Annotated in this window: 197 protein-coding genes, 1 tRNA gene, 4 pseudogenes and 2 other annotated features (2 of these 204 running past the window's edge); of the genes and pseudogenes, 96 read left to right on the forward strand and 106 right to left on the reverse strand. The window is 69.4% G+C overall.

Going from position 1 to position 223,040, the window contains the following annotated elements; all coding sequences use genetic code 11:
• On the forward strand, window position 1 holds a 1-nt sliver of the coding sequence (locus tag ACSQ4M_RS22080) for a GGDEF domain-containing protein (RefSeq protein WP_436191564.1). It extends 734 nt beyond the left edge of the window; a 1-nt sliver of its 735-nt coding sequence is all that appears in the window; its start codon lies off the left edge, out of view; its stop codon straddles the left edge of the window (only 1 of its three bases is visible, at window position 1).
• A gap of 1 nt (window position 2) precedes the next feature.
• Complete coding sequence (locus ACSQ4M_RS22085) at window positions 3-2,213, forward strand: putative bifunctional diguanylate cyclase/phosphodiesterase (protein WP_436191565.1); 2,211 nt, start codon at window positions 3-5, stop codon at window positions 2,211-2,213.
• Window positions 2,214-2,243: 30 nt separating this feature from the next.
• On the opposite strand, the gene ACSQ4M_RS22090 is transcribed toward ACSQ4M_RS22085, so the two are convergent.
• From ACSQ4M_RS22090 to ACSQ4M_RS22105, 4 genes are all read right to left on the reverse strand, one after another.
• Window positions 2,244-3,785: a phospholipase D family protein gene (locus tag ACSQ4M_RS22090; protein ID WP_436191566.1), complete on the reverse strand. Its 1,542-nt coding sequence runs from the start codon at window positions 3,783-3,785 to the stop codon at window positions 2,244-2,246.
• Between the two features lie 64 nt (window positions 3,786-3,849).
• Entirely contained in the window at window positions 3,850-4,305 is a 456-nt protein-coding gene (locus tag ACSQ4M_RS22095) for a universal stress protein (RefSeq protein WP_436191567.1), read from the reverse strand.
• A 48-nt stretch (window positions 4,306-4,353) separates the two neighbouring features.
• Complete coding sequence (locus tag ACSQ4M_RS22100) at window positions 4,354-5,538, reverse strand: acetate/propionate family kinase (protein WP_436191568.1); 1,185 nt, start codon at window positions 5,536-5,538, stop codon at window positions 4,354-4,356.
• Complete coding sequence (locus ACSQ4M_RS22105) at window positions 5,535-6,953, reverse strand: bifunctional enoyl-CoA hydratase/phosphate acetyltransferase (RefSeq protein ID WP_436191569.1); 1,419 nt, start codon at window positions 6,951-6,953, stop codon at window positions 5,535-5,537. The genes ACSQ4M_RS22100 and ACSQ4M_RS22105 overlap by 4 nt, the downstream gene beginning before the upstream one ends.
• 77 nt (window positions 6,954-7,030) lie before the next feature.
• On the opposite strand from ACSQ4M_RS22105, the gene ACSQ4M_RS22110 reads away from it, so the two are divergent.
• Window positions 7,031-8,749 (forward strand): Na+/H+ antiporter, encoded by a 1,719-nt coding sequence (locus ACSQ4M_RS22110; protein ID WP_436191570.1) that lies wholly within the window; start codon window positions 7,031-7,033, stop codon window positions 8,747-8,749.
• Window positions 8,750-8,769: 20 nt separating this feature from the next.
• Here the strand turns inward: ACSQ4M_RS22110 and ACSQ4M_RS22115 are convergent, their stop codons facing one another.
• From ACSQ4M_RS22115 to ACSQ4M_RS22140, 6 genes are all read right to left on the reverse strand, one after another.
• Window positions 8,770-9,897 (reverse strand): ABC transporter permease, encoded by a 1,128-nt coding sequence (locus ACSQ4M_RS22115; RefSeq protein WP_436191571.1) that lies wholly within the window; start codon window positions 9,895-9,897, stop codon window positions 8,770-8,772.
• 2 nt (window positions 9,898-9,899) lie between these two features.
• Entirely contained in the window at window positions 9,900-12,638 is a 2,739-nt protein-coding gene (gene rbbA, locus ACSQ4M_RS22120; protein WP_436191572.1) for a ribosome-associated ATPase/putative transporter RbbA, read from the reverse strand.
• Window positions 12,639-12,641: 3 nt separating this feature from the next.
• A complete protein-coding gene (locus ACSQ4M_RS22125; RefSeq protein WP_436191573.1) occupies window positions 12,642-13,709 on the reverse strand; it encodes an HlyD family secretion protein in 1,068 nt (355 codons plus the stop codon).
• Between the two features lie 16 nt (window positions 13,710-13,725).
• On the reverse strand, window positions 13,726-15,147 hold the full coding sequence (locus ACSQ4M_RS22130; protein ID WP_436191574.1) for an efflux transporter outer membrane subunit: 1,422 nt from the start codon (window positions 15,145-15,147) through the stop codon (window positions 13,726-13,728).
• Window positions 15,147-15,914, reverse strand: coding sequence for an enoyl-ACP reductase FabI (gene fabI / locus ACSQ4M_RS22135; protein WP_436191575.1), 768 nt, complete (start codon window positions 15,912-15,914; stop codon window positions 15,147-15,149). The genes ACSQ4M_RS22130 and fabI overlap by 1 nt, the downstream gene beginning before the upstream one ends.
• Window positions 15,915-16,108: 194 nt before the next feature.
• The gene (locus tag ACSQ4M_RS22140; RefSeq protein ID WP_436191576.1) at window positions 16,109-17,839 is read right to left on the reverse strand and encodes a PHA/PHB synthase family protein; all 1,731 of its coding nucleotides are present in this window, start codon (window positions 17,837-17,839) and stop codon (window positions 16,109-16,111) included.
• Between the two features lie 184 nt (window positions 17,840-18,023).
• Between ACSQ4M_RS22140 and ACSQ4M_RS22145 the strand changes: the two genes are divergently transcribed.
• Genes ACSQ4M_RS22145 through ACSQ4M_RS22155 form a run of 3 tightly spaced genes read left to right on the forward strand, consistent with a single transcriptional unit; the run spans window position 18,024 to window position 21,528 of the window.
• The gene (locus ACSQ4M_RS22145; RefSeq protein WP_436191577.1) at window positions 18,024-18,671 is read left to right on the forward strand and encodes a TetR family transcriptional regulator; all 648 of its coding nucleotides are present in this window, start codon (window positions 18,024-18,026) and stop codon (window positions 18,669-18,671) included.
• Window positions 18,671-19,672, forward strand: coding sequence for an Lnb N-terminal periplasmic domain-containing protein (locus ACSQ4M_RS22150; RefSeq protein ID WP_436191578.1), 1,002 nt, complete (start codon window positions 18,671-18,673; stop codon window positions 19,670-19,672). The genes ACSQ4M_RS22145 and ACSQ4M_RS22150 overlap by 1 nt, the downstream gene beginning before the upstream one ends.
• A complete protein-coding gene (locus ACSQ4M_RS22155; protein ID WP_436194050.1) occupies window positions 19,672-21,528 on the forward strand; it encodes an esterase/lipase family protein in 1,857 nt (618 codons plus the stop codon). Before ACSQ4M_RS22150 ends, ACSQ4M_RS22155 begins: the two co-directional genes overlap by 1 nt.
• Here ACSQ4M_RS22155 and ACSQ4M_RS22160 read toward each other — a convergent pair.
• Window positions 21,512-22,387, reverse strand: a complete 876-nt coding sequence (locus ACSQ4M_RS22160) for an EamA family transporter (RefSeq protein ID WP_436191579.1) — start codon at window positions 22,385-22,387, stop codon at window positions 21,512-21,514. The two genes, ACSQ4M_RS22155 and ACSQ4M_RS22160, sit on opposite strands and share 17 nt — an antisense overlap.
• Before the next feature lie 126 nt (window positions 22,388-22,513).
• On the opposite strand from ACSQ4M_RS22160, the gene ACSQ4M_RS22165 reads away from it, so the two are divergent.
• The 3 genes from ACSQ4M_RS22165 (at window position 22,514) to ACSQ4M_RS22175 (ending at window position 26,579) form a co-directional block, all read left to right on the forward strand.
• The gene (locus ACSQ4M_RS22165; protein WP_436191580.1) at window positions 22,514-25,243 is read left to right on the forward strand and encodes an HAD-IC family P-type ATPase; all 2,730 of its coding nucleotides are present in this window, start codon (window positions 22,514-22,516) and stop codon (window positions 25,241-25,243) included.
• Window positions 25,240-26,130, forward strand: coding sequence for a universal stress protein (locus ACSQ4M_RS22170; RefSeq protein WP_436191581.1), 891 nt, complete (start codon window positions 25,240-25,242; stop codon window positions 26,128-26,130). Before ACSQ4M_RS22165 ends, ACSQ4M_RS22170 begins: the two co-directional genes overlap by 4 nt.
• A gap of 170 nt (window positions 26,131-26,300) precedes the next feature.
• Window positions 26,301-26,579 (forward strand): DUF4148 domain-containing protein, encoded by a 279-nt coding sequence (locus ACSQ4M_RS22175; protein ID WP_436191582.1) that lies wholly within the window; start codon window positions 26,301-26,303, stop codon window positions 26,577-26,579.
• Between the two features lie 58 nt (window positions 26,580-26,637).
• Here ACSQ4M_RS22175 and ACSQ4M_RS22180 read toward each other — a convergent pair whose 3' ends face one another.
• Window positions 26,638-27,498, reverse strand: a complete 861-nt coding sequence (locus ACSQ4M_RS22180) for a class I SAM-dependent methyltransferase (protein ID WP_436191583.1) — start codon at window positions 27,496-27,498, stop codon at window positions 26,638-26,640.
• A 122-nt stretch (window positions 27,499-27,620) separates the two neighbouring features.
• Between ACSQ4M_RS22180 and ACSQ4M_RS22185 the strand changes: the two genes are divergently transcribed.
• From ACSQ4M_RS22185 to ACSQ4M_RS22200, 4 genes are all read left to right on the forward strand, one after another.
• A complete protein-coding gene (locus ACSQ4M_RS22185; protein WP_436191584.1) occupies window positions 27,621-28,901 on the forward strand; it encodes a solute carrier family 23 protein in 1,281 nt (426 codons plus the stop codon).
• Between the two features lie 47 nt (window positions 28,902-28,948).
• Window positions 28,949-31,519, forward strand: coding sequence for a ligase-associated DNA damage response DEXH box helicase (locus ACSQ4M_RS22190; RefSeq protein WP_436191585.1), 2,571 nt, complete (start codon window positions 28,949-28,951; stop codon window positions 31,517-31,519).
• Entirely contained in the window at window positions 31,516-32,172 is a 657-nt protein-coding gene (gene pdeM / locus ACSQ4M_RS22195) for a ligase-associated DNA damage response endonuclease PdeM (RefSeq protein WP_436191586.1), read from the forward strand. Before ACSQ4M_RS22190 ends, pdeM begins: the two co-directional genes overlap by 4 nt.
• 110 nt (window positions 32,173-32,282) lie before the next feature.
• Window positions 32,283-33,278, forward strand: coding sequence for a Bug family tripartite tricarboxylate transporter substrate binding protein (locus ACSQ4M_RS22200; RefSeq protein ID WP_436191587.1), 996 nt, complete (start codon window positions 32,283-32,285; stop codon window positions 33,276-33,278).
• A gap of 21 nt (window positions 33,279-33,299) precedes the next feature.
• On the opposite strand, the gene ACSQ4M_RS22205 is transcribed toward ACSQ4M_RS22200, so the two are convergent.
• Window positions 33,300-33,827: a helix-turn-helix domain-containing protein gene (locus ACSQ4M_RS22205; RefSeq protein WP_436191588.1), complete on the reverse strand. Its 528-nt coding sequence runs from the start codon at window positions 33,825-33,827 to the stop codon at window positions 33,300-33,302.
• Between the two features lie 95 nt (window positions 33,828-33,922).
• On the opposite strand from ACSQ4M_RS22205, the gene ACSQ4M_RS22210 reads away from it, so the two are divergent.
• Genes ACSQ4M_RS22210 through ACSQ4M_RS22220 form a run of 3 tightly spaced genes read left to right on the forward strand, consistent with a single transcriptional unit; the run spans window position 33,923 to window position 36,391 of the window.
• Entirely contained in the window at window positions 33,923-34,912 is a 990-nt protein-coding gene (locus ACSQ4M_RS22210) for a Bug family tripartite tricarboxylate transporter substrate binding protein (protein WP_436191589.1), read from the forward strand.
• A 7-nt stretch (window positions 34,913-34,919) separates the two neighbouring features.
• Window positions 34,920-35,567, forward strand: a complete 648-nt coding sequence (locus ACSQ4M_RS22215; RefSeq protein WP_436191590.1) for a glutathione S-transferase family protein — start codon at window positions 34,920-34,922, stop codon at window positions 35,565-35,567.
• Window positions 35,568-35,587: 20 nt separating this feature from the next.
• Window positions 35,588-36,391, forward strand: coding sequence for an aldolase (locus ACSQ4M_RS22220; RefSeq protein WP_436191591.1), 804 nt, complete (start codon window positions 35,588-35,590; stop codon window positions 36,389-36,391).
• 37 nt (window positions 36,392-36,428) lie between these two features.
• Here the strand turns inward: ACSQ4M_RS22220 and ACSQ4M_RS22225 are convergent, their stop codons facing one another.
• The 7 genes from ACSQ4M_RS22225 to cyoA are packed head-to-tail and all read right to left on the reverse strand — an operon-like array spanning window position 36,429 to window position 43,064.
• Window positions 36,429-36,974 carry a response regulator transcription factor gene (locus ACSQ4M_RS22225; protein WP_436191592.1) on the reverse strand — a complete coding sequence of 182 codons (546 nt, stop codon included), beginning with the start codon at window positions 36,972-36,974 and terminating at the stop codon, window positions 36,429-36,431.
• Complete coding sequence (locus tag ACSQ4M_RS22230) at window positions 36,964-38,310, reverse strand: ATP-binding protein (RefSeq protein ID WP_436191593.1); 1,347 nt, start codon at window positions 38,308-38,310, stop codon at window positions 36,964-36,966. The genes ACSQ4M_RS22225 and ACSQ4M_RS22230 overlap by 11 nt, the downstream gene beginning before the upstream one ends.
• A gap of 12 nt (window positions 38,311-38,322) precedes the next feature.
• On the reverse strand, window positions 38,323-39,051 hold the full coding sequence (locus ACSQ4M_RS22235) for an SURF1 family protein (RefSeq protein ID WP_436191594.1): 729 nt from the start codon (window positions 39,049-39,051) through the stop codon (window positions 38,323-38,325).
• Window positions 39,048-39,461, reverse strand: a complete 414-nt coding sequence (cyoD, locus tag ACSQ4M_RS22240) for a cytochrome o ubiquinol oxidase subunit IV (RefSeq protein ID WP_436191595.1) — start codon at window positions 39,459-39,461, stop codon at window positions 39,048-39,050. Before cyoD ends, ACSQ4M_RS22235 begins: the two co-directional genes overlap by 4 nt.
• On the reverse strand, window positions 39,461-40,090 hold the full coding sequence (gene cyoC, locus ACSQ4M_RS22245) for a cytochrome o ubiquinol oxidase subunit III (protein WP_436191596.1): 630 nt from the start codon (window positions 40,088-40,090) through the stop codon (window positions 39,461-39,463). The genes cyoD and cyoC overlap by 1 nt, the downstream gene beginning before the upstream one ends.
• Window positions 40,083-42,086 carry a cytochrome o ubiquinol oxidase subunit I gene (gene cyoB, locus ACSQ4M_RS22250; RefSeq protein ID WP_436194051.1) on the reverse strand — a complete coding sequence of 668 codons (2,004 nt, stop codon included), beginning with the start codon at window positions 42,084-42,086 and terminating at the stop codon, window positions 40,083-40,085. Before cyoB ends, cyoC begins: the two co-directional genes overlap by 8 nt.
• A gap of 9 nt (window positions 42,087-42,095) precedes the next feature.
• A complete protein-coding gene (gene cyoA / locus ACSQ4M_RS22255) occupies window positions 42,096-43,064 on the reverse strand; it encodes a ubiquinol oxidase subunit II (RefSeq protein WP_156473090.1) in 969 nt (322 codons plus the stop codon).
• 228 nt (window positions 43,065-43,292) lie between these two features.
• Here cyoA and ACSQ4M_RS22260 point away from each other — a divergent pair, with 228 nt between their 5' ends.
• Complete coding sequence (locus ACSQ4M_RS22260; protein WP_436191597.1) at window positions 43,293-44,633, forward strand: MFS transporter; 1,341 nt, start codon at window positions 43,293-43,295, stop codon at window positions 44,631-44,633.
• 18 nt (window positions 44,634-44,651) lie between these two features.
• Here ACSQ4M_RS22260 and ACSQ4M_RS22265 read toward each other — a convergent pair whose 3' ends face one another.
• Window positions 44,652-45,242 (reverse strand): molybdopterin-dependent oxidoreductase, encoded by a 591-nt coding sequence (locus ACSQ4M_RS22265; RefSeq protein ID WP_436191598.1) that lies wholly within the window; start codon window positions 45,240-45,242, stop codon window positions 44,652-44,654.
• A 159-nt stretch (window positions 45,243-45,401) separates the two neighbouring features.
• On the opposite strand from ACSQ4M_RS22265, the gene ACSQ4M_RS22270 reads away from it, so the two are divergent.
• Entirely contained in the window at window positions 45,402-45,989 is a 588-nt protein-coding gene (locus ACSQ4M_RS22270) for an NADPH-dependent FMN reductase (RefSeq protein WP_436191599.1), read from the forward strand.
• A 3-nt stretch (window positions 45,990-45,992) separates the two neighbouring features.
• Here ACSQ4M_RS22270 and ACSQ4M_RS22275 read toward each other — a convergent pair whose 3' ends face one another.
• Together ACSQ4M_RS22275 and ACSQ4M_RS22280 are read right to left on the reverse strand one after the other, a co-directional pair.
• Window positions 45,993-46,265 carry a YkvA family protein gene (locus tag ACSQ4M_RS22275; RefSeq protein WP_436191600.1) on the reverse strand — a complete coding sequence of 91 codons (273 nt, stop codon included), beginning with the start codon at window positions 46,263-46,265 and terminating at the stop codon, window positions 45,993-45,995.
• 87 nt (window positions 46,266-46,352) lie between these two features.
• On the reverse strand, window positions 46,353-48,404 hold the full coding sequence (locus ACSQ4M_RS22280) for a diguanylate cyclase domain-containing protein (protein ID WP_436191601.1): 2,052 nt from the start codon (window positions 48,402-48,404) through the stop codon (window positions 46,353-46,355).
• A gap of 118 nt (window positions 48,405-48,522) precedes the next feature.
• Between ACSQ4M_RS22280 and ACSQ4M_RS22285 the strand changes: the two genes are divergently transcribed.
• Window positions 48,523-48,960, forward strand: a complete 438-nt coding sequence (locus ACSQ4M_RS22285) for a YbaN family protein (RefSeq protein ID WP_436191602.1) — start codon at window positions 48,523-48,525, stop codon at window positions 48,958-48,960.
• 67 nt (window positions 48,961-49,027) lie between these two features.
• On the opposite strand, the gene ACSQ4M_RS22290 is transcribed toward ACSQ4M_RS22285, so the two are convergent.
• From ACSQ4M_RS22290 to ACSQ4M_RS22315, 6 genes are all read right to left on the reverse strand, one after another.
• Window positions 49,028-49,489 carry a Fur family transcriptional regulator gene (locus ACSQ4M_RS22290; RefSeq protein WP_436191603.1) on the reverse strand — a complete coding sequence of 154 codons (462 nt, stop codon included), beginning with the start codon at window positions 49,487-49,489 and terminating at the stop codon, window positions 49,028-49,030.
• A 14-nt stretch (window positions 49,490-49,503) separates the two neighbouring features.
• Window positions 49,504-50,121, reverse strand: a complete 618-nt coding sequence (locus ACSQ4M_RS22295; RefSeq protein WP_436191604.1) for a hypothetical protein — start codon at window positions 50,119-50,121, stop codon at window positions 49,504-49,506.
• 164 nt (window positions 50,122-50,285) lie between these two features.
• Window positions 50,286-51,050, reverse strand: a complete 765-nt coding sequence (locus ACSQ4M_RS22300) for a glycosyltransferase family 2 protein (protein WP_436191605.1) — start codon at window positions 51,048-51,050, stop codon at window positions 50,286-50,288.
• A gap of 23 nt (window positions 51,051-51,073) precedes the next feature.
• On the reverse strand, window positions 51,074-52,252 hold the full coding sequence (locus tag ACSQ4M_RS22305; protein WP_436191606.1) for an MFS transporter: 1,179 nt from the start codon (window positions 52,250-52,252) through the stop codon (window positions 51,074-51,076).
• A complete protein-coding gene (msbA, locus tag ACSQ4M_RS22310; RefSeq protein ID WP_436191607.1) occupies window positions 52,249-53,997 on the reverse strand; it encodes a lipid A export permease/ATP-binding protein MsbA in 1,749 nt (582 codons plus the stop codon). The genes ACSQ4M_RS22305 and msbA overlap by 4 nt, the downstream gene beginning before the upstream one ends.
• Complete coding sequence (locus ACSQ4M_RS22315; protein WP_436191608.1) at window positions 53,994-55,184, reverse strand: O-antigen ligase family protein; 1,191 nt, start codon at window positions 55,182-55,184, stop codon at window positions 53,994-53,996. Before ACSQ4M_RS22315 ends, msbA begins: the two co-directional genes overlap by 4 nt.
• A gap of 435 nt (window positions 55,185-55,619) precedes the next feature.
• Between ACSQ4M_RS22315 and tolB the strand changes: the two genes are divergently transcribed.
• From tolB to ACSQ4M_RS22370, 11 genes are all read left to right on the forward strand, one after another.
• Window positions 55,620-56,906: a Tol-Pal system beta propeller repeat protein TolB gene (tolB, locus tag ACSQ4M_RS22320; RefSeq protein ID WP_436191609.1), complete on the forward strand. Its 1,287-nt coding sequence runs from the start codon at window positions 55,620-55,622 to the stop codon at window positions 56,904-56,906.
• Window positions 56,907-56,941: 35 nt separating this feature from the next.
• The gene (gene pal, locus ACSQ4M_RS22325; RefSeq protein WP_436191610.1) at window positions 56,942-57,478 is read left to right on the forward strand and encodes a peptidoglycan-associated lipoprotein Pal; all 537 of its coding nucleotides are present in this window, start codon (window positions 56,942-56,944) and stop codon (window positions 57,476-57,478) included.
• 5 nt (window positions 57,479-57,483) lie between these two features.
• Window positions 57,484-58,281 (forward strand): tol-pal system protein YbgF, encoded by a 798-nt coding sequence (gene ybgF / locus ACSQ4M_RS22330; protein WP_436191611.1) that lies wholly within the window; start codon window positions 57,484-57,486, stop codon window positions 58,279-58,281.
• An 83-nt stretch (window positions 58,282-58,364) separates the two neighbouring features.
• A complete protein-coding gene (locus ACSQ4M_RS22335; RefSeq protein WP_436191612.1) occupies window positions 58,365-59,336 on the forward strand; it encodes a hypothetical protein in 972 nt (323 codons plus the stop codon).
• A gap of 119 nt (window positions 59,337-59,455) precedes the next feature.
• Complete coding sequence (locus tag ACSQ4M_RS22340) at window positions 59,456-60,241, forward strand: tRNA threonylcarbamoyladenosine dehydratase (protein ID WP_436191613.1); 786 nt, start codon at window positions 59,456-59,458, stop codon at window positions 60,239-60,241.
• 41 nt (window positions 60,242-60,282) lie between these two features.
• Window positions 60,283-60,358, forward strand: a tRNA-Lys gene (locus ACSQ4M_RS22345).
• Between the two features lie 77 nt (window positions 60,359-60,435).
• Entirely contained in the window at window positions 60,436-61,662 is a 1,227-nt protein-coding gene (tadA, locus tag ACSQ4M_RS22350; RefSeq protein ID WP_436191614.1) for a tRNA adenosine(34) deaminase TadA, read from the forward strand.
• Window positions 61,659-62,678, forward strand: a complete 1,020-nt coding sequence (locus tag ACSQ4M_RS22355) for an LD-carboxypeptidase (RefSeq protein WP_436191615.1) — start codon at window positions 61,659-61,661, stop codon at window positions 62,676-62,678. Before tadA ends, ACSQ4M_RS22355 begins: the two co-directional genes overlap by 4 nt.
• Window positions 62,620-63,663, forward strand: a complete 1,044-nt coding sequence (locus ACSQ4M_RS22360; protein WP_436191616.1) for an adenylate/guanylate cyclase domain-containing protein — start codon at window positions 62,620-62,622, stop codon at window positions 63,661-63,663. The genes ACSQ4M_RS22355 and ACSQ4M_RS22360 overlap by 59 nt, the downstream gene beginning before the upstream one ends.
• Before the next feature lie 24 nt (window positions 63,664-63,687).
• Complete coding sequence (locus ACSQ4M_RS22365) at window positions 63,688-66,180, forward strand: penicillin acylase family protein (RefSeq protein ID WP_436191617.1); 2,493 nt, start codon at window positions 63,688-63,690, stop codon at window positions 66,178-66,180.
• 93 nt (window positions 66,181-66,273) lie between these two features.
• Complete coding sequence (locus tag ACSQ4M_RS22370) at window positions 66,274-66,969, forward strand: flagellar brake protein (protein WP_063887726.1); 696 nt, start codon at window positions 66,274-66,276, stop codon at window positions 66,967-66,969.
• A gap of 228 nt (window positions 66,970-67,197) precedes the next feature.
• On the opposite strand, the pseudogene ACSQ4M_RS22375 reads toward ACSQ4M_RS22370, so the two are convergent.
• A pseudogene (locus ACSQ4M_RS22375) lies at window positions 67,198-68,425 on the reverse strand (IS3 family transposase).
• Window positions 68,031-68,147 (reverse strand) — a sequence feature (AL1L pseudoknot). (Overlaps the previous pseudogene by 117 nt.)
• Window positions 68,426-68,467: 42 nt before the next feature.
• Here ACSQ4M_RS22375 and ACSQ4M_RS22380 point away from each other — a divergent pair.
• The 4 genes and pseudogenes from ACSQ4M_RS22380 to ACSQ4M_RS22395 form a co-directional block, all read left to right on the forward strand.
• Window positions 68,468-69,181 (forward strand): annotated as a pseudogene (locus ACSQ4M_RS22380) (alpha/beta hydrolase); the annotation flags it as partial.
• Window positions 69,182-69,338: 157 nt separating this feature from the next.
• Complete coding sequence (locus ACSQ4M_RS22385; protein ID WP_436191618.1) at window positions 69,339-70,436, forward strand: hypothetical protein; 1,098 nt, start codon at window positions 69,339-69,341, stop codon at window positions 70,434-70,436.
• A complete protein-coding gene (locus ACSQ4M_RS22390; RefSeq protein WP_436191619.1) occupies window positions 70,436-71,557 on the forward strand; it encodes an MBL fold metallo-hydrolase in 1,122 nt (373 codons plus the stop codon). Before ACSQ4M_RS22385 ends, ACSQ4M_RS22390 begins: the two co-directional genes overlap by 1 nt.
• A gap of 85 nt (window positions 71,558-71,642) precedes the next feature.
• Window positions 71,643-72,416, forward strand: coding sequence for an SDR family oxidoreductase (locus tag ACSQ4M_RS22395; protein ID WP_436191620.1), 774 nt, complete (start codon window positions 71,643-71,645; stop codon window positions 72,414-72,416).
• Window positions 72,417-72,514: 98 nt separating this feature from the next.
• Here the strand turns inward: ACSQ4M_RS22395 and ACSQ4M_RS22400 are convergent, their stop codons facing one another.
• The 4 genes from ACSQ4M_RS22400 to ACSQ4M_RS22415 form a co-directional block, all read right to left on the reverse strand.
• The gene (locus ACSQ4M_RS22400) at window positions 72,515-73,591 is read right to left on the reverse strand and encodes an SMP-30/gluconolactonase/LRE family protein (RefSeq protein WP_436191621.1); all 1,077 of its coding nucleotides are present in this window, start codon (window positions 73,589-73,591) and stop codon (window positions 72,515-72,517) included.
• A gap of 102 nt (window positions 73,592-73,693) precedes the next feature.
• A complete protein-coding gene (locus tag ACSQ4M_RS22405) occupies window positions 73,694-74,473 on the reverse strand; it encodes an enoyl-CoA hydratase/isomerase family protein (protein ID WP_436191622.1) in 780 nt (259 codons plus the stop codon).
• The gene (locus ACSQ4M_RS22410; protein ID WP_436191623.1) at window positions 74,470-75,735 is read right to left on the reverse strand and encodes an acetyl-CoA hydrolase/transferase family protein; all 1,266 of its coding nucleotides are present in this window, start codon (window positions 75,733-75,735) and stop codon (window positions 74,470-74,472) included. Before ACSQ4M_RS22410 ends, ACSQ4M_RS22405 begins: the two co-directional genes overlap by 4 nt.
• An 81-nt stretch (window positions 75,736-75,816) precedes the next feature.
• A complete protein-coding gene (locus ACSQ4M_RS22415; RefSeq protein WP_436194052.1) occupies window positions 75,817-76,725 on the reverse strand; it encodes a LysR family transcriptional regulator in 909 nt (302 codons plus the stop codon).
• A 146-nt stretch (window positions 76,726-76,871) separates the two neighbouring features.
• Between ACSQ4M_RS22415 and ACSQ4M_RS22420 the strand changes: the two genes are divergently transcribed.
• Genes ACSQ4M_RS22420 through ACSQ4M_RS22435 form a run of 4 tightly spaced genes read left to right on the forward strand, consistent with a single transcriptional unit; the run spans window position 76,872 to window position 81,284 of the window.
• Window positions 76,872-78,050, forward strand: a complete 1,179-nt coding sequence (locus tag ACSQ4M_RS22420; RefSeq protein ID WP_436191624.1) for an acyl-CoA dehydrogenase family protein — start codon at window positions 76,872-76,874, stop codon at window positions 78,048-78,050.
• Window positions 78,050-79,216 (forward strand): iron-containing alcohol dehydrogenase family protein, encoded by a 1,167-nt coding sequence (locus tag ACSQ4M_RS22425; protein WP_436191625.1) that lies wholly within the window; start codon window positions 78,050-78,052, stop codon window positions 79,214-79,216. The genes ACSQ4M_RS22420 and ACSQ4M_RS22425 overlap by 1 nt, the downstream gene beginning before the upstream one ends.
• An 11-nt stretch (window positions 79,217-79,227) precedes the next feature.
• Window positions 79,228-80,088, forward strand: a complete 861-nt coding sequence (locus ACSQ4M_RS22430) for an HpcH/HpaI aldolase/citrate lyase family protein (protein ID WP_436191626.1) — start codon at window positions 79,228-79,230, stop codon at window positions 80,086-80,088.
• Window positions 80,076-81,284, forward strand: a complete 1,209-nt coding sequence (locus ACSQ4M_RS22435; protein WP_436191627.1) for a CaiB/BaiF CoA transferase family protein — start codon at window positions 80,076-80,078, stop codon at window positions 81,282-81,284. Before ACSQ4M_RS22430 ends, ACSQ4M_RS22435 begins: the two co-directional genes overlap by 13 nt.
• A gap of 193 nt (window positions 81,285-81,477) precedes the next feature.
• On the opposite strand, the gene ACSQ4M_RS22440 is transcribed toward ACSQ4M_RS22435, so the two are convergent.
• Window positions 81,478-82,356, reverse strand: a complete 879-nt coding sequence (locus ACSQ4M_RS22440) for an aldo/keto reductase family oxidoreductase (RefSeq protein WP_436191628.1) — start codon at window positions 82,354-82,356, stop codon at window positions 81,478-81,480.
• A 107-nt stretch (window positions 82,357-82,463) separates the two neighbouring features.
• On the opposite strand from ACSQ4M_RS22440, the gene ACSQ4M_RS22445 reads away from it, so the two are divergent.
• From ACSQ4M_RS22445 to ACSQ4M_RS22455, 3 genes are all read left to right on the forward strand, one after another.
• Window positions 82,464-83,372, forward strand: a complete 909-nt coding sequence (locus tag ACSQ4M_RS22445; protein ID WP_436191629.1) for a LysR family transcriptional regulator — start codon at window positions 82,464-82,466, stop codon at window positions 83,370-83,372.
• Between the two features lie 266 nt (window positions 83,373-83,638).
• Complete coding sequence (locus ACSQ4M_RS22450; protein ID WP_436190226.1) at window positions 83,639-84,514, forward strand: tyrosine-type recombinase/integrase; 876 nt, start codon at window positions 83,639-83,641, stop codon at window positions 84,512-84,514.
• A gap of 9 nt (window positions 84,515-84,523) precedes the next feature.
• Window positions 84,524-85,702 carry an IS91 family transposase gene (locus ACSQ4M_RS22455; RefSeq protein ID WP_436190227.1) on the forward strand — a complete coding sequence of 393 codons (1,179 nt, stop codon included), beginning with the start codon at window positions 84,524-84,526 and terminating at the stop codon, window positions 85,700-85,702.
• Between the two features lie 575 nt (window positions 85,703-86,277).
• On the opposite strand, the gene ACSQ4M_RS22460 is transcribed toward ACSQ4M_RS22455, so the two are convergent.
• The 3 genes from ACSQ4M_RS22460 to ACSQ4M_RS22470 are packed head-to-tail and all read right to left on the reverse strand — an operon-like array spanning window position 86,278 to window position 89,863.
• Entirely contained in the window at window positions 86,278-87,465 is a 1,188-nt protein-coding gene (locus ACSQ4M_RS22460; RefSeq protein ID WP_436191630.1) for an amidohydrolase family protein, read from the reverse strand.
• A gap of 11 nt (window positions 87,466-87,476) precedes the next feature.
• A complete protein-coding gene (locus tag ACSQ4M_RS22465) occupies window positions 87,477-88,466 on the reverse strand; it encodes a tripartite tricarboxylate transporter substrate binding protein (protein ID WP_436191631.1) in 990 nt (329 codons plus the stop codon).
• A complete protein-coding gene (locus ACSQ4M_RS22470; protein ID WP_436191632.1) occupies window positions 88,463-89,863 on the reverse strand; it encodes an MmgE/PrpD family protein in 1,401 nt (466 codons plus the stop codon). Before ACSQ4M_RS22470 ends, ACSQ4M_RS22465 begins: the two co-directional genes overlap by 4 nt.
• 234 nt (window positions 89,864-90,097) lie before the next feature.
• On the opposite strand from ACSQ4M_RS22470, the gene ACSQ4M_RS22475 reads away from it, so the two are divergent.
• The 14 genes from ACSQ4M_RS22475 (at window position 90,098) to ACSQ4M_RS22540 (ending at window position 104,873) form a co-directional block, all read left to right on the forward strand.
• Window positions 90,098-91,270 (forward strand): FAS1-like dehydratase domain-containing protein, encoded by a 1,173-nt coding sequence (locus ACSQ4M_RS22475; RefSeq protein WP_436191633.1) that lies wholly within the window; start codon window positions 90,098-90,100, stop codon window positions 91,268-91,270.
• Between the two features lie 38 nt (window positions 91,271-91,308).
• Window positions 91,309-92,538, forward strand: a complete 1,230-nt coding sequence (locus ACSQ4M_RS22480) for a CaiB/BaiF CoA transferase family protein (protein ID WP_436191634.1) — start codon at window positions 91,309-91,311, stop codon at window positions 92,536-92,538.
• Between the two features lie 14 nt (window positions 92,539-92,552).
• Entirely contained in the window at window positions 92,553-94,130 is a 1,578-nt protein-coding gene (locus tag ACSQ4M_RS22485; protein ID WP_436191635.1) for a class I adenylate-forming enzyme family protein, read from the forward strand.
• Between the two features lie 2 nt (window positions 94,131-94,132).
• A complete protein-coding gene (locus tag ACSQ4M_RS22490; protein ID WP_436191636.1) occupies window positions 94,133-95,299 on the forward strand; it encodes an iron-containing alcohol dehydrogenase family protein in 1,167 nt (388 codons plus the stop codon).
• Window positions 95,300-95,303: 4 nt separating this feature from the next.
• Window positions 95,304-96,719 carry an aldehyde dehydrogenase family protein gene (locus ACSQ4M_RS22495; RefSeq protein WP_436191637.1) on the forward strand — a complete coding sequence of 472 codons (1,416 nt, stop codon included), beginning with the start codon at window positions 95,304-95,306 and terminating at the stop codon, window positions 96,717-96,719.
• Between the two features lie 47 nt (window positions 96,720-96,766).
• Window positions 96,767-97,732, forward strand: a complete 966-nt coding sequence (locus tag ACSQ4M_RS22500; RefSeq protein ID WP_436191638.1) for a Bug family tripartite tricarboxylate transporter substrate binding protein — start codon at window positions 96,767-96,769, stop codon at window positions 97,730-97,732.
• Between the two features lie 47 nt (window positions 97,733-97,779).
• Window positions 97,780-98,781, forward strand: coding sequence for an NAD(P)-dependent alcohol dehydrogenase (locus ACSQ4M_RS22505; RefSeq protein WP_436191639.1), 1,002 nt, complete (start codon window positions 97,780-97,782; stop codon window positions 98,779-98,781).
• An 8-nt stretch (window positions 98,782-98,789) separates the two neighbouring features.
• Window positions 98,790-99,581: a crotonase/enoyl-CoA hydratase family protein gene (locus ACSQ4M_RS22510; RefSeq protein ID WP_436191640.1), complete on the forward strand. Its 792-nt coding sequence runs from the start codon at window positions 98,790-98,792 to the stop codon at window positions 99,579-99,581.
• Between the two features lie 2 nt (window positions 99,582-99,583).
• Window positions 99,584-100,153: a DUF2889 domain-containing protein gene (locus ACSQ4M_RS22515; RefSeq protein WP_436191641.1), complete on the forward strand. Its 570-nt coding sequence runs from the start codon at window positions 99,584-99,586 to the stop codon at window positions 100,151-100,153.
• Window positions 100,153-101,127, forward strand: coding sequence for a Bug family tripartite tricarboxylate transporter substrate binding protein (locus ACSQ4M_RS22520; RefSeq protein WP_436191642.1), 975 nt, complete (start codon window positions 100,153-100,155; stop codon window positions 101,125-101,127). Before ACSQ4M_RS22515 ends, ACSQ4M_RS22520 begins: the two co-directional genes overlap by 1 nt.
• Before the next feature lie 15 nt (window positions 101,128-101,142).
• Window positions 101,143-101,871, forward strand: a complete 729-nt coding sequence (locus ACSQ4M_RS22525) for an SDR family NAD(P)-dependent oxidoreductase (RefSeq protein ID WP_436191643.1) — start codon at window positions 101,143-101,145, stop codon at window positions 101,869-101,871.
• A 4-nt stretch (window positions 101,872-101,875) separates the two neighbouring features.
• Window positions 101,876-102,487, forward strand: coding sequence for a glutathione S-transferase N-terminal domain-containing protein (locus ACSQ4M_RS22530; RefSeq protein ID WP_436191644.1), 612 nt, complete (start codon window positions 101,876-101,878; stop codon window positions 102,485-102,487).
• Window positions 102,488-102,578: 91 nt separating this feature from the next.
• Window positions 102,579-103,763 (forward strand): beta-ketothiolase BktB, encoded by a 1,185-nt coding sequence (bktB, locus tag ACSQ4M_RS22535; RefSeq protein WP_436191645.1) that lies wholly within the window; start codon window positions 102,579-102,581, stop codon window positions 103,761-103,763.
• A 45-nt stretch (window positions 103,764-103,808) separates the two neighbouring features.
• The gene (locus ACSQ4M_RS22540; RefSeq protein WP_436191646.1) at window positions 103,809-104,873 is read left to right on the forward strand and encodes a LysR family transcriptional regulator; all 1,065 of its coding nucleotides are present in this window, start codon (window positions 103,809-103,811) and stop codon (window positions 104,871-104,873) included.
• An 86-nt stretch (window positions 104,874-104,959) separates the two neighbouring features.
• Here ACSQ4M_RS22540 and ACSQ4M_RS22545 read toward each other — a convergent pair whose 3' ends face one another.
• Genes ACSQ4M_RS22545 through ACSQ4M_RS22600 form a run of 12 tightly spaced genes read right to left on the reverse strand, consistent with a single transcriptional unit; the run spans window position 104,960 to window position 117,512 of the window.
• Window positions 104,960-105,937: a tripartite tricarboxylate transporter substrate binding protein gene (locus ACSQ4M_RS22545; RefSeq protein WP_436191647.1), complete on the reverse strand. Its 978-nt coding sequence runs from the start codon at window positions 105,935-105,937 to the stop codon at window positions 104,960-104,962.
• A gap of 37 nt (window positions 105,938-105,974) precedes the next feature.
• The gene (hmgA, locus tag ACSQ4M_RS22550; RefSeq protein WP_436191648.1) at window positions 105,975-107,291 is read right to left on the reverse strand and encodes a homogentisate 1,2-dioxygenase; all 1,317 of its coding nucleotides are present in this window, start codon (window positions 107,289-107,291) and stop codon (window positions 105,975-105,977) included.
• Window positions 107,292-107,320: 29 nt separating this feature from the next.
• Window positions 107,321-107,644, reverse strand: coding sequence for an NIPSNAP family protein (locus ACSQ4M_RS22555; protein WP_056177653.1), 324 nt, complete (start codon window positions 107,642-107,644; stop codon window positions 107,321-107,323).
• Window positions 107,645-107,660: 16 nt separating this feature from the next.
• Window positions 107,661-108,974 (reverse strand): fumarylacetoacetase, encoded by a 1,314-nt coding sequence (fahA, locus tag ACSQ4M_RS22560; RefSeq protein ID WP_436191649.1) that lies wholly within the window; start codon window positions 108,972-108,974, stop codon window positions 107,661-107,663.
• A complete protein-coding gene (locus ACSQ4M_RS22565; protein WP_436191650.1) occupies window positions 108,971-109,738 on the reverse strand; it encodes an SDR family NAD(P)-dependent oxidoreductase in 768 nt (255 codons plus the stop codon). The genes fahA and ACSQ4M_RS22565 overlap by 4 nt, the downstream gene beginning before the upstream one ends.
• Window positions 109,739-109,767: 29 nt before the next feature.
• Complete coding sequence (locus tag ACSQ4M_RS22570) at window positions 109,768-111,264, reverse strand: aldehyde dehydrogenase family protein (RefSeq protein WP_436191651.1); 1,497 nt, start codon at window positions 111,262-111,264, stop codon at window positions 109,768-109,770.
• Window positions 111,265-111,266: 2 nt separating this feature from the next.
• Window positions 111,267-112,877: a GMC family oxidoreductase gene (locus tag ACSQ4M_RS22575; protein WP_436191652.1), complete on the reverse strand. Its 1,611-nt coding sequence runs from the start codon at window positions 112,875-112,877 to the stop codon at window positions 111,267-111,269.
• Window positions 112,874-113,557, reverse strand: coding sequence for an ABC transporter ATP-binding protein (locus tag ACSQ4M_RS22580; protein WP_436191653.1), 684 nt, complete (start codon window positions 113,555-113,557; stop codon window positions 112,874-112,876). Before ACSQ4M_RS22580 ends, ACSQ4M_RS22575 begins: the two co-directional genes overlap by 4 nt.
• Complete coding sequence (locus ACSQ4M_RS22585) at window positions 113,554-114,345, reverse strand: ABC transporter ATP-binding protein (protein ID WP_436191654.1); 792 nt, start codon at window positions 114,343-114,345, stop codon at window positions 113,554-113,556. Before ACSQ4M_RS22585 ends, ACSQ4M_RS22580 begins: the two co-directional genes overlap by 4 nt.
• Window positions 114,342-115,286, reverse strand: a complete 945-nt coding sequence (locus ACSQ4M_RS22590) for a branched-chain amino acid ABC transporter permease (protein WP_436191655.1) — start codon at window positions 115,284-115,286, stop codon at window positions 114,342-114,344. Before ACSQ4M_RS22590 ends, ACSQ4M_RS22585 begins: the two co-directional genes overlap by 4 nt.
• Window positions 115,283-116,179: a branched-chain amino acid ABC transporter permease gene (locus tag ACSQ4M_RS22595; protein ID WP_436191656.1), complete on the reverse strand. Its 897-nt coding sequence runs from the start codon at window positions 116,177-116,179 to the stop codon at window positions 115,283-115,285. The genes ACSQ4M_RS22590 and ACSQ4M_RS22595 overlap by 4 nt, the downstream gene beginning before the upstream one ends.
• Window positions 116,180-116,201: 22 nt before the next feature.
• Complete coding sequence (locus ACSQ4M_RS22600) at window positions 116,202-117,512, reverse strand: ABC transporter substrate-binding protein (protein ID WP_436191657.1); 1,311 nt, start codon at window positions 117,510-117,512, stop codon at window positions 116,202-116,204.
• A 152-nt stretch (window positions 117,513-117,664) separates the two neighbouring features.
• Between ACSQ4M_RS22600 and ACSQ4M_RS22605 the strand changes: the two genes are divergently transcribed.
• Window positions 117,665-118,441, forward strand: a complete 777-nt coding sequence (locus tag ACSQ4M_RS22605; protein ID WP_436191658.1) for an IclR family transcriptional regulator — start codon at window positions 117,665-117,667, stop codon at window positions 118,439-118,441.
• An 11-nt stretch (window positions 118,442-118,452) separates the two neighbouring features.
• Here the strand turns inward: ACSQ4M_RS22605 and ACSQ4M_RS22610 are convergent, their stop codons facing one another.
• The 5 genes from ACSQ4M_RS22610 to ACSQ4M_RS22630 all read right to left on the reverse strand — a co-directional run bounded on the left by ACSQ4M_RS22610 (window position 118,453) and on the right by ACSQ4M_RS22630 (window position 124,260).
• Window positions 118,453-119,013 (reverse strand): NADPH-dependent FMN reductase, encoded by a 561-nt coding sequence (locus tag ACSQ4M_RS22610; protein ID WP_436191659.1) that lies wholly within the window; start codon window positions 119,011-119,013, stop codon window positions 118,453-118,455.
• 303 nt (window positions 119,014-119,316) lie between these two features.
• Entirely contained in the window at window positions 119,317-119,730 is a 414-nt protein-coding gene (locus tag ACSQ4M_RS22615) for a VOC family protein (RefSeq protein ID WP_436191660.1), read from the reverse strand.
• A 59-nt stretch (window positions 119,731-119,789) separates the two neighbouring features.
• On the reverse strand, window positions 119,790-121,562 hold the full coding sequence (locus ACSQ4M_RS22620) for an acyl-CoA dehydrogenase (RefSeq protein ID WP_436191661.1): 1,773 nt from the start codon (window positions 121,560-121,562) through the stop codon (window positions 119,790-119,792).
• 117 nt (window positions 121,563-121,679) lie between these two features.
• A complete protein-coding gene (locus ACSQ4M_RS22625; RefSeq protein ID WP_436191662.1) occupies window positions 121,680-122,630 on the reverse strand; it encodes a Bug family tripartite tricarboxylate transporter substrate binding protein in 951 nt (316 codons plus the stop codon).
• Window positions 122,631-122,832: 202 nt separating this feature from the next.
• Window positions 122,833-124,260 (reverse strand): MmgE/PrpD family protein, encoded by a 1,428-nt coding sequence (locus ACSQ4M_RS22630; RefSeq protein WP_436191663.1) that lies wholly within the window; start codon window positions 124,258-124,260, stop codon window positions 122,833-122,835.
• 217 nt (window positions 124,261-124,477) lie between these two features.
• Here ACSQ4M_RS22630 and ACSQ4M_RS22635 point away from each other — a divergent pair, with 217 nt between their 5' ends.
• Genes ACSQ4M_RS22635 through mdtD form a run of 9 tightly spaced genes read left to right on the forward strand, consistent with a single transcriptional unit; the run spans window position 124,478 to window position 133,712 of the window.
• Window positions 124,478-125,917, forward strand: coding sequence for an aldehyde dehydrogenase family protein (locus tag ACSQ4M_RS22635; RefSeq protein ID WP_436191664.1), 1,440 nt, complete (start codon window positions 124,478-124,480; stop codon window positions 125,915-125,917).
• 25 nt (window positions 125,918-125,942) lie between these two features.
• The gene (locus tag ACSQ4M_RS22640) at window positions 125,943-126,914 is read left to right on the forward strand and encodes a Bug family tripartite tricarboxylate transporter substrate binding protein (RefSeq protein ID WP_436191665.1); all 972 of its coding nucleotides are present in this window, start codon (window positions 125,943-125,945) and stop codon (window positions 126,912-126,914) included.
• A gap of 16 nt (window positions 126,915-126,930) precedes the next feature.
• Window positions 126,931-127,917 (forward strand): SMP-30/gluconolactonase/LRE family protein, encoded by a 987-nt coding sequence (locus ACSQ4M_RS22645; protein WP_436191666.1) that lies wholly within the window; start codon window positions 126,931-126,933, stop codon window positions 127,915-127,917.
• Window positions 127,918-127,929: 12 nt separating this feature from the next.
• A complete protein-coding gene (locus ACSQ4M_RS22650; RefSeq protein WP_436191667.1) occupies window positions 127,930-128,901 on the forward strand; it encodes a tripartite tricarboxylate transporter substrate binding protein in 972 nt (323 codons plus the stop codon).
• Window positions 128,902-128,920: 19 nt separating this feature from the next.
• Window positions 128,921-129,307: a (R)-mandelonitrile lyase gene (locus ACSQ4M_RS22655; RefSeq protein ID WP_436191668.1), complete on the forward strand. Its 387-nt coding sequence runs from the start codon at window positions 128,921-128,923 to the stop codon at window positions 129,305-129,307.
• The gene (locus ACSQ4M_RS22660) at window positions 129,307-130,299 is read left to right on the forward strand and encodes a tripartite tricarboxylate transporter substrate binding protein (RefSeq protein WP_436191669.1); all 993 of its coding nucleotides are present in this window, start codon (window positions 129,307-129,309) and stop codon (window positions 130,297-130,299) included. Before ACSQ4M_RS22655 ends, ACSQ4M_RS22660 begins: the two co-directional genes overlap by 1 nt.
• Window positions 130,300-130,320: 21 nt before the next feature.
• Window positions 130,321-131,223 (forward strand): NAD(P)-dependent oxidoreductase, encoded by a 903-nt coding sequence (locus tag ACSQ4M_RS22665; protein WP_436191670.1) that lies wholly within the window; start codon window positions 130,321-130,323, stop codon window positions 131,221-131,223.
• Window positions 131,224-131,236: 13 nt separating this feature from the next.
• Window positions 131,237-132,226 carry a tripartite tricarboxylate transporter substrate binding protein gene (locus tag ACSQ4M_RS22670; RefSeq protein WP_436191671.1) on the forward strand — a complete coding sequence of 330 codons (990 nt, stop codon included), beginning with the start codon at window positions 131,237-131,239 and terminating at the stop codon, window positions 132,224-132,226.
• A gap of 55 nt (window positions 132,227-132,281) precedes the next feature.
• Window positions 132,282-133,712 (forward strand): multidrug transporter subunit MdtD, encoded by a 1,431-nt coding sequence (gene mdtD / locus ACSQ4M_RS22675; protein WP_436191672.1) that lies wholly within the window; start codon window positions 132,282-132,284, stop codon window positions 133,710-133,712.
• A gap of 244 nt (window positions 133,713-133,956) precedes the next feature.
• On the opposite strand, the gene ACSQ4M_RS22680 is transcribed toward mdtD, so the two are convergent.
• Window positions 133,957-135,182 (reverse strand): IS3 family transposase gene (locus ACSQ4M_RS22680; RefSeq protein ID WP_157086564.1). Its coding sequence is split into 2 segments (ribosomal slippage): window positions 133,957-134,894 and window positions 134,894-135,182, totalling 1,227 coding nucleotides; the frame shifts between segments, so codons are not numbered across the junction.
• Window positions 134,788-134,904, reverse strand: a sequence feature (AL1L pseudoknot). It overlaps the preceding gene by 117 nt.
• 51 nt (window positions 135,183-135,233) lie before the next feature.
• On the opposite strand from ACSQ4M_RS22680, the gene ACSQ4M_RS22685 reads away from it, so the two are divergent.
• The gene (locus tag ACSQ4M_RS22685) at window positions 135,234-135,812 is read left to right on the forward strand and encodes a DUF4291 domain-containing protein (protein WP_436194053.1); all 579 of its coding nucleotides are present in this window, start codon (window positions 135,234-135,236) and stop codon (window positions 135,810-135,812) included.
• A gap of 410 nt (window positions 135,813-136,222) precedes the next feature.
• Here the strand turns inward: ACSQ4M_RS22685 and ACSQ4M_RS22690 are convergent, their stop codons facing one another.
• The 6 genes from ACSQ4M_RS22690 to ACSQ4M_RS22715 all read right to left on the reverse strand — a co-directional run bounded on the left by ACSQ4M_RS22690 (window position 136,223) and on the right by ACSQ4M_RS22715 (window position 141,953).
• Window positions 136,223-137,401 carry an IS91 family transposase gene (locus ACSQ4M_RS22690; RefSeq protein WP_436191673.1) on the reverse strand — a complete coding sequence of 393 codons (1,179 nt, stop codon included), beginning with the start codon at window positions 137,399-137,401 and terminating at the stop codon, window positions 136,223-136,225.
• The gene (locus ACSQ4M_RS22695) at window positions 137,320-138,264 is read right to left on the reverse strand and encodes a tyrosine-type recombinase/integrase (protein ID WP_436191674.1); all 945 of its coding nucleotides are present in this window, start codon (window positions 138,262-138,264) and stop codon (window positions 137,320-137,322) included. The genes ACSQ4M_RS22690 and ACSQ4M_RS22695 overlap by 82 nt, the downstream gene beginning before the upstream one ends.
• A 212-nt stretch (window positions 138,265-138,476) precedes the next feature.
• The gene (locus ACSQ4M_RS22700; protein WP_436191675.1) at window positions 138,477-139,481 is read right to left on the reverse strand and encodes a Bug family tripartite tricarboxylate transporter substrate binding protein; all 1,005 of its coding nucleotides are present in this window, start codon (window positions 139,479-139,481) and stop codon (window positions 138,477-138,479) included.
• A gap of 84 nt (window positions 139,482-139,565) precedes the next feature.
• On the reverse strand, window positions 139,566-139,943 hold the full coding sequence (locus tag ACSQ4M_RS22705; protein ID WP_436191676.1) for a carboxymuconolactone decarboxylase family protein: 378 nt from the start codon (window positions 139,941-139,943) through the stop codon (window positions 139,566-139,568).
• A 23-nt stretch (window positions 139,944-139,966) separates the two neighbouring features.
• The gene (locus ACSQ4M_RS22710) at window positions 139,967-140,884 is read right to left on the reverse strand and encodes an NAD(P)-dependent oxidoreductase (protein ID WP_436191677.1); all 918 of its coding nucleotides are present in this window, start codon (window positions 140,882-140,884) and stop codon (window positions 139,967-139,969) included.
• 13 nt (window positions 140,885-140,897) lie between these two features.
• Window positions 140,898-141,953 carry a porin gene (locus ACSQ4M_RS22715; RefSeq protein WP_436191678.1) on the reverse strand — a complete coding sequence of 352 codons (1,056 nt, stop codon included), beginning with the start codon at window positions 141,951-141,953 and terminating at the stop codon, window positions 140,898-140,900.
• Window positions 141,954-142,275: 322 nt separating this feature from the next.
• Here ACSQ4M_RS22715 and ACSQ4M_RS22720 point away from each other — a divergent pair, with 322 nt between their 5' ends.
• The 4 genes from ACSQ4M_RS22720 (at window position 142,276) to ACSQ4M_RS22735 (ending at window position 146,902) form a co-directional block, all read left to right on the forward strand.
• Window positions 142,276-143,715, forward strand: coding sequence for an aldehyde dehydrogenase family protein (locus tag ACSQ4M_RS22720; RefSeq protein ID WP_436191679.1), 1,440 nt, complete (start codon window positions 142,276-142,278; stop codon window positions 143,713-143,715).
• Window positions 143,716-143,728: 13 nt separating this feature from the next.
• Window positions 143,729-144,859, forward strand: a complete 1,131-nt coding sequence (locus tag ACSQ4M_RS22725) for a zinc-binding dehydrogenase (protein WP_436191680.1) — start codon at window positions 143,729-143,731, stop codon at window positions 144,857-144,859.
• 22 nt (window positions 144,860-144,881) lie between these two features.
• Window positions 144,882-145,844 carry an SMP-30/gluconolactonase/LRE family protein gene (locus ACSQ4M_RS22730; RefSeq protein ID WP_436191681.1) on the forward strand — a complete coding sequence of 321 codons (963 nt, stop codon included), beginning with the start codon at window positions 144,882-144,884 and terminating at the stop codon, window positions 145,842-145,844.
• Window positions 145,845-145,933: 89 nt separating this feature from the next.
• On the forward strand, window positions 145,934-146,902 hold the full coding sequence (locus ACSQ4M_RS22735; RefSeq protein ID WP_436191682.1) for a Bug family tripartite tricarboxylate transporter substrate binding protein: 969 nt from the start codon (window positions 145,934-145,936) through the stop codon (window positions 146,900-146,902).
• 27 nt (window positions 146,903-146,929) lie between these two features.
• Here the strand turns inward: ACSQ4M_RS22735 and ACSQ4M_RS22740 are convergent, their stop codons facing one another.
• The 5 genes from ACSQ4M_RS22740 to paoA all read right to left on the reverse strand — a co-directional run bounded on the left by ACSQ4M_RS22740 (window position 146,930) and on the right by paoA (window position 153,912).
• Complete coding sequence (locus ACSQ4M_RS22740; RefSeq protein ID WP_436191683.1) at window positions 146,930-148,096, reverse strand: FAS1-like dehydratase domain-containing protein; 1,167 nt, start codon at window positions 148,094-148,096, stop codon at window positions 146,930-146,932.
• Between the two features lie 183 nt (window positions 148,097-148,279).
• A complete protein-coding gene (locus tag ACSQ4M_RS22745; protein ID WP_436191684.1) occupies window positions 148,280-149,815 on the reverse strand; it encodes a tannase/feruloyl esterase family alpha/beta hydrolase in 1,536 nt (511 codons plus the stop codon).
• A 285-nt stretch (window positions 149,816-150,100) separates the two neighbouring features.
• Entirely contained in the window at window positions 150,101-152,311 is a 2,211-nt protein-coding gene (paoC, locus tag ACSQ4M_RS22750; RefSeq protein ID WP_436191685.1) for an aldehyde oxidoreductase molybdenum-binding subunit PaoC, read from the reverse strand.
• 3 nt (window positions 152,312-152,314) lie between these two features.
• Window positions 152,315-153,265 carry an FAD binding domain-containing protein gene (locus ACSQ4M_RS22755; protein ID WP_436191686.1) on the reverse strand — a complete coding sequence of 317 codons (951 nt, stop codon included), beginning with the start codon at window positions 153,263-153,265 and terminating at the stop codon, window positions 152,315-152,317.
• Entirely contained in the window at window positions 153,262-153,912 is a 651-nt protein-coding gene (gene paoA, locus ACSQ4M_RS22760) for an aldehyde dehydrogenase iron-sulfur subunit PaoA (protein ID WP_436191687.1), read from the reverse strand. Before paoA ends, ACSQ4M_RS22755 begins: the two co-directional genes overlap by 4 nt.
• A 259-nt stretch (window positions 153,913-154,171) precedes the next feature.
• On the opposite strand from paoA, the gene ACSQ4M_RS22765 reads away from it, so the two are divergent.
• Complete coding sequence (locus ACSQ4M_RS22765; RefSeq protein ID WP_436191688.1) at window positions 154,172-155,308, forward strand: alcohol dehydrogenase catalytic domain-containing protein; 1,137 nt, start codon at window positions 154,172-154,174, stop codon at window positions 155,306-155,308.
• A 27-nt stretch (window positions 155,309-155,335) separates the two neighbouring features.
• Here ACSQ4M_RS22765 and paoC (ACSQ4M_RS22770) read toward each other — a convergent pair whose 3' ends face one another.
• The gene (gene paoC, locus ACSQ4M_RS22770) at window positions 155,336-157,534 is read right to left on the reverse strand and encodes an aldehyde oxidoreductase molybdenum-binding subunit PaoC (RefSeq protein WP_436191689.1); all 2,199 of its coding nucleotides are present in this window, start codon (window positions 157,532-157,534) and stop codon (window positions 155,336-155,338) included.
• Between the two features lie 317 nt (window positions 157,535-157,851).
• On the opposite strand from paoC (ACSQ4M_RS22770), the gene ACSQ4M_RS22775 reads away from it, so the two are divergent.
• The 11 genes and pseudogenes from ACSQ4M_RS22775 (at window position 157,852) to ACSQ4M_RS22825 (ending at window position 166,256) form a co-directional block, all read left to right on the forward strand.
• On the forward strand, window positions 157,852-159,087 hold the full coding sequence (locus tag ACSQ4M_RS22775; protein ID WP_436191690.1) for a multidrug effflux MFS transporter: 1,236 nt from the start codon (window positions 157,852-157,854) through the stop codon (window positions 159,085-159,087).
• Window positions 159,088-159,142: 55 nt separating this feature from the next.
• Window positions 159,143-160,231 (forward strand): alpha/beta hydrolase, encoded by a 1,089-nt coding sequence (locus ACSQ4M_RS22780; protein WP_436191691.1) that lies wholly within the window; start codon window positions 159,143-159,145, stop codon window positions 160,229-160,231.
• 58 nt (window positions 160,232-160,289) lie between these two features.
• Window positions 160,290-161,282, forward strand: a complete 993-nt coding sequence (locus ACSQ4M_RS22785) for an aldo/keto reductase (RefSeq protein WP_436191692.1) — start codon at window positions 160,290-160,292, stop codon at window positions 161,280-161,282.
• A 13-nt stretch (window positions 161,283-161,295) separates the two neighbouring features.
• A complete protein-coding gene (locus ACSQ4M_RS22790; protein WP_436191693.1) occupies window positions 161,296-161,799 on the forward strand; it encodes a cytochrome P460 family protein in 504 nt (167 codons plus the stop codon).
• 3 nt (window positions 161,800-161,802) lie between these two features.
• Window positions 161,803-162,543, forward strand: a complete 741-nt coding sequence (locus tag ACSQ4M_RS22795; protein ID WP_436191694.1) for a DUF4405 domain-containing protein — start codon at window positions 161,803-161,805, stop codon at window positions 162,541-162,543.
• Window positions 162,540-163,310, forward strand: coding sequence for a carboxymuconolactone decarboxylase family protein (locus ACSQ4M_RS22800; protein WP_436191695.1), 771 nt, complete (start codon window positions 162,540-162,542; stop codon window positions 163,308-163,310). The genes ACSQ4M_RS22795 and ACSQ4M_RS22800 overlap by 4 nt, the downstream gene beginning before the upstream one ends.
• Window positions 163,311-163,409: 99 nt before the next feature.
• Window positions 163,410-163,553, forward strand: a pseudogene (locus ACSQ4M_RS22805) (SUMF1/EgtB/PvdO family nonheme iron enzyme); the annotation flags it as partial.
• 37 nt (window positions 163,554-163,590) lie between these two features.
• Window positions 163,591-164,076 (forward strand): SUMF1/EgtB/PvdO family nonheme iron enzyme, encoded by a 486-nt coding sequence (locus tag ACSQ4M_RS22810; protein WP_436194054.1) that lies wholly within the window; start codon window positions 163,591-163,593, stop codon window positions 164,074-164,076.
• A gap of 97 nt (window positions 164,077-164,173) precedes the next feature.
• On the forward strand, window positions 164,174-164,647 hold the full coding sequence (locus ACSQ4M_RS22815) for a (R)-mandelonitrile lyase (RefSeq protein ID WP_436191696.1): 474 nt from the start codon (window positions 164,174-164,176) through the stop codon (window positions 164,645-164,647).
• Between the two features lie 37 nt (window positions 164,648-164,684).
• Entirely contained in the window at window positions 164,685-165,401 is a 717-nt protein-coding gene (locus ACSQ4M_RS22820; RefSeq protein ID WP_436194055.1) for a dihydrofolate reductase family protein, read from the forward strand.
• A 57-nt stretch (window positions 165,402-165,458) separates the two neighbouring features.
• Window positions 165,459-166,256, forward strand: coding sequence for an SDR family oxidoreductase (locus tag ACSQ4M_RS22825; RefSeq protein WP_436191697.1), 798 nt, complete (start codon window positions 165,459-165,461; stop codon window positions 166,254-166,256).
• Here ACSQ4M_RS22825 and ACSQ4M_RS22830 read toward each other — a convergent pair.
• Window positions 166,239-167,243: a LysR family transcriptional regulator gene (locus tag ACSQ4M_RS22830; RefSeq protein ID WP_436191698.1), complete on the reverse strand. Its 1,005-nt coding sequence runs from the start codon at window positions 167,241-167,243 to the stop codon at window positions 166,239-166,241. The genes ACSQ4M_RS22825 and ACSQ4M_RS22830 overlap by 18 nt on opposite strands.
• A 103-nt stretch (window positions 167,244-167,346) precedes the next feature.
• Between ACSQ4M_RS22830 and ACSQ4M_RS22835 the strand changes: the two genes are divergently transcribed.
• From ACSQ4M_RS22835 to ACSQ4M_RS22845, 3 genes are read left to right on the forward strand one after another with little or no spacing between them, the layout of a single operon-like run.
• The gene (locus ACSQ4M_RS22835; RefSeq protein WP_436191699.1) at window positions 167,347-168,186 is read left to right on the forward strand and encodes an SDR family oxidoreductase; all 840 of its coding nucleotides are present in this window, start codon (window positions 167,347-167,349) and stop codon (window positions 168,184-168,186) included.
• Between the two features lie 12 nt (window positions 168,187-168,198).
• A complete protein-coding gene (locus tag ACSQ4M_RS22840) occupies window positions 168,199-168,672 on the forward strand; it encodes a (2Fe-2S)-binding protein (RefSeq protein ID WP_436191700.1) in 474 nt (157 codons plus the stop codon).
• Between the two features lie 37 nt (window positions 168,673-168,709).
• Window positions 168,710-170,920, forward strand: a complete 2,211-nt coding sequence (locus ACSQ4M_RS22845; protein WP_436194056.1) for a molybdopterin cofactor-binding domain-containing protein — start codon at window positions 168,710-168,712, stop codon at window positions 170,918-170,920.
• A 69-nt stretch (window positions 170,921-170,989) separates the two neighbouring features.
• Here ACSQ4M_RS22845 and ACSQ4M_RS22850 read toward each other — a convergent pair whose 3' ends face one another.
• Genes ACSQ4M_RS22850 through ACSQ4M_RS22860 form a run of 3 tightly spaced genes read right to left on the reverse strand, consistent with a single transcriptional unit; the run spans window position 170,990 to window position 174,253 of the window.
• Window positions 170,990-171,583, reverse strand: coding sequence for a flavodoxin (locus ACSQ4M_RS22850; RefSeq protein ID WP_436191701.1), 594 nt, complete (start codon window positions 171,581-171,583; stop codon window positions 170,990-170,992).
• Window positions 171,584-171,591: 8 nt separating this feature from the next.
• Window positions 171,592-173,772: a molybdopterin cofactor-binding domain-containing protein gene (locus ACSQ4M_RS22855; RefSeq protein WP_436191702.1), complete on the reverse strand. Its 2,181-nt coding sequence runs from the start codon at window positions 173,770-173,772 to the stop codon at window positions 171,592-171,594.
• 10 nt (window positions 173,773-173,782) lie between these two features.
• On the reverse strand, window positions 173,783-174,253 hold the full coding sequence (locus ACSQ4M_RS22860) for a (2Fe-2S)-binding protein (protein ID WP_436191703.1): 471 nt from the start codon (window positions 174,251-174,253) through the stop codon (window positions 173,783-173,785).
• Window positions 174,254-174,550: 297 nt separating this feature from the next.
• Between ACSQ4M_RS22860 and ACSQ4M_RS22865 the strand changes: the two genes are divergently transcribed.
• Window positions 174,551-175,378, forward strand: a complete 828-nt coding sequence (locus ACSQ4M_RS22865; protein WP_436191704.1) for an SDR family oxidoreductase — start codon at window positions 174,551-174,553, stop codon at window positions 175,376-175,378.
• Here ACSQ4M_RS22865 and ACSQ4M_RS22870 read toward each other — a convergent pair.
• The gene (locus ACSQ4M_RS22870) at window positions 175,354-176,352 is read right to left on the reverse strand and encodes a LysR substrate-binding domain-containing protein (RefSeq protein ID WP_436191705.1); all 999 of its coding nucleotides are present in this window, start codon (window positions 176,350-176,352) and stop codon (window positions 175,354-175,356) included. The genes ACSQ4M_RS22865 and ACSQ4M_RS22870 overlap by 25 nt on opposite strands.
• A 153-nt stretch (window positions 176,353-176,505) precedes the next feature.
• On the opposite strand from ACSQ4M_RS22870, the gene ACSQ4M_RS22875 reads away from it, so the two are divergent.
• Window positions 176,506-177,504, forward strand: coding sequence for an aldo/keto reductase (locus tag ACSQ4M_RS22875; protein WP_436191706.1), 999 nt, complete (start codon window positions 176,506-176,508; stop codon window positions 177,502-177,504).
• Window positions 177,505-177,553: 49 nt separating this feature from the next.
• Here ACSQ4M_RS22875 and ACSQ4M_RS22880 read toward each other — a convergent pair whose 3' ends face one another.
• The 8 genes from ACSQ4M_RS22880 to mltG form a co-directional block, all read right to left on the reverse strand.
• Complete coding sequence (locus ACSQ4M_RS22880; RefSeq protein ID WP_436191707.1) at window positions 177,554-178,513, reverse strand: LysR family transcriptional regulator; 960 nt, start codon at window positions 178,511-178,513, stop codon at window positions 177,554-177,556.
• A 257-nt stretch (window positions 178,514-178,770) separates the two neighbouring features.
• A complete protein-coding gene (locus tag ACSQ4M_RS22885) occupies window positions 178,771-178,974 on the reverse strand; it encodes a hypothetical protein (RefSeq protein ID WP_436191708.1) in 204 nt (67 codons plus the stop codon).
• A gap of 94 nt (window positions 178,975-179,068) precedes the next feature.
• On the reverse strand, window positions 179,069-179,728 hold the full coding sequence (locus tag ACSQ4M_RS22890; RefSeq protein ID WP_436194057.1) for an ankyrin repeat domain-containing protein: 660 nt from the start codon (window positions 179,726-179,728) through the stop codon (window positions 179,069-179,071).
• Window positions 179,729-179,730: 2 nt separating this feature from the next.
• Window positions 179,731-180,525 (reverse strand): TatD family hydrolase, encoded by a 795-nt coding sequence (locus tag ACSQ4M_RS22895; protein ID WP_436191709.1) that lies wholly within the window; start codon window positions 180,523-180,525, stop codon window positions 179,731-179,733.
• 38 nt (window positions 180,526-180,563) lie between these two features.
• Window positions 180,564-180,923, reverse strand: coding sequence for a PilZ domain-containing protein (locus ACSQ4M_RS22900; RefSeq protein WP_056660337.1), 360 nt, complete (start codon window positions 180,921-180,923; stop codon window positions 180,564-180,566).
• Window positions 180,920-181,927: a DNA polymerase III subunit delta' gene (locus tag ACSQ4M_RS22905; protein ID WP_436191710.1), complete on the reverse strand. Its 1,008-nt coding sequence runs from the start codon at window positions 181,925-181,927 to the stop codon at window positions 180,920-180,922. Before ACSQ4M_RS22905 ends, ACSQ4M_RS22900 begins: the two co-directional genes overlap by 4 nt.
• Window positions 181,924-182,604 carry a dTMP kinase gene (tmk, locus tag ACSQ4M_RS22910; protein ID WP_436191711.1) on the reverse strand — a complete coding sequence of 227 codons (681 nt, stop codon included), beginning with the start codon at window positions 182,602-182,604 and terminating at the stop codon, window positions 181,924-181,926. Before tmk ends, ACSQ4M_RS22905 begins: the two co-directional genes overlap by 4 nt.
• Window positions 182,605-182,609: 5 nt before the next feature.
• Window positions 182,610-183,578 carry an endolytic transglycosylase MltG gene (gene mltG, locus ACSQ4M_RS22915; protein ID WP_436191712.1) on the reverse strand — a complete coding sequence of 323 codons (969 nt, stop codon included), beginning with the start codon at window positions 183,576-183,578 and terminating at the stop codon, window positions 182,610-182,612.
• A gap of 65 nt (window positions 183,579-183,643) precedes the next feature.
• On the opposite strand from mltG, the gene ygfZ reads away from it, so the two are divergent.
• Window positions 183,644-184,582, forward strand: a complete 939-nt coding sequence (gene ygfZ / locus ACSQ4M_RS22920) for a CAF17-like 4Fe-4S cluster assembly/insertion protein YgfZ (protein ID WP_436191713.1) — start codon at window positions 183,644-183,646, stop codon at window positions 184,580-184,582.
• Here the strand turns inward: ygfZ and ACSQ4M_RS22925 are convergent.
• The 4 genes from ACSQ4M_RS22925 to ACSQ4M_RS22940 are packed head-to-tail and all read right to left on the reverse strand — an operon-like array spanning window position 184,558 to window position 189,623.
• The gene (locus ACSQ4M_RS22925; RefSeq protein WP_436191714.1) at window positions 184,558-185,442 is read right to left on the reverse strand and encodes a YbgC/FadM family acyl-CoA thioesterase; all 885 of its coding nucleotides are present in this window, start codon (window positions 185,440-185,442) and stop codon (window positions 184,558-184,560) included. The two genes, ygfZ and ACSQ4M_RS22925, sit on opposite strands and share 25 nt — an antisense overlap.
• Window positions 185,439-186,407, reverse strand: coding sequence for an alpha/beta hydrolase (locus tag ACSQ4M_RS22930; protein WP_436191715.1), 969 nt, complete (start codon window positions 186,405-186,407; stop codon window positions 185,439-185,441). The genes ACSQ4M_RS22925 and ACSQ4M_RS22930 overlap by 4 nt, the downstream gene beginning before the upstream one ends.
• Window positions 186,407-187,225: an HDOD domain-containing protein gene (locus tag ACSQ4M_RS22935; RefSeq protein ID WP_436191716.1), complete on the reverse strand. Its 819-nt coding sequence runs from the start codon at window positions 187,223-187,225 to the stop codon at window positions 186,407-186,409. The genes ACSQ4M_RS22930 and ACSQ4M_RS22935 overlap by 1 nt, the downstream gene beginning before the upstream one ends.
• Window positions 187,226-187,253: 28 nt before the next feature.
• A complete protein-coding gene (locus ACSQ4M_RS22940; protein WP_436191717.1) occupies window positions 187,254-189,623 on the reverse strand; it encodes a Tex family protein in 2,370 nt (789 codons plus the stop codon).
• A gap of 226 nt (window positions 189,624-189,849) precedes the next feature.
• Between ACSQ4M_RS22940 and ACSQ4M_RS22945 the strand changes: the two genes are divergently transcribed.
• Both ACSQ4M_RS22945 and ACSQ4M_RS22950 read left to right on the forward strand, forming a co-directional pair.
• Entirely contained in the window at window positions 189,850-190,614 is a 765-nt protein-coding gene (locus ACSQ4M_RS22945) for an N-acyl amino acid synthase FeeM domain-containing protein (protein WP_436191718.1), read from the forward strand.
• 712 nt (window positions 190,615-191,326) lie between these two features.
• Window positions 191,327-193,759 (forward strand): annotated as a pseudogene (locus tag ACSQ4M_RS22950) (diguanylate cyclase domain-containing protein); the annotation flags it as partial.
• 12 nt (window positions 193,760-193,771) lie between these two features.
• Here the strand turns inward: ACSQ4M_RS22950 and ACSQ4M_RS22955 are convergent.
• The 18 genes from ACSQ4M_RS22955 to ACSQ4M_RS23040 form a co-directional block, all read right to left on the reverse strand.
• Window positions 193,772-194,674 carry an SDR family oxidoreductase gene (locus ACSQ4M_RS22955; RefSeq protein WP_436191719.1) on the reverse strand — a complete coding sequence of 301 codons (903 nt, stop codon included), beginning with the start codon at window positions 194,672-194,674 and terminating at the stop codon, window positions 193,772-193,774.
• 16 nt (window positions 194,675-194,690) lie between these two features.
• Entirely contained in the window at window positions 194,691-195,620 is a 930-nt protein-coding gene (locus tag ACSQ4M_RS22960; RefSeq protein ID WP_436191720.1) for a glutathione S-transferase family protein, read from the reverse strand.
• Window positions 195,621-195,637: 17 nt separating this feature from the next.
• Complete coding sequence (locus ACSQ4M_RS22965; protein WP_436191721.1) at window positions 195,638-197,272, reverse strand: isovaleryl-CoA dehydrogenase; 1,635 nt, start codon at window positions 197,270-197,272, stop codon at window positions 195,638-195,640.
• A 20-nt stretch (window positions 197,273-197,292) separates the two neighbouring features.
• Entirely contained in the window at window positions 197,293-198,309 is a 1,017-nt protein-coding gene (locus ACSQ4M_RS22970; protein WP_436191722.1) for an NADP-dependent oxidoreductase, read from the reverse strand.
• A gap of 22 nt (window positions 198,310-198,331) precedes the next feature.
• Window positions 198,332-198,751 (reverse strand): PaaI family thioesterase, encoded by a 420-nt coding sequence (locus ACSQ4M_RS22975; RefSeq protein ID WP_436191723.1) that lies wholly within the window; start codon window positions 198,749-198,751, stop codon window positions 198,332-198,334.
• Window positions 198,748-199,542: an SDR family oxidoreductase gene (locus tag ACSQ4M_RS22980; protein ID WP_436191724.1), complete on the reverse strand. Its 795-nt coding sequence runs from the start codon at window positions 199,540-199,542 to the stop codon at window positions 198,748-198,750. Before ACSQ4M_RS22980 ends, ACSQ4M_RS22975 begins: the two co-directional genes overlap by 4 nt.
• Window positions 199,543-199,579: 37 nt before the next feature.
• Window positions 199,580-199,786 (reverse strand): hypothetical protein, encoded by a 207-nt coding sequence (locus ACSQ4M_RS22985; RefSeq protein WP_436191725.1) that lies wholly within the window; start codon window positions 199,784-199,786, stop codon window positions 199,580-199,582.
• Between the two features lie 48 nt (window positions 199,787-199,834).
• Window positions 199,835-201,655, reverse strand: a complete 1,821-nt coding sequence (locus tag ACSQ4M_RS22990; protein WP_436191726.1) for an acyl-CoA dehydrogenase — start codon at window positions 201,653-201,655, stop codon at window positions 199,835-199,837.
• Window positions 201,652-202,095: a PaaI family thioesterase gene (locus tag ACSQ4M_RS22995; RefSeq protein WP_436191727.1), complete on the reverse strand. Its 444-nt coding sequence runs from the start codon at window positions 202,093-202,095 to the stop codon at window positions 201,652-201,654. Before ACSQ4M_RS22995 ends, ACSQ4M_RS22990 begins: the two co-directional genes overlap by 4 nt.
• Entirely contained in the window at window positions 202,095-203,270 is a 1,176-nt protein-coding gene (locus tag ACSQ4M_RS23000; RefSeq protein ID WP_436191728.1) for an acetyl-CoA C-acyltransferase, read from the reverse strand. The genes ACSQ4M_RS22995 and ACSQ4M_RS23000 overlap by 1 nt, the downstream gene beginning before the upstream one ends.
• A 25-nt stretch (window positions 203,271-203,295) precedes the next feature.
• Entirely contained in the window at window positions 203,296-205,395 is a 2,100-nt protein-coding gene (locus tag ACSQ4M_RS23005; RefSeq protein ID WP_436191729.1) for a 3-hydroxyacyl-CoA dehydrogenase NAD-binding domain-containing protein, read from the reverse strand.
• A 115-nt stretch (window positions 205,396-205,510) separates the two neighbouring features.
• Window positions 205,511-206,206, reverse strand: coding sequence for an ABC transporter ATP-binding protein (locus ACSQ4M_RS23010; RefSeq protein ID WP_436191730.1), 696 nt, complete (start codon window positions 206,204-206,206; stop codon window positions 205,511-205,513).
• A gap of 1 nt (window position 206,207) precedes the next feature.
• Window positions 206,208-206,999 carry an ABC transporter ATP-binding protein gene (locus ACSQ4M_RS23015; RefSeq protein WP_436191731.1) on the reverse strand — a complete coding sequence of 264 codons (792 nt, stop codon included), beginning with the start codon at window positions 206,997-206,999 and terminating at the stop codon, window positions 206,208-206,210.
• Window positions 206,996-208,288, reverse strand: a complete 1,293-nt coding sequence (locus tag ACSQ4M_RS23020) for a branched-chain amino acid ABC transporter permease (RefSeq protein WP_436191732.1) — start codon at window positions 208,286-208,288, stop codon at window positions 206,996-206,998. Before ACSQ4M_RS23020 ends, ACSQ4M_RS23015 begins: the two co-directional genes overlap by 4 nt.
• Before the next feature lies 1 nt (window position 208,289).
• A complete protein-coding gene (locus ACSQ4M_RS23025; RefSeq protein WP_436191733.1) occupies window positions 208,290-209,324 on the reverse strand; it encodes a branched-chain amino acid ABC transporter permease in 1,035 nt (344 codons plus the stop codon).
• Between the two features lie 107 nt (window positions 209,325-209,431).
• Window positions 209,432-210,664 carry a branched-chain amino acid ABC transporter substrate-binding protein gene (locus ACSQ4M_RS23030; protein WP_436191734.1) on the reverse strand — a complete coding sequence of 411 codons (1,233 nt, stop codon included), beginning with the start codon at window positions 210,662-210,664 and terminating at the stop codon, window positions 209,432-209,434.
• A 97-nt stretch (window positions 210,665-210,761) separates the two neighbouring features.
• Window positions 210,762-212,405, reverse strand: a complete 1,644-nt coding sequence (locus ACSQ4M_RS23035; RefSeq protein WP_436191735.1) for a 3-(methylthio)propionyl-CoA ligase — start codon at window positions 212,403-212,405, stop codon at window positions 210,762-210,764.
• A gap of 97 nt (window positions 212,406-212,502) precedes the next feature.
• Window positions 212,503-214,236, reverse strand: coding sequence for a carboxylesterase/lipase family protein (locus ACSQ4M_RS23040; protein ID WP_436191736.1), 1,734 nt, complete (start codon window positions 214,234-214,236; stop codon window positions 212,503-212,505).
• Window positions 214,237-214,381: 145 nt separating this feature from the next.
• On the opposite strand from ACSQ4M_RS23040, the gene ACSQ4M_RS23045 reads away from it, so the two are divergent.
• The 6 genes from ACSQ4M_RS23045 to ACSQ4M_RS23070 are packed head-to-tail and all read left to right on the forward strand — an operon-like array spanning window position 214,382 to window position 219,055.
• A complete protein-coding gene (locus ACSQ4M_RS23045) occupies window positions 214,382-215,416 on the forward strand; it encodes an AraC family transcriptional regulator (protein WP_436191737.1) in 1,035 nt (344 codons plus the stop codon).
• Window positions 215,417-215,472: 56 nt separating this feature from the next.
• The gene (locus ACSQ4M_RS23050; protein ID WP_436191738.1) at window positions 215,473-216,960 is read left to right on the forward strand and encodes a protein adenylyltransferase SelO; all 1,488 of its coding nucleotides are present in this window, start codon (window positions 215,473-215,475) and stop codon (window positions 216,958-216,960) included.
• The gene (gene msrB / locus ACSQ4M_RS23055) at window positions 216,957-217,367 is read left to right on the forward strand and encodes a peptide-methionine (R)-S-oxide reductase MsrB (protein ID WP_436191739.1); all 411 of its coding nucleotides are present in this window, start codon (window positions 216,957-216,959) and stop codon (window positions 217,365-217,367) included. The genes ACSQ4M_RS23050 and msrB overlap by 4 nt, the downstream gene beginning before the upstream one ends.
• A 4-nt stretch (window positions 217,368-217,371) precedes the next feature.
• Window positions 217,372-217,935, forward strand: a complete 564-nt coding sequence (locus tag ACSQ4M_RS23060; protein WP_436191740.1) for a septation protein A — start codon at window positions 217,372-217,374, stop codon at window positions 217,933-217,935.
• Window positions 217,935-218,255, forward strand: coding sequence for a BolA family protein (locus tag ACSQ4M_RS23065; RefSeq protein ID WP_436191741.1), 321 nt, complete (start codon window positions 217,935-217,937; stop codon window positions 218,253-218,255). Before ACSQ4M_RS23060 ends, ACSQ4M_RS23065 begins: the two co-directional genes overlap by 1 nt.
• An 8-nt stretch (window positions 218,256-218,263) precedes the next feature.
• The gene (locus ACSQ4M_RS23070; protein WP_436191742.1) at window positions 218,264-219,055 is read left to right on the forward strand and encodes a peptidylprolyl isomerase; all 792 of its coding nucleotides are present in this window, start codon (window positions 218,264-218,266) and stop codon (window positions 219,053-219,055) included.
• Between the two features lie 66 nt (window positions 219,056-219,121).
• Here ACSQ4M_RS23070 and ACSQ4M_RS23075 read toward each other — a convergent pair whose 3' ends face one another.
• The 3 genes from ACSQ4M_RS23075 to pssA form a co-directional block, all read right to left on the reverse strand.
• Window positions 219,122-220,660, reverse strand: coding sequence for a 2-isopropylmalate synthase (locus tag ACSQ4M_RS23075; protein ID WP_436191743.1), 1,539 nt, complete (start codon window positions 220,658-220,660; stop codon window positions 219,122-219,124).
• Window positions 220,661-220,690: 30 nt separating this feature from the next.
• Window positions 220,691-222,400 (reverse strand): 2-isopropylmalate synthase, encoded by a 1,710-nt coding sequence (gene leuA / locus ACSQ4M_RS23080; RefSeq protein WP_436191744.1) that lies wholly within the window; start codon window positions 222,398-222,400, stop codon window positions 220,691-220,693.
• Between the two features lie 205 nt (window positions 222,401-222,605).
• Window positions 222,606-223,040: the 3' portion of a CDP-diacylglycerol--serine O-phosphatidyltransferase gene (gene pssA, locus ACSQ4M_RS23085; protein ID WP_436191745.1), read on the reverse strand. It continues 381 nt past the right edge of the window; 435 of the gene's 816 nt are visible here — the last part of the coding sequence; its start codon lies off the right edge, out of view; the stop codon is at window positions 222,606-222,608.

Consider the following 223,040-nt stretch of genomic DNA (forward strand, 5'->3'; position numbering starts at 1 on the left):
AGATGCCTGCATCCGCATCCGCGCCGGCCCGCGCCAGCGCGATCCCGACCGCCGCGGCGGCGCGCGGCTGGCGCGTGCTCGTGGTCGACGGCGACGAGGACGTGCAGACCGCTGCGCAGGCCGGCCTGCAAGGCCTGGTGCTGTTCGGCGCGCCCGTGACGCTGCTGCAGGCCCGCACCGAGGCCCGGGCGCGCGCCGTGCTGCGCCAGCAGCGCGACCTGGCTGTCGTGCTGCTGGGCATGGACGCGCCGCACACCGGCTTCGGCCTCGTGGAGTTCCTGCGCGAAGGCCTCGCGCTGCAGCACACGCGCATCGTGCTGCGCACCGAGCAGTCCGCCCCCGCGCTGGAGCAGCTGCTGCGCTACGACATCGCCGATTGCCGCAGCAAGGCCGAACTCGCGCCGCCGCGCCTGCAGGCCACCGTGGCCGCGGCGCTGCGCGCCTACGAGCAGCTGTGCAACGCCGAGGCCAGCCGGCGCAGTCTGGAGCGCATCGTGCAGTCCGGCACGGCGCTGCTGGAACAGACCAGCCTGCAGGCCTTCGCCGGTGCCGTCATCGCGCAGCTGGCCGCCGTGCTGGACGTGCCCGAGGAAGGGATGCTGTGCCTGCGCGATGCGCGTGCGGCCGCCCAGGAGGGCGGCCAGGTGCTGGCCGCGGCCGGCCGCTTCGCCGGACTGGCCGGACAGCCGCTGCAGGCACTGCCCGCGAGCCGGGCCGCGCAGCTGCTGCAGCGCGCGCTGGCGCAGGGCGCCAACGTCTACGGCGCGCAGGGCGGCGTGGCGCTCTACATGGGCCGCCGCGACGGGCAGGACATGGCCGTCTATGTGCAGGCGCCGCGCCTGCGCAGCACGGCCGACCGCCAGCTGCTCGACGTGTTCTGCGCCAACCTGCGCACGCTGCGGCACAACCGCGACCTGCTCGAGCGGCTGCACCAGTCGGCCTACTTCGACACCCAGGTGGGCTTGCCCAACCGCGCCCACTTCATCGAGAAGGTGGACGCCTGCGCGCGGCGCGGCGCGCGCCACCACGTCCTGGCGCTGCTGGACATCGACGATTTCAGCGCCGCCAACGACGTCATGGGCCACCGTTTCGGAGACCGCCTGCTGGCCGCCGTGGCGCGGCGGCTGGCCGAGGCGCTGGCGCCCGGCGTGCTGCTGGCGCGCGTGGGCCCGGACACCTTCGGCGCGCTCGGCACCACCCGGCAGGTGGTGCCGCAGCGCCTGCTGGAATGCGTGCGCCAGCCGGTGCTGGTGGACGGCGTGCCGCACAAGGTCACGCTGACCTGCGGCCATGTGCTGCTGCCGCATGCGGTGGAGGCCGGCGCCGACCTGGTCAAGGATGCCACCATCGCGCTCAAGCGCGCCAAGCGCGACCACCGTGGCCAGGACCTGCGCTACGCCGAGCAGATGGGCGCCGAGGCGCGCGACCGTGCGCTGCTGCTGTCCGAGCTGCGCGCCGCCATCGACGACGCACGCCTGTACCTGGTCTACCAGCCGCAGCGCGACCTGCGCACCGGCGCGCTGGTGGGGCTGGAGGCGCTGCTGCGCTGGCGCACCGAGGACGGCCGCGTGGTGCCGCCGGACCGCTTCATCCCGGTGGCCGAGCATTCCGGCCTGATCGTGCCGCTGGGCCAGTGGGTGCTGGCGATGGCCTGCACCACCATGCGCCAGATGCTGGATGCCGGCTGCGCGCCGGGGCGCATGGCGGTCAACGTGTCGGTGGCGCAGCTGCGCGACCCTGGCTTCTTCGACACCGTGCGCGCCGCCCTGGCCGACCATGGGCTGCAGGGACGCCACCTGGAGCTGGAGATCACCGAGTCGGTGGCGGTGCTGCCGACCCAGCTGCTGGAGGCCACGCTGTCGGTGCTGCGGGCCGAGGGCATCACGATCGCGATCGACGACTTCGGCACCGGCTACTCCTCGTTGAGCTACCTGGAGCGGCTGCCGCTGGACCGCATCAAGATCGACCGCGGCTTCGTGCGCCAGCTGCGCGAGGCGCAGGGCGCGCGCATCGCCGAGACGGTCACGCAGCTGGGCCGCAAGCTGGGCCTGCAGGTGCTGGCCGAGGGAATCGAGGACGCCGCCACCTGGCAGGCGCTGGTGGACATGGGCTGCCACGAAGGGCAGGGCTACCACATCGCCCGGCCGATGGAGCGCGAGGCCTTGCTGGCGTGGCTGCAGCGCGAGGCCGCGGCCGAGCCGGCTGTGGCCTGAATCCCGTACGGCCGGCGCCGCCTGCAGGACCTACAGGAGCCAGTCGATCGGCAGCCAGGACAGCACGCGCACGCCCAACCGCAGCCACAGGCTGGTGCCGGGCTCCCGGTCCAGCACCAAGGGTGGATCGCTGCGGCCGTCCAGCCACTGCAGCCGCTCCTGCGGGCCCAGCCGCAGCTGGTAGCCGCGCTGGCGCGCTTGCTCGCGCAGCTGCCGGTCCAGCTGCGCGGCCAGCACCGGGCTGTCGATCACGAAGCCCAGCTCGGTGTTGAGCCGGGCCGAGCGCGGGTCGAAATTGAACGAGCCCACGAACAGCTGGCGGCGGTCGACCACGAAGGTCTTGGCGTGCAGGCTCTCGGCCGCGCTGCTGCCCAGGCGCAGCTTGGCGTCCGGGGCCTGGGTGTCGGCCTCGCGCCGCATCTCGTGGAGCTGCACGCCGGCGCGCAGCAGCGGTCTGCGCCAGGGCAGGTAGCCGGCGTGGACCACGGCCACGTCCGTGGCCTCCAGCGCGTTGGTGAGGATGCTGACCTCCACGCCGCGGGCCGCCAGCTGCTCGAACAAGGCGGCGCCGCGTGCCGTGGGCACGAAGTAGGGCGAGACCAGCTTCAGGCTCTGCGCCGGGGCGTCGACGAGGCGGGCCATGCGGGTGAACAGGAGGTCGCCGTCGGCCGCCTGCCCCAGGCCCTTGGCCGGGTCGTCGCTGACGAGTTCGACCGGCGCCCAGTGCAGCGGCAGCCGCGCCGCGATGAGGTCGGCCACGAAGGGCGAGCGCGCCACGGCGTCCAGGTACTGCCGGGTCCGCTCGGGCGGCGGTGCCAGGTCCTGGGGCAGGGCCGCGTCGTCGGTGCCGAACAGCAGTGCCACCGGATAGGACGAAGCGCTGGCCCAGTAGCGGTCGAAATCTTCCGACACGGCCTGCACCACGGGCCCGATGGCCAGCACGTCCAGGTCCACGAACAAGGTGTCGACCTCGGCGCCGAAGTACTCGTCGCCGACATTGCGCCCGCCCACCACGGTCGCCTGGTTGTCGGCCGTGAACGACTTGTTGTGCATGCGCCGGTTGGCGCGCATGAAATCGGTCACGAAGCCCAGGGGCTTGAAGCGCCGCTGCACGAAGGGGTTGAACAGCCGCACCTCGATCTGCGGGTGCGCGTCCAGCGCGGCGAGCAGGGCGTCCAGGCCCGCGCTGCCCAGGTCGTCGAGCAGCAGGCGCACGCGCACGCCGCGTTCGGCCGCGCGGCGCAGGGCCTGCAGCAGCAGCCGGCCCGACATGTCGTCGCGCCAGATGTAGTACTGCACGTCCAGCGTGCGCTCGGCGGCCTCGGCCAGCAGCATGCGCGTGGCGAAGGCGTCGCGGCCCTGGTCGAGCAGGAACACGCCCGACAAGCCCGGCCCGCGCGCGGCCACCTCGGCCTGCACGGCGCGGCCCAGCCGCGTGTCGGCCGTGTCCGGGTCGAGCCGGCTCCCGGTGCGGCCGTCCAGCGGCGGCAGCTGGGCGCAGCCGACCAGCGCCAGCAGGCTGGCGGCGCAGGCCATGCGGAACAGCTGCAGGAATCTGCGGGCAAAAGACATGGGAGTGGCAACCGGCGCAGGCTGCCACTGTAGCGGCTCGGAAAACCGGTTCAGCCGGCGGGCCTCACGCGGCGCGGCGTTCGCGCACCAGCAGCACGGGCACGGGCGCGATGCGCGCGAGCTGCTCGGCATCGCTGCCGATCAGCAGCCGGTCCACGCCGCGGCGCCCGTGCGTGCCGAGCACGATCAGGTCGGCGCCCAGCCGCGTGGCCTGCGCGGCGATGAGCTCGGACACGCGCTCGCCGCGGCTTTCCAGCAACGTGGTGTGCACGGCCACGCCCTGGGCCTGCAGCAGCGCGGCGGCCTGCTCCAGGATCTGCTGGCCGGCCTGCAGGAAGCGCGGCCGGATGTCGCCGATGTGCACGGCCGGCGGCTCGAAGCCCGTGATGTGCTCCATCGCGTCGACGATGTGCAGCAGCTGCACGCTGGCGCCGCTGAGCCGCGCGAGCACCAGGGCTTCGTCCAGGGCCAGCTGCGCCGTGGCGCTGCCGTCCAGCGGCACGAGAAGGGTCTTGTACATGGGAAGGGTCTTTCTCAAGGCAGGAAACCAGGGGGAGGGCGCCGCGGTTCAGCCAGCCAGCAGGTGCTGGGCGTGGCGTGCCGCGATCCACTCTTCGTTGGTGGGCTCCACGGCCACGCGCACGCGGCTGGCGGGGTCCGAGATCAGTGGCGCGTGGGCGGCGTTGGCCGGCAGATCCAGCGCGACGCCCAGCCAGCCCAGGCCCGCGCAGATGCGTTCGCGCAGCACCTGGCTGTGCTCGCCGATGCCGGCCGTGAAGACCAGCATGTCCAGCCCGCCCAGAACGGCCGTCAGCGCGCCGATCTCGCGCACCACGCGGCGCACGTAGAGCTGCAGGGCCAGCGCGGCGCGCGGCGTGTCGGCCTCGCGTGCGAGCAGCACGCGCGGGTCGGACGAGATGCCCGAGATGCCCAGCAGGCCCGACTCGTGGTAGAGCACGCGGCCGACCTGCTCGAGCGTGAGCTTCTCGATCTCCATGAGGTAGAGCACGGCGCCGGGGTCCAGCGCGCCCGTGCGCGTGCCCATCATGAGCCCGTCCAGCGCCGAGAAGCCCATGGTCGTGGCCTGGCTGCGCAGCTCCTGCATCGCGCACAGGCTCGCGCCAGATCCCAGGTGCGCGACGATGGTGCGTCCGCGCGCGGCCTCGCCATGGCGCTCGGCCAGCGCCACGGCCATGTAGGCGTAGGACAGGCCGTGGAAGCCGTAGCGGCGCAGCCCACGCTCGTAGGCCGCGTAGGGCAGGGGCAGCAACTGCTCGAGCAGCGGCACGGTGTGGTGGAAGGCCGTGTCGAAGCAGGCCACCTGCGGCAGCAACGGCTGCTCGCGCAGCAGGATCTCCATCGCCTCCAGCGCGAAGGGTTGGTGCAGCGGCGCCAGCGGCACCAGGGCCTTGAGGTCGGCCAGCACCTGCGCGTCCACGCGCACGGGCGCGAAGTACTTGGCGCCACCGTGCACCACGCGGTGGGCCACGGCCGCGATGGGCCGCCCGTCCAGCCAGCGCAGCACCTCGTCCCGGATCAGCCGCAGCGCCGCCGCATACGGGTGCGTGCTGCCCAGCGCGGCGGGCCGCACGGGCACCGTGCTCGCGCCGAAGTCCGGCTGCGGGCTGCCGATGCCCTGCACCTTGCCGTTCCAGGCCGGGGTGCGGCCCGGGTCGGCCGCGTCGAACACGCCGAACTTGATGCTGGACGAGCCGCAGTTCAGCACGACGATGAAGGAGGTGGGTGCGTTCATGGTGGGCTCTTCCGATAGTGCTCCGCCAGCAGCACGGCGATGGCGCAGGAGGCGATGCGGGTCTCGCGGCTGTCGGCGCGGCTGGTCAGCACGATGGGCACCTTGGCGCCCAGCACCACGCCGGCCGTGGCCGCGTCGCCCATGTACTCGAGCTGCTTGGCCAGCATGTTGCCGCTCTCCAGGTCGGGCACCACGAGCACGTCTGCCTGGCCGGCCACGGGCGAGACGATGCCCTTGGTGCGCGCCGCGGCGGCCGAGACCGCGTTGTCGAAGGCCAGCGGCCCGTCCAGCACGGCGCCCGTGATCTGGCCGCGCTCGGCCATCTTGCACAGCGCGGCCGCGTCCAGCGTGGCGGGCATGGCCGGGTTCACGGTCTCCACGGCCGCCAGGATGGCCACGCGCGGCTCGGCCACGCCGATCGCATGGGCCAGCGTGATGGCGTTGCGCACGATGTCGGCCTTGTGCTCCAAGGTGGGCGCGATGTTGATGGCCGCGTCGGTGATGATGAAGGGCCGGGGGTAGGCCGGCGTCTGCATCACGAAGCAGTGCGAGAGCCGGCGCTTGGTGCGCAGGCCCGCGTCCGCCGCCAGCACGGCACTGACGAGCTCGTCGGTGTGCAGGCTGCCCTTCATGAGGGCCTGCACCTGGCCCTGGCCCGCCAGCTCGGCCGCGCGCGCGGCCGCCGCGTGGCTGTGCGGCACGTCCTCGATGGCGATGCCCCTGAGGTCCAGGCCCGCGGCAGCGGCCACCGCCTCGAGCCTGGCGCGCGGCGCCACGAGCAGGGGCTCGATGAGGCCGGCGGCGCGCGCGTCCAGCGCGCCGCCCAGGCTCAGCGCGTCGCAGGGATGGACCACGGCCACGTGGATCGGTCCCAGCGGCCGCACATGCTGCAGCAGCCGCGGCAGGCCGTCGGCCGTGTGCAGCCGCACCTCGGGCAGCGTGGTGGCGGGTCGCTCGATCTTCTCGGACGGCGCCAGCACCTCGGCCTCGCCGTCGATGACGGTCTCGCCATGCTGGTTGGTACAGCAGCAGGCCAGCGTGACGCGCTGCCTGTGCGGCTCCAGCGCGCTCACGGTGACCGCGATCTCCAGCGTGTCGCCCACGCGCACGGGCCGCTTGAAGTGCAGCGTCTGGCCCAGGTAGACCGTGCCGGGGCCGGGCAGGCGCGTGCCCAGCACGGCCGAGATCAACGCGCCACCCCACATGCCGTGCGCGACCACGCCCGCAAAGCGCGTGGAGGCCGCGTACTCGGCGTCCAGGTGGGCCGGGTTCACGTCGCCCGAGAGCACGGCGAACAGCGCGATGTCCTGCTGCGTGAGCGTGCGCACGATGCGCGCGCTGTCGCCCAGCGCGAGTTCGTCGAAGGTGCGGTTGCGCAGCATCTGCGGCGCGCCCGTGCTCATCGTCGCCTCCATGGGAGGCTGTTCTGGAACTTCTGCATACTTCTCCTTTCGCGGCGGCCGCTGCCGCCTCTTGCCTTGTCCTGCCGTCCATGCATACCGTCGAAACCGTGCTGCTCGTGCTCCTGCTCGGAGCGCTGACCGGCATCGCCGCGCGCTACATGCGCGCCATTCCCTTGCCCCTGATCCAGGTCGCGCTCGGCGCGGCGCTGTCCTGGCCGCAGAAGGGCCTGCACATCGCCTTCGATCCCGAGCTGTTCCTGCTGCTGTTCATCCCGCCGCTGCTGTTCGCCGATGGCTGGCGCATCCCCAAACGCGAGTTCTTCGCCTTGCACCGCCCCATTCTGCGGCTCGCGCTGGGCCTCGTGCTGTTCACGGTGCTCGGCCTGGGGTATCTGATCCACTGGATGATCCCATCCATGCCGCTCACCGTGGCCTTCGCGCTGGCCGCCGTGGTCTCGCCGACCGACGCGGTCGCCGTCTCGGCCATCACGCGCAACCTGGGCATGCCGGCCAAGACCATGCATGTGCTGGAGGGCGAGTCGCTGCTCAACGACGCCTCGGGCCTGGTGGCGCTCAAGTTCGCGGTGGCGGCCACGCTGACGGGCGTCTTCTCCTGGGCCGACGCGGGCAAGGAGTTCCTGTGGGTCGCGCTGGGCGGCCTGGCGGTGGGCGCGGGCCTGGGCTGGGCCTTCGCCGTGGGCCGCGAGACCGTCACGCGGCGCGTGGGCGACGTGGCCGCCACGCAGATGGTGCTGCTGCTCGTGCTGCTGCCGTTCGCGGCCTACCTCGTGGGCGAGCACATCGGCGTCTCGGGCATCCTGGCCGCCGTGGCGGCCGGCGTCACGACCAACTTCGCCGACCTGCGGCGCAGCGAGTTCGTGGCCGAGCGCATGCAGACCGAGGGCATCTGGACCATGGTGGAGTCGGCCTTCAACGGCGCCATCTTCCTGCTGCTGGGCCTGCAGCTGCCCTCCATCGTGGGCACCACGCTGGCGGCGGCCGGCGACGACTGGTGGCAGCCCGCCGGCCAGGCGCTGCTGATCACGCTGGCGCTGCTGGGCCTGCGCTGGATCTGGCTCATGCTGGGCGTGCGCGGCAGCCTGTGGCGCGCGCACGAGCGCGGCTCCATGGCCGAGCCGCCCTCGCTGCTGCTGACCCTGGCGACCACGCTGGCCGGCATCCGCGGCGCCGTGACACTGGCCGGCGCCCTGTCGGTGCCGCTGCTGCTGCCCGGCGGCGCGGCCTTCCCGGCGCGCGACCACCTGGTCTTCCTGGCCACGGGCACCATCCTGCTGACCTTGGCCATCGGCAGCGTGGGCCTGCCCCTGGTGCTGCGCCGGCTGCCGCTGGCCGGCGAGCCGGCCGCGCTGCAGGAGGAGCGCAACGCGCGGCTGGCCGCCTGCAAGGCGGCCATCGCCCACATGGCGCACAAGAAGCCCAGCACCAACGACCCGGACCGCCTGGCCCAGATCCAGGAGGCCGTGGGCCGGCTCACGCAGGACTACCGCAAGCGCATCGACCTGCTGGAAGACCCCGCGACGCCGACCACGCCCGAAGCCCAGGCCGAATCGCCCGAGGCCGTGCGCCAGCGCCGCCAGCGCTACCTGCTCGAGATGGAGCTGCGGCTGCAGGCCCTGCACGTGGAGCGCAACGCCTTGTACGCCGAGCGCCAGGCGCACCGCATCAACGACGAATCGCTGCGCGCGCTGGTGGGCGAGCTGGACCTGGCCGAGGTCTCGCTGCGCAAGCGCCTGGCCGTGGCGCGCCAGGCCGCCGGTCTGGCGGGTGGCGCGCCGGCGTCGCACTGAGCGGGGCGGCCAGGCTCGGTTCATGCCATCTGCGCAATGGTCTTGCGGAAGCGGCGCAGCGACAGGCCGAACAGCACGCCGCCGATCACCAGCAGGCAGGCGAAGGGCTTCCACACCACGTCCAGGCCGGCACCCCGGTAGAGGATGGCCTGCGCCAGTTCGACGAAGTGCGTCGTCGGTGCGAGCAGCATCACGTCCTGCACCAGCGCCGGCATGCTCTCGCGCGGGGTCATGCTGCCCGACAGCATCTGCAGCGGCAGCATGATCAACACCATCAGCAGGCCGAACTGCGGCATGCTGCGCGCCAGTGTCGCCAGCCAGATGCCCATCGCCGTGGTGGCGAACAGGCACAACGCGGCGCCGGTCAGGAACAGCGGGATCGAACCCTCCACCGGCACCTGCAGCAGCGTGCGCACGACGAGCTGCAGCGCCATCCACGCGGCCAGCAGCACCACCAGCCCCATGGCCCAGACCTTGGCCAGCATGATCTCGGTGGGCGTGACCGGCATCACCAGCAGGTGCTCGATGGTGCCGTGCTCGCGCTCGCGGATCAGCGCCGCGCCGGTCAGGATGATGGACAGCAGCGTGACGTTGTTGATGATCTGCATCAGCGAGCCGAACCACATCTGCTGCAGGGCAGGGTTGAAGCGCGCGCGCAGCGCCAGGTCCACCGGCAGGGTGGTGCTGGTGCGGTGGCGCTGCACGAATTCGGTGACCTGGCCCAGCGCGATCTGCTGCACGTAGCCGCTGCCGGAGAAGGCCTGGCTCATGCGCGTGGCGTCCACGTTGAGCTGCAGCTCGGCGCTGCGCCCGGCCAGCACGTCGCGCTGGAATCCCGGCGGGATGGTCAGCGCGAAGGTGATGCTGCCGGCGTCCATCGCCGCGTCCATGTCCGTCTGCGACTGCAGGTGCTGCGCCACGAACTGCGGCGCGTAGAACGCGGCGGCGATGCGTGCCGACAGCGGCGATGCGTCCTCGTCGAGGATGGCGATCGGTGCCTGGTGCAGCGTCTCGGGCATTGCCGTGCCCGCGGTGTAGACCGACACCGTGAAGGTGTAGGCGATCAACACCAGCATGACCGGGTCGCGCCACAGGCTCCACAGCTCCTTGATGCCCAGGCGCCAGATGTTGGACAGGTGCCGGCGCATCGTCAGCTCTCCTGCTTCTTCAGCAGCGCGATGGCCAGGCCCAGGATCACCGGGACCGAGGCCAGCAGCGGCCAGAAGGCAGCCTGCAGGTCCGCCAGACCCAGCGCCTTGCCGAACACGCCGCGGCTGATGATGAACATGTGGGTGGCCGGAAAGATCTCGCCGACCAGACGCCCCCCGCCTTCCAGCGATGACACCGGGTTCGTCATGCCCGAGAACTGCGTGGCGGGGATCAGCGTGCCGATCATCGCGAAGAACATCGCGGCGATCTGGCTGCGGGTCAGGGCCGAGGCCAGCAGTCCCATGCCGGTGGCCGAGAAGCTGAACACCAGCGCCGCCAGCGCCAGTGTCCAGAAGCTGCCCGTCATCGGCACGCCGAACACGGTGACGGCGAGCAGGCACATCAGCAGGAAGTTCAGCATCGCCAGCGCCACGTAGGGCAACTGCTTGCCGAGCAGGAACTCGGTGCGCGTCACCGGCGTCACGTACAGGTTGATGATGGAGCCCATCTCCTTCTCGCGCACCACGGCCAGCGCGGTCAGCATGGCCGGCAGCATCATCAGCAGCAGCGGGATCACGGCGGGCACCATCGCCGGCAGGCTGCGCACGTCGGGGTTGTAGCGAAAGCGGGTCTGCATCTGCACGACGCTGCTGGAGGACAGGCCGCGCGCCTGCGCCTGATCGGCCAGCCACTGCTGGTGCATGCCCTGCACGTAGCCCTTGACGGTCTCGGCGCGCTGCGGCATGGCGCCATCGATCCAGGCACCCACGGCAACCTCGTGCCCGCGCAGCGCGCCGCGGCCGAAGCCGGGCGGAAGCTCGATGGCGAGGGCCAGCTCGCCGCTGCGCATGCGGCGGTCCAGATCGGCGTAGTCGGTGATCGGCGGCCGTTCGGTGAAGTAGCGCGAGCCGGACAGGTTCAGCGCGTAGTTCTGGCTCAGGGTGCTCTGGTCCCGGTCCAGCACGGCGTAGTTCAGGTTCTCCACGTCCAGGCTGATGCCGTAGCCCATCACGAACATCAGGATCAGTGAGCCGGCCAGCGCCAGCGTGGCGCGCACCGGGTCGCGCTGCAGTTCGAGCGCCTCGCGCCACAGGTAGCTGTACAGGCGCTGCAGCGAAGCGCGCACGCGGCCCTGGGCGGCGGCGCGCTCCGCGGGTGGCGCCGCGGGCGCGGGTGTGGCCGGCGTGGCCGCGCCCGCGCCGCCGCTGGCTTCGAGCAGGTAGCCGATGAAGGCTTGCTCCAGCGTGGCGGCGCCGCGCTTGCGCACCAGCTCGCGCGGCGTGTCGCTGTCGAGCACGCGGCCGGCGTGCATCATCGACATGCGGTCGCAGCGCGCGGCCTCGTTCATGAAGTGGGTGGAGATGAAGATCGTCACGCGGTCGCGCCGCGACAGCTCCACCAGCAGGCGCCAGAAGGCGTCGCGAGCGACCGGGTCGACGCCCGAGGTCGGCTCGTCCAGAATCAGCAGCTCGGGCCGGTGCACCATCGCCACCGCCAGCGACAGGCGCTGGCGCAGGCCCAGCGGCAGGCTCTCGGGCAGGCTGTCCAGCACCCCGGCCAGGCCGAAGCGCGCCACCATCTCGTCCACGCGCGCGGCGCGCTCGGCCTGCGGCACGTGGAACAGCTGCGCGTGCAGCACCAGGTTCTGGCGCACCGTCAACTCGCCGTACAGCGAGAAGGCCTGCGACATGTAGCCCACGCGCCGGCGCGTGGCGATGTCCCTGGGGTCCACCGGCTGGCCGAACAGCGCGGCCTGGCCCGCGCTGGCCGGCAGCAGGCCGGTCAGCATCTTCATCGTGGTGGACTTGCCGCAGCCGTTGCTGCCGAGGAAGCCGAAGATCTCGCCGCGCCGGATCCGGAAGTCCACGTGGTCCACGGCCGTGAAATCGCCGAAGCGCATGGTCAGCCCGCGCGCCTCGATGGCGATGTCCTCGTGGCCGTCGTCGGGCAGGGGCGGGATCTCCACCGGCGCGTGGCCGCGCTTGCGCTCCTCGGGCAGCAGCGCGATGAAGGCCTCCTCCAGCGAATGCACCCGGGTCTGCGCCAGCAATTCGGCCGGCGAGCCGATGGCCAGCACGCGCCCGGCGTCCATCACCACCAGCCAGTCGAAGCCCTGGGCCTCGTCCATGTAGGCGGTGGCGACCAGCACGCTCATGCGCGGCCGTTCAGTGCGGATGCCGTCGATCAGCGACCAGAACTGCGCGCGCGCCAGCGGATCGACGCCGGTGGTGGGTTCGTCCAGGATCAACAGATCCGGGTCGTGGATCAGCGCACAGCACAGGCCGAGCTTTTGCTTCATGCCGCCGGACAGCTTGCCGGCCGGCCGGTCGAGGAAGGGGCGCAGGCCGGTGCTGGCGGTCAGCGCGTCGATGCGCTGGCGCCGCGCGGCCGCGTCGTGGCCGAACAAGCGGGCGAAGAACTGCAGGTTTTCCTCGACCGACAGCGTGGGATAGAGGTTGCGGCCCAGTCCCTGCGGCATGTAGGCGATGCGCGGGCACACGGCCGTGCGGTGGCGCCGGTCGGCCATGTCGCCGCCCAGCGCCTCGACCCGGCCTTCCTGTACCGCGCGCGCGCCCGCCACCAGCGACAGCAGGCTGCTCTTGCCAACGCCGTCGGGGCCGATCAGCCCGACCATGCGCCCGGCCGGGATGTCCAGGTCCACGCCGTCCACGGCCAGCGTGGCGCCATGGCGCAGCCGCACGCCTGCCAGGCGCACGACCTGCTGGGCTTCAGCAGACATCGCTCACTCCGGCACCCGGATGGTCAGTTCGTCCGGCCAGGGCGCCTGCGCGTCGAGCTTGACCCAGGCCACGCCGGGCAGGCCGGTCTTGACCTGCTGCAGGTGCTTTTGCAGCAGCGCCGGATCGATCTGCGCCTTCACGCGGAACATCAGCTTCTGCCGCTCGCTGGCGGTCTCCACCGTCTTCGGCGTGAACTGCGCGGTGCTGGCGACGAAGCTGATCCTGGCCGGGATCACGTACTGCGGCGCTGCGTCGAGGATGATGCGCGCCTCGCTGCCGAGCGCGACGCGGCCGGCCACGGTCTCGGGCAGGAAGAAGCTCATGTAGACGTCGGACAGGTCGACCAGGTTGAGCAGCTTGCCGCCGCCGGCCAGCACCTCGCCGGGCTGCGCCAGCCGGAACTGCACGCGGCCGTCGCGCGGCGCCTTGAGCGTGCTGTCGGCCATGTCGGCGTCGATGCGGGCCACGGTGGCCTCGGCCGCCTGCACCGCGGCGTCGGCGCCCACGCGCTGGGCGCGGGCGGCGGCGATCGCTGCCTGCGCCGCGGCCACCTGCGCACGCACGGCGGCGACCACGGCCTCGGCGCTGTGCACGCGGGCGCGGTCGTCGTCCAGTTCCTGCTGCGAGGAGGCGCCGTCGCGCGCCAGCGTCTCCGAGCGTGCCAGCCGGCGGCGCGCGGCATCCAGCTCGCTCTCGCGCTGGATCACCTGGGCCTGCACGGCCAGGCGGTCGCTTTCCCGTGCGGTGACCTGGGCCTGGGCCTGGGCCACCCCGGTGACGGCCTGTTGCTGGCGCGCCAGCGCCTCGTTGCGCTGCGCGACGAGGCTGTCGATCTGCATCGTCGCCAGCGACTGGCCGGCGCTGACGAACGCCCCTTCGTCGACCAGCATCTCCTGCACACGGCCGGCGAGCTTGGTGGCGACGTCGACCTCGGTGGCCTCGATGCGGCCGTTGCCGCTGGCGAAGCCTTCACCGGGGCCCTGCGGCTGGCGGGACTGCCAGGCCCACCAGCCGGCACCAGCGAGCACGGCGATGGCGAGGACGGGAAGCAAGCGGTTCTTGGTGGCCATGGTGCTTTGTCTGAGGTCAGGGTGCCGGTGTGGCGGTGGCGAGCGTGGCTGCGCCGCCGCCCAGCGCGGCGTACAGCGTGGTGCGGGCTGCCAGCAGCGCCCGCCGCGTCTGCACCAGTTGCTGCTCGGCGGCGAGCAGGTCGCGCTGCGCGTCGAGCACTTCGAGGAAGTTGGTGGCGCCGGCGTCGTAGCGCAGGCGGGCCAGCCGGGCGCGCTCGGCCTGCGCCTGCAGCGCCTCGCGCTGGATGCCGGTCTGCTCGGCCAGCCAGCGCTGGGCCGACAACGCGTCCGCCACCTCGCGGAAGGCGGCCTGGATGGTCTTCTCGTAGTCGGCCACGGCCAGGTCGCGCCGCACCTCGGCCAGCGTCAGGCCGGCCTCGCGCCGGCCGCGGTCGAACAGCGGCAGCGTCAGGCTCGGCGCGAAGGTCCAGGCGCGGCTGCCGCCATCGAACAGGCCGGCCAGTTCGGCGCTGGCCGTGCCGAAGCTGGCGGTCAGCGCGATGCGCGGGAAGAAGGCAGCGCGTGCAGCGCCGATGTTGGCGTTGGCCGCGCGCAGCCGGTGCTCGGCGGCGGCGATGTCGGGCCGGCGCGCCAGCAGGTCGGACGGCAGCCCGGCGGCCAGCGGCAGGACCACGGCGGCGTCGTCCAGCGGCCGCGCCGGGGCCACCAGCGCGACCGGTGTGCCGACCAGCTGGACCAGTGCGTGCGCCCTTGCCGCGCGCTGCTGCTGCAGCTGCGCGGCCAGCGCCTGCGCCTGGCTGGCCAGCGTGCGCACCTGGGCCAGTTCCAGCCGGGAGGCCGAGCCGACCTCGAAGCGACGCTGGAAGATGTGCAGCGATTCGTTGCGGCTGTCCACCGCCGCCCGGGCCAGCGCCAGCCGTTCGTCCAGCTCGCGCAGCTCCAGCCAGCCCTGGGCCACCTGCGCGACCAGCGACAGCGTCAGCGCACGGCGGGCGGCGTCGGTGGCCAGGTAGCTCTGCAGCGCGCTGTCCTCCAGGCTGCGCACGCGGCCCCAGAAGTCCAGCTCCCACGCGGCCAGGCCCAGGCCGGCCTGGTACTGGCCGGCCGTCAGCGGCTGGCGGGTGATGTTGAGGTCGCCCGGCGTCAGCGAGCGAGCGGCCTCGGCCGACAGCGCCAGCGTCGGCCGCGCATCGGCACGCTGGATGCCGTAGGCGGCCTGCGCCTCGGCCACGCGCAGCGTGGCACTGCGCAGGTCGCGGCTGTTGGCCAGCGCCTGGTCGATCAAGGCCAACAGCGCCGGATCGCCGAAGGCGTCGCGCCAGCCGAGCCCGGACGGCTCCAGCGCGTCGGCGGCGGCCGTCGGCACATCGGGGTAGCGGGCGGCAACGGGCGGCGCCGGCAGCTGCACGGTCGGCGCCATCGAGGCGCAGCCGGCGCCCAGCGCCGCGGCCAGCAGGGCAGGGGCGAGACGGCGCATCACCCGACCACGTGGTAACCGGCGTCCACGTACAGCGTGCTGCCGGTGATGTTGCGCCCGCCCTCGCCAGCGAGGAAGGTGCACAGCGCGCCCACGTCGTCGATGTCCACCAGCCGGCGCAGCGGCGCGCGCGCGACGGCATCCTGCAGCAGCTGGTCGAAGCCAGCGATGCCCGAGGCCGCGCGCGTGGCCAGCGGACCGGGCGAGACGGCGTTCACGCGGATGCCGCGCGGGCCGAGCTCCGCGGCGAGGTAGCGGGTGCTCGACTCCAGCGCGGCCTTGACCGGACCCATGACGCCGTAGTTCGGGACCACCTCCTCGGCGCCGACGTAGCTCATGGTCATCAGCGCGCCGCCGTCCGGCATCAGCGGCTCGGCCAGGCGGGCCATGCGCGCGAACGAATGGCAGGAGATGTCCATGGCACGCGCGAAGCCCTCGCGCGAGGTGTCCGTCACGCGGCCGTGCAGGTCGCTCTTGGGCGCGAATGCGATCGAATGCAGCGCGAAGTCGAGCCGTCCCCATTGGCGTGCGATGGCCTCGAACACGGCCTCCATCTGGCCGGGCTGCTCCACGTCCAGCGGCATGCGGAGCGCGGCCTGCACCTGGTCGGCCAGCGGCTCGACCCAGGGGCGGGCCTTGTCGTTGAACCAGGTCACGGCCAGCTCGGCGCCGGCGGCGCGGAACGCGCGCGCGCAACCCCAGGCGATGCTCTTGTCATTGGCGATGCCGATGACCAGGCCCTTCTTGCCTTGCAGTGCGGGCGTCATGTCAGTTCTCCACGGCGCCGTGCGTCACCCGCAGCGCACGAAACCGGCTCACAAGCAAAGGTTCAAAAGGCCGCGGAGCAGGCCATGCCAGCGGCCGCCGCGGAACTGGCTCTGCCAGGCCGCTGGCGGCGCCCCCTGGAGGGGGGATGGGACTTCTACACGAAGTGAGAAGTCCAAACGGGGGTGGTCTCATCTCATTTCTCCAGGACGTAGGTGCCGGGGGCATCGGCCAGCGGCGGGTAGCCGGCGGCGCCGAGCCGCGGCGGTTTGACCGGTGCGCCCGAGTGCACGGCCAGCCACTGCTGCCAGGCCGGCCACCACGAGCCCGGCACCGTGGGGGCGGCGGCCTGCCAGTCGGCCGGCGCAAGATACGTGCCGCCGGCCGGCCGCATCAGGATCTGGTAGCTGCGGTGCGAATCCGGCCCGGGCGGGTTGACGATGCCGGCGTTGTGGCCGCCGCTGGTCAGTGCGAAGGTGATCTCGGCCGGACTCAGGAAGTGCAGCTTGTGCACCGAGCGCCAGGGCGCGACATGGTCGGTGGTGGTGCCGACCATGAAGATCGGCAAGGCCAGGTCGCCCAGCGACACCGGCCGGCCGGCCACCGGATAGCGGCCTTCGCTGAGGTCGTCGTCCAGGAACAGGCGGCGCAGGTACTGCCCGTGCATGCGGGCGGGCATGCGCGTGGCGTCGGCGTTCCACGCCATCAGGTCGCTCTGGGCGGAGCGGTTGCCGAGCAGGTAGGTGCTGACCAGGCGCGACCACAGCAGGTCGTACGAGCGCAGCATCTGGAAGGCCCCGGCCATCTGGCTGGCCCGCAGGTAGCCGGTCTCGGCCATTTGCGCTTCCAGCAGGCTGACCTGGCTCTCGTCGATGAACAGGCCCAGCTCGCCAGGCTCGCTGAAGTCGGTCTGTGCGGCGAACAGCGAGACCGAGGCCAGCCGCGCATCGCCGTCGCGCGCCATTGCCGCGGCCGCGATGGCCAGCAGCGTGCCGCCCAGGCAGTAGCCGGTGGCGTGCACGCGCCGGTGCGGCACGATGGCGCCCACGGCATCGAGCGCGGCGTGGAAGCCCTCGGCCAGGTAGTCGTCCATGCCCAGGTCGCGCTCGGCCACGCCGGGGTTCTTCCAGGAGATGCAGAACACGGTGTGGCCCTGGTCGACCAGATGCTGGATGAGCGAGTTGTGCGGCGACAGATCCAGGATGTAGTACTTCATGATCCAGGCCGGCACGATCAGCACGGGCTCGGGACGCACGCGGGCGGTGGCGGGGCGGTACTGGATCAGCTCCATCACGCGGTTGCGCAGCACCACCTGGCCGGGCGTGGTGGCCAGGTTCTGGCCGACCGTGAAACCCTCGGGCGCGGGGGGCTGGCCGCTGGCCAGGGCGAGCAGGTCGGCTGCCAGGTATTCGGCGCCGCGCACCAGGTTGGCACCGGCCTCGGCGGCGGTGCGCTGCAGCACCAGTGGATTGGTCGCCAGCTGGTTGCCGGGGGAGAAGGCGTCCAGCCACTGCCGCGCCCAGAAGGCCACCATCGTCTCGTGGTGCGGCTCCACGCCGGCGATGCCGTGGGTGGCGGCGTCCCACCACTGCTGCGTCAGCAGGAAGGACTGCTGCAGCAGGTTGAACGGCCAGGTCTGCCAGGCGGCCGCCGCGAAGCGGCGGTCCTGTGCCGGGGGCAGCACCAGATCGCGGGCATCGCCGGGGCCGGCCAGCAGGCGGTCGCGCAGGTAGTGCGCGAGTGCGGCGGCCTGGGTGCCGGCCAGCTGCGCCAGGGCGATCTGCCGTCCGGGCGAGACGGCCAGGTGCGCGCTCCAGTCCTGCCAGGCCAGCAGCGCAGCGGCAGGCGACAGCGAGCCGGTCGCACGCGCCAGCGCCGCATGCACGAGTTGGTCGAGATGCTCGGTCGGCGATGGCGTGTGTGGCATGGCGGAATGGATGGATTGCAGGGCTGCCTGGAATCTACCGAGGGATGGCGCCCGGCCATTTGATCCAGGTCAAGGGCGGCTGTTAACGACCGACCAGTCGGTTTTTTGTGCACGGCGATAATACACACCGCCATGACCACTGGATGACGGTGGCCGGTCCTGCGCCACCCAATCCGTACCCGCAATGACACCCGAATTGCTCACCGAACAGCCGACCCCGGAACGCCCGGCACGCCAGCGCCTTCCGGCGATCGTGCGCGTGACCCAGATCCTGGATGCGGCGCTGCGCGTGTTCTCCGACAAGGGCTTCGCGGCGGCGCGGATCGACGATGTCGCCGCCGCCGCCGGGCTGTCCAAGGGCGGCGTCTACACGCATTTCACGAGCAAGGAGGAGATCTTCGGCGCGCTGCTCACGCGGCTGATGCTGCCGCTGCACGCCAACCGGCCGCCGCTGCATCCGGACACCGCCGTGACCGTGGACGTGCTGGTGCACCAGGTCGTCGCGCCCATGTACGAATCCTTCGGCGACCCGGCCACCGCACTGACGCTGCGGCTGATGCTGGCCGACGGGGCGCGTGCGCAGCAGCTCGTGGGCCAGTGGCGCGAGATGGTCGTGGAACCCTATCTGGCCGACATCCAGCAACTGCTCCAGCGCGGTGCAGCGCAGGGCCACCTGCGCCGTGGTGTACTGCTGCGCGAGCCGCGGCTGGTGCTGTCGCCGGGCGTGCACACCATGCTGGAGCTGCTGGTGCAGGGCACGCTGGATGCCGCGGCCATGGAGCGCCAGCGCAAGGCCCACATCGCGATGCTGCGCGAACTGCTGGAGCCCTGATGGGCCGCGCGGCCTGGTCGCTGGTGCTGCTGCTGTCCAGCCTGTGGGCGGTACCGGCGCTGTACTTCCGCCTGCCGCTGCCGCCGGTCGGGGCAGGTGTGGTCGCGGCCGGCTGGGCGCTGCTGGCGCTGGCGGCCATGGTCCTGCTGTGGCGCGAGGACCCGGCGCGGCCGGTGCTGGTCTACGGCGTGGCCTTCGTGCTGCTGCTGGGCTGGTGGGTGCGCATCGCGCCATCGGATGCGCGCGTCTGGGCCGACGACGTGGCCCGGCATCTGCAGGCCCGCACCGACGGCAGCGTGGTGCTGCTCTCCAACGTGCGCAACTTCGACTGGCGCAGCGACACCGACTACACCCAGCGCTGGGAGACCCGGCGTGTCGACCTGGACCGGCTGCGCACGGTGGACATGGCGCTGTCGTACTGGATGGGGCCGGCCATCGCGCACACGCTGGTCTCGTTCGGCTTCGACGATGGCCAGGGTGGTGTCCAGCAGCTCGCCTTCTCGATCGAGATCCGCAAGGAGCGTGGCGAATCCTTCTCGGCCATCGCCGGCTTCTTCAAGCAGTACGAGCTAAGCCTGGTGGCGGCCGATGAGCGCGACATCCTGCGCGTGCGCACCAACGTGCGCGGCGAAGACGTCTACCTGTACCGCGTGCAGCTGGCACCGGCCGCGCAGCGCGCGCTGTTCCTGGCGTACCTGGCCGAGGCCCAGGCGCTGGCGCGCCAGCCGCGCTTCTACGACACGCTGACGGCGAACTGCACCACCATCGTCTACGAGATGGCGCGCCGCATCGTCGGCGGCCTGCCGCTGGATTGGCGGCTGCTGGCCTCGGGCTACCTGCCCGAGTACCTGCACGGCGTGGGCGGCCTGGTGCCGGGCCACACGGTGGAGCAGCTGCGCCGCGCCGGCCGCATCACCGAACGCGCCCAGGCGGCCGATGCCGACCCGCAGTTCTCGCAAGCGATCCGGCGCGGCGTGCCGGGCATGGAGGCCACGCCGTGATGCGCCGCCTGGCCGCGCTGCTGGCCCTGGTGCTGCTGACGGGCTGCGCTGGCGTGACGGTCACCTCGATCTCACCGGCCAAGTACCTGGCCGAGCGGCGCGGCGACGTGCTGACCACGGGCCGGCTCAGCGAGACCGCGCAGGAGGTGCTGCGCGTGGTCGGCATCACCGATTGCCGCGAGCGGCCCGTGGCCTGCCGCGGCACGCTGGGGCTGTCGGCCGGCATCAGCGAGGAGCAGCGGCTGTCGGCCCTGGCCGAGCTCTGGCTGGAGCACGCGCTGGCGGCCGACAAGGCCCAGGCCGCCGACGAGACCGTGCTCGACGCCTGGCTGGAAACAGCGCGCCACGCCTACGCCTACCTGTTCTTCACCGCACGCAGGCCAGGCGAGCGCGCCTTCGAAGACCGCCAGACCCAGGTGCGCGACTACTACAACTATGCCGTGCAGCAGACCGTGACGCGGCTGTTCAAGGTCTACAGCGCCACGCCGGCCGCGCAGCGCGGCGAGACGCTGGCCGTGGGCGGCTGGCGCATAGCCACCCATGCCGACGACCTGGCACTGCCGCCGGACTTGCCCATGCCCGAGGAGCTGCTGCCGGCCTCGTCGCTGCGCTTCACGGGCCTGCGCAACAGCTACCGTCGCGACGGCTTCGGCGCCGAGCTGGTGGCCGTGCTGCCGCCGCCCGCCGATGCCGACCCGGCCCGGCCCTTCGACACCACGCGCTTTCCGGCGATCACGGCCCTGTTGCGCTTCGAGGGCAGCACGCTGGCGGGCGTGCTGGCCGGCCGCGCCGTGCAGCTCATGCTGTACGACCCGTACCGCAGCGGGCAGGCGCCGCTGGCCGGCGAGCGCGTGCCGCTGGCCGCCAACTTCACGGCCGGCTACGGCCTGTGGCTGGCGCGCGCGGGCTTCGCCACGCAGTCGCTGCGCACGCTGTTCGGCCTGTCCGACGGCATCGTGCGCCCGCGCATCGAGCTCATGCAGCCCTACGACCCCAGGCGCCGCACCGTCGTCATGCTGCACGGCCTGGCCAGCAGCCCGGAGGCCTGGATCAACGTGGCCAACGAGGTGCTGGGCGACGAGCTGCTGCGCCAGAACTACCAGCTCTGGCAGGTCTACTACCCGAGCAACGCACCGCTGGCGCTGAACCAGAAGGCCATCCGCGAGGCCCTGCTGCAGACGCTGGCGCACTTCGACCCCAGCGGCCAGGCCGTGGCCTCGCAGAACATGGTGCTGGTGGGCCACAGCATGGGCGGCGTGCTGTCGCGGCTGCTGGTGTCGTCGGCGGGTGAGCGGCTGTGGTCGCTGTTGCCGGCGGACCCGGCGGACCCGGCGGCGCGCGAAGCCCGGGAGCGCCTGGCGCCGCTCCTGGCCTTCGAGCCCTTGCCGCAGGTCAGCGAAGCCATCTTCATCGCCGCGCCGCACCGCGGCACGCCGTTCGCGGGCAGCCGGCTGGCGCGCCGCATCGCCAACTTCGTGACCTTGCCGCTGGCCATGCTGGAGCAGATCGGCGATGTGACGGGCCTGTTCGGCCGGCCCGGTCCCGACGGCCAGGAGCCGGGGCCGCAGCGCATCCCCAACAGCATCGACAACCTGCGCGACACCGACCCCTTCGTGCAGGCCGCCGCGCAGCTGCCGATCAGCCCGCAGGTGCGCTACCACTCCATCATCGGCCAGGCCGACATGGCGCTGCCACGCGCCGAGGCCAGCGACGGCATCGTGCCCTATGCCAGCGCGCACCTGGCGGGCGCGGCCTCCGAGCGCGTGCTGCCGTCCGAGCACAGCGTGCAGGAGCATCCGCTGGCGATTCTGGAGATCCGGCGCATCCTGCGCGAGTCGCTCAGCGGACCCCGCTGAGCAGCACCACGCCCACCACCACCAGCACGCAGCCCGCGGCGCGGCCCGGGCCGACGCGCTCGCGCAGGATCAGCAGGCCGAACAGCGCGCCCACCATCATCGACATCTCGCGCGTGGGCGCCACCACGCTGAGCGGCGCGCCCATCCCGAGCGCGGCCAGCACCAGGATGTAGGAGAGCGGCGAGAGCAGGCCCACCGCCACGGCCAGCGCCCAGTGTCCGCGCATGGCGGCCAGTGCGGCGGCGCGGTTGCGCAGCATCCAGGGCGCGAGCACGCACAGCCGCACGAGGTTGGAACACCAGTCAAGTACCACGGCCCCCACGCCCAGCACCTTGACGCCATAGGCATCGACCACGGTGTAGCCCGCGATCAGCGCGCCCGTGGCACCACCCCAGCGCACGCCGGCCAGCGCACTGGGCTGGCGGAACATGGCCAGCCGGCCATCGGTGCAGATCAGGCCGATGCCCAGCACGATCGCCACCAGGCCCAGCAGGCCGTGTGCCGACGGCGCTTCGCCCAGCAGCACGAAGGCGCCGATGGAGGACAGCAGCGGCCCGGTGCCGCGCGCCACCGGATAGACCACCGACAGATCCGCCACGCGGTAGCCCTTTTGCAAACACATGCTGTAGACCAGGTGCAGCAGGCCGCTGGCGACGATGCAGGCCAGCACGGGGCCGTTGACCGGCATGCCGCCGTGCGTCAGCTCCCACACCACCCAGGGCGCATAGGCCGTGCAGGCCACCAGCGTGCTGGCGGCCACGAAGGCTGTACCGGCATGGGCGGCGCGCTTGGCCAGCAGGTTCCAGGTGGCGTGGATCAGCGCCGCCAGCACCACCATGGACAGGCTGAGCCAGCTCATGGCCCGGCCTTCGGAAGCGGCCGGCGTTTGATGCACATCAAGCAGCGCGCGATCAAGGGCCGAATACCCGGTGGCGCCAGCGTTCTATTGGCCTCGAATGCGGGCCGGCTATGTTGTATTGCGGGCATGGTCTCCTCCACTGCATTTTCCACAAGCGCGCAGGCCTGGCACCAGCTCGCGCCCGATGCCGCGCTGGCGGCGCTGAACGCCGGCCGCGAAGGCCTGGACCCGGCCGACGCGGCCGCCCGGTTGGCCGCCCACGGTCCCAACGCGCTGCCTGCTGCGCCGCCCGTGCACCCGCTCAGGCGGCTGCTCGCGCAGTTCAACAACGCGTTGATCCTGTTCCTGCTCGGCGCGGCCGTGGTCGCCGGCGCGCTGGGGCATTGGGTCGATGCCAGCGTGATCTGGGGCGTGGTGCTGGTCAACGCCATCGTCGGCTTCGTGCAGGAGGGCAAGGCCGAGCAGGCGCTGGCGGCCCTGCACGGCATGCTGGCGCCCAACGCCCGCGTGCTGCGCCGCGGCCAGCGCGCCAGCGTGGCGGTGGCCAGTCTGGTGCCCGGCGACCTGGTGCTGCTGGAGGCTGGCGACCGCGTGCCCGCCGACCTGCGGCTGCTGCGCGCGCGCGGCCTGCTCGTGGACGAGGCCATCCTCACGGGCGAATCGGTGGCCGCCAGCAAATCCGAGCTGGCCGTCGAGGCCGCTGCAGCGCTCGGCGACCGCACGGGCATGGCTTACTCCGGCACGCTGGTGGCGGCCGGGCAGGGCTTGGGTCTGGTGGTGGCCACCGGCGTGCAGACCGAGATCGGCCGCATCAGCAGCCTGCTGGGCGGCGTGCAGCCGCTGGCCACGCCGCTGCTACGCAAGATCGACGCCTTCGGCCGGCGTTTCACGGTCCTGTCGCTCGCGCTGGCTGCCGCGCTGTTCGCGTTCGCCGTGGGTGTGCAGGGCATGGAGTGGGTGGCGGCCTTGATGGTCGTGGTGGCCATCGCCGTGAGCCTGGTGCCCGAGAGCCTGCCGGCCGTGATCACCATCACGCTGGCCATTGGCGTGCGCCGCATGGCCGCGCGCCAGGCCATCGTGCGCCGGCTGCCGGCCGTGGAGACGCTGGGTGCCACCACCGTGATCTGTTCGGACAAGACCGGCACGCTCACGCGCAACGAGATGACGGCCTGCCGCGTGGCCACGGCCGGTGCCTGCATCGCTGTGGGCGGCTCGGGCTATGCGCCGGTCGGCGCGCTGGATCTGCCGCCGGGGCACGAGGCGCTGGCCGCCAATGCGCGCCTGCTCATCGAGGCCGGGCTGTTGTGCAACGACGCGCAGCTGGCGCAGGACGCAGCCGGTCAGTGGAAGGTCGATGGCGACCCCATGGAAGGCGCGCTGGTGGCGCTGGCCATGAAGGCCGGGCTGGCGCCTGCCGCGCTGCGCGCCGGCCAGCCGCGCAGCGACGAGATCCCGTTCGATGCGCAGCACCGCTTCATGGCCACGCTGCATGCGCACACCAACGGCCAGGCCCTGCTGGTTGTGAAGGGCGCGCCCGAGCGCGTGCTGGCCATGGCCACGGCCCAGTTGGGTGCCAGTGGCCAGCCTGAGCCGCTGGATGGCGCGCACTGGCAGGCAGCCATTGCCGCGGCCGCCTCGGCAGGCGAGCGCGTGCTGGGCTTCGCGCTGCGCCAGCTGCCTGCGGCGCCGGTGCCGCTGGACTTCGGCGCGGTGGCCGATCTCGTGTTCCTGGGCCTGGTGGGCTTCATCGACCCGCCGCGCGCCGAGGCCATGGCGGCCATGGCCGACTGCCGCGCGGCTGGCATCCGCGTGAAGATGATCACGGGCGACCACGCGGCCACGGCCGCCGCCATCGCGGCACAGCTGGGCCTGGCCGATGCGCCCGTGGTGGCCACCGGCGCCGATGTGGACGCGGCCGACGATGCCGCGCTGCGCGGACTCGCCTTGCGGGCCGACGTGTTCGCGCGCACCGACCCCGGACACAAGCTGCGCGTGGTGCGCGCGTTGCAGGCCGAGGGCCACGTGGTGGCCATGACCGGCGACGGCGTCAACGACGCGCCCTCGCTCAAGCAGGCCGACGTGGGCGTGGCCATGGGCCACAAGGGCACGGACGCGGCCAGGGAGGCGGCGCAGATCGTGCTGGCCGACGACAACTTCGCCTCCATCGTGGCGGCCGTGCGCGAGGGCCGCACGGTCTACGACAACATCCGCAAGGTCATCGCCTGGACGCTGCCGACCAATGGCGGCGAGGTGCTGGCGATCGTGGCCGCGCTGCTGCTGGGCCTCACGCTGCCGATGACCGCACCGCAGATCCTGTGGGTCAACATGGTGCTGACCATCACGCTGGGCCTGGTGCTGGCCTTCGAGCCGGCCGAGCCCGGCGTGATGGCGCGGCCGCCGCGCGCGCCCGATGCGCCGCTGCTGTCGCCCTTCATGCTCTGGCGCATCGTGTTCGTCTCGCTGCTGTTCACGCTGGGCGCATTCGGCATCTTCGCGTGGGGGCAATGGCGCGGCCACGCCGATGCGCTCAGCCGTACCATGGTGGTCAACGTGCTGTGCGTGATGGAGATCTTCTACCTGTTCAACGTGCGCTACCTGCACATGTGCTCGTTCACCTGGACCGGTGCACGCGGTACGCCGGCCGTGCTGTGGGCCGTGGCGGCCGTGGTGCTGGCCCAGCTGGCCTTCACCTACGCGCCGTGGATGCAGGCGCTGTTCGACACGCGCGACGTGCCGCTGGCCGACGGGCTGCTGATCCTGGCCATCGGCGCGGCCTCCATGGTGGTGCTGGAGATCGAGAAGGCCTTGCTGCGCCGCTGGCGGCTGTTCGACGAACTGAAGAGGAACACGACATGACCGAAGCCATGCGCCAGAGCGTGCTGCTGGCCACCGACCTGGGCCCGCGCAGCGACCGCGCACTCGACCGCGCGCTGCTGCTGGCGCGCGAATGGCGCGTGCCGCTGGTCGCGTTGACCGTGGTGCCACCTGGCGCCGGCCTGGTCACGCACCCGGTGCTGGCGCTGTCGTCCGACGCCGTGGCGCAGCGCGCCGCGCGCCGCCAGGCCGAACGCCGGCTGCGTGCCGACCTGGCCGATGCGACCGTGCCGCCCATCGTGCGCGTGGAGCAGGGCGAGCTGACGAGCACCGTGCTGGCCGTGGCCCAGGCCGAGCGCTGCGGCCTGGTCGTGACCGGCGTGGCCCGCCACGAGGCGCTCGCGCGCATGCTGCTGGGCTCCACCGTGGAGGCGCTGGCGCGGCGCGCGCCCGTGCCGCTGCTGGTGGTGCGCGAGCGCGCCCGGGCCGCCTACACCCAGGTGCTGGTCACCAGCGATTTCTCCGAGCACGCGCGCCATGCGCTGCAGACCGCCGTCGCCCTGTTCCCGCAAGCCAGCTTCACGCTGTTCCATGCCTTCGGCAACCCGTATCCCATGCTGGCCGGCATGGACGTGGAGCAGGCGCGCCAGGCCGGCCGTGCCGTGGCCGAGGAGCAGGCGCGGCTGTTCCTGGACTCCACAGAGCTGCCGGCCGCCGTGCGCGCGCGCACCACGCTGCGCCTGGCCTATGGCGACCCGGGCCTGCTGCTGCGCGAGCATGGCGCCGAGCACCTGGGCGAGCTCGTGGTGCTGGGCACGCAGCGCCGCTCCGGCCTCACCGGCCTGCTGCTGGGCAGCGTGGCCGAGCGCGTGCTGGAACTCGCGGAGAGCGATGTGCTCGTGGTGCCGCCCCGGCCCGCGGGCGGCTGAGAAACTGTGAACGCACAGGCTCGTTCGAAGTGAGGATGTTGGTCGGTCGCGCGAACTGAACAATGCAGCCATCGGTGCGGTGCGCATCCCCGGGAACCCCATCGAGCACGCCGCGGGCATGGGGTCTGCGGCGTTGGATGAGCTGCAACCCTTTTTGCGAGGACCGAACCATGAACACCCGACTGATCGCGTCGACCTGGATGGCCGCCGCCGCCTTTGTCGCCATGCCCAGCCTTGCCGACGTGCACGCGTCCGGCGAGGTGGGCTACATCCCGCCCACCACGAGCGCGCCCAGCACGCTCACGCGGGCCGAGGTGATCGCCCAGCTGGAGCAAGCGCAGCGCGAAGGCGCGATGCCGCCGAACGGGGAAGGCGCCGACACCGGCGCCGTGGCCACCGCACCGCAGCCCGCGCTGCTGGCAGCGCACCCGAACCTGGCTGCACGCTGAGCCGCACACGCTGCTGGCGACAGCTGGCATCTGCCGCTGCCGCCAGCCGGTACGAGGCTCAGAACGCCGGCTGGCCGCCCAGGCTCGGATTGGTGTCGGTGCGCCGAAAGCGCCAGTCCGGGTTCTGCTGCTGCAGCAGCTCGAACAGTTCGGGCGCCACCGTGTGCTTGAACAGGGCCGCCTGCACGTAGCTCGCGGTGACGTGGCCGGCCTGCAGCTTGCGGGTCAGCTCGTCGACCTGCTGGCGCGTGGCCTCCCAGATGGTGTCGCCATCGACACATCTGGCGCTCTCGCAGCCGGGGATGTAGGCGTCCATCATCTTCTTCGATGCGATGCCACGGATGTTCAGCGCATAGGCGATCTTCTCCAGCTCGCGGTTGGAGAAGCTGTAGACGAAGTTGCCCACGCTCTCGTACTGCGGCCGCGTCTCGTCGAGTGCACAGGGGTGGTCGACCCAGGCGTCCTGCGGCTCGACCACCACCACGCAGTAGCGCGCCACGCGGAACATCTCGTAGATCGCGGCATAGGGCCGGCTCATGTGGTGCAGTGCCTCCTTGCACAGCACGAAGTCCACGGAGTTGTCCGGCAGGCTCAGCTTCTCGGCGTTCTCGACGCTGAACTTGTCGATGTGGCCGGACGCTTTGGTCTGCGCCAGCACCGTGTCGTCCAGGTCGGTGGCCAGCACATCCTCGAAGCCGGCCTGCTTCATGCGCCAGGCGTCGTAGCCGGCGCCGTCGCCGATCGTGAGCCAGGAGTGCTTGCGAAAGCCGATCAGCAGCTCGTTGACCACGGACATGAGCCGGGTCTGGCGCCAGTAGCCCACGCTTTCGGTGGTCCACCAGCTGTCGTAGAGCGTGCGCTGGTGGCCGTCCGCCATGAATTCGGCCCAGTGCTTCTCGTGGATGTTGTTCATCGTCATCGCAATTTCCTCGGGTTCGGCGGTGCAGCCGGGCATGGTAGCCGTGGCCGTGGCGGTGCCGGCCTGGCTTGCGCGGAGAATGTCGGGCTGCGCGCACAACGAACAACGAGGAGATGCCGACCATGCCCATGTTCCCGAACTGGACCCTGAAGACCGGTGGCGAAGTCGCCCCCGACGAACGCCTGCCCACGGGCCAGACCATCGCCATGGGCGTGCAGCACGTGGTGGCCATGTTCGGCTCCACGGCGCTGGCGCCCATCCTGATGGGGTTCGACCCCAACACCGCGATCTTCTTCTCGGGCATCGGCACGCTGATCTTCTTCCTGATGACGGGCGGGCGGTTGCCGAGCTACCTGGGCTCGAGCTTCGCCTTCATCGGCGTGGTCATCGCGGCCACGGGCTATGCCGGCGGCGGGGCCAACGCCAACATCGGCGTGGCGCTGGGCGGCGTCATCGCCTGCGGGCTGCTGTACTTCGTGATCGGCCTCGTGGTGCAGGTGGCGGGCACGGGCTGGATCGAGCGGCTCATGCCGCCCATCGTGACCGGCACCGTGGTGGCCGCGATCGGCCTGAACCTCGCACCGGTCGCGGTCAAGATGCTCGGCGCCACGCCCGCGGAGACGGGCATCGGCCTGCTGACGGCCTTGTTCGTAGGCCTGATCGCGGTGCGCAGCCGCGGCGTGGCCGGGCGGCTGCCGATCCTGCTGGGCGCGTTGTGCGGCTACGTCCTGTACTGGATCGCCGCCAACGGCCTGGGCTGGGCCAAGCCCATCGATTTTTCGGGCGTGGCGCAGGCCGCCTGGATCGGCCTGCCCAAGTTCAGCGCGCCGGTGTTCGACGGCACGGCCATGCTCCTGATCGCGCCCGTGGCCGTGATCCTCGTGGCCGAGAACCTGGGCCATGTGAAGGGCCTGGCGGCCATGACGGGCCGCAACTTCGACCCGCTCATGGGCCGCGCCTTCATGGCCGACGGCATCGCCACCATGGTCTCGGGCGCTGGCGGTGGCACCGGCGTGACCACCTACGCCGAGAACATGGGCGTGATGGCGGTCACGCGCATCTACTCCACGCTGGTCTTCGTGGTGGCCGCGCTGGTGGCGCTGCTGCTCGGCTTCTCGCCCAAGTTCGGCGCGCTGATCCTGACCTTGCCGGTGCCCGTGATCGGCGGCCTGGCGCTGGTGGTGTTCGGCCTGATCGCGGCCACCGGCGGGCGCATCTGGGTGCAGAGCAGGGTGGACTTCTCGCGCCCGCGCAACCTGATCACGGCCGGCGTGGCGCTGACGGCCGGGGCCGGCGACCTGACACTGTCCATCGCCGGTTTCAAGATGGGCGGCATCGGCACGGCGACCTTCGGCGCCATCGTGCTGTACCACCTGCTGCGCGAGCGCAACGCGCCGAACTGAACCGGCCCCGCATCGCGGGCTTGTCCTGCGCGGCGCGTGCAGGCCGCATGGCATGCTGCGCGTCCATGAAGAAGGCGCTGCAGACCTGGTTCTCCGCACGCGGCTGGAGGCCGTTCGCATTCCAGCGTGAGGTCTGGCAGGCCCTGGCCGCCGGCGACAGCGGCCTGCTGCATGCGACGACGGGCGCGGGCAAGACCTATGCCGTCTGGCTCGGCGCGCTGGCTGCCTTCGCCGGCAAGGCGCCTGCACGCGGCGCCGCGCCGCTCACCGTGCTCTGGATCACGCCCATGCGCGCGCTGGCGGCCGACACGCTGCGCGCGCTGCGCGAACCGCTGGCCGAGACCGCGCCGCACTGGACGGCCGGTGCACGCAGCGGCGACACCGCGTCAGCCGAACGCAGTGCGCAGGACCGGCGGCTGCCCTCGGTCCTCGTCACCACGCCAGAGAGCCTGTCCCTGCTGCTGGCCAAGGCCGGTGCAGCCACGCTGTTCACGCAGCTGCAGCTCGTGGTGGTCGACGAGTGGCACGAGCTGCTGGGCAACAAGCGTGGCGTGCAGGTGCAGCTGGCCCTGGCCCGGCTGCGGCAGTGGCGCCCGGCGCTGTGCACCTGGGGCATGTCGGCCACGCTGGGCAACCTGGAGCAGGCCATGGCCGTGCTGCTCGGCCCCGGTGCGCCCGGCCGCCTGGTGCGCGGCGCCGTGCCCAAGCAGCTGACCATCGACACGCTGCTGCCGCCGCGTGCCGAGCGCTTTCCCTGGGCCGGCCACCTGGGCCTGGCCATGCTGCCGCAGGTCGTGGCCGCGCTGGAGAGCAGCAGCACGGCGCTGGTGTTCACCAACACGCGTTCGCAGGCCGAGATCTGGTACCAGGCCTTGCTGGAAGCCCGGCCCGACTGGGCCGGCAGCATCGCGCTGCACCACGGCTCGCTGGACCGCGGCGTGCGCGAGTGGGTGGAGGCCGGGCTCAAGGCCGGGCAGCTGCGCGCGGTGGTCTGCACCTCCAGCCTGGACCTGGGCGTGGACTTCCTGCCGGTGGAGCGTGTGCTGCAGATCGGCTCGCCCAAAGGCGTGGCGCGGCTGCTGCAGCGTGCCGGGCGCTCGGGCCACGCACCGGGCCGGCCCTCGCGCATCACGCTGGTGCCCACGCACAGCCTGGAACTGGTGGAGGGCGCGGCGGCGCGCGTGGCCGTGGCGGCCGGTCAGGTGGAGGCGCGCGAGCCACCATCGCAGCCGCTCGACGTGCTGGTGCAGCACCTGGTGACGGTGGCGCTGGGCGGCGGCTTCGTGCCCGATGCGCTGTACGCCGAGGTGCGCAGCACGCACGCCTATGCGCAGCTGCAGCCCGACCGCTGGCAGTGGTGCCTGGACTTCGTGCGACAGGGTGGCGCGGCACTGGCCGCGTATCCCGACTACCGGCGCGTGGTTCCGGACGAGGAGGGCGTCTGGCGCGTTCCCGATGCGCGGCTGGCGCGCCGGCACCGGTCCAACATCGGCACCATCGTTTCGGACGCCAGCATGTCGGTGCAGTATGTCGGCGGTGCACGCATCGGCAGCGTGGAGGAAAGCTTCGCAGCGCGGCTCAAGCCCGGCGATGCCTTCATGTTCGGCGGGCGGCTGCTGGAACTGGTGCGCATCCACGAGATGACGGCGTGGGTGCGCAGGGCGAGCGGCAAGAAGGCGGCCGTGCCGCGCTGGAATGGGGGGCGCATGCCGCTCTCGTCCACGCTGGCCGATGCGGTGGTTGCCGAGCTGGCGGCTGCGGGCGAGGGCCATTGCGACAGTCCCGAGCTGCACAGCGCGCAGCCGCTGCTGGAAGTGCAGCGCCGCTGGTCTGCCATCCCCACGCCCACCACCCTGCTGGCCGAGACGCTCCAGTCGCGCGAGGGCTGGCATCTGTTCCTCTACCCGTTCGCGGGCCGGCAGGTGCACCTGGGGCTGGCCAGCCTGCTGGGCTGGCGCGCCGCGCAGCAGATGCCGCGCACCTTCTCGATCGCCGTGAACGACTACGGCTTCGAATTGCTCAGCGCCACCGAGCTCGACTGGGCCACGCTGCTGCCTGCCCTGCTGCACCAGAGCACCGACGGCCCGGCGCTGCTGGCCGAGGTGCTGGCCAGCCTGAATGCGGGCGAGCTCGCGCAGCGGCGCTTTCGCGAGATCGCGCGGGTGTCGGGCCTGATCTTCCAGAGCCACCCCGGTGAGCGGCGCAGCAGCCGCCAGCTGCAGGCCTCGTCGTCGCTGTTCTGGGAGGTGTTCCGCAAGTACGACCCGGCCAACCAGCTACTGGCGCAGGCCGAGCAGGAGCTGCTGGCGCAGGAGCTGGAGGTCGGGCGGCTGCAGGGTGCGCTGCAGCGCATGGCCGGGCAGCGGCTGGTGCTGTGTGCGCTGGCGCGGCCGACGCCGTTCGCGTTTCCGCTGATGGTGGAGCGCTTTCGCGAGCAGCTGTCCAACGAGCGCGTGGCCGACCGCATCGCGCGCATGCTGGCGCAGCTGGAGCGCGCGGCCGGTGGTGCGCTGGAGGAGGAGGACGCGGCCCAGGTGCAGGCCGGCCTGGAGTTCGGCCGGCAGACCGACCAGTCCACGCGCCCACCCGCGCGGCGGCGCAGCAAGGCGGGCCTGTGACGCCGGGCCTCGCCGTCACCTGGGCCGGCGAGCCTGTGCTGCTGCTGGCCGAGCGCGCGCTGTGGTGGCCGGCACGCCGCACGCTGCTGATCGCCGACCTGCACCTGGGCAAGGCTGCGACCTTCCGTGCCGCCGGCCAGCCGGTGCCGGCCGGCACCACGCAGCGCAACCTGGCCCGGCTGGACGCGTTGATCGCGCGGCATGGCGCGCAGGCGCTCGTGGTGCTGGGCGACTTCCTGCATGCCGAGCAGGCGCGCACGCCGGCCCTGCTCGATGCACTGGCGCTCTGGCGTGCCCGGCATGCGGCGCTGGCCATCACGCTGGTGCGCGGCAACCACGACAGCCACGCTGGCGACCCGCCGCCGGGCCTGGGGATCGCCGTGGTCGACGAGCCGCACCTGGTCGGCCCGTTCGCCTGCTGCCACCATCCGCAGCAGCACGCCACCCACTTCGTGTTGGCCGGCCATGTGCACCCGGCCTGCCTGCTGGCCGGGCCGGGCCGCGACCGCCTGCGCCTGCCGTGCTTCGTGGCCGAGGCCGGGCAGGCCTGGCTGCCGGCCTTCGGCGAGTTCACGGGGGGCTGGCGCGTGGATGCGGCACCGGGCCGGCGGCGCTATGCGCTCGCCGACGGGCAGGTCTGGCCGCTGCCCTGAGCGTCTGCGGGAATCCGCGGGTTACGCCCTGCCGCCGCGCCCCCGATGATGCGGCGCGGCGGCCGTGTCCCGCGCGCCGCCGCACCACCCCAACCAGGAGGAAGACAAACATGCACCCGACCCCCGACTTCTCGCGCCGCCGCACCCTGCAGGGCATGGCCACGCTCGCCGCCGGCGGCCTGGTTCCCGGCCTGCACGCGCAGCCCGCGCGCTGGCCCGACAAGCCACTGCGCGTGGTCGTGCCGTTTCCGCCCGGCGGCCTCACGGACGCCTACGCGCGCCTGTTCGCCGACCACTTCACCCAGACGCTGGGCCAGCCCTCCATAGTGGACAACCGGCCCGGCGGCGGCGCCATCATCGGCATCAGCCAGGTGGCCAAGGCGGCGGCCGACGGCTACACGCTGCTGGTCTCCACCTCGGGCACGGTCTGGCAGAACCGGGTGCTCTACAGCAAGCTGCCCTACAACCTGGACACCGACCTCACGCCGATCGCGCTGTTCCCCTCGGGCCCGCTGGCCGTGGCCGTGGCGCCCGAGGTGCCGGCGAAGAACATGCGTGAGTTCATCGCCTATGCGCGCGAGCGCCAGGTCAACATGGCCAGCTATGCGCCGGGCGCATACCCGCACATGGTGGCCGACCAGCTCAACCGCCATGCGGGCACCAAGATCCAGACCATCATGTACAAGGGCGAGTCGCCGATGTGGGTGGACGTGGCGGGCAATTCGGCCCAGATCGGCATCGGCAGCTACCAGGCCTTCAACACCGTGCAGGGCCGTGGCGTGCGGCCCATCGGCGTGACCGGCAACTACCGCTCGCCCAAGCTGCCCGACGTGCCCACGCTGGCCGAGCAGGGCATCGCCACGCCGCTGGTCAAGCTGGAAGGCGGCCTGGCCCTGATGGCGCCCGCCGGCACGCCCGAGGCCGTATTGCTGGCACTGAACAAGGTGGCGCTGGCCTGCGTGGAGACGGAGCGCGGCAGCAAGCTGCGCGAGAGCTTCGGCATCCCCAACAAGCCCAAGGACCTCGCCGGCACGCGCAAGGACTGGGACACCGAGGTGCCAATCTGGATCAAGATGGCGGTGGAGCTGGGCATCAAACTCGATTGAACCGCTCCGGCGCAGGGGGCATCAATCCTCCTGCGCGATCACCAGCAGCACCGAGGCCTGCTGCTTGCCGACCGAGGTGATCTTGTGCGGGATGCTGGAATTGAAGTGCGCCGAATCGCCGGCACGCAGCGTCTCGCTGCGCTGCGCCAGCTGCAGCACCACCTGGCCCTTGAGCACGTAGAGGATCTCCTCGCCACGGTGGTGGCTCATGGGGTGGTTGCGCACGGGCTCGTCGGTCGGATCCAGTACGAAGGCCACCATCTTGTGGTCGGGCAGCGCACTGGAGACCATGCGCGGCGCGTGCGGTGCCGGCTCCGGCGCCGCCTCGGCGCGCCGGATCACCACCGGATCGCTGTCGGACGGCTCGGCGAACACTTCCTCCACCGGAACGCGCAGGGCCTTGGCCAGCTTCAGTGCGGCACCGATGGACGGCGTGGACAGCCCGCGCTCCAGCCGCGAGACGTAGCTCTTCGTCAGGTCGCTTGCCTGCGCCAGATCCTCCAGCGTCATGCCGGCTTGCACGCGCAGGATCTTCAGTTTGATTGACATGTTGCGTATAGGAAACTTGTTTCCTAAAATGTTCCTGGTTTCCAGATCTGCATCAAAGCGGATCCGGCATGGGTCTGCTAACCAAGGAGTATGGTATGTCGCTGCGCACACGCCTTCGGGCACTGGTTCTCGTGGTCTCCTGCGGCCTGGCCGCGACGCTGGCGGTGGCGACCGCGGCGTCGGCCCAGTCCTATCCGTCCAAGCCGGTCCGGCTGATCATTCCCTTCGGTGCCGGTGGCATCACCGACGTGGCGGGCCGGCTGGTCGGGCAGCACCTGGGCGAGGAGCTCGGGCAGCCGGTGGTCATCGACAACCGCGCCGGTGCCGGCGGCGCCATTGCCGCGCAGGCGCTGGCCCAGGCCGCGCCCGACGGCTACACGCTGCTGCTGGGCACGGTGGGCACCCAGGTCGTCAACAAGATGCTCTACACCAAGCTGGCCTACGATCCCGCGGCCCTGGTGCCCGTGTCGCTGGTCAGCAACTCGCCCTACGTGCTGGCGGTCAACGGCGTGCCCGGCGTGAACGACCTGCCGGGTCTCGTTGCGTATGCCAAGGCGCATCCTGGCGCACTGAACTTCGGCTCGGCCGGCAATGGCAGCTCGCCGCACCTGGGCATCGAGCTGTTCAAGCTGGCGAGTGGCACGCAGATCGTCCACGTGCCGTTCAAGAGCGGCGCGGAGGCCGTGAACGCGGCGCTCAGCGGGCAGGTGCAGATCGTGATCGATGCCTTGCCGGTGATCCTGCCCCATGCCAAGGCAGGAAAGCTCAAGCTGCTGGCCATCGCCGACGCGCAGCGCAGCCCGGCAGCGCCGCAGTTGCCGACCAGCACCGAGCAGAAGCTGCCCGAGTTCCAGATCGGCTCGTGGAACGCGCTGGTTGCCCCGCCGGGCACGCCTGCCGCGCAGGTCGAGGTCCTGAACGCGGCGCTGGCCCGCGCCATGAAGCGCCCGGCCCTGGTGGCGCGCCTCGCAGAGATGGGCATCGAGCCGATGCCGACCGGCGTGCCAGCCTACCTGGCGCATGCCCAGCGCGAGACCGTCAAGTGGAGCCGGGTGATCCAGGCCGCCGGCACCAAGCTGGACTGACGCCGCCATGAAGCTCTACGACACGCAGCGCTCGGGCAATGCCTGGAAGGTGCGCCTGATGGCGGGCCTGCTGGGCATTCCCCTGGCGCGCCAGACCCTGTCGATCGACCGCGGCGACCTGGCCAGTCCGGACTTCCTGGCCATCGCACCGCTGGCACAGGTGCCTGTGCTCGAACTCGACGATGGCAGCCACCTGGCCGAGTCCATGGCCATCCTGTACTACCTCGCCCGGTCCACCGCCTGGTGGCCGGAGGCGCTGGCCGACCAGGCCCGGGTGCTGACCTGGCTGGCATTCGAACAGGAGCGGCACATGAAGCCGCTGGCCAAGTTGCGCCTGCACCTGGCCCTGCACCGCGACTGCGACCCGCAGGCGCCACCGATGCAGGCCTACGCCCACGCGGCACGCGAGGCGCTCGCGCTGCTGGAGGCGCAGCTGCAGCGCCAGGGACCAGCCGGCTGGGTCGCGACCATGCCACATCCCAGCATTGCCGATGTCGCGCTGTACCCCTACACGCGCATGGCACCCATGGGCGGCATCGACCTGGCGGCCTATCCCGGCACCGTGGCCTGGCTGCAGCGCATCGATGACCTGCCGGGCTATGCCGCGCTGTTCCCGGGCGAGCCCGGGCGCAACCTTTCCACCCTCGAAACCTGATTCCGCAAGGAGGAGACCCCATGGCATCCACGACCGACACCTTCACGCTCGACAAGGACGCGCTCGTTGCGCTGTCCCACCGGCAGATGGACGCGCATCTGGCGGACAGCGGTTACACGCTGCGCCAGAAGCTGGCGCTGACCTGCCGCATCCTGTTCGACAACGGCCACGATTCCGGCCTGGCCGGGCAGATCACCGCGCGCACGGGGACGCCGGGTGAGTTCTACACCCAGCGCCTGGGCCTGGGCTTCGACGAGATCGCCGAGGACAACCTGCTGCGCGTGGACGAGGACCTGAACGTGCTCGAGGGCGATGGCATGGCCAACCCGGCCAACCGCTTCCACTCCTGGGTGTACCGGGCGCGGCCCGACGTGAACTGCATCGTGCACACGCACGCCGTGCACACGGCGGCTTTGGGCATGCTGGAGCAGCCGCTGGTCGTCTCGCACATGGACAACTGCGTGCTCTACAACGACGTGGCCTTCGTCGGCCAATGGCCGGGCATTCCGGTGGGCAACGAGGAGGGCGAATTCATCTCGGCCGCCCTGGGCGACAAGCGGGCGCTGCTGCTGTCGCACCACGGCCTGCTGGTGGCCGCCACCAGCGTGGAGGAGGCCTGTGTGCTGGCCATCGCGTTCGAGCGTGCGGCGCGCATGCAGCTGCTGGCCATGTCCGCCGGCGAGGTGCAGACGATCGACCCGCGCCTGGGCCAGGAGGCGCACGACTGGATCCTGCGGCCCAAGCGCAATGCGGTGGCTTTCGACTACTACGCGCGCCGCGCGCTGAAGAACCCGCACCACACCGACTGCCTGCGCCCGCGCTGACAGCAGGCCTGCGCGGACGGGCTGCAGGACGCGCGCGCTATTTCACCTGCTGCTTCTCGAGCTTGCGCGCCAGCGTGCGCCGGTGCATGCCCAGGCGGCGTGCGGTCTCGGAGATGTTGAAGCCGGTTTCGGCCAGCATCTGGTGGATGCGCTCCCATTCCAGCGTCTTGATCGAGCTCTGGCGGTTGGTCAGCTCGACCTCGGTCGTGCCCTCGGCGCGGCCGAAGGCGGCCTCGATGTCGTCGGTGTTCGAGGGCTTGGCCAGGTAGTGGCAGGCGCCGAGCTTGATCGCCTCCACGGCGGTGGCGATGCTGGCAAAGCCGGTCAGCACCACGATCAGCATGGCCTCGTCGCGCGCGCTGAGCGCCTGCACGCAGGCCAGGCCCGAGGCCTCGCCGGCGAGCTTGAGGTCCACCACGGCATGGGTGGGCGCGAAGTCCTCCAGCTGCACCAGCAGCTGCTCCAGGCCCGTCGCCACGCGCACGGCATAGCCGCGCCGCTCGAACGAGCGGGCCAGCGTGCGGGCGAAGGCGGCGTCGTCCTCGACGATCAGCAGGCGGCGTTCCAGGGGCTCATCGGTCATCGGCGCTATCTTCCTCCAGCAGGGCAATGGCCGACAGCGGCAGGGTGATCCGCAGCTCGGCGCCGCCGCCTTCCAGGTTGCGCGCGGCCACGTGCCCACCCAGCGTGCGCGCCACGTTGACGACCAGGAACAGGCCCAGGCCGCGGCCGGGCTGACCCTTGCTGGACTGGTAGGGCTTGCCGAGCTGCTGCAACATCTGCGGCGCGAAGCCCGGGCCGCGGTCGCGCACGGTCAGCACCAGGGTGTCGCCGCTGCGCGCGGCCCGCAGGTCCACGTGGTGGGGCGAGACCTCGGCCGCGTTGTCCAGCACGTTGCCGATCATCTGCTGGATGGCCGAGTCCGCCACCATGGCCAGTTCGTCGCCGAACGCGTTGTCGAAGCGCAGGCCGGGGCAGGGCCGGCGCTGGCGCCAGCGCGTGACCACGTCGTCCAGGAAGGCATGGAGCGTGGTGGCGCGCGAGGATTCGCCGCGTGCCTCGCCGGCCGACAGCAGGATGCCGCTCACGATGGCCTTGCAGCGCGCCACCTGGGCCTGCATTTCGGCGACGTCGTCAGCCAGTTCGGGCTCGGAACTGAAGTGCGGCAGGTGCTGCCAGTCGCCCAGGATGACCGCGAGCGTGGACAGCGGCGTGCCCAGCTCGTGCGCGGCGCCGGATGCGAGCAGGCCCATGCGCACGATGTGCTCCTCCTCGGCCGCGCGCTGGCGCAGAGCGGCCAGGCGCCCGTCGCGTTCGCGCAGGTTGCCGACGATGCGCGTGATGAAGGTCACCAGCAGCGCAGCCGTGAGCGCGAAGCTGACCAGGGTTCCCATCATGTAGGGGCTGGCCAGGCCGCGGTGGTGGTCGGGTGTCAGTGCCAGCGGCTGGGCCCACAGCGCCAGCGCGGCGAAGCAGGCCGAGGTCACGCCCACCATGGTCCAGGTGGCCCAGGCCGGCAGCAGCACGGCGCCCAGGATCACCTGCAGCAGGTACAGGAACACGAAGGGGTTGGTCGCGCCACCGGACAGGTAGAGCTGGGCCGTGAGCGCGGCCACGTCCACCAGCAGCGCGACCAGCAGCTCCACATTGGTCACACGCCGGCCCGTGCGCGCGCGCAGTTGCGACAGCACATTGAAGGCGACCAGGCAGCCCAGCACGGTCAGCATGGGCTCGACCGGGATCGCGATGCGCAGCCCGTAGTGCACGACCTCGATGGTCAGCACCTGGCCGAACACGGCGATCCAGCGCAGCTGGATCAGCTGCTGCAGGTTCTTGAGGCCGGCCGCCTTGTCGGGGCCGGCCGGACGCGCGGGAGAGGGCGCTGAAGGACGTGCGGCGCCGGTGGTGGAAAGAGGCATGGGGCCGGATTGTCAGTCCGGCGAGCGGCGCGTCGAGCGCCACGCATACCACCCGCCGGCCGCCACCATGGCCGCCAGCGCGAACCAGGTCAGCGCATAGACCAGGTGGTTGTCGGTGAAGCGCAGCACCGTGAGCCCGCCCACGGGCCATTGGCCGGCAGGCGTCGCCTGCGCATCGACGAAGTAGGGCGCGACGCGGTCGGCGGGCAGGCCGCGCGCGGCGGCGATGGCCGCCACGTCACGCGAATGCCAGCGGTTGGCGGCCGGGTCGTTCTCGCGCAGGAAGCCGCCATGCGGTTCGCTGATGCGCAGCAAGCCGGTCACGCTGACCGGGCCGGCCGGCGGCGCGGCCTCGCGTTTGGCGGGGTCGCGCCGGTCGGGTGGCACGAAGCCGCGGTTGACGAGCACGATGCTGCCGTCCTGCAGGCGCAGCGGCGTGAGCACCCAGAAGCCGGCGCCCAGCGTGGTGCTGGCCTGCACCAGGGCCTCGTTGGCGTGCAGGAATTCGCCTTGTAGACGCAGCCGGCGGTACTCGAAATCCAGGGGTGCGGCCTGGATGGCGGGCCAGGCCCGCGCGTCCGGCGGGGCCACCGGCGTGGCGCTGACGCGCGCCTCGGTGCGCGCGATCAGGCCCTTCTTCCAGCCCAGGCGCTGGACCTGCCAGGTGCCCAGCGCGATGAACACCGCACTCAGCAGGGCGGCGGCCAGCAGCACCCAGGGCAGGCCGCGCGCACGCGTCATTGCGTGTGGTGCTGGTGCGCCGCAGCAGGTTGCTGCTGGTGCTCGCCGTGCGAAGGCATCATGTTGGCGTTCATGTGGAACATGACCCACAGCGTGCCGGCGATCGCGATCGCCACGAAGACCACCGTGAACATGGTGGACAGCATGGTCCAGCCGCCCTCGACCTTGCCGTTCATGTGCAGGAAGTACACCATGTGCACGAGCACCTGCACGATGGCGAAGCCGCCCAGCACCAGGATGGCCGTGGTGCGGTCCTGGATCACGTTGGCCATGACCAGCCAGAACGGGATGGCCGTCAGGATGACGGACAGCACGAAGCCGATCACGTACTCGCGCATCGAGCTGTGCGGACCGACGTCGCCGTGGTGGTCATCGTGCTGGCCGTGGTGTGCGTGGGTATCAGAGGCCATCACAGCACTCCCATCAGGTAGACGAAGGTGAAGACGCCGATCCAGACGACGTCCAGAAAGTGCCAGAACATGGACAGGCACATCAGCCGGCGCTTGTTCTCGTGGATCAGGCCGTGCTTGGCGATCTGCACCATGAGCACGACCAGCCAGATCGAGCCGAAGGTCACGTGCAGGCCGTGCGTGCCGACCAGCGCGAAGAAGGCCGACATGGCGGCGCTGCTCTGCGGGCCGGCGCCTTCGTGGATCAGGTGGTGGAACTCGTAGAGCTCCACGGCCAGGAAGGCCAGGCCGAACAGGCCCGTGACGGCCAGCCAGATCAGCGTGCCGCTCTTGTCGTTGACCTGCTTGCGCAGCATGGCGAAGCCGAAGGTGATGGACGACAGCAGCAGGAAGGCCGTGTTGAGGGCCACCAGCTTGAGGTCGAACAGTTCGGCACCGCCGGGGCCGCCGGCGAAGCTGCGGCCCAGCACGCCCCAGGTGGCGAACAGCGCGGCGAAGATGAGGCAGTCGCTCATCAGGTAGAGCCAGAAGCCCAGCGCGGTGCCGTTCTCCGGGTGCGGTTCGTGCGCGAGGTGGTACTCGCGCGCTGCGGTGGCGCCGTGCGCGCCGTGGTGAGCCAGATCAGCCATGTTGTGCCAGCAGTTGGGTGCGCGCGTTTTCCGTGGTGACCACTTCAGCGGCCGGAATGTGGTAGTCGCGCTTGTAGTTGAAGGTGTGGACGATGGCGCCGATCACGATGGCCGCGAACGAGGCGATGGCCAGCGGCCACATGTGCCAGATCAGCGCGAAGCCCCAGATCAGCGAGAGCACCGAGAGCACCACGCCGGAACCCGTGTTCAGCGGCATGTGGATGGCCTGGAAGCCGGACAGCGGGCGCTTGTAGCCGTGCTTCTTCATGTCCCACCAGGCGTCCACGTCGTGCACCACCGGGGTGAAGGCGAAGTTGTACTGCGGCGGGGGCGAGGAGGTGGCCCACTCCAGCGTGCGGCCGTCCCACGGGTCGCCCGTGTGGTCGCGCAGCTGGTCGCGCTTGAGGAAGCTCACGCCCAGCTGGACCAGGAAGGCGCCGATGCCCAGGGCGACGATGCCGGCGCCGCAGGCGGCGATCACGAACCAGATCTGCAGGGAAGGATCTTCGAAGTGGTTGGCGCGGCGCGTGACGCCCATCAGACCCAGCACGTACAGCGGCGTGAACGCCACCCAGAAGCCGACCAGCCAGCACCAGAACGAGACCTTGCCCCAGAACTCGTCGAGCTTGTAGCCGAAGGCCTTGGGGAACCAGTAGTTGATGCCCGCGAACATGGCGAACACCACGCCGCCGATGATCACGTTGTGGAAGTGGGCGATCAGGAACAGGCTGTTGTGCAGCACGAAGTCCGCGGGCGGCACGGCCAGCAGCACGCCCGTCATGCCACCGATGGCGAAGGTGACCATGAAGCCCACCGTCCACAGCATCGGCACCGTGAAGCGGATGCGGCCGCGGTACATGGTGAACAGCCAGTTGAAGATCTTCGCCCCGGTCGGGATCGAGATGATCATGGTGGTGATGCCGAAGAAGGCGTTCACGCTGGCGCCCGAGCCCATCGTGAAGAAGTGGTGCAGCCACACCAGGTACGACAGCACGGTGATACACACGGTGGCGTAGACCATGGAGGTGTAGCCGAACAGGCGCTTGCGGCTGAAGGTGGCCACGACTTCGGAGAACACGCCGAAGGCCGGCAGCACCAGGATGTAGACCTCGGGGTGGCCCCAGATCCAGATCAGGTTCACGTACAGCATGGGGTTGCCGCCCAGGTCGTTCGTGAAGAAGTTGGTGCCCAGGTAGCGGTCCAGGCTCATCAGCACCAGGGCGGCCGTCAGCACCGGGAACGAGGCCACGATCAGCGCGTTGGTGCACAGCGCGGTCCAGGTGAAGATCGGCATCTTCATCATGTCCATGCCGGGCGCGCGCATCTTCACGATGGTCACCAGCAGGTTGATGCCTGACAGCGTGGTGCCCACCCCCGCGATCTGCAATGACCAGATGTAGTAGTCCAGCCCGACCCCGGGGTTCTGGTGGCCCAGGTTGGACAGCGCCAGCCAGCCCGAGGTGGAGAACTCACCGAGGAACAGCGAGACCATCACGAGGATGGCGCCGGCCGTGGTCATCCAGAAGCTGAAGTTGTTCAGGAACGGGAAGGCCACGTCGCGCGCGCCGATCTGCAGCGGCACGAGGTAGTTCATGAGGCCCGTGACCAAGGGCATGGCCACGAAGAAGATCATGATCACGCCGTGGGCCGTGAACACCTGGTCGTAGTGGTGCGGCGGCAGGTAACCCAGGTTCTCGCCGAAGGCCATGGACTGCTGCAGGCGCATCATCACGGCGTCGGCGAAGCCGCGCAGCAGCATCACGATGCCCAGCACCATGTACATGATGCCGATCTTCTTGTGGTCGATGCTGCACAGCCAGTCGCGCCACATCGGGCCCCACAGGCGGAACTTGGTGAGCAGCACGAGCACGAACAGGCCGCCCAGGCAGACGGCGATGAAGGTCCACAGCAGGATGGGTTCGTGGGACATCGGAATCGAGTCCCAGGTGATGCGGCCCAGCAACCAGTGTGCAGGCGCGGTCGTGTGTTCGGTCATGGCCATGGATCAGAATTCCTGGAGATCGGTGCGCGTGGCGGCGGTGCACAGGGCATCCTCCGATGCGGCGGCGAGCTTGCGGGCGGCGGTCTGGGCCTGGGCGCGCTGGGCATCCTTGGCCATCGTCTCGTGCATGCAGGTCTGGCCGTCCTCGACGCACAGGTTCAGCACGCGCTGGTACAGACCGTCCTCGACCGTGGAGAACAGCGCCACGGGGTTGCGCTCGCTGGGCTTGACGAGGTCGCGGTAGGCGTTGCGCGTGAGCGGCTGGCCTTCGGCCTTGGCCTTGGCGACCCACTTGTCGAAGTCCTCGTTGGACAGGCCGTGGAACTTGAAGGTCATGCCCGAGAAGCCCGCGCCGCTGTAGTGCGAGGACATGCCCTTGTACACGCCGGGCTTGTTGATCACCGCATTGAGCTCGGTCTGCATGCCGGGCATGGTGTAGATCATGCCGGCCAGGTCGGGCACGTAGAACGCGTTCATCGTGTGGCTGGAGGTCAGCTTGAACAGGATGGGGCGGTCCACCGGCGCGGCCAGCTCGTTGACCGTGGCGATGCCTTGCTCGGGGTAGAAGAACAGCCACTTCCAGTCTAGCGAGACCACCTGCACTTCCAGCGGCTTGGTGTTCTCGGGGATGGGCTTGCCGGCGGCAATGCGGTCCAGCGGGCGGTACGGGTCAAGCTGGTGGGTGCTGATCCAGGTCAGCGCGCCCAGCGCGATGATGATGACCAGCGGGGCCGACCAGATCACCAGCTCGAGCTTGGTGGAGTGGTGCCACTCGGGGTCGTAGTCGGTCTGGGCGTGCTTGCCGTCCTGGCGGTAGCGCCAGGCGAACAGCAGGATCAGGAAGATCACCGGCACCACGATCAGCAGCATCAGCAGCGTGGCGATGACCACCAGCCGACCTTGCTGGGCCGCGACGTCGCCGGCTGGAAAGAGCACGACCATCTTGCTGCAGCCGGCCAGCAGGCCGGCCATGGCGAGTAGAAGTGGTGCTCGGAGGAGGTTCAGTAGGCGCATGCTGTTGAACGGGGGTTCGGGCAACCCTCTGCGGGTTACTCCGGGTTGCAGATAACCCGGAAATGTATCCGGGCTTCATGGCTTGGGCGATTGGACGTTTTGTCCTACATCAAGCGCGGCGCCCACATGCCACGGTATATAGTGGCCTCTCGATAGGCAAGTGGCAAACCCAGTGGAGACCGCTCGATGTCCAGCATCAGCCAAGCAGCAACCCTTCCCATTTCCTTCGACGAGCGCCAGCACGGGCGCTTTCCTGAAACCGAGAACCATGTCGACCCGGGCGACATCGCCGTCGGAGTGGTGATCGGCCGGACTTCCGAGTACTTCGACTTCTTTGTCTACGGCATCGCCTCAGTGCTGGTGTTTCCTGCGGTGTTCTTCCCGCACATGCAGCGGCTCGACGGCATCCTGTGGTCGTTCGCGCTGTTCGCGCTGGCCTTCATCGCGCGGCCGATCGGCACCGTGGTCTCGATGGCCATCCAGCGCCGCTGGGGCCGGGCCACCAAACTGACCATTGCACTGTTCCTGCTCGGCTCCTCGACTGCGGGCATCGCCTTCCTGCCCGGCACCGTGAGCCTGGGTTTCACGGCGGTCTGGCTGCTGGCCGCGCTGCGCATCGGCCAGGGGCTGGCCCTGGGTGGCTCCTGGGACGGCTTGCCGTCGCTGCTGGCGATGAACGCGCCCAAGGGCAGGCGCGGCTGGTATGCCATGCTGGGCCAGTTGGGCGCACCGATCGGCTTCATCCTGGCCAGCGCACTGTTCGCCTACCTGTATGGCGCGCTGTCGCATGCCGACTTCCTCGACTATGGCTGGCGCTACCCCTTCTTCGTCGCCTTCGCGATCAACGTGGTGGCGCTGTTCGCGCGGCTGCGGCTGGTGGTGGCCGAGGACGTGGAGGAGCAGCTGAACCAGCGCGAACTCGAGCCCGTCTCCGCCACCGAACTGGTGCGCACGCAGGGCGCGAACGTGTTCATCGGCGCCTTCGCGGCGCTGGCCAGCTACGCGCTGTTCCACCTGGTCACGGTTTTCCCGTTGTCGTGGATTCAGCTGTACACCGAGCAGTCCATCGTCGGCTTCCTGCTGATCCAGGTGCTGGGCGGCTTCCTGTGCGCGGGCAGCATTGCCTTGTCGGGCCGGCTGGCCGACCGCTATGGTCGCCGCCGCACGCTGGGCACGCTGGCCACCATGATCGCGGTGTTCAGCGGCTTCGCGCCCACGCTGCTCGATGGCGGCACGCTGGGCCAGGACGTGTTCATCCTGCTGGGCTTCATCCTGCTCGGGCTGTCCTATGGCCAGTCGTCCGGCACGGTGACGGCCAACTTCGCGCCGCGCTACCGCTACACGGGTGCGGCGCTGACTTCCGACATCGCCTGGCTGTTCGGCGCAGCCTTCGCGCCGCTGGTGGCGTTGGGCCTGTCGGCGCACTTCGGGCTGGGCTATGTGAGCGTCTACCTGCTGTCGGGCGCGGCCTGCACGCTGGGTGCGCTGGCCCTGAACCGCGCGCTGGAAGACCGCGAGCGCGACTGATGCGTCAGGGCAGGGCGCTCAGCCCTGCAGCGCGACGTCGATGTAGTAGACGCCCCAGGGGCACAGCGCAAAGCGCTCGTGCACGGGCTTGTCCTTGAAGGCCGGCAGGTTGTCGGCGTCGTACACCGCCCATTGCGGGCCCAGGCCGCCGAGGGCCATGGGCTGGTCGTCCAGGTGCGTGGCCACCATCATGCGGTAGGCCTGCGCGTCGGCCAGCGAGATGACAGCGTTGTAGCCATCGACCGCGCGCAGGCCCAGGCGCAGCGGGGCCTTGAGGTCGGCGCCTGCCTCGGCCAGCACGGTGGTCAGCAGCGGGCCGCTCAGCTTGTGCTTCTTGTTGTCGTACTCCAGCGTGGGCGTGATGTGCACGCGCGCCAGGCGCTGCAGCGCCGCGCCGTCGAAGGCGAAGGCGGTGCTGAACTGCACCTTGTGCTTGGCCATCATCTGGTCCAGCGCCTTGTCCAGCGGCCCGCGGTTGCCCTTGCCGATCGCGCCGCCCACCGTGAGCAGCGTGGGCTGGCCGCCAGCGGCCGGCTTGGCGGCACCCTGGGCCCGGGCCGTACCGACGGCGGCCAGCGCGGCGCCGGCCAGGAAATCTCGCTTGTGCATGTCTTCTCCCGTGGTTGTTGGCGGGCGGATTATGGTCGGGCGTCCGACCGTCTTTCGCATGGCGCGGTGAAGCCGAGGGCGAACGCCCGACTTGGGCCACAATGCCGGCCGGCCGACCCGTCGGGCGGCGTTCCATGTTCTTGTTCCCGAAGTTCATCCATGTCTGCACGCCGTCTCCTCGTCATCCCCGCCAGCGCACGCACCGGGTCCTTGAATGTCCAGCTGGCGCGCCATGCGGCGCGTGTGGCACAGGCGGGCGGCTGGCAGGCCCAGCTGCTGGATCTGCGTACGCTGGCGCTGCCGGTCTACGACGGCGACCTGGAGGCCGCCGAAGGCGTGCCGCCCGGTGCGCTGGCCTTGCAGCAGGCCATTGCCGAGAGCACGGCGGTCCTGGTCGTGACACCCGAGTACAACGGCTTTCCGACGCCGCTGTTCGTCAACGCCTTCGACTGGCTGTCGCGCATCCAGGCGGCCGATGGCCGTCCTGCGGGCCTGGCCAGTACGGCCGACAAGCCCGTCGGCCTGCTGTCGGCCTCGCCCGGGCCGCTGGGCGGCCTGCGTGCCATGAACTTCGTGCGGCAGTACCTGCAGATGGCCTTTGCCATGCTGGTGGTGCCGCAGCAGTTCGCGCTCGGCCGGGCGAACGAGGCATTCGATGCCGAGGGTGGCCTGGCCGATGCCCGCGCATCGCAGTCGGTGGCGCGTGTACTCGACGCGCTGGCCCGGCTGGTACCGGCCGAGCGCTGAGCTTCAGCCGGCGCGGGCCGCCAGGTCGGCCTGCAATCCAGCTGGCAGGCGCGCGAGTAGCCAGCGCAGGGCCAGCGGCAGCAGCACCAGGTCGTCGACAACCCCGAGGAACGGGATGGTATCGGGCAGCAGGTCGACCGGGCTCAGCAGGTAGACCAGCAGGCCGGCCGCAGCCAGCTTGAACCAGCGCGGCGCACGCGGGTCGCGCAACGCCCACCAGAACTTCATCAGGTCACCCCGGACCAGGGTCCACAGCAGCGACACACGTTTGAACATCGGCGGAGTTCCTTCAGCGGGCCGGCAGGCCGTTGCCCAGGACATGGGGACCGGCGCCGTCCGCGCAAGGCCCACAGACACCTTGTTTCAAATCGGCATGCGGCCGGAGCGCTTGGCGGCGTACATCGCGCTGTCGGCACCCGAGAGCAATTCATCGGCCGATATGCCGCAGCGCGGCTGGTAGACCGCGCTGCCGATGCTGACGGAGACCTGTACCGTGGCCGCCTCGAGCACGAAGGGCGCGGCGATGGTGGCGCCGATCTTGGCGGCCACGGCGGCAGGGTCGGCCAGCGGATCGCCGACCGGCTCAAGTACCACCACATATTCGTCCCCAGCCAGCCGCGCCACCGTGTCGGTGACGCGCACGGCAGCCACCAGGCGCTGGCCGACCTGGCGCAGCAATTCGTCGCCGGCCTCGTGGCCGTGCGTGTCGTTGACGGCCTTGAAACCGTTCAGGTCCAGGAACAGCAAGGCCAGGCTGTGGCCCTGGCGCTCCGAGCGCGCCAGCGCAGCAGGCAGGTTGCGTTGCAGCAGGCGGCGGTTGGGCAGGCCGGTCAGCGCGTCGCGGGTGGCCTCGTTCTCCAGCCGCAGTTCCAGCTCCTTGCTGGCCGTGGTGTCGAAGACCAGCGCATGGAAGCCGTCGACCTGGCCTTGCGCGTCGCGGTAGGGCAGGTAGATGGCCATGCTGTGCTGGCGCTGGCCGCGCACCACCATGCTGCGCTCGAACTGCACGCGCTCACCCTGCAGCACGCGGGCCAGTTCGGGCTGCCACAGGCGCACGGCGGCCTCGCCGTAGAGGGATTCCATGGTCTCGCCGATCAACGCGTCCGGGTCCTTGCCGAACCAGTCCAGGTAGGCGCGGTTGGCAAAGCGGTAGCGCAGCGTGCGGTCGACGTCGGCCACCAGCGCGGGGATGTTGTCGGTGATGGTGTGCAACTGGGCCTGGCTGGCGCGGATTTGGGCCGTGCGTTCGGCGATGCGCGCTTCCAGCCCGGCGTTGACCTGCTCGAGTTCGGCGCGGTCATGCGCCTCGCGCGCGTCTGCGTCGGCCAGCGCGCGCGACAACAGCTCGACCTCGCGGTAGGCCGTCTGCAGCGGCGTCGGCCTGGCCTGGCCAGCGCGGCGCGCGCCGACCGCCTGCGTCAGCCGGTGCAGGGGCCGTGTCAGTCGCCGGGCCGCCAGCGGTGCGCACAGTGCCGCCAGCAGGCACACCGCGATGCCACCGATGGCCATCTCGCGCTGCAGCTGGTGGTAGTCGGCGAAGGCCACCTGTTCGGCCTGGCGCACCACCACCACCCAGCCCAGGCCGGGGTAGTTGCCCTGGCCCGCGGTGGGCACGATGGCCGTCGCGTAGTGCCGGCCGTCGCCCCAGTCACGCATGGCGGCGCCCGCGGCGGCACGCAGTTCGCCGACGGCGGGCAAATCCAGCGGCTTGCCTTCGGTGCCGGCCGGGCCCAGCAGCACCGTGCGCTTGGCATCGACCACGAAAAGCTGTGCCTGGTACACCGATTCGGCCTGCGCCAGCAGGTTGCGCTGCAGGTCGCGCGCCCATTCCCAGCTCAGGTGCGCGCCCAGCACGGCGTGCAGGCCGCCGCCCGCGTCCCGGACCGGCATGGCGACGTCGACGAAACGCCACGGCTCCTGCTGCTGCGGCAGCAGCTTTTCCAGCAGCAGGGCGGCGTGCACGTCCCCGACGAAGGCGCCCTGCACGCCGCCCTGGAACCAGGGCCGCCTGGACACGTCCTGGCCTTCGAGCAGCCCGCCGGTGGCGGCCTCCACGCGGCCGTCACGGTGCACATAGCCGATCCAGGCGTACAGCGGAAAGCTCTGCTGCACGCGCTCCAGCGCGGCACGCCGCTGTTCGGGCGGTTGGCCCGGCTGCATGTCCTGCAAGCCGGAGAGGATGCGCAACTCCTCGTAGCGGTAGGCCATGCCGCGGTCCAGCTGGTCGCGCATCTGCCAGCCGATCTGCGCCAGTGCAGCAGTGGCCGTGCGCGTGGCATGGCGTTCCGCAAAGCGTTCCACGAGGAACAGCAGCACCACCACGGCCACCAGCACGGCCCAGGCCAGGGCGATGGCAATCCAATACGCGAGGCCGCGGCGGCGGGCTGGCGGTGCAGGCGAAGCCGTGGAGATCATGTCTTGGATTTCATCAATTTTGAGGATAAGACATTCGACATTCTGGACGAACTGATGCTGCGTGGGCCGTGTGTGCCGTTTCCGGCCCAAGAGCGCTGGGCCAGAATGCAGCCCAGCCATGCCGACCGACGATCCGCGCCCCAGTGACAGCCCCGCAGCGGTTGCGCCGGCCGTGCCGCCGCTGCCTGCACCGTGGCGCTGGCTGTTGCTGCTGCTGGCCTGTGTGTCGCTGGCCACGGGCGTGGTCGGCCTGTTCGTGCCGGGCCTGCCGACCACGGTGTTCGTGCTGATCGCGGCTTGGGCGGCGGCGCGCAGCTCGCCCCGGCTGCACCGCTGGCTGTTGGACCACAGGGTGTTCGGCCAGCTGATCCGCGACTGGCAGGCCGGCGGCCGTGTGAGCCGGCGTGCCAAGTGGAACGCCACGCTGGCCATGTCGGCCTGCGCGGCCTTCTTGCTGTGGGCCGGCAGCCGCTGGTGGGTGAGCGCGCTGGCCTGCGGCTGCATGGCCGCCGTGCTGTGCTGGCTGTGGTTGCGGCCGGAGCCCGTGCCCGGCTGAACGCGCTGGCGGCGCCCGTTGCCGCCCCGATGCGGTGGGCGGCGGCGCGCATCGGGCGCGCCTGGGATCAGGCGACCAGCCGCGGCCGTTGGGTGGTTCTGGCTGGCATCGGCACGAGGCCGTCGACCACCACGCTGAGCGCCTGGCCTCGCAGATCCTGGCCCTGCGCCGCAGCCGCAGCCAGCAGCCGTGCACGCAGTTCAGGGTCGGCCAGCATGACGGTGCGGCCGGTACCGCGGCAAACCAGCCGCACCACCTGGGCGTCGACGCCCTCGGGCTTGATGCCGTAGAGCGCGCGGCGCTGCCCATCCCATTCGTGCACCAGCAGGCCGGCCACGAGCAACTGCTGCACCACGCGGTAGACCGTGCCCACGCTGACGCGCGTGCCCCGCTGCAGCATGTGCTGGAACAGGTCGTCGGCGCTCAGGCAGCCGGGTGCGGCGGACTCCAGCACCTGGAGCAAACCGATGCGCGCGACGGTGGGTTGCAGCCCGGCGGCACGCAGCCGCTGCAGCACGGTGGTGCCCATGGCGGCCGGCGCGTTCAGCGCGACACCTCGAAGCTCAGCGTGGCGGTGTGGCGCACGTCCTGGTACGTCTTGCCATCCAGCGTGACGCTGCCGTTGTTGACGCGCGCCGTGACCTCCAGCACGTACAGGCCCGGCATCCACGGCGTGAAGCCCACGGTGCCGTCCTGCGCCGGCGCGAGCACGCGGCGCCAGCCCTCGCTGGTCTCCACATGGACCTGGCTGGCCGCCACGGGCCGGCCCTTGAAGAACAGCTGGAAGCGGTTGCCGCCGGGCTCGGTGGGCACGAGCTCGAGGTCGTTGAGGGGCTTGGTCTCGGCGCGGCCGAAGCGGGCCTGGAGGTAGGTGAGCACGCCGTCGCCGGTGCGCACGGCCGTGAAGCGCAGGTCGCCCGCCTGCGGCTGGAAGGCGTAGTGGTTGGCGGCCGTTTCCAGCGGCAGCGTCTTGCCTTCGGGCAAGACGGGCCTGGCGTCGCCCAGCGCGGGAAGCTGCGCCAGCGGCTTGCCGAGTTCGCCGACGTAGACCTTGGCGCGTCCGCCTTCGGATTGCAGCCAGAGGTAGTCGGCCTGTGCCGCGCTGGCGATCAGGAGGGCGGCGGCGCAGGCGGCAAGCCGCCCGGCGGTGGGGAAATTCATCGGTTGGTGTCCTTGTCTGGAGATGCGTGGCAGGCAGGAGACCGGGAGGGCGCGCGGATGGCACACGCCTCGTAGGTGCTCTTACTGCGTATGACGCACGAGGCCTGCAAAACCAGCACCTCCTTACAGAACTTTTACAACTTGGTGTGCCGACAGCGCGGCACCTACGGTTGCTTGGGCGCGTTCAGTGCCATGAGCTTGAGGTACTTGTAGAAGGTCGTCTCGGCGTTGTAGATGGCGATCAGGAAGCCCTCGCGCCCGTCGCGGAAACCTTGGCGCACGAGGTAGGTCCGCACGAAGGCCCACAGGCCGTGCACGATGGCGCTGCCCAGCGAAGCCTTCTTGCCGCGCGCCTGCATGTCGCGCGCGCCGACCGCGGAATAGCGGTTGAGCTTTTCCAGCACGTCGTCCAGGTCCTGGTAGCTGTAGTGGATCAGGCTGTGGCGCAGGTCCTGCCGCGTGCCGTCCACGGTCATGTGGGCGTGCAGCAGGTGGGCGGTGAAGCCGGCCTTCTCGCGCCGCACGAGACGCAGCGTGTAGTCCGGCCGCCAGCCGCTGTGGTGGATGAACTGGCCGCAGAAGCTGGACAGGCGCGGCAGCCGGTAGCCGTCGGCGGCGCCGGAGGCGATGGCCGCGCGGATCTCGGCCTGCAGCTCGGCGCTGATGCGCTCGTCCGCGTCCAGCGACAGCACCCAGTCGCAGCGGGCCATGGCGATGCCGCGCTGCTGCTGCGGACCGTAGCCGGGCCAGTCGGTGGGAACGACCCGTGCCCCCTGTTCGGCCGCCAGGGCGGCTGTGGCGTCGGTGCTGCCGGAGTCCAGCACCAGGATCTCGTCGGCGAAGCTGGCCGAGCGCACGCAGTCGGCGATGTGGTGGGCCTCGTTCTTGGCGGCGATGACGACGCTGAGGCTGGGAGAAGGCGAAGACATGCCTGGATTGTCGGCGAGGCCTGTCAGCCGCGCGCCGCGGTCATGCGCCACGCCAGCAGCACGCCAGCCACGCTGCACACCCCCGTCAGCGCCCAGGTCCATTGCCAGCCGCCCGCCAGCCGTGCGACCCAGCCGACCAGCGGCGGCAGCGCGAACTGCCCCACCGCCGAGCACTGCTGCATCCAGCCCACGGTGGTGGCGATGGTGTCGCTGCCCGGCGCCAGCCGCACACACAGCGCGAACAACGTGGCCGGGACCAGGCCGCCGACCAGCGAGAACAGCAGCACGGCGCCGGTGCGGACGGCAGGGCCGGCGTCCAGCGCCGGCAGGAAGGCCAGCATGGCGCCGAGAGCCATGGCGCTGAAGCCGGTCCACAACAGCTTGCGCGGGGCCGTGCCCTGGCGCAGCAGCCGGCCCGCGGCGATGTTGCCGCCGATGTTGACGGCTGCCACCAGTGCCGTCAGCGCGCCGGCCAGCTGGGCGCCGACCTGGGCTTGCGCGAACACCGTGGGCAGGAAACCGACCACGGCCAGCCACTGGCCGGCGTACATGGCGAAGCTGGCGCCCAGCAGCCAGGGCCCGGGCGCGGCCAGCGTGCGGCGCAGCCGCGCGGACCAGGCGCTGCGCCCCGGCGCCACACTGCGCGCGTCGGCCGGCAGCGCCAGCCAGAGCAGGGCCGCCATGGCCAACGACGGGGCGGCCAGCAGCCACCACCAGCCCGACCAGCCCAGCCGCGGCAGCAGCCAGGGGCCGGCCAGCAGCGCCGTAGCCGTGCCCAGCGGCATGTAGGCACCCCACCAGCCGAGCTTGGCGTCGAGTTCGCCGGGCGCTGCGACCCGGCGGATCAGGCTGGGGCCGGGCGTGACGGCGAGCAGGAAGCCAAAGCCCTCCAGCGCGCGCAGGACGAGCAGGGCGGTCGCGTCCTGGGCGAAGCCGCCGGCCAGGCTGGTCGCGCTCAGCAGCACCAGCCCCGCGGCCATGCAGCGCTTGAGGCCCAGGCTCTCACCCGCCAGGCCGACCGCCAGGCCCAGGCCCATGCCGGCCAACTGCACCAGCGAGAGCAGGAAGCCGGCCTGTACCAGCGACAGCTCCAGCGCCTCGCGCAGCACGGGCAGGGCCGGCGGCAGCTTGCCCACATGCAGGGCGGCCGCCACACCGGCCAGCACCACGGTCCATGCCGGGTCGCTGCGGCGTTCGCTCACCCGGGCAGGCCCAGGCCGTGCAGGCGGGCGTAGGCGCCGTCGCGCGCCAGCAGTTCGGCGTGGGAGCCGGTCTCGACGATGCGGCCGGCTTCCATGACGACGATGCGGTCGGCGTGCTGTACGGTGGACAGCCGGTGGGCGATGACCAGCGTGGTGCGGCCCTGCATCAAGCGCTGCAGCGCGGCCTGCACGGCGCGTTCGGACTCGGTGTCCAGGGCCGAGGTGGCCTCGTCCAGGATCAGCACGGGAGCATCCTTGTAGAGCGCACGGGCGATCGCCAGGCGCTGGCGCTGGCCACCGGAGAGCTGGGCGGCGTTGTGGCCGACCAGCGTGTCCATGCCCTGCGGCAGTTCGGCGACCAGTTTGTCCAGGTTGGCGTCGACAAGGCATCGCGCCAGTCGCTCGCGGTCCAGCGGCTGGCCCAGCGCCACGTTGGCGGCCACGCTGTCGTTGAGCATGACCACATGCTGGCTGACGACGGCGAACTGGCGCCGCAGTGCCATCACGTCCCAGTCCTGCACCGCATGGCCGTCCAGCGCCACCCGGCCCGCGGTGGGTTCCAGGAAGCGCGGCAGCAGGTTCACGAGCGTGGTCTTGCCGGCACCGGAGGCGCCGACCAGGGCGACGGTCTCGCCGGCGGCGACGCGCAGGTCCAGGGCGTCGAGGGCTGGCTGGCCGCTGCCGTCGAACTGCACCGTCACGCCCTCGAGCGCGATGTCGCCACGTGCGCGCGGCAGGCTGAAGCTGCCGCCGCGCTCGTCCTCGGTCTGCTGCATGAGCTCCAGGGCCCGCTCGATGGCCGCCAGCCCGCGCGTGATCGGATTGGCCACTTCCGACAGGTGCTTGATCGGAGACACCAACAGCAGCATCGCGGTGATGAAGGCGACGAAGCTGCCGACCGAGGTGCCGTTGTCAGCACTTTGCACCAGCGCGATGGCGATCACGGCCGACATGGCCACGGCCACCAGCATCTGGGTGAGCGGCGACATGGTGGAGGAGGCCACGACGGACTTCATCGACAGCTGGCGCAGCCGCTCGCTGAGTTCGTTGAAGCGCTGCTGCTGCAAGGCCTGCGCGGACTGCAGCCGCACATCGCGGTGCGCCAGCACGTTTTCCTCGACCACGTAGGCCAGCGCATCCGTGGAGCTCTGGCTGGCCCGCGTGAGCTTGTAGAGCCGGCGCGACAGCACGCCCATGACCCAGGCGACCGCCGGGATCAGCAAGGCCACGATCAGGGTCAGCTTCCAGTTCAGGTAGAGCAGGTAGCCGACCAGCGCCAGCAGCGTGAGGCTGTCGCGCGAGAAGGCCATGACGGCGCCGACCAGCACCTGCGAGCCGGTCTGTACCTCGTAGACCACGGTGTTGGCCAGCGAGCTGGCCGACTGGCTGCGGAACAGCCGCAGGTCGCCGGAGAGGATCTTGGCGAACAGTTCGCGCCGCAGCTGCAGCAGGCCCTGGTTGGCGATGCGGCCGAGCGCGTAGTTGGCTGTGAACGCCGCCAGCCCGCGCAGGCCGAACAGGCCCAGCAGCGCGACCGGGATGGCCCACAGCGGCAGGCTGTCGCGCTGAAATCCACGGTCCAGCAGCGGCTTGAGCAGGGCCGGGATCATGGGTTCCGTTGCGGCGACGACGGCGGTGGCCAGCACCAGCAGCACCCAGCCCGCGCGGGCGGAGCGGAAGTAGGGCCAGACGCGCCGCAGGCGCTGGCTGATCGAGGCCTTGGGGGCGGCGGTCGGCTCGGTCATGCGGCGCGGCCTTGCGGCGCCGGTTCGGGGGCCGTGCGCAGGCTCAGCGCCATCAAGAGCCCGATGGTGACGCAGAAGAAGTCGCCGATGGCCGCGTCGAACAGGATGGAATTGAACATGCAGGAGATCAGCAAGGCGGCCATGGCCGAGGCGCCTGCACGCACGGCAGGCCGCTCTCCGAGGCACAGGTCACGGTAAAGGCCGAACAGCAGCGCGCACAGGAGCAGCATGGCGCCGACACCGGCCTCCACGCCCCACAGCAGAAATTCCTGGTGCGGATTCTTGACACCGAAGGTGATGGGATTGCCGCGTCCTGCATCGAAGCGTCGGTACTGTTGGTTGAAGCTGCCCAGGCCGAAGCCGCTCAAAGGACGCTCGGCGATGGCCTGGAGCGATCGGTGCCAGAAGTTCAACCGCTCGCCGGAAGAGGAACGGTTGTTGGACTGCTCGGCGAAGGCCATGCTTTCATCCACCACGAGGCTGGCGCGGTGACGCATCGGGTCGGAGGTGAGCAGCAGCAGCGCGGCCACGACAACGGGCGCCAGCCCCCCGAGAAAGCGCATGCGCCGGGGCAGCAGCCACAACAACGCCAGCGAGATCACCGCGATGGCAACCAGGTGACCGGTGCGGCCCGGCATCACGAACAGCGTGCTCGCCAGCCCAAGCGCCGCCACGCCGACGGCGGCCTGGCGCATCCACGCGCGCGGCAGGTAGCTGCGCAGGTGCCAGCAGACAGCGGCCACCGTGGCGGTCATGATGGACTGGCCCAGGTAATTGGTGAACACGGCGTGGTCGACCTGGGCCGTGTCGGCCGTGGCCCAGGGCACGGGCACGCCTAGCACCAGTAGCCAGGAACTCAGCAGCAGGAACACCTGCGCGCCGGCGAACCAGGCGAGGGCGATCAAGGCCTCGCGCCGCGTGCGCAGGAACAGCACCAGGACCGGGATCACCAGCAGCTTGGCATGCTTGCCAAGGGCGCCGAGCGCCTCGCCCTGCGGCACCGTGGTCCAAAACAGCGACAGCGCGAGAAAGCCTAGCGCCGCCAGGATCAGAGGTGGCGAACGCAGCCGCGCCGCCGCGAGGTCACGCTGACCACGCAGCGCCGGCCACAGCACGAGGCCCAGCGCACCCAGAAGAAGCAAGGCCTTGGAGATGCTCACCACCGCCATCGGAAGCCCGACCGCCATGGCCATCAGGCATGCAAGAACAAGACGTAGATTCAAAAACGGTCCATCGAGAGCAGGGCGGCCCACAGGCACGGAGGCGGGCGTGGCACGACCGCAGGCGCGGCATTATCGGCCCCCGGCCACGTGCAATCGGCCATTCGGACTCTGCTATCCTCGCGGACTGTGGCGCACCCGCCACCGCCCCCTCAACACCCTCCCGTGTCATGCCACTTCACATCCCCGTGCCTGCCGGCCGTCGGCGGGTGGATGTTCCTGGGCGTGGCGTGCGCATCTGCTGGCTGTGTCGGGCATGCGATTGCGCTTCTGTCCTATGGCATGCGGGCGCCATGGACACGACCATCGGTACTGGCCGCGCCACCAACATTTTGAAACCTTGAGCGGGAACTTCCTGGGGCTGATCTGACCCGAGTGGCTCGCGTTCATTACATTTCTTTCATGCCATTTGAGTTCTCTTCCCGACGCCGGCACTGTGTCGCGGGCCTGGCGCTTGCCGGGGCCTTGCCCGTCTGGGCACAGTTTCGCGTCGAAGTCACGGGCGTGGGCCTGACCCAGTTGCCCATCGCCGTCGCCACCTTCCGGGGCGACGACCAGTCGCCCCAGAAGATCGCCGCCATCGTGCAGGCCGACCTCGAGCGCAGCGGCCAGTTCCGCGGCGTCGATGTCTCCGGCGCCGCGCTCGACGAGGCGTCGCGGCCCGACATGGCGCTGTGGCGCCAGCGCGCCGCCGACTCCTTGTTGACCGGCAGCGTGACGCGGCTGGCCGATGGCCGTTTCGACGTGCGCTTTCGCCTGTGGGACGTGGTACGCGGCCAGGACCTGGGCGGCCAGAGCTACAGCGTGGTGCAGGCCGACCTGCGCCTGTCGGCCCACCGCATCGCCGACTATGTCTACGAAAAGCTGACAGGGGAGCGCGGTGTGTTTTCCACGCGCATCGCCTACGTGACGCGGGCTGGCCAGCGCTACACGCTGTGGGTGGCCGATGCCGACGGCGAGAACAGCCAGACCGCGCTGGCCAGCCCCGAATCCATCATCTCGCCGGCCTGGTCTCCAACCGGCCAGCAGTTGGCCTATGTGTCCTTCGAGTCGCGCAAGCCCGTGGTCTACGTGCACGACGTGGCCAGCGGCCGGCGCCGGCTGGTGGCCAACTTCCGCGGCTCCAACAGCGCGCCGGCCTGGTCGCCCGATGGCCGAACGCTGGCCGTGACGCTCACGCGCGATGGCGGCTCGCAGCTCTACGCGATCGACAGCAATGGCGGCGAACCGCGCCGGCTGACCCAGTCCAACAGCATCGACACCGAACCGGCGTTCTCGCCCGACGGCAAGAGCCTGTATTTCGTCAGTGACCGCGGCGGTGCGCCGCAAATCTACCGCATGCCGTCGTCCGGCGGCGCGGCCGAGCGCGTGACCTTCAACGGCAGCTACAACATCTCGCCCGCGCTGAGCCCGGATGGCCGCTGGCTGGCGTATGTGTCGCGCATCGGCGGGGCGTTCCGGCTGCAGGTCATGGAACTGGGGAGCTCCACCGTGGCCGGCATCACCGATACCACGGCCGACGAGCGCCCGAGCTTTGCGCCCAACAGCAAGCTGCTGGTCTACGCCACGGTCCAAAATGGCCGCGAGGCGCTGATGACCACGACGCTGGACGGCAAGATCAAGGCGCGCCTGGCCGGTCAGGCGGGCGACATCCGCGAGCCCGACTGGGGCCCGTTCCTGAAGGCTTGAGTACCGGTTTTTTTGTCAAAAAGGGGAGTGTGTAAATGAAGCAGTTCGTATTGACCGCGATCGTCGCCGCCGCTCTGGTGGGTTGCAGTTCGCCCGTGAAGCTGGACGATGTGCCGGTGCAGGACAAGGCTGGCACCTCGGCCTCGGCCATCGGCTCGCAAGGCGCTGGCGCCGGCAACGTGGGCCAGAGCAGCGTGGCGCCCGTGGACCTGAGCAAGTCCAGCGACCTGGCCGCAGGCCCGGCTGGCGCGCGCACCGTGTACTTCGGCTACGACAGCTACAGCATCGAGGCCAACGAGCAGACCACGGTCGAGAACAACGCCCGCTTCCTGCGTGCCGACCGCAACCGCAAGAGCGTGGTCGAAGGCCACACCGACGAGCGCGGCGGCCGCGAGTACAACCTGGCCCTGGGCCAGAAGCGCGCCGAAGCCGTTCGCCGTGCGCTGGTGCTGCTGGGCGTGGGCGACAACCAGGTGGAGGCCGTGAGCTTCGGCAAGGAAAAGCCGGCGGTGCAAGGTTCTGACGAGGCGGCCTACGCCAAGAACCGCCGCGCCGAAATCACCTACCGTTGAAGCGCATGCGCACGACAGCAGTGATGCGTGCCGGTGCGCGCGCGGCCGCGGCGGCCTGCCTGGGCATGGCACTGCTGGCCAGCATGCCGGCGCACGCGTTGTTTGGCGACGACGAGGCGCGCCGCGCGATCCTGGAACTGCGCCAGCGCCACGATGCGCTGCAGGCCGCGCAACAAAAGGCCGGGGAGGAACTGCGCCGGGTGAACGATGAGAACACCCAGATGCGGCGCAGCCTGCTGGACCTGCAGACCCAGATCGACGCTCTGCGTGCCGACCTGGCGAAGTCGCGCGGGCAGGAAGAGCAACTGGCCCGCGACGTCGCCGAGATGCAGCGCCGCCAGAAGGACATCGCCCAGGGCGTGGACGAGCGCCTGCGCAAGTTCGAGCCGACCAAGGTGACGGTGGACGGCCGCGAGTTTCTGGCCGACCCGGCCGAGACGCGCGACTACGAGGCCGCGCTGGCGGTGTTCCGCAAGGGTGACTTCGCGCCCGCCGGCATCGCCTTCACCGAGTTCATGAAGCGCTACCCGCAGAGCGGCTATCGCGCGCTGGCCTTGTTCTGGCTGGGCAACGCCCAGTACGCCACGCGCGACTACCAGGCCGCCATCGGCAACTTCAAGAACATGCTGACGGTGGACGCGAACCACCCGCGCGCGCCCGAAGCCGCACTGTCGATCGCTAACTGCCAGCTGGAGCTCAAGGAAGTGCGCGGCGCGCGCAAGACGCTGGAAGACCTCATCAAGGTCTATCCGCAGTCCGAGGCGGCCGCAGCTGCCAAGGACCGTCTGGCCAAGATGCGCTGAGCGCGGCCGCCCCGCCTGCGAGCCGTCCGTGGGGACAGCACTGGCGGTGGCGGACGTCACCTCGGCTCCGCACGACCCGCTTCATGCGCCACGTTATCTACAACGCCAAGTCCGAGCTGGCCGCCTTCGTCTTCGACGGTTTTCGCGACAAGGACACCGGCTTGATTCCCTACCGGGAAATGCCGGGCAGCTGGATCGGGCGGGTCGGCCGGGGCGTTGAATCCAGGTTCCGCGGCGCCCGGCTCGGGCTGTACCCGGACGCGGGAACGCGCAGCCGGCTCCGCAAGATCGCGCCGACGGATGTGGTGCTGTTCTTCGCGATGGAGAACCTCAACAACATCGCCAGCGTAGCGAAGTACATCCGGGCGCAGACGCGCCATGTGTTCCTCTGGAACCCGGTTGCCAGGATCAAGGCGGACCTGCCCCACAGCCGGCTTCAGCTCCACAAGCTGAAGCAGATCGTCGACGCCATCCACACCTTCGACCAGGAGGATGCCGCGGCCTATGGATTGCATTTCACGCCCCAACCCTACCGGCATGTGCCGCCCCCTGCGGGCGCAGGCAGCCGGCACGGGTTCTACTTCTCCGGCGTGGACAAGGGCCGCCTCGGTCTGCTGCTGGAGCTCAAGGCGGCCGTCGAACAACTGGGGATGTCCGCACATTTCCACGTCGTCCCCGACAAGGGCAAGGACTATGCGCCGGCATGGCAGGCGCATCTGCAGGCGGGCTGGATCCCGTATGCGCGCAACCTGCTCGAGAGCCAGCACACCGATTGCCTGGTCGAGATCGTGCAGGAGCACCAGTCTGGCGCCACGCTGCGCAGCATGGAGGCGCTGTTCTTGCAGAAGAAGATCGTCACCAACCGCGCTTCCGCGCGCGAGGATGCCTACTTCGACCCCGACCGGGTGCTGGTCATCGAGCGTGTCGACGCCGCCGAGATCGGCGCCTTCATGCGCAGGCCGTTCCAGCCCGTTGACCCGGCCCTGCTTGCACCGCACGAGATCCACGCCTGGGTCCGGCGGCTCGCGCCGCTGGAGCGGCGCGCCGCTTGGTGAGGCTCCCTTCTTCCTAGAATCGCGCCGATGCAGTCTCCCGACATTTCGCTGCTGACGCACCAGGTGCTGCGGGCGGTGCTCGCGCTGCGCTACCAGAGCTGGCGCGTGGAGCGCGAGCCATGACGGCGCTGGACGAACCGGATCTGGCACGGCGCTTCGGTGGCCTGGAGCGGCTCTACGGCATGGCCGGCGCCGGCGCCATCCGCCGCGCGCACGCCGTCGTGGTGGGCATCGGTGGTGTCGGTTCCTGGGCCGCCGAAGCGCTGGCCCGCAGCGGCGTGGCGCAGCTCACGCTGGTCGACATGGACCACATCGCCGAGTCGAACATCAACCGCCAGATCCACGCGCTGGACAGTACCGTGGGCCAGGCCAAGGTGCTGGCCATGCGCGAGCGCATCGCGCAAATCCACCCAGGCTGCCAGGTCCACGTCGTCGACGACTTCGTGACGCCTGAGAACTGGCCGGGACTGCTGCCGGCCGATGCCGACGCCGTCATCGACGCCTGCGACCAGGTGGCCGCGAAGACGGCGATGGCGGCCTGGGCCCGCAGTGCGGCCGCAGGGCGCCGGCTGTTCATCGGGGTGGGAGCAGCCGGCGGCAAGCGGCTTGCGCACGAGGTGCAGATCGACGACCTGGCCGCTGTCACGCACGATCCGCTGCTGGCCCAGCTGCGCCAGCGCTTGCGCAAGCACCACCAGGCGCCGCGCGACGGCAAGCGCATGGGCGTGGCCTGCGTGTTCAGCCGGGAGCCCGTGGCACCGCCCGATCCGTCCTGCGCGATCACCGGGGATGGCAGCCTGAATTGCCATGGCTATGGCTCCGTGGTCAGCGTGACGGCCACCTTCGGCCAGTGCGCGGCGGGTTGGGTGCTCGATCAAATTGCAAGGCGCGCGCAAAAAGCCTGATTCGTCTGGCTATAATCGTCGGCTTTGCTGCATACAGCAGTGGGACGTTAGCTCAGTTGGTAGAGCAGCGGACTTTTAATCCGTTTGTCACTGGTTCGACCCCAGTACGTCCTACCACCCCATTTGCTCCTTGGGACATCCGCCATGCCGTCGATGCTCAAGCTTCTCTCCCCGTTTGCACACCGCCTTCGTTCATGACGGACGATGAGGCCATGGCGCTCGCGTTGGAACAGGCGCGTAGCGCGGCTGCGCAGGGCGAGGTGCCGGTCGGCGCCGTTGTGCTGCACCAGGGCAGGGTGGTCGGTACGGGCGCCAACGCGCCGATCACACTGTGCGATCCCACGGGGCACGCGGAGATCGTGGCACTGCGCGCGGCGGCCCAAGCTTTGGGCAACTACCGACTCGAGGACTGCGAACTGTTCGTCACGCTGGAACCTTGCGTGATGTGCAGTGGTGCCATGCTGCACGCACGGCTGTCCCGTGTGGTCTATGGCGCTGCAGATCCCAAGACCGGCGCTGCGGGTTCGGTGGTCGACCTGTTTGTCCAGGGGGGATTGAACCACCACACCAGCGTGCAGGGGGGGGTCCTGAGCGAGGCCTGTGGCGCGCTGTTGCGCGATTTCTTCCTGCAGCAGCGCCAGGCGCAGGCCGACGCGCGCGTGCCCTTGCGCGAGGATGCGCTGCGCACGCCGGCCAGATGCTTCTCCGGGCTGGCGGACTCTCCCTGGCAAGGGCGGTACATCCGCAGCCTGCCGAGCCTGGCCGGATTGTCGATGCACTACCTGGACGAGCGGGGGCAGGGCGGCGCCGCCCCCCTGACGCTGCTGTGCGTGCACGGCGCCCAGGGCTGGAGCTACGACTTCCGCTCGCTGCTGCCGGTCTGGCTCGAAGCCGGGCACCGCGTCGTTGCGGTGGACCTGCCGGGCTTCGGCATGAGCGACAAGCCGAAGAAGGAGGGTGCGCACAGCCCCGGCTGGCACCGCACGGTGCTCGATGAGTTCGTACAGGCGCTCCAGCTGCACGACATCGTTCTGGTGCTGCAGGGGCGAGGAAGTGCGCTGGCTTTGGATCTGCCGCGCCGTGCGCCGACGCGCTACCGAGGCCTGGTCGCCGTGGATGCCAGCTTCTCGGCGGCCGTCGCGATGCGCCCGGATGGCGGACCATGGCCGACAACGTGGCAGCCCGCCCAGGCGCGCCATGCCGCGCAGCTGCTGCAGCAGGAATCGCGCGGGGATGCGGCTGGCGTGCCGTTCCCCGACGCGGGGCACCGCGCCGGGCCACGCGCATTCCTGCGCTGGACGACGGACACGTGGGAGGTGCCCGACTGGCCCGCTGCACAGCCGCCGGCCGCCGCCGGTGGAGGTGCCACGCTGGCCCGCCATCTGCTCGACGGATTCGCAGTGGGATACTCCCGCCCGTGAATTCCAAGCACATCTACATCTATTCCCCTGCGGGCGCCGTGCGCGACAAAGCCGCGTTCAAGCGCGGGGTGCAGCGCCTGCGCGCACAAGGCCATGTGGTCGAGATCGACGAGGCCGCGCTCAAGAGCCACATGCGCTTTGCCGGTGACGACGACACGCGGCTGGCTGCGCTGCACCGCGCGGCGGCGAGCGGCGCGGACATCGCCCTGATCTCGCGGGGCGGCTACGGCCTCACGCGCATCCTGGACCGAATCCGCTATCCGGTGCTGGCGCGTGCCGCCGCGCGCGGGCTCCGCCTTGTCGGCCACAGCGACTTCACGGCCCTGCAACTGGCACTGCTGGCGCGCGCTGGGGGCATCAGCTGGGCCGGGCCTGCGTTGTGCGGAGATTTCGGCGGCGAAGACGAGCCTGACGAGATCATGCAGGCCTGCTTCGACGATCTGCTGCTGGGGCAGGGCGAGGGCACGGGCTGGCGCATCGGCCGCGACGATCCGATGCCGGCATTGCGCGCGCGCCGCGGCGCAGCGCCTGCCCAAGAAGTGCCACCGTCCTGGACCGTGCGCGATGCCACGCTGTGGGGAGGCAACCTGGCCGTGCTCAGCGGATTGGTCGGCACGCCCTATCTCCCCGACGTGCGCGGCGGCGTCCTGTTCCTGGAAGACGTGAACGAGCACCCGTACCGGATCGAACGCATGCTCACGCAGTTGCTGCATGCCGGCGTCCTGGCCCGCCAAAAGGCCGTGGTGCTGGGCCAGTTCACGGGCTACCAGACGGTGGCGCACGACCGCAACTTCCGCCTGGCCACCGTGGTGGCCTGGCTGCGCAGCCAGATCAAGGTTCCGGTTTTCACCCAGATGCCGTTCGGCCATGTGCCCACCAAGGTGCTGCTACCGGTCGGTGCGAAGGTGCAGTTGGTGGTCGAGAACCGCGAGGCGTTGTTCTTCTGGGGGCATCTGGGTGGCGACCACCACGGCCATGGGCACCACGCACACGAAGGGCACTGCCACGCGCATTGAGCCCGCGGCCGGCGACTTCCCCTACACTGCGCGCATCTTCCCGCCATCCCCCCGCAGCACCATGGGCGTTCAGGCCACGGTTGTTTTTGCAGACCTTTCGGACAGCACGGCGTTCTTCGAGACGTTGGGCAACGAGAAGGCGACGGCGACCATCACGCGGCTGACGCAGTGGATCGGCGCTATCTGCGAGGCCCACCGCGGGCGCGTGGTCAAGACGCTGGGCGACGGCATCCTGGCCGTCTTCGAACAACCCGTCGATGCAGCCGACGCTGTCGTCCAGATGCAGCGTGGACACCGCATCCGGCTGGAGCAATGGCCTGAGCCCCTGCGCATGGAGATCAAGGCCGGCGTGGCCAGCGGCGAAGTGGTGGAGGTCGATGGCGACTGTTACGGCGACGCCGTGAACGTGGCGGCACGCCTCAGTGATCTGGCCGGAGGCAGCGAGATCTGGGCCACTGCGTCCGTGGTCGATGGCGTCGATGAAGGCCAGGGCCTGCGCTTTCGCACCCTGGGTTCGGTCACGCTGCGCGGCAAGGCCGAGCCGCTCGCGCTGTTCAAGGTGGAATGGGAGGAAGACATCGCCTCCGACTTCCTGACCCAGCAGGCCGTGCTCGCGCGACCAGCGATGGCCGACGCATCTGCGCCGAGCCGCATCCAGTTGCAGCATCTGGATCTTTCGCTCAGTTTTCACGCGCGGGAGTTGCCGGTGCACCTGGGCAGGAACGAGCATGCCGAGGTTGTCGTCAACGACCCGCGGGTATCCCGTCTGCATGCGCGCATCGAGGCCCGCAGCGGCGGTTTCGTGCTGGTCGACCTCAGCAGCTTCGGCACCTGGGTGCGGTTCTCCGGCAGCGATTCGGAAGTTGCACTGCGGCGCGACGAATGCCAGCTCCATGGCGCAGGAGAAATTGCCCTGGGCGTACCGCACGGCGATCTCAGCGCGCCGACCGTGGCGTTCTCCATCAACGGCAGCACACAACGCTGAACCTGGTACTGCGAGGGATCTTTGATGCGATGGTTCAAGCGCCTCGGTGCCGTTCTGCTGTTCATCGTCCTGACCGGCCTGCTGGTGCTGGGCATGTACGTGTGGCGCAGCTTTCCGCAGCTGGACGGCACGCTGCGCGCGCAAGGCCTGCAGGGCGCGGTCACCGTGGAGCGCGATGCCTCCGATGTCACGCACATCAAGGCGGCGACGGCACGGGACGCCTGGTTCGCGCTGGGCTTCGTGCACGCCCAGGAGCGCGGCTGGCAACTGGAGTTCAACCGGCGCGTGATGCGCGGCACGCTGTCCGAGGTTCTGGGCGAAGCCACCCTGGAGACCGACAAGCTCATGCGCACGCTGGGCATCATGCAAGCCGCGCAGCGCCAACTCGAGCGCATGCCGCCCGAGGCCCGCGCCGCACTGCAAGCCTACAGCGAGGGGATCCAGTCCTTCTACACGAACCGGCCACAGGCCTTGCAGCCGGAATTCCTGCTGCTGGGTGTGCGCCCGGGCCAGAGCGGCAAGGCGTGGGAAGCTGTGGATTGCATCGGCTGGTCACTGATGATGGCCCTGGATCTGGGCGGCAACTGGGGCACCGAGTTCGCGCGACTGTCTGCGGCCCAGGTCGTGGACACGACCCGGCTGTGGGAGCTGTTTCCGCCTTACCCTGGTGAGCCGCCGGCCTCCGCGGTGGATTTCGCTGCGCTGTACCGTCAGCTGGGCATCTACCGCACCGAACCGCCGCCCAGCCAGAAGACCTCACGCGCGCCGGGCAGCGTGCCACTGACGGCGCGGCTGCTCGACGACGCAGCGCGCCGCTGGTCGGCAGCCTTCGTGCGCGATGCCGGCCTGTCCGAAGGCAAAGGCAGCAATGCCTGGGTCGTCAACGGCAGCAACACGGCATCCGGCAAACCCTTGCTCGCCAACGATCCTCACCTCGGGCTCAGCGCGCCGGCCATCTGGTACTTCGCACGCCTGCAGGCTCCGAAGCTCGACGTGATCGGGGCCACCTTACCCGGACTGCCTTTCGTGGTGCTCGGTCGCACGCGCACTGCCGCCTGGGGCTTCACGAACACCGGGCCCGATGTGCAGGATCTGTACATCGAGCAGATCAAGCCGGACGATCCGATGTCTTACCGCGTGGACGATGTCCAGGGCCAAGCAGGCTGGGCCCGGTTCGAGCAGCGCGTGGAGACCATCCGCGTGAAAGGACAGCCGGATGTCCAGCACACGGTGCGCAGCACGCGCCACGGGCCTGTTCTCAGCGATGCGCAGAGCGCACATGCCAGGTTGATCGACGTGAAGCGCTACGTGCTGGCACTGCGCTGGGCGGCCCTGGAGGCGGACAACAAGACAGCCCTGGCCATGCAGCGCGTCAACGAGGCGGGCACTGTCGCCGAGTTGCTGGCCGCCTTCTCAGACTACCACTCGCCGATGCAGAACGTGATGATGGCCGACACGGCCGGCCGCATCACCTACAAAGCCGTGGGCCGCGCGCCATTGCGCCGGCCTGACAACGACATCCGGGGCATTGCGCCCGCACCCGGCTGGGATCCTCGCTACGGATGGGATGGCTGGCTGCCCTATGCCGAGACCCCCGAGCACGGAGCGGGCGAGGGCGCCCAGCCCGCCTGGATCGCGAATGCCAACCAGCGCGTGACACCGCCGGGCTATCCGTACTTCATCGGACAGGATTGGGCCGTGCCCTACCGTTTCGACCGCATCGTCGAGCGGCTGGCCGCAACGCCACACCACGACGCACGCAGCATGGCGCTGCTGCAGGGCGACACCGTCTCCCTCGCCACCCAACGGTTGTTGCCTTATCTGCGCACGGCCCCGTCCAGCCATCCGTTGGCCTTGGGCGTGCTGCGCATGCTGCAGGATTTCGATGGCGACATGCGCGGCGACAGTGCCGCCGCGCTGGTGTTCTCGGTCTGGGTCGATGAACTGACACGTGGCCTCCTGGTGCCTCGGCTGGGACAGGAGCGCTTCGATGCGTTGTACGGCAAGCGGCATTTCCGCAGCACGGTCGAAACCGCGCTCGCGGCAGACGACGCATGGTGGTGCGCGCCGCGCGGCTGCGCCGATCAGGCCGGTCAGGCACTCACGCGTGCGCTGGACAGGCTGTCAAAACTCTACGGAGACGACCCCTCGCGCTGGCGCTGGGATGTGGCCCACATGGCATTGAGCGTCCACCGGCCATTCGGCAACGTCGATCTGCTGGCGCGCTGGTTTGACGTGCGGGTTCCCACGGGCGGCGACACCTTCACCGTCAACGTGGGGCAGTACTGGCCCAACGACGCCAAGAACCCGTTCGCCAGCCGTCATGCGGCATCTCTGCGCGCGATCTATGACCTTGCGGACCTCGAACGCAGCCAATTCATGTACCAAACCGGGCAGAGCGGGCTGGTGTTCTCAAGTCGCTACCGTGACATGACGAAGGAATGGTCGCACACGGACTATCGACTTTTGCGCATGGCGCCGGAAAGCATTCCGCATACACTCCGACTAGTACCATGAACAGTGCGGCACGCGCGCGTAAACTGCGTGGTTTTTGAACAGATGACGGTGCAAGGCGGTCTCAGGCGGCTCCACCCAAATTTCAACACCGACATGAGTAAAAAGGCAAAGATCGAGTTTGAGGACATGAACCTGCAGGTCGGCGTCCGCCTGCAAATCATGCCGAAACAGGCGAGCAGTCCGACGGTGCAGTACACATCGCTGATCGGCTTTGTGGTGGACGACTATCTTCTGATGCAGGTGCCGCAGCAGGATGGCAAGCCGGTCGAAACGGCGGCTGGAGCTGACGTCGCGCTGCGCGTGTTTTCAGGGGTGTCGGTGTTCACCTTCGACGCGCGCATCGAGGCCGTGTTGAGCAAACCACGGCCGCTCATGCTGCTGTCGTTCCCGACGAACATCCAGAAGGTCGGGCTGCGCAAGGCAGTGCGTGTCAAGGCTAACATTCCGGTGCGTGTGGTCAACCCCACCAACCGCGAAGTGGTGAAAGAGGCGACGCTCTCGGACATCAGTCTGTCCGGGGCGCTGGTGTCGACACCGAATCCACTTGGTGCGGTCGGCGACACCATCGAGATCAATTTCTCCATTCTTGTTCAGTCGCAAAATGAGGATGTCGGCATTTCGACGACGGCCTCGATCCGTAGCGTGCAGCAGGCCGTTGGCACAGCGCCGGACGGCGGGGCGTTCTATACCGTCTATACGTACGGCATCAACTTCCTCGACATCGATGCAACGCACCAGGCCTTGTTGCAGAACTATGTCTATGAAACGCTGCTGATTCACCGCAACTGAAACGATGGCAGGCGTTCGACTTCAAAAAGCTGTTCCCAGCCGAGAAACTTTAACTCGTTGATTAGATTGACGCTGCAGTGAGAACGGTCCACTATTTGTCGAGCGCGGCGTCTCTCAAAACCGGTCCTCTGTTGACGCGGTTCTAGAATTTGTTCTCGACTCGACGCCGCCTGGGCTAGCGGTTCAGCTTGAACCGCCCCGTAAATCGCGGAGGCCCGTTGGCTTGAGTCAGGCCGACATGGCCTGCTGCTCAAGAGTTCGATAGTAGTTGTCCTCGAACTCGGGCGGCGGCACGTAGCCGATGGGTTCGAGCAATCGCTGGTGGTTGAACCACGCCACCCACTGCAGCGTCGCCAGCTCCACCGATTCCTTGGTCTTCCACGCGCTACGCCGATGAATCACCTCGGCCTTGTACAGCCCGTTGATGGTCTCGGCCAGGGCGTTGTCGTAGGAGTCGCCCTTGCTGCCCACGGAGGGCTCGATGCCGGCCTGGACGAGCCGTTCGGTGTAGCGAATGCTGACGTACTGCGACCCGCGGTCGGAGTGACACACGAGGCCATCTTCGCGTTGGGGCCGACGGTCATAAAGCGCCTGCTCCAGCGCGTCCAGCACGAAGTCCGTTCGCATGGAGCTGCTCGTGCGCCAGCCCACGATGCGCCGGGCGAACACGTCGACGACGAAGGCCACGTACAGCCAGCCTTGCCAGGTGGACACGTACGTGAAGTCCGATACCCATAGCTGGTTGGGCCGCTGCGCGTTGAACTGGCGGTTGACCCGGTCCAGCGGGCACGGCGCTTTGGCGTCGCTGATCGTGGTGCGCGCGGTCTTGCCACGCACGACGCCGCGCAGACCTATGTGGCGCATCAGCCGCTCCACGGTGCAACGCGCCACCGTGACGCCCTCGCGCTGCAACTGATGCCAGACCCCTTATCGGCGCCGTAGACCCGCAAGTTCGATTGCCACACGCGCTCGATCTGCGGCATCAGTACCGCATCGCGCTTGGCCCGGGCGCACCGCAGCTCAGGGTGGCGCTGGCTGGCCGCATGGCGCCGGTACGCCGACGGGGCGACCTGCAGTGCCTTGCAGATCGGCTCGACCCCGTGCGCGGCACGATGCGCGTCGATGAACGCCTTCACGACTTCAGACGGCGGTCGAGCTCCGCCTGGGCGAAAAACGCGCTGGCCAGCTTCAAAATCTCGTTGGCCTTGCGCAGCTCGCGGTTCTCCCGTTCGAGCTCCTTCATGCGCTGCGTCTGCGTCGTCGTCACACCCTCGCGCTGGCCCGTATCGCGCTCGTGCTGACGCACCCAATTCAGCAGCGTCTGCGGCGTGCTGCCAATCTTGCCGGCGATCGACACCACTGCAGCCCACTGCGAATCGTACTCACCGCGGTGCTCGAACACCATGCGCACCGCGCGCTCGCGCACCTCGGGCGAAAACTTCACTGACTTTCTCATGGCTCCATCCTCTCAAAAGTTGGAGCCTCCTCAAAATACGGGGCGGTTCAGGGCGGCAGCGGCGGCGAGCCGCGCAGCACGGACAAGCCGCAGTTCCGCATCGAAGACATCCACGGTGCGGCAGACTTCATCACCCGCTATCCGGGCGTCGATGCCACGCGTCTGGGACTGCTCGGCATCTGCGGCGGCGGCGGATACGCGTTGGCCGCAGCGAAATCCGACAAGCGCTTCAAGTCGATTGCCACGCTCAGCATGTTCAACTCCGGGCGGGTCCGTCGCAACGGCTTTTCCGATTCGCAACTGAACACCATCCAGCAGCGCCTGAAGGAGGCTTCGGATGCGCGCGCGCAGGAAAAGGCTGGCGGAAAGGTCCTCTACTCCGGCGACGCCGACATGACGGATGCGCAGATCGCGGCGCTGCCGTTTGAGATGTACCGGCAGGGCTACGAGTACTACTGGCGCACCCACGCGCATCCCGGTTCGACGTTCAAGTACACCACGAGCAGCCTGATGGACCTGATGCGCTGGGACGCGACGGACGAGATCGAGCTGATCGAGCAGCCGCTGCTGATGATCGCCGGCAGCAAGGCCGACAGCCTGTACATGACCGAGGATGCGTTCGCCAAGGCTACCGGCGCCAAGGACAAGGAACTGTTCAAGATCGACGGCGCCACGCACATCGAGACCTACTGGGTCGACAAGTACGTGAATGCCACCATCGGCAAGCTGACTTCGTTCTACGGCAAGACGCTCTGACGGACTGATCGCCGACAAGATCCTCTGCGCGACCTGCGTTGAGGCCTTTTCTTTTCAGCCAACGACTCGGCCATCCATCCTGACTGCAGAAGTTGAATGAAGGGCTGAGGCTGGGCACCATCGAAGTGCCGCCCCCATCACTCAACAAGGCGATGCCATGAAATACACGCAGAGCGGGGCTGCAGGGCCCTTGCGCACAGCGTTGCTCGTTTCCGCGACGCTGCTCGCCCTGCTGGGGGCGGGTGCCGCTCAAGCGCAGAGCCTGCGCGACGTCCGCTCCGCCGACAGCCTGCTGGTTCTCAAAGCGCGTGGTAGCTTCTACGTCGGCGGCGAACAGGTCGAGAAGACGGCCGTCGAACTCGGCAGTCTCGGCCCGGACGATCAAATCACCATCAACCAGATGTACGTCGAGTACATGGTTCCTGCTGGTGCAACCAAGGTCCCCGTGGTGATGGTCCACGGTGCCACGCTCAGCGGAAAGACCTACGACACCACGCCCGACGGGCGTATGGGCTGGTACGAGTACTTCGTGCGCAAGAGCCATCCTGTGTACGTCGTCGATCAGGTGGGCCGCGCCCGCTCCGGCTTCGACCAGTCCGCTTTCAACAACGTCAGAGCGGGGAAGATGCCGCCCGACCAGCAGCCGAACCTGCTCAGGCTCGCGGATCGTTTCGGCGCGTGGACGAATTTCCGGATCGGGCCGGAGCTCGGAAAGGCGTTTCCGCAGGCGCAGTTTCCGGTCGAGGCGGCCGCTGAAATGTCCAAGCAAAGCGTTCCCGACCTGCTCGGGACGTCTCGCGTGCCCAACCCGACCTGGAAGGCCCTGTCGGATCTGGCCCTGCAGCTCGATGGCGCCGTGTTGCTCACCCATTCGCAATCCGGTCCCTATCCGTTGCGGTCGGCCCTCATCGATGCGAAAGGCATCCGCGGCATCGTGATGGTGGAGCCAGGCACCTGCAATGGCAAGGTCCACACGGATGACGAGATCGCCCGGCTCGCGAAGACGCCGATCTTCATCCTCTTCGGCGACCACCTCTCCTCACCGACGAAGCTGCCCGGCCCGAGCTGGCAGGATCGCTTCAACGACTGCAAGGCATTCAAGGCGCGCGTCGATGCCGCCAAGGGCGATGTCCGTCTCATGACGACCGTCGATGCCGGCGTCCGCGGCAACAGCCACATGATGATGATGGACAGGAACAACCTGCAGATCGCCGACCTCATCCTTGCCTGGATCGACGAGAAGGCTGGACGCTGATGAAGAAATGGCTTCGTCGCACGGTGATCGCCGTGCCGCTCGTGTGCATCGTCATCGCGGCTGGCGGGTATGCCTACGTGCAGCATCCCAAGTTCGGTGCACTGCCTCAAGGTGCGCGTCTGCAAGCGGTCGAGCGCTCTGCCCACTATGTGAACGGCGCGTTCCAGAACCTCATCGACACGCCGATGCGCACGCAGGACACCAGCTTCGCGTCCAACGTGCTGTCGATGCTGTTCGACCGCAATCCGAACCTCAAGCCATCCGCCGCGCTTCCGTCCAGCCGGGTCGATCTCAAGGCCCTGCCGCCACAGGAGGATGTGGTGGTGTGGATGGGCCATTCCTCGTACTTCGTGCAGTTGGGTGGCAAGCGCATCCTGATCGACCCCGTGTTCAGCACCAACGCCGGACCATTCCCGGGTACCAACGTCGCGTTCCCCGGCACCTCGGTCTACACGGCAGAGGACATGCCCCCCATCGACGTGTTGCTGGTCACGCACGATCACTGGGATCACCTGGACTATCCCAGTGCCAAGGCGCTGTTGCCGAAGGTCGGGCAGGTCGTCGCCGGGCTCGGGGTCGGGGAGTTCTTCGACCGCTGGGGCTATCCGGCTGAACGCATCCACGAGGCCGACTGGAACGACGTGCTTGACCTCGTGCCGGGCCTGCGCGTCCATGTCCTGCCCGCGCGGCACTACTCGGGCCGCATGCTCACGCGCAACAAGACCTTGTGGGTGGCCTTCGCGCTGGAGACGCCGAAGCGTCGGCTCTTCTTCAGCGGTGACAGCGGCTATGGCCCGCACCTTCGGGAGATCGGCGAGCGCTTCGGCGGTTTCGATCTCGTGGCCCTGGACATGGGGCAATACGACAAGCGCTGGGCCTACATCCACATGTTTCCTGAGCAGGCCGCGCAGGCGGCCGAAGACTTGAAGGCCAAAGCATTGCTGCCCGCGCACGTGGGCCGATTCAGCATCGCCGCGCATGAGTGGGACGAGCCGTTCAAGCAGATCGATCAGGCCAGCCAGGGGCGGTCGTACCGATTGCTGACGCCAAAGCCAGGCGCCTCGGTGGCGCTCGACCAGAAGGGGCAGCAGTTCCCCCGTTGGTGGAGGGGCGAAATGTGAGGCGGGTTGATGTCTCGCCGAAAGACTGGGCGACTGGGATCGCGTCGCTGCCCGGACCCTCCAGACGCCCTGAAAGGAAGAGGTCATGAGTATGGACAAGCCTGTTGTCCTGGTCGTGGGGGCCAGCGGAACCATCGGCCAGCCGACCGTCGCCGAGGCTTTCAGCAGGGGCTACCAGACCAAAGCATTGGTGCGTGATCCCGCTCAGGCAAGCCTCTTTCCCGAAGGCGTTCAGGTCGTCGTCGGCGACCTGACACGGGCCGAGACATTGCACGAGGCCGTCGATGGCGTCACCGGCATCATCTTCACGCACGGTATCGGCGGGAACAATCCCAAAGGGTCCGAGCAGGTGAACTACGGTGCGGTGCGCAACGTCCTGAGCGTTTTGAACGCGCCGGCTCGCATCGCGCTGATGACGGCGGTCGGCGTCACGAAGCTCAGTGTCGGGCACGACTGGAAGCGACGCGGAGAACGGCTCGTGCGCGCCAGCGGTCTGCCTTACACCATCGTGCGGCCAGGCTGGTTCGACTACAACGCCCCCGACCAGCAACGGTTGGTGCTGCGTCAAGGCGATACGCACTGGGCAGGCGCACCGTCCGATGGCGTCGTCTCTCGCAAGCAGATTGCGCAGGTCCTCGTCGCCTCGCTGACATCGCCTGCCGCGAGCCGCAAGACCTTTGAGCTGGTCGCAGAACAGGGCGAGGCGCAAGCCGACCTGGAGCCGCTTTTCTCGGCGCTGCCTGCCGACCCCGCGGATGGCTATGACGCCATTCGGGACCGGGACAATCTGCCAATCGCGAAGGAGCCGCCTGCGGTCGTGCGTGAGCTGGAAGCCATGCGCGGGCGCTTCAAGGACTGATAACGAGCGAGGAAGCTTCGTAGTGGACAAGCTTGGAGTGAAGATTGCATTTGGTCATGGCCCGACGACGATCTGCGGAGGCGAGAGCCCAGAAATCGTCAGTTGAGGTGGGAGAAGAGCACCGGCCCCTTCGCGAAGCCCTTTGCCTTGAAGATCATTGCGCCGGTCTTCTTGAGCTCGTCCCGCGCCAGAATCACCATCTCGTTGCTGCCCGGCAGGAACGCCATGCTGGTCACCTTGAGGAACTTGTCGTCCTCCCGTCCCGGGATCAGGATCTGCCCGATCGGGACACCGCCCGGACTCAGCACCAGCAGCCTGCCCTGGTGGTAGGCCGCCACGTACAGATTGCCGTCTGCGTCCGTGCGCATGGAATCGGGCGCGCGGCCGATGAACTGGTAGGGGATCGACGTTCCCCAACGCCCCAGCACGCCGGGCGCCGCCATGTCGGCGCGGTGGATCCGCCCGGTCGCGAATTCGGAGGCCCAGATCACCTTGCTGTCGGGGCTCACGGCGATCCCGTTCGCGGCGCCCAGCTTCGGGATCACGGGGGTCACGGACTTGAAGTCCGGCGGCACGTAGTAGACGCCGCCATCGGGTTGGGTCGACGTGCCGCGGAAGTCGGTGAAGTAGATGCCGCCCGCGTTGTCGAACGCCAGGTCGTCGACCAGGTACTTGCCGGTCGTCGGCACGATGACCTGCCGGTTGCCGCCATTCGCATCCAGTGCGATGACGCTGCCGGCTTCGAAGCTTCCGCTGGCGCCGATGGGGCCGAGCGCGGCGATGAAGATGCGCCCGTCCTTGTGGATCGCGAGGCCGGCCGGATGCATGTCCTTGTCGGTGTAGATGGCGCTGAGCTGGCGGTCCGGCGTCAGCTTCAGCACCCGGCCGGCATAGATGTCCAGGAAGAACAGGTTGCCTTGCCGGTCGAACGCGGGGCCCTCCAAGGCCATGCCGCCGCCTTCGCCGACCTTGAACCAGGGCTCGGCCACGGCAGTGGGCAGATCGCGCTCGGGCAGCGGGATCGCGGCCAGGCCTTGCAGGCCAGGCCGGTAGACGAGGGCGTTGCCCGAGGGGGCTTGTGGCACCGCGCAAGCCGCCAGCACCGCCGTGGTTGCCGTCGTGGCGACGCGCCGCAGGGCGCGCTGCCATGGTGTGTTGGGTGTCGAATTTTTCATGCCCGTCTCCGATGCTTGTTGGAAATCCAGTCTAGGAATGGCGGCCGGCGCGCGTCCATCGCCGTTTTCGGGACACGGCGTCTGCGATTTGCGAACGATCGCTCACGGCAGCACGCCGCTGAAGCGGGGCGGACGCTTCTCCGCGAACGCGGCCAGCCCTTCGGCGTAGTCGGCCGATCCCAGGATGTCGGGCAAGGCGGCCCGCTCCAGCTGCAGCGCCGCCGGCAACGGCAGCTCGATGCCCTGGTGCACCAGCCGCTTGATCGCGGCCAGCGCCGTGGCCGAGCGGCTCGCGAGCAGGCGCGCCAGCGCCATGGCGCGCGCATCCAGTTCCTCCGGGGCGACGACCTCGTTGACGAGCCCGATGGACAGGGCGTACTCGCTCGTCACCGGCTCGCCCGTCAGCATGAGCTGCAGCGCGCGGCTGACGCCGACCACACGCGGCAGCCGCTGCGTGCCGCCGGCGCCCGGGAAGGTGCCGATGCGGCTCTCGGTCAGCCCCAGGCTGACGCCGGCCGCGGCGATGCGCAGGTCGCAGGCCAGCGCCAGTTCGGTGCCGCCGCCCAGGGCCAGGCCGTTCAGCACGGCCACCGTCGCGCAGCGCGCCGCGCCCAGGGCATCGATGGCCGCACGGATCTGCGCGTTGTGCGCCAGCTTGCCGGCCAGGTCCATGCCCTTGCGCTCCTTCAGGTCGGCGCCTGCGCTGAAGGCCCGCCCCGTGCCCTGCACCAGCAGCACGCGTGCGTGCTGTGCGCTGGCCTCGTCCACGCAGGCTTTCAGCGCCACCACGCTCTCCAGGCCCAGCGCGTTCAGCCGCTCGGGCCGGTTCAGCCGGATGCGGTAGATGCTGTCGCCGATGTGTTCCAGCGCCACGTCTGTCATGGGTGCTTGTCCTCGTTCGTTCGCATGGCGCTGGCCAGCGCTTCGCGGTGGTCCGGATGGGCGATGGCGGCCAGCCGGCGCGCGCGCTCGGCCAGCGAGCAGCCGCGCAGCTCGGCCACGCCGTGCTCGGTCACCACCGTGTCGATGTCGCTGCGCGCCGCGGTGACGGGCCGGTCGCCCAGGGTGGCGACGATGCGCGAATGCCGGCCGTCCGGCGTGGTCGACGGAAACGCGACGATGGAACGCCCGCCCGGCGATGCCACGCCGCCGCGCATGAAATCCACATAGCCGCCCACGGCGCCCAGGTAGCGGCCGCCCGCCACCTCCGCATTCACCTGGCCGCTGAGGTCGATCTCGATGCCCGAGTTGATGGTGTGGAACTTCGACAGCCCGGCCATCACCGGCAACTGGTGCGTGTAGTCGGCGCTGCGCATCTCGAACGGGCCCGACTGCTCGGCAAAGCTGCGCAGGCGCTGCGTGCCGAACAGCCCGCCCGTCACGATCCTGCCGACATCGCGGCCCTTGTGCGCGTTCGTGACGATGCCGCGCTCGACCAGGTCGATGACCGCATCGGAGACCACGCCGCTGTGCAGCCCCAGCCCGCGGTGGCCGCGCAGCGCCAGCGCCACGGCGGCGGGCAGGGTGCCGACGCCCAGCTGCACCGTGGCCTGGTCAGGCACCAGCTCCGCCACGCGGCGCGCCACGGCGTGCTCGACGGCCGAGGGCTCAGGGTCCGGCAGGTCGATGATGCGCGCGTCGCCGTCGACCAGCAGATCGATGTCCTGCGCCAGCACCACCGCGTCGCCTTCCATGCGTGGCAACGCGGGATTGACCAGGGCCACGACCAGCCGCGCCTGCTGCAGCATCGCGTGCACGAAGTCGCAGACCACGCCCAGCGTGAAGCGGCCGTCCGCGAGCGGGCGGACCTGCACCAGGCAGACATCGACACGCAAGGCCCTGGCGCGGAACAGCCCGGGCAGCGCACTGAGGTGCGAGGGAAAGATCTGCGCGAGCCCCGTCACGCGGCGGCTGCTGCCGGAGCCGTTCAGCGCGTGGAAGTCGAAGTCGCGCGCCAGCGCTGGCTGCAGGGTGTCCGACTGCGTCAGCCCGAACAGCAGGGTGGGGCGCCGCAGGCTGGGCCCCTGCGCGACCAGCCGCTCCGTCAGCGCGAGCGGCTCGCCTGGGCCTTGCGGCCAGGCGATGACCTCGCCGGGGCGGAGCAGGTCCGCGTACTGCAGTTGATCGAGCCGGCACTGTTGCATGCCGGCCAGTCTAGGAACCGGCCCCCACCGCGTCCATGCGCGATTGCGGGACCATCGCTGCGGGTTTGCCGAATGCCCGGTTTATGCGAGCGGCCTGGCCGGCCGCAGGTCGGGCCAGACCTCGGTCGCGGCATCGAGAAAGGCGCGCACCAGCGGGTCGTCGCGCCGGCTGGCCAGGTGCGCCAGGTAGCTGGGGTAGGTGGCCTGCGCCAGTGGCGAGACGGCGACGATGCCGTTGCGCTCGGCCTGTACCGCATAGTCCTCGCGCACCAGCCCCAGCCCCACGCCGGCCTCCAGCATCGCGCGGCCCAGCAGCGCGTTGTCGAAGCTCGCGACCGAGTTCAGCGTGAGTCCGCGGTCGGTGAACATCTCCTTGAGGATCACGGTGTAGGCCGCGCTGCTCTCGGTGGGCGTGACCCAGGGCAGGGCGGCCAGCGCGGCCCAGTCGGCGCCGGCGATCTGCTGCTTCCACGCCGCCGGACCCGCGACGCGGAAGCCCAGCGTCTGCAGCGCGTAGCACGCGAAACTCGTATCGGCCGGCCGGCCCAGCAGCATGGCGATGTCCAGCTCGCCGGTCTTCAAGCCCTCGTGGGCGCCGGCCGAAGGACGCGCCCGCAGGTCCACGCTGACCAGCGGATGGCGCAGCCGCAAGGCGTTGGCCACCTCGCCGATGCGGCTGGACGCCGGGTCGCTGCTGGCGGCCACGACGATGCGCCCCTCGACCTTGCCGCCCAGCTCGCGCGCGAACGATGCGAGCAGCGTGGCCTCGTTCAGCACGGACTTGGCGCGGCCCAGCAGCAGCTCGCCCGCGCGGGTCAGTTCGAGCCGCCGGCTGGCGCGCACGAACAGCTGCGTGTCCAGCGTGGACTCCACGCCGCGCACATGGGCGCTGGCGGCCGACAGGCTGATGTGCAGCCGCTCGGCGGCGCGTGTCAGGTGCTGCTCTTCGGCCACGGCCACGAAGGTGCGCAGCTGCACGAGATCGATCATCACGGGCTTGTCTCCATCGCTTGAACGCGGCCGATTGTGGAGCATCGCGATGCTTCGCGAATCGCGCAGACGTGCTCCCAGGAATCGCCATGGACGCCGCAGCCAGGCCCTTCGACACTGGCTGCCACCCCCATCCGGAGACCCCCATGCACCCCCAAAGACTGCTGTTGACCGAAGACCAGCGCGCCCTGGTCGGCGCCGTGCGCACCCTGTGCAAGGCCAAGGACATGAAGACCAACTCGATCAAGTACCTGGACGGCACCTACCCGGCCGACAACCTCAAGGCGCTGGCCGGCATCGGCGTGCTGGGCATGTCCATCCCAGAGGAATACGGTGGCTCCAACCTGCCGGTGTTCGACACCGCGCTGGTGCTGGAGGAGATCGCCAAGAACTGCTACCCGACGGCCATGGGCGTCATGAGCAGCCTGGGCGTGCAGACCCGTGTGATTGCCACCTATGCGCCCGAAAGCATGAAGCGCGACATCCTGCCCAAGGTCGTCACCGGCGAGGTGGCGCTGGCGGTCTGCATGACCGAGCCGCATGCGGGCACCGACGTGCCGAACTACAAGACCAACACCGTCATCCAGGGCGACCGCGCCATCGTGCAGGGCGTCAAGACGCTGATCAGCAAGGCCAACGAGGCGCAGTGGTTCGTGGTGTTCACGCGCATCAACGGCACGCCGGGGCGCGAGGGCATCGGCTGCGTGCTGGTCAACCGTGACAGCCCGGGCTTCGAGGTCACGGCCCGTTACCACACCATGGGCGGCGAATACCTGGCCGAGATCCAGTTCAACCAAGTCGAGGTGCCGCTCGAGAACGTGCTGCTGCGCGAGGGCGGCTTCAAGAAGCTGCTGACGGCCTTCAACACCCAGCGCTGCCTGAACCCCAGCATCTCGCTGGGCCTGGCCGAGGCAGCGTTCGAAGAGGCCATCCACTACGTGCGCGAACGCACCATCCGCGGCCAGCACGTGTCCGAGTTCCAGGGCATCCAGTGGAAGCTGGCCGAGATGTACCGCGACATCGAGGCCGGCCGCAGCCTGCTGTACCGTGCCGCGCTCACCGCCAACCCCTTCCCGGACCCGCACGAGGCGGCGATTGCCAAGATGTTCGTCAACGAGATGGCGATCCGCGTGGCCAGCGAGGCGCTGCAGGTGCATGGCGGCTATGGCTTCACCAACGACTACCCGATCTCGCGCATCTACCGCGGCGTGCGCTACGGCACGCTGGGCGGCGGCGCCACCGAGGCGCTGAAGGACCTGGTCGGCAAGAAGCTGGTCGAGAGCTTCGACCCTGTCGACGGCTTCCTGTCGCAGGGGACCTTCTGATGGCGGTGCTGCGGCACCTGGTGCCGGAACTGCGGCTGTTCCATGGCGAGGGCAGCCTGGCTGCGCTGCCGGGCGAACTGGCGCGGCTGGGCAGCACGCGGGCGGTCGTCGTCTGCGGCGCCTCGCTGGCGCGCGATGCCGGCGCGCTGCAGCTGGTGCAGGCGGCGCTGGGCGAGCGCTGCGCCGGCGTGCTGGCCTGCGTGCGTGCGCACAGCCCGCTGGACGCGGTGCAGGCCGCGGCAGATGGCCTGCACGCCCTGCGCGCCGATGCCGTCGTGGCCGTGGGCGGCGGTTCGGCCGTGGTCACGGCGCGCGGCGCCAGCATCCTGCTGGCCGAGCAGGCCGACGCACGGCAGCTGTGCACCCAGCGCGGCGCCGACGGCATGCTGCGCAGTCCGCGCCTGCTGGAGCCCAAGCTGCCGCAACTGGTCGTGCCGACCACGCCGACCACGGCCACCATGAAGGCCGGCAGCGCCTTGCTCGACCCCGCAGATGGCGGGCGGCTGGCGCTGTTCGATCCGAAGACCCGCGCCAAAGCCGTCTTCGTGCACCCGACGCTGCTGCAGACGCCGCCGTGCACGCTGGTCTTGAGCGCGACGCTGAACACGCTGGCCATGGCGATGGAAGGGCTCATGTCCTTGCGCGGCGATCCGTTCTCGGACGGGCTGCTCGTGCACGCCACGCGGCTGATCGTGCAGGGCTTGCAAGGGCTCGGGCAGGGCGAGGGCGCCGCGGTGCGCAACGACCTGATGTTCGCCTCGCTGCTGTGCGGCCATGGCACCGACTACACCGGCGCCGGCATCGCGATCCCGCTCGGCCACGCCATCAGCGCGCGCTTCCATGTCGACAACGGCCTGGCCAACGCCATCGTCCTGCCGCATGTGGTGCGCTTCAATGCCGAAGCGGCCGTCGCCGGCCTGGAGCAGCTGGCGGTGGCGTTCGGCCAGCCCGCGCGCGGCGCTGCGGCGGCCGAGGCCGTCGTGCAGGGCATGGACCGGCTGTTCGCGCAGCTGGCCATCGCGCGCCGCCTGCGCGACATCGGCGTCACGCGCGATGCGCTGTCGGCGCTGGCCGAGGTGTCCATGGACGACTGGTTCGTGCGCGACAACCCGCGCCCCGTGCGCGACGCGGCCGACCTGCTGGCCGTGCTCGAGGCTGCCTACTGAAGGACACCGCCATGCGTTCCCTGCTTTTCGTTCCCGCGCACGACGGCCGCAAATGCGAGAAGGGCCTGGCCAGCGGCGCCGACGCGCTGATCCTGGACCTGGAAGACGCCGTGCCGCAACCCGAGAAGGCGCTGGCACGCCAGCGCTGTGCCGCGTTCGTGGCGGGGCATCGCGCGCACATGCGCCTGTTCGTGCGCATCAATGCGCTGTCCACCCCCGAAGCCCTGGCCGACCTCGATGCCATCGTGCCCGCGGCGCCCTACGGCCTGATGCTGCCCAAGTGCGAGCGTGGCGCCGACGTGGCCCGCCTGGCCGCGCTGGTGGCCGAGCGCGAGGCCGGCAAGGCGCCGCTGCGCATCCTGCCCATCGTGACCGAGACCGCCGCCAGCCTGTTCCACCTGGGCAGCTACGCCACGGACGCCGGCCCGCGCCTGTGCGGCCTGTTCTGGGGCGGCGAAGACCTGGCGGCCGACATCGGTGCCAAGGCCAACCGCGATGCGCAGCAACGCTACACCGCGCCCTACCAGATGGCGCGCGCGCTGACCCTGCTGGGCGCCACGGCCGCGCGCGTGCCGGCCTTCGATGCCGTCACCACCGACTTCCGCAACCCGGACGGCCTGCTGGCGCAAGCGATGGAGGCCGAACGCGACGGCTTCTCGGGCAAGGTCGCCATCCATCCGGCCCAGATCGCGCCCATCCACGCCGCGTTCACGCCGACCGAAACCGAACTGGCGCAGGCCCGGCGCATCGTCGCGGCCTTCGACGCCGCCCCCACGGCCGGCGCCCTGGCGCTGGACGGCCGCATGCTGGACCGGCCGCACTATTTGTCCGCCCAACGCCTTCTTGCACGAGGACTGCCATGTCCGACCTGACCCCACGCTACCCCCTGTCCGGCATCACCGTCATCGACCTCTCGCACATCTACAACGGGCCCTACGCCACCTTCCTGATGGCCATGGCCGGCGCCGAGGTCATCAAGGTCGAACCGCTCACGGGCGAGAACCTGCGCAGCCGCGGCGACCTGGGCGGCGTGGCGCTGCCGTTCGCGATGCTGAACTCCAACAAGCAGCCCGTCACGCTGAACCTCAAGACCGAGCAGGGCCGCGAGCTGCTGCGCGAGATGGTGCAGCGGGCCGACATCCTGGTCGAGAACTTCGCACCCGGGGTGATGGAGCGCCTGGGCCTGGGCGCGGCCGCGCTGCACAAGATCAACCCACGGCTGGTCTACGGCTCCAGCTCGGGCTACGGCAAGGACGGCCCCTACCGCGACTACCCGGCCATGGACCTCGTGATGCAGGCCATGTGCGGCGTGATCAGCTCCACGGGCCACCCGGACCAGCCCGGCGTGAAGTCGGGCGCAGCGCTGTGCGACTTCATGGCCGGCATCCACCTGTACGGCGCCATCATGACGGCGCTGTACGAGCGCGAGCGCACCGGCGTGGGCCGCGTTGTCGAAGTGTCCATGCAAGACGCGACCTATGCCTCGCTGGCCTCGAACCTGGGCATGCTGCACGCGCGCGGCGCCGAAGCGCCGGCACGCACCGGCAACCGGCATGGCGGGCTGGGCGTGTCGCCCTACAACGTCTACGCGACGGCCGACGGGCACATCGTGCTCAACGCGCCGGGCGACCACCACTTCCGCGCGATCCTCAACGTGATGGGCCGCGGCGAACTCAAGGACGATCCGCGCTTCGTGTCGCGCACGGCGCGCGTGCTGAACGTGGACGCGGTCGACGCGCTGATCGAGGGCTGGACGCGGCAACACGCGCGCGACGATGTGGCGCGCCGCATGCTGGCGGCCAAGGTGCCGTGCGCGCCCGTGCGCGAGCTGTCCGAGGTCATGGTCGACGAGAACATGCATGCCCGTGGCCAGTTGCAGTGGGTCGACCACCCGGACCTGGGCCGCGTGGTGCTGATGCACTCACCGCTGGTGTTCGAGGGCACGCAGCGCCGGCCGATTGCGCCCAGCTTGCCGATGGGGGCCAGCAACGCGGCCGTGTATGGCGCCTGGCTCGGGCATTCGGAGCAGGAGCTGGCGGCGTTCAGGGAGCAGGGGGTCATTTCCTGAGGCGACCTGCGCAGCGCCCGTCCATTCAGCGCCAGAGTGAGCGATGTGGCTTCAAGGGCCGCGAGCGGCCGTTGTGCTCCCGTGACGCATGGGCATCAGGCCGAGCGTTCGGCCACACAGCATGATCGCTGCCGTTGGCGCGAGATCTCGCCATCGGCAAGCCGATGGTGTGGGCCAATGCCTGCTTGAACGGTCAGTCCGCAACCCCGATGCGCGCCAGCCTTGCGAGTGCCTCGGCCGGTAACACCAGCGACGCTGCGGCAAGATTCTCACGCAGGTGCGCCACCGACGAAGTGCCCGGGATCAGGAGCAGGTTGGGCGAGCGCTGCAGCAGCCAGGCCAGCGCCACTTGCAAGGGCGTGGCACCGAGCGTGCCGGCCACTTCCGACAGGGCAGTCGACTGCAGCGGCGTGAAACCGCCGAGCGGGAAGAAGGGCACATAGGCGATGCCTGCGGCGGCCAATTCATCGATCAGCGCATCGTCGCCGCGGTGCACCAGGTTGTAGTGGTTCTGCACGCAGACGATGGGCGCGATGCTGCGGCCCTGCGCTACCTGGGTGCGCGTGACGTTGGACAGGCCGATGTGGCGCACCAGGCCCTGGTGCTGCAGCTCGGCCAGGGCCGCCAGCGGGGCCTCCAGCGAGCCTTCGGCAGGACCGTGCACATCGAACATGGCGCGCAGGTTGACCACCTCCAGCACATCGAGGCCGAGGTTGCGCAGGTTGTCGTGCACCGCGCGGGTCAGGTCGTCGGCCGAGAACGCCGGCTGCCACGACGCGTCGGCGCCGCGCACGGCGCCGATCTTGGTCACGATGGTCAGGTCGTGCGCATAAGGCTGCAGCGCCTCGCGGATCAGCTGGTTGGTGGTGTGCGGGCCGTAGAAGTCGCTGGTGTCGATGTGGTCGACGCCAGCCTCGACCGCTGCGCGCAGCACCGCCAGCGCGGCTGCCTTGTCTTTCGGCGGGCCGAACACGCCGGGACCGGCCAGTTGCATGGCGCCGTAGCCAAGACGGCCGACGCGGCGGTCGCCGAGGAGAAAAGTGCCTGCTGCGGCGAGGTTGGAGGAGGTCATGGAATGCGCTCGGTGGTTGTGTTGAAGGCAATGTAGGCCGCCGTTCTCCGTTCGACAATCCGTCGCAATCGGCACAGACTGTGCGGTTTGGTGAACAATGACCCGCCATGACCACGGAACTTGCCGACATCCAAGCCTTCGTCGCCGTGGCGCGCGCTGCGGGCTTCCGCGAAGCGGCCCGCGCCATCGGCAGCAGCCCCTCGCGCCTCAGCGAGGCCGTGCGGCGGCTGGAAGACCGGCTCGGCGTCCGGTTGCTCAACCGCACCACGCGCAGCGTGGCGCCCACCGAGGCCGGCGCGCAGCTGCTGGAGCGCCTGGAGCCGGCGCTTAAGGAGGTCTACGCCGCGCTCGACCTGGCCAACGGATTCCGCGGCAAACCTGTGGGAACGCTGCGGCTCAACGTGCCGGTCAGCGCATCGCGCCTCGTGCTGCCGCACATCGTTCCGCCCTTCCTGGCGGCCTTTCCGGACATCCGGCTCGAAGTCATTGCCGAGGATGGCTTCGTGGACGTACTGGCCGCCGGCTGCGATGCCGGCATCCGCTACGACGAGCGCTTGGAGCAGGACATGATCGCCATCCCCATCGGCCCGCGCGAGCAGCGCTTCGCCGCCGCTGCAGCGCCGGCCTACCTGCAGCAGCGCGGCCGGCCGAAGCATCCGCGTGAGCTGCTGGACCACGCCTGCCTGCGCGGCCAGTTCGCCAGCGGCACGAAACCCGCCTGGGAGTTCGAGCGCAAGGGGGAGCGCCTGAAGATCGAGCCCACCGGGCCATTGCTGGTGCGCATCGGCGCGGCGGCCGACCTCGCGGTGGATGCGGCCGTGGCTGGCGTCGGCGTCGTCTACCTGTTCGAGGGCTGGCTGCGGCCATACATCGCGCGCGGCGAGCTCGAGCCCGTGCTGGAGCCTTGGTGGCCGCGCTTCTCGGGTCCCTTCCTGTACTACCCAGGCAGACGCCACCAGCCGGCTCCGCTGCGGGCCTTCGTGGATTTCGTCAAGGCGCTGCCGCCGTGGGAGTAGGTGGCGCGGCGGGCTCACGTTGCGGCATCAGCGAGGCTGGTTGTGGGCTGGTACCCAATGCCTGGCTGCGCGTTCAGAGCGGGGCGCGGCACTGTGGCGGCCGGGGTGGTCGGACGCGTCGCGGGTCCGAACGACTGCAGCGCAGCGTCGGACTAAACCGCTCGCGCGGTAGGCGCTCCGCGCGACGCGTGGCCGCTTGATTCCCGCGTTGCTGCCACCGTCGATGTCGAGGCAATCCCGCCTCGCTCATCGACGGAGCTGCAACCATGGACACGATCATTCCGGCGGTCACGCCGCTGCGCCAGCGCATGCTCGAAGACATGCGCATCCGCAAGCTGGATCCACGCACGCAGGTGGCCTACATCCGGGCCGTGCGCAAGCTGGCCGCTTACCTGCACCGCTCGCCGGACACGGCCAGCGTGGAAGACCTGCGCAACTTCCAACTGCACCTGGTGGACTCGGGCACTTCGCCCATGACGCTGAACGCCACGCAGACCGGCCTGCGTTTCTTCTTCGACGTCACGCTGCAGCGCGTGGACCTGATGGCCCGCATGCATCCGGTCAAGCTGCCGCACAAGGTGCCCGTGGTGCTCAGCGTGCAGGAGACCACGCGCCTGATCGCCGCGGCCACCAACGTCAAGCACCAGGCCGCGCTGTCGGTTGCCTATGGCGCGGGCCTGCGCGCCAGCGAGGTCGTCCACCTGAAGGTCACCGACGTGGATGGCGAGCGCATGACGTTGAGGGTGGAGCAAGGCAAGGGCCGCAAGGACCGCTACGCGATGCTCAGCCCGGTGTTGCTGCAGCGTCTGCGCACCTGGTGGCGCGTCGCCAATGCGCAGGGCCGCATGCGGCCCGGTGGCTGGCTGTTCCCGGGCATGGACCCGACCGACCCACTGACGCCGCGCCAGCTCAACCGCGCCATTCATGCGGCCGCTGAAGCGGCCGGTATCGACAAGCGCGTCTCCACACACACGCTGCGCCACGGGTTCGCAACGCACCTGCTGGAGCGCAAGGTGGACATTCGCGTGATCCAGGTGCTGCTGGGCCACAAGCGGCTGGAGACGACGGCGATCTACACCCACGTGGCCACCGATCTGCTGCGCGAGGTGATCGGCCCGCTGGAGCCGCTGCCGCCGTCCTGAGGTGCAGCCATGGGACGGCCAGCCCTGGAGGTGGCCGATGTCTTCCACCAGCATGGCCCGGCCTGGCGTGCCGCCCAGCGCGGCCACCTGAGCCTGGGCCAGCTCAAGGTCATGTCGGCCATCGCACAGTGCCGCAGCGCGGCGCTGGGTGGCCACGTGCTGCGCTGCGAAGGCTGCGGTACCGACCAGGTCTCCTACAACTCCTGCCGCAACCGGCACTGCCCCAAGTGCCAGAGCGCGGCGGCACAGCGCTGGCTCGATGCGCGCCAGGCCGATCTGCTGCCGGTGGAGTATTACCACGTGGTGTTCACGCTGCCGGCGCCCGTGGCGGACATCGCGTACCAGAACAAGGCGGTGCTCTATGGGCTGCTGTTCGACCTGGCCGCCGAGGTGCTGCTGACCATCGCCGCCGATCCGAAGCACCTGGGCGCCAGGATCGGGGCGACACTGGTGCTGCACACCTGGGGCTCTGCGCTGACGCACCATCCGCACGTGCACGGCATCGTGCCCGGCGGTGGGCTGGCCCCCGATGGCAAGACCTGGGTGGCGTGCCGGCCTGGCTTCTTCCTGCCGGTGCGGGTGCTGTCGCGCCTGTTCCGAAGGCGCTTCCTTGAAGAGCTGTGGCGGCTGCACGCGGGCGGCAAGCTGCAGTTCTTCGGCGAGCAGGCCACCCTTGCCGGCGCACCGGCCTTCAAGCGCTGGCTGGCACCGCTGCGCCGGGTCGAGTGGGTGGTCTACGCTAAGCGTCCCTTCGCCGGGCCGCAGTCCGTGCTGGCCTATCTGTCGCGCTACACCCACCGGGTGGCGATCTCCAACAGCCGGCTGCTGGCGATGGACGAGCGCGGCGTGACGTTCCGCTGGAAGGACTACCGCGCCAAGGGCCGCACGCGCCACAAGGCCATGACGCTGGATCCGGCGGAGTTCATGCGCCGCTTCTTGCTACACGTACTGCCTGCAGGCCTGCACCGCATCCGTCACTACGGGTTGCTGGCCAACGGCTGCCGCACGGCCAGCCTGGCGTTGGCGCGCGAGCTGCTCCAGGCTCCGCCAGCGCCCCTCGCGGCGGACAGTGACGCTGCTGCGTCGGCCCCGCCAGCTGCCACCTTCATCTGCCGGCACTGCGGGCAGGCAATGAGCATCTTGCTGGTCTTCATGCGCGGCATGGCCATCCGCGCACCGCCGCCATGACCAGCGACGGCACGCACGGATCGCAACACGCGCTGATCGGCCAGTGGCCTGCACCGGCTGGGCAATCGTGCGCGTGGCAGCTGCGTCACCATCGTGGACCACAGTTGGCCGGCTGCTGCTGGTCCATCCGATCAGGCGGCGCCGTCATGGGCGGCGCCATCCGGCATGCGCGGACCCACAGCCTGGCCGCCAGGACCAGCATCGCGTTGCTCAAATCCCCATAGCCTGCCGCGGCAAACTGCCGCAGCGACGCAATCCGCGGTTTCCTCCCTCGAGGCTTGTGCGACACCTGCCCTCAGGTCGTGGCTCATCCACGACCTGCGGCTTGCCGGGCAGGTATCTCACAACCCTAAACAGGACGGGTCCTTCGACGCTCCGCGCCTAACTTCAGCCGAAGGCCGGTTGCCGTTGCGCATACCGCACACGACGGTGCCTGCTGCCATGGTACGGGTCAGGGAACTATGGGCGTAGCAGCAGCGCGACCGGCACACGGCAGCCTGTGCCGTGGGCGACGACGTCGTGCTCCCCGGCGAGCCGCTGATGTTGCCGCGTCGCGTCTCGAGTGACGTGGCTCCTCAGGCCCCAGGCCAGGTCGCAGCGCACGCTGCCTGGAGTTCCGGCAACCGGTAGGCTTGGCAGGCGGTCCCGTAGAAGAGCGCCTTGCGTTCCTCGGCCGACAGCCCGCCCGTCGCCAGCTTGAACGCATTCCACAGCTGCGTGTACCCGCAGGACTGCTTGTCCACCGGGAAGTTGCTCTCCAGCATGCAACGCGCCGGGCCGAAGGCCTCGATGCAGACCTGCACCAGCGGCTGCCAGGCCTGCACCAGCGCCTGCGTGGCGGCGGGCCGTTCGCGCTGTTCGAAGCCGAAGCCGAAGATCGGCATGCCCATGCCGCCCACCTTCACGACCACGTTGGGCCGCTGCGCAAGCAGGCGCATGTCCTGCTCCCACTGCCGGCGCACTGCGCTGCGCTGCGTGGCGAAGTCCAGCACGCCGACCGGCATGCCGACATGGTTCAGCACGATGGTCGTGCGCGGGAATGCGTCCGCCAGTGCCGCGAGTTCGCGCAGCTGCGTGTGGTAGACCAGCGCGTCGAAACTCAGGCGGTGGCGTTCCAGCAGCGCAAAGCCGCGCCGGAACGCCGCGTCCGCCATCAGCTGCCGCGGCGCGTTCGGGATGAACCTGCACAGGGCGCCATCGTGGTACGTCGTGTAGTAGCGCACGCCGCGCAGCCGGCCGTCGGACGCGGCCACGTGCGCTTCCAGTACCTCGGCGGCGGCATCGCCCAGGGACAGGTTCACGTCCGAGACGATGCCCGCCGCCAGCCGGCATGGCCCCTGCGGCGTGGGCAGCGGCTGCGCGCTGAGCTGCACGATGCGCTCGACCTCGCCGACCGAGCGCAGGGGCTCCGGCCCGTCGCTGCGCCAGCCCGCACCGTAGGCCGCCACATAGACGGTGCCCAGCACGCGGTGCCCACCGGCCAGGTCCTGCGCCATGTCCTCGCGCCGCCAATACAGCGGCTGCGCCTCGGTGTTGAACAGGTGGTGGTGCGGGTCCACGATCGGCAGGCCGGGCTCCAGCGCAGGCTCGACGGACGCCAGCGCATGCCAGGCCAGCAGGTCCTTGGTGGGGCGGTGCTGGTTGCCGCGGTAGGAGGTGGCGGGCATGTCGGTCGTGGCCTGGTGGGACGGAGGGTTGCCGAGGGCGGCATCGCCCACCGCCAGGGCGAGGGCGGCCAGCGCAGTGCGGCGGGTCGGGGGCATGGCCATGTCCTTCAGTTCAGCGTCATGCCGGAGGACTTGACCACCGGGCGCCATTTCTCGATCTCGGCCTGCACGAACTGCCGGGTGCCGGCCGGCGTGCTGCGCGCGTCCAGGTCCACGCCCATGGCGGTGACGCGGCCGCGGAACTTCTCGTCGGCCAGCACCTCGTTCAGCGCGCGGTCCAGGCGCTGCACCACGGCCGCCGGCGTGCCCTTGGGGGCCGCCAGGAAGATCCAGGTGCTGATCTCGTAGCCGGGCAGCCCGGCCTCGGCGCTGGTCGGCACCTTGGGCAGCAGGGCAGGGCGGGTCGCGGAGGGCGCGGCCAGCGCCGTCAGCGAACCGTCCTGCACGCGGGGCGCGCAGGTGGCCACCGTGCACAGCATGAAGCTGATGTGGCCGCCCAGCAGGTCGGTCAGGGCAGCGCCTTCGCCTTTGTAGGGCACGTGGATGGCGTCGGTCCCGGTCAGGTGCTTGAGGTACTCGCCGCCCAGGTGCATGGGCGAGCCCACGCCGGCCGAGCCGAACTGCAGCTTGCCGGGCTGGGCGCGCATGCGCTCGACCAGGCCCTGCAGATCCTGGACACCCAGCTTCGGCGTGGTCACCACCAGGAAGCCGAAGCTGCCGATCTTGCCGATGAATTCGAAATCGTTGACCGGGTGGTAGGGCAGCTGTGGCTGCAGGCTGGAGTTCAGCGCATGCGCCAGCGTGCTGATCAACAGCGTGTAGCCGTTCGGCGCCGCACGGGCCACCTGGGCCGCCGCCAGCATGGTCGCGGCGCCGGGCTTGTTCTCGGGCACGATGCGCTGGCCCAGGCGCGTGCCCATGTGTTCGGCCAGCAGGCGCGCCAGCGTATCGCTGCCGCCGCCAGGCACGTAGGGGATGACCAGCTGGATGGGCTGCGTCGGATAGGCCGGGGCCTGTGCCTGTGCCTGTGCGTGGGTGGCCTGGCAGGCCATGCCCGCGCAAGCCAGCAGGGCGAGGCTGCGGAGGAGGGGCTTCATGGGGTGTCCTTGGTGGAGAGCAGCGGGGCGGGGCCCCAGAAGCCGGGGGCGGCCCGGCCCACGTCGGCGGCCTCGGGCAGTTGCCAGCAGATGCGCGACAGCCGCAGCGCCTGGTCCGGGCCCAGCGCGTCGCCGGCCTGGCGCAGCAGCTTGGCGTCGAGCTCGGCGTCCGTCATGGGCCGTGTGGCGGCGCCGATGCAGGGGTCGACGGCGGCCTCAAGGCGCCGGCCGTCGCGCAGCGTGACGGCGGCGCGCGCTGCGTCCAGCGCCAGCGCCTCGTCCACGGTCGCGACCACGCGGCCGCGCAGGGCGACCACGGCGGGGTCGTGCACGCAGGCGTCCGATGCCTCGGCCAGGCCGGCACGCCGGTGCTGCAGCACGGCCGCGGCCCAGTGGTAGATGCTGGCCTGCGCGTCGAAGCTGTGCTGCGGCGTGCGCCGGCCGGTCAGGCCCTCGGCCAGCGGGTGCACCCACAGGTCCACGCGCGCGATGTCGGCCGCGGCGAAGTCGTGCGCGCGCACCAGCTGCAGGCAGGCGTCGGTCGCGGCATGGGTCAGGCAGCCCGAGGGAAAGGGCTTGAGCGAGACGTTCATGCACTCCCAGTGCTGGCCGAGCCGCTCGGTCAGCGCATCGGCGTTCGCCGGCCGGCCGAACAGCTGCAGCAGGCCGTGCGTGGCGCCGAGCGCATCGTCGTGGCAGTTGAAATCGCCCGCGGCGAGGTGCGCGGCCAACAGCCCTTCGCGGCCGGCATGGCCCGGGATCAGGGCGCTGCCCATGCTGCCGTGCGAGGCGCGCAGCCCGCCGGCCTGCAGCGCCGCCAGGCCCATGGCCCAGGCCAGTTGCCGCTCCGACAGGCCCATCAGCTTGCCGACGGCAGCGGCCACGCCCACGGCCCCGGTCACGCCGGTCATGTACCAGCCCAGTTCGCACTGCGCAGGCGGCACGGTCAGCGCGCAGCTCAGGCGGCATTGCAGCTCGCTGGACAGCACCAGCGCATGCAGGAAATCGGTGCCGCGCACGGGGTGCAGCTCGGCGTAGGCCAGCAGCGCCGCGATGCCCGGCGCGCCGGGATGCGCCACCGTGGCCAGGTGGGCATCGTCGAAGGCATGCGCGCCGATGCCCAGGCCGTTGACCATGGCCGCGTTCGACGGGTCCAGCCGGCGCTGCGTGCCCAGCACGGTGCAGGGGCCGGTGGCCTGCAGCCGGTCCAGCCCGGCCAGCGCATGGGCCACGGCGGCGCTGGAGGCGCCGCCCTGGGCGCAACCGATGCCGTTGACGAAGGCGCGCACGGCTTCGTGCTGCACGGCGCCGGGCAGGTCCTGCCACTGCGACCGGTGGACGAAGCGTGCGAGTTGTCCGGTCAGCGTGACCGGGCTGGTGGATGGCGTGCTGGCCATGTGTCTCCTTGCGGTAGCCGGCTGCGCGCGGACGGCGTTCCGGTCTGTGCGGCGCAGTCTAGAAAGCCCGCCGCGCCGCCGTCCATGGCGAAGTTCGCGACCCCGTGTCCCGATTTCGCGAACACCGGCCGTGCACGGCTTTCGTGCATGCCGGTTCCACGAAAGACGCATGGACGCCGCACCCCTGCCAAACCTACAGTCCGTCACCACCAACACGAACACGGACCCGTAGAGATGACCACCACCCAAGAGACAACCGAAGCCGGCATCACCAAGGAGCTGGCCCTGGGCAAGTTCACCGACAAGATGCTGGCCGACATGCGCGCGCTGATCGGCACCGACCTGCGCACCGAGTCCTGCCTGAACAACGAGTACGCCACGCGCCTGGCGATCATGCGGTTCTGCGAAGGCATCGGCGACGACAACCCGCTGTGGACCGACGCCGCCTATGCCAACAACGGCCCGCACGGCACGCTGGTCGCGCCCCCCAGCTTCATCTTCGCCTGCCTGGGCTCCGTGCAGGTCGGCTGGCCGGGTCTGGGCGGCTTCCATGCCGAGACCAAGATGACCTTCGGCGACCCGATCCGCGTGGGCGAGAAGATCACGGCCAAGGTCACCTTCGACGGGTTCGACGGCCCCATCGCCGACAGCAACTTCGGCGGCCGCCGCATCAAGGACTACCTGCGCCAGGAGTACCGCAACGACGAAGGCGACCTGAAGGCCACCTTCATCTGCTCGCGCATGCGCTTCGAGCGCGGCGAGATGCAGGCGCGCCGCGAGAGCCGGGCGATCGAGGTGCCGCACTCCTGGAAGGACGAGGAGATCGCCGCCATCGAGGAGCAGATCCTGGCCGAACGCCCGCGCGGCGCCACGCCGCGCTACTGGGACGACGTCAACGTCGGCGACGAGATCGACGTCATCACCAAGGGCCCGCTGGGCCTGACGGACTTCATCGCCTTCATCGCCGCCGGCGCCGCGCCGATCCCGCGCGTGGCCGCCCATGCCGTGTCGCTCAAGCGCTACCACAAGCACCCCAAGTGGGCCTTCCGCGACCCCAGGACGCATGCGCTGGAGCCGGTCTACTCGGTGCACTACAACGACTACGCGGCCCAGCTGCAGGGCGCGCAGATCGCCTACGACGTGGGCATCCAGCGCACCTGCTGGCAGATCCATTCGCTGACCAACTGGATGGGCGACGCGGGCCGGCTGCTGGCGCTGACGGGCCAGTACCGCTCGCACGTCTACCTGGGCGACGTGGTGCGCCTGGGTGGCCGCATCGAGGCCAAGGAGGTCGACGAGCAGGGCCGCCACATCGTCCGCCTGGTCACCTGGGCCACCAACCAGCGCGGCCAGCAGTGCATGCCCGGCACCGCGGTGGTGGCGCTGCCCAAGCGCAACGCGGCCTGAGCGAGAGCGACGCCCCAGCACGAAGGACGGAGACGAGCATGAGAACCACCCGCGACACCTTGATCGCCGAGGCGCAGCGTGCCCAGGACCATTCGACGGCCGGCGATGCGCCGGCGCCCGACGGCACGGACCTGCCGCTGGCCGGCGTGCGCGTGCTCGACCTGACGCGCTACCTCTCGGGCCCCTACGCGACGCTGCTGCTCGCGGAGATGGGCGCCGAGGTGATCAAGGTCGAAGTGCCCGAGGCGGGGGACGACACGCGCCACATCGCGCCGCTGCAGGGCGACGTGAGCTTCTACCACTCCACCATCAACCGCAGCAAGGCGTCGGTGGAGGTCGACCTGAAGTCGGAGGAGGGGCGCCAGCTCATCCATGCGATGGCGGCCGACTGCGACATCTTCATCCAGAACTTCCGCACCGGCGTGGCCGAACGCCTGGGCCTGGGCTACGACGTGATCTCCAGGATCAATCCCCGCATCGTCTACGGCTCGATCTCCGGCTTCGGCGCGACCGGGCCCGAGAGCCGGCGTGCCGCCTTCGACCTGATCGTGCAGGCCGAGTCCGGCGTCATGAGCCTCAATGGTGAAGGGGATGCCCCGCCCAGCAAGCTGGGCCTGCCGGTGGCCGACCTGACCTCGGGCATGTTCGCGGTGCACGGCATCCTGGCCGCGCTGCACAAGCGTTCGCGCACGGGCAAGGGCAGCCTGGTCGAGGTCAGCATGATGAGCTCGCTGCTGTCGCTGTCCGTCTACAACGCCACGCGCTACTTCGTGACGGGCGAGACGCCCAAGCGCATGGGGTCGCGCCACCCGGGCGTGGTGCCCTACGGCCAGTACGCGGGCTCGGACGGCAACATCCTGCTCTCGACGTTCAGCGACGGTTCGTGGAAGAAGATCGTGCTGGCCATGGACCGCCCCGATCTCGCGGAAGACCCGCGGTTCATCACGGCGGCCTCGCGGGTCCTGCACCGTGACGCCTGCGATGCCGTGCTCAGCGCCGTCTTCGCCGAGTTCACGGCTGCCGAGATCGTGCGGCGGCTGGAGGTGGCGGGCATCCCGTGCGGCGTGGTCCGCAGCCTGGGCGAGGCGCTGGAGGTCGAAGCCGCCAGCGGCTCGGGCTCCATCACCGATGTCGAGTATCCGGGCAACGTCGGCTCCATCCGCAGCGTCCGCATTCCCATCAAGTTCGATGGTGCATGGTGCCCCGCCAGACCGGCCCCGGCACTCGGCCAGGACAACGCGATGCTCGATCGCTACAAGAAATCTTGAACGGAGACACCAGCATGTCGACCACCACCACCCCTTGGGGCAAGGACATCGCCACGGAGACGATCGGCGGTGTTCCGTTCCGGGTCTACACCGAGCGCCCGCGCCGGGTCGAGCAACTGCTCGCCTTCGCAGGACGCTGGGGAACGCAGCCCCATCTGATCCAGGACGAGCGCGTCCTGGGCTTCCAGGCCCTGCACGCCGCCGTGCTGGCCAAGGCCCGCCAACTGGCCGGCCTGGGTGTCGAGCGCGGCGACCGCGTCTTCCTGCTGGGCTGGAACAGCACCGAATGGGTGGTCAACTTCTGGGCTTGCCTGCAAGCTGGTGCCGTCCCGGTGCTTGCCAATGCCTGGTGGAGCGAGCACGAGGTGCGCAACGGCGTGGCGCTGCTGCAGCCGGCCGCGGCCCTGGCCGATGCCCGCACCGCCGGCAAGCTGCCGGCCGGCGTGCCCCAGGCCCCGTGGGAGATCGACACGGCGGCCACGGTGCCGGCCGACGCCGAGCCCGCCAGCGGCAGCGAGCAGGACACCGCCCTGATCATCTTCACGTCCGGCACCTCGGGCCAGCCCAAGGCCGTCCAGCTGTCGCACCGTGCCGTGCTGGCGCGGCTGCAGATGACGCTGCACGTCACGCGCAAGCTGCCCCAGCAGATCGACGCGCCCGCGCACGACGTGACGCTGATCACCGGCCCACTGTTCCACGTCGGCGGCATGCAGACCCTGCTGCGTGCGCTGGTGGTGGGCGAGACGCTGGTGCTGTCCGCCGGCCGCTTCGATCCCGCCGACGTGCTGGCCCTGGTGGAGCGCCACAAGGTCAAGCGCTGGAACGCGGTGCCCACCATGGTGACGCGCTTGCTGGACCACCCGGACGTGGGCCGCCGCGACCTGTCCAGCCTGAAGGCGATCAGCATCGGCGGCGCACCCGTGCATGCCGAGCTGATGGCCCGCATCCGCGAGAGCCTTCCCGACGTCAGCCCGCGCATCCCGACCGGCTACGGCCTCACCGAGAACGGCGGCCAGGCCACCGCCTCGGCCGGCTCGGAAGACGTGGCACAGCTGGGGTCCACCGGCAAGCCGCTGCCCTGCGTGGAGATCAGCTTCCTGCAGCATCCCGGCCTGCCGGACGGCGAGGTGCTGCTGCGCTCGCCGACTCAGATGTCGGGCTACTACGGTATCGCCGAATCGCCGATCGACGCCGAGGGCTGGCTGCACACCGGCGACCTGGGCCGCCTCGACGAGCACGGTCAGCTGTGGATCACGGGCCGTTGCAAGGACATGATCATCCGCGGCGGCGAGAACATCGCGCCGGCCGCCATCGAGCGTGCCCTGATGAACATTCCCGGCGTGGCCGAGACCGTGGTGTTCGGCGTGCCGCACCGCGACCTGGGCGAGGAGGTCATGGCGGTCGTCGTGACCGACAGCGGCCTGACCGCGGAGCAGATCAAGGAGCAGCTGCGCGGCCAGATCGCGTCCTTCGCGATCCCCAGCCTGTGGAAGCTGCAGCGCGAACCGCTCGCGACCAACCACACCGGCAAGGTCGACAAGGCGGTGATCAGCGCCGAAGTCCGCGCCGAACTGCAGAAGAAAGCAGGATGACCATGCAGAACTTTCAACACATCACACCACCACTGCGCCTGTACCACGGCCCCGACAGCCTGGTGCAGCTGGGCCGAGAGCTCGACCGCATCAAGAGCCAGCGCGCCGTCGTCGTCTGCGGCGACTGGCTGGCCAAGGGCCCGCTGTTCGAACGCATCCGCACGGCACTGGGTGCGCGCTGCGCCGGCGTCTATTCCGACGTGCTGGGCCACAGCCCGGTGTCCTCGGTCGAAGACGCGGCCGAGCTGCTGCGCCGCGTGGAGGCCGATGCCGTCGTCGCCGTGGGCGGTGGCTCGGCCATCGTGACGGCGCGGGCCGCCAGCATCCTGGCGGCAGAGAACAAGCCGGTCAGCGAGCTGTGCACCGTGACCCAGGCCGATGGCAGCCTGCGCAGCCCCAAGTTGTCCGCGCCCAAGCTGCCGCAGTTCATCGTGCCGACCACGCCGACCACGGCCACCGTCAAGGCCGGCAGCGCGGTGTTCGATCCGGCGAGCGGGCAGCGCCTGGCGATGTTCGACCCGAAGACGCGCGCGCAGTCGGTCTTCATCGACCCGGAAATGATCCTGTCGGCCCCGCGCGGCCTGGTCGCCAGCGCCAGCATCAACACCTTGTCGATGGCCATTGAAGGGCTGACCTCGCGCTCGCCGGACGCGCTCGCCCATGGCGCGCTGATGCACACGCTGCGGCTGCTGGGCCAGTACCTGCCGCAGGCGGCGCGCGAGGACGATGCGGCCGCGCGCGGCCAGCTGGTGCTCGCCGCCATCCTGTGCGGCCAAGGCACGGACCACACGGCCGCCGGCATCACCACGGTGCTGGGCCATGCCGTCGGCGCGCGCCACGAGATCGAGAACGGCACGGTCAACGCCATCGTGCTGCCGCACGTGCTGCGCTTCAACGCCCAGGCGGCCAGCGCCGGCATGGCCCAGGTGGCCGCCGCGCTCGATCTGCAACGCACGACCGCCCAGGCGCCCGAACAGCGCGTCGTCGAGACGGTCAAGTCCCTGTTCGACGAACTGGGCGTGCCGCGCCGCCTGCGCGACGTCAAGGTGCCGCGCGAGTCGCTGGCCGAGACGGCAGCGCTGGCCATGGGCGACTGGTTCCTGAAGGGCAACCCGCGCCCGGTGCGCGAGGCCGCCGAACTGCAACAGATTCTTGAAGAGGCTTGGTGAGACCATGATCGAACGCCATCAGATCTACATCGACGGTGCCTGGGTGCCGTCGTCCGGCACCGAGGTGCTGAACGTGGTGAACCCCGCCACCGAGCAGGTCATCGCCACCGTGCCGCGCGGCACCGCGGAGGATGTCGAGCGGGCCGTGCAGGCCGCCGTGCGAGCCTTCCCCGACTGGTCGCGCAGCAGCACCGCCACGCGCGTCGCCCTGTTCCGCCGCTTGGCGCGGCTGACCGAGGCGCGGTCCGAGGAGATCGCGCGCACCCTGGTCGGCGAGCTGGGCTACCCGATCACCGCGCTGCGCAAGTCGCAGGTGGCGGGCGCGGTCGAAGAGCTGGACATCATCGCCGAGTCGCTCGACCAGATCGAGTGGGTGCACCAGGTCGGCACGACCCAGGTGCGGCGCGAACCGTCGGGCGTGGTCGGTGCCATCACCGCCTGGAACGCGCCGCTGCGCTCGGTCATTTCCAAGGCCGGCGCGGCCATCGCGGCGGGCTGCACCGTGGTGCTCAAGCCCTCCGAGGTGGCGCCGCTCACGGCCTTCCTGTTCGCCGAACTGTGCGCCGAAGCGGGCCTGCCGGCCGGCGTGTTCAACCTGGTCTGCGGCACCGGCCCCGAGGTCGGCGAGCCCATCGCGGCCCATCCGCTGGTCGACATGGTGTCGATCACGGGCTCGGTGCGCTCGGGCCGCCGCGTCATGGAGGTGGCGTCGGAGTCGGTCAAGCGCGTGCACCTGGAGCTGGGCGGCAAGTCGCCCAACATCATCCTGGCCGATGCCGACTTCGCGCGGGCCGTCTCCGGCGGCATCGAGGACGCGCTGCGCAACACCGGCCAGGTCTGCGGCGGCCTCACGCGCATGCTGGTGCCGCGCGAGCGGCTGGCGGAGGCCGAGCAACTGGCGGTGCGCAAGGCGCAGAGCTACGTGCTGGGCGACCCGCTGGACGCAGCCACGACGCTGGGGCCGGTGTCCACCGCGGCCGCCCGCGACCGCGTGCGCAACTACATCCGTGGCGCGCAGGAGGAGGGCGTGCGCATGCTGACCGGCGGCGCCGAGCCGCCCGAGGGCCTGAGCAAGGGCTGGTACGTGCGCCCGACCATCTTTTCGGGCGACAACAAGAGCAGCATCGCGCGCGAGGAGATCTTCGGCCCGGTGGTCGTGCTGATCCCGTTCGACGACGAGGAGGACGCGATCCGCATCGCCAACGACTCGGTCTACGGCCTGGCCGGAGGTGTGTGGTCGGCCAATCCCGACCGCGCCCGTGCCGTCGCCACGCGTCTGCGCGTGGGGCGCGTGCGCATCAACGGCGCCGAGCTGGACAAGCGCGGCACCCATGGCGGCTTCAAGCTGTCCGGCGTGGGCCGCGAATGGGGCCGCTTCGGCATCGAGGAATTCATGGAATACAAGTCCGTGCTCGGCTGAACCGTGCGGACAGGCAATCGAGCACAAGCAGATTCGGAGACAGAGAGATGATGGACAGAAGAGAACTCATGAAGGCCTTGGGCCTGGGGCTGGCGTTGCCAGCCGGCCAGGCCTGGGCCCAGGCCAAGGGCCGTGGCGCGGTGCGCGTGGTCGTGCCGCTGCCAGCGGGAAGCTCCAACGACTACGCCACGCGCGTGCTGATGCAGATCGTCGGCACCATCAACGGGCAGAACTACTTCATCGACAACAAGGCCGGCGGCAATGGCAGCATCGGCACCCTGGACGTGGTGCGCTCGGCCCCCGATGGCGCCACCATCCTGTGCGCCTCCAATTCGCCGCTGGCCGCCAACCTGGCCTTCGTCAGGAACATGGGCTACGACCCGCGCAAGGACCTCACGCCGATCGCTGGCGTGAGCTTGACGAACCATGTGCTGATGGTCAAGGCCGACTCGCCGGTCAAGACCTTCGGCGAGTTCATCGCCTACGCCAAGGCGCGTCCCGAACAGGTCAGCGTGGGCTTCTCGACCACGGCGGTGCAGACGCAGATCGCCACCATGGGCCAGATGGCCGGCATCAAGCTGCTGGGTGTGCCGTACAAGGGCAGCCCCGCCACCATCACCGACGTGATCGGCGGCGTGCTGTTCGCCACGCTGACCGACCCTGGCAACGCCCAAGCGCAGGTCAAGGCCGGGCAGCTGCGCGCACTGGCCGTCACCTCGCTCAAGCGCAACCCGACGACGCCCGAATGGCCGGCCATCTCCGAGACGCTGCCGGGCTTCGACTTCCCGTCCTGGAACGCGCTGGTCGGCCCGGCGGGCCTGCCGCGCGAGATGGTCACGCTCATCAGCGATGCGGTGGCCAAGGCGCAGAAGACGCCCGACCTGATCGGCAAGTACGCCGCCCACGGCACCATCCCGATGGTCATGGGTCCGGACGGGCTGAAGGCCTTCATCGACTCCGAAGCCACACGCTGGATCAAGCTCGCACGCGACGCGAAGATCCAGCCCGAGTGATGAACCGGGTCAAAGCCCGCTGCACCTGTGGGCCGAACCAGCCGTTCGTGCCCACGACGATCGAGCGCCGCGATCCGGGCCCGCGCGACGTGCTGATCGCCATCGCCTACGCCGGCATCTGCCATTCCGACGTGGAGCACGCGCACAGCACGCGCGGCAAGACCATCTACCCGCTGGTGCCGGGCCACGAGATCGCCGGCACCGTGCTGGCCGTGGGCGCGGAGGTCACGCGCCACCGCGTGGGCGACCGGGTGGGCGTGGGCAACATGGTCGACGCCTGCAGGCGCTGCGCCAACTGCCGTTCCGGGCTGGAGCAATATTGCAGCGGCGGCCGCACGCTGGCCTACGGCAGCATCGACCGGCACCGCAGCGACGGCCTGCCCACCTACGGCGGCTACAGCGAGCAGGTGGTGGTGGACGAGGCCTTCGTGGTCCGCATCCCGGACGCCATCGCGCTGCCCAACGCGGCGCCGCTGCTGTGCGCCGGCATCACCATGTACTCGCCGCTGCGCCACTGGGGCGCAGCACCCGGCAAGCGCGTGGCCATCCTGGGCTTCGGCGGTCTAGGCCACGTCGGCGTGCAGATGAGCCATGCGCTGGGCTCCCACACCACGGTGCTGGACCTGACGCTGGCCAAGCGCGAGGACGCGCTGCGCCTGGGCGCCGACGACTACCGGCTCAGCAGCGATGCCGAGACCTTCGCGCAGCTCGACAGCAGCTTCGACATCGTGGTCTCCACCGTGCCCATCCACGCCGATCTGGACAAGTACCTGGGCCTGCTGGCGCTGGACGGCGTCTACGTCAACCTGGCCGTGCCGGGCGTGCCGCTCAGCATCCCGGCTGCGGTGCTGCTGAACAACCGGCGTTCTATCGCCGGCACCCGCAGCGGCGGCATCGCCGAGACGCAGCAGATGCTGGATTTCTGTGCCGAGCACGGCATCTCGGCCGAGGTCGAGGTGATCTCCGCCGACGACATCGACGCCGCCTACCGGCGCCTGACCGCGGGCGACGTGCGCTTCCGCTTCGTGATCGACAACGCAACACTCTGAGACCACTGATGTCCGACTTCCTGCTCTACGAACAAGACGGCGCTGTCGTCACGCTGACGATGAACCAGCCCGAGCAGCGCAACCCGCTGACCGGCAACACCGCCATTCCCGAGTTCCTGGCCGCCATCGAGCGCATCCACGACGACCGCAGCGTGCGCTGCGTGATCCTGGCGGCCAACGGCCCCTCGTTCTGCGCCGGCGGCAACATCCACGAGATGAAGCGCCAGGCCTCGTCCGAGGTCAGCGAGATGGACATCCGCCAGGACTATCGGCGCGGCATCCAGCGGCTGGCGCTGTCGCTGTTCAACCTGGAAGTGCCGGTGGTCGCCGCCATCAACGGCCATGCCATCGGCGCCGGGCTGGACCTGGCCTGCATGTGCGACATCCGCATCGCGTCGGAGAAGGCCAAGTTCGCCGAGAGCTTCATCAAGCTGGGCATCATCCCGGGCGATGGCGGCGCCTGGCTGCTGCCGCGCACCATCGGTATGTCGCGCGCGGCCGAGATGGCGCTGACCGGCGACACCATCGATGCCAGGCAGGCGCTGGAATGGAACCTGGTGTCGCGCGTGGTGCCGCACGAGGAACTGCTGCCCGCCGCGCGCGCCATGGCCGACCGCATCGCCGTGAACGCCGCCCACGGCATCCGATTGACCAAGCGCCTGCTGCGCGAGGCCATCCACGCGCGCCTGGGCGAGGTGCTGGAGCTCTCGGCCGTCTACCAGGCGGTGTGCCACAAGACGCCGGACCACAGCGAGGCGGTCAACGCCTTCCTCGAGAAGCGCGCGCCCCAGTTCAGCTGAGCATGCTCGACCCGGACGCCACCCGCGAGGAGGAGCTGCACTTTCGCCGCGTCGACATGCGGGCGTGGCGGCGCAGCGACGGCCTGTTCGAGCTGGAAGGCCGGGTGACCGACCGCAAGCCGTACGACTTCGCGCCCTGGCATGGCGACAAGCGCTTTCCGGCCGGCACGCCCGTGCACGACATGGGCGTGCGCCTGGTGTACGACCGCGATCTGGCCATCCACGCCGTATCGACCTTCACCGAGGCTGCGCCCTACGACGAGTGCCCCGCCGGCGGTGCGGCGCTGCAGACGCTGGTCGGCCTGCGCATGACGAGTGGCTGGAGCAAGGAGGTGCGCACGCGGCTCGGTGGCGAGCGCGCCTGCACCCACCTGATGGAGATCCTGATCCCGATGGCGACAACGGCGTTCCAGTCGCTGAGCCAGGTGAACCGCGGCCGGGCCGAGCGTGTCGACGCCAACGGCCGGCCCACCAAGATCGACAGCTGCTATGCCTATGGCGCGACGCGCGAACTGGTGCGCGTGCTGTGGCCCCAGTTCTACAAGAAGGCCGAGAGCCAAGGAGACACGTGATGGAGTTTGCGAGACGAAGGCTGCTGACCGCCGCAGCCTGCATGGGCCTGGGCGCGACCCCCGGTTGGGCCCAGACCTACCCCCAGCGGCCGATCAAGCTGATCCTGCCATTTCCCGCCGGCAGCGCCACCGACGGCACGGCGCGCGTCATCGCGGAAGACCTGCGCAAGGGCCTGGGCCAGCCCATCGTGATCGAGAACCAGGCCGGTGCCGACGGCAACATCGCGGCCATGAACGCCAGGCGGGCGCCGAACGACGGCTACACGCTGTTCATGAGCACGAACTCGGCGCACGCCGTGAACAAGACGCTCTATGCCAGCCTGCCGTTCGATCCCGAGAAGGACTTCGAGCCGGTGGCGGGCCTGATCCGCATCCCGCTGACGCTTCTGGTGCGTCCGGACTTCGGCGCGTCCGACGTGGCCGGCTTCGTGCGCGTGGCCAAAGCCCGTTCGGCCAGCAAGCCGCTGAGCTTCGGCAGCGGCAACACCTCCAGCCAGATCGCGGCGGCGCTGCTGGCCTCGGCCGCCGGCGTGCAGATCACGCCGGTGCCGTACCGTGGCACGCCGCAGGCCCTGACCGACCTGGTCGGCGGGCAGATCGACGCGCTGCTGGTCGACCCGTATTCGTCGATGGGCTTCGTGCAGAGCGGCCAGCTCAAGGTGCTGGCCGTGACCGACAACGTGCGCCACCCGCTGCTGCCCCATGTGCCGACCATGCCCGAGGCCGGCTACCCGGCGGTGCAGGTGGTGACCTGGGCGGCGCTGTTCGCGCCGGCCGGCACCGACGCCGCCATCGTCGAGCGCCTCAGCAGCGAGGTGGCCAAGAGCCTGGCGCGGCCGGAGACCCAGGCCGCGGTGCAGAAGATGGCCATGGCCACCATGCCGATGACGCCGACCGAGCTGCGCGGCTTCGTGGCGTCGGAGATCAGGCACTGGGGCCGGCTGGTGGAACTGGCTGGCATCCCCAAGAAGTAAGAGCAAGGAGTACGCATGCACACCCCTGGACAGCGCCTGCAAGGCCGCCGCATCCTGATCACGGGCGCGGCATCCGGCATCGGCCGCGCCACGGCTCTGTTGTTCGCCGCCGAAGGCGCGGCGCTGGCCCTGCTGGACCGCGATGCGCAGGCCCTGCGCGAGATCGCCGAGCAGACCGGCGCGCAGGCCTGCGAGGCCGATGTGACCGACGAGGCCTCCGTCGTCGAGGCGGTGGCGCGCGGCGCGGCGGCGATGGGCGGCATCGACGGCGTGGTCAACGCGGCCGGCGTGATGCTGCGTGGCTCGGTGCTGGAGGTCGGCGTGGCCGAATGGCGCCGGGTGCTGGAAATCAATCTCACCGGCGGCTACACCGTCGTGCGCTGCTGCCTTCCCTGGCTGCAGAAGGCCAGGGAGGCGACCATCGTCAACCTGGGTTCGGGTCAGGCCTTGCTGCCGAACGCGCCGGACCGCACGGCCTACTCGGCCTCCAAGGGCGGCGTGCTGAACCTGACGCGCGCGCTGGCGGCCGAGCTGGCGCCGGCGATCCGCGCCAACACGGTCTGCCCCGGCCTGGTGGACACGCCCATGGCCGACGGCGTGCGCGCCAACGTGGGCAACTACGCGCTCAAGCGGCTGGCCCAGCCCGAGGAGATCGCGCGCGCCATCCTGTTCCTGACCAGCTCCGAGTCGTCCTACGTCACCGGCGCGGCGCTGGCCGTGGACGGCGGCCGCTCCTTCCACTGACGCCATGGCCGAACACTTCATCCTGCGCTCGTCGCCGACCTCGCCCTTCGTGCGCAAGGTGCGCATGGCCGTCGACGTGCTCGGCCTGGCCGACCGCGTGACGCTGGCCACGACAGACGCCGCAGACGCCACCCTGCGGGAACAGAACCCCCTGGGCAAGTACCCCTGCCTGGTGCGCGAGGACGGCACGGCCGTCTACGACAGCAGCGTGATCCTCGAATTCCTGCAGTGGGTGGCGGGCACCGACCGGCTGCTGCCGGTGGCGGGGGAACAACGCATCGCCCGGCTCACGCAGACCCGATTGGCGGACGGCATCGTCGACGCTGGCGCGCTGGTCATCTACGAGGAGCGCTACCACGACGCGACGCGGCGCTCGGACGACTGGCTGGAGCACCAGCGCGGCAAGATCCGGCGCGCGCTGGCCGTCTTCGAGGCTGCGCCGCCCGATCCGCTGCAGACGGACGCGGTGTCGATCGGCCTGGCCTGCGCGCTGGGCTTTCTCGACCGGCGCCAGCCGGTGGTGTGGCGGCCCACGCACGCTGGCCTGGTGCGCTGGCTCGACACCTTCGCCGACCACGAGCCGGCATTCGCGCGCACGCGCCCGCCCGAGCCCTGAGGGGCGCTGGCAGGGCAGGGCGGGTGCCCTCCATTCCGGCAGGGGCAAGCGGCTCCGTGCCGGCCACCACATCGTTTCCAGGAGAAAGAACATGGGTCGTGAAGTTGTCGTCGTCAGCGGGGTGCGCACCGCCATCGGTACCTTCGGGGGCAGCCTGAAGGACGTGCCGCCGACGCAGCTGGGTGCACTGGTCGTGCGCGAGGCGCTGGCACGCGCCACGGTCGAAGGCAAGGACGTGGGCCACGTGGTGTTCGGCCACGTGGTCAACACCGAGCCGCGCGACATGTACCTCTCGCGTGTCGCCGCACTCGAAGGCGGTTGCAGCGAAGAGACGCCTGCTTTCAACGTCAACCGCCTGTGCGGCTCAGGGCTGCAGGCCATCGTCTCCGCCAGCCAGGCCATCCTGCTCGGGGACACGGACATTGCCATCGGCGCCGGCGCCGAGAGCATGAGCCGCGCCCCCTACGCGTCGCTCAACGCGCGCTGGGGCGCCCGCATGGGCGACACCAAGCTGGTGGACATGATGCTGGGTGCGTTGCACGACCCGTTCCACGCCATCCACATGGGCGTGACGGCCGAGAACATTGCCGCCAAATGGGGCATCACACGCGCCGACCAGGATGGGCTTGCGGCCGAGAGCCACCGCCGTGCGGCGGCGGCGAGCGCAGCCGGCTGGTTCAAGGAGCAGATCGTCCCTGTGGTTTCCAAGGGCCGCAAGGGAGACGTGGTGTTCGACACCGACGAGCATTTCCGCGCCGACGCCACCCCGGAGGACCTCGGCAGGCTCAAACCCGTGTTCCAGAAGGAGAACGGCACCGTCACGGCCGGAAATGCCTCGGGCCTCAACGACGCGGCCGCCGCCGTCGTGCTGATGGAGGCGTCCGCGGCCAAGGCGCGCGGGCTGGCGCCCATGGCGCGCCTGGTCGGCTATGCCCATGCCGGTGTCGACCCCAGGTACATGGGCATCGGCCCGGTGCCGGCCAGCAGGAAGCTGCTCGAGAGGCTGGGCCTGAAGGTCTCGGACCTGGACGTGGTCGAGGCCAACGAAGCCTTCGCCGCCCAGGCCTGCGCGGTCACGCGCGACCTGGGCCTGGATCCCGCCAAGGTCAACCCGAACGGCTCTGGCATCTCGCTGGGCCACCCGATCGGCGCCACCGGCGCGGTGATCACGGTCAAGGCGATCCACGAGCTGCAGCGCACGGGTGGGCGCTATGCGCTGGTGACGATGTGCATCGGCGGCGGCCAGGGCATTGCGGCCGTGTTCGAGCGCGTGTAGCGCGCACGGGGCGGGCTCGTGGCTTCAGCGCGGCGCGACGGACCGGTGGGCGCTGCACGCCTGGGGCCGGTCCGGACGGCCGCGCGCGCCCTGTCGGCCACATCCCGCCCCTGGGGCAAGCCCTCTTCTGCGGGCTGGCGCCTTGGTCTGACAATCGCAGGCCTGAATAACTCCTGCAAGGCCTCGCGAACCATGATGATCGATCTCGTCCAGCTGCGCACTTTTGTCGCAGTGGCGGAAGAGCAGCACCTCACGCGTGCAGCTGAGCGACTGCACGTGAGCCAGTCGGCTGCCAGCGCGCATGTCCGCGCGATCGAAGAGAGCCTGGATCTCCAGCTGTTCGTGCGGACCAACCGCAGCCTGGAGCTGACACGCGCCGGCCAGATGCTGATGCGCCAGGCCAAGGAACTGCTGAACGGTGCGGCCGAGTTCAGCTCGTTCGCGCGTGACATCCGCGGGAAGATCGAAGGCAGCCTGATCGTCGGCGCCAGCAGCGACCCCACCTCCAGCCGCATCGGCCCTGTGATCGCTGAATTGCGCAACCGGCACCCGCTGATCGAGATCGATCTGCGGGCCCGCGCGTCTGCCGGCACGCGTCAGGCACTGAAGACCGGCGAAATCGACATCGGCATGCTGCTGGGGCGCGCGGTGGACGTTGGCTTCACCTACTACCAGATGGCGACCGTGAACTTTCGCATCGCCGGGCCGGTGGCCTGGAAGGAAAAGATCGAAGCCGCCGACTGGGAAGAGCTCGCCGACCTGCCATGGATCACGCCCAGCGACACCAACCTGGCCTACGCCTTCATGCTGGAGAAGCTGTTCGCCGACAAGGGCCTGGAGCTCAACAGCGTCGTGCGCTTCGACAACTCTGCGCTGGGCCGCGCGCTGGTGGAGTCGGGCGTGGGCATGCTGCTGATGCGCGAGGAGTACGCCTTGCAAGGGGAGAGCGATGGACTGGTTGCGCTCTCGCCCCTGGCGCGTGCCGAGTACCCGCAGTTCATTGCGCACGTGGCGAGTCGGGGGAACGATCCTTTGATCCGGGCGTTCGTGGATGCGGCGGCTGAGGCTTGGCCGGACATGAAGAAGATGGCGCCGCTGGCGCGGCGGTAGTTAACAACGTAGCCAGCGCGGCAAGTTCGAAGCGTTGGGTCAGCGCCGTGGCGCCGCGCGGAGAGTGTGTTGCTTCGGCAGTACAGCTACGGTGCCGAAATGCCTGCTTTCGTCGCGACCTCACGCCAACGCAGGATGTCACCCTGCACCATCGCCATGGTCTCGCCCGGACTGCGGGGCGCGGCCTCGCTTCCCAGGCCCGCCAGCGCCTTTTGGAACTCGGAATCGGCCAGGGCCTTGCGTGTCTCCGCGTTCAGCCGCTGCATCACGGACTCAGGGGTGCCCGCGGGCGCGGCCAGGCCGAGCCAGGAGCGCACCTCGAAGCCGGGCAGTGTGGCCGCCACGGTCGGCACGCCGGGCGCGCCCGGCCAGGGCTGCGCACTGGTCACGCCCAGCGCACGCAGGCGGCCCGACTTGATGTGCGGCGCGGCCACCGTCAGCGTGTCCGCCAGCACGTCCACATCGCCGCCGATCACGGCCTGCACCGGTGCGCCGCCACCGCGGTAGGGAATGTGCAGTAGCCGCACGGCGGCGGTCGAGGCCAACAGCTCGCCGACCATGTGCTGGGTCGAGCCGATGCCCACCGAGGTGAACGTCACCTTGCCGGGCTCCTTGCGCGCGATGTCCAGCAGATCGGCCAGCGTGCGCGCCGGGTGCTCGGCCCGGACCGCGACCACGAACGGGAAAGACGACACGGTCGAGACGAACGCGAAATCCTTGACGGGGTCGTATGGCAGGTTTTTGGCGATGGCGGCCGACACGGTGTGCGCGCCGGTCAGCAGCACCAGCGTGTGGCCGTCGGGCCTGGCCTTGGCCACGTAGCCGCTGGCGATGGTGCCGCCGGCGCCGCTCTTGATCTCGACCACTACAGGCTGGCCCAGCGCGCTGGCCAGCTTCTGCGCGACGAGGCGGGCCACCACGTCTGCATTGCCGCCGGCGCCGAAGCCGTGGATGAGCTGGATGGGCTGTGAGGGGTAGGGCGATTGGGCCAGGGCCGGTCCGGCCCACAGCGCCGCCAGGGCGGCGGCGCCGCCCAGCAACATGTCTCGACGCAGTGGCGCCATCTTTGTCTCCTTGGTCATGGAACGCGGGGCCGTGGAGTCAGCGACCAGCCGGGGTGAACTGCTTGGAAAAGCCCGACCACACCGCGTCGTAGTCCACCTGCAGGTGGCCGGCATGCAGCGCCTGCGCCGTGGGCCGGAACACATGCCGGCTCTCGAACATGAAGGCCAGCGTGTCCTCGATGCGATGCGGTGCCAACGTGGCCGCGCTGGCCTTGTCGAAGGTCGCCGCGTCGGGCCCGTGCGGCAGCATGCAGTTGTGCAGGCTGATGCCGCCGGGCACGAAGCCCTCGGCCTTGGCGTCGTACACGCCGCGCACCAGGCCCATGAGTTCGCTCATCACGTTGCGGTGGAACCAGGGCGGGCGGAAGGTGTCCTCGGCCACCAGCCAGCGCGGCGGGAAGATCACGAAGTCGCAGTTGGCCACGCCGGGCGTGTCCGTGCCCGAGGTCAGCACGGTGTAGATCGACGGGTCCGGGTGGTCGAAGCTGATGGTGCCGATGGCCATGAAGCGTGCCAGGTCGTACTTGTAGGGCACGAGGTTGCCGTGCCAGGCCACCACGTCGAGTGGCGAATGCGGCTGGCCGCCTTCCCACAGATGGCCCATGAACTTGTTGACCACGCGCACCGGGCCGGTGTCGACCTCGAACGCGGCCACCGGCGCCAGGAAGTCGCGCGCATTGGCCAGGCCATTGGAGCCGATCGGCCCCAACTCGGGCAGGCGGAACGGCGCGCCGTAGTTCTCGCAGACATAGCCACGCGCCTCAAGCCCGCGCAGCTCCACCCGAAAGCGCATGCCGCGCGGTACCAGCGCCACTTCGCCGGGGGCCAGTTCCAGCAAGCCCAGCTCGGTGTGCAGCAGCAGCGCGCCCGACTGCGGCAGGATCAGCAGCTCGCCGTCGGAGTCCATGAAGTAGCGCCTGTCCATCGAGCGGTTGGCGCGGTAGACATGGGTGGCGCAGCCGGTCTGGCCGTGCACGTCGCCATTGCCGGCGATGGTCACCATGCCGTCCACGAAGTCGGTGGGCTCCACTGGCATCGGCCAGGGGTCCCAGCGCAGCCGGTTGGCGGGCGTTTCCACCTCGTTGAAGGGCGCGCTGCGCCACTGGCGGTCGTCGATGCGTGCGAAGGCCTCGTGCATCGCGCTGGGCTGGATGCGGTACAGCCAGGTGCGCCGGTTCTGCTCGCGCGGCGCGGTGAAGGCCGCGCCCGACAGTAGCTCGGCGTACAGGCCCAGCGGCGCCTGCTGCGGCGAGTTGCGGCCGATGGGCAAGGCGCCGGGTCGGGCCTCGCTCGTGAACTGGTTGCCGAAGCCGCTCTGGTAAGCGACCGCGGACGGCTTGGACGTCGACTCCATCTTCATCTCCTTCAATTCTTCTACCTGCGTCAGTCCTGCCATTGCGGCGTGAAAAATTCCGCCGGCACCAGGATGCGCGACTCCTGGCTCTGCAGCAGCGGCAGCATCTTGGCCACATAGGCCTTGAAGCCCGGATCGGCCATGAGGGCGTGGCGCCGCGCGGTACGCTCGTTCATGTCCTCGTAGGCCCACAGGTGCACGATCTGGCTCAGCGGCCCGGTCTCGCTGCGGTAGTAGCCGACCATGCGGCCCAGGATCTTCTTCTGGATGGCCAGGCCCTCGGCCTCGTACAGCGCCAGGTAGGCGCGCCACTGGCCGGGGTGGCAGGTGTAGGTTCTTTGCTCGACGATCACGTGCTGTCTCCTGGGATCAAGCGGTGGCGGGCAGCAGCGTGCCGCGGCACGCACCGAAGCCGATCGCGACGTGGCCTCGGGCTTCGCAGCGGCCCGTCAATGTCAGCTCGTCGCCATCGGCCAGGAACAGCCGCTGCTCGCCGCCCGGTAGCGTCAGCGCACGTGTGCCGCCGGCCGTGATCTCCAGCAGGCTGCCGAGCGCCTCGAGCGTGGCGCCGGAGACCGTGCCCGAGCCAAGCAGGTCGCCGGTGTCGAGCCAGCTGCCGTTGCTGGTGTGGTGCGCCAGCATCTGCGCGATGCTCCAGTACAGCAGGTCGGCGTTCGAGCGCGACAGCCGCAGCGGCGGTTGTCCGTTGGCAGCCATCTGCGCCGAGCGCAGGTGCGCGTCCAGCGCGATGCGCACGCCGCCGTGGCGCTGGTCCACTGCATCGTGCAGGTAGGGCAGCGGCGCCGGGTCGTCCTCGGCGCGCGGCGCCACCGCGGTGCGGAACGGCGCCAGCGCCTCGGCGGTCACGACCCAGGGCGACACCGTGGTGGCGAAGCTCTTGGCCAGGAACGGGCCCAGTGGCTGGTACTCCCAGGCCTGGATGTCGCGGGCCGACCAGTCGTTGAGCAGCGTGACGCCGAACACGTGGTCCCAGGCGTCGCCCACCGCGATGGGCCGGGACTGCGCGGAAGGCGCGCCGACGTAGATGCCCAGCTCCACCTCGTAGTCCAGCCGCTGCGCGGGCGCGAAGCGTGGCACTGCGTCCTGCGGGCCCTTCAGTTGGCCATGCGGGCGCTGCACCGGTTCGCCGCTCACGCGCACGCTGTTGGCGCGGCCGTTGTAGGCGATGGGCACGTGCTTGTAGTTGGGCAGCAGCGGCATGTCGGGGCGGAACAGCCGGCCCGCGTTGCTCGCGTGGTGGATGGAGGCGAAGAAGTCGGTGAAGCCGCCCACCCGCACGGGCATCACGAGCTCCACGCTGTCGATGGCGTGCAGCGCCGCACCGAGCCGGTCGCGGTGCTCTGCTTGTCCAGCAGACAGCAGGCGCGACAGACCGGCGCGCAGGGCAGATGCCGCCGCCGGCCCCAGGGCCATGAGTTCGTTGAGCCGTGGCGCGCGGCACGCCAGCGCCGCCTGCGCGGCCGGCCCCTCGAGCAGGTCGGCGCAGGCGCCCACGTCGAGGACGCGGTTGCCGATGCCGACTCCGCAGCGCGCTTCGCCACCGGCAGGCCGGAACACCGCGAACGGCAGGTTCTGGATCGGGAAGTCGGTCTCCTGCGCCTGGGCCGAGGGCACCCAGCTCTGCAGCGACGGATCGTGCGTGGCGTTCAAACGGTGGCTCACAGGCTGTGCCCCCCATCGATGACCACGCGCGTGCCGGTGGCCGTGCGCAGATGCGTCACGCAGGCCAGCACCGACAGCGCCACGTCCTCGGGCGTGACGACGCGGCCCAGCGGCGTGGCCGCAGCCTTCATCTCCAGCTCGGCGCGGTTGCGGCCGGCGACGAAGTCCGTGTCCACGGCCGCTGGCGACACGCTCAGGAAACGCACCTGCGGGCCGAAGGCGCGCGCCAGCGCGACCGACATGGTGTCCAGCGCCGCCTTGGCCGCGCAGTAGGCAATGTTGCTGCCTAGCGCGGTGAAGGCCGAGACCGAGGACACGCTGACCACCGTGGCCTGGCCCGAGGCGCGCAGCAGCGGCAGCAGCGCGCGGATGATGGAGAACGGCCCGCCCGCGTTGGCACGCAGGATCTCGTCAAACAGCGCAGGCGTCAGTGTGTCGATGTCCGCGTGGGCGATGCGCTGCGTGAAGCCGGCCGAGTTCACGAGCACGTCGACGGCGCCGTGCTCCCCCCGCAGCGTTTCGGCCAGCGCCTGGTGCGCCTGGCCGTCGGTCAGCGGGATGTGCAGCGCGCGGTGGCCGCTGCCGGGCAGCTCGGCGCGCAGCGCCTCTGCCCGTTCCGCGCCCTGGTTGAAGCCGATGACGACGCGCGCGCCCGAGGCGGCCAGTAGCCGCACGCAGGCCGCGCCGATGCCGCTGCTGCCGCCGGTGATAACGGCCAGTTTGCCGGCCAGCGGCTGTGCAGCGTTGAGAAGTGTGGAGTTCATGTTGGAGAGCTTTGCGGTGGAAGGCGGTGTCAGGCGTAGCGCACCAGCACGGACTTGGTCTCGAGGAAGGACTCGAACGATTCCTCGCCGAGGTCGCGCCCGTAGCCCGAGGCGCGGCGGCCACCTTCTGGCAGGCCGGGCCAGGGCATGGGTTCGGTGTTGACCGCCACCTTGCCCGAGCGGATGCGCGGTACCACGGCGTGCATGGTCTGCAGACTGCGCGTCCACAGGCAGGCCGACAGGCCGTAGGGCGTGTCGTTGGCCATGGCCACAGCGTGGTCCACGTCGTCGAACGGCGTCACGGTGATCACCGGCCCGAACAGTTCCTCGCGCACAATGGCGGCTTCCTGGTCGGCCACGGCCACCACGCTGGGGCGCACGTAGTAGCCCGGCGCGTCGATGCGCGGCGCGGCGGTCAGCAGCTCGGCGCCGGCGCGCTGGGCGGCGTCCAGGTGCTGCAGCACATGGCGCTGCTGGCGCGCGTTGACGAGCGGGCCGAGCTGCGTGTCGGGCGACAGGCCCGCGCCCAGGCGCATGCCGTCGGCATGCCGCGCGAGCCGGTCGACCGTCTCGTCGTGGATGCGCTTGTCCACGTACAGCCGCGAACCGGCCACGCAGACCTGGCCTGAGTTCAGGAAGATGCTGCCGGCGATGCCGGGGATGGCCTGGTCCAGATCGGCATCGGCGAACAGGATCTGCGGCGACTTGCCGCCCAGCTCCAGCGTGGCCTTGGTCACGTTGCGCGCGGCCGCCAGCGCCACCTGCGTGCCGGTGGCGGTAGAGCCCGTGAAGGTGATCTTGTCCAGCCCCGGGTGCGCGGCCAGCGCCGCGCCGGCAGCGCTGCCCACACCCGTCACCACGTTGACCACGCCGGGCGGAAAGCCGGCCTCCTGGATCAGGCCGGCCAGGTGCAGCACGCTCAGCGAGGCTTCTTCGGACGGCTTGAGCACGATGGTGCAGCCGGCCGCCAGCGTGGGCGCCAGCTTCCAGATGGACATCATGAGCGGCACGTTCCACGGAATGATGGCGCCGACCACGCCCAGTGGCTCGCGCTGCGTGTAGCCGAAGAAGGCCGAGTCCGGGATCGGCACGCCGACCTGCACCGTCCGGCCGGTGGCGCGCCCCGCCAGGCCCGCCATGTAGCGCAGCGTGTCGATGGCGCCGCCCACGTTCAGGTCGCGCGCCATCCAGATCGGCATGCCGACGTCGACCACCTCCAGTTCGGCCAGCAGCTGGCGGTCGCGCTCGATCAGTTCGGCCAGCCGGCGCAGCAGGGCTTCGCGCTGGGCGCCGTGCAGACGGGGCCATGGACCGCTTTCGAAGGAGCTGCGGGCGGCGCGCACAGCCGCGTCGATCTCGGCTGCGCCGCCGGCCGCGATGCGCGCGACCTCCGCGGTGCTGCTCGGGTCGATGACCGCCAGGCTGCCTGCCACCGGCACCCACTCGCCGCCGATAAAGACGCGGGCCGGCTGCTCCAGGGCCGCGCGGGTGGCCGGCGTGAGCCGGCCCAGATCGTTCACCAGCATGGTCATGCTCCTTGCGATTGGATGAAGTGGGCGGCCCGCTCGGCCACCATGATGGTGCCGGCGTTGGTGTTGCCGCGCGGGATGGCGGGCATGACCGAGACATCGGCCACGCGCAGGCCATGCAGGCCGTGCACGCGCAGCTGCGGGTCGACCACGGCCTCGCGGTCGACGCCCATCTTGCAGGTGCCGCCGGGGTGGTAGACGGTCTTGACGAAGTGGCGCACGCGCGCGTCGATGGTGGCGTCGTCGTCGCCCGCCAGTTCGGGGACGGGCTCGATTTCCTCGCTGACCAGCGCCGCCAGCGAGGGCGCGCGCAGGATGCGGCGCGCCAGGCGCACGCCTTCGCGCAGCACGCGCACGTCGTCTTCGTCGGCCAGCGCACCGGCGTCCAGCCAGGGCAGGTCCAGCGGGTCCTTGCTGCGCAGGCGCAGTTCGCCACGCGACTTGGGCGCCAGCTGGCAGGGGTTCAGCGTGATGCCGTGCACCATGGGCGGCTCGCGGTCCACGTCGCCGACCAGCACCGGCAGCACGTGGAACTGCACGTCGGCGCGGCCATCGCCGTCCAGGTCGAAGAAGCCGCCGGACTCGACGACGTTGGACGTCATCAGCCCGCTCTTGAACAGCACCCACTGCGCGCCATGGCGCAGCGCCGACAGGCCCTTGTCCTGGCCGAACAGGCTGATCGGCTCGCGCGTCTTGCCATAGACGGGCACCTCCAGGTGGTCCTGGTAATTGCGGCCGACGCCGGGCAGGTCGCGCACCACCGGGATGCCCAGCGCCTGCGCCTGCGCGCCGGGCCCCACGCCGGATTGCAGCAGCAGCTTGGCGCTGCCCAGGCCGCCTGCGCACAGCACTACCTCGCGCCGCGCGCCGAAGCGCACCGTGGCGTGCGCGCCCGTGCTTTCCACGCATTCGATGCCGGCGGCGCGCGTGCCTTCGAACATCACGCGGGCGGCGGTCAGGTCGGTGCGCACCTCCAGGTTCTGCCGCGACTTGGCCGGACGCAGGTAGAAGCGCGAGGTGTTGCCGCGCTCGCCCTCGGCCGCGGTGATCTGGTAGAAGCCGGCGCCAAGTTGCGAGGCGCCGTTGAAGTCGTGGTTGAACGGCAGCCCCACCTCCTGCGCGGAGCGCACGAAGGCCGCGTTGAGCGGGTGGCGGTAGGGCGTGTCCATGACCCTGAGCGGCCCTTGCGCGCCGTGGAAGGTGTCGGACAGCCGTGCGTTGCCCTCGGACTTGCGGAACCAGGGCAGCACGTCGTCGTAGCCCCAGCCTTCGCAGCCGGCGTCGCGCCAGCCGTCGTAGTCCTGCCGGTCGCCGCGGATGTAGATCATGCCGTTCATGGAGCCGCTGCCGCCCAGCGTGCGGCCCTGCGGCACATGGGGCTTGCGGCCGCCCAGGCCGCGCTGCGGCTCCGACTGGTAGTCCCACATGCGCTGGGTACCGAACACGCGGCTGAAGCCGGCCGGCATGCGAATGAAGATGCTGTTGTCGTGCGGGCCGGCCTCGATCAGCAGCACGCGGTGGGCCGGGTCGGCGGACAGCCGGTTCGCCAGCACGCAGCCAGCGGAGCCGCCGCCCACCACGATGTAGTCATAGTCTTGCGAGGTGTTCACGGGAGAGTCTCTTCGGTGTGGTGGACAAGGTGGTCGGGGCAGACACGGCCACGTTCGATGGCGAAGCGCACGTCGCACAGGCCTTGCAGGTTGGCACCCTCGGAGTCGGTGACGACGATGGTCGGGCCCTGCCGGCGCAGCGCGCGCAGCACGGTGGCCAGGCGCTCGACCAGGGCCGGCGCCACGCCTTCGAAGGGCTCGTCCAGCAGCAGCAGGCGCTGTCCCTGGCAAATGGCGCGGGCCAGCGCAGCCAGCTTCTGCTGCCCGCCGGAGAGCTGGTTGCCGCGGCGCTGCACCAGCGGCACCAGCTCGGGGATCATCTGCAGCACGCCGTCGATGCGGCGCGCGCGCTCGGCTGGCGCCAGGCGCGCCACCTCCAGCGGCAGCTCGATGTTGGCGCGCACCGTCAACTCGGGCACGAGCCGCCGGTCCTCGGGCATGTAGCCGATGCCTAGCTGCACGCGCTGGCGTGTCGGCCAGGCGGTGACGTCGGTGCCGTCCAGCAGCACCTGCCCCGACGAGGCCGGCAGCGCGCCGACCAGGGTGCGCATCAGCGTGGTCTTGCCAGCACCGTTGTGGCCGACGACACCGATCACTGCGCCGGGCGTGGCTTGCAGGTCCACCTGTTCGAGGATGGAGACGGGGCCGACGGCCACGCTGAGTTGGCGGGTTTCGATCATGCGGCACCTGCCTGGCTGCGGACCGGTGCCGCGTGGTTTGGTTTGCCACGCAGCACGGCGGTGGCGACCACGGCGTCCTGCATGACCTGCTCGGGCGTGCCGTCGGCGATCATCACGCCGTCGCGGAACGCGAGGATGCGCGTGACATAGCGGCGCACCACGTCCATGTCGTGTTCGACGAACAGTACGGTCACGCCGCCGGCGCGAATGGCGTCGAACACCACCTCCATGAGCGGCATCTTCTCGGCCGACGAGACACCGCTGGTGGGCTCGTCGAGCAGCAGCAGCCGCGGCTTGAGCGCCAAGGCCATCGCGATGTCGATCAGCTTGCGCTGGCCCTGCGGCACCAGGCTCACCGTGCGCTCGGCGATGTCCAGCAGGCCGAAGCGCTGCAGCACCGCCGTGGCCTCGGTGTCGCTGGCCGGCGCATGCAAGGGCCGCAGCAGGCCGGCGGCACTACCCTGGGCCAGTGCCAGCGCGAACAGGATGTGCTCGCGCACCGTCATGTCGGGGAACAGCTGCGGCACCTGGAACGAGCGCGCCATGCCGTGCGCCACCAGCTGGCGCGGCGTGCGGCCCACCGTGCTGCGGCCCTGGAGCAGGATGCTGCCGCTGGTGGGGCGCAGGTAGCCCGTCACCATGTTCAGGAAGGTGGTCTTGCCGGCGCCGTTGGTGCCGATAAGGCCGACCACTTCGCCGGCATCGATGCGCACGCTGACCTTGTTGACGGCGACCACAGCGCCGAAGCGCACCGTGAGGTCGCGCGTTTCCAGCAATGGCGTCGTCATGCGCCGGCCTTCCGGTTGGTCTTCAGGATGCTCGACAGCCCGCTGGGGAAGCGCACGATCAGCAGCAGCAGCGTGCCGCCCAGCACGAACTTCCAGTACTGCGGCGCGTACTCGAAGGCCAGCGCGTGCACCGCTTCCAGCACAAAGGCCGCGGCCAGCGAACCCCAGATGCCGCCGGCACCCGCCAGGATGGCGATGAACACGAACTCGCCAGAGGTCATCCAGAAGCCCATGCCCGGGTCGACCTGGCCGACCAGGATCGCCACCAGCGCGCCGGCGCCGCCCGCGAAGGCGCCCGACAGCGTGTACTCGGTGTGGATCAACCGGCGCGGCGAGTAGCCCAGGTACTCCACGCGCACCTCGTTCTGGCGGATGGCCGGGCCGATGTTGCCCATGGACGTGGCCAGGTAGCGCGACACGCCCCAGGCCGCCAGCAGGGTGACAGCCGCCGTCAGCAGGTAGACCGACTGGATAGCGCCCAGGCCCGCCGTCTGCGCGCCGAAGAACGAGGCGCGGGCGACGGAGAAGCCGTCGGTCGAACCCAGGCTCTGCGATTTGAGCAGCACGCCGTACAGGATCATCGACAGCGCCATCGACAGCATGGCGAAGAAGATGCCGCGGTAGCGCCGCATCAGAAAGCCCGCAGCGAAGGCGACAAAGGCCGACACCAGCGTGGCCAGCGCGAGCAGCAGGAACGTGTCCTTGATGCCCAGCCAGGCCGTGCCCAGGCCCGCGGCGTAGCCACCCAGGCAGTAGTACAGCGCATGGCCGAAGGGCACCAGGCCGGCGCGCAGCAACAGCAGGAGGCCGAGGGCGACCAGGCCCTTGGCCAGCGCCACGGCGGTCAGGCTCAACAGCCAGCTCGGCATGGCGAAGGCGCCCAGGGCCAGCACAGCCAGGAACACCAGCAGCGCGGCGTCGGATCGACGGAGCGTGTTCATATCTTCCTCAACGCGGCTTGCGGGAACAGCCCCTCGGGCCGGATGGCCAGCACCAGCGCCATCACCGCATAGACGATGAACACTTCGGCAAAGGGGAACAGGTGGATGGTGGTGGCGCGTGCGAGGCCCACCACCAGTGCGCCGACGGCGGCGCCGGGGATGCTGCCCATGCCGCCGATCACGATGACCGCGAAGGTCACCACGATCACCTCGGCGCCCAGGCCGGGGGCGACCTGGATCATGGGCGCCGTCAGCGCGCCGCCCAGCGCCGCAAGCACGGCGCCCAGCACGAAGGTGGCCAGGTACAGGCGCTCCACATGGATGCCCATCGCAGCGGCCATCTCGGGGTCGCGGATGATGGCCGTGAGGCAGCGCCCGGTGCGCGTGCGCTGCAGCAGCCACCACAGCGAGAGGCCGACCGCGATGGCGGCCGCCAGCAGCACGAACTCGTAGTTGTTGAAGCGCAGGCCGTTGATCTCGGAGCTGCCCAAAAGGCCATAGGGCGCGCTGGCCGACTGGGCCGAGGTGCCCCAGACGAACTGGATCACGTCGTCCAGCACCAGCAGCAGCGCATAGGTGGCCAGCGCCAGCGAGACCTCGTCGCGCCCGCGCAGGCGCTGCAGCACGCCTTTTTCCAGCAGCAGCCCGGTGGCGACGCCGGCGACCACGGCGGCGACCAGCTGGATCGCGAAGGCCTCGAACGAGGGCGGCCGGTCCGTGAACCAGTAGCCCATGGCGCTGGCCGCCACATAGGCGCCGATGGCATACAGGTTGCCGTGCGCAATATTGAGGACCTTCATGACGCCGAAGACCAGCGTCAACCCGGCCGCCACGAGGAACAGCCAGGCGCCGTAGATCAGCCCGTCGATGAGGATGGTGACGAGGGTCGTCATGGGTGGTGCGGAACTGCGGCGATCACTTGGACGCGACGACGCCGTCGCACTTGCGCCCGGCCATGCCGTCCTTGAGCCAGGCCTCGCTCTTCACGCCCTCGGGCGGGTTCACGCATTCCGCGGGGAAGCGCACCACGTTGCGCACCGAGACGGTCTTCTTCTCGGTGTCGAAGAAGGCCTCGCCGACCGCCATGTCCTGGATCGCCTGGTGGCCGTTGCCCAGTGCGAGCCGGATGGTGCCGCTTGGCGTCACGATGCTGCGGCCCTTGAGTGCCTTGATCACGGCCGGCGTTGCCGTGCTGCCGGCCTTGGCGGCGCTGTCGTAGGCCGCCTTCAGGGCCAGCAGCGAGTTGGTGTACTGGTAGGCGGTGTAGACCGGCGTGTCCTTGAAGCGGCCGCGGTAGGCGGTGATGAACCAGTCGTTCAGCGGCGAGGCCGGCGCGAACAGCCCGTTGGTGCCGCGGGCGGTGAACACCACGCCGTCCGGCAGCTGCGCGCCCATGCGGTACATGGACAGTTCCAGCAGCGGCGCGTAAATCTTGGACTGCTCGTGCAGGCCGCGCGGGCGCATCTGCGTGAAGAAGGCCTCCAGGTCGGCGCCCGCCATCGAGGTGTGCAGGATGTCCGGCCGCCTGGAGGCCAGCGCCGAGATCTCGGCCGAGTATTGGCCGGCGCCGGGCGTGGGCCACTGCTCGGCCACCACGGCGATGCCAGGCGTGAGCGCCTTCAACGCGGCGCTGAAGTCGCGCCAGGCGTCCTGGCCCAGCGCGTAGTTCGGGTTGATGTGGCCGACCGTCTTGGCCTGCGGCATGCGGGCCTGCGCGTAGAGCGCCAGGGCCACGCTATCCATCGTGGTGGTGCCGGTGGTGCGGAACACGTACTCGTACTTGCCGTCTTCGAAGATGCGCGGTGTGGCGCAGGTCGACATCACGGTCAGCACCTTCAGTTCCTCGGCCACGGGCGCGACGGCCAGGCAGGTGGCGGCCGAGCCGAAGCCCATCACCACGTCGGCGCCCTGGCGTTCCACCAGGCCGCGGAACTCGGCCACTTGCTTGGCGTTGCCGCCGTTCTCGTCCAGGAAGACCAGTTCGATCTCACGGCCGCCGAAGCCCTTGCCGGTGTTGTAGGGCGCGGGCAGTTCGCCCTTGTTGATGGCCTCGGCCAGCATGCGCGCGGCGTTCTGCCCGGGACCGTTGACGACCGACAGCGGCCCGGTCAGCGGCGTGACGACGGCGATGCGGACCTTGCCGGCGGTCTGTGCGTGAGCGGTGCCGAGCAGGCACAGCGCGCCCAGCGCGGCGGCGATCCAGCGGTGGCGGCGTGGAAGGTTCATGGCTTTGTCTCCTGGTGGTGGCATGGAACGGCGGGGCTTGGCCCCTTCCTGGCCGCACGACGATGTCCATCTATCGGAGTCACGCGTGCGTCTTGCTCAGGATTCTTTTCTAATCACCGGAAACGAACCATACGAATGTCCGATAGGTGAACATGAAAACAAGCTCAGATGCCGGCTCGCTAAAACGGGGTGTGGTTCTGCTCAAGCTGTTGGCCACGGCGGGCCGCAAGGGCCTGGCGCTGACGGAGCTGGCGACCAAGGCACAGCTGCCCCATCCCTCGGCGCACCGCGTACTGGGCCAACTGGTGGCGGAGAAGCTGGCCGTGCACAGCACCGAGACGCGCCGCTATCGCCTGGGGCCGCTGGCGTTCGAACTCGGCGTGGCGGGCTCAACCATGCACGACATCCGCGACCTGTGCGACGGCGCCATGAGCGAGTTGGCGCGCGAGACGGGCGACACCGTCTACCTGGTGGTGCGCAGCGGCTTCGACGCGGTGTGCATGCACCGCCGCGAGGGCGAGTTCCCGATCCGCGCGCTGGTACTGGAAGTGGGCAGTCGGCGGCCGCTGGGTGTGGGAGCGGGCGGCCTGGCGATCCTGGCAGCGATCCCGGACGAGGAGCGCGCGGAGATCATCGAGCGCGTGGCGCCCAGCCTGCCAGCGTTCGGCAAGCTGACCGCGCAGGACCTGGCCGAGGCCTGCCAGCTGTCCCGCGAGGAGGGCTCAGCGGTGATCCAGAACCGCGTGAGCCTTGGGGTGCGGGCCGTGGGCGTAGCCTTCCACGATTCGATGGGGCAGGCCGTGGGCGCGCTGAGCGTGGCGGCGCTCACGCAGCGCATCAACCAGCGCAGGACGCAGCAGATCGCGGGGCTGCTGCGCAAGGCGACGCAGGAGGTCGAGGTGCTTATGCGCAAGCGCACCCGCGTCTGAGCGCCACGGTATCAGCGCATCCGCTGCACCGCCTGGATCCAGCCTTCGAAGGCCTGCATCTGCGCCGTCACGAATCCGCGGGTGGTCTCGTCCACGCAGGCGCCCGCGCCATCGAACTTCGCGGTGCTGCCGCCGATGAACACTTCGGGTTTGATCAGCACCATGGCGTTGACGAACAGCAGGATCTTGCGCAGCTCGTACTGCACCCGCGATCCGCCAAGCGGGCCCGGCGATGCGGAGAGGATGGCGACGGGCTTGCGCGCGAACGGCTGGTCCTCGCCGCGGCTCAGCCAGTCGAGCGTGTTCTTGAACATGCCCGGCACCGAGAAGTTGTACTCCGGCGTGGCAATGACAACGCCGTCGCAGCGGCGGATGCGGTCGCGCAGTGCCTGGACGGTCGACGGAAAGCCTGCTGCGAGGATGTCGGCATCGAATGGCGCCACATCGCGCCATTCAATGATGTCCAAATGCATCGAAGAGGGCATGCGTGCCCCCGCCAGTTCGAGAGCCATGCGATTCACAGATCCGGTTCGCAGGCTTGCACACAGTCCGACGACGTCCAGAGTCTTCATTTCCCCGCCTTGATTCAGTTGATTGCCGCGACCCGCAGCGGATGCACGAGCAGACAAGGAGAAAGTTTAGGTTTCATCGCTACCTTTTACGTCGCTATGTCCGATTCTCGGACAGACCTTCACCGTCGCTTATCCAAGCGTCAGATTCCTTATCCGCGTTTCGCGGTTGCCGGTCGACGTCCATACAAGCCTCAATGTCCTCAACTTTCACTGTCGGGCTGTGGACTCGCAGTTGGGCGTGCTGCCATTGATCGGTTGGTTGAGGCAGGGTCCAATCGGCCGCATGGGTTCGGCACGCTTAGATCAAGGACCGCTGTTTCCTCTGTCGGAGGTCAGACGTTTGTAGCTAACGGTCAGCAACTCCCAAATATGGCCATCCGGCTCGTTCCAGTAGATGCGGTGGCCACCGTACGCTGAGGCAACCATGCAGTCGTCCGGCCCCAGCGCCTGGCCACGGAACACGACCCCGGCAGCCCGCAGGCGCTGCACGGTCTGGTCGAACGCCTCCTGGTCGACGCGGAAGCAATAGTGCTGCTGCGGCACGGGCCCGTCGCACTGCGCGAAGTCCAGCGTCAGGCCAGCATTGACATACACCGGCGAGTAGGCGCCGATGGCGCCCTGCGCGGCCCAGGGCACGCCCAGCAGTTCCGCGAGCAGCCTGGCGGCCGCGACGCGGTCCTTCGACGGAATATTCAGGTGGTCAAGGCTGACGGGCATGGGCACAGACCTCGTGTGCGGCGTGCGGCCGCCGCTTTCCCGGCGGCCGCGCAGGCAATTCAGAGCATGTCAGCGTGGACCCGCTCCACCGTTCCGCCGGCGGCCAGCAGGGCCGCCTCGAGGGCGAGGGCCTGCGGCATCAACGCCTCGGCGTAGAAGCGCGCGGTCGCCATCTTGGCCTCGCCGAAGGCCAGGTCCTCGTCGTGCGATGCGTACGCCGCCAGCATGGCTCTGGCCAGCTGCCAGCCGCACAGCACCACGCCGGCCAGGCGCAGGTACGCCACGGCGCCGGCATACACCCGTACCGGCTGATCCGCGGCATGGGCCAGCACATAGTCCACCGCAGACTCGAACGCCATGCGCCCGGCATGCAGCGACTGCCGCATCACGCGGAAGTCCTCGCCGTCCTGCTCGGCGAGCGCGCGCTCGGTCTGAGCGATCCCTTCGCAGACGGCCCGGGCCACGGCCCCGCCGTCGCGCAGCGTCTTGCGGCCCACGAAGTCGTTGGCCTGGATCGCCGTCGTGCCCTCGTAGATCGGCAGGATGCGCGCATCGCGGTAGTGCTGCGCGGCGCCGGTCTCCTCGATGAACCCCATGCCGCCGTGGATCTGCACGCCCAGGCTGGCCAACTCGACCGCCAACTCGGTGCTGTGCCCCTTCACCACGGGCACCAGGAACTCGTAGAGCGCCAGGTTGTCACGCCGCTCGCGCTCGTCTTGTGCGTGGTGAGCGGCATCGCCGGCAGCCGCCGCCACATAGGCCAGCGCCCGCGCGCCTTCGATCGATGCCTTCATGGTCAGCAGCTTGCGCCGCACGTCCGGGTGCTGGACGATGGGCGGCGCGGCTTCGTTGCTGCCGAGCGCACGGCCCTGCACGCGCTCGCGTGCGAACGCAAGGGCCTGCTGGTAGGCGCGGTCGGCCACGGCGATGCCTTGCAGTCCCACGGTGAAGCGGGCTGCGTTCATCATGACGAACATGTAGGCCAGGCCGCGGTTGGGCTCGCCGACCAGCTCGGCCACCGCGCCGTCGAATTGCAGCACTGCCGTGGGGCTCGCCTTGATGCCGAGCTTGTGCTCGATGCTGACGCACTGCACGCCGTTGCGATCGCCCAGGCTGCCGTCCTCGCGCACCAGGAACTTCGGCGCGACGAACAGGCTGATGCCCTTCACGCCGGGCGGCGCGTCGGGCAGGCGGGCCAGGACCAGGTGGACGATGTTGTCCGCCATGTCGTGCTCACCCCAGGTGATGAAGATCTTGGTGCCGTCGAGGCGGTAGGTGCCGTCGGCCTGCGGCTGCGCGCGCGTGCGCACGGCCGCCAGATCGGAGCCGGCCTGCGGCTCCGTCAGGTTCATGGTGCCGGTCCAGGTGCCGGCGATCAGCGGTGCGGCGTATTTGTCGCGCAGGGCCGGGCTGGCGGCCATCAGCAGCGCCTCGATGGCGCCGTCGGTCAGCATGGGACACAGGCCCAGCGACACGTTCGCAGCATGCAGCATCTCCGCGCAGGCCGCGGCGATGAGCCTGGGTGCGCCCTGGCCACCGTAGGCCTGCGGATGCGCCAGGCCTTGCCAGCCGCCTTGCGCGAAGAGCCGGTACGCCTCCTTGAAGCCAGGCGTGGCCGTGACCCGGCCGTCGTGCCAGCGCGAAGGCTGGCGATCACCCACCACGTTGAGCGGCGCGACCACCTCCCGGCACAGGCGCGCGGACTCTTCCAGGACGGCCTCGGCGGTCTCGACGCCGAAGTCCTCGAAGCCGGGCAGGGCGGCCACGCGGTCCAGCTGCGCCAGATGGCGCATCGCGAACAGCATGTCCTTGACGGGGGGTGTGTAGCTCATCTCGTTTCCTCTGTGCCTGCCCGCAGTCAGCCGGCAGGTCTTGCTGTCGCGGCGCCTTGGGCCTGCGGCCCGTCCCGCCCAGCGGGAACGCTGGCCTGGGACGGCCCGGCGCTGCGCTCACTCGGGCTGGATGCCCGCTTCCTGCGCCACCTTCTGCCAGCGCGTGATCTCGGTGTCGACATGCTTGGCGAACTGCTCTGGCGTGGTCGGCCAGGCTTGCACCGCGCTCTCGGCCAGCTTGGCGACGGTGGCCTTGTCGCGCAGCGCCGCGTTCAGTCCGGCGTTGAGCTTGGCGACGATGTCGGGCGACATGCCTGCCGGACCGATGAGCCCCGACCAGGCAGGGACCGAGAGGCCGGGCACCGTCTCGGCGGCGGCCGGGATCCCGGGCGCCAGGTCGCTGCGTTCTGGCAGGGAGATCGCCAGCACCTTGAGCTTGCCGCCCTTGGCCATGGCGATGCCGGTGGCGGAGTCGACGATGGTCACGTCCAGCGTGCCGCCCATCACGTCGGTTCCCGCCGTGGTGGTCGACTTGTACGGCACCATCAGCAGGTCGATCTTGGCGAGGCGGCCGAGTGCGGCCAGCTGGATCTTCGTCAGCGCCGAGTAGTGGCCGACCGACACCTTGCCGGGGTTCTTCCTCGCATAGGCCACCAGCTCGGCGAAGCTGTTCACGGGCAGTTGGTTGGAGACGATGTAGCCCTGGAAGGCGTTGTAGATGCCGCCGATGGGGGTGACGTCCTTGCGTGGGTCGTACGGCAGGTTCTTGACCACCGAGACGTTCAGCGCCATCGGCGAGATGCCGCCCAGCATCAGCGTGTTGCCGTCGGGCTTGGAACGCATCAGGTCCTGCATCGCCAGCAGGCCGTTGGCACCGGGCTTGTTGTCGATCACGATGGGGCGCTTGAGGATCTCGCCCATGGTCGTCGCCACGATGCGCGTGGCGAAGTCGCTGGGCGTTCCCGGGCTCAGCGGGATGACGATGCGGATCGGGTCGCCGCCTTGGGCGAGGGCGGTGCCGCTCAGCAGGCTCAGCGCCGCGACTTTCAGAAGCGTTCTTTTGTTCAATGTCGTCTCCGTTGGATGGTTGTCAGGTGATTCGTCGCGTTGCGGGTCTGCAGCCCACGGTCTTTGAGCGGTTGGCCCCAGCGCGCCGGGTCGGTCGCACGGGCAGGCCAGGCTTCCTTGGGCCGCGCCAGGCTGTCGCTGCTGGTGTCGGCTGAGAAGCCGAGGGCGGTTCGAGCCCTCCAATGTCGGCCGGACCGGCCGATCAGGTCATCACGCGCAGCAGCTCGGCGATGTCGGTGACCGATTCGAGCCGAGCCACGGTCTGTGTCAGGCGGGCAGCGGTGTCGTCCGGCAGCGGCTTGGCGGCGAAGGTCGCGCAGTCCGCAGACTTCGCGGCAAACTCCGCCGTGGTCATCGCGTTCTTCGGATGGCCCTTGGGATAGTCGATGCGTGTCTCTGCCGTCTGGCCGTCGCGGAATTGCACGATGACACGCGCTGGTGTCACGAAGCGGCTCCAGTCGCGCTCGATGTCTTCGTCGACATAGGGCTTCACGCGTGCGGTCAGCGCCAGGATGTCCTTGCGCTGCAAGCCTTCGTCGGAGAAGTGGCCGATGCCCAGGCGCCCGTCGATCCAGGCCGCTGCCGCTGTGTAGGGGATGCTGAACTGCGCCTCGACGATGGTGCGCGGCGCCAGGCGCACGGCTTCCGGCGTGCAGACCATCTGGTAGCCCGGCGCCGTCACGCCGACACGGATGCTCTCGATGTCGCTGGCGGGCCGACCGGTCTGCGCGCGCAGGGCCAGCACGGCGTCCACGGCGGCATGCGTGTCGCGGCAGCAGGGGTAGGGCTTGTAGCTGAGGTTCAGCAGCTCGAAGCGCTGGCCCAGGTCCTTGCGCACGATCTCACGGTCCACATTGCCCTTGAGGTACACGCGGGTGAAGCCGTCGGCACCGTCGAACACCTCCTGGGCGCCGCGGATTCCGCGTTGGGCCAGCTGCACGGCGAGCACTGCCGCCTGGGCCGCCAGCCCGGGCTGCAGCCGCTTCATCAGCGAGGCATCGCGCGTGACCTGGTGGTTGCCGGCCACCGAGCTGTAGACGATGCCGAAGGCGTTGCGCATCTGCTCTTCGTCCAGGCCCAGGGCACGGCCGGCGGCGGCGGTGGCGCCGAAGTAGCCCAGCAGCGAGGTGTAGATGAAGCCGCTCTCGACGATGTCCACCGTCACGCCCACGCCCAGGCGGCAGGTGACCTCCAGGCCGGCCGCCACGGCGGCGATCAGCTCGGCGCCGGAGACGCCGCCGCGCAGCTGGGCCGCGGCGATCGCGGCCGGCACGGCGGTGACGCCCGCATGCAGGATGGCCGCGTCGTGGGTGTCGTCGTAGTCACGGGCATGCGACATGCCGCCGTTGATGAGGGCCGCATGGTGCGCTGGGTACTTGCCGCCGAACACGAACATGTCGGCCTGCGGCGTGCCGGCCCATTCCTGTACCAGGCCGGACACCTCGGCGATGGCCTTGGCCGACGAGCCCGCCAGCGCGCAGGACAGCGTGTCCAGGATGTTGGTCTTGACCGCGTCGACGACGGCCGCGTCCAGACGGCTTGCGTCGATGTGCGCGGCGAAACGCGCCAGGTCGAGCACGAGGTCGGGTTGCGAGGGGTTTGTCTCCGGAGCGCGGTGTGGTGCCGTCATGGTTGTGTCCTGCAAGCGGTTGGATGCACAAAAACTGGGCGCAGTGTAGGAATCGGCACGGCCGTGGGTCCATGCCCTTTTTCGGGAGCCGGTGTGCTTGTTTCTCGAACGATGGGCGCTGCGGAAATCGCGGACACGGCGTGCCGAAAAAGCGCATGGCGCCGCTGCCCGCCGCTTCCTAGACTGCGCCGCATTCAAGAGAAACGGGAGACAAGCCATGGCGCAACACGCGCACACGGACCTGCTGATCGACAACCGTGACTGCGCCGGTGCGGGCGCGGCGCTGCATGTCGTCAACCCTGCCACCGAAGACACGGTGGCCGAATTCCGCGGCGCTTCGGTCGCCCAGGTCGACGAAGCCGTGCGCAGTGCACGCAGGGCGTTCGAGAGGACGCCGTGGCGCACCGACGCGGCCCTGCGCAGGGCCACGTTGCTGCGCTTCGCCGACCTGATCGAGCAGCACGGCGATGCCCTGATGGAGGTGTTGATCGACGAGATCGGCACGCCCATCAACCTGAAGTCCAACCACATCGGCACGCCGGCCGCCTTCGTGCGCTGGTTCGCCGAAGCGGCGGGTGTCGACCGCACGCGGCACCTGGGCTTCAACAGCACGCACTCGGCGGTCAGCACGGTGGCCTATCGGCCGGTGGGCGTGGTGGCTGCCATCACGGCCTTCAACTACCCGATCCTGATCGGTGCGACCAAGATGGCCGCTGCGCTGGCGGCCGGCTGCACTGCGGTACTGCTGTCCTCGCCTCTGGCGCCGCTGGCTGTGCTGTTGCTCGGCAGGCTGGTGCGCGAGGCCGGCTTTCCGCCCGGCGTGGTCAACATCCTGGCCGGCGCGGCCGAGACCGGCCGCGCGCTGACCGAGCACGCCGACGTGGACAAGGTCAGCTTCACAGGTTCGGTGCAGGTGGGCCGGCAGGTCATGCAGCAGGCCGCGGGCGGGCTGCGCAGCACGGTGCTGGAACTCGGCGGCAAGTCGGCCGCGATCATGCTGCCCGGGGTGGACTACGAGAAGTACGGCTTCTCGCTGCATGCGCGCTATGCACGCAACGCCGGGCAAGGCTGCGGCTCGCCAACCCGCATCCTGGTGGAGGCGTCGCGCTACGAGGAGTTCCTGGCGGTCAGCCGCAAGGCCTATCCGCTGCTGAAGGTGGGCGACCCGCGCGACCCGGCCACCATCCTGGGGCCGGTCGTCACCGCGGCGCAGCGCGATCGCATCGAAGCGGGCCTGCAGCGCGCCGTCGCCGCCGGCGCCCAGGTCGTCGCGGGAGGAGGGCGGCCCGACCTCCGCAAGGGCTGGTTCCTGAATCCGTCGCTGGTCGGTGGCCTGGACAACCAGGCGGCGCTGGCCCGCGAGGAGATCTTCGGCCCCGTGTCGGTGGTGCTGACCTACCGCAGCGTGGACGAGGCGGTCCAGATCGCCAATGACTCCGACCTGGGCCTGAAGGCCTACGTCTTCGGCGCCACGGACGCGTGCCTCAAGCTCGTGCCGCAGCTGCGTGTCGGAACGGTGCAGATCAACGGCGGCAGCCCGATCCGGCCCGACGCGCCGATGACGGGCTACAAGCACAGCGGGGTGGGGTCGGAGTGGGGCGAGGACGGCCTGCGCGAGTTCCTGCGGCCCCAGCACATCGACTGCCCGATCGGCTGACGCGCAACCGCAACGAGGGACCGACATGCGACGCAACCGACACCTGCTGGCGTTGGGCTTGGCCCTGGCTGCCTTCGTGGCGCCCGCGCTGGCTTCCAGCTACCCCGACCGCGTGATCAAGCTGGTGCTGCCATTCCCTGCCGGCAGCGCGACCGACGCGGTGTCGCGCTTCATCGCAGAGGAGCTGCGCAAGGCCATGGGTCAGACCGTGGTCGTGGAGAACCAGGCCGGTGCCGACGGCATCATCGCGGCCCAGGCCGTGAAGCGCGCTGCGCCGGACGGCTACACGCTGATGGTCAGCACCAACTCGGCCCACGGCAGCAACCGTGCGCTGTACGACCAGCTGCCCTACGACCCCGAGAAGGACTTCGAGGCCGTGGGCACGCTGATGCGCATCCCGCAGATGCTGGTGGTGCGCAAGGACTTCCCGGCCAACGATGTGCGCAGCTTCGTCGGCGTGGCGCGCGAGCGTGCCAGGACCAGGCCGATCAGCTTTGGCACGGGGAACACCTCCAGCCGCATTGCTGGCGAGCTGCTGAAGGTGGCCACCCAGCTGGACATGGCCGCCGTGCCTTACCGGGGAACGCCGCAGGCGCTGCAGGATCTGGTGGGTGGCCAGATCGACCTGTTCTTCGCCGACCCGTACGCCGCGTCGGGCCTGCTGGCAGCAGGGCAGATCAAGGCGCTGGCCATCACGGACACCATGCGGCTGCCGCTTCTGGCACAGGTGCCGACCATGGCCGAGGCCGGCTTCAGCAGCGTGGAGCTGGTCAGCTGGGCGGGCGTGTTCGCACCGGCCCGGACCGACCCGGCCATCGTCGAGCGGCTCAACCGCGAGATCAACCGCATCCTCGCCACGCCGCAGGCGCGCGACACCATCCAGAAGATGGGCGCCGCGCCCATGGCCATGGGAACGGCCGAGTTCCGCGCGTTCGTGTCGGCAGAGCTTGTGCGCTGGGCGCGGCTCGTCGAGCTGGCCGGGATCCCGAAGAAATAACACCAGGAGACAACACTTGCTCGACATCCATCCCAGCGAGGGCAGCACGCTCTCGTACCAGGACAGCACGCGCTGCCTGGCGCCCATCCCGTTCAGCGAGCGGGACCTCCCCACCGCCATCGCCGAGCCCTACTTCAAGGTCGGCGACAGCACTGTCGCACTCGAAGGACCGGCCTTCGACCGGCAGGGCAACCTGCTCTTCGTCGACATCTACGGCGGGCGCGTGCTGCGGCTGTCGCCGAGCCGCCAGCTGACGACGCTGTACACCGAGCCCGACCTGCACCCGGCAGGCATCGCCATCCACCGGGACGGCCGCATCTTCGTGGCCTGCGTGGGGCCCATCAACGCGGTCGGCCAGTTCGACGCCGGCAGTGTGATCGTGCTCGACGCGCAGGGCCGCAAGCTGGAGACCGTGGTGCCGCCACAGGCCGGCCACGTGGTCGACGACATCGTGTTCGACCGCGAGGGGGGCTTCTATTTCACCGACTTCCGCGGCACATCGACCGAAGCCACGGGCGGCTTGTTCTACGTCACGCCCGACCACCGCGAGATCCGGCCTGTGCTGCCGCACATGTGCGCGGCCAACGGCGTTGCGCTGAGCCCCGACGACAAGGTGGTGTGGGCAACCGAATACTGCGCCAACCGCCTGCACCGGATCGAGCTGGCCGCGCCGGGCGTCCGCGCGCGGGGCGGGGTTTCCGTGCCGTACACCTTCGCGGGCCGCGCGCCCGACTCGATGCGCACCGACTCGGCCGGCAATGCCTATGTGGCGTTGAACTGGCAAGCCCGGTTGTTGGTGCTGAGTCCGTTCGGCGTGCCGATCGGACAGATCCTGCTGCCGGGGCGCGAGCAGGACATGTTCCTCAAGTCGACCAGCCTGGCGCTGGTGCCCGGTTCGCGCGATCTGGTGATCGTCGCGCGCGACGTCGTCCGCGACGGCGGCGCCGTGGTCTTCACCGCGCGCGGCGTGGCGCCGGGCTTCGCGATGTTCTCGCACCAGTGACCGGAGGCTGCGATGCACACCTCTCCCACGCGCAGAACCCTGCTGGCGGCATGCGCCGGACTCGCGGCACCGGCCTGGTTGCGGGCCCAGGGGGCCTGGCCGCTCAAGCCGATCCGCCTGATCGTGCCATTCGGACCCGGCGCGAGCACCGACACGGTGGCGCGCTTCGTGGCCACCAAGCTGTCGGCGCGTCTCGGTCAGCCGGTGGTCGTGGAGAACAAGCTGGGCGCCGGCGGCATCGTCGGCACCACCTACGTGGCGGGCCAGCCGGCCGATGGCTACACGCTGCTGTTCCAGTCCAGCCCCTACATGACGGCACCGCTGCTGAAGAATCCAGCGCCGTACGACCCCACCGCGGACCTGGCGCCGGTCGGCATGGTCGGCTCCGGGCCCTTCGTGGTGGTGATCGGCAACGACGTGCCTGCCACCAGCCTGCGCGAGTTCATCGCGCTGGCGCGCAGCAAGCCGATGAGCTATGGCTCGGCCGGCGTGGGCACCATCAACCACCTGGGCGGCGAGCTGTTCAACCACCTGGCGCAGGTCAAGCTCTTGCACGTGCCGTACACCGGCCTGGGCGCGGCCATCACCGACTTCCTGGGCGGGCGCACGCAGATGCTGGTGGCCAGCCTGCCGGCCGCGCTGCCGCACGTGCGCGGCGGCCGCATGCGTGCGCTGGCCGTCACGGGCACCGAGCGGTCCGCCCTCATGCCCGAACTGCCCACCGCGGCCGAGGCCGGCTTGCCCGGCTACCAGGTCGATTCCTGGTGGGGCCTGCTGGGACCGCGCCATCTGCCTGCGCCCATCGTGCAACGTCTCAACGCGGAGCTCAACGCGGTCCTGGCGATGCCGGACGCCAGCGAACTGCTGGCGCGCGACGGCGCGAGGCCGCGCCCTGGATCGCCCGACGACTTCGCGCGCGCGATCGCCACCGAGGTGCCGCGCTGGCGCCAGCTGGTGCAAGCCGCGGGCATCACATCCGATTGACCAATCAAGGAGCTACGACATGGAAGTCAAACGCATCGGCACACAGCCATCGGCATACGCACCCGAGACCCGGTTCACCGGCCGCGTGCGCATGGACCCGCTGTTCAATGCCTCGGCACCGGCGCGCGTGAAGGCCGCGAGTGTGACCTTCGAGCCAGGTGCGCGCACCAACTGGCACAAGCACCCGCTGGGCCAGATGCTGATCGTCACCGCTGGCTGCGGCTGGGTGCAGCGTGAAGGCGGGCCCGTGGAAGAGATCCGGCCGGGCGACACGGTCTGGATCGAGCCCCATGAGAAGCACTGGCATGGCGCGACCGAGACCACCTCCATGACGCACATCTCCGTCTCGGAGGTGTTGGAGGGGCAACCCGTCGAGTGGCTCGAGCGCGTGACAGAGGTGCGCTGATGGCCGCCATCGGCATGGGCCGGCGTCGGCCGGTTCTGGTGGCCTGCGCGACAGCATGTCTGCTGGCCGCCGCCGGCGCAGCGCAGGCAGACACGTTTCCGACGCGCCCGCTGCGCATCGTGGTGCCGGCCGCAGCCGGAGGCAACCTCGACCTGGTCAGCCGCAACCTGGCGCACAAGCTCTCCGAGCAGATGGGCCAGCAGGTCATCGTGGAGAACCGGCCCGGCGGCAACTACATGCTGGCGGTCGACAACGTCAGCAAGGCGCCGGCCGACGGCTACACGTACCTGGCGATCGCCGACTCCTTCCTGTACACGCCGGCCGTCGCGCGGAGCGCGACCTACGACGCATTGAAGGACTTCACGGGCGTGAGCCTGGTCGCCCGCATACCGCTGCTGCTGGTGGTGCACCCGGCCGTGCCGGTGGCCTCCGCGGCGCAACTGATCGCGCTGGCCAGGCGCAGTCCGGGCGAGCTGACCTACGGCACGTCGGGCAACGGCAGCACGGGCCACATCGCAGCGCAGCTGTTCAGCACGATGGCAGGGGTGCAGATGACCCACGTGCCGTACAAGGGCAATGCGCCAGGCCTGATCGATGTGATGGGTGGGCGAACGTCGTTGATGTTCGACACGATCAGCACGTCGATCCCGCATGTGAAGGCCGGGAAGCTGAAGGCGATCGGCGTGACGAGCACCTCGCGGTCGCCGTTGCTGCCGGATCTGCCGACGGTCGGCGAGTCGGGCCTGGCAGGGTACGAGTCCACCATCTTCAACGGCCTGGTGGCCCGCAGCGGCACGCCGCAGCCGATCCTGGACCGCATGCATGTGGAGGTCCGCAAGGCCGTGCAGCAGCCCGACTTCCGCGCGCGGATGCTGGAGCAGGGCGTCGAGCTGCAGGCCAGCGAGTCGGCGCAGGCGTTCACGGCCACGCTGCGCGCGCTGTCGGCCAGCTATGCGCGCATCGTCAAGGACGCGGGCATCCGCGCAGATTGAAACCTCGGAGACATCGACACCATGGACATCGGATACATCGGGCTGGGAAACATGGGCGGTGCCCTGGCCCGGCGCCTGCAGCTCCAGCATCCACTGAAGGTCTATGACCGCGATGCAGACAGCGTGCAGCGCATGGTCGAGCGTGGCGCGACCCGTGCCGAGAGCCTGAAGGATCTCGCCACGGCGTGCGACGTGATCGTGCTGTGCCTGCCGACCTCGGACCACGTGCGCAGCGTGCTGCTGGGGCCGGACGGCATCGCCGCCAGCGCCAGGCCCGGAACCCTGGTCGTGGACCAGACCAGTGGCGACCCGACCGTCACGCGCGCCATCGCGGCCGAACTCGCTGCGCGCGGCATCGAGATGGTCGATGCGCCGGTCAGCGGCGGGCCGGCAGGTGCCGACGCCGGCACCATCGCCATCATGGTGGGCGCCGATGCAAGGCAGTTCGACCGCATCGGCCCCGTGCTGCGGGCCATCAGTCCGAACGTGTTCCATGCCGGCGACGTCGGTTGTGGCCACGTGGTCAAGCTGGCCAACAACCTGCTGTCGGCCGGCACGCGGCTGATGACGCTGGAAGCCATGGCGCTTGCGGTGAAGAACGGTGTCGAGGGCGAGAAAGCGCTGGCGATCATGATGGCCAGTGGCGGACGCAACTTCTGGATGGAGAAATACATGGCCGACTACATCCTGACCGGCAAGCTCAAGGCCGCCTTCGCGCTCGGCCTGCTGCACAAGGACGTGCGCCTGGCCTGCCAGCTGGGCCAGGACTCCAGCATGCCCATGCTGTTCGGCAACCTGGCCAAGGACTTCTACCAGATGGCGCTCAACGAATACAGCTTCGACGCACCCGTCAACGTGGTCGCCCTGACCATGGACCGCATCGCCGGCAGCCATGTGGTGCCCGATGGCTACTCGATCACCTGAGCCGCAGACCGCCATGGCCCTGCACATCTGCGCCAGCCGCCGCGCGCTGGCGGCGGCCCTTGCGCTGGCCGCAGCCGGCGCTGGGCTGCCGCCCGCCCAGGCGCAGGCCTGGCCCAGCAGACCGATCAAGCTCATCGTGCCCTATGCCGCCGGCGGCGGCACGGACATCATCGCGCGCAGCATCGCCACGCGCCTGGCCACGCGCATCGGCCAGCCCATCGTGGTGGAGAACAAGGCCGGTGCGGGTGGCGCCATCGGCTTCGAGGCCGGCATCCATGCGCCCCCGGACGGCTACACCCTGGTGTTCATCACGAGCGCCTATGCCACCAACGCGGCCACGGGGCGCAAGCTGGCCTACGACCCGGTGCAGGGCATCGCGCCGATCGCGCTGGTCGGCAAGACCTCGCTGCTGGTGGCCGTACCGGCGGACTCGCCGATCAAGACCCTGAAGGACCTGGCAGACCGCGCGCGCGCCCAGCCGGGCAGGTTGACCTACGGCTCCAGCGGCATCGGCTCCATGAGCCACCTGGGCATGGAGATGCTGGCCGCCGACGCGAAGCTGCGCCTCGTGCACGTGCCCTACAAGGGCATGGCACCGGCCTTCGCCGACATGATGGGCGGCAACCTGGACGCCGGCCTGGCCACCTACGCCACGACCTCGGGCTACCTGGCCGGTGGCAAGCTGCGCGGCATCGCCGTGACCAGCGCGCAGCGCGACCCCTTCATGCCGCAGTTGCCCACCGCGGCGGAGGCGGGCTTCCCGAACCTGCACATCGCGTTCTGGTGGGGCTTCATCGGCCCCAGGCAGTTGCCGCGCGCCATCGTGCAACGGCTCAACGGCGAGATCAACGCGCTGCTGGCCGAGCCGGACACCACGGCGGCGCTGGCACGCGAGGCCGCCGTGGCGGCGACGGCCACGCCGGAGGCCTTCGGCCAGACCATCGCGGCCGACGTGGCGCGGTGGGCGCGGCTGGTCAAGGAAAACGGCATCCAGACCGAATAGCACCGGCGCGCGCCCACGCGATACTGGCGGCCCTGCGCCGCAAACTGATCCCAACATGCCCACAGCCGCCCCTTCGAGCGACGACAGCCACCGTTCCCCCTTGCTGTGGCTGGTTGCCATCGGCTTCTTCATGCAGGCGCTGGACGGCACCATCGTCAACACCGCGCTGCCCGCCATGGCCAGGAGCCTGGGCGAAAGCCCGCTGCGCATGCAGTCGGTCGTCGTGGCCTACACGCTGACCATGGCGATGCTGATCCCGGCGTCGGGCTGGGTGGCCGACCGTTTCGGCACCCGGCGCGTCTACATCACGGCGATCTCGCTGTTCGTGGCCGGTTCGGTGGCCTGCGCGCTGGCGCAGAACCTCACGCAGCTGGTGGCGGCCCGTGTGCTGCAGGGCATGGGCGGCGCCATGCTGCTGCCGGTGGGCCGGCTGGCGGTGCTGCGCGCCTTTCCGCGCGAGCGCTTCCTCAAGGCCATGAGCTTCGTCGCCATCCCCGGCCTGATCGGCCCGCTGATCGGGCCCACGCTGGGCGGCTGGCTGGTGGAGTACGTGAGCTGGCACTGGATCTTCCTGATCAACCTGCCGGTGGGCCTGATCGGCCTGGTTGCGTCACGCATCTACATGCCCGATGGCCGGATGCCCTCGGTCACGCGCTTCGACATGGCCGGCTACCTGCTGCTGTCCTTCGGCATGGTGGCGATCTCGCTGTCGCTGGACGGGGTGTCGGAGCTGGGCCTGCGCCAGGCCGCGGTGCTGGTGCTGCTGGTGTTCGGCATGGCCAGCCTGGTCGCGTACTGGCTGCACGCCGCACGCCGGCCCGACCCGCTGTTCACGCCGCGGCTGTTCCAGATCCAGAGCGTCACGGTCGGCCTGCTGGGCAATTTGTTCGCGCGCCTGGGCAGCAGCTGCATGCCGTTCCTGATCCCCTTGCTGCTGCAGGTCAGCATGGGCTACTCGCCGGCCCAGGCCGGCATGATGATGCTGCCGGTGGCCATCGCCGGCATGGCGAGCAAGACGCTGGCCACGCGGTGGATCGGCCGGGTCGGCTACCGCAAGGTGCTGGTCACCAACACCATGCTGGTGGGGCTGACGATGGCCAGCTTCGCGCTCAGCGCGCCGGACCAGCCGCTGTGGCTGCGCGTGCTCCAGCTGGCGGCCTTCGGCGCGGTCAATTCGATGCAGTTCACCGCGATGAACAGCGTGAGCCTGAAGGACCTGGACGGGCCGCTGGCCAGCAGCGGCAACAGCCTCTTGTCGATGGTGCAGATGCTGGCCATGAGCATGGGCGTGGCAGCAGCCGGCGCGGTGCTGGCGGCCTACACCGGCTACTTCACCGCGGCAGGGCAGACCCAGACCCTGTTCGCCTTTCGCACCACCTTCGGAACGATGGGGCTGATGACCATCGCCTCGGCCTGGATCTTCTGGCAGCTCGCGCCGGATACGCCGAAGGCGATGCCTGCGGAGCATCCGGTGGATGTGGCGTGAGGACCATGCGGGCCTGTTCGGTGGGCTCCGATACGACAAGCTTGCCAGGTGCACCAGAGCAGCTGATGCCGTCGGTGAAAGGTCTTGACCCGGCTGCGCTTCGGGTTCGGTGAAGAAGGTGGCGAGGCAGCGCGCCTTGGGATGCTGTGCGGCACGCGCTCATGGCGGGCAGGGCGGTGGTAGCAGACGGCCAGAAGCGGAAGTTTGAACCGCCCCGGAATTCGCGGAGGCCCGTTGGCTTGAGTCAGGCCGACATGGCCTGCTGCTCAAGAGTTCGATAGTAGTTGGCCTCGAACTCGGCCGGTGGCACGTACCCGATGGGTTCGAGCAGGCGCTGGTGGTTGAACCAGGCCACCCATTGCAGCGTCGCCAGCTCTACCGATTCCTTGGTCTTCCACGCACTGCGCCGATGGATGACTTCGGCCTTGTACAGCCCATTGATGGTCTCGGCCAGCGCGTTGTCGTAGGAGTCGCCCTTGCTGCCCACGGAGGGCTCGATGCCGGCCTCGGCAAGCCGTTCGGTGTAGCGGATGCTGACGTACTGCGATCCGCGGTCGGAGTGGCACACAAGGGCATCTTCGCGCTGCGGACGACGGTCGTACAGCGCCTGCTCCAGTGCGCCCAACACGAAGTCCGTCCGCATGGAGCTGCTCGTGCGCCAGCCCACGATGCGCCGCGCAAACACGTCCACGACGAAGGCCACGTACAGCCAGCCTTGCCAGGTGGACACGTACGTGAAGTCCGACACCCAAAGCTGGTTGGGCCGCTGCGCGTTGAACTGGCGATTGACCCGGTCCAGCGGGCAAGGCGCTTTGGCGTCGCTGATCGTGGTGCGTGCGGCCTTGCCACGCATCACGCCGCGCAGACCCATGTGGCGCATGAGTCGTTCCACGGTGCAGCGGGCCACCGTGACGCCCTCGCGCTGCAACTGGTGCCAGACCTTGTCGGCGCCGTAGACCCGCAGGTTCGATTGCCACACGCGCTCGATCTGCGGCATCAGCACCGCATCGCGTTTCGCGCGGGCGCACAGCAGCTCGGGGTGGCGCTGGCGGGCCGCATGGCGCCGGTACGCCGACGGGGCGACCTGCAGTGCCCTGCAGATCGGCTCGACCCCGTGCGCGGCGCGATGCGCGTCGATGAACGCCTTCACGACTTCAGCCGGCGGTCGAGCTCCGCCTGGGCGAAAAACGCGCTGGCCAGCTTCAGGATCTCGTTGGCCTTGCGCAGCTCGCGGTTCTCCCTTTCAAGCTCCTTCATGCGCTGCGTCTGCGTCGTGGTCACGCCCTCGCGCTGGCCCGTGTCACGCTCTTGTTGGCGCACCCAGTTCAGCAGCGTCTGCGGCGTGCTGCCGATCTTGCCGGCAATCGACACCACCGCCGCCCACTGCGACTCGTACTCACCGCGGTGCTCGAACACCATGCGCACGGCGCGCTCGCGTACCTCGGGCGAAAACTTCACTGACTTCCTCATGGCTCCATCCTCTCAAAAGTTGGAGCCTCCTCAAAATACGGGGCGGTTCACATCCTTGCCCAGTTCGATGACCAAAGCGTCATCGTCTACCAGGCATATCGCCCGTCCATTGGACACTACGCAATCGAGCATGGCCGCTTCGGTGGTCCCGACTTCAGCTTCGAGCGAATGAGCTGGATCAAGCCAAACTTCCTCTGGATGATGTACCGGTCAGGTTGGGGAACTAAGCCTGGGCAAGAGGTCATTCTCGGACTGCGAGTCCGCCGTACCTTCTTCGATTCGATCCTGGATCGAGCTGTCGCCTCGACGTTCAATTCTGCCCTGCACGGTACGCACGAAGCCTGGAAGGCCAGCGTGCAGGGCTCGGACGTGCGACTGCAATGGGACCCCGACCATGCGCCGGACGGCTCCAAGATGGATCGCCGTGCAATCCAACTTGGACTCCGCGGCGATGCACTGAAGTCGCTGGCGGGGCCTGAACTGATGGAGGTGGTTGATGTCTCCAATTTCGTCGCTCAGCAACGCTCGCACGCGCTCTCCGATTGGAGCCAACTGTTGACTCCCGAGGAGCGCGTTTATCTGTCGTTGCCTTCTGCATCCATATCGGCAGATGTTCCGCCCGCGTTCTAGGGCTGGTGACCGCTTCCGGGCAGCTCATAGGAGCTCCGCGCCGGCTGCAACGGTTAAGGGTTGTGAGATACCTGCCCGGCAAGCCACAGGTCGTGGATGAGCCTCAACCTGAGGGCAGGTGTCGCACAAGCCTCCAGGGAGGAAACCGCGGATTGCGTCGCTGCGGCACTTTGTCGCAGCGGCCTATGGGGATTTGGCGTGCGCGATGCCGGTCGTTGCGGCTACGCCGCGGGTTCGCGCATGTCGGATGGCACTGTCCATGACGGCGCAGCCTGATCCGATGCGCCAGCGGCGACCGGCCGAGGATGATCCAGGATGCCGATGCGGCCGCCACGCGCACGAGTGCCCAGCCGATGCAGGCCACTGGCCGATCAGCGCGTCGTGCGATTCGTGCGTGATGTTGTTGCCGGTCATGGCGGCGGTGCGCGGATGGCCATGCCGCGCATGAAGACCAGCAAGATGCTCATCGGCTGCCCGCAGTGCCGGCAGATAAAGGTGGCAGCTGGCGGGGCTGACGCAGCAGCGTCACTGTCCGCCGCGAGGGGCGCTGGCGGAGCCTGCAGCAGCTCGCGCGCCAACGCCAGGCTGGCCGCGCGGCAGCCGTTGGCGAGCAACCCGTAGTGACGGATGCGGTGCAGGCCTGCAGGCAGTACGTGCAGCAAGAAGCGGCGCATGAACTCAGCCGGCTCCAGCTTCATGGCCTTGTGGCGCGTGCGGCCCTTGGCGCGGTAGTCTTTCCAGCGGAACGTCACGCCGCGCTCGTCCATCGCGAGCAGCCGGCTGTTGGAGATCGCCACCCGGTGGGTGTAGCGCGACAGGTAGGCCAGCACAGCCTGCGGGCCGGCGAAGGGACGCTTGGCATAGACCACCCACTCGAGCCGGCGCAGCGGCGCCAGCCAGGCGTTGAAGGCGCGCGCATCGGCAAGCTCAGCGCGCTCGCCGAAGAACTGCAGCTTGCCGAGCGCATGCAGCCGCTGCAGTTCTTCGAGGAAGCGCCGCCGGAACAGCCGCGACAGCACCCGCACCGGCAGGAAGAAGCCCGGCCGACATGCCACCCAGGTCTTGCCGTCCGGCGCCAGCCCGCCGCCGAGCACGATGCCGTGCACGTGCGGATGGTGGGTCAGCGCCGAGCCCCAGGTGTGCAGCACCAGCGTGGCGCCGATCTTGGCCCCCAGGTGCTTCGGATCGGCAGCGATGGTCAGCAGCACCTCGGCGGCCAGGTCGAACAGCAGGCCATAGAGCACGGCCTTGTTCTGGTACGCGATGTCCGCCACGGGTGCCGGCAGCGTGAACACCACGTGGTAATACTCCACCGGCAGCAGATCGGCCTGGCGCGCGTCCAGCCAGCGCTGAGCCGCCGCGCTCTGGCACTTGGGGCAGTGCCTGTTCCTGCAGGAGTTGTAGGAGACCTGGTCGGTACCGCAGCCTTCGCAGCGCAGCACGTGTCCTCCCAGCGCCGCGCTGCGGCACTGCTCGATGGCCGACATGACCTTGAGCTGGCCCAGGCTCAGGTGGCCGCGCTGGGCGGCACGCCAGGCCGGACCGTGCTGGAGGAAGACGTCGGCCACTTCCAGGGTGGGCCGTCCCACGGCGGCTCCAGCGGGCCGATCACCTCGCGCAGCAGATCGGTGGCCACGTGGGTGTAGATCGCCGTCGTCTCCAAGCGCTTGTGACCCAGCAGCACCTGGATCACGCGGATGTCCACCTTGCGCTCCAGCAGGTGCGTTGCGAACCCGTGGCGAAGTGAGTGCGTGGAGATGCGCTTGTCGATGCCGGCGGCCTCGGCGGCGGCGTGCACGGCGCGGTTGAGCTGGCGCGGCGTCAGTGGGTCGGTCGGGTCCATCCCGGGGAACAGCCAGCCACCGGGCCGCATGCGGCCCTGCGCATTGGCGATGCGCCACCAGGTGCGCAGGCGCTGCAGCAGCACCGGGCTGAGCATGGCGTAGCGGTCTCTGCGACCCTTGCCTTGCTCCACCCGCAGCGTCATGCGCTGGCTGTCCACGTCGGTGACCTTCAGATGGACGACTTCGCTGGCGCGCAGGCCGGCGCCGTAGGCCACCGACAGGGCCGCCTGGTGCTTGACGTTGGCGGCGGCAGCAATCAGGCGCGCGGTCTCTTGCACGCTGAGCACCACCGGCACCTTGTGCGGCAGCTTGACCGGATGCATGCGAGCCATCAGCTCCAGCCGCTCCAGCGTGACGTCGAAGAAGAACCGCAGGCCAGTGAGCGTGACGTTCAGCGTCATGGGCGAGGTGCCCGTATCCACCAGGTGGAGCTGGAAGTTGCGCAGATCCTCCACGCTGGCCGTGTCGGGCGGGCGGTGCAGGTAGGCGGTCAGCTTGCGCACGGCGCGGACGTAGGCCTCCTGGGTGCGCGGCTCCAGTTTGCGGATGCGCATGTCTTCGAGCATGCGCTGGCGCAGCGGGCTTACCGCCGATGTGATGGTGTCCATGGTTGCAGCTCCGTCGATGAGCGAGGCGGGATTGCCTCGACATCGACGGTGGCACCAACGCGCAGATCAGGCGCCGAGGTGCCGCGCGGAGCGCCTACCGCGCGAGCGGTTTAGTCCACGGGCGCATCGCCGTCTTCCAGCACCCGTCGAGATCCTCAATTTTCGGCTCCCGACCACCAGTGATGTGATCGGCTGGGCAACCCTCGCCGCAGCTACTGGGCGTCGAGCCTGAAGTTCGAGGCCTTCAGGACCGGACGCAGCGTGTCGGCCTCCTTCTTGAGCATGGCCGCAAACTGCTCCGGCGTGGACGCCAACGGGATCAGCCCGCTCGCGTCGAAATCCGGCTTCATCTCCGGTGCGTTCGCAACTCTGGCCAGCTCTGCCGACAGCTTCTGGACAATGGCTCTTGGGGTGCCACTCGGCGCGAACAGTCCGAGCCAGGCCCGCTCCTGGTACTGTGGGAAGCCAGCTTCGGCGAACGTGGGCACCGCAGGGAGCGTGGGATAGCGCTGCTCGCCCGTCACCGCCAGCGCCTTGACCTTGCCCGCCCGGATCTGCGCTGCAGCGGCGTTCACGGAGTTCCAGGCCGCATCGATCTGGCCGCCCACAAGATCCACCATGACCGGCGCACCGCCCTTGTACGGCACGAACTGCATGCGTGTGCCGCTCATGTGGTTGAACACCTCGCCGGCAATGTGCGAGCCGGCGGAGACCGTGCCGCCGTAGTTGAGCTTGCCTGGATGGGCTTTGGCGTGCGCGATGAACTCCTGCACCGTGTTCGCCGCCAGCGTGGACCGCGTGACCATCACATAGGGCGAATAGGCGAGCGTGCCGACCGGTGCCAGGTCGGCGGGGTCGTACGGAAGCTTCGCGCTGGCAAGGGGAACCACCACGAACGAGTTCGAGGTGAACAGCAGCGTGTGGCCATCGGCCGGCGCCCGCGCAACTGCTGCCGTGCCGATGATGTAGTTGGCCCCCGGCCGGTTCTCGACGACCACCGTCTGGCCCCAGGCGGCGCGCAGCTTCTCGGCCAGCATGCGGGCACCGTTGTCGACGCCGCCACCCGGCGTGGTCGGCACGATGATCGTGATGGTCTTGCTGGGGTAGGGCGTTGCCGCCGGCTGGGCACCGGCGATGCCGGCCATGCCCGCGAGAAGGCCCGCGGCCAGGGCGCGCTGGCGTAGCCGGTGCCGGTACCGAAATGAACGCGCTCTCATGTCTGTCTCCATGTTGTCGTTGGCCTGGAAGGCCCGGGCTCGCCGGCCCGCAACGGCCCGGCGGCGGCTCTGTGGCCTTGGCCCTCAGTCGATGAGCTTGCGGCCCCGGAGCACTTCTTCGGCCACCTTGAACGCATCGCCGGCGGCAGGCAGACCGCAGTAGACGGCGGTGTGCATCAGGATCTCGCGCAGTTCGTCGACGGTGACGCCGTTGTTCAGCGCGCCCTCGACATGGTTGCGCAGCTGGTTGGGGCGGCCCAGCGCCGTCAGCATCGCGATGTTCAGGATGCTGCGCAGCTTGGGCTCGATCACGCCACGCGCCCAGATGCGGCCGAAGCACACCTCTTCGGAGTACTCGTTCAGCGGCGCGGTGAAGGCGTTCTTCTTCTTGTCCTTGCCTTCGGCGTAGCCTTCGCCCATGAGCTCGTTCATGATGCGGCGGCCGGTCTGTCGTGCGTCCATGTGGTTCTCCCTGTGAATGGCGGTCAGTCGCGTGCGAGCGTCTTCTTGACGTCGTCTGCGGACACCTTGATCTGCACACCAGCGCGTTCGTTCTGGATCTGCATGGGCGAGCGCGAGTCGCGGTCGCCCCAGCCGCGGTCCAGTGCTTCCTGGAAATCTTCCATCGCGCGCTCGGCGTACTTCATGGGCACGCCCAGTTCGCGGCCCAGGTCCAGCGCGAGGGTCAGGTCCTTGTGCGCCAGCTTCAGCGCGAAGCTCGCGGGCTCGTACTTGTCCTGCAGGTACTGGTCGCCGATGCGGTCGAAGGTGCGCGAACGGCCGATGGCGCCCTGGCGCACGGCATGCCACAGCTCGGTGGGATCCATGCCACCTTTCACGCCCAGGCTGAACACCTCGGCGATCATCATGCGCAGCGTGATGCTGCCGCAGTTGTGCACGAGCTTGGCCACGTTGCCGGCGCCGATGTCGCCCACGTGCAGCACCTGGTCCCCAATGGCGTCCAGCAGCGGCTTGTGCTGTTCGAACACCGCCTTGTCGCCGCCCACGTAGATCGCCAGCTTGCCGGCATTGGCGCCGGCAGGTCCACCGCTGACGGGCGCGTCGAGCAGGGCGATGCCCTTCTCGGCAAAACGCTGGTGGACTTCGCGCACGACGGTCGGCGAGTTGGTCGTCAGGTCGAACCAGGCGCTGCCCGGCGCCATGGCATCGAGCAGAGTCGCGCCGAGAGCGCGCATCTCCTTGGGGCCTGGCACGGACGTGAACACGGCCTGCGCTCCCGAGGCGACATCTGCGACGGACGCAGCCCAGCGTGCGCCGGCCGCCAGATGGCGTTCGGCGCTGTCGCGGCGGATGTCGTGCACGGCCACGTCGTGTCCGGCCTGGATGAGGTTGAGCGCCATGCCGGCACCCATGGTGCCAAGGCCAATGAATCCGATCATCATGGGTCTTCCTTGCTCAGAAGTTGTGGCGAATGCCGACTTCGGCTGCGCGTCCGGAGGTGTTGGCCGCGGTGGTGGCGCCGGTGAAGGCGTAGGCCGCGCCGTTGTCGTTGCTGATGCGGGCCACGGTGCCGTAGACGGCCGTGCGTCTCGAGAGGTGGTGCACCACGCCGAGTGCGATCTTGGAGGCCTTGGGGTCGCCGGCCGTGTTGGCGCGGAACACCGAGTACGAGGCCTTGAGTTCCGTTGCGCCGATGGGTGCCGTCAGGCCGATGAGGTAACCCTTCTGCTTGAGTGCGGCCTGCTGGTTGCGGTTGGCATTGAAGGCAAGCCGCACGGGCCCGAAGTTGTAGGCTCCGGCGATGTCGCGGTAGATGGCATCGCCTGCGGCGAACTTGGTGTTGATGTATGCCGCAGCGGCACTGAAAGGGCCCTTGTCGTAGCTCACGCGGACGCCGCTGCCCGTGCCGTTGTCGTCGGTGGCCTCGACACCTGTGCCTTCGCCCCGGAAGTGCTGCAGGTTGACCGTGACGCTGTCGAACAGCTTGGGCGTGATGTAGACCAGGGCGTTGTTGCTGCGGATGGCGTTGCGGTCAATGCCCACCGCGTAGTTCATTCCCAGGCCGATGCTGAGCGCAAAGGGGTCGTACTTGCCGGTGAAGGTCTCGTAGCTGGGCGACCACTCGCGGCCGGCGCGGATCTCGCCCCAGGCGCCGCCGATGCCGACGAAGGAGCGACGGTTGAATGTGAGGCCCTGCGCCGCGCCCTGGTTCGGTACGGCGACCTGGTTGTTGTTGGGCACGGACATCCCGCTGCCGTTGTTGGCGTTGAAGCCGGACTCCAGCCAGAAGTTGGCGTAGTTGCCGTCTCCCAGGTCCTCGCGGCCGCGGAAGATCAGCTTGCTGGTGGCATTGCCGCCGCTGATCATCTGCGTGCGGCTGCTCAGCGAACCCTTGGAGTGGTTCAGCGCGGCATCGACGGTGCCGCCGATGGAGACGGAAGACTGGGCGTGTGCGAGGTGGGATGCAGCGAGTGCGCAAGCGAGCGCGAGCGGCTTGGTGAGGTGGTTCATATGTCTCCGGATCTGTGGGCAAACGGCTTGGGGCGTCCGGCGCGCGGGATGCGGCCGGTTGCGGCGTGCGGTCTTCGTGTCGCGGCGGCGTCGTGTGCTGCCATGCGCAGTGAGGTCGTGTCTCGATGCGGTGGGCGCAGTCTAGAAATCCGGTCCGGCTTGCGTCCATGGCGTTTTTCAGCACGCCATGTGCGCGGAATCGAAACGCTGCCGACGCTTCGCCCGAGGTCTGCGTATCCGGAATTTCAGGACACGAGCTTCCGGTTTTTGACATGGACGCAGGCCGCCATTGCTTCCTAGACTGGCGTGCAAAGGAGACCCCATGAGCACCACCGAGACGAGCGCGCCGCCCGTGCGCATCCGCCAGCACATCGCCGGTCAATGGCGCGATGCAGAGCAACACGAAGAGGTGCGCGACCCGTACCGCAACGAGGTCATCGCCTCCGCGCCGGTCTCGTCGCTGCAGGACGCGGACGACGCCTTGGAGTCCGCCCGCAAGGCCAGCAAACCCATGGCCGCACTGCCCGGGCACGAACGCGCCAAGCTGCTGCACCGCGCCGCCGACCTGGTCACGGCCCGCACGGAGCAGATCGGCCGCACCATGGCGCGCGAGACCGGCAAGGCACTGCGCGACTCCCTGGTGGAGACCCAGCGCGCGGCCGAACTGATGCACCTGTGTGCCGAAGAGGCCGTGCGCATCCAGGGCGAGCACATCCCCATGGACGCCAGCGCCATCGGCGCCGGAAAGATCGCGATGATGATGCGCTACCCCGTGGGCGTCGTCACCGCCATCACGCCCTTCAACGGGCCGATCAGCCTGGCCGCGCACAAGCTCGGTCCGGCCTTGGCGGCCGGCAACTCCCTGATCCTCAAGCCGTCGCCCAAGGCGCCGCTGTGCGTGCACCAGTTCGTCGAGACGGTGCTGGAGGCCGGCTTCCCGGCGGGCGCGATCAACACCGTCTATGGCGACACCGTGGGCCCGAAGATCGTGAGCGATCCGCGCGTGGATTTCGTGAGCTTCACCGGCTCCATTGCAGTGGGCAAGATCATCCGCAACGCGGTGGGCATGAAACGCGTGGCGCTCGAGCTCGGCGGCGTGGGCCCGACCTTCGTGCACCACGATGCCGACATCGCCGCCGCCGCCAAGGCCTGCGCGCGCAATGGCGTGGCGCTGGCAGGCCAGAGCTGCATCTCGGTGCAGAACGTCTACGTGCACAAGCGCGTGCACGACCGCTTCGTCGAGCTGGTGCTGCAGGAGATCGATGCCATCCGCTTCGGCGACCCGATGGACATGGCGACCGACGTCGGCACGCTGATCGACGAGGCCGCCGCCATCCGCGTCGAGCGCATGGTCGAGGAAGCCATCGAGGCCGGCGCCCGTCCGCTGCGCGGCACCCGGCGCAATGGCGCGCAATTGGGCGCCACCGTGCTGAGCCAGGTCAACCAGAACATGCGCGTGGTGTCCGACGAAATCTTCGGCCCGGCGTTCAGCATCCTGCCGTATGAAGAGATCGAGCCGCTGTTCAGCGCAATCAGCGAGAGCGTGTACGGCCTGCAGTGCGGCATCTTCACCAACTCGCTGGATCTTGCGCTGAAGGCCATCCGCACCATCCGCACAGGCGGCGTCATCGTCAACGGCACTTCGCGCTGGCGTTCGGACCAGATGCCCTATGGCGGCGTGAAGGACAGCGGCATGGGGCGCGAGGGGCCGAAGTTCTCCATCCGCGACATGACCGAAGAGCGCTTGTTCGTTCTGAACTGAGCGGGAGCCCACCATGCGAATGACCGCTGCCGTCCTGTACGAGCAATGCCTGCCTGCGCCCTATGTCGACAGCCAACCGCTGAAGATCGAAGAGGTGGAACTCGACGGCCCGGGCGAGGGCGAGGTGCTGGTCGAGGTGCGATCGGCCGGCCTGTGCCACTCCGACCTGTCGCAGGTGGCCGGGCTGCGCAAGCGCACGCTGCCGGTCGTCATGGGCCACGAGGGCGCGGGCATCGTGCGCGAAGTGGGCCGTGGCGTCACCGCGTTCAAGCCGGGTGACCACGTCGTCATGACCGTGGGCTCGGGCTGCGGTGCCTGCGACTACTGCGTGAACACGCGGCCGGTGCTGTGCGAGCTGGTTGCCGCATCGCGCGCCAAGGGCGAGCTGACCAATGGCGCACGCCGGCTGCAGCGCGGTGCGCTGGGCCTGTACCACCACAGCGGCGTGTCGTCTTTCGCGCAGTACGCCGTGACCATGCCCGAGACGCTGGTCAAGGCCGATCCGGCGATCCCCTTCGACGTGGCGGCCATGTTCGGCTGTGCGGTCGTCACGGGCGCCGGCTGCGTCTTCAACGCGGCCAAGGTGCGGCCGGGGCAGAGCGTGGCCGTGGTCGGTCTCGGTGGGGTCGGCTTCAACGCCGTCATGGCAGCGCGGATCGCCGGCGCGTCGACCATCGTCGGCATCGACATCAATCCCTCCAAATTCGCGCTGGCCAAGGAGCTCGGCTGCACCCACACCGTCTCGGCGCGCGACGCGAACGTGGTGGAGGCCGTGCGCGACCTCACGCGCGGTGGCGTGGACTTCGCGCTGGAGATGTCCGGCAGCAAGGCCGGCATGGCCACGGCCTACGCCATCACGCGCAAGGGCGGCGAAATCGTCTGCGTGGGCCTGGGCGCTTCGGGCGACCAGTACCCGTATCCGCACACCGCACTGGTGGGCGAGGAGAAGGTGATCCGCGGCTCGCTGATGGGCAGTTGCGTGCCGCAGCGCGACCTGCCGCTGTACATGCGCTACCACCTTGAAGGCCGGCTGCCGGTGGAGCGGCTCATGAGCGGCAGCTTCGGCTTCGATGAACTGAACCTGAACCTGGACCGCCTGGAGCACGGCGAGGTGCTGCGCCAGATCCTGCACCCGCACGGCTGAAGCCGCCGCACGACCAGCCGGCATGAACACGCTGTCTGCCACCGACGCCATCCGCGGATGGGCGCCGATCCCGTGCGGCGAGCGCGACCTCGCCTGCGTCACGGCCGAGCCGTTCTTCCAGGTGTCCGCCACGGCGCTGCCGTTGGAGGGCCCGGCGTTCGACCGCGCGGGCAACCTGCTGTTCGTGGACATCTACGGCGGGCGCGTGCTGCGGCTGTCGCCCACGCGCGAGTTGACGACGGTGCATGCAGAGCCGGGCCAGAACCTGTCCGGCATCGCCGTGCACCGGGACGGCCGCATCTTCGTGGCGGCCGTCGGCCCGCGCAACGGCCAGGGCTTCTTCGACGCGGGCACGGTGTTCGCGCTGGCGCCCGATGGCAGCCAGCGCGAGACCATCGTGCCGCCCAGCGCCGGCCATGCCGTCAACGACCTGGTGTTCGACCGGCACGGCGGCTTCTACATGACGGACTTCCGCGGCGCGTCCACCCAGCCGACGGGCGGCGTCTACTACATGCCGCCGGATGGCCGCACGCTGCAACCGGTGTTGCCCAAGCTGTGCGGCGCCAACGGCGTGGCGCTCGGGCCGGGCGACGATGTGCTGTGGGCCACGGAGTTCAGCGCCTGCCGGCTGCACCGCGCCGATCTCATGGCGCCTGCCACGATCGGCCACACGGGCACCTCGGTTCCCTACCACTTCATCGGTCCGGGGCCGGACTCCATGCGGGCAGACGCGCAAGGCAATGTCTACGTGGCGCTGAACCGGCAGGGGCGGGTGCTGGTGTTCAGCCCCTACGGCATCCCCATCGCGCAGATCCTGCTGCCCGGGCGCGAGCGGAACCACTTCCTGCGCTGCACCAGCCTGGCGCTGATGCCGGGCTCGCGCGAACTGTTCATCGTCGCGCGCGATGAAGTGGGCGGTGGGGGCGCGATGGTCTTTCGGGCCGGCGGCCTGGCGGACGGGCTCACCCTGTTCTCGCACCAATGACAACGTGAGCGGGGCCGGCACCGCGCCTGCGGACACGCATGCGCCCGGCCCTGCATCGATCCGCCACACACAACGAAGGAGACAGGCACATGACAGTGACACGCAGAACCCTGCTGGTGGCTTCGGCACCGCTGCTGGGCTGGGGCAGGGCCATGGCCCAGGGCAGTTATCCGAACCGGCCGATCAAGGTCGTGGCGCCGTTCACGGCCGGGGCGGCGGCCGACACGCTGCTGCGCAGGGTCACCGAATCGGCGGGCAAGCTGCTGGGCCAGGCCATGGTCGTCGAGAACAAGCCGGGGGCGCAGGCCGCCATTGCGGCCCGCCTCGTCGCGCGGGCGGCCCCGGATGGCTACACCTTGATGATGGGCGGCAACTCATCGCATGCGGCCAACGTCCATACGCTGAAGAACCCTGGCTACGACCCCGTCGCCGACTTCACGCCGATCGCGCAGCTGAGCCTGAACCCTTTGATGCTCGTCGTGCCCGCCAGCCTGCCGGTGCGCACGGTGCAGGAGTTCATCCAGTACGCCCGCGAGCGGCCCGGCAAACTCAGCTATGCCACGGGCAACTCCGGCATGCTGGTCGCCGCGAAGCTGTTGACGACCCAGGCCGGCATCGACGCGCTGGCCGTCAACTACGCCGGTGCGGCGCCGGCCACGACGGACCTGCTGGCCGGGCGCATCGACTTCATCATGAACGACCCGGTGGTGGCGGCGCCCTTCGTCAAGACCGGGCAGCTGCGCGTGTTGGGCGTCACCTCGCGCCAGCGCATCCCGCTGTTCCCCGATGTGGCACCGTTGGCAGAGCAGGGCTTGCCGGACTACGACTACGCGTCGTGGTCTGCCATGTTCGCGCCGGCGGGGCTCCCGGCGGAGATGGTGCGCAAGCTGCACCAGGTCTTTGTGCAGGCCATGGCCGATCCGGCCATGCAGGCCTTCGCAGCGTCTGCGGGCATCATTGCGCAGACGTCGAGCCCCGAGCAGTTGCGCGCCCATGTGCAGGCGCAGATCGCTCTGTGGGGGCAGTGGACGCGGGTGGCGGGGCTGGCACCCGAGTAGGGGCTGCGCAGCCGTGCCGGCGCGGGCTCAGGCGCGCGTCGGCAGGGCGACGACGGCCGTGCCCGGCATCGCGTTCTGGTCGCGCTGGTTGCGCGCCCAGGTGGTCAGACGCACGATGTGGTCGCCGTTCGCGTCGATCTCCTTGGCTTCGACACGACCGCCCAGCCGGAGCACATCGCCAAGGTAGACGTGGGCGCGGTACTGGCCGAACACCTGCTTGACAACGCCCGCATCGCCGGCCCAGTTGGTCAGCGCGTGGATGCCCCAGGCCGTGCGCTGGATGCCCACGTCGTAGGCGATCTGCGCGCCCTGCAGCTGCGCCGCATAGTCGTTGTAGTGCACCGAGTAGACCGGTTCCAGCGCGTGCGTGCGGGGGTCGCGGAAGGCCCACTTCGGGTGCTTGTGGTACTTCCTGAGCGCGACCGAATGCGCCGAGACACGCGGGATCGGCGCGGCGCCACCGGCGATGAAGGCGATGAAGTCGGTGAGGCCCAGGGGGCCCTTGGTGACGAGGTCGATCTCGTCGCCCACCTGCACGTCCTCCCAGAAGCGCGGCGTGGCGCCGCGCGGCCTTTCCGCCAGGATCTGCTCTTCGATGGCTGCCAACTGGGAGGCCGTCCAGGGGTGCGGTACCTCGATCTTGCGCGTCTCTGCACGCTTTTGCATCTCGCCACGTTCGAACCGCATGCGCGAGCAGATGAAGTCGGCCACGACCTCGCCATGCTGGTTGAGGTACTGCTGCAGGATGTAGTCCTTGATGCGGCGCCCGCCGAAGTTGCTGTCGGCGGTGGGGCCGTCGAAGCCCTGGAACACCACGCGGCAGGTGACCTTGTCGCCCACGCGGATCGGCCGGTGGAACTTGATCGTCGTCTCGCAGTGGAAACCGCCCAGGCCAGGCCACCCGACCTGGATGCCACCGAGGCAGGCGAAGATGAAGCTGGGTGGCGCGATGAGGCCGCCGTAGGCCGTGCCTTGCGCGTAGGCGCCATCGGTCCACAGCGGGTTGTCGTCCCCGATGCCTTCGCAGAACCGCAGGATCGCGGTGCGGGTGGCGAACTCGTTGTTGACGCTCGCTTCCGTGCGCAGCTCTGTGCCGATCAAGGCGCGCATGTCGGCAAGCATCTGGTCGGTGAACTTGCCGGTGGCCAGCTCCTTGGTGATGGCGGGGCTGTGTTCGGCGGTCGTTGCGGTCATGTGCGGATGCCCGAAGGGCCTGGGTGCGTCGTCAAAACATCGATGTTGGCCTCTGCGGCCACCGGCGTCCAACGCGATTTCCAGGTTTCCGGCATCGGAAAATCCGAAGCGCCACGACCCGGCGTGGCCCGGCAGCAGTTGCCATGCGCAGGCGCCAGGTCGTGGTGCGCGTTCGCGCCTGGATCAGGGCGCAGCGCAGCTGAAGCTCGCCGCCTGGTTGGGGTCACCGGTCCCGGCGTACCGCGGGTAGCTGGGGTACTCGCACAGCGGCCGCGCCCGGCCGCGCGTGGCGGTGTTGGTGTCCACCGTGACCTGGCCGGTTGGCGGCGTGCCGTCTTCGACCCAGGCTTCCAGGGCCGCCAGCGCATCCCACGAGGAGCGGAAGTCGCCGCCGCCGTGGGCAAACCCAGGCACCACGTAGTACCTGGCAAATCCCGCGAGCTCGGCGCCGTAGCGCTGCGTCAGGCTGCCGAAGTACGCGCTGGTCATGGACTCGGGCACCAGCATGTCGGTGGTGCCCTGGACGAGCAGCAGCTTGCCGCCCCGGCTGCGGAAGGTGTCGACGTTCGGGTTCGACGCATCGTAGATGCGCGACATCTGCTCCACGCGGGGCTGCCAGGTGCGGTAGTCGAAGCCTTCGGAGCTGGCCGCCGCGTCGCGGTAGAAGAAGTACTTGATGGTCCCGTCGACGAAGCCGTAGTAGCTGGTTGCGGTGCCGGTGCCGGCCGCGTCGAGCCAGACACTCAGGTCGCCGCCCTGGTACACCGGGTAGGCCCCGATGCCGGTGATGCCGTTGGCCAGCGGGAAGGCGAACGCCATCGGGCTGGCGCCGGTCTGCATGGTGGCGATCTGGGCATCCGACAGGCAGGTGTTGCCGGTGTCGGTGCCGTCCGGGCAGCGCAGCGCGCCCACGTTGAACGTGGCCTTGCAGGCGCTGGTGTTGGAGACCAGGCCGTCCGCCAGCCCGTCGAGCGCGTCGCAGCTTTCCATGACCTTGGCCTTGAGCAGTGCCTGCTTGTCGCGGTTGAGGTAGCCACCCGGCACGCGGTAGGCGGCCTGCCACATGCGGTACCACGACAGCACCAGCGACTGGTTCTGCGCCGCGGGGTAGTAGGCCACCACACCGTCGAAGTCGCTGCCATAGCGCTGCATGGCGTGCAGGCCTTCCTGGCCGCCCTTGGAGCCGCCCTGGTAGTACTGCTTCCACGGCGCACGCGCGTAGTAGCCGTTGACGAGGGCCAGCGCCGCATCGCGCGTGCGCTTGACGCTCTCGCCGCCGTAGTTGAGCGCCGCCTGGTCGTTGACGAAGAAGCTCGCACCGGGCGTCTGGTGCCCGGAATCCCCGCCGTAGGTCACGTAGCCGCGCGCCAGCGGCGTCGCGGCGCCGGCCGGGCCGCTCGAGATGCCGCCGGTGCCGCTGACCACGCTGCCGTTGAAGCCGCCGCCGCCGAACTGCAGCGTCTTGACGTTCCAGTTGCTGGGCAGGTTCAGCTGGAACTTGATGGCCGGATCGGCGGCGGTCAGCGCCAGGATGTCGCCCTGGACGCGGCAGTACTCGGGCGCACCCGTGGCCGCGTCCGCTGCCTGCAGCGCCGCGCTGCTGATCGTGGCACCGCCCGTCGGCAAGCCGATCGCCGTCGCCTGCACGGTGGTGCCGGCCAAGGCAGCGCAGCGGGCCGGTGCATCGCCGACCTGCACGTTCGCAGGGCGTTGCGGCAAGGGCGGCATATCGTCACCGTCGGAATCCGAGCCGCCGCACGCGACCAGGCCCAAGGCGAGAACGCCGATGCCCAAGGCTGGGATGATGGGCCGCGAACGCGCGGGCCTGCATGGTGGTCTGCTCATCTCTGTCTCCAGTTGGAATGGGTGCGCCCTCGATGGAAGGCGCGACAGATGCTGAGCCGAAACCGGGTGCGCCGTATCGTCCGATCCGACGAACGTCCGCCAGGTCCATGCGGATTTTCGGGAGGCGGTCTGCGGGTTTTCCGAACGCGACTTCGCCCCTCAGCCCGGCAGTGGCAGGCGGTCGATCAGCTTGTCCAGCGTGATCGGGTAGTCGCGCACGCGCACGCCGGTGGCGTGGTGGATGGCGTTGGCAATGGCGGCCGCCACGCCGCACAGCCCCAGCTCGCCCACGCCCTTGGCCTTCATGGGCGAGGACAGCAGGTCCACCTCGTCCAGGAACACCACGTCCTGGTGCGGGATGTCGGCATGCACCGGCACCTCGTAGCCGGCCAGGTCGTGGTTGACGAAGAGGCCGTGGTGCGTGTCCACCGCCAGCTCTTCCATCAGCGCGGCGCCCACGCCCATGGTCATGGAGCCGATCACCTGGCTGCGGGCGGACTTGGGGTTCAGGATGCGGCCGGCCGCGCAGACGGCCAGCATGCGCCGCACGCGCACCTCGCCGGTGTGGGCGTCCACGCCCACCTCGACGAAGTGCGCGCCGAAGGTGGCTTGCGCGAAGCGCTTGTCCAGGTCACCGAACTCGATGCCGTCCTCGGCCACCAGTTCCTGCGTGGTCGCTGCCTGGGCCAGCGGCAGGCTGCGCGTGCCCACGCGCACCATGCCGTCCTCGAAGCTGGCCTGGTCCACCGCCAGGCCCAGGCGGCCGGCCACCTGCTCGCGCAGCTTCAGGCAGGCCGCGTAGACGCCGGACGTGGCGCAGTTGGCGCCCCACTGGCCGCCGGAGCCCGCGGAGACCGGGTACTGCGAATCGGCCAGGCGCACCACCACGCTGGCCATGGGCACGCCCATCATCTCGGCGGCGGTCTGCGCGATGACGGTGTAGCTGCCGGTGCCGATGTCGGTCATGTCGGTTTCCACCGTGACGGTGCCGCGCGCGTCCAGCCGCACGCGCGCGGCCGATTTGGACAGCGCGTTGCCGCGCAGCGCCGCCGCCGTGCCCATGCCGATCAGCCAGCGGCCCTCGCGCCGCGTGCCGGGGGTGGTGTGGCGCTGGCTCCAGCCGAAGCGCTCGGCGCCCACGCGGAAGCACTCGACCAGCTGGCGCTGCGAGAAACGCCGTTCCGGCTTCTCGGGGTCCACCTGCGTGTCGTTCAGGATGCGGAAGGCGACCGGGTCCATGCCGAGCTGCTGGGCCATCTCGTCCATGGCGATCTCCAGCGCCATCATGCCGGGCGCCTCGCCGGGCGCGCGCATGGCGCTGGCCTCGGGCAGGTCCAGCACGGCCTGGCGCACGGCGGTCATGCGGTGGGCGCCGGCGTACAGCAGCCGCGTCTGCATCACGCCCGCCTCGGGGCGGCCACCGGGCAGGTCGCCGGACCAGCTCTCGTGCGCGATGGCGGTGATGCGGCCATCCCGCCCGGCGCCGATGCGCACGCGCTGGATGGTCGCGGCGCGGTGCGTGGTGTTGTTGATCGACAGGGGCCGCTGCAGCGCCACCTTGACGGGCCGGCCGGCCGCGCGCGCGCCCAGTGCCGCCAGCAACGCATCGGCGCGCAGGAACAGCTTGGCGCCGAAGCCGCCGCCCACGTAGGGCGAGACCACCCGCACGTTCTGTTTGGGGACGCCGAGCGTTCGGGCCAGGTCGCCCGTGGCCCAGTCGACCATCTGGGTGGAAGTCCACAGCGTCAGGCGTTCGCCCTCCCAGGCCGCCATGGAGGCATGCGGCTCCATCATCGCGTGCGACTGGTCGGGCGTGGTGTAGCTGCCGTCGAACTGCACCGGCGCTGCGGCGAAGGCGCGCGGAAAGTCGCCCACGGCGCTGTCGGGCGAGCCGCCACCGGGGATGCGCTGGGGCACGCTGGCGCTGCCCCGCAGGGCCGCCAGGTCGTAGGCGCCGGCCTCGCGCACATAGTCCACGCGCACGAGCTGGGCTGCGGCGCGCGCCTGCTCCAGCGTCTCGGCCACCACCAGCGCCACGGCCTGGTGGTAGTGCTCCACGGCGGGGCCGGCCAACAGCCGCGCGGTGTTGAAGTTGCCCTTGGTCAGGCTGCCGGCGCTGCGCGCCGTGACGATGGCCAGCACACCCGGTGCGGCCTGCGCCGCCGCGGTGTCGATGGCCGCAATCCGGCCCTTGGCAATGGCCGCGCCCAGCACCACGCCGTGGGCGGCATGGGGCACGGCGTCGTGGCGCTCGTAGGCGTAGCGGGCACGGCCGCTGGTCTTGAGCGGGCCGTCGATGCGGTCGAGCGGCTGGCCGACGACCTTCAACCGGTCGATCGGGTTGGTGCCGGCGGGTGTGTCGAATTTCATCGGTCAGCCTTTCGCTTCGGCCAGCACGGCGGCCAGCGTACGTTCGGCCAGCGTGATCTTGAAGCCGTTCTCATGGGTGGGCTGCGCACCGTCCAGCAGGCGGGCGGTCACGGCACGGGCACCGCGTGGCAGCTCAGCGTCTGCCGCCTCCACGCGCCAGGGTTTGTGCGCCACGCCACCGAGGGCCACGCGGCCGCTGCCGTCGGGCTGCACGATGGCGGCCACCGACACCAGCGCGAAGGCGTAGGACGCGCGGTCGCGCACCTTGCGGTACAGCTGCCTGCCGCCCACGGGCGGGGGCAGGGTGACCGAGGTGACCAGCTCGCCCGGTGCCAGCGCCGTCTCGATCTGCGGGGTGTTGCCGGGCAGCCGGTGGAAGTCGGCGATCGGGATGGTGCGGGCGGCACCGTCGGCACGCACCGTCTGCACCGTGGCGTCCAGCACCCGCAGGGCCACCGCCATGTCGCTCGGATGCGTGGCGATGCAGGCGCTGCTGCCGCCGATGACGGCATGCTGCCGGCTGAAGCCCTGGACGGCCGCACAGCCGCTGCCGGGTTGGCGCTTGTTGCAGGGCAGGTTGGTGTCGTAGAAGTAGGGGCAGCGCGTGCGCTGCAGCAGGTTGCCGGCCGTGGTGGCCTTGTTGCGCAGCTGGCCCGAGGCGCCGGCCAGCAGCGCGCGCGACAGCACGCCGTGGTCGCGCCGCACGCGGGCGTCGGCCGCCAGGTCGGTGTTGCGCACCAGCGCGCCGATGCGCAGGCCGCCCTCGGCCGTGGGCTCGATGCGGTCCAGGCCGATGCCGTTGACATCGACCAGGTGCGCCGGCGTCTCGATCTGCAGCTTCATCAGGTCCAGCAGGTTGGTGCCGCCGGCGATGAACCGGGCACCCGGCGTGCGGGCCACGGCCAGCGCGGCCTCGGCCGGGGTGCGGACACGTTCGTAGGTGAAGGGCTTCATGCGCGTGCTCCGGCCACTTCGATGACCGCCTCGACGATGTTGGAGTAGGCGCCGCAGCGGCAGATGTTGCCGCTCATGCGCTCGCGCAGTTCTTCTGCGGACAGCAGCGGGCGCACCGTCAGGTCGGGGCTCACATGGCTGGGCACGCCGGCCTTGATCTCGTCCAGCACGGCCACCGCCGAGCAGATCTGGCCCGGCGTGCAGTAGCCGCACTGGTAGCCGTCGTGCTTGACGAAGGCGGCCTGCATGGGGTGCAGCGCGCCGGGCTGGCCCAGGCCTTCGATGGTGGTCACGCTGGCGCCGTCGTGCATGGCCACCAGCGACAGGCAGGCGTTGATGCGCCGCCCGTCCACGATGACGGTGCAGGCACCGCACTGGCCGTGGTCACAGCCCTTCTTGGTGCCGGTCAGCTGCAGGTTCTCGCGCAGCGCGTCGAGCAGGGTGGTGCGCGTGTCGGCGTCCAGCGTGTGGGGCTGGCCATTGACCGTGAGGCTGGTGCGCATGCTTGGCACGGCGCCATCGGTGCTGCGGGTGGTGCCGGAGGCGGGCAGGGTGGCCGTCTGGGCGCAGCCGGTCACCGACAGCGCGGTGGCCGATGCGGCGCTGGCGAGCATGAGGCCGCGCCGGGAGATCGGGGAAATGTTCATCGTGTGCAGGATTCGGGTGGAGTGCCTTGCACTCTAGGGAGTCGCCGGCCTGCGCACTAGCCGCCCGGGGGTTGACGCAGCAGCAAGCTGCGGTTGATGGTGGTTCGGCCTGCGGACGGATCGCGGGCAGGCGTGGCAGCGGCGCGATCCGGCGCGACGTCGTTCACGAAACCCGCACACCAGCTCCCGAAAACCGTCATGGACGCTGCGACACCCTGCTGCATAGACTGCCCCGCAGACAAGCCACAGGAGACACCGCATGCTGAAGATGACCGCCGCCGTCATGTACGAACAGGGCCTGCCGGCTCCCTACGCGCAGAGCCGCCCCTTTCGCATCGAGGAGGTGGAGCTGGACGGCCCGGGCGACGGCGAGGTGCTGGTCGAGGTGCGCGGCGCGGGGATCTGCCATTCCGATCTGTCGGTCGTCGAGGGGCTGCGCAAGCGGCCCCTGCCCGTGGTGGGCGGACATGAGGGCGCCGGCATCGTGCGCGAGGTCGGGCGCGGTGTGCAGGGCCTGGCCCCGGGCGACCACGTGGCCATGGCCGGTGTGGCCGGCTGCGGCCAGTGCCGTACCTGCCTGGCAGGGCGGCCGGGCCTGTGCCAGGCCGTGAGCGGCGCGCGGGCCGAGGGCATCCTGGCGACCGGAACGCGCCGGCTGCGGCTGGCCGGTGGCGGCAAGCTGAACCACTACAGCGGCATCTCGGTCTACGCGCAGTACGCGGTGGTGGTGCCGCAATCGCTCGTGAAGATCAGCAAGGACGTGCCGCTGGACGTGGCCGCCCTGTTCGGCTGCGCGGTGGTGACGGGTGCCGGGGCGGTGTTCAACAGCGCGCGGGTGAGGCCGGGCGCGCGCGTGGCCATCATCGGCCTGGGCGGTGTCGGCCTCACGGCCGTCATGGCGGCGCGCGAGGCGGGCGCCTCGCAGATCATCGGCATCGACGTGCTGCCGGCCAAGTTCGACCTGGCACGCGCCGTGGGCGCAACCGACTGCGTGGACGCGCGCGACCCGGACGCCGTGCAGCAGGTGCTGGCCCTGAGCGATGGCGGTGTGGACCACGCGTTCGAGATCTCGGGCAACCTGCACGCGCTGCAGATGGCCCAGGCCATCGGCGTGCGCGGCGGCGAGGTCATCGGCGTGGGTGTGGGACAGAGCAGCGCCAGCTTCACCGTCCCCCACCTGGCCTGGGTCTGCGAAGAGCGTGTGCTGCGTGGCTCCTTCATGGGGGGCGGCGTGCCGCAGGACGACATCCCCCGGTACGTGGACATGTACCTGCGCGGGCGCCTGCCGGTGGACCGGCTGCGCAGCGAGCACATCGGCTTCGACCGGCTGAACGAAGGTTTCGACCTGCTGCATGGCGGCGGCGTCGTGCGGCAGATCCTGCTGCCCCACGGTTGAGCCGTGCCGCGTGGTGCGGCACCGGGCTCAGGGCAGCTGCGGCAGGCCGGGCAGGATCTTGTCGAGCGTGATCGGGTAGTCGCGCACGCGCACGCCGGTGGCGTTGTAGACGGCATTGGCGATCGCAGCCGCCACGCCGGAAAGCCCCAGCTCGCCGACGCCCTTGGCCTTCATGGGCGAGATCGTCGGGTCGACCTCGTCGAGGAACACCACGTCGAGGTGCGGCACATCGGCATGGGCCGGCACCTCGTAGCTTGCCAGGTCGTGGTTCACGAACAGGCCCAGACGCTTGTCCACGGCCAGGTCTTCCAGCAGGGCCGAGCCGATGCCCATGGCCATGGCGCCGATGACCTGGCTGCGCGCGGTCTTCGGGTTCAGGATGCGGCCCGCGGCGCACACCGCCAGCATGCGGCGCACCCGCACTTCGCCGGTGTGGCGGTCCACGGCGACCTCGGCGAAATGCGCGCCGAAGGTTTCCTGTGCATAGGCCCTGGCCATGCTGTCGCCGAACGCCACATGGTCCTGCACCACCAGCTCGCCGTCGCGTGCGGCGCTGGCCAGGGGCATGCTGCGCGTGCTCGAACGCACCTGCCCCTCGGCGAAGTCGATGTCGGTCAGGGAGAAGTTGAGCCGCTGGGCCACGGCGGCGCGCAGCTTCACGCATGCGGCGTAGACGCCGGACGTCGAGCTGGTCGCGCCGCGCTGGCCGACGGAGCCCACCGTCACCGGGTAGTCCGAATCGCCCAGCCGCACGACCACCTGGTCCAGGCCCACGCCCATCATCTCGGCGGCGGTCTGCGCAATGATGGTGTAGCTGCCGGTGCCGATGTCGGTCATGTCGGTTTCCACCGTCACGGTGCCCTGGCGGTCCAGCCGCACGCGGGCGCCGGAATCGCGCGTCTTCGCGCCACGGATGGCGGACGCCACGCCCATGCCGATCAGCCAGCGGCCCTCGCGCCGGCTGGCGGGCCTGGGGTCGCGCGCATGCCAGCCGAACGCGCTGGCACCCGTGCGCAAGGCCTGCACCAGTTGGCGCGTGGAGAACGGCCGCGCCGGGTTGGCCGGGTCGGCCTGCGTGTCGTTCACGATGCGCAGCTGCACCGGGTCCATGCCGAGCGCGACGGCCAGCTCGTCCATTGCCGCTTCGAGCGCCATCATGCCGGAGGCCTCGCCCGGCGCGCGCATGGAGCTGCCCTCCGGCAGGTCGAGCAGGGCGCGGCGCGTGCGGGTCATGCGGTGGGCGCCGGCGTAGAGCACGGGCGTCTGGATCGTGGCGGGCTCCGGGTAGCCGTTCTCGACATTGCCCGACCAGCTCTCGTGGCCGATGGCCAGCAGGCGGCCGTCGCGGCCAGCGCCCAGGCGCACGCGCTGGATGGTGGCGGGGCGGTGCGTGGTGTTGTTCGCGATCAAGGGCCGGGGCAGCACCAGCCTGACCGGCCGCCCCGCCGCGCGCGCGGCCACAGCGGCCAGGATGGCGTCGGCCATGGAGGTGGCCTTGCCGCCGAAGCCGCCACCGATGAAGGGCGAGCTGACACGCACCTTGGCCTTGGGAATGCCCAGGGCCTTGGCCACGTCGCGCGCGGCCCAATCGATGGTCTGCACCGAGGTCCACAGCGTGAGCCGGTCGCCGGCCCACGCGGCGATGGTGGCGTGCGGCTCCATCATGGCGTGGGTCTGGTCGGGTGTGGTGTAGCGCGCGTCCACCGCGACGGGCGCGGCGGCGAACGCACTGTCGAAGTCGCCCAATTGGCCGTCCGGCGTCTGCGGCGGGCGTGTGGCCGACGGCTGCGCCGCCGCCAGGTCGAACGCGCCGGGCGCGCTGGCGTAGGCCACCTGGACCAGATGCGCCGCCGCACGGGCCTGCTCGAAGGTCTGCGCCACGACCACGGCCACCGCCTGGTGGTAGTGCAGCACGCGCGGGCCGGCCAGCGGTGCGGCGGCGATGAAATCGCCCAGCGCCAGCGGCCCCGCGTTCTGCGCCGTCACGATGGCGATGACGCCCGGGGCCTGCCGCGCGGCGCTGGTGTCGATCGACACGATGGTGCCGGTGGCGATCGCGGCGCCCACGACGAAGCCGTGCGCCTGCCCAGCCACTGCGTCGTGCCGGTCGGCAGCGTAGGGCGCGCGCCCGGTCGTCTTGAGCGGGCCGTCGATGCGGTCGATGGGTTGGCCGACCACGCGGCATCGGTCGATGGGGTTCGCGGGCGCTGGACTGTCGAATTGCATCGTGGTGGCTCGTGGAAGGGCGGCGGATGGACGGACGGCCGTCCGCCTCGGTTCTCCGGACCAGTCTAGGCAGCGTGCCTGGCCCGCACTAGCCCATGCTGGCTTGCGGCACTGGCAACGGGCGGTTGCGAATGCGGCCACGCCTTCGATCCGCAAGTGCAGCTTGCCAATCCTTCAAGGCGACGCGGTCTAGTGCGCCAGCCACCCCCTCTCTACAGTCCATCCATCGCATGTGCCAGCCTGGCGCATGCCGCCTGCTTCGACCGAATCCAATCCATGTGCACCAGCGGCAACGCCGCCTGCACGCAGAGGCCCCCATGACATCCGCCAGCACGCCCGCCACCGAAGTCCCCGTCTCCCAAGGCCGCGTGGGCGAACTGCGCCTGCTGCTGATCCTCGGCGCGCTGATGGCCTTCACCTCGCTGTCCACCGACATCTACCTGCCGGCCATGCCGCAGATGGCGCGCGAGTTGCGCGGCAACGTGGAACTGACCATCACGAGCTTTCTCGTCGGCTTCGCGCTGGCGCAACTGGTCTGGGGACCGGTGAGCGACCGCATCGGCCGGCGCCGGCCGCTGGCCATCGGCGTGTCGCTGTTCGTGGTGGGCTCGGTCGGCTGCGCGCTGGCGCAGACCATGGAGCAGATGGTGTTCTGGCGCATGTTCCAGGCCTTCGGCGCCTGCACCGGCCCCATGCTGGCCCGCGCCATGGTGCGCGACCTGTACCCGCGCACGCAGGCGGCGCAGACGCTGTCCACGCTGACGGTGATCATGGCCATCGCGCCCATCGTCGGGCCGCTGCTCGGCGGACAGATCGTGCGCTTCGGCTCCTGGCACGGCATCTTCTGGCTGCTGGCGGCCGTGGGCGCGCTGATGCTGCTGGCGCTGCGCCAGCTGCCCGAGACCTTGCCGGTGGCGCGCCGGGCCACGACACCGGCGTTCAGCGCGTTCGCCGACTACCGTGCGCTGCTGGGCAACGCGGTCTTCATGCGCTACACCTGGTGCGTGACGCTGTTCTACGTCAGCGCCTATGCCTTCATCACGGGCTCTCCGCACGTGTACATCGAATTCTTCGGCGTGCCTCCGCAGCACTACGGTTGGCTGTTCGCGCTCAACATCGTGGGCCTCATGGCGGTGAGCCTGGCCAACCGCAAGCTCGTGGGACGCTTCAGCCTGGACACGCTGCTGCGCGTCGCCACCACGGTGGCCGCCGTGGCCATGCTGGTGTGCCTGGGCCTGGCCGAGGCGCACATCGGCGGCCTGGCAGGCATCGTCGTTCCGGTGTTCGTGTTCTTCTCGATGAACGGCATCATCGCAGCCAGCGCGACCGCAGCCGCCCTCGATGGCGTGCCGCCCCAGCTGGCGGGCTCGGCCGCCGCGCTGATCGGCGCATTGCAGTACGGCAGCGGCATCGTCTCGTCGCTGTTGCTGGCGGCGCTGCCCAACGGCACACCACGCAGCTTGACCGCAGTGATGGCGGTGTTCGCCGTCGCTTGCGCTGCGATGGCGTTCTGGCGCCGCGGCGGCGCACTGGCCCGGGCGCCGCAGCGCTGACATCCGCACGGTCCGACACGGCCGCCTTCTCTTCTTGCCTCTGGAGACCTCCACCATGAAAACATTCCTGCCTCCCGCAACGCTGGCCCTGTGCGCCGCCGCCATCGGCGCGGCCGCGTACGCGCAACCGGCACCCTCGGCACCCTCGGCGCCACTCGTGATCGAGCAGCAGGGCAGCTTCGCAGCCGGCGGCACGATGGCCACGGCACCCGGCAGCTTCGATCCCCGCAAGCCGCTCGAGCCCGCTGGCCAGACCTACCGCGGCGACCACGCCTACGCGTTCTTCCAGATCCCGGCCCAGGCGCGGCCACTGCCCATCGTGATGTGGCACGGTGCCGGCCAGTTCTCCAAGACCTGGGAGACCACGGCCGATGGACGCGAGGGCTTCCAGACCATCTTCCTGCGCCGCAAGTTCGGCGTCTACGTGGTCGACCAGCCGCGCCGGGGCGATGCCGGGCGCAGCATGGTGGAGGGTAGCGTCAAGCCCACGCCGGACGAGCAGCTGTGGTTCAACCAGTTCCGCGTCGGCGTGTGGCCCAACTACTTCGCGGGCGTGCAGTTCGCGCGCGACGGCGAGACGCTGAACCAGTACTTCCGCGCGATGACGCCCAACACCGGGCCGTTCGACATCCAGGTCGTGTCCGATGGCGTGGCCGCCGTGGTCGAGCGGGCCGGCCCGTCCATCCTGTTCACGCATTCGCAGAGCGGCGGGCCGGGCTGGCTGACGGCCATCAAGAACGCCAAGGTGCGCGCCATCGTCTCGTTCGAGCCCGGCAGCAGCTTCGTGTTTCCGGAGGGCGAGCTGCCGGCGCCGATCAAGAACGCGTTCGACACGGTGGTGGGCGTGCCCGTGCCCATGGCGCAGTTCACGGCGCTGACGAAGATCCCGATCCTCGTGCTCTACGGCGACAACATTCCGGCCGAGCCGGTGGACCTGCCGGCGCAGGACAGCTGGCGAGCACGACTGCAGATGGCGCGGGTCTGGGCCGATACCGTCAACCGACATGGCGGCGATGCCCGGGTCGTGCACCTGCCCGAAGTCGGCATCCGCGGCAACACGCACTTTCCGTTCTCCGACCTGAACAACGTGCAGATCGCCGACCTGGTGTCGAAGTTTCTCGCCGACAAGAAGCTGGACCGATGACCGCGACCCGGCCATCCGATCCCGCTGCGCCAACCCATCCAACGAAAGTCACCAAGCCATGAAGCACCGCACTCTCGGAAACCGTCTGGACGTCTCGGCCCTGGGCCTGGGCTGCATGAGCATGAGCGCCCTGTACGGGCCGCCGGCCGACCGGCAGCAGATGGTCCAACTCATCCGTGCCGCGCACGAGCGCGGCGTCACGCTGTTCGACACGGCCGAGTCCTACGGTCCGTTCACCAACGAGGATCTGCTCGGCGAGGCCCTGCAGCCCATCCGCGACCAGGTGGTGATCGCGACCAAGTTCGGTTTCGACATCGACCTGCAAAGCGGCGAGCGGCGTGGCGGCACCAACAGCCGGCCCGAGCACATCAAGGCCGCCGTGGAAGGCTGCCTGAAGCGCCTGCGCACCGACCGCATCGATCTGCTGTACCAGCACCGCGTGGACCCGGCCGTGCCGATCGAGGAGGTGGCCGGCGCCGTGAAGGACCTGATCGCCGAGGGCAAGGTCCAGCACTTCGGCCTGTCGGAGGCGGGCGTGCAGACCATCCGCCGCGCCCATGCCGTGCAGCCGCTGACGGCGGTGCAGAGCGAGTATTCCCTGTTCTGGCGTGGGCCCGAGCAGGAGCTGCTGCCGGTGCTGCTCGAGCTGGGCATCGGCTTCGTGCCGTTCAGCCCCCTTGGCGCCGGCTTTCTGACGGGCAAGATCGACGAGCACACCCAGTTCGATCCGACGGACTTTCGCAACCACGTGCCGCGCTTCTCGCCCGAGGCGCGCAAGGCCAACGCGGCCCTGGTCGACGTGGTGACGGCCGTGGCGCAGCGCAAGGGGGCCACGCCCGCGCAGGTGGCGCTGGCCTGGCTGCTGGCACAGCATCCCTGGATCGTGCCGATCCCCGGCACCACCAAGCTGCACCGCCTGGAAGAGAACCTGGGCGCGGCAGACCTCGCATTGAGCGCGGCCGATCTGGCGCAGATCGAGGAGCAGGTCGCCAAGGTGCAGGTGCGCGGCGAGCGCCTGCCCGCCGCGGCACTGCAGATGACGGGTCTTTGACGCCGTGACCAGCATGGACAGGATCGACGGCTTCTCCGCCATGCGCCGGGCGCGGTGGGCGGCGCTGCTGGGCGTGTCTCTTGCGGGCGCACTGCTGCATCCGATCGCGCGCGCCGAGCCCAACCGCGTCAGCTTTCCCGACCTCGCGCAGCAGGTGCACTACGCCACCGTCAAGCGCGGCAATGTGACCGAGCACATCTCCACCACGCGCGAGGCGCTGGAGGCCATCCAGAAGAAGCAGCCCATCCCGGATGGCACGCAGTTCGTGCTGGCGGACTACCGCGACGGGGCGATCTTTCGCTACTTCGTGATGGAGAAGGGGGCAGGGTGGGGCGCGGATTTCGAGGAGCGCCGGCGCACGGGCGACTGGCAGTTCCAGTGGTTCTGGCCGAACAGGCAGATCAACCTGAAGGAGAACACGGCGCGCTGCATGGCCTGCCACCAGTCGCAGAAGGAGCAGAACTACCTGTTCACCGCGCCCCGGCTTGCCGCGTTCCGCGGCACACCCATCGAGTAGTCCATGCACCCGATGCTGCGATCACGCCTGGTGCTGGACCTGTTCTCCGCCGGTTTGCTGTTGCTGGCCATGGCCTACCACTGGCAGGGCAACGCATTCCATGAGGTCGTGGGCACGGCCATGTTCGCGCTGGTCGTCGCGCACAACCTCTTGAACCGCCGTTGGTGGGGCGCGCTGGCCAGGCCGCGCAGTCGCCAGCGCAGCAGCGGGCACACGGCGCTGAGCATGCTGCTGCTGGTCGCGTTGCTGGTGCTGCTGGCCACCAGCGTGATGATCTCGGAGACGGTGCTGGCCTTTCTGTCGCCCACCGGCGGCTTCACGGCGCGCCAGGTGCATGGCTTCGTCGGCTACTGGGTGCTGGCCGTCGTGGCCATCCACATCGGCCTGCGCTGGGCCGTGGTCATGGCGGCGGCGCGCAGCCTGTTCAAGATCACCAGCGCCAGCCGCGTCCGCGGCCTGGTGCTGCGCGGACTCGCGCTCGGCATGGTGGCGGCGGGTGTGAACTCGGCCGGCGCGCTCGGCGTGCTGCCCCGGCTCTTGTTCGAGATGCGCCTGGACTGGTGGAACTTCGAGGAGTCCGTGGCTGGATTCTTCGTCCATTGCCTGCTGTTCGCCGGTGCGCTGATCGTCGTGACGCACCACCTCCAGTTGCTGCAGCGCGGCCGGCGCAGCCGAACGGCCAACGCCACCGTGCCGCAGCCCCCAGCTTCCTCCTTCCCAACCCAACCGGATCGAACGCCATGAAACTGCTCCAATCCCTGCTGCTGCCCATGATGGCCGTCACCGCCATCGAAGCCGGTGCGCAAGGCAGCGTGCCCGACACCCCGGCCGCGCGCATGGCGCGCGAGACCGCACCGCAACTGTTCGCTTACACGCAGGACGTGCTGTTCGGCGATGTCTGGAAGCGCAAGGAGCTGGCGCCGCGCGACCGCAGCCTGGTCACGCTGTCGGCGCTGGTGGCCAACGGGCAGGCCGCGCAGATGACATCGCACATCAACCTGGGGCTGGACAACGGCCTGCAGCCGTCCGAGATCGTCGGCATCCTCACGCACCTGGCCTTCTACACCGGCTGGCCGAACGCCATGTCGGGCGTCGCCGTCGCGCGGCAGGTGTTCACGCAGCGCGGCATTGCGGCCGATGCGCTGAACGCCGCCACAGCCGAGCTGCTGCCGGTGGAGCCGCAGGCCGAGGCCCGGCGCGCCGCCACGGTCAAGGAGAACGTGGCGCCCACCGCGCCGGCGCTGGCCCGCTACACCGACGAGGTGCTGTTCGCCGACCTGTGGCGCCGCCAGGATCTGGCGCCGCGCGACCGCAGCCTGGTGACCATGTCCGCGTTGATCGCGCGCGGCCAGGTCGAACAGATGCCGTTCCACCTGAACCGCGCCATGGACAGCGGCCTCACGCAGGTGCAGGCCGCCGAGGTGGTGACGCACCTGGCGTTCTACACGGGCTGGCCGCGCGCGATGTCGGCGCTGCCGGTGCTGCAGACGGTGTTCGCGGGGCGCAAATAGCCCGTGGACGATCGCCATGGCGCCGGCTGGCGTGCGCCGGGACAGGTCACCAACAGCATCGGCATGGTCTTCGTGCCCATCCCCGCCGGCAGTTTTCGGATGGGCTCGCCCGAGCGCGATGCCGAAGCCCGGGCGTTCGAGAAGCCGCAGCACCGGGTCACCATCAGCCGCACGTTCCACCTCGGCGCGTTCGAGGTCACGCAGGCGCAGTGGGAAGCGGTCATGGGCTTCGGTGCCTACACGCTGGACCGGTCCAACCCGTACTGCAACCATGCCCGGCATGGCCGCGCGCATCACGCGGCCCAAGCATCCCGCCACTGTGTCCTGGAACGACGCGCAAGGCTTTATCGCCCAGCTGAACCAGAAGGAGCAGGGCGGCGGTTCGCACCCGGTCGGTCGCAAACTGCCCAATCCCTGGGGTCTGCACGACATGCATGGCAAAGCCTGGGAATGGGTGCAGGACTGGTACGACCCTGGCCGGGCTGTGCGCATGTGCCACCTACTACGCGATGCGGTGCCTGCAGCGCCTGAAGCGACCGCGTGCGGCAGGATCTCTCGTGGAGAAGGGACCGCGGCCATGACGGGTGGTCGATCCCGCGCTGGTTGCAGCTCCGCCCGCGCAGCGATCAGACGCAAGGGCGCCTCGGCCACGAGGCGCATCGACACGCCCGCAGGTCGCCACCGCATTGCGGGCGGATTCGCAAGGCAGACTTGCTGGTCTAGCCAGTCGAACCTGCCTAGTGCGGATGGGTCGCGCTGCCTATAGTTTTGGCATATGCCAACGGCATGTGGCGCGCGTCCACTCGTGAAACGAAAGGGCGCGGCCCGCTGCCCATGGCGTCCACGTCCAAGGAAACAAGCCCATGAAAACCATCGCCGCCGCCGCGCTTTCGCTGTCCCTGCTCGCCGCGGAGTCCTCCGACGCGTTCGCCCAGACGGTCACGGTGACGCGTGTGGGCTCGCAGCCGAGTGCGGCCGGACCAGAGAGCAACTTCACCGGCACCGTGCGCGTCGATGCGCGCTTCAGCGGTACAGGCGCTGCACGCGTCGGTGGCGGCACAGTGACGTTCTCGCCCGGCGCGCGCACCGCATGGCACACCCACCCGTTGGGGCAGACGCTCATCGTCACCGCAGGCGTCGGCCGGGTCCAGCAGGATGGCGGTCCCGTGCAGGAGATCCGGCCAGGCGACACGGTGTGGATTCCGCCCGGCGTCAAGCATTGGCATGGTGCCGCGCCCACCACCGGCATGTCCCACATCGCCATCGCCGAGTCGCTCGACGGCAAGGCCGTCGACTGGATGGAGAAGGTCAGCGACGCGCAGTATGAGCAGCGCTGAGCGAACTGCACGCACTGCCGAGCAGGAAGGACATCTCATGGGTGATCGACCGCACGTCATCTGCCACATGGTCGCCCCGCTGGATGGGCGCTTGCTGGTGGGGCCTTGGGCACCGGCCGGCAGCGCGTTCAAGACGGCGCTGCACGACGAGTACCAGCGCTTGCATTTGGCATTCGGTGCAGATGCATGGCTGGGCGGGACCACGACCATGGAAGACTTCGCGACTGGCAAACCGGCCACGGCGGGTGACCCGGCGGCCGCGCCGCCGCGCCCATGGCACATCGCCGACAAGGCAGCCAGCAAGTTCGCGATCGCGATGGATCGGCGTGGACGGCTGCACTGGAACAGCACCACGGCGGACGACGGCCACGTCGTTGTCGTGCTGGGCGCTTCGGTGGCAGACACCCACCTGGCCGAGCTGATGGCAACGGGTGTTTCCTACCTGGTCATGCCGGACGACGAGATCGACATCGCCGCCATGCTGGTGTCGCTGCGCGAACGTCTGGGCATCAAGACACTGCTGCTCGAAGGCGGGGGCAAGACCAACGGCAGCTTTCTGAAGGCGGGCGTCGTCGACGAGATCAGCCTGTTGGTGGCGCCGGCGATCGACGGCACGAGCGGCGCGCCCACCATCTTCGAAGCGGGCGAGGGCAGTGTTGGCCCGCAACTGCAGCTGGAGCTGATCGCCGCGCAGCCGCTCGCGGCGGGGACCGTGCACCTGCGTTACCGCGTGCGCCCGGCCGAGCCGGCTTAGGCAGGCCGACGGGTCACGGCGCCACCATCCACACACCACGTCCCTACGGAGCAGAAATTGTCCGGTCCCATCTCGAAGATCCTGGTTGTCGGGGCCACCGGCAGCATCGGCAGCCATGTGGTGGCGCTGGCCCTGCAAGCCGGCTATGCAGTCCGCGCACTGACGCGTGACGTGGCCAGGGCCGCGGATCTGCCGGCGCAGGCTGAACGCGTGGTCGGGGACGTCGCGCATGCCCAAACCCTTGAATCCGCCGTCGAGGGCGTGGACGCCATCGTGTTCACCCACGGCGCACAGGGCCAGGGCAAGCTTGGGTCCGAGCAGGTGGACTACGGCGCGGTGCGCAACATCCTGGCCGCGCTGAAGGGGCGCACGGTGCGCATCGCGCTGATGACCGCCATCGGCGTGACCGACCGCACCGGCAGCTACAACCGCAGCACCGAAGCCCACGACTGGAAACGCCGCGCCGAGCGGTTGGTGCGTGCCAGCGGCCTGGCCTACACCATCGTGCGGCCGGGCTGGTTCGATTACCAGGAAGCAGGGCAGAACCGCCTCGTGTTCCTGCAGGGAGACCGGCGCCACGCCGGCACCCCGGCCGATGGCGTCGTCGCGCGCCGCCAGATTGCCCAGGTGCTCGTCGCAAGCCTGGCCTCGGCCGCGGCGGAGCGCAAGACCCTGGAACTGGTGGCCGAGCACGGCGCGGCGCAGCACGATCTCGATCCCCTGTTCCTGGCCTTGCAGGCGGACCCGGCAGACGCGCTCGATGCCGTTCGGGACCTGCAGAACATGCCGTTGGGCAGCGAGCCGGAGCGCGTGCGCAACGACCTGGCCCGCATGTCTTCATCCCGTTTGCGCTGAACTTCCCGCCCGCGCCGTCTGCCCTGCGGCCACTCCCGCGTCCTCCCCGCCGGGCGTGTCCGCGGTACGCAATGAACTTGGCCCCCACTGTTGCCCGGCCCGACCCAGCGCGTAGTCCACGAAGGCCCTGAGCTTGGACGACTGCTGCCGCCGGCTCGGGTAGTACAGGTAGAAGCCCGGGAACGTCGGTGAGAAGCTGCCGAGCACGCGCTGGAGCGTCCCCGCGCGGATGTGCGGTAGCGCGAGCTGCTCGAAGGTGTAGGCCAGCCCCACGCCGTCGAGCGCAGCCTCGATGGAGAACAGCGAGTCGCTGATCGTCAGGCTGCCGCCGACCTCGTGCTCGACGGTGCGCCCGTCCACATCGAACTCCCATTTGTAGATGGCACCGCTGCCCGAGAAGCGAAAGCGCACGCAGTCGTGCTGTGCCAGCTCGGACGGATGCTGCGGCGCCGGGTGCCGCTGGAAATACGCCGGCGAGCCGACCACGGCCACCGCCACCGGGCCGCCCAGCGGCACCGCGACCATGTCCTTCTGCACGCTCTCGCCCAGGCGCACGCCCGCGTCGAGGCCTTTCTCGACGATGTCCACATAGCCCTCGTCGTTGCTGAGCTCGATCTGCACGCCGGGGTGTGCCTGCAAAAAGCCGGACAGCAGCGGCTGCAGCACCATGGCAATCGAGATGCGAGCCGCGTTGATGCGCAGCACGCCCGAGGGCCGGCCCTGCAGCGCGTGCAACTGCTCGCCGGCCTGCATCACGTCGCCGAGCGCCGGGCCGATGCGCGCCAGGTAGGCCTCGCCGGCCTCGGTCAGGCTCACGCTGCGCGTGGTGCGGTTCAGCAGCCGCACGCCGAGCCGCGCCTCCAGGCTGCGGATGGCCTGGCTCAGCGCCGAGGGCGAGACCTCCAGCGCGGCCGCGGCGGCGCTGAAGCCGCGGTGTTCAGCGACCTTCCAGAAGGCGAGCAGTCCGTCGAGCTGGTTCAGGCGCATGTCTTGAAGAATAACTTCATACGGTGTTCAGCGTTCTGCCATTTTTCTTCTCAGTGTGCGCTCCTACAGTCCCGGCCATCGACATCCCTTCGCAAGGAACCCCATGAACGACAGACAGGTGTGGCTCATCACGGGCGCTGGCCGCGGCCTGGGCCTGCACATCGCCACGGCGGCCCTGGCCGCAGGCCATGCCGTGGTGGCCACGGGCCGCGACAGCGCCCAGGTACAGGCCGCCGTCGGCGCGCACGACAGCCTGCTGGCCGTGCGGCTGGACATCACGCGTCCAGAGGACGCCCAGGCCGCGGTGGCGGCCGGCGTGGCGCGCTTCGGCCGCATCGACGTGCTGGTCAACAACGCGGGCAATTTCTACGCGGGCTTCTTCGAGGAGCTCAGCGCGGGGCAGGTGCGCCAGCAGATCGAGACGCTGCTGTTCGGCCCCATGCACGTGACGCGCGCGGTGTTGCCCGCCATGCGCCGCCAGCGCGCGGGCCTGGTGGTGACGGTCTCGTCCACCGCGGGCGTCTCGGGTGGGCTGTTCCTGACCGCGTACGCCGCCGCCAAGTTCGGCATCGAAGGCTGGATGGAATCGCTGGCGCCCGAGCTTGCGCCGTTCGGCGTGCGCACCATGCTGGTGGAGCCGGGCTTCTTCCGCACCGAACTGCTGACGCCTGGCTCCACCACGTTCGCCGAGCCAAGCCTGCCCGACTACGCCGAGCGCACGCGCGCCACGGTGGCGGCCTGGAGCGCCATGGACGGCCAGCAGGGCGGCGACCCCGCGAAGCTGGCCCGTGCTCTGGTGCAACTGGCCGCGCTGGACGAGCCGCCGGCGCGCTTTGCCGCCGGTGCCGACGCCGTGGAGACCTTCGAGGCCAAGGCGCGCCTGCTGCTGGCCCAGGCCGATGCGCACCGCGCGCTGTCGTCCTCCCTTGCCCACACGGACTGAGGACGGCCCACCATGGCAAGCCTGCACATCAACGGCCGCGCGCACCAGCTCGATGCCGATCCCGGCACGCCCATCCTGTGGGCGCTGCGCGATACGCTGGGCATGACCGGCACCAAGTTCGGCTGCGGCGCCGCCCTGTGCGGCGCCTGCACCGTGCACCTGGACGGCCAGGCGATTCGCTCCTGCGTCACGCCGATCGCGGCCGCGGAGGGCAAGCCGATCCAGACCATCGAGGCCATGACCGATGGCAGCGATGCGGTCGGCACCGCCGTTCACGCGGCCTGGGTTCGGCACGACGTAGCCCAGTGCGGCTACTGCCAGAGCGGCCAGATCATGAGCGCGACCGCCTTTCTCAAGTCCCTGCCCAAGGGCCAGCAGCCGACATCTGCCGAGATCGACAGCGCCATGGCCGGCAACATCTGCCGCTGTGGCACCTACGCCCGCATCCGCGCCGCGGTGGCCGACGCCGCCCGCGCCATTGCCTGAAGGAACCACTGTGCTGCCCCACTTCCACGAACGCGAGATGCCGCGCGCACTGCAACACCTGCTGGCACGCCAGAGCACCGCGGCCGCCAGCGCGATGCCGCGGCGAAGCTTTCTCAAGCTGGCCGGTGCCAGCGGTCTGGGTGGCTTCGCCCTGGGGGCGTTCCCGCACCTGGCCAGCGCCCAGCCTGCCACGGGCCTCAAGCCCACGCAGCAGCCATCGGCTTTCGTGCAGATCGCGCCCACCGGCGAGGTCACGGTCACCATCAACCGGCTGGAGTTCGGCCAGGGCGTGCAGACCGGCCTGCCGATGGTGCTGGCCGAAGAGCTGGACGCCGACTGGGCCCTGGTGCGCAGCCGCAACGGGTCGAGCGATGCGGCCTACGCCGACCCGCTGTTCGGCATCCACATGACCGGCGGCTCGCATTCGATCAAGAACAGCTTCACGCAGTACCGCGAGCTGGGTGCCCGCACGCGGGCCATGCTGCTGTCTGCCGCCGCCGCGCGCTGGCAGGTGGACGTGGCCAGCCTGCGTACGCAGGCCGGCACGGTGCTGGGCCCGGCGGGTCGGCGGGCCGGCTACGGCGAACTGGCCGAGGCGGCCATGGCCTTGCCGGTGCCGGAGCAGGTCACGCTGAAGAACCCCAGGGACTTTCGCATCATCGGCCAGCCCACCACACGGCTGGACGCGCGCGCCAAGAGCAGCGGCCGGCAGGACTTCGGCATCGACATGCGGCTGCCCGGCCAGCTGACCGCCGTGGTGGCGCATCCGCCCGTGTTCGGCGCCCGGCTCGCGGCGGTGGACGACAGCGCCGCGCGTGCCATCGCCGGCGTGCGCGCCGTGCTGCGCGTGCCGGTCGACCGTGGCGGCGAAGGCGTGGCCGTGCTGGCCGACGGCTACTGGCCGGCCAAGCAGGCGCGTGACGCGCTGCAATTGCAATGGGACACCAGCCGCGTCGAGAAGGCGGACAGCACGCGCCTGCTGGCGCAGTACCGCGCGCTGGCCGGCCAGAGCGGCCCGCGTGCCTTCGACGCCGACATGGCGCCGCTGGTCGCTGCCCCGCATCGGCTGCAGGCCGAGTTCGTGTTCCCCTACCTCGCGCATGCGCCGATGGAGCCGCTGAACTGCACCGTGCGCCTGTCGGACGGGCGTGCCGAACTGTGGGTCGGCACGCAATGCCCCGGCCTGGACGCCGCGGCCGCCGCCGGCGCGCTGGGCCTCAAGCCCGAGCAGGTCACGATGCATGTGCAGACGGCCGGCGGCGGCTTCGGCCGGCGCTTCGTGGGCACCAGCGACTACGTGGTCGAGGCCTGCGCCATCGCCAGGGCCGCGCGCGCCGCCGGCATCACGGCGCCGGTGCGCCTGCTGTGGAGCCGCCAAGACGACATCCAGGGCGCCTACTACCGGCCCCTGCACCTGCACCGCGCGCACATCGGCTTCGACGCCCAGGGCAGGGTGCTGGCCTGGGACCACACCATCGTCGGCCAGTCCATCACCACCGGCACGGTGTTCGGCGCGTTCCAGGTCAAGAACGGCATCGACGCCACCGCCGCCGAGGGCATGCGCGACCCCTACGGCGTGCCCATGCGACTGACCGTGCACCACCCGCAGGTGAACGTGCCGGTGCTGTGGTGGCGCAGCGTGGGCTCCACGCACACGGCCTTTGTGATGGAGACGCTGCTCGACGAGATCGCGCGCGCCACGCAGCAGGACCCGGTGGCCTACCGCATGCGCCTGTTCGGCGACCGGCACCCGCGCCACCGCGCCGCGCTGCAGCTGGCGGTGGACCGCAGCGGCTACGGCAAGGCCCGGCTGGCCGAAGGGCGCGCCTGGGGCGTGGCGGTGCACGAGTCGTTCGACTCGGTCGTGGCCTACGTGGTGGAGGCCTCGGTACGGGACGGCCGGCCGGTGCTGCACCGCGTGACCGCCGGCGTGCACTGCAACCTGGTGGTCAACCCGCGCAGCGTGGAAGCCCAGGTGCAGGGCGCGGCGGTCATGGGCCTGGGCATGTGCCTGCCGGGTGCGGCGATCACGCTCAAGGACGGTGTGGTGGAGCAGCGCAACTTCGGCGACTACCCCGTGCCGCGCATCACCGACATGCCCGAGATCTCGGTGCACACCGTGCCCAGCGCCGAACCGCCGACCGGCATGGGCGAACCCGGCCTGCCGCCGCTGGCGCCGGCGTTTGCCAATGCCATCGCGCGGGTGACCGGCAAGCCGCTGCGGGCGCTGCCGTTCGAGAGCGCATGAGGCACAGCGTCATTCGCCGGGCAGTGGCGCGCACTGGCGGTCAAACGTTGAGGGTCTGATTTCGGTTGGCTATGGCGGCATGCCGCGCAACCAGCGTGTCACCCGCCCCAAGGTCTCGCGCTCCTGGTCGGCACGCAGCGTGAGGCCGGTGTCCAGCAGGCGTGCTCCGGGCGCATGGGCGCGCAGCACCGAGAGGCTGTCCCCTGTGCCGTAGCCGCCGTGGGTGATGAACGGGACCAGTGTCTTGCCCGCCAGGTCGTGGCTGGCCAGGAAGCTGCGGACGACGGCCGGCGGCGACTGGCCCCAGATCGGGAAACCCAGGAACACGGTGGCGTAGCGTCCCGGATCCTCCACGCTGTGCTGCAGCGGCGGCCGGTAACCGCTTTGGCGCTCGCGCGTGGCCTGGGCCACGGTCTGCTCGTAGTCCTCGGGATAGGGGTCGACGGGCAGGATCTCGAACAGATCGGCGTCTTGCGCGCGGCGGATCTGGCCAGCCAGTACGCGCGTGTTGCCGGTGCGTGAGAAGTAGGCCACGAGCGTGCCGCGCTGCGCAGGGGGGTCGGCCGCACGCGCCGCGTCCGCCAACCCCGCCAGTGGCAGTGCCGCGGAGGCCGCGAGCAGCTGGCGCCTGTTCAGCGGAGCAGGGCGGCGCGGCAGGGCCATGCCAGGCTTCACAGCTGCGTGTTCTTGAGCGGCAGCTGCCGCACGCGCGTGCCGGTGGCCGCGAAGATGGCGTTCAGCACGGCCGGCGCGGCCACGGCGATGGTGGGCTCGCCCACGCCGCCCCAGAACCCGCCCGACGGCACGGTGATCACCTCGACCTTGGGCATCTCGTCCAGCCGCAGCACGTTGTAGGTGTCGAAGTTCGTCTGCTCGATGCGGCCGTCCTTGACCGTGCACTCTCCGTACAGCGCCGCCGACAGGCCGTAGACGAAGGAGCCTGCGATCTGCGCCTCCACCTGCTGCGGGTTGACCACGTGGCCGGGGTCGGTCGCGGCCACGATGCGGTGCATCTTGAGCTGTCCCTTGGTGACCGACACCTCGGCCGCCGCCGCCACATAGCTGCCGAAACCCGCGATCTGCGCAATGCCGCGGTGCACGCCGGCGGGCGGCTTGGTGTCCCATCCGATGCCCTTGGCCGCAGCTTCCAGCACCGCCAGGTGCTTGGGGTGTTTGGCCATCAGCTTTCGCCGGAAGGCGAGGGGATCGATGCCCGCCGCATGCGCCAGCTCGTCGATGAAGCACTCCAGGTAGACGGCGTTCTGGTTCAGGTTCACGCCGCGCCAGGCGCCTGGCCGCACGTGCGGGTTGCGCATGGCGTGGTCGATCAGCACGTTCGGGAAGGTGTAGCCGATGGGCATCTCCACCCCGGTGGGCACCAGGCCCTGGAACACGATGCCGTCGCTGCCTGTCGGCGTGATGCGGGACGGTGCGTGGTACGCGAAGATCGACTGGCCCGAGATGCGCATGTGCAGCGCCTCCACGTTCCCCGCGCTGTCGAGCGATGCACGCAGCCGGCATTGCGTGACCGGGTGGTACTGGCCCTGGGCCATGTCTTCCTCGCGCGTCCACATCATCTTCACGGGCGCGCCGGGCACTTGCTTGGCAATCAGCGTGGCGATGCGCACGTAGTCGGTGTACAGGCGCCGCCCGAAGCTGCCGCCGATGCGCATGGGGTGGACCTCGCAGGCGGTGGCGGGCAGGCCGGCGGCCTTGGCCATTTCGTCCAGCGCGGCATCGGCCACCTGGGTGGGGCCCCACATTTCGCAGCGCTCGGGCGTCCAGCGCACGGTGGCAGCGAGGATCTCCATGGGCGCATGGTTCTGGTAGGGGTAGCTGTAGTCGGCCTCGATCACCCGCGCGGACTTGGCCAGCACGGCCTTGGCATCGCCGGCCTGGTTGCCGATGTAGGGCGTCTCGGCGGACAGGCCCTCGCGCAGCATGGCAGCGATGGTCTCGCTGGACGCCTTGGCACCCGCGCCTTCGTCCCAGACGATGGGCAGCGCATCGAGTGCCGTCTTGGCGCGCCAGAAGGTGTCGGCCACGACGGCCACGGTGGCGTCGTCCACGCGCAGCACGTGCTTGACGCCACGCCGACCGGCGATGGCCGCTGCGTCGAAGCTGACCAGCTTGCCGCCGTGCACCGGGCAGCCTTTGGGCACGGCCACCAGCATGCCGGGCATCTGCAGATCGGGGCCATACACCAGGCTGCCGTTGAGCTTGTCGGCCGTGTCCAGGCGCTTCAGGGGCTGGCCGGCGATGGTCCAATTCTTGGGGTCCTTCAATGCGACCTGCGTGGGCGGGGTCAGCTTGCCGGCCGCCGCCGCGACGGCGCCGTAGCTGGTCTTGCGCCCGCTGGCCGCGTGCGTGATGACGCCCTTGGCCACGCTGCACTGTGCGGCCGGCACGCCCCAGCCGTCAGCGGCCGCCTGTACGAGCATGGTGCGCGCCATCGCGCCGCCCTGGCGCACGTACTCCTGCGAGCCGCGGATCGCGCGCGAGCCGCCCGTGGACAGATCGCGCCAGACGTTCCGGCGACTGCGGTTCATGGCCGGCTTGACGAGCTCGAAGCGCACCTGGCCCCAGTCGCATTCCAGTTCCTCGGCCACCAGCTGGGCCAGCCCGGTCAGCGAGCCCTGGCCCATCTCGGTGCGCGCGATGCGGATGGTGACCGTGTCGTCGGGGCGCACCACGACCCAGGCGTTGACCTCGGGCGGCGCTGCCGTCTGCGCCGAAACGGCCCGAGGCAGCACGGAAAAGCCGAAGGTGAAGGCACCGGCGGTGGTGCCCGCCGTGACCAGGAAGCCGCGGCGCGACAGGCGTGCGCCTTGTTGTTGCGTGGCAGAAGTCATCGCATGCCTTTCAGTTGCTGGCCACGGCCGACATGCGCCGGGCGGCCAGCTTGATGCCTTCGAGCACGCGCCCGTAGGTGCCGCATCGGCAGATGTTGCCGATCTGTGCGCGGATCTCTTCGTCGGTGGGATTCGGGTTCTGCGCCAGCAGTGCCGAGGCGGCCATCAGCATGCCGGACTGGCAGTAGCCGCACTGCGCCACGTCCAGTTCGGCCCAGGCCTGCTGCAAGGGGTGGGGCTTGTCGGCACCCAGGCCCTCGATCGTGACGATCTTCTGCTCGGGCGTGACGGCGCTGACCGGCATGACGCACGACCGCATCGCCGCGCCGTCCAGGTGCACGGTGCAGGCGCCGCACTGGGCGATGCCGCAACCGTACTTGGAGCCGGTCAGGCCCACGTGCTCGCGGATCACCCACAGCAAGGGGGTGTCGTCCTCGACATCGACCGCCACCGGTTTGCCGTTGATGTTCAGTTGGGCCATGAAGGGTTCCTGTGCATGGATTTGACGTGTGATTTGGTGGGCCGCCAGCCCGGCCAGACTGGAGCGGGGCTGCCGTGACCGGCCACATGCGGGCGGTGCTGCTTGGAACGACTGTAGGTGCGGAAGGTCCCGTTGCATACGCAAGCGGGGCTTGCTCCTTTGGCAAGCGTGGCTTGCCGGTGCGGGCGCCGTCGATGTGCCGACAAGCGCAGCTTGCCGATGTCGCAAGCTGTACACCACTAGCCCATGCATCCTGGCGTGCCTACAGTTCTGGCACATCTACCAAGGAGTTCGAACATGAAGGAAGTCGTCGTTGTCATCGGCCCGGGATCCATCGGCCAAGCCATTGCCCGGCGTGTGGGCGCAGGCAAGCAGGTGCTGCTGGCAGACCTGCGCGAGGAGAATGCGCTGTCCGCCGCCAAGGTTCTGAGCGAAGCCGGATTCGAGGTCAGCACGGCGTCTGTGGACATCGCCTCGCGTGCGTCGATCGAGCAACTGGTCGAAACGGCCAAGGGCCTGGGCAGCATCACGGGACTGGTCCATGCGGCCGGCGTGTCGCCGTCGCAGGCCCCGCCGGCCACGATCCTGCAGGTCGACCTCTACGGAACGGCGGTGGTGCTGGAGGTGTTCGGCAACGTCATCGCCCGAGGAGGCTCGGCCGTGGTGATCGCCTCGCAATCCGGCCACCGCCTGCCGGCTCTGACGCCGGAGCACGACAGGCTGCTGGCGCTGACTCCGGCCGACGCGCTGCTGGCACTTCCGATGCTGCAACCCGCCGAGGTCACCGATCCCCTGCACGCCTACCAGATCTCCAAGCGCTGCAACGCGCTGCGCGTGAAGGCCGAAGCAGTGCGCTGGGGCGCGCGCGGGGCCCGTGTCAACTGCATCAGCCCCGGCATCGTGATGACGCCGCTGGCCAAGGACGAGCTGACCGGCCCGCGCGGCGCCGGCTACCGCCGCATGATCGCGCTGTGCCCGGCCGGCCGTGCCGGCACGCCCGATGAGATCGCCCATCTGGCCGCGCTGCTGATGGGCGCGGATGGGGGCTTCATCACCGGCAGCGATTTCCTGATCGACGGCGGCGTCACCGCCTCGTACTTCTACGGCGCGCTGGCGCCCGCCTGAGCGGCCCCCCGGACGAACAGCGCGCGCCCGCGCTCTTCCGCGGTATGGAGTTCCTGCTGACTCAGCACATAGGTGTGGTTGTTGGCCAGGCGGTCGATGGCCAGGTCGATGAAGGCCCGCACCCGCGCGGGCTGCGACACGCGGCTGCCGTAGTAGACGAACACGCTGGAGAAGTCCGCCACGTGCGGCGTGAGCAGCGGAACCAGCCGGCCGGCGCGGATGTGCGCCGCGGCGGTGATGGCGGTCAGCTGGCCCAGCACGCGCCCGCCCAGCACGGCTTCGGTTTCCATTTCTTCCTCGTTGACGCAGAAGGAGGGCGGCACGTCCTGTTCGATGCTGCTGTCGCCCTGGCGCAGCCGCCAGGGCATGACCCGGCCCGTGGACGGGAAGCGGAACACGCTGCAGCGGTGTTCGGCCAGTTGCTCGATGCGCTCGGGCGCGCCATGGCGCTCCAGGTAGCGGGGTGCCGCGCAGATGATGAGCTGCATCGGGAACAGCCGGCGTGCGATCACCCCTTCTGCCGGCGAGAGACCGATGCGAAAGCCCACGTCCGCCCGGTCTTCCACCCAGTTGCCGATGCGGTCGTCGAGTTGCACGTCGGCCTGCACCTCGGGATGGATCTCGCAGAACTCCTGCAGCAGCGAGGCGAGCACCGGCCGGAAGGTGGAGTGCGGGCCGACGATGCGCAGCGGGCCGGCGATCTCGTCCTTGGCGTCGCGCGCCTGGGCCAGCGCGCGTTCCAGGCCAGCCAGGGAAGGGCGGGCGGCGTCCAGGAACTGCTGACCCTCGGCCGTCAGCTGCATGTTGCGCGTGGTGCGGTGGAACAGGCGCACGCCCAGGTGCTTCTCCAGCTGCGCCAGGGCCTGGCTGGCGGCCTGGGGCGTCATGCCCTGTGCGGCAGCGGCCTGTCGCAGGCTGCCCAGGTCGGCGGTCTTGACGAAGGTGGAGATGGAGCGTAGTTCGTTGATGGGCATGGGGCGTCCTCGGCGCGCAGATTATGGGCATCGCGCCCATTCCCCCACGCGCACTGTCAACGCCGGCTTGCCAGTGCCGCAAGTGCGCGCCCTCTAGTGCGGGGCGACGCAGCTTCCTAAAGTCACACAGTCATCGATGACGGTGCAAAACCTATGAAAACACGCATCCTGGGAGATCCGCACACGGGGCTGCAGGTCTCTGAGCTCGGTCTGGGCTGCATGGGCCTGAGCTTCGGCTTCGGCCCGGCGGTCGATTACCGCCAGGCCGTGGCCTTGCTGCGCGACGCAGCCGAGCGCGGCGTGACCCTGTTCGACACGGCGGAGGTCTACGGCCCCTACACCAATGAAGAGCTGGTCGGCGAAGCGCTGCAGCCGCTGCGCGCGCAGGTCCGCATCGCCACCAAGTTCGGGTACCGCATCGAAGCCAGCGGCGCGTTCTCAGGCGTGGACAGCCGGCCCAGCCGCATCCGTGCGACGGTGGACGCCGCGCTCAAGCGCCTGCGGACCGACCGGATCGACCTGCTGTACCAGCATCGTGTGGACCCGGCCGTGCCCATCGAAGAGGTTGCCGGCACCGTGGCCGATCTGGTGCGCCAGGGCAAGGTGCTGCACTTCGGTTTGTCCGAGGCTGGCGCGGCCACGATCCGGCGCGCGCATGCGGTCCACCCGGTGGCCGCGCTGCAGGTGCACTATTCGCTGTGGATGCGCGAACCGGAGGCGGTGCTGCTGCCGCTCTGCGAGGAGTTGGGCATCGGCCTCGTGCCCTGGGGACCGCTGGGCCAGGGCTTCCTGACCGGCCGCATCGCGCGTGGCACGCGCTTCGACGATCCCTGGGATCTGCGCTCGACCTTTCCGCGCTTCACACCGCAGGCGCTGCAGTCGAACTTCGCGCTGGTGGAGTTCCTGCAGGACCTGGCTGCGCGCAGACGCAGCACGCCAGCGCGCCTGGCTCTGGCATGGCTGCTGGCGAAGAGGCCGTTCATCGTGCCGATCCCGGGCGTGCAAAAGCCCGAGCACCTGGATGACAACCTGCCGGCGGCGGACATGGTGCTCGACCCGGACGACCTGCGCGCGATGGACGACGCGCTCGCAAACCTGCATGTCGAGGGCGCGCCGCTGCCACACCGTCTGGCCGCAGCGATCGAGCGCTGAAGCGGCAAGGCTCGCCCTTGACGCGTCTGTAGAGCGTCCCGTGGCTTGGTCAATGCAGGGTGGTGGATGCTTCCTGCGGGGCGGGCAGGGGCTCGCGCGCCTGGAGCGCGGGTGTACTGCCGAACAGCGCGATGGCCCAGTCGGCGAAGGCGCGCACGCGTGCGTTCAGGTGGCGGTTCGGCGGGTACACCAGATGGATCGGCAGCTGCGGGTGCGACCACTCGGGCAGCACCTGCACGAGCGAGCCGTCGTCCAGGTAGGGCGCGGCCTGGAAGCTGGCGACCTGGGTGATGCCCAGGCCGGCGAGAGCGGCCGAGGTCAGTGCGTTGCTCTCGTTGACCGCCAGCTGGTAACGGCCGGCCAGCTCCAGATGCTCACCGTCCTGCACGAACTCGTGCGGAAACGAGCGTCCGGTGCGCGACGAGAAGTAATTGATGGTGCGGTGCCCGTCAGCTTCCAGGTCCTGCGGATGGGCGGGCATGCCGTGCACCCGCAGATAGCCGGGCGAGGCCACGGTCACGACCGACAGCGTGCCGATGCGGCGCGCCACCAGCGACTGCTCGGTCAGGCTGCCGGCGCGGACCACGCAGTCCACGTTGTCGGCGATCAGGTCGACCGGCCGGTCGCCCACGCCCAGGTCGAGCTGGATGGACGGGTTGCGGGCGAAGAACTGCGGCAGCGCCGGGATCACGAGCAGGCGTGCGATGGAGGCGCCAACGTCCACGCGCAGCCGGCCGCTTGGAGCGGCGTTCGCCTGCGTCATGCTGGTCTCGATGTCGTCCAGGTCGGCCAGCAGCCGCAGCGTGCGTTCGTAGTAGGCCGCGCCGTCGGGTGTGACGGTCACGCGGCGGGTCGTGCGGTGCAGCAGCTGCACGCGCAGCCGGCTCTCCAAGTGCTGGATCTGCTTGGTTACCGTGCCCTTGGGCAGCGACAAAAGATCGGCTGCGCGTGTGAAGCTGCCCGATTCGACAACGCGAACGAAGCAGCGCATGGAAGAGATCTGGTCCATCGGTCTGGTGTGTGCAGGTGGCAACGGTGGACGCCGATGGTGCGTGAATGTGCCGCGTCAGACTAGCAAGCGGCGCTTGCCAGTGCGGCAAGGACTTCAGTTGGCGTTGATTGGTACACGGTCGCCTGGTACCGCAAGTTGGGCAGGTGGGCACGGAGCGGTCGATGCTGCATCGTCCTTTTATTTACATAATATACATCGTATAAATTAACATCCAAGCATTCGCTGCGCGACGGCAACGGCGCTGGGCAGCGCCGTCAGCCTTCACTGGCCTGCTCGTGATCGGCCTTGCTGCCTTCCAGCCACTTGCGGTGCAACTGGTTGCCCCGGCGCATGGCCTCCTGAGCCTTCCGGTACTGTCGCCTCGATAAATAGCGCCAAACGCTCACAATCAACAGCGGCACAACAATGCTTGCTGCGAGCAGGTAGACCGCCGTCAAATGGTGCTCAGGAGTGTTCATTGCCTTCCGAAACGATGCAAGCGGACGCGACTATAGGCCTTAAGCTAACAAATGGTCTGAAAACGTACAACATGTCAGCTGCCCGTCAGCAATTTCACCACTTTCCTCTGGGCTGGCGTTGCCGCACGGCATCTCCGATGAGCTTGGCCACGTCAGCCCGGTTGACGGAATTCGCAAAATCGATGGCCGTCATGCCTTGCTCGTTCTTGAGCAGTGGCTCCGCACCTTCCTGCAGCAGCAGCCTGACCGCCTCGTGGCTGCCGTAGCGCGCGGCCATCATCAAGGGGGTGGTCCTGTTCGGCGACTCCGCATCGATGAAGGCATGTTCCTCCAGCAAGAGCCGCATCACTTCCAGATGCCCGCTGGTCGCGGCGTAATGCAGCGGTGCCCATCCCGTCTTGTTGACCGCCGCGCCACGGGCGATCAGCTTCTTGCAGAGTTCCAGCTGGCCATCCAGCGCCGCCGCCATCAGGGGGCTTTCGTCGGCCTTGTTCAGTGATTCGACCTCGGTCTTCGGCCAATCGATCAAGGCCTGCGTGACGCGGGACGACCGCGCACGGATGGCGAGGTACAGGCCATGCTGGCCGTTCGGGTCACGCGTGTTGGGGTCGAAGCCGCGCCGCAGCAGATTGGTGACAGTCGTTGCATCGTCGGCGGCAATGGCGGCGAAGAAGTCATCGTACGAACCCGCTGTCGCCACGCCTGCGACGCCCCACAGGAGAACAGCCAGGCAATGGCGCCGTAGCATCTTCATCGTCATGCCGCCTCGGGCCGGAAAAGTGCGTCGAAATTGGCGCTGGTCTGCGCGGCGATCGCCTCGACGGCCAGGCCGCGCACCGCGGCGATCTGGGCCGCGACATGCGGCACCCACGCAGGCTGGTTGGTCTTGCCCCGGTACGGCACGGGGGCCAGATAGGGGCTGTCGGTTTCGATCAGCAGGCGGTCCAACGGGACGAAGCCGGCGATGTCACGCAGATCCTGTGCGTTCTTGAAGGTGAGGATGCCGGACAGGGAGATGTAAAAACCCAGGTCCAGTGCTGCACGGGCCACCGTCTCAGTTTCGGTGAAGCAGTGGAACACACCACCGGCGGCTCCGGCCGAGCCATCTTCGCCCTGCTCCCGCAGGATCGCCAGTGTGTCGTCCGAGGCCGATCGGGTGTGGATGACCAGCGGCTTGCCGAGCTGCCGCGCAGCCCGGATGTGGGTGCGAAAGCGCTCGCGCTGCCACTCGACATCGGCCACGCTGCGATCACCCAGGCGGTAGTAGTCCAGGCCGGTCTCGCCGATCGCCAGCACACGCGGCAGGCGGCCGCGGGTCAGCAGGTCGTCCAGGCCGGGCTCCTGCACATCTTCCTGGTCAGGGTGCACGCCCACGGTCGCCCAGATCTGCGGGTGCGCCATGGCGATCCCGTGCACGGTGGTGAACTCTTCCAGCGTGGTGCAGATGCACATCGCGCGGTCGACCTGCGCGGCGGCCATGGCGTCAAGAATCTGCGGCAACCGGGCCAGCAGCTCGGGGTCGCTCAGGTGGCAATGCGAATCGGTGTACATGCGCGGGCCGGCGCCGGCGCGCGGGCCGGCGTGCGAAATCAAACGGTTTGGGTGGGCCGGTCGGACATCAGGTGTCCGCTCAGCAGGTCTTCGATCTTTTCCTTGAGCTGGCGCGACTTCTCGTCCCGGGGGAACTGGATGCCCACGCCCTGCGTCCGATTGCCCGACGCACGCGATGGCGTGACCCAGGCCACGCGCCCGGCGATCGGGTAGCGCTGTGGGTCTTCCGGCAGGGACAGCAGCACATAGACGTCGTCACCAAGCTGGTACTCGCGCGAGGTCGGGATGAACATGCCGCCTTCGGCGAACAGGGGGATGTAGGCCGCGTACAGGGCGGCTTTTTCCTTGATCGCCAACTGGATGACGCTGGGGCGCGGTGCCGGGGCGGGACTGCTCATGGTGGGCGCGAGTTTAGGGCGCTTTTCGCCAGCGCAACGAGCGATTCCAACATCAGGCCGGCGTTCAAGGGATGCTCGGCGATCCGGGCGCTGTCCTGCAGCTTGCGCGACCATTGCAGCAAGGTGTCCAGCCGGGCCGGCGGCGGCAGGTCGGCGCCCGCGAAGAAGCGCGGTGCTGCGCCCTGCCCCACGCGCAACAGGTCGTGGCAGAGCTTTTGCATGGCATCGATGAGCTCGACGGGTGCCAGGCCACTGACCGCACCCATGTCGCCGCGCGCCAGTGCCTGCGGCAAAGCGCTCCAGGCGCGCGCGCTGCGGCCGGCCTCGTGCATGCGCAAGGCCTCTTCGGGGCGGCCACCTGCGGCCGCCAGCAGCACCGGAACATCGGCCGCCGCCACACCTTCTTGCGCCTGCAGCCATTCCTGGGCCTCCTGCGGCGTGGGCCAGGCCATCTGGTGGCCCATGCAGCGGCTGCGGATGGTGGGCAGCAGCAGGTGCGCCGCCCCTGTCGCCAACACGAAACGCACATCGCCTGGCGGCTCCTCCAGTGTCTTGAGCAAGGCGTTCGCGCTGATCATGTTCATGCGCTCGGCCGGAAACACCAGGACCGCCTTGCCGCGTCCCCGTGCACTGGTGCGTTGCCCGAACTCGACGGCAGCGCGCATGGCTTCGACCCGGATCTCGCGGCTGGCCTTGCGCTTCTTGTCGTCGACCTCGGCCTGGGCCTTCTCGTCCAGCGGCCAGCCGAGCGCGAGCATCTCCACCTCGGGCAACAGCACACAGAGGTCGGCATGGGCGCGCACATCGATGGCGTGGCAGCTGGCGCAGGCGCCGCAGGCGCCCTGCCCCTGCGGCCGGTCGACGCGCTCGCACAGCCAGGCCCGCGCCAGTTCCAAAGCCAATTCGTACTGGCCCAGGCCCGAGGGGCCGTGGAGCAGCCAGGCATGGCCACGCTGCGCGAGCAGGCTGGTGCGCTGGCGCTGCAACCAGGGTGCGAGGCTCATCGCGGCCCCGCCTGCGCGGCAACCATGATGGCCAGCCAGCCGCGCCGCACCATGGCGGCCGTGATCTGCTGCCAGACCGCATGCCGCGTGGCATCGGCCGCGATGCGCACGAAGCGCGCGGGCGCTGCCTCGGCCCGCTCTGCATAGCCCGCGTGCACGCGGGCGAAGAAGGCAGCGGACTCAGCCTCGAAGCGGTCGGGTGCGCGCGCCGCAGCCAGCCGCTGCGCCGCGACTTCGGGCGCCAGTTCGAACCACAGCGTCATGTCGGGCTGGCGCACTTGCCCGGCCAGCAGGCCGTCACTGGACTGGACCCACCGCTCCAGCGCGGCCAGCACGCCGCTGTCGAAGCCGCGGCCTGCCCCCTGGTAGGCGAAGGTGGCGTCGGTGAAGCGGTCGCACAGCACCACCTCGCCGCGCGCCAGCGCCGGCTCGATCACGCGCCGCAGGTGGTCGCGCCGGCCGGCGAACACGAGCAGGGCTTCGGTCAGCGCATCCATGTCCTCGTGCAACACAAGCTCGCGCAGCCGCTCGGCCACGGGCGTGCCACCCGGTTCGCGCGTCTGCGTGACGGTGCGCCCCTGGGCACGGAAGGCGTCGGCAAGCGCCGCGATGTGGCTGGACTTGCCGGCGCCGTCGATGCCTTCGAAGCTGATGAAAAGTCCGCGTGGTGGCTGCATGTGGCTCAACGCCCGCGTATGTAACGGTTGACGGCGCGGTTGTGCTCGTCCAGCGATTGGCTGAAATGGCTGGTGCCATCGCCGCGCGCCACGAAGTACAAGGCCTTGGAATCGGAAGGCTGCACGGCCGCCAGCAGTGCACGCGCTCCGGGCATCGCGATCGGCGTGGGCGGCAGGCCAGGCCGCGTATAGGTGTTGAAGGGCGTGTCGGTGCGCAGGTCGCTGCGGCGCAGGTTGCCGTCGAAGCGCTCGCCCATGCCGTAGATCACGGTCGGGTCGGTCTGCAGCAGCATGCCGATGCGCAGCCGGTTGTGGAAGACGGCGGAGATGTCGGCCCGGTCCTCCCCATGGCCGGTCTCCTTCTCGACGATGCTGGCCAGCACCAGGGCCTGCTCAGGTGTCTTGAGCACGACGCCGGGCAGGCGCTGGGACCAGGCCGCGTCCAGCTGTTTGTCCATGGCCTGCAGGGCCTGGCGCAGCACGGCCAGGTCGCTGCTGTCCTTGGCGTAGCTGTAGGTGTCGGGAAAGAAGCGGCCTTCGGGCGCGATGCCGGGCCGGCCCAGCGCGGCCATCAGCGCCGCATCGTCGAGCGCGCGGCTGTCGGGTTGGATGCGGTCGGCCTTCGCGAGGGCCTGGCGCATCTGGCGGAAGGTCCAGCCTTCCACGAAAGTGACCGCGCGCAGGGCTTGTTCGCCGCGCACCAGCTTGTCCAGCAGCGTGCGCGGTGTCGTGCCGGGTGCGAATTCATAGCTGCCGGCCTTGATCAGGCGTGACTGGCCCGACAGCCGGAACCAGCCGAACAAGGCCCACTCCGGTGCCTGCACACCGGCCTCGGTGGCAGCGCCAGCAATGGCGCGCGCGCTGCTGCCGGGTGCGATGTTCAATTCCACCGGCGCGCGGGCCAGCCGCAGGGGCTGGTCCAGCCACCACCAAGCCCCCGCCGCCGCCGCGCAGGCCACCACCAACAACACCATCAGCGCACGACGCACAGCAGCCCTACAAGCCAGGAGAACAAGAGCCGGCCATGATAATTCAGCCCATGCAACCCACTGCCGACACCCGCAATGGCCTCGCGCCGCTGACGCATCTGGGCGTGATCGCCGTCCAGGGCGAGGACGCCGCCAAGTTTCTGCACAGCCAGCTGAGCCAGGATTTCGTGCTCGTAGCGCCCGATGAAGCGCGCCTCGCTGCGTTCTGCTCGCCCAAGGGCCGCATGCAGGCGAGCTTCGTCGGCCTGCGCTGGACCGACGGCCAGGTGCTGCTGGTCTGCGCGCGCGACCTGCTGGCGCCCACGCTCAAACGCCTGTCCATGTTCGTGATGCGTGCCAAGGCCAAGCTGCGCGATGCGACCGCGGAGTTCCAGCTGCTGGGCGCGCTGGGCCCCAGCGCGGCCGCACTGCTGGACGGCGAACCCGCGCCCTGGCACCGCCGCGAGGTCGGCGGCGGCGTGGTGGTGGCGCTGTACCCGGCCGATGGCCAGCCGCGCGCGCTGCTGGTGTTGCCCGCGCAGGCCGCCGTCCCGGACGTCGTGGACTCGGCGCCGGCGCTGCCGCTGGCGGATTGGCAGCTGTCCGAGGTGCGCAGCGGCGTGGTGCTGGTCGCGCAGCAGCTGTTCGAAGTGCTGGTGCCGCAGATGCTCAACTACGAGTCGGTCGGCGGCGTGAGCTTCAAGAAGGGCTGCTATCCAGGCCAGGAGATCGTGGCGCGCAGTCAGTTCCGCGGCACGCTCAAGCGCCGCGCCTATGTCGTGCACGCAGATGCCGAACTGGCCGCCGGCCAGGAGGTGTTCCAGGCCGGTGATGCCGAGCAGCCCACGGGCACCGTGGTGCAGGCTGCCGCCGACCCCGCCGGTGGCTGGGATGCGGTGGTCTCGGTGCAGATCGCGGCGGCCGAGGCCAAGGATCTGCGCGCCGGCAGCGCCACCGGCCCTGCCTTGCAGCTGCGTCCCCTGCCCTACGCCCTGCTGGCCGACGTCTGATCCGGCAGCGGCAGCACCATCTCGACGTGGGCGATGCCGACCTCGTCGAACGGTTCGCCGCGCACCGCAAAGCCCAGCCGGCAGTAGAAGCCCTCGGCGCTGCGCTGGGCGTGCAGCACCACCTCGCGGTCGCCGCGCGCGGCCGCGGCCCCCACCAGGGCCTGCAGGACTTCGGCACCCAGGTTCGCACCGCGCAGCATGTGGCGCACGGCCATGCGGCCGATCTTGGCCACGCCGGGCGCGTGCTGCAGCAGCCGGCCCGTGGCCTGCGGCTGCTCCAGCCGGTTGTAGAGCACGGCGTGCACGGCCGTGGCATCGGCCTCGTCCCACTCGTCGGCGCGCGCGATGCCCTGTTCCTCGATGAAGACCTCGGTGCGCACGCGGCGTGCGTCGGCCTGCAAGGCCTCCCAGCTGTCCAGCCGCAGTTGCGTCACGGCCTGCCCGGCCTCGTAGTCCAGCAGCAGCGCGCGCAGCGCGTCCGGCACCGGGCGCGACTTCTGCTCGGTAGGGTCGGCGAACACGTAGATCAGTTCGCCCGTGATCAGCAGCTGGTTGCCGCGGAAGATCGCGCCGACAAAGCGCATGGAGCTGCGGCCCACGTGCTCGCACTTCAGTGCCACGTCGAGCTGGTCGTCGTTGCGCGCCGAAGCGTGGTACTCCACGGTCGCCTTCTTCACGTAGAGCTCGCCGCCCAGCGCCGCGAAACCCTCTTCGTACGGCAGCGCCAGCGCGCGCCAGTAGGCGGTGACGGCCGTGTCGAAGTACATCAGGTAGTGGCCGTTGAAGACGATCTTCTGCATGTCCACCTCGACCCAGCGCACGCGCAGGCGGTGGAAGAAGCGGAAGTCCTGGCGTTTCATGCGGTGTCTCCTGACGTCTGCAAGGCGATGGCGAGCGCGCGCGCTGCGTCGGCATGGGCCATGCGCGCCTGCGGGATGGCCCGGCCCATCTTGATGAACTCATGCACCACGCCGCGGTAGATCTCCAGGTCCACCGCCACGCCTGCCGCACGCAGCTTGTCGGCGTACAGCACGCCCTCGTCGACCAGCGGATCGCATTCCGCCAGGCCGATCCAGGCTGGCGCCACGCCGTCGACATCGGGCGCGTTGAGCGGCGCGAAGCGCCAGTCGGCGCGCGCCGACCGGTCGGGCTGCACCTGGTCGAAGAACCATTCGATGCTGGCGGACTCGAGCACGAAACCCTCGGCGAAGCGCTGGTGCGAAGGGGTGTCCTGGAAGGCCGCGCAACCGGGGTAGAACAGCAGCTGCAGTGCCAGCGGCAGGCCCGCGTCGCGCGCGGCGATGGCGCAGACCGCGGCCAGCGTGCCACCGGCGCTGTCGCCGCCGATGGCCAGCCGCGTGGTGTCCAGGCCCAGCGCAGTGCCCTCCCCGGCCAGCCATTGCAAGGCATCCCAGGCATCGTTCTGCGCGGCCGGGAAACGGTGCTCGGGTGCGAGCCGGTAGTCCAGCGACAGCACGGCACAGCCGGCCTGGTGCGCCAGTTCGCGGCACAGCGTGTCGTGCGTCGCGACCGAGCCGATCGTGAAGCCGCCGCCGTGCAGGTACAGCAGCACCGGCAGCGGCGCCCCGGCGCTCGGCGCCACCAGGCGGGCCGGCAGGCGCGCGCCATCGCGCGTGGGCAGCGCCAGGTCTTGCACGCGCGCCAGCGGCCGCAGCGGGATGTCCAGCACGCCGGCGCCCAGCGCATAGGCCGCACGCGCCTGTTCGGGCGGCAGGCTGTGCAGTGGCGGCCGGCCGGCGCGGTGCATGCGGTCGATCACGCCGCGCATGGTCGGCGTCAACAGGTCTTGGGGGGTCTTTTGCATCAGAGGTGGACGGCGCCACCGCCGCCCCAGTCGATCGGGTCCTGCTGCAGCACCATGTCGATGTCCAGGCCCAGGGCCAGGCCCACTTCTCCCGGGAAGCTGGTGGCCAGCGCACGCTCGTCGTAGCCCGATTCCTGGGTGCGCGCACGCCAGGCCGCCAGGTGCACAAGGCCGGCCAGCGGCTCGTAGACCTCGTTCTCGAACGGCGCGAGCTGGTAGCGCAGCGCATCCACCAAGGGCCCCGGAAACTGCCACTGCTGCGCCAGCGTGGCACCGGCTGCGGCATAGGTGGTGTCCAGCATGCGTTGCTGCAGCTTGGCGCGGCGCACGTCGCACAGGCTGGCAATCAGGTTGACGGAGGCCATGTCGTCCTGCGCCGCGGCGTGCAGCACGAGCTCGCCCATGGCGTGCAGCAGGCCCGCGGTGTAGGCCACGGCCTGGTTCTGGCGCACGCTGGCAGCCAGCGCGCGCGCGAGCTTGGCCACCTGCAGGCTGAAGCGCCAGAACTGCGGCAGCGACAGGCCTGGCACGGCGTTGGGCACGCTGGCCCGCGCGGCAGCCTCGGCCAGCGGGCGCAAGGCCTCGGTCGGCAGCAGGGCCAGTGCCTGTGCCACGCTGATGACGCCGCGCGTGTCCTCGCGGTGCACGGCATTGGCCAGCCGCAGCAGCCGCATGGCCAGGGCCGGGTCGCCGCAGAACAGCTGGCTGGTGCGGCGCAGGTCCGGGACGGGCCTGGACAGCTCGGTCAGCAGCAGCGCGACCAGCTTGGGGCTGCTCGGTAGTTCTGGCTCCCGGTCCTGGGCGCTGGTCGCCTGCATGGTGTCTGCCCGCCGCGTGTGCCTTGCTTCAGCGCTTGCCGCCCTGCAGCTTGGCGAACGCCGACGCCATGGCCGAGGGCGCAGCAGCCTCCTGCCGCCCGCCGCCGCCGTGGCGCTGGCGCGCGCCGCTGTGCTCGAAACGGTTCTCGCGCGGGGCGTCGCGGCGCGCAGGCGCGGCGTCGAGCTTCATGGTCAGGCTGATGCGCTTGCGCGCCACGTCCACTTCCAGCACCTTGACCTTGACGATGTCGCCGGTCTTGACGACCTCGCGCGCATCGGTGACGAACTTGTTGGACAGCTGGCTCACATGCACCAGACCGTCCTGGTGCACGCCCAGGTCGACGAAGGCGCCGAAGGCCGCCACGTTGCTGACCGTGCCCTCCAGCAGCATCCCCTCGACGAGATCCTTGATGTCTTCGACGTTGTCGTTGAAGCGCGCCACCTTGAAGTCCGGACGCGGGTCGCGGCCGGGCTTTTCCAGCTCGGACATGATGTCCTTGACCGTGATCACGCCGAACTTCTCGTTGGCGAACAGCTCGGGCCGCAGGGTCTTGAGCATCTCCGCGCGACCCATCAATTCCTGCACGGGTTTCCCGGCGCGCTCGAGGATGCGCTCGACCACGGCATAGGTCTCCGGGTGCACGCCGGTCATGTCCAGCGGATTCGTGCCGCCACGGATGCGCAGGAAACCCGCGCTCTGCTCGAAGGTCTTGGGGCCCAGGCCACTGACCTCCAGCAATTGCTGGCGGCTGGCAAAGGCGCCATGGCTTTCGCGCCAGCGCACCACGGCCTTGGCCACGCTGGGCGACAGGCCCGAGACGCGCGACAGCAGCGGCACGCTGGCGGTGTTGAGGTCCACGCCCACGGCGTTGACGCAGTCCTCCACCACGGCCTCCAGCGTGCGCGCCAGTTCACCCTGGTTCACGTCGTGCTGGTACTGGCCCACGCCAATGGACTTGGGGTCGATCTTGACGAGCTCGGCCAGGGGGTCCTGCAGCCGGCGCGCGATGCTGGCCGCGCCGCGCAGGCTCACGTCCACGTCGGGCATTTCCTGCGAGGCGAACTCGCTGGCCGAGTAGACCGAGGCGCCGGCTTCGCTGACCACCACGCGTTGCAGCTGCACGTCGGGCGCGAGCTTTTCCAGGCGCTTGATCAGGTCGGCAGCCAGCTTGTCGGTCTCGCGGCTGGCCGTGCCGTTGCCGATGGCGATCAGGTTCACGCCGTGCCTGGCGCACAGCTGGGCGAGCGTGTGCAGCGCGCCCTCCCAGTCGCGCCGCGGCTCGTGCGGGTAGACGGTGGCGGTGTCGACCAGCTTGCCCGTGGCATCGACCACCGCCACCTTCACGCCGGTGCGGATGCCCGGGTCCAGGCCCATCACCACGCGCGGGCCGGCCGGCGCGGCCAGCAGCAGGTCGCGCAGGTTGTCGGAGAAGACCTTGATGGCGACCTTCTCGGCGTCCTCGCGCAGCCGCGTGAACAGGTCGCGCTCCGTCGACAGGCTCAGCTTGACGCGCCAGGTCCAGGCCACGCACTTGCGCAGCAGATCGTCCGCCGGACGGCTCTGGTGGCGCCAGCCCAGGTGCAGCGCGATGCGGCCCTCGGCCAGGCTGGGCACGGGCTGGCCGGGCTTGGCGGGCGCTGCATCCGCGTCGGGCAGCACCAGCTTGGCGTCCAGGATGTCCAGGGCGCGGCCGCGGAAGACGGCCAGCGCACGGTGCGAGGGCACGCGGCCGATCGGCTCGTCGTAGTCGAAATAGTCGCGGAACTTGGCAACGTCGGCGTTGTTCTCGTCCTTGCCGGCAGCCAGCTTGCTCTGCAGCAGGCCTTCGTCCCAGAGCCAGGCCCGCAGGCCCTGCACCAGCGCGGCGTCCTCGGCCCAGCGTTCGGACAGGATGTCGCGCACGCCGTCCAGCACCGCGGGCACGGTGGTGAAGTCTTCGCCGTTCTCACCCTTCTCGGCCTTGACGAAGGCAGCGGCCTCGTCGGCCGGCACCAGCGTCGGGTCGGCGAACAATTTGTCGGCCAGCGGCTCGATGCCGGCCTCGCGCGCGATCTGGCCCTTGGTGCGGCGCTTGAGCTTGTACGGCAGGTACAGGTCCTCGACCTCCTGCTTGGAGGCGGCGGCCTCGATCGCGGCGCGCAACTGGGGCGTCAGCTTGCCCTGCTCCTCGATGCTCTTGAGCACGGCGCCCCGCCGGTCTTCCAGTTCGCGCAGATAGGCCAGGCGGGCCTCCAGTTCGCGCAACTGCACATCGTCCAGGCCATTGGTGACCTCCTTGCGGTAGCGGGCGATGAAGGGCACGGTGGCGCCGCCATCGAGCAGGTCGACCGCCGCCTTGACCTGGTCTTCACGGATCTTGATTTCAGCGGCGAGCTGGCGAAAGATTTTCTGGAGCATCCTGGAGAAACGCTGGCGCAATGGGGGAAGGGGCGGCAGTTTGCCATAGCCCTCCGCCCTGCCGCGCATCCACCGTTCTGTGGACGTTCTGTCTCCGAAACACCTACAACCGCTTCATCCAAAGCGGGACTTCTGTTCGCCGAAGCCGAAATTTACATTCATTCACATATCAATGGCGGGTTCATGCGGGCAGTTGTCGCAACGCGGGCCAGCCGGGGAGATTGCTGTGAATCTGAATGAACACCAGGGTCGCCCGGCGCCTTCTGGCTGGTCGCGCACGCAGGAGTTGCTGGCACTGCCGACGCAGGCCGAGCGCCTGCCATTCAGCGTGCGCGTGGCGCGTTCCGAGGCCGACCTGCACAAGGCGGTGCATGTGCGCCACAGCGCCTATGCCCGCCACGTGCCAGCGTTCGCCGAAAGCCTCCGCGCACCCGAGAGCTACGACACCATGGACGGCACCGTGGTGCTGTTGGCCGAATCCAAGCTGGACGGCACGCCACTGGGAACCATGCGCATCCAGACGAATGCATTTGCGCCATTGCCGCTGGAACACTCGCTGACGCTGCCACCCAGAATGCGCCACAGCCCGCTGGCCGAGGCCACCCGCCTGGGCGTCGGCGAGCCGGCCCAGGGGCGCGCCGTGAAGACCGTGCTGTTCAAGGCCTTCTTCCTCTACTGCCAGCAGCAGGGCATCGACTGGATGGTCATCACGGCCCGCACGCCCATCGACCGCCAGTACGAGCGCCTGCTGTTCACGGATGTCGACCCTGCGCTCGGCTATGTCCCGCTGGCCCACGTTGGCAATCTGCCACACCGCATCATGTGCCTGGAGGTCAGCGGCGCCGAGCAGCACTGGGCCGAACTGCAGCATCCGCTGTTCCAGTTCGTGTTCCGTACGGACCATGTGGACATCGACCTGGGCCAGGCGCCCGCCCGCAACGGACCGAAATCCCACGCGCTTGCGGCACCGCTGCCTCGAATGCAGATGTAAAGGCGATGGCGGGCGTGAGAAAAGCCCGGACCAGCCTCCGAATTTGCCGCGGACGCGCGCGATTTGTCCCAGCACCTGCCGAATTAGCTTCATAATTTGTTTCAATTTGTGGCCGGCTTACACCATGCCGGCTCGGCTCGGGCATTTGGCGGACTGAGAACAACATGAACGGCAGCGTGCTGCGGCTTTCTCGGCTGAACACAGGTCTCGACAAGGCCTTGTATGCGATGGGGATCTATGCGCTGCCGGCTGTGTTGCTGGTGGTGAGCCTGTTCGCCCTCCTGTCCTGGTCCAACCAGTACGGCAGCGCGGGTGCGCGCAGCCTGTCCTTCCAGGTGGTCGAAGCGCCTGCGGACGGCGCTGGCCTGTCGCCGCAGGAGGCACTGGCGCAGCTCCGATCTGCGCCCTCCCCGGTCGTGCTGCAGGACACGCGGCTGTCCGAGGCCGCGTTCTGGATGCTGGTGCCGCTGGCCGATCAGCGGGTGGATGCCGCCACCGACAGCATCGAGTTCGCTTCGCGCCACGCCACCGACCTGCGCTGTTGGAATGCCGCCACGCTGCAGCCATTGGGCAGCGCCAGCCGCATGTCCAGCGAAGGCCATCTGTCAGCAGCCAAGGCCGGCTTCGCGGTGCGGCTGGAGGCCGCTGGCAAACCGGCCGCCCTGCTGTGCGAAAGCCATTTCGTCGGGCCGGCGCGCATCACCGTGCTGCAGTGGCCCACGGCGGCCCTGGTCAATTCCGGCTTCGAGTTCCACCGCAACGCCGGGCTGCTGGACGGTGGCCTCATCGTGCTGGCGCTGTTCGTGCTCACCACCGCGTTGGTCAACCGCAGCGGCATGTACGTGCTGTTCGCGGTCTGGCTGCTCGTGAACCTGCGCATGGGCGCACTGTCCGCCGGCTGGGACGCCCAGTGGCTGGGCCGGACCGTGCCGACCGAATGGATGCCGCGCATGCGGCTGTTCACGATGTCGCTGTACTACACGCTGACGGCCACACTGTTCCGCGAGCTGTTCCGCGAAGACCTGGCCAAGGTCGGCTATGCGCCGCTGCTGCGCGTCATCATGTGGCCGGCCCCGCCGCTGCTGGTGATGTCGGCACTGCTGCCGTACGGCACGGTGCTGCCCTACATCTGGGCCGCCACTGGCCTGGGCACCTGCATCGCGGTGTTCCTGCTGGGCCAGATCCTGGTCCGCACGCGCTCTCGCGTGGCCATGTGGTACAGCGCCTCGCTCGCCGTGACGCTGGCCGCCAGCCTGTACGAAGTGGTTTCGGCCGCGGTCGGCATGCGCGGCCTGATCGGCGCCGTCAACAGCGTCACGGCCGCGCTTTCGTCCAGCCTGCTCGCCTCGCTGGCCATTGCCGAGCAGATGCGCCAGGAGCACAACCAGCGCCTGGAAGCCCAGGCCCAGCTGGAGCACACCTTCGAGGCCATGCCGATCGGCCTGTTCACGCTGGACCTGCAGGGCCGCTTCACGAGCGCCAACCCGGCCCTGCGCACGATGCTGGCCACCGACGTGCTGGCACCGGGCCGCGAAGCATGGGACCGCTACTTCCATGAAGGCGCCTGGGTGCAACTGTTGCAGTTGCTGCAGACCCAGGACAACGTGTCGCTCGAATTGCGGGGCCGCAAGCCGCAAGGCGGTGGTCTGCACAAGCGCTTCCTGGTGAAGGCCGCGCGCGCGCGTGACAAGGTCGAGGGCTCGCTGCAGGACGTGACGGACTCCTCGCGCGCGACCGAGGAACTGCAGTTCATGGCCAACAACGACGCATTGACCAAGGTGCTCAACCGTCGCGGCATCGAGCGCGAACTCGAACGCGCGCTGGCCGGCATGGACGACAGCCATCCGCTGGCCCTGGCCTACCTGGACCTGGACCGCTTCAAGCTCATCAACGATTTGTTCGGCCACAACGCCGGCGACGAGGTGCTGCAGCAGGTCTGTGCGCGCGTGGGCAACATGCTGTCGGGCAGCATGGCGCTGGGCCGCATGGGGGCGACGAGTTCCTGATCATGATGCCCGACACGCGCATGCCGCTGGCCGCCGTGATCTGCCAGGGCATCGTCTCGGCCATCGGCGGCACACCCTACCGCGTGGGCGACAAAGCCTTCCATGTGCGCGGCTCCATCGGCCTGATCGAGGTCAGCCCCGGCACCCGCTTCAAGGACGCCGTGTCCACCGCCGACCGCGCCTGCCGCGAGGCCAAGACGCGCCACAACGAGGGCCTGGTGGTCTACGAGAAGAACGCCCAGGCCTTTCAGGACCACCATGCCGAGCTGCAGCTGGTCGAGCGCCTGTCTGGGGGCCGTGCCACCGAGGGCCTGTTTCTGCAGATGCAGCCCATCATGTCGCTGTCGGCACCGCACGCCTCGCTGAACTTCGAGGTGTTGCTGCGCATGCGGGATGCGGACGGCAAGCTTGTGCCGACCGACCGCGTCATCTCCGCCGGCGAGAACAGCGGCCGCATGGGCGTGATCGACCGCTGGGTGCTGTCGGCCGCGCTGACCTGGCTCAACACCCACCTGACCAGGCTGCGCAACACCCGCTTCGTCTGCATGAACCTGTCGGGCGCCTCGCTCAACGACGAGAAGTTCATGAACGACGTCTACACGCTGCTGGCGCAGAACATCCACGTCGCCAGCTTCCTGTGCTTCGAGATCACCGAAAGCGTGGCGCTGCACGACCTGGACAACACGCGGCGCTTCATCGACAAGGTGCGCAGCTACGGCGCCAAGGTCGCTCTGGACGACTTCGGCGCGGGCTACACCTCGTTCTCCTACCTCAAGGAGTTGCCGGCGGACCTGCTCAAGATCGACGGCAGCTTCATCGTCAACATGAACAAGCACCCGGCCAACGTGGCCATCGTGGAAGCCATCGTGAACCTGGGCCGCAACCTGGGCATGCGCACCGTGGCCGAATGGGCCGAAGACCTGGCGACCGTGCGCACCCTGGTGGAGATCGGCGTGGACTACGTGCAGGGCTACGCGATCGCGCGGCCCCAGTCGGCCGAGCGGCTGCTGGCGGCCTCCTCCTCGGCCAGCTTCATCGAGGACGCCGAACTGGCCCGCTACACGGCCTCGCTGGAGCGCACGGACGACGCCGTGCTGCAGGTCGATTTGTTCGAGCAGAACCGGACGCGCCGGCTGCACTGAACCGAGGTTTCAGCCGCGCAAGGCCTTGCGCAATTCGACGCCCAGCTCGGGCTTGTGCGCGAACGGGTCGGTCGGGTTGCGCTGCTGCAGGATGTCTTCCATGCGCACCTGCACCGAGCCGATCGCGCGTGGGTGGCTGTAGATGTAGAACTGGTTCGCCGCCACGGCGTCGAAGACCTTCTGCGCCACCTCGGCGGCCGACACCTTGCCCGAACCCACGGCCTTGCCCATCATGGCCTGGCTCACCTGCTGGCTGCGCGAGACTGCGCCGGCCGCCAGGTCGGCCGGGCGGTTGCGTTCGCTGGTGTCGATGCCGGTGGCCACGAAGTACGGGCACAGCACCGAGGCGCTGATCTGCTCGGTGACCAGCGCCAGGTCCTGGTAGAGCGTTTCGGTCAGCGCCACCACGGCATGCTTGCTGGCGTTGTAGATGCCCATGTTGGGCGGCGTCAGCAGGCCGGCCATGCTGGCGGTGTTGACGATGTGGCCGCGCCAGGCCGGATCTTCCTGGGCGGCCGCCAGCATCATGGGCGTGAACACGCGCACGCCATGGGCCACGCCCATCACGTTGACGCCGAACACCCATTCCCAGTCGCGCGCACTGTTCTCCCAGATCAGGCCGCCCGACCCCACGCCCGCGTTGTTGAACACCAGGTGCGGCGCGCCGAAGCGCGCCAGCGTGGCCGCGCCCAGGGCCTCGACCTGCTCGGCCTTGGACACGTCGAGCCGGAACGGCAGCACCTCGGCACCCAGGGCACTGAGTTCGGCAGCGGCCTTGTCGAGCGCGTCCTGCTGCACGTCGGCCAGCACCAGGCGCATGCCCAGCCGCGCACCGATGCGCGCGCATTCCAGGCCGAAGCCCGAGCCGGCGCCGGTCAGCACGGCAGTCTTGTTCTTGAAGTCCTTGATCACGCTCGTCTCTTTCTCGTCAGACAGCTTTCAGCACATAGCCGACACGCGGGAAATGCACATGCACCGTGCCCGCACGCGCATCTGTGCGCCGCAAGGTGTAGTGCATGCGCGTGGCCGCGACCAGTTCGCCCTCGGTGGTCTCCAGGCCGAAGGTCTCGGCCGCCACCGTCACGCGGCTGCCCAGGGCGATGCCGTGTTCGTCCTGGAAGGTCTGGCCCGCCACGGGCAAGGGTTCGGCCGCGGCCGCAATGGCCACCGCATCGCCACTGGCCAGCTTGTCGTGCTGGCCATGGCCGATGGCGGCCATGCGGTCCATCCAGGCCAGCACCGACGGGAATGCATCGAGGATGCCGGCCATCGACGGCGTGCGCGTGCGCACGTACCACAGCGGGTGGTAGGCCGCGAAATCGGCCAGGCCCGGCGTGGCATCGACCAGGCAGGCCTGCGATTCCAGCGACTCGGACAGCCGGCGCAGGTAGGACTTGAGCGCCGCCGCGGCATCAAACGGGCGCAGCCGTGTCATGCCGACCTGCATCGCGCGGCGGTCTTCGCCAAAGGCCTTGGCGGCCTCCGGCGGCATGTTGCCGAACATGTCGGCCAGACCCTTGGGCTGCATCGCATAGGCCATGGCGGCCCAGAACAAGCTGGTGTCGGCCCACTGCGCGAGGATGCGCGCCATGCCCTTGTGCTGCGGCGGGTACAGGCTGGGCTGCGGCTGCCGGTGTTCCAGCACATCGCAGATCAATGCGGTGTCGCAGTAGATGTCGGCACCGATCTGCAGCAGCGGCGTCTTGCGGTAGCCACCGCTCAGCGCCACCACGTCGGGCTTGGGCATGATGGGCGGGATGTGCACCGACTTCCAGGCCAGCTGCTTGTAGCCCAGCACGAGGCGAATCTTCTCGGAAAACGGCGAGGTGGCGAAGTGGTGCAGGATCAGGTCGGACATGGGGCGTTCTCCTTTGTTCAGTGGGGCATGGCGCGCGCGATGATGGCATCGAAGTCGCAGGCCGACGGCAGGCTGCCGTAGCTGCGGCCCCAGTCGCCCTGGATGCGCGAGGCGCAGAACGCGTCGGCCACCGCCGGGGCCGAATGCCGCACCAGCAGGGCCGCCTGCACCGCCAGCGCGATGTCCTCGGCCAGGCGCCGCGCCTCGGTCTCGCCTTCGATCTGTGCGATGCGTTGCGGCAGCACGGCGGCCATGCGGTCCAGCGCAGCGTTGCCGCGCGCAGGCGCCAGTTCCGCGGCCAGGGCCTCGGCCACGTCGCCCTTGCGCAGCACGCGCAGCAGGTCCAGCGCCATGATGTTGCCGGCGCCCTCCCAGATCGAATTGAGCGGCATCTCGCGGTAGATGCGGGCCATCACGCCCTCGCCACCCTCTTCCACATAGCCGTTGCCGCCCAGGCATTCCATGGCCTCCTGGCCGAAGCCGCTGCCGCGCTTGCAGATCCAGAACTTGGCCACGGGCGTGAGCAGGCGTGCCATCAACTGCTCATGGGGATCGTCGGCACGGTCGAAGGCATGGGCCAGGCGCAGCGCGAGTGCGGTGGCGGCCTCGGACTCCAGCGCCAGGTCGGCCAGCACGTTGCGCATCAGCGGCTGCGATGCCAGCGTCCTGCCGAAGGCTTTGCGCTCGGCCGTGTGGTGCAGAGCCAGCGCGAGCGCCTGGCGCATGAGCCCGGAGGTGCCCAGCGCGCAGTCCAGCCGCGTCATGGTGCCCATCTCGAGGATCTGCGGCACGCCACGGCCCTCCTCGCCGACCAGCCAGGCCTGGGCGCCATGGAACTCGACCTCGGAACTCGCGTTGGCCTTGTTGCCGAGCTTGTCCTTCAGGCGCTGGATGCGGATGGCGTTGCGGGTCCCGTCCGGCAGCACGCGCGGCAGGAAGAAGCACGACAGCCCGCTGGGCGCCTGCGCGAGCACCAGGAAGGCATCGCACATGGGCGCGGAGAAGAACCACTTGTGGCCCGTGATCGCATAGCGCTCGCCCCAGCCGTCGCGGCCCGCGTGCTCCGCGCGCGTGGTGTTGGCGCGCACGTCCGAGCCGCCCTGCTTCTCGGTCATGCCCATGCCCATGGTCACGCCGGGCTTGTCGGCGACGAAGCGCAGCTGCGGGTCGTACCAGCGGCTCTGCAGCTTGGGCGACCAGTCGGCGTGGATGTTTTCATTGCCGCGCAGCGCAGGCGCCACCGCATAGGTCATCGAGATCGGGCACAGCATGGAGGGCTCGAGCTCGGTGAACAGCATGAAGCCGGCCGCGCGCTGCAGATGGGCATGCGCACCGCCGGCCCAGGGCGTGCCGTGCAGGCCTGCGCCCACGGCGGCCGCCATCAGCGCGTGGTAGCTCGGATGGAACTCCACCTCGTCCACGCGGCGGCCGAAGCGGTCGTGCGTGTGCAGCTGCGGCCCGTGCACATTGGCCAGCCGCGCATGCGCCTGCATCGCGGCGGTGCCGAGTTCGCGGCCCAGCGACTGCAGCGGCGCGAGCTGCAGATCGGGCGCGTGGAAGGCCAGCGCATCGCGCAGGCCGCGGTTGGTGGCGAACAGGTCGACATCGACCAGCGCCGAACTCTGGTTGAAGACTTCGTGCGTCTGGTCCATGGCGACCTCCTGGAAAAAACTTAGGCGAGTTGTACCAGCTGCTTGCCGAAGTTGCGGCCCTTGAGCAGGCCCAGGAAGGCCTCGGGCGCCGCCGCCAGGCCCTGGGCGATGGACTCGCGCGGGCGCAGCTTGCCGCTGGCCACCAGGCCGCCGAGTTCGGCCAAGGCCTCGGGCCAGACCTCCATGTGCTCGCTGACGATGAAGCCTTCGAGCTTGATGCGGTTGATCAGCAGCAGCGAGGGATTGGCCATGGGCAACGGCGCGCCGTCGTAGCCGGCGATCATGCCGCACAGCGCGATGCGCGCGAACGCGTTGGTGCGCAGCATCACGGCGTCCATGACCAAGCCGCCCACATTCTCGAAGTAGCCATCGATGCCGTCCGGGCAGGCGGCTTTGAGCGCGGCCGACAGGCTCTTCACGTCGCCGTGCACCTTGTAGTCGACGCAGTCGTCGAAGCCGAGTTCGTCCTTCACGTAGGCGCACTTGTCGGGGCCGCCCGCGATGCCGACCACGCGGCAGCCGCGCGCCTTGCCCAGTGCGCCGAAGGCACTGCCCACGGCGCCGCTGGCCGCGCTCACGACCAGCGTGTCACCGGCCTTGGGCGCGATGATCTTGACCAGGCCGTACCAGGCCGTGACGCCGGGCATGCCGACCGCGCCCAGGTAGTGCGACAGCGGCACCTGGCTGGTGTCCACCTTGCGCAGCACGCCCGGCAGGTTGGCGTCGACCACGCTGTACTGCTGCCAGCCGCCGAAGCCGACCACCTTCTCGCCCACGGCGAAGCGCGGGTTGCGGCTCTCGACGATCTCGCCCACGGTGCCGCCCTGCATGACCTGGCCCAGGGGCTGCGGCTGTGCGTAGCTCTTGCTCTCGTTCATGCGCCCGCGCATGTAAGGGTCCAGGCTCATGAAGTGGTGGCGCACGAGCACCTGGCCGTCGGCCAGGGCCGGCGTGTCGCTCTCCACGAGCTTGAAGTTGCTGGCCTGGGCTTCGCCCTGGGGACGGTTGTCGAGAAGGATCTGCTGGTTGCGTGGCATGGTGGTCTCCGTTGAAGTGGGTTCAGTCGCTGGGCGGCTCGGCCATGGCCGGCGCGCGCGGGATGTACTTGAAGGTGCCGGTGGCATGCGCGCAAAGCCGGCCCTCCTGGTCTTCGATGCGGGCCTCGGTGAAGGCCATGCGGCCGGTGGCCTGCAGCACGCTGCCCAGGGCGACCAGCGGGCCGCGCGCGCTCTGCATGAAGCTGGTCTTCATCTCGATGGTCAGCACGCCCATTTCGGGCCGCAGGCTGCGCGCCGCCGCCGCCATGGTCACGTCCAGCAGCGTCATGCAGGCGCCGCCGTGCGTGACGTGGAAGTTGTTCAGGTGCTCGGGCCTGGCCTCGTAGCGCATCTCGGACTGCCCGTCCTCGAAGCGCGTGAGCGTGATGCCCAGGTGGTCGATGAAGGGCACGGCGAAGAGTTGCTGGATCGGCGTGCTCATGCGGCACCCAGGACGACACTGACGCCGCCGTCCACGGCCAGCCACTGCCCCGTGATGTGCTTGCCCGCGTCGCTCGCGTACAGCAGCGTGATGCCCTTGAGGTCCTCGTCGTCGCCCAGGCGCTGCAGCGGGGCGCCGGCCTTCATCTTGTCCTCGCCCAGGCTGTCGATGAGGCCGTTGGACAGCTTGGTGCGAAAGAACCCCGGGCAGATCGCGTTGACCGTGATGCCGTAGCGGCCCCACTCGGCCGCCAGCGTGCGCGTGAAGCCGATCACGGCGGTCTTGGAGGTGTTGTAGGCCAGGGTCTTCATGCCGACCGGGTTGCCGTTCAGCGCCGCGATCGAGGCGATGTTGATGATGCGGCCGCCACCTTGCTTGATCATGCAGCCGTTGGCGATCTGCTGGGCCAGGATGAAGTAGCCGCGCACGTTGAGGTTCATGACCTTGTCCCAGGCCGCCACCGGGTGCTCCTCGGCCGGCACGCCCCAGCTCGCGCCGGCGTTGTTGACCAGGATGTCGACGCGGCCGAAGCGCGCCAGCGTCTGGTCCGCCAGGCCGCGCGTCTCGTCTTCCTTGGCGCAGTCGGCGGCGATCCAGTCGGCTTCAATGCCGGCGGTCTTGAGTTCGGCCACGGCCTGCTCCAGGTCCTCGGCCTTGCGAGAACTCAGCATCACACGCGCGCCGGCCTCTCCGAGGGCGTGCGCCATCTGCAGGCCCAGGCCGCGTGAGCCACCGGTCACGAGGGCGGTCCTGCCCTTCAGGTCGAAAAGCTGCTGGATGTTGCGGCTCATGTTGCTCCTTGTTTCTTCTTGAGAATCGGTAGGGGGTTCAGGGAGACGGCTTGAGCCGCGCCCGCACGAAGATCAGCACCACGCCGACCGCCGCGACGACGGCGCCGCCGACGACCAGGCTGTGGCCCAGCACCGTCTCCTCGCCGCGTCCGACCGCCAGGCCGAACACCAGCGTCAGCAGGCCGCCATAGATGAGGATCCAGACCAGGTTCTGGAGCCGCTTGAGGTTTCGGGGTGTTGCCATGCGTGCACTGTACCCAAGCCTTTCGGCCCGGCTGTCACGTGCGCAGCCTCAGAAGGCTTCCTCGGGCAGGTCCAGGCAGGTGCTGTCGCAGCGCGCCACCACGGCCAGCCAGGCGCCGATCTTGGGCAGCTCGTAGCGGTAGAAGAAGCGCATGGCGGCCAGGCGGCCCTGCGCCGCTGCGCCACCGGCCTCCGGCACGCTGCAGGCCACGTCCAGCCAGATCCAGGCCAGCACCGTGTGGCCGAAGGCCTGCAGGTAGGGCACGGCATTGGCCAGCGCGCGCTCGGGCTCGCCACCGGCCCAGGCCGCCTGCGTGGCCTGCAGCACCTGGGCCCAGGCGTCCTTCAGGGCTTGTGCCTCGCCGGCCAGGGCCGGCTGCGCGCCGGCACGCGCGATGGTCTGCTCCAGCCGCGCACCCAGCAGCTGCAGGCCGCGGCCCTGCTCCATCCGCACCTTGCGGCCCAGCAGGTCCATGGCCTGGATGCCGTGCGTGCCCTCGTGGATCATGTTGAGCCGGTTGTCGCGCCAGTACTGCTCGACCGGGAAATCGCGCGTGTAGCCGTAGCCGCCATGCACCTGGATCGCGAGCGAGTTGGCCTCCAGGCACCATTCGCTGGGCCAGCTCTTGGCGATCGGTGTCAGCACCTCCAGCAGCAGGCCGGCCTCGGCGACGGCCTGCGCATCGCCGGTGCGCTGCACGTCGACCAGGCGCGCGCAGTACAGCTCCAGCGCGAGCGCGCCCTCCCCGTACGATTTCTGCGCGAGCAGCATGCGCTTGACGTCCGCGTGTTCGATGATGCGCACCTGCGGCGCGCTGGCATCCTTGCCGGCCTTGCCCTGGGGACGGCCCTGCGGGCGGTTCTTCGCGTAGTCCAGCGCAGCGTAGTAGCCGGCCAGGCCCAGCATGGTGGCCGAGGTGCCGACCGCGATGCGCGCCTCGTTCATCATGTGGAACATGCAGCGCAGGCCTTCGTGCGGCTGGCCCACAAGGTAGCCGATGGCGCCTGCGCTGCCGCGCACGGGGTACTTGCCCTCGCCGAAGTTCAGCAGCGTGTTGGTCGTGCCGCGCCAGCCCAGCTTGTGGTTCAGGCCGGCCAGCGCCACGTCGTTGCGCTCGCCCGTCAGCTGGCCTGCGGTGTCGACCAGCTTCTTGGGCACGATGAACAGCGAGATGCCGCGCGTGCCCGCGATCGGCTTGCCGTCCGGCCCGGGGATCTTGGCCAGCACCAGGTGCACGATGTTCTCGTTGAGCTCGTGCTCCCCAGAGGAGATCCACATCTTGTTGCCCGTGAGCCGGTAGCGCGGGCCCAGCGGATCGGCCTCGAAGCCCTCGCCATCGGGCACGGCGCGCGTGGCCACGTCCGACAGCGAGGAGCCGGCCTGCGGCTCGGACAGGCACATGGTGCCCGAGAAGCGGCCGTTGAATTCGTTGCGCGCGAACACCGCCTTCTGCAGATCCGTGCCGTGCACCAGCAGCAAATTGGCATTGCCCTTGGTCAGCAGCGCCGAGTTGATGCTGACCGAGGCCAGCGCGAAGAAGGCGTTGGCCGCGGCCTCGACCGTGTACGGCAGCTGCATGCCGCCCTCGTCGTAGTCCTGCGCGGCGCTGAGCATGCCGGACTCGGCATAGGCGCGGCTCGCGGCCTGCGTGGCGGCCGGCAGGATCACCTTCTCGCCGTCGAAGCGCGGCTCCTCGGTGTCCACGAGGCGGTTGAAGGGTGCGTACTTCTCGCGCGCGATGCGCTCGCAGGTGTCGAGCACGGCGTCGAAGGTCTCGCGCGAATGCTCGGCATAGCGCGTGGCGCTGGCCAGGTTCTCGGCCTGCAGCCAGTCGTACAGCAGGAAGTCCAGCAGGGGGCGCAGGCTCATGGGGTGGCTTTCTCGGGCAAGGCGGCAATCGTGCCCTGCGCCAGCGCGCAGAGCTTCTCGGCACCGTCCTGCAGCGCGAACACCTCGCAGCTGCAGACGGCCTGGGAGCGGCCCACGTGCACGGCGCGCGCACGCGCGATCAGGCGCTCGCCCACGCCGGGCCGCAGGTAGTTGATCTTGAACTCGGCCGTCACGACCGGCACGCGCATGGCCGTGCCGCCCGCGAAGGTCAGCGCGTTGTCGGCCAGGTAGCTCAGCACGCCGCCATGGGCGAATCCGTGTTGCTGCTGCAGCTGCACGGTGAGCGGCAGCTGCAGTTCGACCAGGCCGGGCTGCAGCGCCGTCAGCTCCGCACCCAGCAACTGGCTGAAGGGCTGGGATGCCAGCGCCTGGCGGCCGAAGGCGAGGAACTCTTCGGCCGATGGCACTGGCTGGACCATCAGAGCACCTCGAACACGCCGGCCGCGCCCATGCCGCCGCCGATGCACATGGTCACGCAGACCTTCTTGGCGCCGCGGCGCTTGCCCTCGATCAGCGCATGGCCCGTGAGGCGCTGGCCCGACACACCGTAGGGGTGGCCGACCGCGATCGCGCCGCCGTTCACGTTGAGCCGCTCGGGCGGGATGCCGAGCTTGTCGCGGCAGTAGATGACCTGCACGGCGAAGGCCTCGTTGAGTTCCCACAGGTCGATGTCGTTGACCGTGAGGCCCAGGCGCCCCAGCACCTTGGGGATCGCGAACACCGGGCCGATGCCCATCTCGTCGGGCTCGCAGCCGGCCACGGCGAAGCCCAGGAAGCGGCCCAGCGGCTGCAGGCCCTTCTTCTGGGCCAGCGATTCGTGCATGAGCACGCAGGCGCCTGCGCCATCGGAGAACTGGCTCGCATTGCCGGCCGAGATCAGCCCGCCCGGCAGCGCCGAGCGCAGGCCATGGATCGCGTCGAAGGTGGTGCCGGGGCGGATGCCCTCGTCGTTCTCCACCGTCACCTTCCTGGTGGTCAGGCCCAGTGTCTTGTCGGCCACGCCCATGGTCACGGTGATGGGCGCGATCTCCTGCTTGAACAGGCCGGCCTCCAGCGCGGCCGCGGCCTTCTGCTGGCTGGCGGCGCCGTACTCGTCCATGGCGGCGCGGCCGATGTTGTAGCGCTTGGCCACCTGCTCGGCGGTCTGCAGCATGTTCCAGTAGATCTCGGGCTTCATGGCCTTGAGCTCGGGGTCCACGGCCATGTGCTGGTTGACCTCCTGCTGTACGCAGGAGATGCTTTCCAGGCCGCCGGCCACGAGCACATCGTTCTCGCCCGCGACGATGCGCTGCGCGGCCAGCGCGATGGACTGCAGGCCCGAGGAGCAGAAGCGGTTGATCGTGAGGCCGGCGGTGGTGACCGGCAGGCCGGCGCGGATGGCGATCAGGCGCGCGACGTTGCCGCCCGTCGTGCCCTCGGGCAGCGACATGCCCATGATCACGTCCTCGACCTCGGCGCCCTCGATGCCGGCGCGCTGCACGGCATGCTGCACGGCGTGCGCGCCCAGCGTGGGTCCGTAGGTCATGTTGAAGGCGCCCTTCCAGCTCTTGGTCAGCGGCGTGCGGGCGGTGGAAACGATGACGGCGTTGGTCATGGCAATTCCTTGTTCTTTGGAATGATCAGTTGAAGGTCTTGCCTTCGGCGGCCAGGCGCGCGAGCAGCGGCGCGGGCTGCCAGAACGCGGCATCGTCGAGCGGGTTGGTCGCGAAGCGCTGCATGGCCTGGACCACGTTGAACAGGCCGACCTGGTCCGCGTAGAGCATGGGGCCGCCGCGGTGCACGGGGAAGCCATAGCCGAAGATGTAGACCACGTCGATGTCGCTGGCCTTGTTGGCGATGCCTTCCTCCAGGATGTGGGCCGCCTCGTTGACCAGCGCGAACACCAGGCGCTGCACGATCTCCTCGTCCGAGATCTTGCGCGGCGTGATCCCCAGCGCCTTGCGGTGCTCCTCGATCATCTTGACGACCTCGGCGTTCGGGATCGGGTCGCGCTTGCCGGGCTGGTAGTCGTACCAGCCCGCGCCGGTCTTCTGGCCGAAGCGGCCGCGCTCGCAGAGCAGGTCGGCCGTCTTGCTGTACTTCATGCCGGGCTTCTCGACATAGCGGCGCTTGCGGATGGCCCAGCCGATGTCGTTGCCGGCCAGGTCGCCCATGCGGAACGGGCCCATGGCGAAGCCGAACTTCTCGACGGCCTTGTCGACCTGCTCGGGCGTGCAGCCCTCGTCGAGCAGGAAGCCGGCCTGGCGGCTGTACTGCTCGATCATGCGGTTGCCGATGAAACCGTCGCAGACGCCCGAAACCACGGCCGTCTTCTTGATCTTCTTGGACACGCTCATCACGGTGGCCATCACGTCCTTGCCGGTCCTGGCACCGCGCACGACTTCGAGCAGCTTCATGACGTTGGCCGGGCTGAAGAAGTGCAGACCCACCACATCCTGCGGACGCTGGGTGAAATCCGCGATCTTGTTGACGTCCAGCGTCGACGTGTTGCTGGCCAGGATGGCGCCCGGCTTCATGACGGCATCGAGCTTCTTGAACACCTGCTCCTTGACGCCCAGCTCCTCGAACACGGCCTCGATCACGAGGTCGGCCTGCGCCAGGTCGGCGTAGTCCAGCGTGGTCTGCAGCAGTGCCATGCGCTGCTCGTACTTGTCCTGCTTGAGCTTGCCCTTCTTGACCTGGGCCTCGTAGTTCTTGCGGATGGTGGCGACGCCGCGGTCCAGCGCCTCCTGCTTCATCTCCAGCATGGTGACCGGCACGCCCGCGTTCAGGAAGTTCATGCTGATGCCACCGCCCATGGTGCCGGCACCGATCACGGCCACCTTCTCGATCTTGCGCTGCGGCTGGTCTTCGGGCACGTCGGGGATCTTGGAGGCGGCGCGCTCGGACACGAACAAATGGCGCAGCGCACGCGACTCGGGCGTCCACATCAGGTGGATGAAGGCCTCGCGCTCGGCCGCCATGCCGGCGTCGAACTTCTGCTTGGTGGCCGCTTCCACGGTGTCCACGCACTTGGCCGGCGCCGGGAAGTTCTTGGCCATGCCCTTCACCATGTTGCGCGCGAACTGGAAGTAGGCATCGCCCTTGGGATGCTTGCACGGCAGGTTGCGCACGAGGGGCAGCGGACGTGCGTCGGCCACCGAGCGGGCGTAGGCCAGGGCTTCCTCTGCCAGCGACTCGGGCGAGGCCGCCATCTTGTCGAACAGCTTCTGGCCCGGCACGGCGGCGATGAACTCGCTCTTGACCGGCTCGCCGCTCACGATCATGTTGAGGGCCGCTTCCACACCCAGCACGCGCGGCAGGCGCTGCGTGCCGCCGGCGCCGGGCACCAGGCCCAGCTTGACCTCGGGCAGCGCGACGGCGCAGCCCGGCGCGGCGATGCGGTAGTGGCAGCCCAGGGCCAGCTCGAGCCCGCCGCCCATGCAGACCGAGTGGATGGCCGCGACCACGGGCTTGGCCGAGTTCTCCACGGCCAGGATCACGCTGAGCAGGTTGGGCTCCTGCAAGGCCTTGGGCGAGCCGAACTCCTTGATGTCGGCGCCGCCCGAGAAGGCCTTGCCGGCGCCGGTCAGCACGATGGCGCGCACGGCCCCGTCGGCGTTGGCTTGGGCCAGGCCATCGGCGATGCCCTGGCGGGTTGCAAGCCCCAGGCCATTGACCGGTGGGTTGTTCAGGCTGATGACGGCAATGTCACCGTGGACTGCGTAGGCAGCGGTCATGCTGGGACTCCTCGTTGAACATGAAAAGAACGACCGTTCGCTTTTCATTCTAGGACTGATGCGCACACGGTTCGGTGGGTCTTGTCCCGGTCGGGACAGCGCTTGCAGCTTCCTGTTACACCTCCAGCCACTCCTTGCGGACATAGGCGTCCGCGCGCAGGGCCTCGGGTGTGCCCTGGAACACGATGCTGCCGTGGCCCATGACCAGCGCGCGGTCGGAGATGCTCATGGCGATGGTGAGCTTCTGCTCGATCAGCAGCACCGAAATGCCGCGCGCCTTGAGCGCCTTGAGGTACTCGCCGACGAGCTCGACGATCTTGGGCGCGAGGCCCTCGGTCGGCTCGTCGATGATGATGAGGTCGGGGTCGCCCATCAGGGCGCGGCACAGCGTGAGCATCTGCTGCTCGCCGCCCGAGAGCACGCCGGCCTCGGTGTGCTGGCGCTCCTTGAGCCGCGGGAACATGCCGTACATGTCGTCGAAGCCCCAGCGGCTGCCCTGCCCCTTGCCCTTCTGGCCCAGCATGAGGTTCTGGTGCACGGTCAGCGTGGGGAAGATGTCGCGGTTCTCGGGCACGTAGCCGATGCCCAGATGCGCGATCTCGTAGGCCTTGCGGCCCAGGATGTCCTGGCCCTTCCAGACGATCTGGCCTTCGCAGTCCACCAGGCCCATGATGGCCTTGGCTGTGGTCGAGCGGCCCGAGCCGTTGCGCCCGAGCAGCGCGACGATCTCGCCCTGGCCGATCTCCAGGTTCACGCCATGCAGCACATGGCTCTTGCCGTAGTAGGCGTGCAGGTTGTCGATCTTCAGCATGTCAATGTCCACCTGCCTGCTGTTCCGCGAGCACCGAGCCCAGGTAGGCCTCCTGCACGCGCGGGTTGGCGCGCACCGCGTCGGGCGTGTCGAAGGCCAGCACCTCGCCATAGACCAGCACGGCGATCTTGTCGGCCAGGCCGAACACCACGCCCATGTCGTGCTCCACGGTCAGCAGCGTCTTGCCCACGGTCACGTCGCGGATCAGTTGGATGAAGCGCGTGGTCTCGCTCTTGCTCATGCCGGCCGTGGGCTCGTCGAGCAGCACCACGCTGGAGCCGCCCGCGATGGTCAGGCCGATCTCGAGCGCGCGCTGCTCGGCATAGGTCAGGTTCATGGCCAGCACGTCGCGTCGCTTGTCCAGCTTGAGCATGTGCATGAGCTGCTCGGCGCGGTCGTTGGCGTCCTTGAGATCGGCCAGGAACTTCCAGAACGCATAGCGGTAGCCCAGCGACCAGAGCACGCCGCAGCGCAGGTTCTCGAACACCGACAGCCGCGTGAACAGGTTGGACACCTGGAAGCTGCGCGACAGCCCGCGCCGGTTGATCTCGTACGGCGCCAGGCCGTCGATGCGCTGGCCGTCGAGCCGGATCTCGCCACTGGTGGGGCCGAAACGCCCGCTGATGAGGTTGAACAGCGTGGACTTGCCGGCGCCATTGGGGCCGATGATGGCCACGCGCTCGCCGGCCGCGACCTTGAGTTCGGCGCCGCGGATGATCTCGGTCTTGCCGAAGCTCTTGCGCAGGTTGACCAGTTCGAGCGCGTAGCCCAGGGTGGATGATGATTCGCTCACGCGGCCTCCCGCCGTTTGATTTCCTTTTCGATCGCGACCTGCGCCTCGCCCCAGTCGTGCATGAAGCTGCGCCGTGCCACCTCGAACAGGCCGATGCCGGTCAGCAGCACGAAGATGCAGCCGAACCAGCTGTCCACGCTCGCCACATCGAGCGTCGCGCCCAGGAAACGCAGTTCCGAGCCCATGGCCGCACCGAGCTGCAGGTGGTAGACCATCTCGACCATCGCCGCGGCCCCCGCCAGCAGCACCAGTGCCGTGCCGCCCAACGCGAGGTAGGAGGTCCACAGCCGGCGCAGCTGGCCGAACGCAGCCACGCGCAGGTTCATCATGATGAGGCTGGCGATGCCGCCGGGCGCATACATGACCATGAACAGGAATACCAGGCCCAGGTACAGCAGCCAGGCCTTGGTGAACTCGGACAGCAGCACGAAGGCCAGCACCATCAGGATGCCGCCGATGATGGGGCCGAAGAAGAAAGTCGCCCCGCCCAGGAAGGTGAACAGCAGGTAGCCGCCCGAACGCCCTGCTCCCACCACCTCGGCCGTCACGATCTCGAAGTTCAGCGCGCCCAGGCCACCCGCGATGCCGGCGAAGAAGCCCGCGATGATGAAGGCGATGTAGCGCACGCGGCGTGTGCTGTAGCCGATGAACTCCACGCGCTCTGCGTTGTCGCGCACGGCGTTCAGCATGCGGCCCAGCGGCGTGCGCGTGAACGCGAACATGGCGGCCACGCAGACGAAGGTGTAGGCGGCGATCAGGTAGTACACCTGGATCTGCGGCCCGTAGCTGATGCCGAAGAAGGGCTTGCCGGCCACCCGGTTGCCGCTGACGCCGGCCTCGCCGCCGAAGAAGCCTGAGAACATCAGCGACATCGCGAACACGAGTTCGGCCATGCCCAGCGTGATCATCGCGAAGGGCGTGCCGGCCTTCTTGGTGGTCACGTAGCCGAACAGCACGGCGAAGAACATGCCGGCGATGCCGCCCACGATGGGCAGCAGGCTGACCGGGATCGGCAGCTGGCCGCCGCTGACCATGTTCAGCGCATGGATCGCCACATAGGAGCCCAGGCCCGTGTAGACCGCGTGGCCGAAGCTCAGCATGCCGCCCTGGCCCAGCAGCATGTTGTAGGACAGGCAGGCGATGATGGCGATGCCCATCTGCGACAGCATGGTCGCCGACAGGTTGCTCGTGAACAGCAGCGGTGCCACCGCCATCACGAGCGCGAACAGGCCCCAGACAACGACACGGCCGACGTTCCAGGGTTTGAAGCTGTAGTGTGATTTCGACATCTCAACCCTCCCGGCTGCCGAGCAGGCCCTTGGGCCGGAAGATCAGGATCAGCACGAGGAACAGGTAGGGCAGGATGGGCGCCACCTGCGAGACCGTGAGCGTGAGCAGAGCATTGCTGCTGGCCGCCGGACCCGGCTCCATGCCCAGGCTGCGCAGCAGGCCCAGCAGCGAGCCGTCCATCGCGACCGCGAAGGTCTGGATCACGCCAATCAGGATGGACGCGAGGAAGGCGCCCGACAGCGAGCCCATGCCGCCGACCACCACCACCACGAAGATGATGGAGCCCACCGTGGCCGCCATCGCCGGCTCGGTCACGAAGGTGCTGCCGCCGATCACGCCGGCCAGCCCGGCCAGCCCGGCGCCCGCGCCGAACACCAGCATGAACACGCGCGGCACGTTGTGGCCCAGCGACTCCACGGCCTCGGGGTGCGTCAGCGCGGCCTGGATCACCAGGCCGATGCGTGTGCGCGTGAGCAGCAGCCAGACAGCCACCAGCATCAGCACGGCCACCAGCATCATGAAACCGCGCGTCGCCGGGAACGGCGAGCAGACCACGCGCACGGCGGCGTCCGCCGCCTGGCACATGCCGCTTGGCGCCGCACCCCAGACCAGGCTGAGCCCGTTGACGGAGTGCTGCACCAGCGTGAACGCCGGCCCCTGCAGCACGGGCGGTGGCGCGAACGCCACGGCCGTGCGGCCCCAGACCAGTTGCACGATCTCCAGGATCACGAAGGACAGACCGAAGGTCACCAGCAGTTCGGGCACGTGGCCGAACTTGTGGACCTTGCGCAGGCACAGCCGCTCGAACAGCGAGCCCAGCACGCCGACCACGATGGGCGCCAGCACCAGCGCCGGCCAGAAGCCGACCAGCTGCGACACGGTGTAGCCCGCGTAGGCGCCCAGCATATAAAAACTTGCGTGCGCGAAGTTGAGCACGCCCATCATGCTGAAGATCAGCGTGAGCCCGGAACTGAGCAGGAACAGCAGCAGGCCGTAGCTCAGCCCGTTGAGCATCGAGATCGTGAAGAACTCCATCACCTCACCTTTGCGACCACCAGGTCAACCTCAAAAAAAGGCCCGAACCAGAACCTCTGGATCGGGCCGGTGGGCGGCAGCCAGCCGCCCGCAGAACCACGACGATGTCATCCAGGCCGCTTCATCTGGCAGCTGGTCGGGGTGCTGGACACATAGGACTCGAAGGTCTTGACCGGTGCCAGCGTCATGCCCGTGTTCTCGGGGCTGTAGGGGTACTTGGCATCGGCCTTCTGCCATACGCTCAGGTACAGCGGCTGCTGCAACTGGTGGTCGGACTTGCGCATCTCCACGTCGCCGTTGAAGCTCTTGAACTTCAGGCCCTCCATCGCCGCGGCCACCTTGACCGGATCGGTCGACTTGGCCTTGGCCATGGCCGCGCCGAGTGCGTTGTAGATATGGATCACCGAGCCCGTGTAGAAGTCGTCCTTGAACTTGGTCTGGAACTCGGTCATCCACTGGCCCATCTGGCCGCCCATGTTGTAGTGGTTGTAGGCGACCTGGTAGACGCGCCCTGCGCCGCCTGTGCCCAACGCCGTGGGCGTGCCGGTCACGCCGGCGTAGTAGGTGTAGAACTTGCCGTTGTAGCCGCCTTCGTTGGCCGCCTTGACCAGCAGCGCGAGGTCCGAACCCCAATTGCCCGTGATCACGGTGTCGGCGCCCGATGCCTTGATCTTGGCGATGTAGGGCGCGAAGTCGCGCACCTGGGCCAGCGGGTGCAGGTCTTCGCCGACCACCTGCACATCGGGCCGCTTGCGCGCGAGGATCTCCTTGGCGAACTTGGCGACCTGCTGGCCGTGCGAGTAGTTCTGGTTGAGCAGGTAGACCTTCTTGATGTCCGGCTGCTCCTGCATGTAGGTGGTCAGCGCCTCCAGCTTCATGGAGGTGTCGGCATCGAAGCGGAAGTGCCAGTAGTTGCACTTGCTGTTCGTGAAGTCCGGGTCCACGGCCGAGTGGTTGAGGTAGATCACCTCCTTGCCCGGGTTGCGCGCGTTGTGCTTGTCGACCGCGTCGATCAGCGCGGCCGCGACCGAGGAGCCGTTGCCCTGAGTGATGTAGCGCACACCCTGGTCGAGTGCGGCCTTCAGGTTGTTCAGGCTCTCGGCCGGACTCAGCTTGTTGTCGAACGGGATCACTTCGAACTTCACGCCGGCCGGATTGCTCTGGTTGAACTTCTCGGCGAAGAACTGGAAGCTCTTGATCTGGTTGTTGCCCACCGGGCCCATCAGGCCCGACAGCGGGTCGATCCAGGCGATCTTGACTGTCTCGCCCTTCTGGGCGAAGGCGCCCATCGCACAGGCCAGCAGCGCAGCGGCTGCAACGATTCGTACAACAGGCTTCATTCGTTGGTCTCCTAGTGGTCTGAAAAAGTGCGGGCAGGTTACAAGTCTTCGTTTGCGCCACCGCTGAGGGATTGCCCTAGGCGGTGTCGTGTGCGGCTCACAAGCTCGGCAGGCGGTAGTCCTTCAACTGCTCGCGCAGCCGGGTCTTGAGCATCTTGCCGGTCGCGCCGAGCGGGATCGCGTCGACGAAGACCACGTCGTCCGGAATCTGCCACTTGGCGGTCTTGCCCTCGTAGAACTTCAGCAGTTCCTCGCGGCTGACCTCGGCATTGGGTTTTTTCACGACGACCACGATGGGCCGCTCGTCCCACTTGGGATGGAATACGCCGATGCAGGCCGCCATGGCCACGGCCGGGTGGGCCACGGCGATGTTCTCGATGTCGATGGAGCTGATCCACTCGCCGCCGGACTTGATCACGTCCTTGCTGCGGTCGGTGATCTGCATGAAGCCGTCGGCGTCGATGGTGGCCACGTCGCCGGTCGGGAACCATTCGACACCCTGGGCGTCGCGCACCAGCGGCGCACCGCCCTCGCCCTTGAAGTACTCGCGCACCACCCAGGGGCCGCGCACCAGCAGGTCGCCGGAGGCCTTGCCGTCGAATGGCAGGTCTTCGCCATTGGCGCCGACGATCTTCATGTCCACGCCGTAGATGGCCCGGCCCTGCTTGAGCAGGATCTTCATCTGCTCGTCCTTGGGCAGGTCCAGGTGCTTGTTCTTCAGCGTGCACAGCGTTCCGAGCGGCGACATCTCGGTCATGCCCCAGGCGTGCAGCACCTCCACGCCGTAGTCCTCGCGGAAGGCGTGGATCATGGCCGGCGGGCAGGCCGAGCCGCCGATCACCGTGCGCTTGAGCGTGGAGAACTTCAGCCCCGCCGGCTTCATGTGCATCAGCATCATCTGCCAGACCGTGGGCACGCCGGCGGCGTAGCTGACCTTCTCGCCCTCGATCAACTCGTAGATGGACTTGCCATCCATGGCCGGGCCGGGAAACACCAGCTTGGCGCCCGTCAGCGCGGCCGAGTACGGGATACCCCAGGCGTTGACGTGGAACATCGGCACGACCGGCAGGATGGCGTCGCGCGCGCTGATGCCCATCACGTCGGGCAGCGCCGCGGCGTAGGCGTGCAACGTGGTCGAGCGGTGGCTGTACAGCGCGGCCTTGGGGTTGCCCGTGGTGCCGCTCGTGTAGCACATGCTCGAGGCTGTGTTCTCGTCGAACACCGGCCAGCGGTAGGTGTCGGACTTGTCCGCAAGCCAGGTCTCGTAGCTCTGCAGGCCGGGGATGCCGCTGTCCTGTGGCAGCTTGTCGGCGTCGCACAGCGCGACCCAATGCTTGACCGTGGGGCATTTGGCGTGCACGGCCTGCACGAGCGGCAGGAACGTGAGGTCGAAGCACAGCACCTGGTCTTCGGCGTGGTTGGCGATCCAGGCGATCTGCTCGGGGTGCAGGCGCGGGTTGATGGTGTGCAGCACGCGGCCCGAGCCGCTCACGCCGAAGTAGAGTTCCAGGTGGCGGTAGCCGTTCCAGGCCAGCGTGGCGACGCGGTCGCCGAATCCCAGGCCCCAGCTGTCCAGGCCGTTGGCGATCTGGCGCGCACGGCGCGCCACGTCGCGCCAGGCATAACGGTGGAGATCTCCCTCGACCCGGCGCGAGACGATCTCGCCGTCGCCATGGTGGCGCTCGGCGAAGTCGATCAAGCCGGAAATCAACAGTGGTTGGTTTTGCATCAAACCCAGCATGGGTACTACTCCTCTTGGAAAGCTCGTGATGTCAGAGGCCTGCATCGTAAGGGCGGGCGCGTTCGGTATTTACCCGTACGCCCGCCCTTGCCCGGGGTCACTGCACCGAGATCCTCGCGGCCGTTTGCGTGCCGTCGAACACCAGCTTTCCAGGCCAGGGCTGCCAGGTCACGCCCAGGCCGGCGTGGTTTGGATTGCCATTGCGGACGAAGGCGGAAACGCTGGCCATCATTGCGCTGGACAAGGCCAGCCGGCCCGGCCGATTGGCCGTGCTGTTCACTGCGTTCGCAAACACCGAGGGCCCGAAGTTGCCGAACAGGAACGGCAGATCGAACGCATGGGCGGCACCGTAGATGTCGTTCCAGGGCGCAGGCTCCTGGGCCCAGGCGAACTCGTAATACCAGACATTGGCTTGCTGGCTGGCCAGTGTGTTCAGCACGTTGTCGCGCGCGGCGCCCAGGAAGATGCTGCCCAATTGGCTGGTCTTGGCGTTGTAGCCGGTGGCAGGGGCGGTCACCGGCAGGTAGGACGCGTCCAGGATGTCGGCCGCGGTCAGCGTGGTAGGGACATCGGGGTTGAAGTTCTGCATCAGCGTGAAGCGTGCAGCGTCCGTGACGACCATGCCGGGTTTGCCGCCGAACAGCGTCAGGAACGGAGCGAACAGCTTGCCTTCCTCGGCCGTCATGCCGGCCAGCACCGGGACCTTCTGGTAGTTGCCCGCCTTCATGGTGGCGATCGGGTCCAGCGGCACCACCGCACCATCGGGAATGGGGCCGGAGCCGGTCAGACCCTTGGCCAGCACCGTCGTCAGCACCGTGTTGGCATCCTTGCCGCGCAGGTAGTCGGCGATCTGCGCGTCGGTCTGCGTCGCTGCGTAGGCCAGGGCGCCAGGCACGTCCGCGGCCTTGCCATCTGCAATCAGCAGCTGGGCCAGCAGGCCATTGCCCTGGGCCAGATAGGTCGCTGGCGGGTTCAGCGTGGGCAGGCTGTTGGCGGGCAGGTTGGTGGCCAGCGAGATGCCGCCAGACAGTGGGATGGCCTTGTGGAGCAGGCCGGCCGCCAGCGGCGAGGCCATCAGCGCGTAAGTGTTGATGGCGCCGGCCGATTGCCCCATGACCGTGACGTTGTCTGCCGCGCCGCCGAAGTTGCCGATGTTCTTCTGGATAAACTTCAACGCCTGCAGGTTGTCCAGGATCGCGAAGTTCCCCGAGGCATCCTGCGCACTGGCCCCGGCCCTGAGCTGCGGCAGACTGAAGAAGCCCAGTACGCCGACACGGTAGTTGGCCGTGACCACGACGGCATTGGCCGCCTTGGCCAGCTTTGCGCCATCGTAGACCGGGTCGGCCGTGTAGCCCGAGATGTTGCTACCGCCGTAGATGAACAGGATCACCGGCAGCTTGTTGTCGCCGGTGGCCGGCCGCCAGATGTTCAGCGTCAGGCAGTCCTCCTTGCCCACAGGGGTATTCAGCGTGCTGGCAATCGTGCTGTCGTAGGTGTTGTTCGCGCCGGGACCGTAGATACGGCCGTTCTGCAGGCAGGCGTTGCCGAAGGTCTGCGTGGTGCGCGTGCCGGTCCAGGCGTCCGGCTCCACGGGCGCTTTCCAGCGCAGTGCGCCGACCGGTGGCTTGGCAAAGGGCACGCCTTTCCAGACATAGGTGCCGCTGTTCGCCGAATCGTCGATGCCCTGAACCTTGCCATACGCGGTGCTGCGCACGGTGGGGGCGTCGTCGTCGGAGCCACCGCAGCCCGCCAGCGCCGCGCAGGCCGCAAGAACCAGCACCGCCGTGGTGCGCTGCGCACACGAGGATGCCGCCGAAAAAGCTGTACGCATGCTTGTCTCCTTGTCCCGTGCTTCGGGGTTATTCGGAATGCGCGGGCAGCGGACCCTCGTCCATACTGCGCCGCTTCGGGCCGTTGCCAAGAGAAAGTCTAGGAGGGGTCCGCACGAACACCGCTATCGCAAGCGCGCCAAACCGATGACTTCAGCAACCACTCTCCCCTACCTGCCCGTGCGCACGAGTTCGGCCGCCTGGCTCACGGGCGTGCTGACCATGTTCGAGGCGCAAGGGCTGGACGTGCCCGCCTTGCTGCGCGACGCGGGTTTCGACGCGGCCACGCTGCACCGGCACAACGCGCGCATCCCGGTGGACCAGATCACGCGGCTGTGGCAGCTGGCCGTGGCACGCTCCGGCAAGCCCACACTGGGTCTGCAGCGCCACCTTGCCGCCACCCACAGCAACACCGGCACCGTGGGCCATGTGATGAGCTGCAGCCCCGACCTGGGCCGCGCGCTGACCCACCTGGCGCGCTACATGGCCGTGATCTCGGACGCGACGGGCTTCTCGCTGCAGCTGGAGGCACGCGGCATCTGGCTGACCACGGTGCACACGGGTGGCACGCTGCCGATCCCGCGTCAGCGCGTGGAGTACGCCATGCTGGCCACGCTGATGCTGTGCCAGTGGCTCACGCGCAAGGAATTCGACCCGCTGCTGGTGGAATTGGCCGATGCCGCGCCTGCCGACGACGGGCCGCAGCGCGCGGCCTTCGGCTGTGCGTTGCGCTTCGGCGCACCGGCCAACCGCATGCTGATCGCGCGCAGTGACCTGGACCGCCCGATCCCGACCTATGACGCCGAGCTGGCCGGCATGCTGGAGGCGCTGCTGGACAAGCAACTCGCCCAGCTGGGCCAGACCAGCACCGCGAGCCGTGTGCGCAGCGAGATCGCGCGGCTGTTGAACCAGGGCGAGCCGCGCCGCGAGGTGGTGGCCAAGGGCCTGGGCCTGGCCGAGCGCACGCTGCAGCGCCGGCTGCAGCAGGAACAGGTGTCCTACCAGGCCCTGCTCGACAGCACGCGGCACGAACTGGCCCAGCAATACCTGGCCGAGCAGCGCCACAGCCTGGCGGATGTGTCCGACCTGCTGGGCTATGGGGACAGCAGCAACTTCCACCGCGCCTGCAAGCGCTGGTTCGGCGTGCCACCGGCCCAGTACCGCGCCCAGATCGGCTGCTGAAGCGCCGCGGTGGCCCTTGTCGGCCGGGGTTTACCCGCCTGCCCGACAATCGGGGGATGCGCTCTTCCACCGAGGCCGTCCTGGCCGACCCCGCGCCCATCGCCTGGCGCGCGGGCTTCGCCGACCTGGGGCCGGCCTTTCTCACGCGCCTGCAGCCCACGCCGCTGCCCGCCCCCTACTGGGTCGGCCGCAGTGCCGAGGTCGCCGCGCAGCTGGGCCTGGATGCCGCGTGGTTTGCGTCCGATGCTGCGCTGCAGGCCTTCACGGGCAACCAGCTGCTGCCCGGCAGCGCGCCTTACGCTTCGGTCTACAGCGGCCACCAGTTCGGCGTCTGGGCCGGCCAGCTCGGCGACGGCCGCGCGATCGGACTCGGCGAAACGGCCGCTGGCCAGGAACTGCAACTCAAGGGCGCCGGGCGCACGCCGTACTCGCGCATGGGCGACGGCCGTGCCGTGCTGCGCTCGTCGATCCGTGAATTCCTGTGCAGCGAGGCCATGGCGGGCCTGGGCATTGCCACCACGCGTGCGCTGTGCGTGACGGGCTCGGACGCACCGGTGCGCCGCGAGACGCTGGAGACCGCCGCCGTCGTGACGCGCGTGGCGCCCAGCTTCGTCCGCTTCGGCCACTTCGAGCATTTCGCGGCCAGCGGCGACCACACCTCTCTGCGCGCACTGGCCGACCATGTGATCGACCGCCATTACCCCGCGTGCCGAGAGCAGGCCGCGGACTTCGGCGGCAATGTGTACGCGGCACTGCTGCGCGCCGTGACGCAGCGCACGGCCGCCATGCTCGCGCAATGGCAGGCCGTGGGCTTTTGCCACGGTGTCATGAACACCGACAACATGAGCATCCTGGGCCTGACCATCGACTACGGGCCGTTCCAGTTCCTCGATGCCTTCGACCCCGGTCACATCTGCAACCACAGCGACAGCCAGGGCCGCTACGCCTTCAACCGCCAGCCCAACGTCGCGTACTGGAACCTGTTCTGCCTGGGCCAGGCGCTGCTGCCGCTGATCGAGGAGCAGGATCTGGCACTGGCCGCGCTGGAGACCTACAAGGCCGATTTTCCGCAGGCGCTGGAGACGGCCATGCGCGCCAAGCTCGGCCTGGCGCAGCCGCTGGACGACGACCGCGCGCTGATCGAGTCCACGCTGCAGTTGCTGGCCAGCCAGCGCGCGGACCACACCATCTTCTGGCGCCGGCTGTCCGACGCCGTCGCGGCGGGCATGCTGCTGCAGCCCGTGCGCGACCTGTTCCTGGACGGCGCGGCTTTCGACGACTGGGCCACGCTCTACCAGCGCCGCATGGCCGGCACCGATCTCGCCCAGGCCGGTGCGCGCATGCACGCCGTCAATCCCAAGTTCGTGCTGCGCAACCACCTGGCCGAGCAGGCCATCCGCCGCGCGCAGGACAAGGACTTCTCCGAGGTCGAACGCTTGCGCCGCCTGCTGCAGGCCCCATTTGACGCGCATCCCGGCTGCGAGGCCGATGCCGACTTCCCGCCCGACTGGGCCTCTTCCATCGAGATCAGCTGTTCCTCATGACCCGCCCCATCGAGAAAACCGACGCCGAATGGCGTGCACTGCTGGCCGAGAAAGGCGCCGAACCGGCCGCCTACCAGGTCACCCGCCATGCGGCCACCGAGCGGCCCTACACCGGCAAGTACGAACAGCACTGGGCCGATGGCAGCTACCACTGCGTCTGCTGCGGCGCCAAGCTGTTCGACTCCAGCACCAAGTTCGACGCCGGCTGCGGCTGGCCCAGCTTTTCGCAAGAAGCCGTGCCCGGCGCGATCGAGGAGATCGTCGACCGCAGCCATGGCATGGTGCGCACAGAGACCGTTTGCGCCAGCTGCGGTGCCCACCTGGGCCATGTGTTCCCGGACGGCCCCGCGCCGACCGGCCTGCGCTACTGCATGAACTCGGCCTCGCTGCAGTTCGAGGACAAGTGAGCCCATGAAGATCCTGCTCGACTTCCTGCCGATCCTGCTGTTCTTCGGCGCCTACAAGCTCTATGGCATCTATGTCGGCACGGCCGTGCTGATGGCCGCCACCGTGGTGCAGATGGGCGTGACCTATGCGCAGGAACGCAAGCTGCAGACCATGCAGAAGGCCACGCTGGCGCTGGTGCTGGTGTTCGGCACCCTGACCCTGGTGCTGCAGGACGAACGCTTCATCAAGTGGAAACCCACGGTGCTGTACGCCGCCATGGCGCTGGCCCTGGCCGTCACGGTCTGGGTGTTCAAGAAAAACTTTCTGAAGCTCGTGCTGGGCAGCCAGCTGGAGCTGCCCGACGCGGTATGGATGCGGCTGAACTGGCTATGGGTGGCCTACTGCCTGTTCATGGCGGTCGTGAACGGCTACGTGGCCTATTACTTCAGCACCGATGCCTGGGTCGATTTCAAGCTGTGGGGTTACGTGTTCCCGCTGGCCTTCATCGTCGGCCAGGGTCTGTACGTTTCGCGCTACCTCAAGTCCGACGGCGATGTGGTCGAAGTCGAGCCCAAGGAGCGCCGCTGATGGTGGCGACGGCCGAAGACATGGCGCAGGTTCTGCGTGCGGCGCTGGCGCCCACGCAGCTCGAAGTGCTAGACGAAAGCGCCGCGCACGCCGGCCATGCGGGCGCCGGCCCGCAGCCCTATGGCACGCACTTCCGCATACGCATCGCCTCTCCACAATTTGCCGGACTGTCGCGCGTGGCGCAACATCGCCTTGTGTATGATCCGCTGCGCCAAATGATCACCCAGGGCGTGCACGCCATAGCCATCGAAGTTCTCCCTCCCGTGCACCCGGCCGCGACGCCGTCGTCGCTCCAGGCCCCGCCCTCCCAAAGTTCTTGAGGAAACACATGAAGAAGTCTCTGTATTCCGCAGTTGCGGCTGCGCTCGTGCTGGGTGCCGCCAGCATGCCCACGTTCGCGCAGAACGTGGCGGTGGTGAACGGCAAGGCTGTTCCCAAGGCGCGTGTGGATGCGCTGGCTGAGCAGATGGCCCGCGCCGGCCGCCCGGTCACGCCGGACCAGGAAGGCCAGCTGCGCGAGGAAGTCATCATGCGTGAAGTGTTCATGCAGGAAGCGCAGAAGCGTGGCCTGGACGCCACGCCCGACTTCCAGGCCCAGATGGATTTCGCCCGCCAGTCGCTGCTGGTGCGCGAACTGCTGGTGGACTACCAGAAGACCCATCCCGTGACCGACGCCGAGATCCAGGCCGAGTACGACAAGGTCAAGGCCGCCAATTCCAGCGACGGCAAGGAATACAAGGCCCAGCACATCCTGGTCGAGAAGGAAGCCGACGCCAAGGCCATCATCGCCAGCCTGAAGAAGGGCGGCAAGTTCGAGGACATCGCCAAGAAGCAGTCCAAGGACCCCGGATCCGGTGCCAACGGCGGGGATCTGGGCTGGGCCAACCCGGCTGGCTACGTGAAGGAGTTCGGCGACGCACTGGTCAAGCTCAAGAAGGGCCAGACCACCGAGGTTCCGGTCAAGACCCAGTTCGGCTACCACATCATCCGCCTGAACGACGAGCGCCAGCAGGAGTTCCCGCCGCTGGAACAGGTCAAGCCGCAGATCGCGCAGCAGCTGCAGCAGCAGAAGATGCAGCAGTACCAGCAGGAACTGCGCGCCAAGGCCAAGGTCGAGTAAGCGCCCTGCCCCGGCAACGCAAAAGGCTTCCCTCGGGAAGCCTTTTTGCTCTGCGGGGTGCCCTCGCTAACCCTGCGCGGCGACGCGCTCGGCCTTGCTGTGCAGCTTGTTCAGCGCCGACAGGTAGGCCTTGGCCGATGCCACCACGATGTCGGGATCGGCGCCCACGCCGTTGACCACGCGGCCGCTGTTCTGCAGCCGCACCGTGACCTCGCCCTGGCTCTCGGTCGAGCCGCTGATGGCGTTGACCGAGTACAGCACCATCTCGGCGCCGCTCTTCACAATCGACTCGATGGCCTTCAGCGAGGCGTCGACAGGGCCGTTGCCGTCGGAAGCACCGCGCACCTCCTGGCCCTGGGCCGTGAACACCACCTCGGCCTGCGGCCGCTCGCCGGTCTCGCTGTGCTGCTTGAGCGAGACGAAGGCGTACTGCTCCTGCTCGTGCGCCACGCTCTCTTCGCTGACGAGGGCCAGGATGTCCTCGTCGAAGATGTCGCTCTTGCGGTCGGCCAGATCCTTGAAGCGCGCGAATGCGGCGTTGATGTCGGACTCGCTCTCCATCTGCACGCCCAGGTCCTGCAGGCGCTGCTTGAAGGCGTTGCGGCCCGACAGCTTGCCCAGCACGATCTTGTTGGCGCTCCAGCCAACGTCCTCGGCCCGCATGATCTCGTAGGTGTCGCGCGCCTTGAGCACGCCATCCTGGTGGATGCCCGAGGCATGGGCGAAGGCGTTGGCGCCGACCACGGCCTTGTTGGGCTGCACCACGAAACCCGTGGTCTGGCTGACCATGCGGCTGGCCGGCACGATGTGCTCGGTGGCGATGTTCACGTCCAGGCCGAAGTAGTCGCGGCGGGTCTTCACGGCCATCACGATCTCTTCGAGCGAGCAGTTGCCGGCGCGCTCGCCCAGGCCGTTGATGGTGCACTCGACCTGGCGCGCGCCGCCGATCTTCACGCCGGCCAGCGAGTTGGCCACCGCCATGCCCAGGTCGTTGTGGCAGTGCACGGACCAGACGGCCTTGTCGCTGTTCGGGATGCGCTGGCGCAGGTTCAGGATGAAGTTGCCGTACAGCTCGGGGATCGCGTAGCCCACGGTGTCGGGCACGTTGATCGTCGTCGCGCCTTCCTTGATCACTTCTTCGATCACGCGGCACAGGAAGTCGGGATCGCTGCGGTAGCCATCCTCGGGACTGAACTCGATGTCGCCGACCAGGTTGCGTGCGAAGCGCACCGACTGACGCGCCTGCTCGAACACCTGGTCGGGTGTCATGCGCAGTTTCTTCTCCATGTGCAGCGCCGAGGTCGCGATGAACACGTGGATGCGCGCACGGGCCGCATCCTTGAGCGCCTCGGCCGAGCGCGCGATGTCCCGGTCGTTGGCGCGCGACAGCGAGCAGATGGTCGACTCGCGCACGGCACGCGCGATCGCCTGCACGCACTCGAAGTCCCCGTTGGAACTGGCCGCGAAACCGGCCTCGATCACGTCGACCTTGAGCCGTTCGAGCTGGCGTGCGATGCGCAGCTTCTCGTCGCGCGTCATCGAGGCGCCCGGCGATTGCTCGCCGTCGCGCAAGGTGGTGTCGAAAATGATCAGTTGGTCGCTCATCGTGGTCTCCTTGTCGTGCAGGTGCTGGGCTCAACGCGCAGCGGCGGCGTCAAGCTCCGCAGCCACATTGTCCTCGCCGCGCGTGCCGCGCTGCAGTCCGGACACGATGGCCTTGAGCGAGGCCGACACGATGTTCGAGTCGATGCCCACGCCGAACAGCGTGCGGCCGTCATCCACGCGCAACTCGAGGTAAGCCACGGCCTTGGCGTTGGCGCCGGCACCGATGGCGTGCTCGTGGTAGTCCATCACGCGCACACCGCGGCCCGTGGCCTGTTGCAGGCCGTCGACGAAGGCATCGATGGGGCCGGTGCCGCGGCCCTGGATTTGCACCGGCTTGCCGGCAAAGACCAGGTCGGCCGAGAGCTCGACCTCGGTGGCATCACCGGCGCCACGCCGCTCGGTGAGGCGGTGCTGGGGCGCCGCCACGTCGTGCAGGCCGTATTCCTTCTCGAACAGGGTCCAGAGGTCGTGCGCCGTGAGTTCCTTGCCCTCGGCATCCATGACGCCCTGCACCACCTGGCTGAATTCGATCTGCAAACGGCGCGGCAATTCCAGGCCAAACTCGCTCTCGAGCAGGTAGGAGATGCCACCCTTGCCGGACTGGCTGTTCACGCGGATCACGGCCTCGTAGGTGCGGCCGAGATCCTTGGGATCGATGGGCAGGTAGGGGACGTTCCAGATGTCGCCCTCCTTGCGCGCCGAGAAGACCTTCTTGATCGCGTCCTGGTGCGAGCCCGAGAACGAGGTGTAGACCAGGTCGCCGACGTACGGGTGGCGCGGGTGCACGGGCAACTGGTTGCAGTGCTCGACCACCCGGCGGATCTCGTCGATCTCGGAGAAGTCCAGGCCCGGCGACACGCCCTGCGTGTAGAGGTTCAGCGCGACGTTGACCACGTCGAGGTTGCCCGTGCGTTCGCCGTTGCCGAACAAACAGCCTTCGAGGCGGTCGGCGCCGGCCATCACGGCGAATTCAGCGGCGGCTGTGCCTGTACCGCGGTCGTTGTGCGGGTGCACGGACAGAACGATGGCATCGCGGCGCGCAAGATTGCGGTGCATCCACTCGATCATGTCCGCGAAGATGTTGGGCGTGGAGTGCTCCACCGTGGACGGCAGGTTGATGATGCACTTGCGCTCGGGCGTGGGCTGCCAGACGGCGGTTACCGCATCGACGACACGCTTGGAGAAGGCCAGCTCGGTGCCGGAGAACATCTCGGGCGAGTACTGGAAGGTCCACCGGGTCTCGGGCTGGCGCGCGGCGAGGTCCTGGAACATGCGGGCCTGCGCGGTGGCCAGTTCGACGATGCCGTCCTCGTCCATGCCCAGCACCACGCGGCGCATGATGGGCGCGCAGGCGTTGTACAGGTGCACGATGGCGCGCTTGGCGCCCTGCAGCGACTCGAAGGTGCGCTCGATGAGGTGCTCGCGCGCCTGGGTCAGCACCTGGATCGTGACGTCCTCGGGGATCAGGTCTTCCTCGATGAGCTTGCGCACGAAGTCGAACTCGGTCTGCGATGCCGAGGGAAAGCCCACCTCGATCTCCTTGAAGCCGATCTTGACCAGCGCCTGGAACATCTGCAGCTTGCGCGCGCCGTCCATGGGCTCGATCAGCGCCTGGTTGCCGTCGCGCAGGTCGGTGGAGAGCCAGATGGGGGCTTGCATGATCTGGGCGTCGGGCCAGGTGCGGTCCGTCAGGCGCACCGGTTGAAAGGCGGCGTACTTGCTGGCGGGGTTCTTCAACATCATGCGGATCCTCGAGAGTGGTCAAACAACACCAGCAAACCCAAAAAGAAAAACGGCCCGTTGCTGGTGCAAACGGGCCGTTTCGACAAAAGTTGCGCGCGCGCTACCGTCTCCGCCCGTAGGGGTCGATTAGTAGGGCTAGCACGAAATTTTGCATGGCGCGGACTCTAGCACAGATGCGTGAGGCACCCTGCAAACAGCTGTCTCATTTGTGCAGCCCGCGCTCGTCCGGCTCGTCGGTCGAGGTGCTGATCACGCTGGTCTGCTGTCCCTTGGTCTTGCGCCAGGCGTAGACCGCATAGCCGCTGAATCCATAGACCACGAACAGCCCGAACATGACGATGGGCGGGTGGATGTTGACGATGGCGATGCCCAGCGCGATCAGCACGATCACGACGAAGGGCACGCTCTTCTTCATCTGCACATCCTTGAAGCTGTAGAACGGCACGTTGGTCACCATGGTGAGCCCCGCGTACAGCGCCAGACCGAACATGGGCCATGTGACATCGTTGCGGTCCACCTCCAGCTCGGTCATGAGCCAGATGAAGCCAGTCACCAAGGCCGCCGCAGCCGGTGACGGCAAGCCCTGGAACCAGCGCTTGTCGACAACCGCCGTGTTCACGTTGAAGCGCGCCAGCCG

The sequence above is a fragment of the Pseudorhodoferax sp. LjRoot39 genome (genome assembly GCF_964253035.1).
Lineage (GTDB): Bacteria > Pseudomonadota > Gammaproteobacteria > Burkholderiales > Burkholderiaceae_C > Pseudorhodoferax.

Excerpts from the sequence above, each read along its gene's own strand:
- ACSQ4M_RS22085 (WP_436191565.1), top strand. The coding sequence starts at position 3 with ATGCCTGCATCCGCATCCGCGCCGGCCCGCGCCAGCGCGATCCCGACC.
- ACSQ4M_RS22090 (WP_436191566.1), bottom strand. The coding sequence starts at position 3,785 with ATGTCTTTTGCCCGCAGATTCCTGCAGCTGTTCCGCATGGCCTGCGCC.
- ACSQ4M_RS22095 (WP_436191567.1), bottom strand. The coding sequence starts at position 4,305 with ATGTACAAGACCCTTCTCGTGCCGCTGGACGGCAGCGCCACGGCGCAG.
- ACSQ4M_RS22100 (WP_436191568.1), bottom strand. The coding sequence starts at position 5,538 with ATGAACGCACCCACCTCCTTCATCGTCGTGCTGAACTGCGGCTCGTCC.
- ACSQ4M_RS22105 (WP_436191569.1), bottom strand. The coding sequence starts at position 6,953 with ATGGAGGCGACGATGAGCACGGGCGCGCCGCAGATGCTGCGCAACCGC.
- ACSQ4M_RS22110 (WP_436191570.1), top strand. The coding sequence starts at position 7,031 with ATGCATACCGTCGAAACCGTGCTGCTCGTGCTCCTGCTCGGAGCGCTG.
- ACSQ4M_RS22115 (WP_436191571.1), bottom strand. The coding sequence starts at position 9,897 with ATGCGCCGGCACCTGTCCAACATCTGGCGCCTGGGCATCAAGGAGCTG.
- rbbA (WP_436191572.1), bottom strand. The coding sequence starts at position 12,638 with ATGTCTGCTGAAGCCCAGCAGGTCGTGCGCCTGGCAGGCGTGCGGCTG.
- ACSQ4M_RS22125 (WP_436191573.1), bottom strand. The coding sequence starts at position 13,709 with ATGGCCACCAAGAACCGCTTGCTTCCCGTCCTCGCCATCGCCGTGCTC.
- ACSQ4M_RS22130 (WP_436191574.1), bottom strand. The coding sequence starts at position 15,147 with ATGCGCCGTCTCGCCCCTGCCCTGCTGGCCGCGGCGCTGGGCGCCGGC.
- fabI (WP_436191575.1), bottom strand. The coding sequence starts at position 15,914 with ATGACGCCCGCACTGCAAGGCAAGAAGGGCCTGGTCATCGGCATCGCC.
- ACSQ4M_RS22140 (WP_436191576.1), bottom strand. The coding sequence starts at position 17,839 with ATGCCACACACGCCATCGCCGACCGAGCATCTCGACCAACTCGTGCAT.
- ACSQ4M_RS22145 (WP_436191577.1), top strand. The coding sequence starts at position 18,024 with ATGACACCCGAATTGCTCACCGAACAGCCGACCCCGGAACGCCCGGCA.
- ACSQ4M_RS22150 (WP_436191578.1), top strand. The coding sequence starts at position 18,671 with ATGGGCCGCGCGGCCTGGTCGCTGGTGCTGCTGCTGTCCAGCCTGTGG.
- ACSQ4M_RS22155 (WP_436194050.1), top strand. The coding sequence starts at position 19,672 with ATGCGCCGCCTGGCCGCGCTGCTGGCCCTGGTGCTGCTGACGGGCTGC.
- ACSQ4M_RS22160 (WP_436191579.1), bottom strand. The coding sequence starts at position 22,387 with ATGAGCTGGCTCAGCCTGTCCATGGTGGTGCTGGCGGCGCTGATCCAC.
- ACSQ4M_RS22165 (WP_436191580.1), top strand. The coding sequence starts at position 22,514 with ATGGTCTCCTCCACTGCATTTTCCACAAGCGCGCAGGCCTGGCACCAG.
- ACSQ4M_RS22170 (WP_436191581.1), top strand. The coding sequence starts at position 25,240 with ATGACCGAAGCCATGCGCCAGAGCGTGCTGCTGGCCACCGACCTGGGC.
- ACSQ4M_RS22175 (WP_436191582.1), top strand. The coding sequence starts at position 26,301 with ATGAACACCCGACTGATCGCGTCGACCTGGATGGCCGCCGCCGCCTTT.
- ACSQ4M_RS22180 (WP_436191583.1), bottom strand. The coding sequence starts at position 27,498 with ATGACGATGAACAACATCCACGAGAAGCACTGGGCCGAATTCATGGCG.
- ACSQ4M_RS22185 (WP_436191584.1), top strand. The coding sequence starts at position 27,621 with ATGCCCATGTTCCCGAACTGGACCCTGAAGACCGGTGGCGAAGTCGCC.
- ACSQ4M_RS22190 (WP_436191585.1), top strand. The coding sequence starts at position 28,949 with ATGGCATGCTGCGCGTCCATGAAGAAGGCGCTGCAGACCTGGTTCTCC.
- ACSQ4M_RS22200 (WP_436191587.1), top strand. The coding sequence starts at position 32,283 with ATGCACCCGACCCCCGACTTCTCGCGCCGCCGCACCCTGCAGGGCATG.
- ACSQ4M_RS22205 (WP_436191588.1), bottom strand. The coding sequence starts at position 33,827 with ATGTCAATCAAACTGAAGATCCTGCGCGTGCAAGCCGGCATGACGCTG.
- ACSQ4M_RS22210 (WP_436191589.1), top strand. The coding sequence starts at position 33,923 with ATGTCGCTGCGCACACGCCTTCGGGCACTGGTTCTCGTGGTCTCCTGC.
- ACSQ4M_RS22215 (WP_436191590.1), top strand. The coding sequence starts at position 34,920 with ATGAAGCTCTACGACACGCAGCGCTCGGGCAATGCCTGGAAGGTGCGC.
- ACSQ4M_RS22220 (WP_436191591.1), top strand. The coding sequence starts at position 35,588 with ATGGCATCCACGACCGACACCTTCACGCTCGACAAGGACGCGCTCGTT.
- ACSQ4M_RS22225 (WP_436191592.1), bottom strand. The coding sequence starts at position 36,974 with ATGACCGATGAGCCCCTGGAACGCCGCCTGCTGATCGTCGAGGACGAC.
- ACSQ4M_RS22230 (WP_436191593.1), bottom strand. The coding sequence starts at position 38,310 with ATGCCTCTTTCCACCACCGGCGCCGCACGTCCTTCAGCGCCCTCTCCC.
- ACSQ4M_RS22235 (WP_436191594.1), bottom strand. The coding sequence starts at position 39,051 with ATGACGCGTGCGCGCGGCCTGCCCTGGGTGCTGCTGGCCGCCGCCCTG.
- cyoD (WP_436191595.1), bottom strand. The coding sequence starts at position 39,461 with ATGGCCTCTGATACCCACGCACACCACGGCCAGCACGATGACCACCAC.
- cyoC (WP_436191596.1), bottom strand. The coding sequence starts at position 40,090 with ATGGCTGATCTGGCTCACCACGGCGCGCACGGCGCCACCGCAGCGCGC.
- cyoB (WP_436194051.1), bottom strand. The coding sequence starts at position 42,086 with ATGACCGAACACACGACCGCGCCTGCACACTGGTTGCTGGGCCGCATC.
- cyoA (WP_156473090.1), bottom strand. The coding sequence starts at position 43,064 with ATGGCCGGCCTGCTGGCCGGCTGCAGCAAGATGGTCGTGCTCTTTCCA.
- ACSQ4M_RS22260 (WP_436191597.1), top strand. The coding sequence starts at position 43,293 with ATGTCCAGCATCAGCCAAGCAGCAACCCTTCCCATTTCCTTCGACGAG.
- ACSQ4M_RS22265 (WP_436191598.1), bottom strand. The coding sequence starts at position 45,242 with ATGCACAAGCGAGATTTCCTGGCCGGCGCCGCGCTGGCCGCCGTCGGT.
- ACSQ4M_RS22270 (WP_436191599.1), top strand. The coding sequence starts at position 45,402 with ATGTCTGCACGCCGTCTCCTCGTCATCCCCGCCAGCGCACGCACCGGG.
- ACSQ4M_RS22275 (WP_436191600.1), bottom strand. The coding sequence starts at position 46,265 with ATGTTCAAACGTGTGTCGCTGCTGTGGACCCTGGTCCGGGGTGACCTG.
- ACSQ4M_RS22280 (WP_436191601.1), bottom strand. The coding sequence starts at position 48,404 with ATGATCTCCACGGCTTCGCCTGCACCGCCAGCCCGCCGCCGCGGCCTC.
- ACSQ4M_RS22285 (WP_436191602.1), top strand. The coding sequence starts at position 48,523 with ATGCCGACCGACGATCCGCGCCCCAGTGACAGCCCCGCAGCGGTTGCG.
- ACSQ4M_RS22290 (WP_436191603.1), bottom strand. The coding sequence starts at position 49,489 with ATGGGCACCACCGTGCTGCAGCGGCTGCGTGCCGCCGGGCTGCAACCC.
- ACSQ4M_RS22295 (WP_436191604.1), bottom strand. The coding sequence starts at position 50,121 with ATGAATTTCCCCACCGCCGGGCGGCTTGCCGCCTGCGCCGCCGCCCTC.
- ACSQ4M_RS22300 (WP_436191605.1), bottom strand. The coding sequence starts at position 51,050 with ATGTCTTCGCCTTCTCCCAGCCTCAGCGTCGTCATCGCCGCCAAGAAC.
- msbA (WP_436191607.1), bottom strand. The coding sequence starts at position 53,997 with ATGACCGAGCCGACCGCCGCCCCCAAGGCCTCGATCAGCCAGCGCCTG.
- ACSQ4M_RS22315 (WP_436191608.1), bottom strand. The coding sequence starts at position 55,184 with ATGGCGGTCGGGCTTCCGATGGCGGTGGTGAGCATCTCCAAGGCCTTG.
- tolB (WP_436191609.1), top strand. The coding sequence starts at position 55,620 with ATGCCATTTGAGTTCTCTTCCCGACGCCGGCACTGTGTCGCGGGCCTG.
- pal (WP_436191610.1), top strand. The coding sequence starts at position 56,942 with ATGAAGCAGTTCGTATTGACCGCGATCGTCGCCGCCGCTCTGGTGGGT.
- ybgF (WP_436191611.1), top strand. The coding sequence starts at position 57,484 with ATGCGCACGACAGCAGTGATGCGTGCCGGTGCGCGCGCGGCCGCGGCG.
- ACSQ4M_RS22335 (WP_436191612.1), top strand. The coding sequence starts at position 58,365 with ATGCGCCACGTTATCTACAACGCCAAGTCCGAGCTGGCCGCCTTCGTC.
- ACSQ4M_RS22340 (WP_436191613.1), top strand. The coding sequence starts at position 59,456 with ATGACGGCGCTGGACGAACCGGATCTGGCACGGCGCTTCGGTGGCCTG.
- tadA (WP_436191614.1), top strand. The coding sequence starts at position 60,436 with ATGACGGACGATGAGGCCATGGCGCTCGCGTTGGAACAGGCGCGTAGC.
- ACSQ4M_RS22365 (WP_436191617.1), top strand. The coding sequence starts at position 63,688 with ATGCGATGGTTCAAGCGCCTCGGTGCCGTTCTGCTGTTCATCGTCCTG.
- ACSQ4M_RS22370 (WP_063887726.1), top strand. The coding sequence starts at position 66,274 with ATGAGTAAAAAGGCAAAGATCGAGTTTGAGGACATGAACCTGCAGGTC.
- ACSQ4M_RS22385 (WP_436191618.1), top strand. The coding sequence starts at position 69,339 with ATGAAATACACGCAGAGCGGGGCTGCAGGGCCCTTGCGCACAGCGTTG.
- ACSQ4M_RS22390 (WP_436191619.1), top strand. The coding sequence starts at position 70,436 with ATGAAGAAATGGCTTCGTCGCACGGTGATCGCCGTGCCGCTCGTGTGC.
- ACSQ4M_RS22395 (WP_436191620.1), top strand. The coding sequence starts at position 71,643 with ATGAGTATGGACAAGCCTGTTGTCCTGGTCGTGGGGGCCAGCGGAACC.
- ACSQ4M_RS22400 (WP_436191621.1), bottom strand. The coding sequence starts at position 73,591 with ATGAAAAATTCGACACCCAACACACCATGGCAGCGCGCCCTGCGGCGC.
- ACSQ4M_RS22405 (WP_436191622.1), bottom strand. The coding sequence starts at position 74,473 with ATGACAGACGTGGCGCTGGAACACATCGGCGACAGCATCTACCGCATC.
- ACSQ4M_RS22410 (WP_436191623.1), bottom strand. The coding sequence starts at position 75,735 with ATGCAACAGTGCCGGCTCGATCAACTGCAGTACGCGGACCTGCTCCGC.
- ACSQ4M_RS22415 (WP_436194052.1), bottom strand. The coding sequence starts at position 76,725 with ATGATCGATCTCGTGCAGCTGCGCACCTTCGTGGCCGTGGCCGAAGAG.
- ACSQ4M_RS22420 (WP_436191624.1), top strand. The coding sequence starts at position 76,872 with ATGCACCCCCAAAGACTGCTGTTGACCGAAGACCAGCGCGCCCTGGTC.
- ACSQ4M_RS22425 (WP_436191625.1), top strand. The coding sequence starts at position 78,050 with ATGGCGGTGCTGCGGCACCTGGTGCCGGAACTGCGGCTGTTCCATGGC.
- ACSQ4M_RS22430 (WP_436191626.1), top strand. The coding sequence starts at position 79,228 with ATGCGTTCCCTGCTTTTCGTTCCCGCGCACGACGGCCGCAAATGCGAG.
- ACSQ4M_RS22435 (WP_436191627.1), top strand. The coding sequence starts at position 80,076 with ATGTCCGACCTGACCCCACGCTACCCCCTGTCCGGCATCACCGTCATC.
- ACSQ4M_RS22440 (WP_436191628.1), bottom strand. The coding sequence starts at position 82,356 with ATGACCTCCTCCAACCTCGCCGCAGCAGGCACTTTTCTCCTCGGCGAC.
- ACSQ4M_RS22445 (WP_436191629.1), top strand. The coding sequence starts at position 82,464 with ATGACCACGGAACTTGCCGACATCCAAGCCTTCGTCGCCGTGGCGCGC.
- ACSQ4M_RS22450 (WP_436190226.1), top strand. The coding sequence starts at position 83,639 with ATGGACACGATCATTCCGGCGGTCACGCCGCTGCGCCAGCGCATGCTC.
- ACSQ4M_RS22455 (WP_436190227.1), top strand. The coding sequence starts at position 84,524 with ATGGGACGGCCAGCCCTGGAGGTGGCCGATGTCTTCCACCAGCATGGC.
- ACSQ4M_RS22460 (WP_436191630.1), bottom strand. The coding sequence starts at position 87,465 with ATGCCCCCGACCCGCCGCACTGCGCTGGCCGCCCTCGCCCTGGCGGTG.
- ACSQ4M_RS22465 (WP_436191631.1), bottom strand. The coding sequence starts at position 88,466 with ATGAAGCCCCTCCTCCGCAGCCTCGCCCTGCTGGCTTGCGCGGGCATG.
- ACSQ4M_RS22470 (WP_436191632.1), bottom strand. The coding sequence starts at position 89,863 with ATGGCCAGCACGCCATCCACCAGCCCGGTCACGCTGACCGGACAACTC.
- ACSQ4M_RS22475 (WP_436191633.1), top strand. The coding sequence starts at position 90,098 with ATGACCACCACCCAAGAGACAACCGAAGCCGGCATCACCAAGGAGCTG.
- ACSQ4M_RS22480 (WP_436191634.1), top strand. The coding sequence starts at position 91,309 with ATGAGAACCACCCGCGACACCTTGATCGCCGAGGCGCAGCGTGCCCAG.
- ACSQ4M_RS22485 (WP_436191635.1), top strand. The coding sequence starts at position 92,553 with ATGTCGACCACCACCACCCCTTGGGGCAAGGACATCGCCACGGAGACG.
- ACSQ4M_RS22490 (WP_436191636.1), top strand. The coding sequence starts at position 94,133 with ATGCAGAACTTTCAACACATCACACCACCACTGCGCCTGTACCACGGC.
- ACSQ4M_RS22495 (WP_436191637.1), top strand. The coding sequence starts at position 95,304 with ATGATCGAACGCCATCAGATCTACATCGACGGTGCCTGGGTGCCGTCG.
- ACSQ4M_RS22500 (WP_436191638.1), top strand. The coding sequence starts at position 96,767 with ATGATGGACAGAAGAGAACTCATGAAGGCCTTGGGCCTGGGGCTGGCG.
- ACSQ4M_RS22510 (WP_436191640.1), top strand. The coding sequence starts at position 98,790 with ATGTCCGACTTCCTGCTCTACGAACAAGACGGCGCTGTCGTCACGCTG.
- ACSQ4M_RS22515 (WP_436191641.1), top strand. The coding sequence starts at position 99,584 with ATGCTCGACCCGGACGCCACCCGCGAGGAGGAGCTGCACTTTCGCCGC.
- ACSQ4M_RS22520 (WP_436191642.1), top strand. The coding sequence starts at position 100,153 with ATGGAGTTTGCGAGACGAAGGCTGCTGACCGCCGCAGCCTGCATGGGC.
- ACSQ4M_RS22525 (WP_436191643.1), top strand. The coding sequence starts at position 101,143 with ATGCACACCCCTGGACAGCGCCTGCAAGGCCGCCGCATCCTGATCACG.
- ACSQ4M_RS22530 (WP_436191644.1), top strand. The coding sequence starts at position 101,876 with ATGGCCGAACACTTCATCCTGCGCTCGTCGCCGACCTCGCCCTTCGTG.
- bktB (WP_436191645.1), top strand. The coding sequence starts at position 102,579 with ATGGGTCGTGAAGTTGTCGTCGTCAGCGGGGTGCGCACCGCCATCGGT.
- ACSQ4M_RS22545 (WP_436191647.1), bottom strand. The coding sequence starts at position 105,937 with ATGGCGCCACTGCGTCGAGACATGTTGCTGGGCGGCGCCGCCGCCCTG.
- hmgA (WP_436191648.1), bottom strand. The coding sequence starts at position 107,291 with ATGGAGTCGACGTCCAAGCCGTCCGCGGTCGCTTACCAGAGCGGCTTC.
- ACSQ4M_RS22565 (WP_436191650.1), bottom strand. The coding sequence starts at position 109,738 with ATGAACTCCACACTTCTCAACGCTGCACAGCCGCTGGCCGGCAAACTG.
- ACSQ4M_RS22570 (WP_436191651.1), bottom strand. The coding sequence starts at position 111,264 with ATGCTGGTGAACGATCTGGGCCGGCTCACGCCGGCCACCCGCGCGGCC.
- ACSQ4M_RS22580 (WP_436191653.1), bottom strand. The coding sequence starts at position 113,557 with ATGATCGAAACCCGCCAACTCAGCGTGGCCGTCGGCCCCGTCTCCATC.
- ACSQ4M_RS22585 (WP_436191654.1), bottom strand. The coding sequence starts at position 114,345 with ATGACGACGCCATTGCTGGAAACGCGCGACCTCACGGTGCGCTTCGGC.
- ACSQ4M_RS22590 (WP_436191655.1), bottom strand. The coding sequence starts at position 115,286 with ATGAACACGCTCCGTCGATCCGACGCCGCGCTGCTGGTGTTCCTGGCT.
- ACSQ4M_RS22595 (WP_436191656.1), bottom strand. The coding sequence starts at position 116,179 with ATGACGACCCTCGTCACCATCCTCATCGACGGGCTGATCTACGGCGCC.
- ACSQ4M_RS22600 (WP_436191657.1), bottom strand. The coding sequence starts at position 117,512 with ATGAACCTTCCACGCCGCCACCGCTGGATCGCCGCCGCGCTGGGCGCG.
- ACSQ4M_RS22605 (WP_436191658.1), top strand. The coding sequence starts at position 117,665 with ATGAAAACAAGCTCAGATGCCGGCTCGCTAAAACGGGGTGTGGTTCTG.
- ACSQ4M_RS22610 (WP_436191659.1), bottom strand. The coding sequence starts at position 119,013 with ATGAAGACTCTGGACGTCGTCGGACTGTGTGCAAGCCTGCGAACCGGA.
- ACSQ4M_RS22615 (WP_436191660.1), bottom strand. The coding sequence starts at position 119,730 with ATGCCCGTCAGCCTTGACCACCTGAATATTCCGTCGAAGGACCGCGTC.
- ACSQ4M_RS22620 (WP_436191661.1), bottom strand. The coding sequence starts at position 121,562 with ATGAGCTACACACCCCCCGTCAAGGACATGCTGTTCGCGATGCGCCAT.
- ACSQ4M_RS22630 (WP_436191663.1), bottom strand. The coding sequence starts at position 124,260 with ATGACGGCACCACACCGCGCTCCGGAGACAAACCCCTCGCAACCCGAC.
- ACSQ4M_RS22635 (WP_436191664.1), top strand. The coding sequence starts at position 124,478 with ATGGCGCAACACGCGCACACGGACCTGCTGATCGACAACCGTGACTGC.
- ACSQ4M_RS22640 (WP_436191665.1), top strand. The coding sequence starts at position 125,943 with ATGCGACGCAACCGACACCTGCTGGCGTTGGGCTTGGCCCTGGCTGCC.
- ACSQ4M_RS22650 (WP_436191667.1), top strand. The coding sequence starts at position 127,930 with ATGCACACCTCTCCCACGCGCAGAACCCTGCTGGCGGCATGCGCCGGA.
- ACSQ4M_RS22655 (WP_436191668.1), top strand. The coding sequence starts at position 128,921 with ATGGAAGTCAAACGCATCGGCACACAGCCATCGGCATACGCACCCGAG.
- ACSQ4M_RS22660 (WP_436191669.1), top strand. The coding sequence starts at position 129,307 with ATGGCCGCCATCGGCATGGGCCGGCGTCGGCCGGTTCTGGTGGCCTGC.
- ACSQ4M_RS22665 (WP_436191670.1), top strand. The coding sequence starts at position 130,321 with ATGGACATCGGATACATCGGGCTGGGAAACATGGGCGGTGCCCTGGCC.
- ACSQ4M_RS22670 (WP_436191671.1), top strand. The coding sequence starts at position 131,237 with ATGGCCCTGCACATCTGCGCCAGCCGCCGCGCGCTGGCGGCGGCCCTT.
- mdtD (WP_436191672.1), top strand. The coding sequence starts at position 132,282 with ATGCCCACAGCCGCCCCTTCGAGCGACGACAGCCACCGTTCCCCCTTG.
- ACSQ4M_RS22695 (WP_436191674.1), bottom strand. The coding sequence starts at position 138,264 with ATGGACACCATCACATCGGCGGTAAGCCCGCTGCGCCAGCGCATGCTC.
- ACSQ4M_RS22700 (WP_436191675.1), bottom strand. The coding sequence starts at position 139,481 with ATGAGAGCGCGTTCATTTCGGTACCGGCACCGGCTACGCCAGCGCGCC.
- ACSQ4M_RS22705 (WP_436191676.1), bottom strand. The coding sequence starts at position 139,943 with ATGGACGCACGACAGACCGGCCGCCGCATCATGAACGAGCTCATGGGC.
- ACSQ4M_RS22710 (WP_436191677.1), bottom strand. The coding sequence starts at position 140,884 with ATGATGATCGGATTCATTGGCCTTGGCACCATGGGTGCCGGCATGGCG.
- ACSQ4M_RS22715 (WP_436191678.1), bottom strand. The coding sequence starts at position 141,953 with ATGAACCACCTCACCAAGCCGCTCGCGCTCGCTTGCGCACTCGCTGCA.
- ACSQ4M_RS22720 (WP_436191679.1), top strand. The coding sequence starts at position 142,276 with ATGAGCACCACCGAGACGAGCGCGCCGCCCGTGCGCATCCGCCAGCAC.
- ACSQ4M_RS22725 (WP_436191680.1), top strand. The coding sequence starts at position 143,729 with ATGCGAATGACCGCTGCCGTCCTGTACGAGCAATGCCTGCCTGCGCCC.
- ACSQ4M_RS22730 (WP_436191681.1), top strand. The coding sequence starts at position 144,882 with ATGAACACGCTGTCTGCCACCGACGCCATCCGCGGATGGGCGCCGATC.
- ACSQ4M_RS22735 (WP_436191682.1), top strand. The coding sequence starts at position 145,934 with ATGACAGTGACACGCAGAACCCTGCTGGTGGCTTCGGCACCGCTGCTG.
- ACSQ4M_RS22740 (WP_436191683.1), bottom strand. The coding sequence starts at position 148,096 with ATGACCGCAACGACCGCCGAACACAGCCCCGCCATCACCAAGGAGCTG.
- paoC (WP_436191685.1), bottom strand. The coding sequence starts at position 152,311 with ATGAAATTCGACACACCCGCCGGCACCAACCCGATCGACCGGTTGAAG.
- ACSQ4M_RS22755 (WP_436191686.1), bottom strand. The coding sequence starts at position 153,265 with ATGAAGCCCTTCACCTACGAACGTGTCCGCACCCCGGCCGAGGCCGCG.
- paoA (WP_436191687.1), bottom strand. The coding sequence starts at position 153,912 with ATGAACATTTCCCCGATCTCCCGGCGCGGCCTCATGCTCGCCAGCGCC.
- ACSQ4M_RS22765 (WP_436191688.1), top strand. The coding sequence starts at position 154,172 with ATGCTGAAGATGACCGCCGCCGTCATGTACGAACAGGGCCTGCCGGCT.
- paoC (WP_436191689.1), bottom strand. The coding sequence starts at position 157,534 with ATGCAATTCGACAGTCCAGCGCCCGCGAACCCCATCGACCGATGCCGC.
- ACSQ4M_RS22775 (WP_436191690.1), top strand. The coding sequence starts at position 157,852 with ATGACATCCGCCAGCACGCCCGCCACCGAAGTCCCCGTCTCCCAAGGC.
- ACSQ4M_RS22780 (WP_436191691.1), top strand. The coding sequence starts at position 159,143 with ATGAAAACATTCCTGCCTCCCGCAACGCTGGCCCTGTGCGCCGCCGCC.
- ACSQ4M_RS22785 (WP_436191692.1), top strand. The coding sequence starts at position 160,290 with ATGAAGCACCGCACTCTCGGAAACCGTCTGGACGTCTCGGCCCTGGGC.
- ACSQ4M_RS22790 (WP_436191693.1), top strand. The coding sequence starts at position 161,296 with ATGGACAGGATCGACGGCTTCTCCGCCATGCGCCGGGCGCGGTGGGCG.
- ACSQ4M_RS22795 (WP_436191694.1), top strand. The coding sequence starts at position 161,803 with ATGCACCCGATGCTGCGATCACGCCTGGTGCTGGACCTGTTCTCCGCC.
- ACSQ4M_RS22800 (WP_436191695.1), top strand. The coding sequence starts at position 162,540 with ATGAAACTGCTCCAATCCCTGCTGCTGCCCATGATGGCCGTCACCGCC.
- ACSQ4M_RS22810 (WP_436194054.1), top strand. The coding sequence starts at position 163,591 with ATGGCCGCGCGCATCACGCGGCCCAAGCATCCCGCCACTGTGTCCTGG.
- ACSQ4M_RS22815 (WP_436191696.1), top strand. The coding sequence starts at position 164,174 with ATGAAAACCATCGCCGCCGCCGCGCTTTCGCTGTCCCTGCTCGCCGCG.
- ACSQ4M_RS22820 (WP_436194055.1), top strand. The coding sequence starts at position 164,685 with ATGGGTGATCGACCGCACGTCATCTGCCACATGGTCGCCCCGCTGGAT.
- ACSQ4M_RS22830 (WP_436191698.1), bottom strand. The coding sequence starts at position 167,243 with ATGCGCCTGAACCAGCTCGACGGACTGCTCGCCTTCTGGAAGGTCGCT.
- ACSQ4M_RS22835 (WP_436191699.1), top strand. The coding sequence starts at position 167,347 with ATGAACGACAGACAGGTGTGGCTCATCACGGGCGCTGGCCGCGGCCTG.
- ACSQ4M_RS22840 (WP_436191700.1), top strand. The coding sequence starts at position 168,199 with ATGGCAAGCCTGCACATCAACGGCCGCGCGCACCAGCTCGATGCCGAT.
- ACSQ4M_RS22845 (WP_436194056.1), top strand. The coding sequence starts at position 168,710 with ATGCCGCGCGCACTGCAACACCTGCTGGCACGCCAGAGCACCGCGGCC.
- ACSQ4M_RS22850 (WP_436191701.1), bottom strand. The coding sequence starts at position 171,583 with ATGGCCCTGCCGCGCCGCCCTGCTCCGCTGAACAGGCGCCAGCTGCTC.
- ACSQ4M_RS22855 (WP_436191702.1), bottom strand. The coding sequence starts at position 173,772 with ATGACTTCTGCCACGCAACAACAAGGCGCACGCCTGTCGCGCCGCGGC.
- ACSQ4M_RS22860 (WP_436191703.1), bottom strand. The coding sequence starts at position 174,253 with ATGGCCCAACTGAACATCAACGGCAAACCGGTGGCGGTCGATGTCGAG.
- ACSQ4M_RS22865 (WP_436191704.1), top strand. The coding sequence starts at position 174,551 with ATGAAGGAAGTCGTCGTTGTCATCGGCCCGGGATCCATCGGCCAAGCC.
- ACSQ4M_RS22870 (WP_436191705.1), bottom strand. The coding sequence starts at position 176,352 with ATGCCCATCAACGAACTACGCTCCATCTCCACCTTCGTCAAGACCGCC.
- ACSQ4M_RS22875 (WP_436191706.1), top strand. The coding sequence starts at position 176,506 with ATGAAAACACGCATCCTGGGAGATCCGCACACGGGGCTGCAGGTCTCT.
- ACSQ4M_RS22880 (WP_436191707.1), bottom strand. The coding sequence starts at position 178,513 with ATGGACCAGATCTCTTCCATGCGCTGCTTCGTTCGCGTTGTCGAATCG.
- ACSQ4M_RS22885 (WP_436191708.1), bottom strand. The coding sequence starts at position 178,974 with ATGAACACTCCTGAGCACCATTTGACGGCGGTCTACCTGCTCGCAGCA.
- ACSQ4M_RS22890 (WP_436194057.1), bottom strand. The coding sequence starts at position 179,728 with ATGAAGATGCTACGGCGCCATTGCCTGGCTGTTCTCCTGTGGGGCGTC.
- ACSQ4M_RS22895 (WP_436191709.1), bottom strand. The coding sequence starts at position 180,525 with ATGTACACCGATTCGCATTGCCACCTGAGCGACCCCGAGCTGCTGGCC.
- ACSQ4M_RS22900 (WP_056660337.1), bottom strand. The coding sequence starts at position 180,923 with ATGAGCAGTCCCGCCCCGGCACCGCGCCCCAGCGTCATCCAGTTGGCG.
- ACSQ4M_RS22905 (WP_436191710.1), bottom strand. The coding sequence starts at position 181,927 with ATGAGCCTCGCACCCTGGTTGCAGCGCCAGCGCACCAGCCTGCTCGCG.
- tmk (WP_436191711.1), bottom strand. The coding sequence starts at position 182,604 with ATGCAGCCACCACGCGGACTTTTCATCAGCTTCGAAGGCATCGACGGC.
- mltG (WP_436191712.1), bottom strand. The coding sequence starts at position 183,578 with ATGGTGTTGTTGGTGGTGGCCTGCGCGGCGGCGGCGGGGGCTTGGTGG.
- ygfZ (WP_436191713.1), top strand. The coding sequence starts at position 183,644 with ATGCAACCCACTGCCGACACCCGCAATGGCCTCGCGCCGCTGACGCAT.
- ACSQ4M_RS22925 (WP_436191714.1), bottom strand. The coding sequence starts at position 185,442 with ATGAAACGCCAGGACTTCCGCTTCTTCCACCGCCTGCGCGTGCGCTGG.
- ACSQ4M_RS22930 (WP_436191715.1), bottom strand. The coding sequence starts at position 186,407 with ATGCAAAAGACCCCCCAAGACCTGTTGACGCCGACCATGCGCGGCGTG.
- ACSQ4M_RS22935 (WP_436191716.1), bottom strand. The coding sequence starts at position 187,225 with ATGCAGGCGACCAGCGCCCAGGACCGGGAGCCAGAACTACCGAGCAGC.
- ACSQ4M_RS22940 (WP_436191717.1), bottom strand. The coding sequence starts at position 189,623 with ATGCTCCAGAAAATCTTTCGCCAGCTCGCCGCTGAAATCAAGATCCGT.
- ACSQ4M_RS22960 (WP_436191720.1), bottom strand. The coding sequence starts at position 195,620 with ATGTCCGACCTGATCCTGCACCACTTCGCCACCTCGCCGTTTTCCGAG.
- ACSQ4M_RS22965 (WP_436191721.1), bottom strand. The coding sequence starts at position 197,272 with ATGGACCAGACGCACGAAGTCTTCAACCAGAGTTCGGCGCTGGTCGAT.
- ACSQ4M_RS22970 (WP_436191722.1), bottom strand. The coding sequence starts at position 198,309 with ATGCCACGCAACCAGCAGATCCTTCTCGACAACCGTCCCCAGGGCGAA.
- ACSQ4M_RS22975 (WP_436191723.1), bottom strand. The coding sequence starts at position 198,751 with ATGAGCACGCCGATCCAGCAACTCTTCGCCGTGCCCTTCATCGACCAC.
- ACSQ4M_RS22980 (WP_436191724.1), bottom strand. The coding sequence starts at position 199,542 with ATGAGCCGCAACATCCAGCAGCTTTTCGACCTGAAGGGCAGGACCGCC.
- ACSQ4M_RS22985 (WP_436191725.1), bottom strand. The coding sequence starts at position 199,786 with ATGGCAACACCCCGAAACCTCAAGCGGCTCCAGAACCTGGTCTGGATC.
- ACSQ4M_RS22990 (WP_436191726.1), bottom strand. The coding sequence starts at position 201,655 with ATGAGCCTGCGCCCCCTGCTGGACTTCCTGCTGTACGACTGGCTGCAG.
- ACSQ4M_RS22995 (WP_436191727.1), bottom strand. The coding sequence starts at position 202,095 with ATGGTCCAGCCAGTGCCATCGGCCGAAGAGTTCCTCGCCTTCGGCCGC.
- ACSQ4M_RS23000 (WP_436191728.1), bottom strand. The coding sequence starts at position 203,270 with ATGACCAACGCCGTCATCGTTTCCACCGCCCGCACGCCGCTGACCAAG.
- ACSQ4M_RS23005 (WP_436191729.1), bottom strand. The coding sequence starts at position 205,395 with ATGACCGCTGCCTACGCAGTCCACGGTGACATTGCCGTCATCAGCCTG.
- ACSQ4M_RS23010 (WP_436191730.1), bottom strand. The coding sequence starts at position 206,206 with ATGCTGAAGATCGACAACCTGCACGCCTACTACGGCAAGAGCCATGTG.
- ACSQ4M_RS23020 (WP_436191732.1), bottom strand. The coding sequence starts at position 208,288 with ATGTCGAAATCACACTACAGCTTCAAACCCTGGAACGTCGGCCGTGTC.
- ACSQ4M_RS23025 (WP_436191733.1), bottom strand. The coding sequence starts at position 209,324 with ATGGAGTTCTTCACGATCTCGATGCTCAACGGGCTGAGCTACGGCCTG.
- ACSQ4M_RS23030 (WP_436191734.1), bottom strand. The coding sequence starts at position 210,664 with ATGAAGCCTGTTGTACGAATCGTTGCAGCCGCTGCGCTGCTGGCCTGT.
- ACSQ4M_RS23035 (WP_436191735.1), bottom strand. The coding sequence starts at position 212,405 with ATGCTGGGTTTGATGCAAAACCAACCACTGTTGATTTCCGGCTTGATC.
- ACSQ4M_RS23040 (WP_436191736.1), bottom strand. The coding sequence starts at position 214,236 with ATGCGTACAGCTTTTTCGGCGGCATCCTCGTGTGCGCAGCGCACCACG.
- ACSQ4M_RS23045 (WP_436191737.1), top strand. The coding sequence starts at position 214,382 with ATGACTTCAGCAACCACTCTCCCCTACCTGCCCGTGCGCACGAGTTCG.
- ACSQ4M_RS23050 (WP_436191738.1), top strand. The coding sequence starts at position 215,473 with ATGCGCTCTTCCACCGAGGCCGTCCTGGCCGACCCCGCGCCCATCGCC.
- msrB (WP_436191739.1), top strand. The coding sequence starts at position 216,957 with ATGACCCGCCCCATCGAGAAAACCGACGCCGAATGGCGTGCACTGCTG.
- ACSQ4M_RS23060 (WP_436191740.1), top strand. The coding sequence starts at position 217,372 with ATGAAGATCCTGCTCGACTTCCTGCCGATCCTGCTGTTCTTCGGCGCC.
- ACSQ4M_RS23065 (WP_436191741.1), top strand. The coding sequence starts at position 217,935 with ATGGTGGCGACGGCCGAAGACATGGCGCAGGTTCTGCGTGCGGCGCTG.
- ACSQ4M_RS23070 (WP_436191742.1), top strand. The coding sequence starts at position 218,264 with ATGAAGAAGTCTCTGTATTCCGCAGTTGCGGCTGCGCTCGTGCTGGGT.
- ACSQ4M_RS23075 (WP_436191743.1), bottom strand. The coding sequence starts at position 220,660 with ATGAGCGACCAACTGATCATTTTCGACACCACCTTGCGCGACGGCGAG.
- leuA (WP_436191744.1), bottom strand. The coding sequence starts at position 222,400 with ATGTTGAAGAACCCCGCCAGCAAGTACGCCGCCTTTCAACCGGTGCGC.